The sequence below is a fragment of the Arthrobacter crystallopoietes genome, assembly GCF_002849715.1.
In the GTDB taxonomy this organism is placed as follows: Bacteria; Actinomycetota; Actinomycetes; order Actinomycetales; family Micrococcaceae; genus Crystallibacter; species Crystallibacter crystallopoietes.
On sequence record NZ_CP018863.1, the window covers coordinates 3,690,496 to 3,921,181 of the forward strand.

198 protein-coding genes, 8 tRNA genes, 1 pseudogene and 1 riboswitch (2 of these 208 running past the window's edge) are annotated in these 230,686 nt (G+C 64.3%); of the genes and pseudogenes, 133 read left to right on the forward strand and 74 right to left on the reverse strand.

The window, feature by feature from the left end:
* The 14 genes from AC20117_RS17055 to AC20117_RS17120 form a co-directional block, all read left to right on the forward strand.
* Positions 1–826: the 3' portion of a ParA family protein gene (locus AC20117_RS17055; RefSeq protein WP_074702637.1), read on the forward strand. It extends 62 nt beyond the left edge of the window; 826 of the gene's 888 nt are visible here — the last part of the coding sequence; the start codon falls outside the window, past its left edge; it ends in the stop codon at positions 824–826.
* Positions 826–1,746 carry a segregation and condensation protein A gene (locus AC20117_RS17060; RefSeq protein ID WP_083339877.1) on the forward strand — a complete coding sequence of 307 codons (921 nt, stop codon included), beginning with the start codon at positions 826–828 and terminating at the stop codon, positions 1,744–1,746. Before AC20117_RS17055 ends, AC20117_RS17060 begins: the two co-directional genes overlap by 1 nt.
* Positions 1,739–2,371 (forward strand): SMC-Scp complex subunit ScpB, encoded by a 633-nt coding sequence (gene scpB / locus AC20117_RS17065; RefSeq protein ID WP_074702636.1) that lies wholly within the window; start codon positions 1,739–1,741, stop codon positions 2,369–2,371. The genes AC20117_RS17060 and scpB overlap by 8 nt, the downstream gene beginning before the upstream one ends.
* 31 nt (positions 2,372–2,402) lie before the next feature.
* On the forward strand, positions 2,403–3,515 hold the full coding sequence (locus tag AC20117_RS17070; RefSeq protein WP_074702635.1) for a pseudouridine synthase: 1,113 nt from the start codon (positions 2,403–2,405) through the stop codon (positions 3,513–3,515).
* A 3-nt stretch (positions 3,516–3,518) separates the two neighbouring features.
* Complete coding sequence (locus AC20117_RS17075) at positions 3,519–4,637, forward strand: prephenate dehydrogenase (RefSeq protein ID WP_074702634.1); 1,119 nt, start codon at positions 3,519–3,521, stop codon at positions 4,635–4,637.
* Positions 4,634–5,338 carry a (d)CMP kinase gene (gene cmk / locus AC20117_RS17080; protein WP_074702633.1) on the forward strand — a complete coding sequence of 235 codons (705 nt, stop codon included), beginning with the start codon at positions 4,634–4,636 and terminating at the stop codon, positions 5,336–5,338. Before AC20117_RS17075 ends, cmk begins: the two co-directional genes overlap by 4 nt.
* Positions 5,339–5,464: 126 nt before the next feature.
* Positions 5,465–7,021, forward strand: a complete 1,557-nt coding sequence (gene der, locus AC20117_RS17085) for a ribosome biogenesis GTPase Der (RefSeq protein ID WP_074702632.1) — start codon at positions 5,465–5,467, stop codon at positions 7,019–7,021.
* An 88-nt stretch (positions 7,022–7,109) separates the two neighbouring features.
* Positions 7,110–7,183 (forward strand) — tRNA-Pro (locus AC20117_RS17090).
* Between the two features lie 341 nt (positions 7,184–7,524).
* Entirely contained in the window at positions 7,525–9,879 is a 2,355-nt protein-coding gene (locus tag AC20117_RS17095; protein WP_236777355.1) for a glycoside hydrolase family 3 protein, read from the forward strand.
* Between the two features lie 314 nt (positions 9,880–10,193).
* Positions 10,194–10,580 (forward strand): glycine cleavage system protein GcvH, encoded by a 387-nt coding sequence (gcvH, locus tag AC20117_RS17100; RefSeq protein ID WP_074702630.1) that lies wholly within the window; start codon positions 10,194–10,196, stop codon positions 10,578–10,580.
* An 80-nt stretch (positions 10,581–10,660) separates the two neighbouring features.
* Positions 10,661–11,143: an FHA domain-containing protein gene (locus AC20117_RS17105; RefSeq protein ID WP_074702629.1), complete on the forward strand. Its 483-nt coding sequence runs from the start codon at positions 10,661–10,663 to the stop codon at positions 11,141–11,143.
* A 21-nt stretch (positions 11,144–11,164) separates the two neighbouring features.
* The gene (gene ftsR / locus AC20117_RS17110; protein WP_074703445.1) at positions 11,165–11,896 is read left to right on the forward strand and encodes a transcriptional regulator FtsR; all 732 of its coding nucleotides are present in this window, start codon (positions 11,165–11,167) and stop codon (positions 11,894–11,896) included.
* 11 nt (positions 11,897–11,907) lie between these two features.
* Entirely contained in the window at positions 11,908–12,414 is a 507-nt protein-coding gene (locus AC20117_RS17115) for a bifunctional nuclease family protein (protein WP_074702628.1), read from the forward strand.
* A gap of 220 nt (positions 12,415–12,634) precedes the next feature.
* Entirely contained in the window at positions 12,635–13,225 is a 591-nt protein-coding gene (locus AC20117_RS17120) for a MerR family transcriptional regulator (protein WP_074702627.1), read from the forward strand.
* Between the two features lie 99 nt (positions 13,226–13,324).
* On the opposite strand, the gene AC20117_RS17125 is transcribed toward AC20117_RS17120, so the two are convergent.
* Entirely contained in the window at positions 13,325–14,164 is an 840-nt protein-coding gene (locus AC20117_RS17125) for a ParA family protein (RefSeq protein WP_074702626.1), read from the reverse strand.
* A gap of 305 nt (positions 14,165–14,469) precedes the next feature.
* Between AC20117_RS17125 and AC20117_RS17130 the strand changes: the two genes are divergently transcribed.
* Complete coding sequence (locus AC20117_RS17130) at positions 14,470–17,895, forward strand: pyruvate carboxylase (RefSeq protein WP_074702625.1); 3,426 nt, start codon at positions 14,470–14,472, stop codon at positions 17,893–17,895.
* Between the two features lie 96 nt (positions 17,896–17,991).
* Here AC20117_RS17130 and AC20117_RS17135 read toward each other — a convergent pair whose 3' ends face one another.
* The 3 genes and pseudogenes from AC20117_RS17135 to AC20117_RS24380 form a co-directional block, all read right to left on the reverse strand.
* Positions 17,992–18,846: an IS3 family transposase gene (locus AC20117_RS17135; RefSeq protein ID WP_074700308.1), complete on the reverse strand. Its 855-nt coding sequence runs from the start codon at positions 18,844–18,846 to the stop codon at positions 17,992–17,994.
* Positions 18,843–19,169 carry a helix-turn-helix domain-containing protein gene (locus AC20117_RS23750; protein WP_236777348.1) on the reverse strand — a complete coding sequence of 109 codons (327 nt, stop codon included), beginning with the start codon at positions 19,167–19,169 and terminating at the stop codon, positions 18,843–18,845. Before AC20117_RS23750 ends, AC20117_RS17135 begins: the two co-directional genes overlap by 4 nt.
* Positions 19,170–19,238: 69 nt before the next feature.
* Positions 19,239–19,391, reverse strand: a pseudogene (locus AC20117_RS24380) (hypothetical protein); the annotation flags it as partial.
* A 137-nt stretch (positions 19,392–19,528) separates the two neighbouring features.
* On the opposite strand from AC20117_RS24380, the gene AC20117_RS17140 reads away from it, so the two are divergent.
* The gene (locus AC20117_RS17140) at positions 19,529–20,944 is read left to right on the forward strand and encodes a mycothione reductase (RefSeq protein ID WP_074702624.1); all 1,416 of its coding nucleotides are present in this window, start codon (positions 19,529–19,531) and stop codon (positions 20,942–20,944) included.
* A gap of 28 nt (positions 20,945–20,972) precedes the next feature.
* On the opposite strand, the gene AC20117_RS17145 is transcribed toward AC20117_RS17140, so the two are convergent.
* The 3 genes from AC20117_RS17145 to AC20117_RS17155 form a co-directional block, all read right to left on the reverse strand.
* Positions 20,973–22,787 carry an AMP-dependent synthetase/ligase gene (locus AC20117_RS17145; protein WP_074702623.1) on the reverse strand — a complete coding sequence of 605 codons (1,815 nt, stop codon included), beginning with the start codon at positions 22,785–22,787 and terminating at the stop codon, positions 20,973–20,975.
* A 174-nt stretch (positions 22,788–22,961) separates the two neighbouring features.
* A complete protein-coding gene (locus AC20117_RS17150) occupies positions 22,962–23,447 on the reverse strand; it encodes a hypothetical protein (RefSeq protein ID WP_074702622.1) in 486 nt (161 codons plus the stop codon).
* Positions 23,440–24,213, reverse strand: coding sequence for an alpha/beta hydrolase (locus tag AC20117_RS17155; protein ID WP_074702621.1), 774 nt, complete (start codon positions 24,211–24,213; stop codon positions 23,440–23,442). Before AC20117_RS17155 ends, AC20117_RS17150 begins: the two co-directional genes overlap by 8 nt.
* 157 nt (positions 24,214–24,370) lie before the next feature.
* Here AC20117_RS17155 and AC20117_RS17160 point away from each other — a divergent pair, with 157 nt between their 5' ends.
* Both AC20117_RS17160 and AC20117_RS17165 read left to right on the forward strand, forming a co-directional pair.
* Positions 24,371–25,327, forward strand: coding sequence for a lysophospholipid acyltransferase family protein (locus tag AC20117_RS17160; RefSeq protein ID WP_083339875.1), 957 nt, complete (start codon positions 24,371–24,373; stop codon positions 25,325–25,327).
* Between the two features lie 103 nt (positions 25,328–25,430).
* Positions 25,431–26,816: a class II 3-deoxy-7-phosphoheptulonate synthase gene (locus AC20117_RS17165; RefSeq protein ID WP_074702620.1), complete on the forward strand. Its 1,386-nt coding sequence runs from the start codon at positions 25,431–25,433 to the stop codon at positions 26,814–26,816.
* Positions 26,817–26,843: 27 nt separating this feature from the next.
* Here the strand turns inward: AC20117_RS17165 and pknB are convergent, their stop codons facing one another.
* Together pknB and AC20117_RS17175 are read right to left on the reverse strand one after the other, a co-directional pair.
* Complete coding sequence (pknB, locus tag AC20117_RS17170; RefSeq protein WP_236777356.1) at positions 26,844–28,898, reverse strand: Stk1 family PASTA domain-containing Ser/Thr kinase; 2,055 nt, start codon at positions 28,896–28,898, stop codon at positions 26,844–26,846.
* A 100-nt stretch (positions 28,899–28,998) separates the two neighbouring features.
* Positions 28,999–30,555, reverse strand: a complete 1,557-nt coding sequence (locus tag AC20117_RS17175; protein ID WP_074702618.1) for a LysM peptidoglycan-binding domain-containing protein — start codon at positions 30,553–30,555, stop codon at positions 28,999–29,001.
* A 218-nt stretch (positions 30,556–30,773) separates the two neighbouring features.
* On the opposite strand from AC20117_RS17175, the gene AC20117_RS17180 reads away from it, so the two are divergent.
* Complete coding sequence (locus AC20117_RS17180; protein WP_074702617.1) at positions 30,774–31,127, forward strand: Rv2175c family DNA-binding protein; 354 nt, start codon at positions 30,774–30,776, stop codon at positions 31,125–31,127.
* A gap of 57 nt (positions 31,128–31,184) precedes the next feature.
* Here AC20117_RS17180 and AC20117_RS17185 read toward each other — a convergent pair whose 3' ends face one another.
* The gene (locus AC20117_RS17185; protein WP_074703444.1) at positions 31,185–32,288 is read right to left on the reverse strand and encodes a polyprenyl synthetase family protein; all 1,104 of its coding nucleotides are present in this window, start codon (positions 32,286–32,288) and stop codon (positions 31,185–31,187) included.
* A 173-nt stretch (positions 32,289–32,461) separates the two neighbouring features.
* Between AC20117_RS17185 and dinB the strand changes: the two genes are divergently transcribed.
* The 23 genes from dinB to dnaE all read left to right on the forward strand — a co-directional run bounded on the left by dinB (position 32,462) and on the right by dnaE (position 59,609).
* The gene (gene dinB, locus AC20117_RS17190) at positions 32,462–33,730 is read left to right on the forward strand and encodes a DNA polymerase IV (protein ID WP_083340021.1); all 1,269 of its coding nucleotides are present in this window, start codon (positions 32,462–32,464) and stop codon (positions 33,728–33,730) included.
* A gap of 179 nt (positions 33,731–33,909) precedes the next feature.
* A complete protein-coding gene (locus AC20117_RS17195) occupies positions 33,910–34,290 on the forward strand; it encodes an SCO2097 family morphological protein (RefSeq protein WP_074702616.1) in 381 nt (126 codons plus the stop codon).
* 346 nt (positions 34,291–34,636) lie between these two features.
* Positions 34,637–35,068 carry a division/cell wall cluster transcriptional repressor MraZ gene (mraZ, locus tag AC20117_RS17200; RefSeq protein ID WP_074703443.1) on the forward strand — a complete coding sequence of 144 codons (432 nt, stop codon included), beginning with the start codon at positions 34,637–34,639 and terminating at the stop codon, positions 35,066–35,068.
* Between the two features lie 200 nt (positions 35,069–35,268).
* On the forward strand, positions 35,269–36,258 hold the full coding sequence (gene rsmH, locus AC20117_RS17205; RefSeq protein ID WP_170837972.1) for a 16S rRNA (cytosine(1402)-N(4))-methyltransferase RsmH: 990 nt from the start codon (positions 35,269–35,271) through the stop codon (positions 36,256–36,258).
* Positions 36,255–37,007 (forward strand): cell division protein FtsL, encoded by a 753-nt coding sequence (gene ftsL / locus AC20117_RS17210; protein ID WP_074702614.1) that lies wholly within the window; start codon positions 36,255–36,257, stop codon positions 37,005–37,007. Before rsmH ends, ftsL begins: the two co-directional genes overlap by 4 nt.
* A 36-nt stretch (positions 37,008–37,043) precedes the next feature.
* Positions 37,044–38,822 (forward strand): peptidoglycan D,D-transpeptidase FtsI family protein, encoded by a 1,779-nt coding sequence (locus tag AC20117_RS17215; RefSeq protein WP_236777358.1) that lies wholly within the window; start codon positions 37,044–37,046, stop codon positions 38,820–38,822.
* Entirely contained in the window at positions 38,822–40,468 is a 1,647-nt protein-coding gene (locus tag AC20117_RS17220; protein ID WP_074702613.1) for a UDP-N-acetylmuramoyl-L-alanyl-D-glutamate--2,6-diaminopimelate ligase, read from the forward strand. The genes AC20117_RS17215 and AC20117_RS17220 overlap by 1 nt, the downstream gene beginning before the upstream one ends.
* Before the next feature lie 6 nt (positions 40,469–40,474).
* On the forward strand, positions 40,475–42,001 hold the full coding sequence (locus tag AC20117_RS17225) for a UDP-N-acetylmuramoyl-tripeptide--D-alanyl-D-alanine ligase (RefSeq protein WP_101632631.1): 1,527 nt from the start codon (positions 40,475–40,477) through the stop codon (positions 41,999–42,001).
* Entirely contained in the window at positions 41,998–43,107 is a 1,110-nt protein-coding gene (mraY, locus tag AC20117_RS17230; RefSeq protein ID WP_074702612.1) for a phospho-N-acetylmuramoyl-pentapeptide-transferase, read from the forward strand. Before AC20117_RS17225 ends, mraY begins: the two co-directional genes overlap by 4 nt.
* Positions 43,104–44,633, forward strand: a complete 1,530-nt coding sequence (murD, locus tag AC20117_RS17235; RefSeq protein WP_074702611.1) for a UDP-N-acetylmuramoyl-L-alanine--D-glutamate ligase — start codon at positions 43,104–43,106, stop codon at positions 44,631–44,633. Before mraY ends, murD begins: the two co-directional genes overlap by 4 nt.
* Before the next feature lie 18 nt (positions 44,634–44,651).
* A complete protein-coding gene (ftsW, locus tag AC20117_RS17240) occupies positions 44,652–46,001 on the forward strand; it encodes a putative lipid II flippase FtsW (protein ID WP_074702610.1) in 1,350 nt (449 codons plus the stop codon).
* Positions 46,002–46,030: 29 nt separating this feature from the next.
* A complete protein-coding gene (gene murG, locus AC20117_RS17245; RefSeq protein ID WP_074703441.1) occupies positions 46,031–47,137 on the forward strand; it encodes an undecaprenyldiphospho-muramoylpentapeptide beta-N-acetylglucosaminyltransferase in 1,107 nt (368 codons plus the stop codon).
* Positions 47,134–48,564: a UDP-N-acetylmuramate--L-alanine ligase gene (gene murC, locus AC20117_RS17250; protein WP_074702609.1), complete on the forward strand. Its 1,431-nt coding sequence runs from the start codon at positions 47,134–47,136 to the stop codon at positions 48,562–48,564. Before murG ends, murC begins: the two co-directional genes overlap by 4 nt.
* A gap of 164 nt (positions 48,565–48,728) precedes the next feature.
* Complete coding sequence (locus AC20117_RS17255) at positions 48,729–49,613, forward strand: cell division protein FtsQ/DivIB (protein WP_074702608.1); 885 nt, start codon at positions 48,729–48,731, stop codon at positions 49,611–49,613.
* 206 nt (positions 49,614–49,819) lie between these two features.
* Positions 49,820–51,025 (forward strand): cell division protein FtsZ, encoded by a 1,206-nt coding sequence (ftsZ, locus tag AC20117_RS17260; RefSeq protein WP_074703440.1) that lies wholly within the window; start codon positions 49,820–49,822, stop codon positions 51,023–51,025.
* A 35-nt stretch (positions 51,026–51,060) separates the two neighbouring features.
* A complete protein-coding gene (locus AC20117_RS17265; protein ID WP_074702607.1) occupies positions 51,061–51,771 on the forward strand; it encodes a purine nucleoside phosphorylase YfiH/LACC1 family protein in 711 nt (236 codons plus the stop codon).
* On the forward strand, positions 51,768–52,538 hold the full coding sequence (locus tag AC20117_RS17270) for a YggS family pyridoxal phosphate-dependent enzyme (protein ID WP_074702606.1): 771 nt from the start codon (positions 51,768–51,770) through the stop codon (positions 52,536–52,538). The genes AC20117_RS17265 and AC20117_RS17270 overlap by 4 nt, the downstream gene beginning before the upstream one ends.
* Positions 52,539–52,582: 44 nt before the next feature.
* Complete coding sequence (locus AC20117_RS17275; RefSeq protein ID WP_074702605.1) at positions 52,583–53,116, forward strand: cell division protein SepF; 534 nt, start codon at positions 52,583–52,585, stop codon at positions 53,114–53,116.
* Between the two features lie 71 nt (positions 53,117–53,187).
* The gene (locus tag AC20117_RS17280) at positions 53,188–53,475 is read left to right on the forward strand and encodes a YggT family protein (RefSeq protein WP_074702604.1); all 288 of its coding nucleotides are present in this window, start codon (positions 53,188–53,190) and stop codon (positions 53,473–53,475) included.
* Between the two features lie 164 nt (positions 53,476–53,639).
* Positions 53,640–54,335, forward strand: coding sequence for a DivIVA domain-containing protein (locus AC20117_RS17285; RefSeq protein WP_074702603.1), 696 nt, complete (start codon positions 53,640–53,642; stop codon positions 54,333–54,335).
* Positions 54,336–54,468: 133 nt separating this feature from the next.
* The gene (gene lspA / locus AC20117_RS17290; RefSeq protein WP_074702602.1) at positions 54,469–55,077 is read left to right on the forward strand and encodes a signal peptidase II; all 609 of its coding nucleotides are present in this window, start codon (positions 54,469–54,471) and stop codon (positions 55,075–55,077) included.
* On the forward strand, positions 55,070–56,005 hold the full coding sequence (locus tag AC20117_RS17295; RefSeq protein ID WP_074702601.1) for an RluA family pseudouridine synthase: 936 nt from the start codon (positions 55,070–55,072) through the stop codon (positions 56,003–56,005). Before lspA ends, AC20117_RS17295 begins: the two co-directional genes overlap by 8 nt.
* Before the next feature lie 124 nt (positions 56,006–56,129).
* A complete protein-coding gene (gene dnaE, locus AC20117_RS17300; RefSeq protein ID WP_236777603.1) occupies positions 56,130–59,609 on the forward strand; it encodes a DNA polymerase III subunit alpha in 3,480 nt (1,159 codons plus the stop codon).
* A gap of 13 nt (positions 59,610–59,622) precedes the next feature.
* Here the strand turns inward: dnaE and AC20117_RS17305 are convergent, their stop codons facing one another.
* Entirely contained in the window at positions 59,623–60,153 is a 531-nt protein-coding gene (locus AC20117_RS17305) for a flavin reductase family protein (protein WP_236777359.1), read from the reverse strand.
* A 179-nt stretch (positions 60,154–60,332) separates the two neighbouring features.
* Between AC20117_RS17305 and hisD the strand changes: the two genes are divergently transcribed.
* Together hisD and nrdR are read left to right on the forward strand one after the other, a co-directional pair.
* A complete protein-coding gene (hisD, locus tag AC20117_RS17310) occupies positions 60,333–61,685 on the forward strand; it encodes a histidinol dehydrogenase (protein ID WP_074702599.1) in 1,353 nt (450 codons plus the stop codon).
* Between the two features lie 120 nt (positions 61,686–61,805).
* Positions 61,806–62,306: a transcriptional regulator NrdR gene (nrdR, locus tag AC20117_RS17315; protein WP_074702598.1), complete on the forward strand. Its 501-nt coding sequence runs from the start codon at positions 61,806–61,808 to the stop codon at positions 62,304–62,306.
* A gap of 94 nt (positions 62,307–62,400) precedes the next feature.
* On the opposite strand, the gene ppgK is transcribed toward nrdR, so the two are convergent.
* Positions 62,401–63,213, reverse strand: a complete 813-nt coding sequence (gene ppgK / locus AC20117_RS17320; RefSeq protein WP_074702597.1) for a polyphosphate--glucose phosphotransferase — start codon at positions 63,211–63,213, stop codon at positions 62,401–62,403.
* Between the two features lie 53 nt (positions 63,214–63,266).
* Positions 63,267–64,145 (reverse strand): type I methionyl aminopeptidase, encoded by an 879-nt coding sequence (map, locus tag AC20117_RS17325; RefSeq protein WP_074702596.1) that lies wholly within the window; start codon positions 64,143–64,145, stop codon positions 63,267–63,269.
* Between the two features lie 80 nt (positions 64,146–64,225).
* On the opposite strand from map, the gene AC20117_RS23385 reads away from it, so the two are divergent.
* Positions 64,226–64,390, forward strand: a complete 165-nt coding sequence (locus tag AC20117_RS23385) for an SPOR domain-containing protein (RefSeq protein ID WP_139003748.1) — start codon at positions 64,226–64,228, stop codon at positions 64,388–64,390.
* A 37-nt stretch (positions 64,391–64,427) separates the two neighbouring features.
* Here AC20117_RS23385 and panB read toward each other — a convergent pair whose 3' ends face one another.
* On the reverse strand, positions 64,428–65,306 hold the full coding sequence (gene panB, locus AC20117_RS17330; protein WP_074702595.1) for a 3-methyl-2-oxobutanoate hydroxymethyltransferase: 879 nt from the start codon (positions 65,304–65,306) through the stop codon (positions 64,428–64,430).
* A gap of 147 nt (positions 65,307–65,453) precedes the next feature.
* Here panB and glnA (AC20117_RS17335) point away from each other — a divergent pair, with 147 nt between their 5' ends.
* The 5 genes from glnA (AC20117_RS17335) to AC20117_RS17355 all read left to right on the forward strand — a co-directional run bounded on the left by glnA (AC20117_RS17335) (position 65,454) and on the right by AC20117_RS17355 (position 72,642).
* Positions 65,454–66,794, forward strand: a complete 1,341-nt coding sequence (glnA, locus tag AC20117_RS17335; RefSeq protein ID WP_074702594.1) for a type I glutamate--ammonia ligase — start codon at positions 65,454–65,456, stop codon at positions 66,792–66,794.
* A 9-nt stretch (positions 66,795–66,803) separates the two neighbouring features.
* Positions 66,804–69,821: a bifunctional [glutamine synthetase] adenylyltransferase/[glutamine synthetase]-adenylyl-L-tyrosine phosphorylase gene (locus AC20117_RS17340; RefSeq protein WP_074702593.1), complete on the forward strand. Its 3,018-nt coding sequence runs from the start codon at positions 66,804–66,806 to the stop codon at positions 69,819–69,821.
* Positions 69,822–69,983: 162 nt separating this feature from the next.
* Positions 69,984–71,441, forward strand: coding sequence for an amino acid ABC transporter substrate-binding protein/permease (locus tag AC20117_RS17345; RefSeq protein WP_074702592.1), 1,458 nt, complete (start codon positions 69,984–69,986; stop codon positions 71,439–71,441).
* The gene (locus AC20117_RS17350; RefSeq protein WP_074702591.1) at positions 71,438–72,166 is read left to right on the forward strand and encodes an amino acid ABC transporter ATP-binding protein; all 729 of its coding nucleotides are present in this window, start codon (positions 71,438–71,440) and stop codon (positions 72,164–72,166) included. Before AC20117_RS17345 ends, AC20117_RS17350 begins: the two co-directional genes overlap by 4 nt.
* A gap of 128 nt (positions 72,167–72,294) precedes the next feature.
* On the forward strand, positions 72,295–72,642 hold the full coding sequence (locus tag AC20117_RS17355) for a cupin domain-containing protein (protein WP_074702590.1): 348 nt from the start codon (positions 72,295–72,297) through the stop codon (positions 72,640–72,642).
* On the opposite strand, the gene AC20117_RS23575 is transcribed toward AC20117_RS17355, so the two are convergent.
* The gene (locus tag AC20117_RS23575) at positions 72,643–72,804 is read right to left on the reverse strand and encodes a DUF7455 domain-containing protein (protein ID WP_170064962.1); all 162 of its coding nucleotides are present in this window, start codon (positions 72,802–72,804) and stop codon (positions 72,643–72,645) included. It abuts the gene before it with no gap.
* Positions 72,805–72,984: 180 nt separating this feature from the next.
* Positions 72,985–74,409 carry a type I glutamate--ammonia ligase gene (gene glnA / locus AC20117_RS17360; protein ID WP_074702589.1) on the reverse strand — a complete coding sequence of 475 codons (1,425 nt, stop codon included), beginning with the start codon at positions 74,407–74,409 and terminating at the stop codon, positions 72,985–72,987.
* A 243-nt stretch (positions 74,410–74,652) separates the two neighbouring features.
* Here glnA (AC20117_RS17360) and AC20117_RS17365 point away from each other — a divergent pair, with 243 nt between their 5' ends.
* The gene (locus tag AC20117_RS17365; RefSeq protein ID WP_074702588.1) at positions 74,653–75,090 is read left to right on the forward strand and encodes an RDD family protein; all 438 of its coding nucleotides are present in this window, start codon (positions 74,653–74,655) and stop codon (positions 75,088–75,090) included.
* A gap of 75 nt (positions 75,091–75,165) precedes the next feature.
* On the opposite strand, the gene AC20117_RS17370 is transcribed toward AC20117_RS17365, so the two are convergent.
* From AC20117_RS17370 to lipB, 3 genes are all read right to left on the reverse strand, one after another.
* Complete coding sequence (locus AC20117_RS17370; RefSeq protein WP_074702587.1) at positions 75,166–75,924, reverse strand: DUF4191 domain-containing protein; 759 nt, start codon at positions 75,922–75,924, stop codon at positions 75,166–75,168.
* Between the two features lie 118 nt (positions 75,925–76,042).
* Positions 76,043–77,056 carry a lipoyl synthase gene (lipA, locus tag AC20117_RS17375; RefSeq protein WP_074702586.1) on the reverse strand — a complete coding sequence of 338 codons (1,014 nt, stop codon included), beginning with the start codon at positions 77,054–77,056 and terminating at the stop codon, positions 76,043–76,045.
* Positions 77,053–77,766: a lipoyl(octanoyl) transferase LipB gene (gene lipB / locus AC20117_RS17380; RefSeq protein ID WP_074702585.1), complete on the reverse strand. Its 714-nt coding sequence runs from the start codon at positions 77,764–77,766 to the stop codon at positions 77,053–77,055. The genes lipA and lipB overlap by 4 nt, the downstream gene beginning before the upstream one ends.
* Before the next feature lie 104 nt (positions 77,767–77,870).
* Between lipB and AC20117_RS17385 the strand changes: the two genes are divergently transcribed.
* Positions 77,871–79,487, forward strand: coding sequence for a serine/threonine-protein kinase (locus AC20117_RS17385; RefSeq protein WP_083339872.1), 1,617 nt, complete (start codon positions 77,871–77,873; stop codon positions 79,485–79,487).
* A gap of 30 nt (positions 79,488–79,517) precedes the next feature.
* Here the strand turns inward: AC20117_RS17385 and AC20117_RS17390 are convergent, their stop codons facing one another.
* Complete coding sequence (locus tag AC20117_RS17390; RefSeq protein WP_074702584.1) at positions 79,518–80,420, reverse strand: TIGR01777 family oxidoreductase; 903 nt, start codon at positions 80,418–80,420, stop codon at positions 79,518–79,520.
* A 91-nt stretch (positions 80,421–80,511) separates the two neighbouring features.
* Between AC20117_RS17390 and AC20117_RS17395 the strand changes: the two genes are divergently transcribed.
* Positions 80,512–83,973 (forward strand): S41 family peptidase, encoded by a 3,462-nt coding sequence (locus AC20117_RS17395; RefSeq protein ID WP_074702583.1) that lies wholly within the window; start codon positions 80,512–80,514, stop codon positions 83,971–83,973.
* A 76-nt stretch (positions 83,974–84,049) separates the two neighbouring features.
* On the opposite strand, the gene AC20117_RS17400 is transcribed toward AC20117_RS17395, so the two are convergent.
* From AC20117_RS17400 to AC20117_RS17420, 5 genes are all read right to left on the reverse strand, one after another.
* Positions 84,050–84,481 (reverse strand): OsmC family peroxiredoxin, encoded by a 432-nt coding sequence (locus AC20117_RS17400; protein ID WP_074702582.1) that lies wholly within the window; start codon positions 84,479–84,481, stop codon positions 84,050–84,052.
* Between the two features lie 176 nt (positions 84,482–84,657).
* Positions 84,658–85,017 carry a hypothetical protein gene (locus AC20117_RS17405; RefSeq protein WP_074702581.1) on the reverse strand — a complete coding sequence of 120 codons (360 nt, stop codon included), beginning with the start codon at positions 85,015–85,017 and terminating at the stop codon, positions 84,658–84,660.
* A 172-nt stretch (positions 85,018–85,189) separates the two neighbouring features.
* Positions 85,190–86,944, reverse strand: coding sequence for a 2-oxoglutarate dehydrogenase, E2 component, dihydrolipoamide succinyltransferase (gene sucB / locus AC20117_RS17410; protein ID WP_074702580.1), 1,755 nt, complete (start codon positions 86,942–86,944; stop codon positions 85,190–85,192).
* Between the two features lie 119 nt (positions 86,945–87,063).
* Positions 87,064–88,446 carry a dihydrolipoyl dehydrogenase gene (gene lpdA, locus AC20117_RS17415; protein ID WP_074702579.1) on the reverse strand — a complete coding sequence of 461 codons (1,383 nt, stop codon included), beginning with the start codon at positions 88,444–88,446 and terminating at the stop codon, positions 87,064–87,066.
* Between the two features lie 212 nt (positions 88,447–88,658).
* The gene (locus AC20117_RS17420) at positions 88,659–90,188 is read right to left on the reverse strand and encodes a leucyl aminopeptidase (RefSeq protein WP_074702578.1); all 1,530 of its coding nucleotides are present in this window, start codon (positions 90,186–90,188) and stop codon (positions 88,659–88,661) included.
* A 262-nt stretch (positions 90,189–90,450) separates the two neighbouring features.
* Here AC20117_RS17420 and AC20117_RS17425 point away from each other — a divergent pair, with 262 nt between their 5' ends.
* The 4 genes from AC20117_RS17425 (at position 90,451) to AC20117_RS17440 (ending at position 95,719) form a co-directional block, all read left to right on the forward strand.
* Entirely contained in the window at positions 90,451–91,398 is a 948-nt protein-coding gene (locus AC20117_RS17425) for a proteasome assembly chaperone family protein (protein ID WP_074702577.1), read from the forward strand.
* Between the two features lie 51 nt (positions 91,399–91,449).
* Positions 91,450–92,802: an MFS transporter gene (locus tag AC20117_RS17430; protein ID WP_074702576.1), complete on the forward strand. Its 1,353-nt coding sequence runs from the start codon at positions 91,450–91,452 to the stop codon at positions 92,800–92,802.
* A gap of 156 nt (positions 92,803–92,958) precedes the next feature.
* Positions 92,959–94,176, forward strand: a complete 1,218-nt coding sequence (locus AC20117_RS17435) for a DUF4192 domain-containing protein (protein WP_083339871.1) — start codon at positions 92,959–92,961, stop codon at positions 94,174–94,176.
* A gap of 304 nt (positions 94,177–94,480) precedes the next feature.
* Entirely contained in the window at positions 94,481–95,719 is a 1,239-nt protein-coding gene (locus AC20117_RS17440; protein ID WP_101632632.1) for an RNA polymerase sigma factor, read from the forward strand.
* A gap of 97 nt (positions 95,720–95,816) precedes the next feature.
* Here the strand turns inward: AC20117_RS17440 and AC20117_RS17445 are convergent, their stop codons facing one another.
* Positions 95,817–96,038 (reverse strand): DUF7455 domain-containing protein, encoded by a 222-nt coding sequence (locus tag AC20117_RS17445; protein WP_074702574.1) that lies wholly within the window; start codon positions 96,036–96,038, stop codon positions 95,817–95,819.
* 267 nt (positions 96,039–96,305) lie between these two features.
* On the opposite strand from AC20117_RS17445, the gene AC20117_RS17450 reads away from it, so the two are divergent.
* Positions 96,306–98,417, forward strand: coding sequence for a DNA gyrase/topoisomerase IV subunit B (locus AC20117_RS17450; RefSeq protein WP_074702573.1), 2,112 nt, complete (start codon positions 96,306–96,308; stop codon positions 98,415–98,417).
* 68 nt (positions 98,418–98,485) lie between these two features.
* Here AC20117_RS17450 and AC20117_RS17455 read toward each other — a convergent pair whose 3' ends face one another.
* Both AC20117_RS17455 and AC20117_RS17460 read right to left on the reverse strand, forming a co-directional pair.
* A complete protein-coding gene (locus AC20117_RS17455) occupies positions 98,486–99,439 on the reverse strand; it encodes a M56 family metallopeptidase (RefSeq protein WP_074702572.1) in 954 nt (317 codons plus the stop codon).
* A gap of 6 nt (positions 99,440–99,445) precedes the next feature.
* Complete coding sequence (locus tag AC20117_RS17460) at positions 99,446–99,832, reverse strand: BlaI/MecI/CopY family transcriptional regulator (protein WP_074702571.1); 387 nt, start codon at positions 99,830–99,832, stop codon at positions 99,446–99,448.
* Between the two features lie 194 nt (positions 99,833–100,026).
* On the opposite strand from AC20117_RS17460, the gene AC20117_RS17465 reads away from it, so the two are divergent.
* Genes AC20117_RS17465 through AC20117_RS17480 form a run of 4 tightly spaced genes read left to right on the forward strand, consistent with a single transcriptional unit; the run spans position 100,027 to position 107,020 of the window.
* Positions 100,027–101,613, forward strand: coding sequence for a cytochrome ubiquinol oxidase subunit I (locus AC20117_RS17465; protein ID WP_074702570.1), 1,587 nt, complete (start codon positions 100,027–100,029; stop codon positions 101,611–101,613).
* A gap of 46 nt (positions 101,614–101,659) precedes the next feature.
* Entirely contained in the window at positions 101,660–102,679 is a 1,020-nt protein-coding gene (cydB, locus tag AC20117_RS17470; RefSeq protein ID WP_074702569.1) for a cytochrome d ubiquinol oxidase subunit II, read from the forward strand.
* The gene (gene cydD, locus AC20117_RS17475) at positions 102,676–106,029 is read left to right on the forward strand and encodes a thiol reductant ABC exporter subunit CydD (RefSeq protein ID WP_074702568.1); all 3,354 of its coding nucleotides are present in this window, start codon (positions 102,676–102,678) and stop codon (positions 106,027–106,029) included. Before cydB ends, cydD begins: the two co-directional genes overlap by 4 nt.
* Before the next feature lie 4 nt (positions 106,030–106,033).
* Positions 106,034–107,020 carry a GNAT family N-acetyltransferase gene (locus AC20117_RS17480; RefSeq protein WP_074702567.1) on the forward strand — a complete coding sequence of 329 codons (987 nt, stop codon included), beginning with the start codon at positions 106,034–106,036 and terminating at the stop codon, positions 107,018–107,020.
* 98 nt (positions 107,021–107,118) lie between these two features.
* On the opposite strand, the gene AC20117_RS17485 is transcribed toward AC20117_RS17480, so the two are convergent.
* On the reverse strand, positions 107,119–107,637 hold the full coding sequence (locus tag AC20117_RS17485) for a methyltransferase type 12 (protein ID WP_074702566.1): 519 nt from the start codon (positions 107,635–107,637) through the stop codon (positions 107,119–107,121).
* Between the two features lie 89 nt (positions 107,638–107,726).
* Here AC20117_RS17485 and AC20117_RS23960 point away from each other — a divergent pair, with 89 nt between their 5' ends.
* Entirely contained in the window at positions 107,727–109,523 is a 1,797-nt protein-coding gene (locus AC20117_RS23960) for an HNH endonuclease (RefSeq protein ID WP_074702565.1), read from the forward strand.
* Positions 109,524–109,546: 23 nt separating this feature from the next.
* On the opposite strand, the gene AC20117_RS17495 is transcribed toward AC20117_RS23960, so the two are convergent.
* Positions 109,547–112,027 (reverse strand): DNA gyrase/topoisomerase IV subunit A, encoded by a 2,481-nt coding sequence (locus tag AC20117_RS17495; RefSeq protein WP_074702564.1) that lies wholly within the window; start codon positions 112,025–112,027, stop codon positions 109,547–109,549.
* Positions 112,028–112,074: 47 nt separating this feature from the next.
* Here AC20117_RS17495 and AC20117_RS17500 point away from each other — a divergent pair, with 47 nt between their 5' ends.
* From AC20117_RS17500 to AC20117_RS17510, 3 genes are read left to right on the forward strand one after another with little or no spacing between them, the layout of a single operon-like run.
* Positions 112,075–114,783, forward strand: coding sequence for a bifunctional acetate--CoA ligase family protein/GNAT family N-acetyltransferase (locus AC20117_RS17500; protein WP_074702563.1), 2,709 nt, complete (start codon positions 112,075–112,077; stop codon positions 114,781–114,783).
* Between the two features lie 48 nt (positions 114,784–114,831).
* On the forward strand, positions 114,832–115,497 hold the full coding sequence (locus AC20117_RS17505; protein ID WP_074702562.1) for a DUF5998 family protein: 666 nt from the start codon (positions 114,832–114,834) through the stop codon (positions 115,495–115,497).
* 1 nt (position 115,498) lies between these two features.
* On the forward strand, positions 115,499–116,692 hold the full coding sequence (locus AC20117_RS17510) for an alkaline phosphatase family protein (protein ID WP_074702561.1): 1,194 nt from the start codon (positions 115,499–115,501) through the stop codon (positions 116,690–116,692).
* Positions 116,693–116,757: 65 nt separating this feature from the next.
* Here the strand turns inward: AC20117_RS17510 and sepH are convergent, their stop codons facing one another.
* Positions 116,758–118,011, reverse strand: coding sequence for a septation protein SepH (gene sepH, locus AC20117_RS17515; RefSeq protein WP_074702560.1), 1,254 nt, complete (start codon positions 118,009–118,011; stop codon positions 116,758–116,760).
* 300 nt (positions 118,012–118,311) lie between these two features.
* On the opposite strand from sepH, the gene AC20117_RS17520 reads away from it, so the two are divergent.
* The gene (locus AC20117_RS17520) at positions 118,312–118,611 is read left to right on the forward strand and encodes a DUF4193 domain-containing protein (RefSeq protein WP_074702559.1); all 300 of its coding nucleotides are present in this window, start codon (positions 118,312–118,314) and stop codon (positions 118,609–118,611) included.
* A gap of 115 nt (positions 118,612–118,726) precedes the next feature.
* On the opposite strand, the gene AC20117_RS17525 is transcribed toward AC20117_RS17520, so the two are convergent.
* Positions 118,727–119,227, reverse strand: a complete 501-nt coding sequence (locus tag AC20117_RS17525) for a DUF3093 domain-containing protein (protein WP_074702558.1) — start codon at positions 119,225–119,227, stop codon at positions 118,727–118,729.
* A gap of 201 nt (positions 119,228–119,428) precedes the next feature.
* Here AC20117_RS17525 and dut point away from each other — a divergent pair, with 201 nt between their 5' ends.
* The 4 genes from dut (at position 119,429) to AC20117_RS17545 (ending at position 121,794) form a co-directional block, all read left to right on the forward strand.
* Positions 119,429–119,857, forward strand: a complete 429-nt coding sequence (dut, locus tag AC20117_RS17530) for a dUTP diphosphatase (RefSeq protein ID WP_236777605.1) — start codon at positions 119,429–119,431, stop codon at positions 119,855–119,857.
* Positions 119,858–119,915: 58 nt separating this feature from the next.
* A complete protein-coding gene (locus AC20117_RS17535; RefSeq protein ID WP_074702556.1) occupies positions 119,916–120,713 on the forward strand; it encodes a DUF3710 domain-containing protein in 798 nt (265 codons plus the stop codon).
* A 67-nt stretch (positions 120,714–120,780) separates the two neighbouring features.
* Complete coding sequence (locus tag AC20117_RS17540) at positions 120,781–121,062, forward strand: hypothetical protein (protein ID WP_236777360.1); 282 nt, start codon at positions 120,781–120,783, stop codon at positions 121,060–121,062.
* Positions 121,063–121,065: 3 nt separating this feature from the next.
* On the forward strand, positions 121,066–121,794 hold the full coding sequence (locus AC20117_RS17545) for a DUF3159 domain-containing protein (protein ID WP_074702554.1): 729 nt from the start codon (positions 121,066–121,068) through the stop codon (positions 121,792–121,794).
* Here the strand turns inward: AC20117_RS17545 and AC20117_RS17550 are convergent.
* Positions 121,735–122,433, reverse strand: a complete 699-nt coding sequence (locus tag AC20117_RS17550) for a potassium channel family protein (protein WP_074702553.1) — start codon at positions 122,431–122,433, stop codon at positions 121,735–121,737. The genes AC20117_RS17545 and AC20117_RS17550 overlap by 60 nt on opposite strands.
* Positions 122,430–123,104: a potassium channel family protein gene (locus AC20117_RS17555; RefSeq protein ID WP_074702552.1), complete on the reverse strand. Its 675-nt coding sequence runs from the start codon at positions 123,102–123,104 to the stop codon at positions 122,430–122,432. Before AC20117_RS17555 ends, AC20117_RS17550 begins: the two co-directional genes overlap by 4 nt.
* Positions 123,105–123,245: 141 nt before the next feature.
* Here AC20117_RS17555 and AC20117_RS17560 point away from each other — a divergent pair, with 141 nt between their 5' ends.
* The 6 genes from AC20117_RS17560 (at position 123,246) to AC20117_RS17585 (ending at position 132,853) form a co-directional block, all read left to right on the forward strand.
* Positions 123,246–125,234: an APC family permease gene (locus tag AC20117_RS17560; RefSeq protein WP_074702551.1), complete on the forward strand. Its 1,989-nt coding sequence runs from the start codon at positions 123,246–123,248 to the stop codon at positions 125,232–125,234.
* Positions 125,218–126,543, forward strand: coding sequence for a class I SAM-dependent RNA methyltransferase (locus AC20117_RS17565; RefSeq protein WP_074702550.1), 1,326 nt, complete (start codon positions 125,218–125,220; stop codon positions 126,541–126,543). Before AC20117_RS17560 ends, AC20117_RS17565 begins: the two co-directional genes overlap by 17 nt.
* Before the next feature lie 251 nt (positions 126,544–126,794).
* Positions 126,795–129,584, forward strand: a complete 2,790-nt coding sequence (gene acnA / locus AC20117_RS17570) for an aconitate hydratase AcnA (RefSeq protein WP_074702549.1) — start codon at positions 126,795–126,797, stop codon at positions 129,582–129,584.
* A gap of 142 nt (positions 129,585–129,726) precedes the next feature.
* Positions 129,727–131,700 (forward strand): 1-deoxy-D-xylulose-5-phosphate synthase, encoded by a 1,974-nt coding sequence (gene dxs, locus AC20117_RS17575; RefSeq protein ID WP_074702548.1) that lies wholly within the window; start codon positions 129,727–129,729, stop codon positions 131,698–131,700.
* A complete protein-coding gene (locus tag AC20117_RS17580; protein ID WP_236777361.1) occupies positions 131,697–132,296 on the forward strand; it encodes a DUF402 domain-containing protein in 600 nt (199 codons plus the stop codon). Before dxs ends, AC20117_RS17580 begins: the two co-directional genes overlap by 4 nt.
* Entirely contained in the window at positions 132,293–132,853 is a 561-nt protein-coding gene (locus AC20117_RS17585; protein ID WP_074702547.1) for a hypothetical protein, read from the forward strand. Before AC20117_RS17580 ends, AC20117_RS17585 begins: the two co-directional genes overlap by 4 nt.
* On the opposite strand, the gene AC20117_RS17590 is transcribed toward AC20117_RS17585, so the two are convergent.
* Entirely contained in the window at positions 132,850–133,455 is a 606-nt protein-coding gene (locus AC20117_RS17590; RefSeq protein WP_074702546.1) for a mismatch-specific DNA-glycosylase, read from the reverse strand. The two genes, AC20117_RS17585 and AC20117_RS17590, sit on opposite strands and share 4 nt — an antisense overlap.
* Positions 133,456–133,565: 110 nt before the next feature.
* Positions 133,566–134,993 carry an argininosuccinate synthase gene (argG, locus tag AC20117_RS17595; RefSeq protein ID WP_074702545.1) on the reverse strand — a complete coding sequence of 476 codons (1,428 nt, stop codon included), beginning with the start codon at positions 134,991–134,993 and terminating at the stop codon, positions 133,566–133,568.
* A 153-nt stretch (positions 134,994–135,146) separates the two neighbouring features.
* On the opposite strand from argG, the gene AC20117_RS17600 reads away from it, so the two are divergent.
* The 5 genes from AC20117_RS17600 (at position 135,147) to AC20117_RS17620 (ending at position 140,449) form a co-directional block, all read left to right on the forward strand.
* Positions 135,147–136,124, forward strand: coding sequence for an aldo/keto reductase (locus AC20117_RS17600; RefSeq protein WP_074702544.1), 978 nt, complete (start codon positions 135,147–135,149; stop codon positions 136,122–136,124).
* 6 nt (positions 136,125–136,130) lie between these two features.
* A complete protein-coding gene (locus AC20117_RS17605; RefSeq protein ID WP_074702543.1) occupies positions 136,131–137,186 on the forward strand; it encodes a nucleoside hydrolase in 1,056 nt (351 codons plus the stop codon).
* An 88-nt stretch (positions 137,187–137,274) separates the two neighbouring features.
* Positions 137,275–138,072: a glycosyl transferase family 9 gene (locus AC20117_RS17610; protein ID WP_074702542.1), complete on the forward strand. Its 798-nt coding sequence runs from the start codon at positions 137,275–137,277 to the stop codon at positions 138,070–138,072.
* Positions 138,073–138,080: 8 nt separating this feature from the next.
* Entirely contained in the window at positions 138,081–138,821 is a 741-nt protein-coding gene (locus AC20117_RS17615; protein ID WP_074702541.1) for an energy-coupling factor transporter transmembrane component T family protein, read from the forward strand.
* Positions 138,821–140,449: an ABC transporter ATP-binding protein gene (locus tag AC20117_RS17620; RefSeq protein WP_074703435.1), complete on the forward strand. Its 1,629-nt coding sequence runs from the start codon at positions 138,821–138,823 to the stop codon at positions 140,447–140,449. The genes AC20117_RS17615 and AC20117_RS17620 overlap by 1 nt, the downstream gene beginning before the upstream one ends.
* On the opposite strand, the gene AC20117_RS17625 is transcribed toward AC20117_RS17620, so the two are convergent.
* From AC20117_RS17625 to AC20117_RS17665, 9 genes are all read right to left on the reverse strand, one after another.
* The gene (locus tag AC20117_RS17625) at positions 140,418–142,547 is read right to left on the reverse strand and encodes a 3-hydroxyacyl-CoA dehydrogenase NAD-binding domain-containing protein (protein ID WP_074702540.1); all 2,130 of its coding nucleotides are present in this window, start codon (positions 142,545–142,547) and stop codon (positions 140,418–140,420) included. The two genes, AC20117_RS17620 and AC20117_RS17625, sit on opposite strands and share 32 nt — an antisense overlap.
* On the reverse strand, positions 142,544–143,815 hold the full coding sequence (locus AC20117_RS17630) for a thiolase family protein (RefSeq protein ID WP_236777362.1): 1,272 nt from the start codon (positions 143,813–143,815) through the stop codon (positions 142,544–142,546). The genes AC20117_RS17625 and AC20117_RS17630 overlap by 4 nt, the downstream gene beginning before the upstream one ends.
* Positions 143,816–143,932: 117 nt before the next feature.
* Entirely contained in the window at positions 143,933–145,279 is a 1,347-nt protein-coding gene (locus tag AC20117_RS17635; protein WP_074702538.1) for an HRDC domain-containing protein, read from the reverse strand.
* Between the two features lie 23 nt (positions 145,280–145,302).
* Positions 145,303–145,941, reverse strand: coding sequence for a DUF3000 domain-containing protein (locus AC20117_RS17640; RefSeq protein ID WP_418202224.1), 639 nt, complete (start codon positions 145,939–145,941; stop codon positions 145,303–145,305).
* Between the two features lie 62 nt (positions 145,942–146,003).
* Positions 146,004–147,074, reverse strand: a complete 1,071-nt coding sequence (locus AC20117_RS17645) for a threonine aldolase family protein (RefSeq protein ID WP_101632633.1) — start codon at positions 147,072–147,074, stop codon at positions 146,004–146,006.
* A gap of 48 nt (positions 147,075–147,122) precedes the next feature.
* Complete coding sequence (locus AC20117_RS17650; RefSeq protein WP_074702537.1) at positions 147,123–147,884, reverse strand: SDR family NAD(P)-dependent oxidoreductase; 762 nt, start codon at positions 147,882–147,884, stop codon at positions 147,123–147,125.
* Positions 147,881–149,215 carry a DUF6421 family protein gene (locus AC20117_RS17655; RefSeq protein WP_101632746.1) on the reverse strand — a complete coding sequence of 445 codons (1,335 nt, stop codon included), beginning with the start codon at positions 149,213–149,215 and terminating at the stop codon, positions 147,881–147,883. Before AC20117_RS17655 ends, AC20117_RS17650 begins: the two co-directional genes overlap by 4 nt.
* Before the next feature lie 251 nt (positions 149,216–149,466).
* The gene (gene msrB / locus AC20117_RS17660) at positions 149,467–149,898 is read right to left on the reverse strand and encodes a peptide-methionine (R)-S-oxide reductase MsrB (RefSeq protein ID WP_418202225.1); all 432 of its coding nucleotides are present in this window, start codon (positions 149,896–149,898) and stop codon (positions 149,467–149,469) included.
* A gap of 23 nt (positions 149,899–149,921) precedes the next feature.
* Positions 149,922–150,410, reverse strand: coding sequence for a hypothetical protein (locus AC20117_RS17665; RefSeq protein ID WP_074702534.1), 489 nt, complete (start codon positions 150,408–150,410; stop codon positions 149,922–149,924).
* Between the two features lie 148 nt (positions 150,411–150,558).
* Here AC20117_RS17665 and AC20117_RS17670 point away from each other — a divergent pair, with 148 nt between their 5' ends.
* Positions 150,559–151,854, forward strand: a complete 1,296-nt coding sequence (locus AC20117_RS17670; RefSeq protein ID WP_101632634.1) for an alpha/beta hydrolase family protein — start codon at positions 150,559–150,561, stop codon at positions 151,852–151,854.
* Here the strand turns inward: AC20117_RS17670 and ybaK are convergent, their stop codons facing one another.
* From ybaK to AC20117_RS17685, 3 genes are read right to left on the reverse strand one after another with little or no spacing between them, the layout of a single operon-like run.
* Positions 151,855–152,346 carry a Cys-tRNA(Pro) deacylase gene (gene ybaK, locus AC20117_RS17675; RefSeq protein WP_074702533.1) on the reverse strand — a complete coding sequence of 164 codons (492 nt, stop codon included), beginning with the start codon at positions 152,344–152,346 and terminating at the stop codon, positions 151,855–151,857.
* Positions 152,347–152,363: 17 nt separating this feature from the next.
* Entirely contained in the window at positions 152,364–152,813 is a 450-nt protein-coding gene (locus AC20117_RS17680) for a SufE family protein (RefSeq protein WP_074702532.1), read from the reverse strand.
* A gap of 30 nt (positions 152,814–152,843) precedes the next feature.
* Positions 152,844–153,749 (reverse strand): sulfurtransferase, encoded by a 906-nt coding sequence (locus tag AC20117_RS17685; RefSeq protein ID WP_074702531.1) that lies wholly within the window; start codon positions 153,747–153,749, stop codon positions 152,844–152,846.
* Between the two features lie 245 nt (positions 153,750–153,994).
* Between AC20117_RS17685 and zapE the strand changes: the two genes are divergently transcribed.
* Complete coding sequence (gene zapE / locus AC20117_RS17690; protein ID WP_074702530.1) at positions 153,995–155,032, forward strand: cell division protein ZapE; 1,038 nt, start codon at positions 153,995–153,997, stop codon at positions 155,030–155,032.
* A gap of 87 nt (positions 155,033–155,119) precedes the next feature.
* On the opposite strand, the gene AC20117_RS17695 is transcribed toward zapE, so the two are convergent.
* From AC20117_RS17695 to AC20117_RS17730, 8 genes are all read right to left on the reverse strand, one after another.
* Positions 155,120–155,371 (reverse strand): antitoxin, encoded by a 252-nt coding sequence (locus AC20117_RS17695; protein WP_074703432.1) that lies wholly within the window; start codon positions 155,369–155,371, stop codon positions 155,120–155,122.
* Between the two features lie 228 nt (positions 155,372–155,599).
* Positions 155,600–156,850, reverse strand: a complete 1,251-nt coding sequence (locus tag AC20117_RS17700; RefSeq protein WP_101632748.1) for an IS256 family transposase — start codon at positions 156,848–156,850, stop codon at positions 155,600–155,602.
* A 105-nt stretch (positions 156,851–156,955) separates the two neighbouring features.
* Complete coding sequence (locus AC20117_RS17705; RefSeq protein WP_074702529.1) at positions 156,956–158,773, reverse strand: DUF222 domain-containing protein; 1,818 nt, start codon at positions 158,771–158,773, stop codon at positions 156,956–156,958.
* A gap of 299 nt (positions 158,774–159,072) precedes the next feature.
* Positions 159,073–159,144: transfer RNA gene (locus AC20117_RS17710), tRNA-Val, on the reverse strand.
* 41 nt (positions 159,145–159,185) lie between these two features.
* Positions 159,186–159,262: transfer RNA gene (locus AC20117_RS17715), tRNA-Gly, on the reverse strand.
* 33 nt (positions 159,263–159,295) lie between these two features.
* Positions 159,296–159,367: transfer RNA gene (locus tag AC20117_RS17720), tRNA-Val, on the reverse strand.
* A 61-nt stretch (positions 159,368–159,428) separates the two neighbouring features.
* A tRNA-Cys gene (locus tag AC20117_RS17725) sits at positions 159,429–159,499 on the reverse strand.
* Between the two features lie 54 nt (positions 159,500–159,553).
* Positions 159,554–159,627, reverse strand: a tRNA-Gly gene (locus AC20117_RS17730).
* A gap of 302 nt (positions 159,628–159,929) precedes the next feature.
* Between AC20117_RS17730 and AC20117_RS17735 the strand changes: the two genes are divergently transcribed.
* The 15 genes from AC20117_RS17735 to hisF all read left to right on the forward strand — a co-directional run bounded on the left by AC20117_RS17735 (position 159,930) and on the right by hisF (position 171,530).
* A tRNA-Val gene (locus tag AC20117_RS17735) sits at positions 159,930–160,001 on the forward strand.
* Between the two features lie 92 nt (positions 160,002–160,093).
* On the forward strand, positions 160,094–160,957 hold the full coding sequence (locus AC20117_RS17740) for a cytochrome (RefSeq protein WP_074702528.1): 864 nt from the start codon (positions 160,094–160,096) through the stop codon (positions 160,955–160,957).
* A gap of 55 nt (positions 160,958–161,012) precedes the next feature.
* Complete coding sequence (gene def / locus AC20117_RS17745) at positions 161,013–161,588, forward strand: peptide deformylase (protein ID WP_074702527.1); 576 nt, start codon at positions 161,013–161,015, stop codon at positions 161,586–161,588.
* Positions 161,585–162,535 (forward strand): methionyl-tRNA formyltransferase, encoded by a 951-nt coding sequence (fmt, locus tag AC20117_RS17750; RefSeq protein WP_074702526.1) that lies wholly within the window; start codon positions 161,585–161,587, stop codon positions 162,533–162,535. Before def ends, fmt begins: the two co-directional genes overlap by 4 nt.
* Complete coding sequence (locus AC20117_RS17755; RefSeq protein WP_074702525.1) at positions 162,532–164,082, forward strand: RsmB/NOP family class I SAM-dependent RNA methyltransferase; 1,551 nt, start codon at positions 162,532–162,534, stop codon at positions 164,080–164,082. Before fmt ends, AC20117_RS17755 begins: the two co-directional genes overlap by 4 nt.
* An 8-nt stretch (positions 164,083–164,090) precedes the next feature.
* Positions 164,091–164,750 (forward strand): ribulose-phosphate 3-epimerase, encoded by a 660-nt coding sequence (rpe, locus tag AC20117_RS17760; RefSeq protein WP_074702524.1) that lies wholly within the window; start codon positions 164,091–164,093, stop codon positions 164,748–164,750.
* A 75-nt stretch (positions 164,751–164,825) separates the two neighbouring features.
* Positions 164,826–164,970: riboswitch (FMN riboswitch) on the forward strand.
* 113 nt (positions 164,971–165,083) lie between these two features.
* The gene (pnuC, locus tag AC20117_RS17765; protein ID WP_074702523.1) at positions 165,084–165,785 is read left to right on the forward strand and encodes a nicotinamide riboside transporter PnuC; all 702 of its coding nucleotides are present in this window, start codon (positions 165,084–165,086) and stop codon (positions 165,783–165,785) included.
* On the forward strand, positions 165,782–166,867 hold the full coding sequence (ribD, locus tag AC20117_RS17770) for a bifunctional diaminohydroxyphosphoribosylaminopyrimidine deaminase/5-amino-6-(5-phosphoribosylamino)uracil reductase RibD (RefSeq protein WP_074702522.1): 1,086 nt from the start codon (positions 165,782–165,784) through the stop codon (positions 166,865–166,867). The genes pnuC and ribD overlap by 4 nt, the downstream gene beginning before the upstream one ends.
* Entirely contained in the window at positions 166,867–167,523 is a 657-nt protein-coding gene (locus AC20117_RS17775) for a riboflavin synthase (protein WP_074702521.1), read from the forward strand. The genes ribD and AC20117_RS17775 overlap by 1 nt, the downstream gene beginning before the upstream one ends.
* Positions 167,520–168,218: a 3,4-dihydroxy-2-butanone-4-phosphate synthase gene (ribB, locus tag AC20117_RS17780; RefSeq protein WP_074702520.1), complete on the forward strand. Its 699-nt coding sequence runs from the start codon at positions 167,520–167,522 to the stop codon at positions 168,216–168,218. The genes AC20117_RS17775 and ribB overlap by 4 nt, the downstream gene beginning before the upstream one ends.
* Positions 168,219–168,247: 29 nt before the next feature.
* The gene (gene ribA / locus AC20117_RS17785) at positions 168,248–168,886 is read left to right on the forward strand and encodes a GTP cyclohydrolase II (RefSeq protein WP_074703430.1); all 639 of its coding nucleotides are present in this window, start codon (positions 168,248–168,250) and stop codon (positions 168,884–168,886) included.
* Between the two features lie 87 nt (positions 168,887–168,973).
* Positions 168,974–169,459 carry a 6,7-dimethyl-8-ribityllumazine synthase gene (gene ribH, locus AC20117_RS17790; RefSeq protein WP_074702519.1) on the forward strand — a complete coding sequence of 162 codons (486 nt, stop codon included), beginning with the start codon at positions 168,974–168,976 and terminating at the stop codon, positions 169,457–169,459.
* 80 nt (positions 169,460–169,539) lie between these two features.
* Positions 169,540–169,803: a phosphoribosyl-ATP diphosphatase gene (locus AC20117_RS17795; protein WP_074702518.1), complete on the forward strand. Its 264-nt coding sequence runs from the start codon at positions 169,540–169,542 to the stop codon at positions 169,801–169,803.
* Between the two features lie 99 nt (positions 169,804–169,902).
* Positions 169,903–170,745 (forward strand): ATP phosphoribosyltransferase, encoded by an 843-nt coding sequence (gene hisG / locus AC20117_RS17800; protein ID WP_074702517.1) that lies wholly within the window; start codon positions 169,903–169,905, stop codon positions 170,743–170,745.
* Between the two features lie 14 nt (positions 170,746–170,759).
* Positions 170,760–171,530, forward strand: a complete 771-nt coding sequence (gene hisF, locus AC20117_RS17805) for an imidazole glycerol phosphate synthase subunit HisF (protein ID WP_074702516.1) — start codon at positions 170,760–170,762, stop codon at positions 171,528–171,530.
* Positions 171,531–171,548: 18 nt separating this feature from the next.
* On the opposite strand, the gene AC20117_RS17810 is transcribed toward hisF, so the two are convergent.
* Positions 171,549–172,193 (reverse strand): TIGR03085 family metal-binding protein, encoded by a 645-nt coding sequence (locus AC20117_RS17810; protein WP_074702515.1) that lies wholly within the window; start codon positions 172,191–172,193, stop codon positions 171,549–171,551.
* Between the two features lie 108 nt (positions 172,194–172,301).
* Here AC20117_RS17810 and hisI point away from each other — a divergent pair, with 108 nt between their 5' ends.
* The 11 genes from hisI to pyk all read left to right on the forward strand — a co-directional run bounded on the left by hisI (position 172,302) and on the right by pyk (position 187,392).
* Positions 172,302–172,739: a phosphoribosyl-AMP cyclohydrolase gene (hisI, locus tag AC20117_RS17815; RefSeq protein WP_074702514.1), complete on the forward strand. Its 438-nt coding sequence runs from the start codon at positions 172,302–172,304 to the stop codon at positions 172,737–172,739.
* Positions 172,739–174,310 carry an anthranilate synthase component I gene (locus AC20117_RS17820; RefSeq protein ID WP_074702513.1) on the forward strand — a complete coding sequence of 524 codons (1,572 nt, stop codon included), beginning with the start codon at positions 172,739–172,741 and terminating at the stop codon, positions 174,308–174,310. Before hisI ends, AC20117_RS17820 begins: the two co-directional genes overlap by 1 nt.
* On the forward strand, positions 174,310–174,924 hold the full coding sequence (locus tag AC20117_RS17825; protein ID WP_074702512.1) for a Trp biosynthesis-associated membrane protein: 615 nt from the start codon (positions 174,310–174,312) through the stop codon (positions 174,922–174,924). Before AC20117_RS17820 ends, AC20117_RS17825 begins: the two co-directional genes overlap by 1 nt.
* An 89-nt stretch (positions 174,925–175,013) precedes the next feature.
* Positions 175,014–175,295 carry an HGxxPAAW family protein gene (locus tag AC20117_RS17830; protein ID WP_074702511.1) on the forward strand — a complete coding sequence of 94 codons (282 nt, stop codon included), beginning with the start codon at positions 175,014–175,016 and terminating at the stop codon, positions 175,293–175,295.
* 2 nt (positions 175,296–175,297) lie between these two features.
* Positions 175,298–176,125: an indole-3-glycerol phosphate synthase TrpC gene (trpC, locus tag AC20117_RS17835; RefSeq protein ID WP_074702510.1), complete on the forward strand. Its 828-nt coding sequence runs from the start codon at positions 175,298–175,300 to the stop codon at positions 176,123–176,125.
* Positions 176,126–176,216: 91 nt separating this feature from the next.
* Positions 176,217–177,542 carry a tryptophan synthase subunit beta gene (gene trpB, locus AC20117_RS17840; protein WP_074702509.1) on the forward strand — a complete coding sequence of 442 codons (1,326 nt, stop codon included), beginning with the start codon at positions 176,217–176,219 and terminating at the stop codon, positions 177,540–177,542.
* Positions 177,539–178,342 carry a tryptophan synthase subunit alpha gene (gene trpA / locus AC20117_RS17845; RefSeq protein ID WP_074702508.1) on the forward strand — a complete coding sequence of 268 codons (804 nt, stop codon included), beginning with the start codon at positions 177,539–177,541 and terminating at the stop codon, positions 178,340–178,342. The genes trpB and trpA overlap by 4 nt, the downstream gene beginning before the upstream one ends.
* A 40-nt stretch (positions 178,343–178,382) precedes the next feature.
* Positions 178,383–179,483 carry a prolipoprotein diacylglyceryl transferase gene (lgt, locus tag AC20117_RS17850; protein WP_074702507.1) on the forward strand — a complete coding sequence of 367 codons (1,101 nt, stop codon included), beginning with the start codon at positions 178,383–178,385 and terminating at the stop codon, positions 179,481–179,483.
* A gap of 282 nt (positions 179,484–179,765) precedes the next feature.
* Positions 179,766–184,394 carry a glutamate synthase large subunit gene (gene gltB, locus AC20117_RS17855; protein WP_074702506.1) on the forward strand — a complete coding sequence of 1,543 codons (4,629 nt, stop codon included), beginning with the start codon at positions 179,766–179,768 and terminating at the stop codon, positions 184,392–184,394.
* Entirely contained in the window at positions 184,387–185,853 is a 1,467-nt protein-coding gene (locus AC20117_RS17860; RefSeq protein WP_074702505.1) for a glutamate synthase subunit beta, read from the forward strand. Before gltB ends, AC20117_RS17860 begins: the two co-directional genes overlap by 8 nt.
* Before the next feature lie 60 nt (positions 185,854–185,913).
* Positions 185,914–187,392, forward strand: a complete 1,479-nt coding sequence (gene pyk, locus AC20117_RS17865) for a pyruvate kinase (RefSeq protein ID WP_074702504.1) — start codon at positions 185,914–185,916, stop codon at positions 187,390–187,392.
* Between the two features lie 68 nt (positions 187,393–187,460).
* Here pyk and AC20117_RS17870 read toward each other — a convergent pair whose 3' ends face one another.
* Positions 187,461–188,054, reverse strand: a complete 594-nt coding sequence (locus AC20117_RS17870) for an ANTAR domain-containing response regulator (protein WP_074702503.1) — start codon at positions 188,052–188,054, stop codon at positions 187,461–187,463.
* 150 nt (positions 188,055–188,204) lie between these two features.
* Between AC20117_RS17870 and AC20117_RS17875 the strand changes: the two genes are divergently transcribed.
* Positions 188,205–188,289, forward strand: a tRNA-Leu gene (locus AC20117_RS17875).
* A gap of 20 nt (positions 188,290–188,309) precedes the next feature.
* Here the strand turns inward: AC20117_RS17875 and AC20117_RS17880 are convergent.
* Together AC20117_RS17880 and AC20117_RS23390 are read right to left on the reverse strand one after the other, a co-directional pair.
* Positions 188,310–188,843 (reverse strand): hypothetical protein, encoded by a 534-nt coding sequence (locus AC20117_RS17880; RefSeq protein WP_179951889.1) that lies wholly within the window; start codon positions 188,841–188,843, stop codon positions 188,310–188,312.
* 986 nt (positions 188,844–189,829) lie between these two features.
* On the reverse strand, positions 189,830–189,970 hold the full coding sequence (locus tag AC20117_RS23390) for a hypothetical protein (RefSeq protein WP_158300486.1): 141 nt from the start codon (positions 189,968–189,970) through the stop codon (positions 189,830–189,832).
* A 199-nt stretch (positions 189,971–190,169) separates the two neighbouring features.
* On the opposite strand from AC20117_RS23390, the gene AC20117_RS17885 reads away from it, so the two are divergent.
* Entirely contained in the window at positions 190,170–190,532 is a 363-nt protein-coding gene (locus AC20117_RS17885) for a hypothetical protein (protein ID WP_074702501.1), read from the forward strand.
* Positions 190,533–190,589: 57 nt separating this feature from the next.
* On the opposite strand, the gene AC20117_RS17890 is transcribed toward AC20117_RS17885, so the two are convergent.
* Both AC20117_RS17890 and AC20117_RS17895 read right to left on the reverse strand, forming a co-directional pair.
* Positions 190,590–191,291: an Rv2133c family protein gene (locus AC20117_RS17890; protein WP_074702500.1), complete on the reverse strand. Its 702-nt coding sequence runs from the start codon at positions 191,289–191,291 to the stop codon at positions 190,590–190,592.
* Between the two features lie 13 nt (positions 191,292–191,304).
* The gene (locus AC20117_RS17895; RefSeq protein WP_074702499.1) at positions 191,305–191,964 is read right to left on the reverse strand and encodes an Rv2135c family putative phosphatase; all 660 of its coding nucleotides are present in this window, start codon (positions 191,962–191,964) and stop codon (positions 191,305–191,307) included.
* A gap of 96 nt (positions 191,965–192,060) precedes the next feature.
* Here AC20117_RS17895 and AC20117_RS17900 point away from each other — a divergent pair, with 96 nt between their 5' ends.
* Together AC20117_RS17900 and AC20117_RS17905 are read left to right on the forward strand one after the other, a co-directional pair.
* A complete protein-coding gene (locus AC20117_RS17900) occupies positions 192,061–193,449 on the forward strand; it encodes a magnesium chelatase ATPase subunit I (RefSeq protein ID WP_074702498.1) in 1,389 nt (462 codons plus the stop codon).
* A gap of 27 nt (positions 193,450–193,476) precedes the next feature.
* A complete protein-coding gene (locus AC20117_RS17905; protein WP_074702497.1) occupies positions 193,477–195,480 on the forward strand; it encodes a vWA domain-containing protein in 2,004 nt (667 codons plus the stop codon).
* Between the two features lie 30 nt (positions 195,481–195,510).
* Here AC20117_RS17905 and AC20117_RS23395 read toward each other — a convergent pair whose 3' ends face one another.
* From AC20117_RS23395 to arfB, 3 genes are all read right to left on the reverse strand, one after another.
* Positions 195,511–195,957: a hypothetical protein gene (locus tag AC20117_RS23395; protein WP_139186836.1), complete on the reverse strand. Its 447-nt coding sequence runs from the start codon at positions 195,955–195,957 to the stop codon at positions 195,511–195,513.
* Between the two features lie 203 nt (positions 195,958–196,160).
* Positions 196,161–197,405, reverse strand: coding sequence for a non-homologous end-joining DNA ligase (gene ligD, locus AC20117_RS17915; protein ID WP_074702495.1), 1,245 nt, complete (start codon positions 197,403–197,405; stop codon positions 196,161–196,163).
* Between the two features lie 105 nt (positions 197,406–197,510).
* Complete coding sequence (gene arfB / locus AC20117_RS17920) at positions 197,511–197,933, reverse strand: alternative ribosome rescue aminoacyl-tRNA hydrolase ArfB (protein WP_074702494.1); 423 nt, start codon at positions 197,931–197,933, stop codon at positions 197,511–197,513.
* Between the two features lie 96 nt (positions 197,934–198,029).
* Here arfB and AC20117_RS24240 point away from each other — a divergent pair, with 96 nt between their 5' ends.
* On the forward strand, positions 198,030–198,251 hold the full coding sequence (locus AC20117_RS24240) for a VOC family protein (protein WP_335644244.1): 222 nt from the start codon (positions 198,030–198,032) through the stop codon (positions 198,249–198,251).
* The gene (locus tag AC20117_RS17925) at positions 198,252–198,857 is read left to right on the forward strand and encodes a VOC family protein (protein WP_335644246.1); all 606 of its coding nucleotides are present in this window, start codon (positions 198,252–198,254) and stop codon (positions 198,855–198,857) included.
* A 73-nt stretch (positions 198,858–198,930) separates the two neighbouring features.
* Here AC20117_RS17925 and AC20117_RS17930 read toward each other — a convergent pair whose 3' ends face one another.
* Positions 198,931–200,403, reverse strand: a complete 1,473-nt coding sequence (locus AC20117_RS17930) for an MFS transporter (protein ID WP_083339868.1) — start codon at positions 200,401–200,403, stop codon at positions 198,931–198,933.
* Between the two features lie 67 nt (positions 200,404–200,470).
* Here AC20117_RS17930 and hrpB point away from each other — a divergent pair, with 67 nt between their 5' ends.
* A complete protein-coding gene (gene hrpB / locus AC20117_RS17935) occupies positions 200,471–203,167 on the forward strand; it encodes an ATP-dependent helicase HrpB (protein ID WP_074702493.1) in 2,697 nt (898 codons plus the stop codon).
* A gap of 25 nt (positions 203,168–203,192) precedes the next feature.
* Here the strand turns inward: hrpB and AC20117_RS17940 are convergent, their stop codons facing one another.
* Positions 203,193–203,930 (reverse strand): VOC family protein, encoded by a 738-nt coding sequence (locus AC20117_RS17940; protein WP_074702492.1) that lies wholly within the window; start codon positions 203,928–203,930, stop codon positions 203,193–203,195.
* Between the two features lie 138 nt (positions 203,931–204,068).
* Between AC20117_RS17940 and AC20117_RS17945 the strand changes: the two genes are divergently transcribed.
* Positions 204,069–204,659 (forward strand): DnaJ family domain-containing protein, encoded by a 591-nt coding sequence (locus AC20117_RS17945; RefSeq protein ID WP_083339867.1) that lies wholly within the window; start codon positions 204,069–204,071, stop codon positions 204,657–204,659.
* Positions 204,660–204,767: 108 nt separating this feature from the next.
* On the opposite strand, the gene AC20117_RS17950 is transcribed toward AC20117_RS17945, so the two are convergent.
* Positions 204,768–205,433 (reverse strand): alpha/beta hydrolase family protein, encoded by a 666-nt coding sequence (locus AC20117_RS17950; protein WP_074702491.1) that lies wholly within the window; start codon positions 205,431–205,433, stop codon positions 204,768–204,770.
* A 120-nt stretch (positions 205,434–205,553) separates the two neighbouring features.
* Between AC20117_RS17950 and AC20117_RS17955 the strand changes: the two genes are divergently transcribed.
* Positions 205,554–207,734: an elongation factor G-like protein EF-G2 gene (locus AC20117_RS17955; RefSeq protein ID WP_074702490.1), complete on the forward strand. Its 2,181-nt coding sequence runs from the start codon at positions 205,554–205,556 to the stop codon at positions 207,732–207,734.
* Between the two features lie 5 nt (positions 207,735–207,739).
* Here the strand turns inward: AC20117_RS17955 and AC20117_RS17960 are convergent, their stop codons facing one another.
* Entirely contained in the window at positions 207,740–208,360 is a 621-nt protein-coding gene (locus tag AC20117_RS17960; RefSeq protein WP_074702489.1) for an L-threonylcarbamoyladenylate synthase, read from the reverse strand.
* An 83-nt stretch (positions 208,361–208,443) separates the two neighbouring features.
* On the opposite strand from AC20117_RS17960, the gene ligD (AC20117_RS17965) reads away from it, so the two are divergent.
* Genes ligD (AC20117_RS17965) through AC20117_RS17975 form a run of 3 tightly spaced genes read left to right on the forward strand, consistent with a single transcriptional unit; the run spans position 208,444 to position 211,931 of the window.
* A complete protein-coding gene (ligD, locus tag AC20117_RS17965; RefSeq protein WP_074703427.1) occupies positions 208,444–209,463 on the forward strand; it encodes a non-homologous end-joining DNA ligase in 1,020 nt (339 codons plus the stop codon).
* 10 nt (positions 209,464–209,473) lie between these two features.
* Positions 209,474–210,781 carry a type I glutamate--ammonia ligase gene (locus tag AC20117_RS17970; RefSeq protein WP_074702488.1) on the forward strand — a complete coding sequence of 436 codons (1,308 nt, stop codon included), beginning with the start codon at positions 209,474–209,476 and terminating at the stop codon, positions 210,779–210,781.
* Complete coding sequence (locus tag AC20117_RS17975; RefSeq protein ID WP_074702487.1) at positions 210,771–211,931, forward strand: amidohydrolase family protein; 1,161 nt, start codon at positions 210,771–210,773, stop codon at positions 211,929–211,931. Before AC20117_RS17970 ends, AC20117_RS17975 begins: the two co-directional genes overlap by 11 nt.
* A 28-nt stretch (positions 211,932–211,959) precedes the next feature.
* Here AC20117_RS17975 and AC20117_RS17980 read toward each other — a convergent pair whose 3' ends face one another.
* Positions 211,960–212,319, reverse strand: a complete 360-nt coding sequence (locus AC20117_RS17980) for a nuclear transport factor 2 family protein (RefSeq protein WP_074702486.1) — start codon at positions 212,317–212,319, stop codon at positions 211,960–211,962.
* Positions 212,320–212,515: 196 nt separating this feature from the next.
* On the opposite strand from AC20117_RS17980, the gene AC20117_RS17985 reads away from it, so the two are divergent.
* From AC20117_RS17985 to AC20117_RS17995, 3 genes are read left to right on the forward strand one after another with little or no spacing between them, the layout of a single operon-like run.
* Positions 212,516–213,706 (forward strand): inorganic phosphate transporter, encoded by a 1,191-nt coding sequence (locus AC20117_RS17985; RefSeq protein ID WP_074703426.1) that lies wholly within the window; start codon positions 212,516–212,518, stop codon positions 213,704–213,706.
* Positions 213,703–213,927 carry a hypothetical protein gene (locus tag AC20117_RS17990; protein WP_074702485.1) on the forward strand — a complete coding sequence of 75 codons (225 nt, stop codon included), beginning with the start codon at positions 213,703–213,705 and terminating at the stop codon, positions 213,925–213,927. The genes AC20117_RS17985 and AC20117_RS17990 overlap by 4 nt, the downstream gene beginning before the upstream one ends.
* 22 nt (positions 213,928–213,949) lie before the next feature.
* Positions 213,950–214,522 carry a dihydrofolate reductase family protein gene (locus AC20117_RS17995; RefSeq protein ID WP_074702484.1) on the forward strand — a complete coding sequence of 191 codons (573 nt, stop codon included), beginning with the start codon at positions 213,950–213,952 and terminating at the stop codon, positions 214,520–214,522.
* 26 nt (positions 214,523–214,548) lie between these two features.
* On the opposite strand, the gene AC20117_RS18000 is transcribed toward AC20117_RS17995, so the two are convergent.
* A complete protein-coding gene (locus tag AC20117_RS18000) occupies positions 214,549–215,031 on the reverse strand; it encodes a hotdog fold thioesterase (RefSeq protein ID WP_074702483.1) in 483 nt (160 codons plus the stop codon).
* Between AC20117_RS18000 and polA the strand changes: the two genes are divergently transcribed.
* The 4 genes from polA to rpsA all read left to right on the forward strand — a co-directional run bounded on the left by polA (position 215,030) and on the right by rpsA (position 221,677).
* On the forward strand, positions 215,030–217,801 hold the full coding sequence (gene polA / locus AC20117_RS18005) for a DNA polymerase I (RefSeq protein WP_083339866.1): 2,772 nt from the start codon (positions 215,030–215,032) through the stop codon (positions 217,799–217,801). The genes AC20117_RS18000 and polA overlap by 2 nt on opposite strands.
* A 218-nt stretch (positions 217,802–218,019) precedes the next feature.
* Complete coding sequence (locus AC20117_RS18010) at positions 218,020–218,631, forward strand: DUF8692 domain-containing protein (protein WP_139186835.1); 612 nt, start codon at positions 218,020–218,022, stop codon at positions 218,629–218,631.
* Between the two features lie 11 nt (positions 218,632–218,642).
* The gene (locus AC20117_RS18015; RefSeq protein WP_074702480.1) at positions 218,643–219,953 is read left to right on the forward strand and encodes a GNAT family N-acetyltransferase; all 1,311 of its coding nucleotides are present in this window, start codon (positions 218,643–218,645) and stop codon (positions 219,951–219,953) included.
* Between the two features lie 242 nt (positions 219,954–220,195).
* The gene (rpsA, locus tag AC20117_RS18020; protein WP_074702479.1) at positions 220,196–221,677 is read left to right on the forward strand and encodes a 30S ribosomal protein S1; all 1,482 of its coding nucleotides are present in this window, start codon (positions 220,196–220,198) and stop codon (positions 221,675–221,677) included.
* Positions 221,678–221,756: 79 nt separating this feature from the next.
* Here rpsA and AC20117_RS18025 read toward each other — a convergent pair whose 3' ends face one another.
* The gene (locus AC20117_RS18025) at positions 221,757–222,884 is read right to left on the reverse strand and encodes a class I SAM-dependent methyltransferase (RefSeq protein ID WP_074702478.1); all 1,128 of its coding nucleotides are present in this window, start codon (positions 222,882–222,884) and stop codon (positions 221,757–221,759) included.
* Positions 222,877–223,557: a YigZ family protein gene (locus tag AC20117_RS18030; RefSeq protein WP_074702477.1), complete on the reverse strand. Its 681-nt coding sequence runs from the start codon at positions 223,555–223,557 to the stop codon at positions 222,877–222,879. The genes AC20117_RS18025 and AC20117_RS18030 overlap by 8 nt, the downstream gene beginning before the upstream one ends.
* A 127-nt stretch (positions 223,558–223,684) precedes the next feature.
* On the opposite strand from AC20117_RS18030, the gene coaE reads away from it, so the two are divergent.
* Positions 223,685–224,896, forward strand: a complete 1,212-nt coding sequence (coaE, locus tag AC20117_RS18035) for a dephospho-CoA kinase (protein WP_074702476.1) — start codon at positions 223,685–223,687, stop codon at positions 224,894–224,896.
* Positions 224,897–224,928: 32 nt separating this feature from the next.
* Here coaE and AC20117_RS18040 read toward each other — a convergent pair whose 3' ends face one another.
* On the reverse strand, positions 224,929–226,206 hold the full coding sequence (locus AC20117_RS18040) for an MFS transporter (RefSeq protein ID WP_101632635.1): 1,278 nt from the start codon (positions 226,204–226,206) through the stop codon (positions 224,929–224,931).
* Positions 226,207–226,613: 407 nt separating this feature from the next.
* Between AC20117_RS18040 and uvrB the strand changes: the two genes are divergently transcribed.
* The 3 genes from uvrB to AC20117_RS18055 form a co-directional block, all read left to right on the forward strand.
* A complete protein-coding gene (gene uvrB, locus AC20117_RS18045) occupies positions 226,614–228,710 on the forward strand; it encodes an excinuclease ABC subunit UvrB (RefSeq protein ID WP_074702475.1) in 2,097 nt (698 codons plus the stop codon).
* Between the two features lie 191 nt (positions 228,711–228,901).
* Positions 228,902–229,960, forward strand: a complete 1,059-nt coding sequence (locus AC20117_RS18050) for a TerC family protein (protein ID WP_074702474.1) — start codon at positions 228,902–228,904, stop codon at positions 229,958–229,960.
* Between the two features lie 51 nt (positions 229,961–230,011).
* On the forward strand, positions 230,012–230,686 hold the 5' end (the start) of the coding sequence (locus AC20117_RS18055; RefSeq protein WP_074702473.1) for an MFS transporter. The gene runs 717 nt beyond the window's last position; only the first 675 of its 1,392 coding nucleotides appear in the window; the start codon lies at positions 230,012–230,014; its stop codon lies beyond the right edge, outside the window.

Here is a 230,686-nt window from a genome sequence, read left to right on the forward strand (position 1 = left end):
CGGCCGGCCGCTCACTGAATTTCCCGAGCCGTCCGTGCTGACTTCACACGGACCCGCCCGGATCATTGCCATGGTCAACCAGAAGGGCGGCGTCGGCAAGACCACGTCGACCATCAATCTGGGTGCCGCGCTGGCCGAGGCCGGGAGGCGTGTCCTGCTGGTGGATTTCGATCCCCAGGGAGCCCTTTCCGCAGGACTGGGCACCAATCCGCATGAACTGGACCTCACGGTTTACAACGTCCTGATGGACCGCAAGGCGGACATCCAGGAGGCCATCCAGAGCACCGAGTTCGAAAACATTGATCTCCTGCCGGCCAACATCGACCTCTCCGCGGCGGAAGTCCAGTTGGTCAACGAGGTCGCCCGCGAACAGGTGCTGGACCGGGCGCTGCGCAAGGTCGAAGACGATTACGACGTCATCCTGATCGACTGCCAGCCCTCGCTGGGCCTGCTCACCGTCAACGCCCTTACCGCTGCCCACGGCGTGATCATCCCGCTGATCTGCGAGTTCTTCGCCCTGCGGGCTGTGGCACTGCTGGTGGAGACCATCGAGAAGGTGCAGGACCGGCTCAACCCGCGCCTGCAGATCGACGGCGTGCTCGCCACCATGTACGACGCCCGCACCCTGCATAGTCGCGAAGTTATCGGCCGGCTGCTGGAGGCCTTTGGCGACAAGGTCTTCGAGACCGTCATCAAGCGCACCATCAAATTTGCCGACGCCACGGTGGCCGCGGAGCCGATCACCACCTATGCCGGTAACCACGCGGGGGCCGGGGCCTACCGCCAGCTGGCCAGGGAGCTGATCGCCCGCGGCGGCGCACCCTGATGACTGATGCGGGACCGGCGGCGGAAGCGCCGACGGAACCGCAGGCCGAGGGCCGCCCCGGTTTCGAAGTCCGGCTGGACAATTTCACCGGCCCTTTCGACCTGCTGTTGGGCCTCATTTCCAAACATGAGATGGATATCACCGAGGTCGCACTGGCCCGGGTCACGGACGAGTTCATTTCCTACATCCGGCGCCTGCAGGACTCCGGCCAGGACTGGGCGCTGGACGAAGCCAGCGAATTCCTCGTCATCGGCGCGACCTTGCTGGATCTCAAGGCAGCACGGTTGCTGCCCACTGGCGAAGTGGAAGATGACGAGGACATCGCCCTGCTCGAAGCCAGGGACCTGCTCTTTGCGCGACTGCTGCAGTACAAGGCATTCAAACAGATCGCAGCGATGATGGGCCGCCGGCTTGAGGAAGAAGCCGCCCGCTACCCGCGCCAGGTCAGCCTGGAGCCGCAGTTCGCCGCGCTGCTGCCGGAGTTAATCTGGCGGACGTCGCTGGCGGATTTCGCCAAACTTGCGGCCAAGGCACTGGAGCCGAAAGCGCCGAAGCCCACCGAGGTGGGGCTGGCGCACCTGCATGCTCCTGCCGTCAGCGTGAAGGAGCAGGCGGCCATCATCGCGGACCGTCTCCAAGATGGCGGGCCGCTGTCCTTCCAGGCACTGACCGCGGATGCTGCCGACACCGCCGTGGTGGTCGCGCGCTTCCTGGCCCTGCTGGAGATGTTCCGCGACACGGTCATCGCCTTTGAGCAGGCGTCGCCGCTGGGGGAGCTGAGCGTGCGCTGGACCGGACCCGACAGGGACTGGAGTACCGAACGGCTCAGCGAGGAATACGAAGATGTGCCGATGCCCGCGGCCGTCCCCGGGGACGGACCCGGGCCGGCCGAGGCCGGAGAGGAGGGGCAGGATGACTGACGGAGCCGACGCCGCGCACCTGGCTGCAGACGAATCCGGCGCGGATCTCCAGGCCCTCCCCGGCGGACCTCGTGCCGCCCTCGAAGCGGTACTGATGGTCATCGATGAGCCGGCCACCGACGTCGAACTCGCCACCGCCCTGGGTTTGCCGGTAGCCGCCGTCCGGACGCTGCTGAAAGAGCTCCAAAGGGATTACGACGGCGGCGGCTCACCGGACGGTGCACCGCGGGGATTTGAACTGCGCAGCATTGCCGGCGGTTGGCGGATCTTCTCACGCAGTGATTTTGCCGACATCGTGTCCGGCTTCATTCTGGAGGGACAGACTGCCCGTTTGACCCAGGCCGCGCTGGAGACGCTGGCCGTCATTGCCTACCGCCAGCCGGTGTCCAGGGCCCGGGTTTCGGCCATCCGCGGAGTGAATGTGGACTCGGTGGTGCGGACCCTCGTCCAGCGTGGTCTGATTGAGGATGCGGGCACGGATCCGGAGACAGGAGGCCTCCTGTACAAGACCACCTCGTATTTTCTGGAAAGATTGGGTATAGGAAATGTTTCCGAGCTGCCCAAACTGGCACCGCATCTGCCGGGGCTGGAAAATTTGGCAGACATCGACGACTCCGATATCTAAGACTGACTCTCGCTAGTTCTAAGGACAGACCATGACACAGGCGCCCCGATCCGGTTCCGGCCGCAACAACCCACGCGGCGGCGGCAAGGGCCCCCGGCAGTCAGGCAAACCCGGTGGCGGTTTCTCCGGCGGCGCCGGCAAGGGCCGCTCCGGGAAGTCCTTCGGCAAGCCGCAGGACGGACCCCAGGCCGGCAAACCGCGCCCCGGCCAGTCCGCCGGCGCCAAGCCCGGCTCAGCCGCAGGCCGCAAGCCCGGTGCCCCCGCCGGCCGCAAGCCCGGCCCCAACGCCGCCTCCGCCGGTCCGCGCCCGTACGGCAAGGAGCGTTTCGGTCAGAACCTCGGTCCGGTGAGCAACCGCCCGAAGAAGGCCAAGACGCCCAGAACCGGACACGGCGAGACCTCCGATCAGCATGATCCGCAGGGCGTGCGGTTGCAGAAGGTGCTCGCCGGTGCCGGCGTTGCCTCGCGCCGCGTCTGCGAAGACATGATTGAAGCCGGCCGCGTGGAGGTCGACGGCGTTGTCGTCACCGAACTTGGTGTGCGGGTAGACCCCGCCACGGCCGTGATCCATCTGGACGGCATGCGGATCCAGACCGACGAGTCGCTGGTTTACTACGTCTTCAACAAGCCCAAGGGTGTTGTCTCGACCATGGAGGATCCGGAAGGCCGCCCCTGCGTCAGCGACTACCTGAAGAAGAACAAGGACCAGCGCCTGTTCCACGTGGGCCGGCTGGACCAGGCCACCGAGGGTCTGCTGCTGCTGACCAACGACGGCGAACTGGCCAACCGCCTGACGCACCCGTCCTACGAGGTACCCAAGACGTACCTGGTCCAGGTGCGCGGTCCGATGGCCCACGGCATCGGTGCCCAGATGAAGGACGGCATTGAGCTCGAGGACGGCGTGGCCAAGGTGGATTCGTTCCGCTTGGTGGATTCGACCCCGGGACACGTTTTGGTGGAGGTTGTGCTGCACTCGGGCAAGAACAGGATTGTGCGCCGGCTTTTCGACGCCGTTGGACATCCGGTGGTGCGGTTGGTCCGCACCCAGGTGGGCCCGATCAGGCTGAACGACCAGCGGCAGGGCACCATCCGTGCCTTGGGCAGGACGGAAATCGGTCACCTGCTGGCAACGGTAGGGATGTAGAGCTTGAATCCTGCACACCTACAGGCCACCCATCTCTCGGGTCCGGTTCTGGTCATCGGTACCGGTCTGCTCGGCGCCAGCATCGGACTCGGTCTGCGCGCCCGCTCCGTCGACGTCGTCCTCTCGGATCCCTCGCCCTCGGCACAGGCCGTGGCCCAGGACATTGGCGCCGGCCGGGCTTTGGACCCGGGGGAGGAGCTGTCCCCGCAGCTTGTCGTCGTCGCCTCCCCTCCGGACGTGACCGCCCGGGTGGTTTCGCAGGCGCTGCGGGACTACCCGTCCGCCGTCGTCGTTGATATTGCCAGCGTCAAGGCCTCCGTGCTCAGCGAACTGCAGCAGGACCCGGCGCTGGAACCGGCGGATCTTGCGCGCTATATCGGCACGCATCCAATGGCGGGACGGGAAAAGTCCGGCCCGGTGGCGGCCCGCGGCGAACTGTTCACCTCCATGCCCTGGGTCCTGTGCCCCAACGAGCAGACCAGCGCCGTCGCCTTGAAGACGGCTCAGGCGCTGGCCATTGATCTTGGCGCCGTGGTCTCGAAGATGTCCGTGGACGAACATGATGCCTCGGTAGCCCTGATCTCGCACCTGCCGCAGGTGATGTCCTCGCTGCTGGCCAGCCGGCTGCAGGACACCGAACCGCATGCCCTTTCCCTTGCCGGGCAAGGGCTGCGCGATGTCACCCGCATCGCCGCCAGCGACCCTGCCCTCTGGGTGCAGATCCTGGGCGCTAACGCCGCGAAACTGGTCAAGATCCTCTACGGCGTGCGTGAGGATCTGAACCGGCTGATCGGCACCCTGGAGCATCCGGAGGCTACCGGTGCGCGGCTGGATCTCGCGCAGCTGATCAGTGAGGGGAACGCGGGCCAGGCCCGGATTCCAGGCAAGCACGGCGCTCCGCCGCAGTCGTTCGCCTGGCTGACCGTGCTGGTTGATGACCGGCCCGGGCAGATTGCACAGCTGCTGACGGAGATCGGCGAGGTGGGCATCAACCTCGAGGATCTGCGGCTGGACCACTCCTCCGGGCAGGACGTGGGTATGGTGGAAATTTCCGTCCTGCCCAGCAGACGGCAGGAACTTATCGACTACTTGGATTCGCACGGATGGAAGGTACTGCAATGAGCTCGGCTGCTACGGATATGAGGCACTACCGGCTGGGGAAACCACTGGTGGTGGCCATCGACGGGCCGTCCGGTTCGGGCAAATCCAGCGTCAGCCGGGAAACCGCCCGCCGGCTGCACGCGGCGTATCTGGATACGGGCGCTATGTATCGTGCGGTGACCTGGCATTGCCTCGATACCGGCGTGGACCTGCAGGAAGCCGCTTCCGTCGAGAAGGCCAGCCGCGAAGTGGACCTGAAGATCAGCACGGATCCTGACCATGAACTGGTCAGTGTGGATGGCACGGATGTGACCTTGGCCATCCGCGAACCCAGCATCTCCTCGGCGGTCAGCGCCGTGGCTACTACGCTGGGCGCCCGGGCCGAGCTCATCCGCCGCCAGCAGCAGATCATCGCGGACTCGGGCCGGCGCATCGTTGCCGAAGGCCGTGACATTACCACCGTGGTGGCCCCGGATGCCGAGGCCCGCATCCTGCTCACCGCCAGCGAAGAAGCCCGGCTGCGCCGGCGCGGTATCCAGCTCGGCGGAACCCAGGGCGATGCGCAGCTGCAGGAACAGGTGCTGACCCGGGACGCGAAGGACTCCACGGTGGTCAACTTTCACGAAGCCGCCGACGGCGTGTTCACCGTGGACTCCTCCGACCTGGACTTCGAGGAAACCGTCGAGGCCGTTCTCGCCGCGGTCCGCAGCGCCGCGCACTGACCTGCACGAAAACCGGTCCTCACGACGGCCCTGCTGGCATACACCGTCACGGTTGAATCCGCCAGCGTGTTTCAATGGACACTGCGGCAGAACCGATCCACATGCATTAACAGAAGGACAGCGACCATGAGCGCCACACAATCCGGCAACGGGCCCACCGGAGACGGATATACCGGCAGCGAGTACGAGCCCGCCGGCGAAGACAACATCGCCGAGCGTCTCGAGGAAATCGACGACGCCGAGGCGGAGCAGCGCGCGCAGTCACTGCGTGCCGGGCTGGCGGACTATGAGCTGGACGAAGAGGACGCCGCCCTTCTGGCCGGAATGGACCAGGACTTCGACGAGGATGCACCAAAACGCGTAGACCCCGTCCTCGCCATCCTCGGCCGCCCCAACGTGGGCAAGTCCACCCTGGTCAACCGCATCCTGGGCCGCCGCGAGGCCGTTGTCGAGGACACGCCCGGCGTTACCCGCGACCGCGTGACCTACGCCGCGCATTGGAGCGGCCGCAACTTCACTCTTGTCGATACCGGCGGCTGGGAGCACGATGCCAAGGGCATCCATGCCCGGGTGGCCGAACAGGCCGAGATCGCCGCAGACATGGCCGACGCCGTGCTGCTGGTCGTGGATGCCAATGTCGGCGCAACGGCCACGGATGAGTCCGTGGTCCGCATGCTCCGGCGCAAGAAGAAGCCTGTCATCCTGGTCGCCAACAAGGTCGACGACATGGCCCAGGAAGCCGATGCCTCCACATTGTGGGGACTTGGCTTCGGAGAGCCGTACCCGGTTTCGGCACTGCACGGCCGCGGTACCGCCGACATGCTCGACGCCGTCATGGATGTCCTGCCTGAGTTCTCCGCATACGGGGGACTGGAACGCACCGGCGGGCCGCGGCGCGTGGCCTTGATCGGCCGGCCGAACGTCGGCAAGTCTTCGTTGCTGAACAAGCTGGCCGGGAGCGAACGAGTTGTGGTGGACCCGCAGGCCGGAACCACCCGCGACCCGGTGGACGAAATGATTGAGCTCGGCGGACGGACCTGGCGGTTCGTGGACACCGCAGGTATTAGGCGCCGGGTCCACATGCAGCAGGGCGCGGACTTCTACGCCTCGCTGCGGACGCAGTCCGCGTTGGAGAAGGCGGAGGTCGCCGTCGTTCTTCTGGCGGTGGACGAGGTGCTCAGCGAGCAGGACGTACGCATCCTGCAGCTGGCCATCGACTCAGGCCGGGCATTGGTGCTCGCGTTCAACAAATGGGATCTGCTCGACGACGAACGACGCCGCTATTTGGAACGCGAAATCGAGCAGGACTTGGCTCACGTGGACTGGGCACCGCGGGTCAATATCTCCGCCAAGACCGGATGGCACAAAGACCGCTTGGTGCCGGCACTCGACACGGCCTTGGAGTCATGGGACAGGCGCATCCCAACCGGACGGCTCAATGCGTTCCTCGGCGAGCTGGTGGCCGCCCATCCGCACCCGGTGCGTGGCGGCAAACAGCCCCGCATCCTTTTCGGCACCCAGGCCTCAAGCCGGCCGCCGAAGTTTGTGCTGTTCACCACAGGATTCCTGGATCCCGGCTACCGCCGCTTCATCACCCGCCGTCTGCGCGAGACGTTTGGCTTCGAGGGCACGCCCATCGACGTCGCCATGCGAGTACGCGAAAAGCGCAGCCGCCAGCGTTAAGTAACGCCGGGCACGGGTGGTAATCGCAGGCCAAAAAATGCTGTAAGGTATTTGAGGTAGTTCAGCCGGGCAGGCCCCGGCGGGACAACGGGTTGTGGCGCAGCTTGGTAGCGCACTTGACTGGGGGTCAAGGGGTCGCAGGTTCAAATCCTGTCAACCCGACAGTGAAAGGGCCGCTGGCTAGTAGAAATACTGGTCAGCGGCCCTTTTTCGTATCCGGAATAAGTGCCTGGTGAGGAGCACCTGCACCTCTGCCCCGGCGATCGGCCGTCATACCCGTGTGCAGGTCGGGCCGGTTGGTGACCTGCGACCGTCGAGCGAGGATCGGCACCCCGAACGGGGGCAACAGATGGCAACTCCTTTCCCACCGTGTCGAGAGTCACCGAGACTGGGGGTCATGTCCGGAATACGCCCGGGCGCCTAGGGCCGCGATCGGGCCCTTGGTACATCGTGGGGAGTGCCGCAGTGCGCGCCTCTCCGACTCTGTTCAAAGGAGAACTTCGTTGACCACAGCCAATTCGCGCGTGAGACGACGACGCGGCATGGTGGGCCTCGCCGCCGCGCTGCCGCTAACCTTCATCCTGGGCGCCGGCGCCGTAGCCGCTGCGCCCCAGTCCACCAATGAGGGCAATCACGGAAAGCCAGCGGCGCTGGAGGCCCGTGCCAAGGAGATCATCAAGGTAAAGGGGCGGCAGTTCAAAGACCTGAATGGGAACGGCGAGCTTGATGTCTACGAGGACTGGCGGAAGCCGGTCGAGGCTCGGGTTGCAGACCTCGTCGGGCAGATGACGCTCGAGGAGAAGGCCGGGCTCATGCTCATCGACACGGTGAACGCTTCGTGCGACCCGGCGACGGGCAAGTTCGGCACCGTGCCCGAGACAGCCCACGACTACATCGGCCAACAGCAGATGCACCGGTTCATCTTCCGCAACGTCGTCGACAGCGCCGAGCGGGATGAGTGCCAGCCCAGCGGCGGCGGCTTCGGAACCAACGTGCGCGTCACTCCGGGCGAGGCTGCGACGTTCATGAACGACATCCAGGAGCTAAGCGAGGCCACCCGCCTCGGCATCCCGGTGCTGTACAAGTCGAACGCCCGCAACCACATCGATCCCCAGGCCAGGGCCGGCATCAACGAGGCATCCGGCGCATTCTCCGCGTTCCCGAAGGAGGCCGGCATCGCTGCCGCTGCCCTCGGCGAGCAGGCGGAGGCCACCGGCGAGGCGATCGACGGCGACATGTCCGTCGTCGACGAGTTCGCCGACGTCATGGGCGACGAATGGTCCTCCATCGGTCTCCGCGGCATGTACGGCTACATGGCCGACCTGTCGACCGAGCCGCGCTGGTACCGCACGCACGAGACGTTCACCGAGGACGCCGACTTGGGCGCGAACATCATGGGCCAGCTCGTGGAGTCGCTCCAAGGTGAGGTCGGCAAGGACGGCAACTCCCTGAGCGCAGAGACCGACGTCGCGCTCACGATGAAGCACTTCCCCGGCGGCGGCCCGCAGGAGCTCGGCCTCGACCCGCACTACGCCTTCGGCAAGGCGCAGGTCTACCCCGGGGATGCCTTCGGTTACCACCTCAAGCCCTTCGAGGCCGCCATCGAGGCCGGCGTCTCGTCGATCATGCCGTACTACGGCGTGCCGGTCGACGTCACGTACGAGGGCGTGGACTACGACGAGGTCGGCATGGCCTTCTCGGACCAAATCGTCAACGGACTGCTGCGCGACCAGATGGGCTTCGACGGCTACGTAAACTCTGACACCGGCATCATCAACGACCGTGCCTGGGGACTCGAGGACGCCACCGTTCCCGAGCGCGTCGCCGCGGCGATCAACGGCGGCACCGACACGCTCTCCGGGTTCCACGAAGTGAAGACGATCACTGACCTCGTCGATGCGAAACTGGTGACCGAGGAGCGCGTGGACCTCGCCGCCGAGCGACTGCTCGCCGCCGAGCGACTGCTCGCCCCGATGTTCGAGATGGGCCTGTTCGAGGACCCGTACGTCGACCCCGCTGTCGCGACCGCCACGGTCGGCAGTGACGAGAACCGCGAGGTCGCCCTCGACCTGCAGCGCAAGTCCACCGTGCTCCTGCAGAACCAGGAGATCGACGGCGACTCCTTGCTCCCGCTCGACGGCGGCGAGACCGTGTACGTGCTCGGCAACGTCGACGCCGAGGAGGTTGCGGCCTCCGGCTACGAAGTCATCGACGGCAACGACCCGGCCGAGCAGCGGACTGCCGCGGATGCCGACGTCGCGCTCATCTCAATGACCGCGAGGAACGTGAACACCGGCGCCTACGCCAGCAATGATCCGGCCACGGGGCTCAATCCCGAGCACAACAACCCGAGCGCCATCGAGGGCTCCGAAGGCCTCGACGGGCAGAGCCCGTACGGCGCGGCAGATGTGTGTGTGATCGACAGCGGTGACGAATGCACCGACAACGGGCTGCGCTTCGGCGGCTCCTTCCCGTGGGAGGCGAGCACGCTCGACTTCACCGGCATGAAGGACGCCGAGTCTTGGGAGGTCACCCCTTCGCTTGACGCGGTGCAGCAGGTGATGACCGAAGTCGGTGCCGAGAACACGGTGCTCGACATCTACTTCCGCCAGCCGTTCGTGCTCGACGAGGCCAGCGGCCTGCGCGACGCCGGTGCGATCCTGGCCAACTTCGGAAACACCACCGCGGCGCTCATGGACGTCGTATCGGGCGAGTTCAACCCGCAGGGCCGCATGCCCTTCGCGTTGGCCGGAACCCGTGAGGCGATCCTCCAGCAGAACAGCGACACTCCGGGCTATGACGAGACCGACGACGGGGCACTCTTCCCCTACGGTTTCGGCCTCAGCTACAACAAGTAGCGCTTTCTTCCATCGGAACGGCGGGTCACCAGAATGGTGGCCCGCCGTTTCAGTATTCCGCCCGCATCCGGCGTACTTGCCTACCTAGACGTCCGTGACTTACCGAGTTGCTCCGAGTACAAAGTCCCGGTGGTCGATGATCACCGGGACTTTTTCAGGCCGTCGCCGGCTCCCATGGTGAGCGGCGGTGCCTGTCGACATGTGTCGTCTCTGGCTGTCGGCGGTCGAATTTCTGTGCCTATACTTTCAGCTGTGGCCCGTTGCCGTCGGCAGCACCGGCCCAGAGGATCCAGCGGCGCAAGAGAGGCATTTACATGAGCAACGTTCCAGCAGACCTTCACTACACCGCCGAACACGAGTGGGTGACCGCTGCCGGCACCGAGGGAGTCGTCCGTATCGGCATTACGGATTTTGCCCAGGACGCACTGGGTGACGTCGTCTACGTGCAGATTCCGGAAGCCGGAACCACCATCACCGCCAACGACGTTGTGGGTGAAGTCGAATCCACGAAGAGCGTCAGCGACATCTACGCACCGGTCACGGGCGAAGTAGTGGCTTCCAATGATGCGCTGGAATCGGATCCGGCCCTGATCAACTCCGATCCCTACGGTGAAGGTTGGCTGATGGAAATACGGCTCGCTGATGCCTCGGCAACCGAATCGCTGCTCAGTGCTTCGGAGTATGAACAGCAGGTAGGCTAGAGCTACCGGTACCGTAGTTTTTTGAACGGTCAACCGGTCACTGACCGGTTGACCGCTATTTTTGCAGGGGAGGACGTTTAATGGTGGGCGAAGAGCACAACGCAAGAGGCACCGGACATGACCATGGTGCTTCGGAGGCTTCTGCCGAGACCACTTCCATCAGTCTGCCCCCGCAGGCAAAGTCTTACCTGCCGAAGCCGCAGCTGACCGCGGAAGAGGAAGCTGCGGTATTGGCACTGCCGGCCGGTTCGGCCCTGCTGATCGCTCATAGCGGCCCCAACCATGGCGCCCGCTTCCTGCTCGATCAAGATGTGACTACCGCTGGCCGGCACCCGGAAGCGGACATCTTTCTCGACGACGTGACCGTATCCCGCAAGCATGTCGAGTTCCGCCGCACCGGTGAAGGATTCACTGTGGTGGACTCCGGCAGCCTGAACGGCACGTACGTCAACAACGACCGCGTCGACAGCTTGGCGCTGCGGACCGGTAACGAGGTGCAGATCGGTAAGTTCCGGTTGACCTACTACGCCGGCAGCGGGGCCGCTGGGAAGGGCCAGGACTAGGCGGTGCCCGCATCGCAACCCATACGGCGTCCGCTCGGTACAGGCAGGGACACGTTCCGCAGCAGCGTCCTCAACATCGGGGAAGTGTTGCAGGAACTGAATGCGGAATTTCCCCAGATCAGCGCCTCCAAAATTCGATTCCTGGAAGAAAAGGGCCTCATATCCCCACAACGGACGCCGGCGGGATACCGAAAGTACACGAGCCAGGATGTGGAGCGCCTTCGCTTCGTGCTGGCTCTGCAGCGGGACCAGTACCTCCCGCTCAAGGTCATCAAGGACTACGTTGACGCGATCGACCGGGGGGAGCGGCCCGACGCGCTGCCCGGCGGCATGTCGCTGACCCCGCGCATGGTTTCCGGCCGGCTGGCCGAGGAGCTCAACGGGCGGGCGCGGTCCCTGACCCTGGCCGAACTACGGGATGCGGCCGGTGCTTCGACGGCGCTGGTCCAGGAGCTGGTCAGCTTTGGACTTATCCAAGCCGCGGATTCCCGATATGACGAGCACGCACTTAAGGTCGTCAAGGCCTGCGTGCAACTCGAAGCCCACGGCATAGAGCCGCGGCATCTGAGGCCCTTTCGGACTGCCGCGGACCGCGAACTCGGTCTCGTGGAGCGTGCAGTGGCTCCCATCTCGTCACGGCGCGATGTGGCTTCAAAAGCACGGGCGGCCGAAACCGCCAAGGAAATCAGCGATCTTTGCCTGAACCTGCACAGCGCCTTGGTCAATGGACATATCGCGCGAATGGACCGCTGATCGGAGGAGCCATGCTCGAAGTTGAGGTTGTCGGAGTGCGGATCGAACTGCCTTCCAACCAGCCGCTGGTCCTGCTCAAGGAAACCGAGGGCGAACGCCACATCCCAATCTGGATCGGGGCGCCCGAGGCCAGCGCCATAGCTTTTGCCCAGCAAGGCATCAAGCCTCCGCGCCCCATGACGCACGATCTGCTGTGCAGCGTTGTCCAGGCGCTCGAGAGGACGATCACCGAGGTGCGGCTCGTCTCCGTCCAGGACACCGTCTTCTACGCGGAGCTGGTGTTCGACGGCGGTAAAACAGTCAGCTCCAGGGCGTCGGACGCCATCGCTGTGGCTCTTCGCGTTCCCTGCCCGATCTACTGTGCGGAAGAAGTCATGGAGGAAGCCGGGGTACAGATTGCCGAGGCTTCCGAGGAGGAAGAAGGCGAAGCCGGACCCGCCGAGGAAAATGCTGAATCGCAGTTGCGCGAATTCCGTGAGTTCCTGGCCGATGTCGAGCCAGAGGATTTCGAGAAATAGTGCCGGGCGTGCCACGGCATGACGCGGAATTGAGCGATTCCAGCCGACACGCCGGATTCTAAAAAGCCAACGTCTTTGACCGAAGCGCCCAGCCGTTCTAACGTCGAAGCATACAGTTCCCATTGCATGGCCGGATAACTCAGGGCAGACTTAGAGCAAACCCTGAGAGTGTCGGCGGTGCCGACTTCCCCCTAGGGAACTTTCGACAAGGAGGGTTCACGTGAGTCCTAAAGGTGATGCGGGCGAGTTGTCGCACGCCGTAACGCCGGGTGCCGCGATTCCCGCTAGTGCACAGGGTTTGCTGTTCACCGAGGACCTGCCGGTTCTGGATGAAGACGCCGGCTACCGTGGCCCAACGGCCTGTAAAGCCGCAGGAATCACTTACCGGCAGCTGGACTATTGGGCCCGCACCGGCTTGGTGGAGCCGGCGGTACGCGGGGCTTCGGGCTCCGGCTCGCAGCGGCTCTATAGCTTCCGGGACATCCTGGTCCTGAAGGTGGTCAAGCGTCTGCTGGACACCGGGGTTTCTCTGCAGCAGATCCGTACCGCAGTGGAACACCTGAGGGAGCGCGGCGTGGAAGACCTGGCCCAGATCACGTTGATGAGTGACGGTGCGAGCGTATACGAATGCACGTCTGCGGACGAGGTTATAGATCTGGTGCAGGGCGGCCAGGGTGTGTTCGGTATTGCGGTCGGACGTGTTTGGCGCGAAGTCGAAGGCAGCCTTGCCGCACTACCCAGCGAACACGTTACAGAACAAGATTTCCCCGAAGACGAACTGAGCCGGCGCCGGGTCCGCAAGATCAGCTAGCGTCAGCAAGCCGGGCGGCACGCGCAAGCCGTGCTCATAGGACTACGAAAGAAGGGCACCCGTCGGGTGCCCTTCTTTCGTATGCGCGGGAGAAGCCGGTCAGCTGGGTGTCCGGCGCAGGACGCGGTTGCGCATGCGGCCGGAGTCCGTGAGGTTCTTCAGCAGCTCGTCGAAGAGGCCAGCGGCCTGACGGGCCGACTCCCCGGGCCAGTGGTGGATGGCGTGTGCGGCACCCTGGATCTGCTGCCAGTTGGCCTGCTCGGCGATGGTAGGAGCCAGGAGCAGTTCGCCGAACATGGACTTCATCTCGGCCAGACGGAACGTGTGTTCGTTGGAACCGGAGCGTACGCGGTTGGCCACCACTCCCGCCGTCGTGAGATTTGGTGCGTATTCGTCGCGGAATAATTCAATGGCCCGCATAGTGCGTTCCGTTCCGGCAACGGAGAAGAGGCTCGGTTCGGCAACCAACAGCACGCGGTTGCTTGCCGTCCATGCCATGCGAGTGAGGCCGTTGAGAGAGGGTGGGCAGTCAATGAGAACCAATGAGTACCCTTCAACCCGGGAGAGGACCGTGGAGAGCCGGCGCAGATCCCGGCGGCCGAGATCAGGCCGGTCATATATTCCGGTGAATGCAGAGCCGACGGCGACGTCGAGAATTCGCCGGCCCACAGAATGCTGCCCGTTGGCGGCAGCGGTGGCGACCCACCCGCTGGGGGCAACGTTCGCGGCCAGATCCGCCTTGCGAGCGTTTTTTAGCAGGCGGCCGATATCCGTCTGACGCGAAGGCCGGACGCCGAGACCCGTGGTCGCGTCGGCGTGCGGATCCAGATCTACGACCAGTGTGGGAATTCCTGCCGCCAGTGCCGCGGATGCCAGGCCCAAAGTAACCGACGTTTTTCCGACGCCGCCCTTGAGACTACTGATGCTCACTACTTGCACGTGTTAAACCAATACCTAACATGTCTTGTCATGACGGCTGCCCGCTGCTGGTGAACCAGTCGGGACCGGCCGAGAATCAAAAATCCCTCCACCATCATATGGTGCGCGTCCGTCGATAAAGGATTCCGGCTCCTCTCCCGCCTGTCGGCTCCGCCGGAGTGGGGCCGGCTGCGCCGGGTTCCCGCTATCATTACGTTCCAAGTGGGTGCATTTCGTGATGTGCGCAACACATACTTGCCATGCGCAATAGCAGTACTTGAGACTTGCACCACAACCCCAACCGATCGCAATGACGCAGGAGCGACATGTTCTCAAAAATCCTGGTGGCCAACCGTGGTGAAATCGCCATCCGTGCCTTCCGCGCTGCCTATGAGCTGGGCGCAAAGACTGTGGCGGTTTTCCCTCACGAGGACCGGAATTCGATCCACCGCCAGAAAGCCGATGAGGCATATCTGATCGGCCAGCAGGGGCACCCGGTACGGGCATACCTCGACGTCAACGAGATTATCCGTGTTGCTAAGGAATCCGGCTGCGACGCCATCTACCCCGGTTACGGCTTCCTGTCCGAGAACCCGGATCTGGCTCGTGCAGCCGCCGGGGCTGGAATTACCTTTGTCGGTCCGCAGGCCGACGTCCTCGAGCTTGCCGGCCACAAGGTCCACGCCCTGGACGCTGCCCGTAAGGCCGGGATTCCGGTGCTGAAGTCCTCTGCTCCGACTGCCGACAAAGATCAACTGCTGGCGGCGGCCGATGAGATTGGCTTCCCCATCTTCGTCAAGGCTGTCGCCGGCGGTGGCGGCCGTGGCATGCGCCGTGTGGATACCCGTGAGGCACTGCCGGAGGCCCTTTCTGCCGCCATGCGCGAGGCTGACACGGCCTTCGGAGATGCGACGATGTTCCTGGAACAGGCTGTGCTGCGCCCCCGGCACATTGAGGTCCAGATCCTCGCCGACGGTGAGGGCAACGTCATGCACCTGTTCGAGCGGGACTGCTCGCTGCAGCGCCGCCACCAGAAGGTTGTGGAGATCGCTCCGGCGCCAAATCTGGACGAGAACATCCGCCAAGCTCTCTACAGGGATGCGGTGAAGTTCGCGGAGGCGCTCAACTACACCAATGCAGGTACGGTCGAGTTCCTCGTGGACACGGTGGGCGAGCGTGCGGGCCAGCATGTGTTCATCGAGATGAATCCGCGGATCCAGGTTGAGCACACCGTTACGGAAGAAATCACGGACGTGGACCTGGTCCAGGCACAGTTGCGCATTGCCTCCGGCGAGACGCTCGCGGACATCGGTCTGAGCCAGGACACGGTGACGATCAAGGGCGCCGCGCTGCAGTCCCGCATCACGACTGAGGATCCTTCGAACGGCTTCAGGCCCGACGTCGGAAAAATCACCGGGTACCGTTCTGCAGGCGGCGCCGGCGTTCGGCTCGACGGCGGTACCGTCTATGCGGGTGCCGAAATCAGCCCCCACTTCGACTCCATGCTGGTCAAGTTGACTTGCCGAGGCCGCGACTACGCTACGGCTGTCGCCCGCGCGCGCCGGGCGCTGGCGGAGTTCCGCATCCGCGGCGTCTCCACGAACATTCCTTTCCTCCAGGCCGTCCTCGATGATCCCGAGTTCGTCGCCGGGAATGTTGCGACGTCCTTTATCGACGAACGTCCGGAGCTGCTCCAGGCGCGTGTCTCCGCCGACCGCGGAACGAAGCTGCTGACCTGGCTGGCTGATGTGACAGTCAACCAGCCTAATGGTGCGCTGACGGCGAAGACTGCCCCGGTGGACAAGCTTCCGCAGGTCGCCCGCGAAGCGCTCGAATCCACCGCCGCCCTGCCAGTGATCCCGGCCAAGGGAACCCGGCAGTCGCTCCAAGAACTCGGACCGGAGAAGTTCGCCGCGACCCTACGCGCGCAGCAGGCCGTCGCAGTCACCGACACCACCTTCCGCGACGCCCACCAGTCGCTGCTGGCTACCCGCGTGCGTACCCGCGACCTGGTCTCGGCCGGTCCCGCGATCTCCACACTGACCCCGGAGCTGTTCTCCGTGGAGGCCTGGGGCGGCGCGACGTACGACGTGGCCCTGCGCTTCCTCGGCGAGGACCCGTGGGAACGGCTGGCCGCGCTGCGCAAGGCTATCCCGAACATCTGCCTGCAGATGCTACTGCGCGGACGCAATACCGTTGGCTACACGCCCTACCCGGAGGAAGTCACCACCGCCTTCGTGAAGGAAGCAGCAGCAACCGGTATCGACATTTTCCGGATCTTCGATGCCCTGAACGATGTCTCGCAAATGGAACCGGCCATCCGCGCCGTACGCGAGACGGGCACTGCTGTGGCTGAGGTGGCCCTCTGCTACACCGGAGACCTGATGGACCCGGCGGAGGACCTCTACACACTCGACTACTACCTGGACCTTGCCCAGCGCATTGTCGGCGCCGGTGCGCACATCCTCGCCATCAAGGACATGGCCGGACTGTTGCGTCCTGCGGCAGCCAGGAAGCTGGTGACGGCACTGCGCGAGCGTTTCGATCTGCCTGTTCACCTGCACACGCACGATACGGCAGGCGGCCAACTGGCCACCCTGCTCGCGGCCGTGGAAGCGGGCGTGGACGCCGTCGACGTGGCCAGCGCCGCCATGGCCGGCACCACCAGCCAGCCCTCGGCCTCCGCCCTGGTCGCCGCCCTGGCGAACACGGAGCGAGACACCGGTCTGGACCTTGCGGCGGTAGGATCGCTTGAACCGTACTGGGAAGCGGTCCGACGCGTGTACGCCCCCTTCGAGTCCGGATTGCCCGGCCCCACGGGCCGGGTTTACCAGCACGAGATTCCGGGCGGACAGCTCTCCAATCTGCGCCAGCAGGCCATCGCACTTGGACTGGGTGAGCAGTTCGAAGACATTGAGGACATGTACTCGGCGGCGGACCGTATCCTCGGTCGCCTCGTCAAGGTAACCCCGTCGTCGAAGGTCGTCGGAGACCTGGCCCTCCAGCTTGTGGGCTCCGGCGTGGACCCGGCCGATTTTGCCGAGAATCCGCAGAGCTACGACATTCCGGACTCTGTTATCGGGTTCCTTTCCGGCGAGCTCGGCGATCCTCCCGGCGGCTGGCCGGAACCGTTCCGGACCAAGGCACTGCAGGGCCGGAAGATCAAGGTCCGCGACGTCGAACTCAGTGCCGAGGACTCGGCCGCGCTCCAAGCCGATTCCGCGACCCGGCGCAGCACTTTGAACCGGCTGCTCTTCGCCGGCCCCGCAAAGGACTTCGAATCGACCCGCGAGACCTACGGTGACGTATCTGTGCTCGATACCCGCGACTACCTCTACGGACTGCAGCGCGGCACCGAGCACGTTATCGAACTCGAAAAGGGTGTGCGCCTCATTGCGACGCTCGGTGCAATTTCGGAGCCGGATGAGAAGGGCATGCGGACGGTTCACTGCACGCTCAATGGACAGCAGCGCAACGTGGCTGTGCGGGACCGAAGTGTCGAGTCTCAGGCAAAGGTTGCCGAAAAGGCCGATCCGAACGTTGCGGGCCAGGTTGCCGCGCCCTTCGCCGGTGCTGTCACTGTGACAGCCAAGGTGGGCGAGTCAATTGCGGTGGGCGACACCATTGCCACCATTGAAGCCATGAAGATGGAAGCAGGCATCACCAGCCCGGTTGCCGGAACGGTGAAGCGGCTGGCGATCTCCTCCGTGGAGCAGGTCCAGGGCGGTGACCTGCTGCTCGTCATTGAGTAGTGGCTGATACGTAGGCTCTGTTGCCAAAAGGCAGCAGCGAGCGGCTCCCGGCTGTTTTGAACTGGTCCCCGAAAGTTGGACTCGTAAACTAAAACCTTATGCTGCGAGGGCTTGGGTCCGGTATTCGACCGGGCTCAAGCCCTCGAGTCGTGAGTGGGTCCTGACGTTGTTGTACCAGTGAATGTAGTCATCCAGCTCGGCGGTGAACGCGTCGATGGTGGTATATCGGGTGTGGTGGAACATCTCTTCCTTGAGGTGGCCGAAGAATCCTTCGATGACCGCGTTGTCCAGGCAGGTTCCCTTTCGGGACATCGACTGCGTCGCCCCGGCTCCTGCGAGCAGGTTCCGCCAGGAGACGTGTTGGTACTGGAATCCTTGGTCTGAATGGACCAGCGGATGCTCGCCGGGCCGGAGCGTGGACAGCGCCTCTTGCAGGGACGTGTTCGTCAGCTGCAGTGCGGGCGACGTTCCCCATGTGTATGCGACGATGGAGCGGTCGAAGAGGTCCATTATCGGGGAGAGGTAGACCTTGGACTCGCCGACGCGGAACTCGGTCACGTCGGTGACCCATTTCTCGTTCGGCTCCTCCGCGTCGAAGTCACGGTCCAGCAGGTTCGGCGCGATCTGCCCTGCTTCGCCCTTGAATGAGTTGTAGCGCCGGCGCCGGCGGACATGGCTGAGAAGGCCCAGCTGGCGCATGAGCTTCAGCACGGTCTTCTTCGCGACCTGCCAGCCGGATTTCACCAGTTCGCCATGGATACGGCGGTAGCCGTACCGGCCTTTCGCTTCCTTGACGGCGTCCCGAATCACGGTCTTCAGCCCGGCCTGCGGATCCGGCAGGGCCAGCCGGCCCTGATGGTAGAAGAAGGTCGAGCGGGCGAGTCCGGCGACGTCGAGCAGCACGTCCAACGGGTGCGCGGCCTTGAGGGCGACAACGGCTTGGACCTTCACCGTCGTCCTTGCTCCCTCAAGGCCCGCAATTTTCCCAGGTAGGCGTTCTCCGCCCGCAACCGCTCATTCTCCCGGCGCAGCTTAGTCAGCTCGGATTCCTGACGCTCCGGACTCGCGGGAGTCCCTCGTGGGCGTCCCTTGGGCTTGGGCCGGAGCCCGTCTTCACCCTCGGTGCGGTAGATGATCAGCCAATTCTCGATGAGCCGGGGCGAGGACAGATCGAACTCCTGCGCCAACCCGAGCTTCGATTCGCCCGCCAGGACGCGCCGCACGATGTCGCGTTTGAACTCGAACGAAAAGGTTCTCTTGGTCGGCTTGGTCACCAGCGCTCCACTCCCACGAATCCGCCACCGATGATACAAATTCTTGATCGCCCTATGGCTTGCCTGCAGCTGTGATGCCACGGCTTTATACCCATACCCTGCATCAAACAACGCTACCGCTTCTGCGCGCCGGGCCTCGGATAATGAACTGCTTGCGTACATGAAACTGCTCCCCAGAAATCGGATCTGATTTATCAGTCCAACTTCTGGGGAGCAGTTCATTTGGTTCCGGGGGCCGCTCTTTGCCTGTCGGGTGAAGCCGGCGCACGGAACTTCCCGGCGATAGTGGCCGTCCGGACGGGCGGGAGCCGATGCCGCTTACGGAGCCCGGCACTCTAGGTCGTCTAAGATGGTTGTCCGTGACTTACTTCGATTTGGCCATCATCGGCTCCGGTTCGGGCAACTCCTTGATAACTCCTTACTGGGACGACAAGAAGGTGGCCATAATCGATGGCGGCACGTTCGGCGGAACGTGCCTGAACGTCGGTTGCATTCCGACCAAGATGTTCGTCTACCCGGCCCAGCTGGCTTCCGCAGCCAAGGAAGCGGCTGCGCTGGGAGTGGATATGGTGGTAAAGGACGTGCGTTGGCAGGAGGTCCGGGACCGTGTCTTCGGCCGGATCGATGCTATCTCCGACGGCGGGCGGCGTTATCGTGACGAGGAACTGGACAACGTCACGCTGTATCCCGAATACGCGAAGTTCATCGGCCCGAAAACCTTGGTGACGGCAAGCGGCGAAAGCATCGAGGCCGAGCGCATCGTTATCGCGGCCGGTTCGCGGGCCCACCTGCCGGATGTTCCCGGTATCGATCTGCCGCAGGTGCACACCTCCGACACTGTCATGCGGATCGATCAGTTGCCGGAGCGGGTGCTCGTCGTTGGCGGCGGTTTCATCGCCGCTGAATTCGCCGCAGTTTTCTCCGGCTTTGATTGTGAGGTAACGCAAATCAACCGGTCGGCTCCCTTGCTGAAGTCCGAGGACCGGATTGTTTCGGAACGCTTCACCGCCGCGGCTGCTGCGCAATGGAACTTGAAACTCGGCTGGACACTGTCGCGGATCGAAGAGGCGGGTTCAGGGGTGCGTGCCACCATCGCCGGCGCGGACGGCGGTGAAGCCGTTGTGGATGCTGACATTGTCCTGGTGGCGACCGGAAGGCTGACCAATGCTGACTCCCTGGACATTCAGGCTGCCGGTCTCGACCTGGAGGAAGACGGTCGGCTAGCTGTCGATGAGTTCCAGCGTGTGCTCGCCGGCGGTATTCCCGCCGAGGGCATCTGGGCCTTGGGGGATGTCAGCAGCCCGTACCAACTCAAGCACGTGGCCAACCATGAAGCGCGAGTGGTTACGCATAATCTTGAGCATCCCGATGACCTGCGCCGCAGCGACCACCGGTTCGTACCATCTGCGGTCTTTACCCGTCCGCAGATTGCCAGCGTCGGATTGACTGAGGAACAGGCGCGGCAGGATGCCGAGGTCAGCGGCGCCCAAATCGTCACCGTCATCCAGGAGTATGGAACCACGGCCTACGGGTGGGCAATGGAAGACCCCACCGGATTCGTCAAGCTCATCGCAGACAAGGCCACAGGACAACTTCTCGGCGCCCACATCATGGGCCACGAGGCCTCTATCCTGATCCAGCCCCTGATCCAGGCGATGTCCTTCGGCCTGGACGCGTACACCATGGCACACGGGCAGTACTGGATCCACTCGGCCTTGACTGAAGTAGTTGAAAATGCCCTGCTGGCGCTGGGGACGGACGCACCGTCCACCTAGCGCCAGCAGGCGGGTTCCCGGCCCTAAGCTAGCGTCGGGAACCGGCTGGCGCGTAGATTTCTTCCACTATGGGTGCATAGTCCTGCATGACCTGCGCGCGCTTGATCTTCATGGACGGTGTCAGGTGTCCCGAAGCTTCGGTAAAGTCCGTGGGAACTACCCTGAAGGCTTTGATAGCTTCGGCTTGGGACACCGACTGGTTGGCCTGGTCGATCAACGACTGGATCTCGGCCTGGACCTTTTCGTGTTCAGCCGCTTCGGCAACCGTGGTGCCGGCCGGCAGCCCGTGGCGTTCCAGCCAGCCGGGGAGAGCCTCTTCATCCAAAGTGATGAGCGCCGCGATGAACGGCCTTTGGTCGCCGACCACCACGCACTGGGACACCAGGGCGTCGGCACGGATCTGGTCTTCCAGCAGGACCGGGATGACGTTCTTCCCGCCGGCGGTAACGATGATTTCCTTTTTGCGGCCGGTGATTTTCAGGAAGCCGTCGTCGTCCAGTTCACCGATATCACCAGTGCGGAGCCAGCCGTCGACGAAAGTTTCCTCGGTCAGGTCCGGACGGTTGAAGTAGCCGCGCATGACGCAGATACCCTTGGTGAGGATCTCGCCGTCGTCGGCAATCTTGACCGCGTTGCCCGGCAGGGGAGCGCCTACCGTGCCGATCTTCACGAGGCTGGGAGTGTTGACGGATATGGGCGCCGTGGTTTCCGTCAAACCATAACCTTCCAGAACCAGCAGTCCGATGCCATGGAAAAAGTGGCCGAGCCGTTCGCCCAGCGGGCCGCCGCCGGAAACCGCGTACTCGACGCGCCCGCCCATGGCCTCGCGGATTTTGTGGAAGACGAGCTTGTCGAAGAGCTTGTGCTTCAGGTTCAGCAGTAAGGGCACCTTGCCGGCCTGCTCCGCCTTGGACCAGGCGATCGCTGTGTCCGCGGCGGCGTGGAAAATCCTGCCCTTGCCGCCGTCCTCGGCCTTGAGCATGGAACTGTTGTAAACCTTTTCGAAGACCCTGGGCACCGCGAGGATGAAGGTGGGGCGGTAGCTCTGCAGATCCGGCAGCAGGTTCTTGACGTCCGGGGTATGGGCCACGGTGGCACCGCAGGTCACGCAGAGGACCGAGATAAAGCGCGCGAAGACGTGGGCCAGCGGCAGGAACATGATGGTCCGGGCCCCCTCATGGGCAACGGCCGGCAGTGCTGCGGCGCCGCTTGCGGAAAGCTCCACGAAGTTGCCATGGGTCAGTTCGCATCCCTTGGGCCGGCCCGTGGTGCCGGAGGTATAGATGATGGTCGCCAGGTCATCCAGCCCAGCGAGTCCGCGGCGCTCCTCGATGACGCTGTCCTCAAGATCCGCACCGGCTGCGCGCAGCGCATCCAGGCCCGTGCCGTCCAGCTGCCAGACGTGCTTGACGGCTTCCAGCGACTCATTCGAAACCGCTTGGCGGACGACGTTCTCATGCGCAGCGCTTTCGACAAAAGCACCGACGGCACCGGAATCGCCCAGAATCCAGGCAACCTGGCTGGGGGAGGATGTCTCATAGATGGGCACGGAAACACAGCCCGCGAACCAGATGGCGAAGTCCACCAGCGACCATTCATAGCGCGTACGCGCCATAATCCCCACGCGGTCCCCGGGTGCTATCCCACTGGCAGTCATTCCCTTTGCCAGCAACACAACGTCGGCGAGGAATTCGGTGGCCCGGATGTCCTGCCATGTCCCGGAAGCATCCTTGCGGGAAAATAATGCGGGGTTGGAGGCTTTGCCAGCCTGCTTAACCACGAGATCCGTAATGTTCGAGTTCCGGGGAACATCCACCATGGCAGGGACGCTGTATTCGCGCACATCGACTCCTTCGTAATCAGGCAAACCACCCCAACGGGTTTCCCTTTAGCCTATAACCTAAATCACATTGCTGTACTCGCTGGTAACCTACGAATCGATAACGGAGTGCCGGCCGCTGAGCGCTGCAACGATTCCAGCGCCTTCGGTCACCCCGGCTGGCTGCGCCTGAGATTCTCAGACCTGCGCACCGTCGTCGCCGCTGTCCCTTTCGCCGGGCAGCCTTGAAACGAGGTACGCGCCGGCCGCAATGATCATGACGATCAAACCGACGACGGCGGCAAAGGGCGCGCTGCGCCAGAACATGGCCATGAGCAGCAACGCTATGGGTCCGCCGACGGCGCCGCACCACGCCAGCACCAGCAGGGGTTCGCCCGTGCCCAGCGGCGCAGGCTCGGGCGGTACGAACTCGTCGTCCTCAGGCTCTGCCGGGTAGTAGTCCCTGGGGCCCGCGACGGGCAAGGCGTCTTCCGGCGGGCTTTCCCTCGGGAAGTTGACAGCGGACGGGCCTCTTGAGGGTGGATTGCCTGCGTCGGCAGGCCTCGGATCGTCCTGACCTGGAGTGTCCTTGTCCTGCGGATCCGGTGCGGCTTCGGCCGACTCGAGCCGGGCGACGAGATCCTGCCAGACAGCATCGTCGTGCGACGGTTCACGCTCAGACATTCGTGGCGTTCCTTTCGCCGGCATTTTCCAGGATGAACCGGGCCGAGTGATCAAAGATCTCTTCAGCATCATTATCCATGGTGGCGACATGGTAGCTGTTGCCAAGTTCCACGACCGTCAGGCGTCGAGATCCGATCTGCCTGCGGATGAGCGCCGTGCTGGACTCGGGGACTACATGGTCAACGGTAGACCGGAAAATCAGTGCCGGAGCGTTCACCCGTGGCAGCGAGGCGGTGGTATCGGCGAAGAGCCGGCTCAACTGGTGCACGGCGGCCACCGGCGTGCGGGCATACGCCTGTTCATCCTGCCCGGGCTTGCTGATGTCGTTTGCGATGGCGGGAGTGGACCTGATGATGTACTTGAGCACGCCGGCAAACCTGGCAACAGGGTTGGCAAACGTGAGTCCCGGGTTGACTGCAACGACGCCGGCCACCGGACGGTACGCCGCCAAGCGCAGGGCCAGCGCACCACCCATGGAAAGACCTGCGGCGAAGACCGTGCTGCGTTCGCACGCGAGTTCGTCATATGCCTGCTCCACCGCGCCGTACCAGCGCTCCCAGGGGGTCTTGGCCAATTCCTGCCACGTCGTGCCGTGTCCGGGAAGCAGCGGCAGCCTGACGGCGAACCCTGCCCCGGCCAGATAATCGGCCCAGTTCTGCAGGCTGCGGGGAGACCCGGTGAACCCGTGGCTGAGCACCACGCCGATCCGGGAATTAGGGCCGCGGCCATTACTCGCAAAGGGCCGGGGCGGCTCCAAGGTGGTCATGACACTATGTTGTCATCTGGTCCCTATAATCTTCTATCCGCCCTGGCCGATGCTGCCCGGACGGGGAGTCTGCACGGGCGGCGGATTACCTAGAGTAGAGTCACAAACGGAAATCGAAGCGACCGGCGCTGCGCTCGGTTCAACTGGAAGGGCTCACGTGTTCTATTGGGTGATGAAGACGATCTTCATTGGACCGGTGGTCCGGCTCCTGTTCCGCCCATGGATCAAGGGCCTCGATAACATTCCAGACGGTCCGGCAATCCTGGCCAGCAACCATATGTCCTTTTCCGACTCGATCTTCCTGCCGCTGGCCGTGCCCCGGCCGGTGGTGTTTCTGGCGAAATCCGAGTACTTCAACGGCCGAGGATTAAAAGGCAGGATGACAGCTGCCTTCTTCCGGCTTACCAACCAGTTGCCGATGGACCGCTCAGGTGGAGCCGCGTCGGCGTCGTCGTTGTCCGGGGGAGCCGATGTCCTGAACGCGGGCGGACTGCTCGGGATTTACCCGGAAGGCACACGCAGTCCTGACGGCCGGCTCTACCGGGGCAAAACCGGTGTCGCCAAACTGGTTCTGAGCACTGGCGTGCCGGTGGTCCCGGTTGCCATGATCGGTACCGACAAGGTCCAGCCCATCGGCCGTCGTATCCCGAACATCCGACGGGTCGGAACGATTATCGGCAAGCCGCTGGACTTTTCCAGATACAAAGGTCTGGAGAACGACCGCTTCATTCAGCGTTCCGTCACAGACGAAATCATGTACGAGATCATGCGGCTCTCCGGCCAGGAGTACGTCGACGTATACGCCAACACGGTGAAGGCGCAGCAGACAGCACGCAAGTCAGCCAAGGCCGGGCAGGAGCAGCGCAAGGCTGAAGCCGTGGGCGCGGCCGGTGAGGATCTGCAGAAGCCGGGCACAGTCAAGGCACCGGGAGCCATCACGATAATCGGCAACCCGGAATCGCTTGCCACGGCAGCCGGTACCGCACATACGGAGCCTACGCCCAGCGCGCAGCCAGATGCCGGTGCCGCATCGTCTGCCGCAACGGACATTGCCGGCGGTGACGACGCCGGGCAGTCCGGCGGCCGCCGGAAACCGCGCAAGCCCGGGTCCTGAACCGGGCCAGGCCACGGGGGATCAATACGGTCAATGTGACTTATCCGGCCGCACGCATTACGACGGGGCAGAAACGAGAGTTCAAGGGGTCTAGCATTGATGTGTGACTGAACTTAGCGCATCTGCCCCTGTATCCACTCCGCAGCCCGGTGCCGCCGAATATCCTGGCCTGGATGCTTGGCGCGACCTGCCTGTTGTCCAACAGCCGACCTGGCAGGACAGCAAGGTCTACGAGTCATCTCTAGCGGAGCTGTCCTCCCTTCCGCCGCTGGTATTTGCCGGGGAAGTGGATGTGCTGCGCGGGCGGTTGGCCGAAGCTGCCGAAGGCAGGGCCTTCCTCTTGCAGGGCGGCGACTGCGCCGAAACCTTCGAAGGCGCTACTGCGGATAAAATCAGTGCCCGTGTGCGCACGATCCTGCAGATGGCAGTGGTCCTGACCTACGGTGCTTCCCTGCCCGTAATCAAGATGGGCCGGATGGCAGGACAGTTCGCAAAGCCGCGGTCATCCAACGATGAAACCCGGGACGGTGTCACGCTGCCCGCCTACCGCGGCGACATGGTCAACGGCTTCGATTTTACCCCCGAGACCCGAGGCCATGACGCGTCGCGGCTGGTTCGTGCCTACCACACGTCCGCCTCCACCCTGAACCTGATCCGTGCCTTCACCCAGGGCGGCTTTGCCGACCTTCGGTTGGTACACCACTGGAACAAGGGATTCACCGCCAACCCTGCGCATTCGCGGTATGAATCTCTGGCCCGCGAGATCGACCGCGCAGTGCGGTTCATGGATGCCTGCGGTGCTGATTTCGAGGCGCTCAAGCGGGTGGAATTCTTTGCCAGTCATGAAGCCCTCGTGCTTGATTACGAACGCGCCCTGACCCGGATCGATTCCCGTACCGGGCTACCGTACGACACTTCCGGCCACTTCCTCTGGATCGGAGAGAGGACCCGCCAGATCGACGGCGCACACGTCGACTTCCTGTCCCGGGTTCGCAACCCCATCGGCGTGAAGCTTGGCCCCACCTCTACGGCGGACGACGCCCTGCGGCTGATCGACAAACTGGATCCGGAGCGTGAACCGGGCCGACTGACCTTCATCACCAGAATGGGCGCCGGTAATATCCGGGAGAAGCTTCCCCCGCTGGTGGAAAAGGTCACGGCCAGCGGCGCCAAAGTGCTATGGGTGACCGATCCTATGCACGGCAACACCGTAACGTCGCCGAACGGCTACAAGACCCGCAACTTCGACGATGTCATCGATGAGGTTCGCGGCTTCTTCGAGGTCCACAAGGGTCTGGGTACTTTCCCAGGCGGCATGCACATGGAGATGACCGGAGACGACGTTGCCGAATGCCTTGGAGGTGCGGATCCTATCGACCAGGACGCATTCCTGGACCGTTACGAATCGGTGTGTGATCCGCGCCTGAACCACATGCAGTCCCTGGAGATGGCGTTCCTGGTAGCGGGCGCATTGGCCAAGCGCTCCTGATCCCTGCCGTAAGGCTCCGCCGTCCGCTTAGACTACGGTCAGCGTGATGACGGAGCCTTCGGGCACGGACTGGTCCACGGGATCTTGCCTCCGGACGGTGCCGAAGAACCCGCCCAAGATCTCATTAATCTCGACCTCGAAACCCAGCTCCTCGAGCTGCCGCCGGGCATCGTCTGCCTGCTGGCCAACGAGATTGGGAACGTTAACCATCCGCGGGCCCTTTGACAGCGTCAGCGTCACGGTATCGCCACGGATGACATTGCCTTGTTCCGGGTTCTGCGCGGCAATGCTCCCCTCGGGAATGTTCCGATGGAATTGAGCCTCCGGAGCAAATTCGACAGTCAAGCCGGCATTCTCCAGAGCGGCGGTAGCCTCGTCCCGAGTCAAGCCGGTGACATCGGGGACAGCAAACGGCTCTGGTCCTTTGGACACCGTCAGATCCACCGGGGTGTTTCGGCGCAGCTGCTCCTCGGCCGCAGGCTGCTGGCCGATAACCTCGCCGGATGGAACCTTTTCGTCAAAGGCTTCGGTGACATCGCCGGCGGCCAGATTCGCTCTGGCCAGTTCAGCCTGCGCCTGTTCGACGGTCATTCCGGTGACGGACGGTACGGGAAATAGCTGGGGACCCTTGGAAACGAGCAGAGTCAGCGTTTCAAACCGCCGGATCTGCTCCGGCGCCGGTGGATCGGTTCCGATCGCCACACCGGCTTCGAGCTCCTCGTTGAAGGCTTCCTCGATCCGGAAGTTCAGACCCTGATCCTGCAGGATGGATTGGGCATCGCTGACAGGCTTGCCCGAGACTCCCGGAATTTCCACTGGTGCTCCCGGACCCAGGCCGAAGAACCAACCGGCGGTCGCGACAAGTACCGCGAGGATTCCCAGCACGATGGCCCAGAGCAAACCCCGTCTGCGGGGATGACTGCGCAGTGATTGCTCGGGTCGCCGTGCCTGCCGGGACAACTCCTTGTCGCGGGCTTTAGCCTCGCGTTTCGTCAGCGGTGTTGCCCCATCGGATGCATCGGAAGAATCCGACGCTTGCCCGTAGCCGTTTCCGGCTTTCACCGCAGCCTGAGGCCGGGTCAGTGCCTGTGTGTGTTGGTAGGACGGTGCAATCACTGTGGTCCGGTTTTCGTCCTGACCGATGACTTCGGTAGGCGGGCCTGCCGAGTTGGGTGGGCTCTGTTCACGCGGCGTGGGTGCAGTGCCGGACGAACCTGTCTTCGGCGAGTCGAGATCCGCGTCGCTTAGCGTGGTGCGGATATGTCGCAGCTCGCCGAGGAGGGCGCCGGCATCGACCGGACGCTGTTCGGGGTCGGACGAAGTGCACCACAGCACCAGTTCATCAAGATCCGCGGCTAGGCCGGGCACCAGCGTGGACGGTGCGGGCACGGTGGAGTTCACATGCTGGAAGGCGACATGAATGGGAACCTCGCCGGTAAAGGGCTGCCTGCCGGTGAGCATCTCGAAGAGCATGATCCCTGCCGAATAGATGTCGCTGCGTGCATCCGCGGGCGCCCCCGTCACGAGTTCGGGCGCCAGATACGCTACGGTGCCGATCAGCGTCCCCGTGTTCGAGGTGGTGGACACCGCACGGGCGAGCCCGAAGTCGCCGATCTTGATCCGGCCGTCGGAGGACATCAACACGTTCTCGGGTTTCACATCGCGGTGGACAAGGTCCGCTTCATGTGCGGCCGCGAGCCCCTCGATGACCGGATCCAGCAATGCCAGGGCCAGCCGTGGAGTCAAGGCACCCTTGTCATTGAGGACATCGCGCAACGTATGGCCAGGGACATATTCCATCACCAGGTAGGCAACCTGGCCGTCGAACCCCTGGTCCAGGACGCCGACCACGTGGGGGTGCGAGAGCTTTGCGGCGGACTTGGCTTCGCGGACGAAGCGTTCCAGGAAACTGGTGTCCTCGGCCAAATGCGGATACATGATTTTCAGCGCCACATGCCGGTCCAGGCGGGTATCGGTGGCCAGATAGACAGTGGACATGCCGCCACGCGCGAGGCGCGAAAGAATCAGGTACCGCCCGTCCACTGTTGCGCCGACCATTGCATCCGTAACCCGTTCCTGCACTCTTCGATCCTATGTCCTAACGCGGCGAGGGTCCGGATCAACACAGATCCGGACCCTCGCCGCTGCCGCGGGCGCCCGTGGGCGACCCGCCATGCTGCTACTAGAAATTCTTCATATGCGCCTTGATGGCCTTCACATACGTCTTGGTGTCGTCGAACATGCCGTGGGTCTTTACCGAGTGCTGGCCCTGGTAATACGACGCAATCGCGTCGTCGAGATCATCGCTGGTGCGGACCAGCGCGCTGATGATGGCCACGCCGGCAGTGGCGTTGTCGTAGGGATCCAGCAGGTTCAGCTTCCGGCCAACCAGATCCGAGGCCCAATCGCCCGAAGCCGGAATCACCTGCATGGCGCCGATGGCGTTGGCGGGGGAAACCGCGGTCTGCTGGAATCCGGACTCCTGGTACGCATGGGCCAAGGCAAGAGCCGGATCAACGCCCATGCTGCGTGCCGTGTCGGCAATGATGGCCTTCATCTGCGACTGGCTGGGCTGCGGGGTGGAGAGCAGCAGGCGCTTGTTCTCGTTGGCCTTCGCAACCACTGCCTTCGGGTACGAGTAATGGAGGAAGGTGCTCGGCACCAGCGGTTCGGCCGATGCCGCATTCACATCCGACTCGCTGCTGCCTGCACCCGAAACCTTGATCTTCTGGCCCGGGTAGATGACCGACGTCGATTTCAACCCGCTCGACTGCAGAAGCTTGCTCAGTGTGATGTTGTGCTTGATCGCTATGCCGTACAGCGTATCGCCGGCCTTGACCGTGTAGGAGGAGCCGGAGCTCGAGGCCGTTGTCGAAGAGACCTTGGCGGTCTTTACTGTGCCGGCTGAACCGCTGACCTTGATTTTCTGGCCCGGGTAGATGGTGGAAGTGGCCTTGAGGCCGTTGAGCGAGAGGATCTTGCTCAGGCCCATGTCGTGGCGGGCGGCAATCCCGGACAGCGTATCGCCCGACTTGACCGTGTAGGACCCACCGGAGCTCGACGAGGTCTTTGCCGATGAAGTATTGGCGGTGGTCGTCGAAGATGCAGCCGAGCCGCTGACCTTGATCTTCTGGCCCGGGTAGATGATGGAGCTGGCCTTGAGGCCGTTGAGCGAGAGGATCTTGCTCAGGCCCATGCCGTGGCGGGCGGCAATCCCGGACAGGGTGTCGCCCGACTTCACGGTGTAGGACCCACCGGAGGATGAGGAGGAGCCCGAAGATGACTTGGTGGCCGATCCCGAGGAAGCACTGCCCGAGAGCTTGATCTTCTGGCCCGGGTAGATGATCGAACTGGGCTTCAAGCCGTTGAGGCTGAGAACTTTCGAGGTGCCCAGGCCGTAGCGAGCCGCGATGCCACTGATCGTCTCGCCGGATTTGACGGTATGGGCTGACGGAGTGGGCTTCAGCGCCGGACGCAGGGTGGACGGCAGCAGGAGTGCAACATCCGCAGCCGGAACGATCCTGGACGCCTGCACAGGGAGGCCCGCACCGGCCAGCTTGGGCTGCAGTGCCATACGGGGAGCCTGCTCCGCGGCTTGGGCCGGAAGTGCAAACGCAGCGGAGGAAAGTACGACGGCGGGAATCGCCGCGGTGGCCGCGGCGGTCAGCAGCTTGCGGGAAGGCTGGGCTGCAGTCCGTCCCTGGGCGCGGCTGCTGGAGAACGGGCGCTGGTCAGTCATGGACATTCCTCATCAGTGGTCAACGGCATATGCCGCAGGCCCGTAGGCTGTTGAACGAGTTGCGAGTGTTTCAGTTGTTATCAAAGTGAAACTTGTGACTTGTGTGAATCTACACTAATTCCGCATAACACAAAAGCGAAATTTGCAGCCTGGATATCTGAGGCGGCGTGTCGAGTTGGGAAGTGGTTTGAAAGGCCCGCGCATGGCACGCTTATTACGTGAGTGAACTCGAAGAATTAATTACCGAATGGTTGCCGTTGCCTGATGTGGCCGAACGTCTCGACGTGTCAATCAAGAAGGTCCACAGCCTTATTGATGAAGGAGCCGTGATTGCCGTTCGGATAGGGGACCGAAATATCCGATCCGTCCCCGCTGCATTCATTGTTGAGGATCAGATCCTTGACAGCCTTAAGGGCACGATTGCTGTTCTTGGGGATTCAGGCTTTAGCGACGAGGCGATACTGCGCTGGCTTTTTACCGCGGATGAATCACTCCCGGGCCGCCCGATCGACGCACTGCGCGAGGGCCGCAAAACCGAGATCCGGCGCCGCGCGCAAGCCCTTGCCTGGTAGGGCACGCCGGCCGGACGCGTAACTGGGCCGGCGCGCTCGGCTCACCGTAATTTAGAACTAGGCAGTGCGCCGCACCGCGCGGTCGGCGAGGTTTTGCATGGCCTCGCCGACAACCGGCTCCACGGGCAGCAGTTCCAAGGCACTGAATGCAGCATCGCTGAGTTCGGCAATCATCGCTTCAACAGATCCGAGGGCTCCCGATTGTTCGATGATCCCGCGGAGCCCGTCGATTTCCGCTCCCGTGAGATCGGGTGATCCCAGATGCTTTTCGAGATAGTCACGCTCCGAAGGGCTGCAGTTGTTGAGCGTCAATCCGATTAATACGGTCCGCTTGCCTTCGCGCAGATCGTCCCCAGCGGGCTTGCCTGTCGTTTCAGGATCTCCAAAGACGCCAAGGACGTCATCGCGGATCTGGAATGCTTCTCCCAATGGGAGTCCGAATGCGGAATATCGGCTGATCAGTTCCGAATCACCACCGGCCAAAGCTCCCCCCAGGCAGAGCGGATGCTCCGTTGAATACTTAGCGGACTTGTAACGAAGAATCTTCAATGCCCGGTCCACCGCGTGCTCCGGCGGCCGGCCGGGGCCGGCTACTTCCTCAAGTACATCCAGGTACTGTCCGGCCATCACCTCGGCGCGCATTCTGTTGAAGATCTTCCTTGCCCTTGTTCCGGAGGCACCTTCCGAACCGATTCCGGCGAAGACTTCTTCGCTGAAGGACAAACAGAGGTCGCCCGCGAGGATAGCGGCTGCCTCGCCGTACCGTTCTGCGTCCAGGGACCAACCGCGTTGGCGATGCCGGAGTTCAAAGCCCCGATGAACGCTAGGTTTTCCCCTCCTGGTATCCGATCGGTCAATGATGTCGTCATGGATCAATGCCGCAGCCTGGAAAAGTTCGATGGCGATACCCGCTTGAACTGCCTGCCCGGCCAGTTCGGCACCGCCGGCTCCGCGCCATCCCCAATAGGCGAGCAAGGCACGCAACCGTTTTCCGCCATCAGCCAGAACCGCCACGGCGTCTATCAGCTCAGCGGCGTCCTCGGAGATCTCCTGTAACTGCGCGCGTTGTTCACCGAGGAACTCCTGCAACCCCGTAACGAGGCTGTTCTGGAATTTCTCTTGCTCGGCTATTGAACGGTTTTTGTTGACAGACGTCTCCATGTTCACTGGCTTTCCTCAGAAGGTGGTGATCCGGGCCGGTGATATTGCAGCAAGACATACTCCTCGACGGGCAGGCGGGTACCTGTCCAGTCTAGCCACGGTAGAGCGCCGTCAAGCCCAGCGGAACTTACCATAGAGAGGTGAGCGAGGCACGGCAGCAGAACTGCACCATTATGCATGTCGACATGGACGCGTTTTTCGTCGCCGTCGAACTCCTTGAGCGTCCCGACCTGATCGGCCGGCCGGTGATTGTCGGATCACCGTCGGGAAGGTCGGTTGTACTCTCAGCGTCGTACGAAGCCAGGGAGCACGGCGTTCGGTCGGCAATGCCGATGTCGCGGGCCCAGCGACTGAGCCCGCATGCCGTGATTATCGAACCGCATCAGTACAAGTACCATCGGATGTCCGAAAAGGTCATGGAAATCTTCCGGAACATCACGCCTGAAGTTGAGCAACTGAGTGTCGACGAAGCATTTCTCGACGTCAGCGGTTCGATCCGCAGACTGGGCCAACCACTGGAGATCGGAGCGCTCATCCGGCAGACCATCCGGTCTGAGCTGGGAATCACCGCCACGGTCGGAATTGCCTCGAGCAAGTTCGTGGCGAAGATTGCCTCCACACATGCCAAGCCTGACGGGCTGCTGCTGATTCCGCTGGAGCGCACGGTCGAGTTCCTTCACACGCTACCGGTAGGGGCGCTGTGGGGCGTGGGGGCGAAAACGCGAGACATCCTGGCAAGGCTCGGCATCCATACGGTCGCGGATCTGGCCCACACACCCCAACAGACGCTGCATCGGGTTCTCGGATCTGCCGGGGATCACGTATACCGGCTGGCCTGGGGGATCGATGACCGGAAAGTGACACCGGAAAGGCTGGAGAAGAGTATCGGCGCCGAAGAGACCTTTGCCACCGACGTCTCGGATACCGCGCAGTTGCAGCGCGAGCTTCTGCGTCTTGCGCACCGTACGGCTGTGCGGCTGAGGGCCTCCGGAATGCAATGCAGGGGAGTGGCGCTGAAACTTCGCTACGCGGACTTCACTACCTTGAGCAGGTCCCGGCGCCTCGCGGAGCCCGCAGACAGCGCCCACCAGCTGTACGCCGCGGCTGTGGCACAGCTCGCCGGCCTGGGCGAGCGGCCGATGCCTGTTCGGCTGATAGGCCTACGTGCAGAACAGCTGGAGCCAACGGCCGGCGCGGGGCAGCAACTGACCATTGACGGCACCGAGGATAACTGGCGGACTGCTGAGGAGGTGCTGGACAAAGTGAATTTGAAGTTCGGCCGTGGCGGAGTTATGCCGGCCGCCTTGTTGCCGCCAGCCCAACGGGGCATCAGACCTGGCCGAAATCAAGCTTCGACGGGTGGTGCAGGCGGCGAAACAGGGCTTGCAGTGGGTGGCCGGCAGGACTCGGAGACAGGCCGGAAGGACGATGGGACCGGATAAGCCGTCATGAGCGCTGGATGAGCCGTCAATAAGGACATGCAGCTTTCGAATGGACCGTTTGCAATCTATCCTTAGTAGTAAGGAAATGAAGTTTTTACGGGAAGTTCGAGGAACTCTTTTCCCAGCACGTCCGTTTCATAGATACGCGGACTACGGGGGACAGGAAGAAGGAGGTTCAGATGCCACTCTCAGAGCATGAACAGCGGCTGCTGGATCAGCTGGAGCAGCAACTGCATGCTGATGACCCCAAATTTGCCAGCCATATGGAGTCGGCCTCGGGCCGGTCGCTGTCAACGAGACACATTGTTGTCGGCTCGTTGATCGCGGTGGCGGGCATTCTGGTGCTGTTGATTGGTATCTCCAACCAAATCATTGCCTTGGGTGTTCTGGGATTCATTGTGATGGGGGCCGGTGTTTACTGGGCTACCAGCAGACGGTCAGGAGGAGGCAAGGATGCTTCGTCCAAGGCCGGCAAATCATCCCCGCCCTCCAAGGGGGGCTTTATGTCCAACCTGGAGAACCGGTGGGACGAACGGCGCCAGGGCGAGGACCGTCAATGACCATGTCAATGACCACACCGTCATGAGGACCACCTAACCAGCCAGCCTCCTTGCTCCACTTTCCTCCACGCGCTGGAAACCCGAGCTAAAAGAAAGACCCGTCCAGGACGGGTCTTTTCTTATTTAACGGTTCTGGCCGCTCCCGCGCACTAACCCGGGCCAATTCCCTCCACATTCCACCACCTCCCTCATTTGCTGATCTGGCGCGGAATATAGGGCAAGAGAAACACCCTTATCTCCGCTTTATGTGTTGACTGTGGTGAATTGTGGAGTAAAGTGGAGGACATCAGAGGGTAGTGGTGAACGCAGGAGGTTGACTAACTCCTTTATCGGCAAGGCGGTGGCGATGTTCCTCGGAACGCATACGCCGCGGCTGGACGAAAAGGGGCGGTTGATTCTCCCGGCCAAGTTCCGTGAGGAACTGTCCGATGGACTCGTGCTCACACGGGGACAAGAGCGTTGCATCTACGTCTTCAGTCAGCGGGAATTCGAACGGGTGCATGAAGAAATGCGCAAGGCGCCCATATCGTCACGGCAGGCTCGTGACTACGCTCGGGTTTTCCTGTCCGGAGCTTCTGATGAGGTACCTGATAAGCAAGGCCGGGTTACGATTCCATCCGCGCTTCGTGCTTATGCGGGCCTGGACCGGGAACTCGCCGTTATCGGCGCCGGAACGCGTGCAGAAATCTGGGACGCTCAGGCTTGGAACGAGTACCTGACGGAGAAGGAAGCCGCCTTCTCCGAAACAGATGAAGATGCAATACCTGGAATCTTCTGACATGGGTCGGAAACAGCACTACCGCCGGATTCTTGAATGAGATCTCCAGCCGCCCAGCACGACCACCTGAATCACCTTCCCCGGAATCAGGCGGAGAGGCTAGGCGCGGATGGGGATCTGGTCCAAGAATCAATCGGTTTAAAGGACTTGCAGGAAACAGAAGAGCCCAGGCAACAAAAACAACCGGAGGAGCAGGCTGGATGAGCGAGGATCGCCCGACAGAGGACCGTCACGTCCCCGTGCTGCGCGACCGCTGCATCAACCTCCTGGCTCCGGCAATCGAGAAGGCCATTGACTCCACCGGGCGTGCCGTTGTCGTTGACGCCACCCTGGGCATGGGCGGCCATTCCGAGGCGCTGCTCCGGCGGTATGAGCAGCTGCACCTGGTCGGCATAGACCGGGATGAGCAGGCGCTGGGCCTCGCTGGCAAGCGTCTGGCTGAATTCGGCAGCAGGACAGACCTGGTGCACGCGGTCTATGACGAGATTGCCGACGTCGTCCGTGATCTCGGTTTGGACACCGTGGACGGCGTGCTCTTCGACCTGGGCGTCTCATCGATGCAGCTCGACGAACGGGACCGCGGCTTCGCCTATTCCTATGACGCGCCGCTGGACATGCGCATGGACACCAGCCGAGGGCAGACCGCGGCAGACGTGGTGAACACCTACAGTCAGGACGAACTGGTCCGCATTATCCGCAAGTGGGGCGAAGAAAAGTTTGCCGGCAGGATTGCATCCGCCATTGTCGCAGCCCGTGATGAAGCTCCCCTCGAAACGACGGGGCAGCTGGTGGACGCAATTCGCAAAGTGGTCCCGGCATCGGCGGCACGTACCGGCGGGCACCCGGCGAAGAGGACTTTCCAGGCGCTGCGGATCGAAGTCAACGAAGAGCTGGAGGTGCTTGAGCGCGCCATCCCGGCTGCGTTGGACGTACTGGGTATGGGCGGTCGGGTAGTGGTCATGTCCTACCACTCCTTGGAGGACAAGATCGTCAAGGGCTTCTTCGCCTCCGGCTCCCGGTCGTCGGCCCCCGTCGGGTTCCCGGTGGAGCTGGAGGAGCACAAGGCCCAGTTGAAAACTCTAACCAAGGGCACCGAGGTGCCGACTGAAGCAGAGATCGCAGAAAACCCGCGGGCGGCTTCGGCCAGATTGCGGGCGGTAGAACGCATTCGGAACAGGAGCTCCTCATGAGCGCAACAGCTCGGAACACCAGGCCGGCAGTTCAACCCATGGTGGAGGGCAGCACGGCCCGGGACGCCCGGTACACCGGCGCACTGCCTGAACGGAACGCGGCGCCCCGCACACCGCTATCGGTGGTACCTTCCGGACCGGCCCGCAAGCGCGTGCCTTTTGCCGTGTTCTGCTTCGCCGTGCTCGTTGCCGCCCTCGGGTGCGTGCTGGTACTCAATATCTCCGTATCCGGAGGACAGTACAACATCGTAAAGCTCCGGGGCGAACAGGTTGCCTTGGCTCAGCAGAACGAAAAACTGACACAGCAGCTGGAAAACCGCCAGGCTCCACAGAATCTGGCCGCGGAGGCTGCACAATTGGGAATGGTGGTTTCGCCTTCGGTCGGTTCCATTGATTTGGAGACGATGAAGGTCAGCGGGGACCCGCAGGCGGCAAAGGAAGGTTCTGCGCCGTCACAGTTGGTGGATCGTCCGGAACTCCCGGCGCAGGCACTAACGCCCGCTGAAGCCGCTGAAGCCGAGGCGGGAGCTGAAACGGGAGCCGCGGCCCCGGTTGAGGCCGAAGCTCCAGCAGCAGCGGAAAAGGCACCGGAAAAGGCAGCAAAGAAGGCAGCCGAGGCAGACCAGTCGCCGGCCGAATCCAAGCGGGCAGCCGAACAGTCATCAACCGGCGGCAGTGAGAAGACATTCAGCCCCGAGGAGCTGAATGGCGGAACCATCCCGGCACCGAAGCAAAAAACAGGGCAGTAACAACCAATTGCCCGGTGAGACGAACGAGGATCCCTAGTGGCAAGAACCAAGGCCCAAGTCCCAAGCAACCGGCGGGCCGAAGTGACGGCCCGAAGGCTCCGCGCAGGACTCGCCGTGGTGCTGGTCCTGCTGGTCATCCTGGGTGGACGCCTTTTTCAGCTACAAGGCCTTGATACCGCCGGAATGGCTCAAGCTGCGATCGACAAGCGCCTGCGGACCTCGGAAATACCTGCTCTGCGGGGCGAAATCCTTGACGCCGAAGGAACTGTGCTGGCCCGGAGTGTGCAACGTTTCGACATCGTCGTGGATCAGCGACTGGTCGAGGATTTCCAACGGTTCAACCCGGAAACCCGTCAGGTCGAAGATGTGCAGATCGAGGGCGAAATCGACAAGCTCGCGGCCATCCTGGGGCAGGACGTCGCCACGGTGCGGGACGCCGTCGTCGGTGATATGCCGTTCAACTATGTAGCGAAGTCCGTCACGCCCGAAATCCAGGAGAAAGTCGAGAACCTGGCTTTCCCCGGCCTGCAGTCGCGCGAGACCACTACCAGGAACTATCCAGTGGGCGAGGTGGCAGGCTCGGTTGTCGGCTTCCTGGGATCCGACGGCACGCCGCTCGAAGGCATTGAAGCCACGCAGCAGGAAGTGCTCGCCGGCACGCCCGGAGAGCGCACGTTCGAAATCGGGGCGGACGGAATCCGCATCCCGGTGGCCACCAACGAAGAGGTGCCCGCCCAGGATGGCCAGAGCGTCAGGCTCACCCTGAACTCGGACCTGCAATGGTATGCCCAGGAAGCCATCGCCGCGGAGGTCAAGGAATACGACGCCGAGTACGGCACCATCGTGGTGATGAACGCCAAGACCGGTGACATCATCGCACTGGCGGATTCGACCACGCTTGATCCCAACGATCCCGGAGCCACACCTAATGGCGAGCGGCAGTCCTATGCCGCGACGAAGGCCTTCGAGCCCGGCTCGACGACGAAGATGATCACGATGGCTGCGGCCATCGAAGAGGGCATCACGACTCCGACCACCAAATACACAATTCCGCCCGAGTACACGGTCAACGGTCAGACGTTCATTGATGCCCGGCCACACGGTACCAAGACGCTGACCACGGCGGGTATCCTCGCGAATTCCTGGAACACGGGCACCGTGATGATCGGCGAACAGTTGACCAGGCAGCAACGCTACGACTACCTGCGCAGGTTCGGGACCGGCCACAAGTTCGACATCGGCCTCCATGGGACCACCGCGGGCCTGCTAGCACCGCCGGAGACTTGGGACGGCCGCCAGGAGTTCACCGTCCTGTTCGGCCAGGGCCTGGCACAGACCGCCCTGCACACCGCCGTCGCCTTCGCCACCATTGCCAACGACGGCGTCAGGATGGAGCCGCGGCTGATCGACGCCTATATCGACCCCGACGGTACCGAACATCCGGTGGCTAAGGAGGAAGTCGGGCGTGCAGTCTCCTCCGAGACGGCAGACCAGGTGCAGGACATGCTGGAGACCGACTCGCACGTTGCCAGCGGCCTGCCGGGTAATATCGAGGACTACCGCATCGGTGTGAAGACGGGTACGGCAGAGGCGCCGTCCAACGACGGCGGGTTCAGCGGCTACACGATTTCCTACGCCGGAATCGCTCCCATGGAGGACCCTGAGTATGTTGTCGTGGCGACCATCCAGCAGCCTGAGGGCGGCGTGTTCTCGCTGACCGCCGGTCCGGTTTTCAAAAAGGTCATGAGCCAGGTGCTCAATACCTACAATGTGCCGCCGTCCACCACCAATCCGGTTAAACTTCCGCTCGAGTAATGATTCTGGAGAACTTTGTGAGCACCACCCCCCGTCAGCCGCACAGGTCTGCCTCGCCTATGCGGCCGGAACTTGTCGAGCCCGTCACCCTGCACGAACTGCAGCAGGTCCTGGCAGATGCCGGGTTGCCGGCCATGGCATCGGCTGCAGGAACAGATTGGGACACTGCCGTGACCGGACTGTCGATCGACTCGCGCGCCGTGGAACCGGGGGACCTCTACATCGGTTTGCCAGGAGCCAACCGACACGGGGCCGAGTTCGCTGCCCAGGTTGCCGCAGCGGGTGCAGCGGCATTTCTTACGGACGACGCCGGTGCCGAATTGATTGCGGGGCAAGACTTGGGTGCGATGCCGGTGCTGGCAGCGCCGGACCTACGGGCCCTCGTTGGACCGCTGTCAGCCAGGGTCTACAACAGCCAGCCCGCAGGCTCCCGGCCCAACCTCTTCGCCGTCACCGGTACCAACGGAAAAACAACCACCACGTACTTCGTTAACTCCCTGCTGAAGGCACTGGACCAATCCACAGGCCTGATCGGGACGATTGAAATCACCGCGGGCAGCGAAGCGATTCCCAGTGCGCTCACCACGCCCGAGTCTCCGGAAGTCCACGGCATCCTCGGCCTGATGCGGGAACGGGGTCTGGACGCGGCAGCAATGGAAGTGTCCTCACACGCCATCTCCTACCGGCGGGTGGACGGAGTGCGTTTTGACGTGGCAGGGTTCACGAACCTGACGCAGGACCATCTTGATCTGCACGGCAGCATGGACGAGTATTTCCAGACGAAGGCGGAGCTTTTCACCCCCCAGCGGGTCCGCCGCGCCGTAGTCTGCGTGGATGATCCCTGGGGGCGCCGGCTCATTGACAGTTCCGGCGTACCGACCGTCTCGCTCAGTACCACCGGTGCACCTGCGGACTGGCGGGTAGAGTCCATTCAGCGTGCAGGGTTGGGACACACATTCGAGCTGCACGGCGCGGATGGGGTGCTGCGGCTGCACACCGGTCTGCCGGGGGACTTCAACGTGTCCAACGCTGCCCTGGCGGCAGTCATGGTGCTGGCCTCCGGTGTTGACGTCCAACGTCTCCAGGCGGCGCTGGATGCGAGGGATCCGTTCACCGTGGATGTTCCCGGACGCATGCAGCTGATCAGCGAGCAGCCGGCAGGAATTGTTGATTTTGCACACAATCCCGACGCACTGGAGCGCACTCTCGCGTCCGTGCGGCGGCCCGAAGCCGGCTCCCGCGTCATCATTGTTTTTGGGGCGACGGGGGACCGCGACCAGACCAAACGCCCGCTGATGGGAGCCATCGCAGCCCGGGGTGCCGACGTCGTTATTGTCACCGACGACGATCCGCACGGCGAAGACGAAGCCGCCATCCGCCGCGACGTCCTGCAGGGCGCCCTGGCGGCGAAGCAGGATGAGCAGCTGGACACCGTGATCGAGGAAGTCTTTCCGCGGGCCGCGGCGATCGAGCACGCCGTGGAAATGGCCACGGAAGCAGATACCGTCCTGGTTGCCGGCCGCGGCCACGAGGTCTGGCAGGAGGTCAAAGGCGTGAACCTGGCCCTTGATGACCGGGTGGAGCTGCAGCAGGCGTTGCGCCGGCATGGATTCTATGCCCTTGGTGCCGACGCGGTAGAGTCCTAGATCGTCATGATTGAACTTACTGCAGCCGAAATTGCGGCAATTACACGCGGGCGCATCATTGGGGAACCGACAGATGGGTCGGAGGATACCGCCGCTTTGACGGTTAATTCCGCCGCGACAGATTCGCGGGAAGTGGTTCCCGGGTCACTGTTCGTGGCGAAGCCCGGCGAGAAGACGGACGGGCATCTGTTCGTTCCCCGGGCTTTTGCATCCGGTGCCGTGCTGGCGCTGACCGAACGCGAAATTACCGACGACGCCGGCCGTCTGCTGCCGCAGATCATCGTGCCCGACGCCGTGGAGGCCATGGGTGCCATTGCCGCCGACGTCGTCGCGCGGTTGCGGGCACACGGCCCGCTTTCCGTTGTCGGGATCACCGGCAGCGCAGGCAAGACCACCACCAAGGATCTGCTCGCGGGCATCTTGGCCCAAGCCGGTCCCACTGTGGCCCCGGTGGGTTCCTACAACGGCGAGGTCGGCGTGCCGCTGACGATATTCAACGCCGACTTCAACACCCGTTACCTGGTGGTGGAAATGGGAGCCACCGGGCTGGGACACATCACTTATCTGACGGACATGGTGAAGCCGGACACCGGCGTCGTACTGGGCGTGGGGACAGCCCACGCCGGCGAGTTCGGCGGCGTGGAAAACATCGCCCGCGCCAAGGGCGAACTGGTTGAAGCGATCGGGGCAGACGGTACGGCCATCATCAACGCCGACGATCCGCGCGTACGCCAGATGGAGTCCCGCACCACGGCGAAGCTGCTCTATTTCACCGCCGACGCCGGGTTCTCTCCGGCCGCAGCCGACGCTGAAGTTTTGCGCGCCACTGAGGTGCGCACCAATGCCGCCGGGCATCCGGAACTGACGGTCCGCTTCCCCGATGGAACCGAAAGCCGCATTGTTTCCGGGCTCATCGGCATCCACCATGCCACCAACCTGCTGGCAGCGGCCTCCGCAGCCTGGTCGCTTGGCATCAGCGCCGAGTTGATCGCCAGCGGCCTGAACGGCCGCGGACCGGCATCTCGTTGGAGGATGGAACGTACCGAGCGGCCGGACGGTGTGACGGTCATCAACGACGCCTACAACGCGAACCCCGAATCGATGCGTGCCGCCCTGCGGACCTTGGCCGAACTTGGCCGCGGCGAGGGGCGGCGTACGTGGGCGGTACTGGGCGAGATGCTGGAGCTGGGCGAGGATTCCGTCCACGAGCACGACGCGATCGGGCGGACTCTGGTCCGCTTGAACATCGCCAAACTGATCGTGGTGGGAAACGGGGCCAGAGCCATGCACACCGGGGCCGTGATGGAGGGCTCCTGGGGCGATGAATCCATGTTCGTCGAGACGCCGGAAGACGCCTACCAGGTGCTCCAAAGGGAGCTGCGACCGGGCGACCTGGTGCTGTTCAAGTCTTCCAACGGGGCCGGGTTGCGGCACCTGGGAGACCGGGTAGCGCGCCGTGAGCCGTCCCCAACTGCCCCGCCGTCCGGCGTGGCAGAAACACCGATTCCTGCAGAGGGAGGTATCCAGTCGTGATTTCCCTGCTTATCGGCTCGGCAATGGCTCTGGTGCTTGCCCTCGTTGGCACGCCGCTGTTCATCAGGCTGCTCGTCAAGAGAGGCTACGGCCAGTTCATCCGTGATGACGGTCCGACCTCCCACCACACCAAGCGCGGAACGCCGACTATGGGCGGTACCGTCATTGTCGGGTCCGTCGTCATCGCCTATTTCGGCACGCACTTGCTCGAATGGATGATGAACCAGAACCACCCCGGTCCCACCGTTTCCGGCGGCGTGCTGCTGCTGCTGATGGCCGGTATGGGCCTGATCGGTTTCCTGGATGATTTCCTGAAAATCTCCAAGCAGCGCAGCCTGGGACTCCGGGCCTGGTCCAAAATTGTGCTCCAGGGCATCGTCGGCGTGCTGTTCGCCATCCTGGCACTGAACTTCCCGGATGAGGCCGGGCGCACTCCGGCGTCGATGAACATCTCCGTGGTCCGGGACATACCGTGGCTGGACCTGGCTGCAGGCGGCACCGTTCTCGGCACCATTCTGTTCATTATCTGGTCCAACCTGATCGTTACCGGCGCCACCAACGGCGTGAACCTGACCGACGGGCTCGACGGCCTGGCGGCCGGTGCCTCCGTGATGGTGTTCAGCGCCTACATGCTCATGGGTATCTGGCAGTTCAACCAGGCCTGCGGTTCGATCAAGGTGCCGGGTGAGGTCTGCTACGAGGTCCGGGACCCGATGGATCTTGCCCTGCTGGCCGGGTCGCTCTGCGGCGCCCTGATCGGCTTCCTCTGGTGGAACACCTCGCCCGCCAAGATCTTCATGGGCGACACCGGATCGCTGGCCCTCGGCGGCGCCATTGCCGGTTTCGCGATCCTCTCGCGTACCCAGTTGCTGCTGGTCGTCCTGGCGGGCCTGTTTGTCCTGATTGCCCTCTCGGTCATCATTCAGGTGGCGTTCTTCAAACTCAGCGGCGGCAAACGCGTCTTCAAGATGGCGCCGCTGCAGCACCATTTCGAGCTCAAAGGCTGGGCCGAGGTAACGGTAGTGGTCCGGTTCTGGATCATCGCCGGCCTGTGCGTGGCTGCAGGACTGGGCATCTTCTACGCTGAATGGGTTGTTGGACTATGAGCGTGAACGAACGGCTGGCTTCACTGACGTCCTGGGACGCAGACTGGTCCGGACTCCGGGTGGTAGTCACTGGCATCGGCCTGTCCGGATTCTCCGCGGCAGACACCCTGATCGAACTCGGCGCCAGGGTGGTTCTTGTCGACGCCCAGGACACCGAGGAAAACCGGGCCAAGGCGGACACGCTGAAAATTGTCGGTGCGCATCAGTTGCTGCTGGGGCCCGAGCACACCCAGTCGCTTCCGCTGGTTGACGGCGAACCGGCCGAACTCGTGGTCACCTCGCCGGGGTGGAGCCCGCAGCAGCCCCTGCTCGCCGCTGCCGCAGCAGCAGGCATTGCCATCTGGGGCGATGTGGAGCTTGCCTGGCGGGTACGCGAGCGTGCCGGACGGCGGACCGCCGAATGGCTGGTCATTACCGGGACCAACGGAAAGACCACGACGGTAGGCCTGGCAGCTTCGATGCTGCAGGCAGCCGGGCTGCGGGCCATCGCGGCCGGCAACGTGGGCACCCCTGTTCTGGATGCTATCCGGGACCCGCTGGGCTACGACGTGATCGCCGTCGAACTCTCCAGCTTCCAGTTGCACTGGTCCCATTCGCTCTCGCCGCTGGCCAGCGTCTGCCTCAACGTCGCGCAGGACCATGTGGACTGGCACGGCTCGTACGAGAACTACCTCGCGGACAAGGCCAAGATCTACGCGAACACCAAGGTTGCCTGCGTCTACAACGCCGAACAGCGTGAGACCGAGGCGATGGTGGAAGAGGCCGACGTCGTGGAGGGCTGCCGTGCCATCGGCTTCACCACCGGGATGCCGGCCGTGAGCATGGTCGGCGTGGTGGAAAATCTGCTCGTTGACCGTGCTTTTATCGAAGCACGCAAGGACTCGGCAGCCGAGCTGGCGGCCTTGGCGGACCTGGGCGAACTGGCCCCGCGGCATCTGGTTGCCAACGCGCTTGCGGCCGCAGCCTTGGTCCGCGCCTACGGGGTGGAACCGCCCGCGGTCCGTGACGGCATCCGCAATTACAATCCGGGCGCGCACCGAATCCAGAAAGTCGCCGAAATCGATGGTGTGCTCTGGGTCAACGACTCCAAAGCAACCAATCCACACGCGGCGGCTGCCTCGCTGGCGGCGTTCTCCTCGGTGGTGTGGATCGCCGGCGGATTGTCCAAGGGCGTGGATTACAGCGAACTCGTCGCTGCCCACAGCGGACGGTTGAAGGCCGTCGTCGTTATTGGCCAGGACAGCACGGGCTTACTGGCCGCATTGGAACGACACGCTCCGGATGTTCCCGTGATCACGGTTCCGGCACGAGAGACTGGTGACGGAGAGCCCGTGGACGGAGGCGAACATGTCACCGGCGGGAAGATCATGGCTTCAGCTGTGGCCGCGGCAGCAGGGATTGCCGTAGACGGGGATACCGTGCTGATGGCTCCGGCGGCTGCCTCGATGGATCAGTTCACGTCCTACGCCCATCGCGGCGATGCATTCATCGAAGCGGTCCGTGGCATTCAGGAAGGTCAGGCGTAGAGCCCGTAAGGAGCAGTAATGGTCAACACGCCCAACCGGGAAACTTCCCGGAAACCGGCGTCGAAGGCGTCTGCCCGGCCTACCGGTTCCAGGAAGCTCCGGAGTCCGGAGGCAGGCCCCGAGGGGAGCCAAACCGGGCTGCGGCTCAAAGCCAAGGCACTGCTCGACCGGATCGAAGGCACCGGTCAGGAACCGACGGGTTTCAGCTACTACCTCATCCTGGGTTCGGCCCTGGCCTTGACCGCCATCGGTCTGCTGATGGTGCTGTCATCTTCCGCCGTGGAATCCATTGCCGACGGCGAATCCCCGTTCAGCTTGTTCCTGAAACAGGGCGTGTTTGCCGGCCTCGGAATTGTCGTGATGCTGATCCTGTCGAGGCTCAGCCCGGAGACGTACCAGAAGCTTGCCTGGCCTGCACTGGCCGTTTCGGTGGTGTTGCTGCTTCTGGTTTTCACTCCGCTGGGCGAGTCGGTCGGTGGCAACCGAAACTGGATCAAGCTCCCGGGCGGGATGACCGGCCAGCCGTCCGAGGTCGCCAAACTTGGCATGTCGCTCTGGATGGCTACAGTTCTGGTCCGCAAGGAACACCTGCTGCGGGACTGGAAGCATCTGGTCATTCCTGTCATACCGGGCGCCGGTTTGATCATCGGCTTAGTGTTGCTGGGCAGGGATCTGGGTACTGCAATGATCCTCATGCTTATTCTCGCCGGGGCAATGTTTTTCGCCGGAGCTCCGCTGAAGATGTTCGTTTCGGCCGGGCTGGTTGCGTTGGCCGGCGTGCTGATCATGGTCGTGGCGAGCCCCAACCGGATGGGGCGCATCACGATGTGGCTGGACCAGAGCTGCGAGGTCACCACAGGTCTGAACATGCAGTCGTGCAACGGCCTGTTCGCGCTGGCATCGGGCGGTTGGTGGGGCGTGGGCCTGGGACAGAGCCGGCAAAAGTACAACTGGATCCCGGAAGCACACAATGACTACATCTTCGCCATTATCGGCGAAGAGCTGGGGCTGCTGGGCACCTTCGTCGTCGTCCTCTTGTTTGGTTTGTTGGCGGTTGCAGTGGTGCGCACCGTCATGCGGCAGAACGATACGTTCGTCCGCATCTTCGGCGGCTCCATCATGGTGTGGATCATTGGCCAGGCATTCCTGAACATGGGTGTGGTGACCGGGCTGCTGCCTGTCGTAGGTGTTCCGCTGCCGTTCATTTCTTACGGTGGCTCGGCACTGACCATCACACTTGCCGCGGTCGGGGTACTGTTATCTTTTGCCCGGCCTGATGCCCGGGCGGGCAGGAACCGTGCGAGGAAACGTGCCAGGAACCTGGCGCAGCGGAAGGCCCCTCAGCCGGCCGGAAACATCAGCAAGTAATGACCGAGGCAGAAGGTACCAGTACTTTTATGAAGACCCATGAACCGTCCGTGGTTCTCGCCGGCGGCGGCACCGCCGGACACATCAGCCCTCTGCTGGCCATCGCGGGTGCCATCCGGGAGCAGGCACCCGACGCCGGAATTCTGGCCGTCGGCACGGCGGCAGGCATGGAAACCAGGCTTGTTCCCGCTGCCGGCTACGAGCTGGCCACGATCGAGCGGGTTCCATTCCCGCGGCGTCCTTCGCTGGATCTGCTGAAACTGCCGTTCCGGTTCGGCACCGCGGTGAAACAGGCCCGCCGCATCATCGAAGGGGCGGGAGCCGATGTCGTCGTCGGTGTTGGCGGGTACGTCAGCACTCCCATGTACATCGCCGCCAAGCTGGCCAAGGTGCCGCTGGTGATCCATGAGGCGAATGCACGCCCCGGGCTGGCCAACCGCGTCGGTGCCCGGCTGACCGACGACGTGGCGGTGGCGTTCCGCAGTACCAAGTTGCCTGATGCCACCTGGGTCGGAATGCCGATGCGTCGGGAAATTTCAACCCTGGACCGCTCGGCCGCGCGTGCTGCGGCGAGGGACCGGCTGGGCCTGGAACAGGATAAGCCCACGTTGATCGTGACCGGCGGTTCCTCCGGCGCCGCCAGCATCAACCGCACCATCCGGGCGTCGTTGGAGAAGTTCGCGGCGGCCGGCATCCAGACCCTGCACATAACGGGCAAAGGGAAAGAGCTTAGGGAGCCCGACGGCAGCCTGGTCAGTGTTCCCGGCTACCACCAGGTCGAATTCGTGGACGGTATGGAAAACGTCTACGCCGCAGCGGATCTGCTGCTGGCCCGGGCCGGCGCCGCTACTGTCTGCGAGATTGCCGCCGTCGGATTGCCGGCTGTTCTTGTCCCGCTGCCGCATGGCAACGGCGAGCAGGCGCTGAACGCCGCGGACCTCGTCGGGGCCGGGGGAGCGGTGATGGTCAAGGACGCCGACTTCACGCCTGACTGGGCAACGGCTGAGCTGCCTGCGCTGCTGCAGGACGGCAACAAGCTGCAGGCCATGGCAACGGCCGCTGCCGGGCTGGGCATCAGGGACGCAGATACACGCATGGCGGCGATGGTTTTTCAAGCCACAGGGAGGCAGCAGTGAAAGCGGTTGATTTCCATACCACGCAGGAGCTTGCCTTTGACGATCTGGGCAGCGTCCACTTTGTCGGACTCGGCGGTGCGGGCATGTCCGCGATCGCGCGGATCCTGCTGGCCCGGGGCGTCAATGTCTCCGGTTCAGACAGCCGCGACTCCAAGGTTTTGGGCCAGCTGGAGCGGCTGGGGGCGAAGGTCTACATCGGCCATGACGCAGCCAATGTTGCGGATGCGGACACCGTGGTCGTCTCAACGGCCATCCGTCCCGATAACGCCGAGCTGCAGGCGGCGGTCTCGGCGGGGCTGAACATCATCCACCGTTCCGTCGCGCTGGCCGCTTCGATCGGATCGCAGGAGCTGATCGCCATTGCCGGTACCCACGGCAAAACAACGACGACGGCGATGGTCACCGTCATGCTGCGGGCCGCGGGCAAGGAACCGTCTTTTGCCATTGGCGGGGACGTGGCAGCGCTCGGGGTCAATGCCGCTTATGGCGCCGGCGAACTGTTCGTGGCCGAAGCTGACGAATCGGATGGTTCCTTCCTGAACTACCGTCCGAAAGTCATTGTGGTCACGAACGTAGAGGCCGACCATCTGGACCATTACGGTTCCGCGGAATCCGTGTACGCATCCTTCGACACGTTCGCTGCTCTCCTGCCTGAGGACGGAACACTTATTGTCTGCGTAGACGACCAGGGGGCGCGCGATCTGGCGGCCAGGGTCCGGGAATCCGGTGCCAGGCACCGCATCCTCGGCTACGGGTATTCGCCCGACGCGGACGTGCGGATTGAAGAAAGTAGTTTTGCGGCGGGGACCAGCAGCAGCTGGATTGTCGTCGACGGGCAGCGGCACGAACTTCGGCTCCAGGTGCCCGGTGCACACAATATCCGCAATGCGACGGCGGCCTTCGCCGTCGGGCTTTGCAGCGGTGTTGATCCGGCTGCTGCTGCGGACGGACTGGCTGGATTCACCGGGGCCGCACGCCGTTTCGAGGCGAAGGGCGAAGCGGACGGGGTCCGGGTCTTCGACGACTATGCCCACCATCCGACCGAAGTGCACGCGGCCTTGTCAGCGGCGAAAAAGGTTGCCGGCGGCCACGGAGTCCATGTGTTGTTCCAGCCGCACCTTTTCTCCCGGACACGGGAATTTGCCGCGGAGTTCGCGGAGGCCTTGTCGCTGGCGGACTCTGTGACCGTGCTCGATATTTACCCGGCGCGTGAGGATCCCATTCCCGGCGTGACCAGCGAGCTGATTACGTCCCGGCTCGAGCGGCCCGGCGGGTACGAGCAGGACCCGGACCGGGCACTGAAATCCGTGGTAGACCGGGCCAGGAGGGGCGACATCATCATGACCGTGGGCGCCGGAGACATCACGCAATTCGGCCCGCAGCTGGTCGCCCGCCTCACCGAGCGGACTGCGGACGGCGCGGCTTGATGGTTAGCAGGAAGCCGCGCAGACCGGTCACTCCTGCTGGTTCGCGGAAACAGGCTCCACTGTCCTCTCCGGACGAGTCCGCCGGGCGCGACGATGAGGCGGTTCGACGCCCAGCTTCCGGTTCTACCGGGCGGCAGGCGGCCACCCAAGCAGACCGCGCGAACGTGCGGGTCAATTCGGGCAAAGTCGGTGTCCTGCCGGCGGATACCGGGACGAAGATCGCGCCGGTGGCAAAGCCGGCACGACCGAAGGTGCGCAAGAAAAACCGGGCTCCGTCCGGCGCGCCCGGATCCATCCCGGACGAGAAGGTTGGGCCTGCCCCGCGCAGCACAACGGTTGTAGCCTTTCCGGAACCTCCCGGCAGGAAACTGCGCCGTCGGATCTGGATTGGCGTTGCAACAGCAGCGGTACTGGTGGTGGCCCTGATCCTGGTACTGGTGTTCTCGCCGGTCTTGGCGATCAAAACCATCACGGTCACCGGCACCGATCTGACGTCGGAGAAAACAGTGGACGAGGCACTTGCGCCGCTGAAAGAACAACCGTTGCCGCAGGTTGGTGACGACGACGTGCGGCCGCTGCTGGAGGGGCTGCCGGCCGTTCTGGACGTCACTGTTGAAGCTCGGCCGCCGTCGGAACTCGCCGTGGAAATCACGGAACGAATTCCTGTTGCCGTTCTGGAAACGGGCAAGACTTTCGCCCTGATCGACGCAGAAGGCAAACGGATCGGCTCAGTGAAAGAGCGCAAGTCCGCCGAGCTGCCGTTGATTGACGAGAGCGCTGCCAGCAAGGACCAGGAGATATTCCAGACCATCACGGCTGTCCTCAGCGCGCTTCCGGCGGACATCCTGGCCCAGTTGGAACATGCCTCTGCCAAGTCAATCGACTCGGTCGAGCTGCAGCTGACCAACGGACAAAAAGTGCTGTGGGGCAACGACAGCCAGCTGGAGTTGAAGGCCAAGGTTTTCGAAGCCTTGCTCAACGCGCCCGAACCAGAGGTTGAGGTAGAGGTTTACGACGTATCGACCCCGACCATGCCGGTCACGCGTTGAGACAACAATCCATACAGATAAGCGACACGCGGCAGCGGTCGTTGCATGAGGACGGGGATGCGCCTAGCGTCTCGGAATAGAAGTTACTTGACATAACTCTAACCCTCAAGTTGAGGGTTAAGGTTACCGAGTGAACCATTGGGCCGGTGTCCGATCCGGCCTGGCGGAATTGATCAGTGCACAGATTCGAACAAGGGACACAGGACGTGGCAGCACCGCAAAATTACTTGGCCGTCATTAAAGTCGTCGGCATCGGCGGCGGTGGAGTGAACGCCGTCAACCGAATGATCGAGGTAGGGCTCCGCGGCGTGGAGTTCATTGCCATCAATACCGATGCGCAGGCTCTGCTCATGAGCGATGCGGACGTCAAGCTTGACGTGGGGCGTGAACTTACGCGTGGACTGGGCGCAGGCGCTGATCCGGAAGTTGGACGCAAGGCTGCCGAAGACCACGCTGAGGAAATCGAAGAAGTGCTTCGCGGCGCCGACATGGTTTTCGTAACTGCCGGTGAAGGCGGCGGGACCGGTACCGGTGGCGCTCCGGTGGTGGCACGTATCGCGCGTTCTCTGGGTGCGCTGACCATCGGTGTCGTTACCCGTCCGTTCACTTTCGAGGGCCGCCGGCGGTCGAACCAGGCCGAAAGCGGTATCGAGACGCTGCGTGATGAAGTGGACACGCTGATCGTGATTCCCAACGACAGGCTGCTCTCCATCAGCGACCGTAACGTGTCGATGCTCGACGCTTTCCGCTCGGCCGATCAGGTCCTGCTGTCCGGCGTCCAGGGCATCACCGATCTGATCACCACGCCGGGCTTGATCAACCTGGACTTCGCTGACGTGAAGTCCGTCATGCAGGGCGCCGGCTCGGCCCTGATGGGTATCGGTTCCGCCCGGGGCGAGGACCGTGCGGTCAAGGCTGCCGAACTGGCCATCGCGTCGCCGCTGCTGGAAGCATCCATCGACGGTGCGCATGGCGTGCTGCTGTCCATCCAGGGCGGTTCGGACCTCGGTCTGTTCGAAATCAACGAGGCTGCCCGCCTCGTCCAGGAAGTGGCCCACCCGGAGGCGAACATCATCTTCGGCGCGGTCATCGACGATGCCCTCGGTGACGAGGCCCGCGTCACGGTGATCGCCGCAGGTTTTGATCAGGTGGATGTTACGTCCGCAGCGCAGCCTGCGCAGAAGCCTGCGAACGCCCCGGCAGCGCCGGCAGTTCCGCCGACCCAGCCTGCCGAACACGCACAGGTACCGGCAGCCGCGCCTGCAGCTTCCAGCGGCAGCTGGGGGCAGATGCCGCAGCGTTACGACGTCCCGGCGGATGCAGGTTTCGACGTAGACCTGCCTGCCGTCGTCGAGCCGGACCTGACGGCCGGTCGCACGGATGACCTGGACGTTCCGGATTTCCTCAAATAGAACAGACAACGCAAGAACAGACAGGATTGCCGGCAGTGCTTTGGTGGCGTGAACAGGTCGGCGACGGCCTGTGGGTGGCTTTTACCGATAAGGCTGCCGGCAATCTTGCTTTGCATGTAGGCGATGTGCCGGCTTCCGTCCAGGACAGACGCAGGTCCTTGGAGACCGAACTTGGTATGGTGCCGGGCTCGCTGCGCTTCATGAACCAGGTCCATTCCGCCAACGTGGGCGTGGCGTCGACAGGTCAGCCGGCGCCTCCGCCGGAAACGGAAATTGATGCGCTCGTATCACCCCAAGCGGACGTGCCGCTTGCGGTGATGGTGGCCGACTGCCTGCCGGTCGTTTTCGCCGGTTCCACGGCGGACGGAGGACACGCGTCCGCCGTCGCGCATGCAGGCCGGCGGGGATTGCTGGATGGCGTCCTCGTGAACACTGTGTCCGAACTGCGCGCCTCGGGAGTCTCGGACATCCGGGCGTGGATTGGCCCCTCGATCTGCGGACGCTGTTACGAGGTCCCCGCACACATGAGGACAGCGTCCTGTGAGCAACTGCCGCAGCTATACTCTGAAACTTCCTGGGGAACGCCGGCTTTGGACCTGCCTGCCGGCGCGGCAGGCCAATTGGAAACGCTGGACGTGGAAACGCGGCGGCTGAACGGATGCACCCTCGAGGATTCCCGGCTGTTCTCCTACCGGCGCAATCCACAAACAGGCCGCTTCGCCGGCCTCGTATGGAGGGAACTATGACTGAAATGGACAGGACTGAGGAGCTTCGCCGGAACCTGGCGAAGGTGCGGACAAGGATTGAGGCCGCCGCTGCCCAACGCACAGGTCCTGCGCCCGAATTGATTGTGGTGACGAAATTCTTTCCCGCGGCCGACGTTGCCGCGCTGGCGGCACTCGGTGTTGCGGACGTGGGGGAGAACCGGGACCAGGAAGCTTCGCAAAAAGCGGCGGAGCTGGCGGACACCGCGGCAGGCGAGTCCCTGCGCTGGCACTTTATCGGGCAGCTGCAGAAGAACAAGGCCAAGTCTGTGGTGCGGTACGCGCACGCGGTGCATTCCGTGGACCGTTCGTCCTTGATCGGTGCCCTGGGCAAAGCGATGGTCGTTGAGCAGGAACGACGCAGTGCCGCCAACCTTCCCCCGCGGCCGGAACTGCTGTGTCTGATCCAGGTCGATCTCGATGAGCGCACGGAGGTGCCCGAAGCGGGGGAGGCCGCCGGTCCTCGGGGAGGCGCCCAACCCGAGCAGATCGAGGAACTCGCACGAGCCATTGATTCTGCAAGTGGTCTGCGACTGGGCGGCTTAATGGCAGTTGCGCCACTGGGAACGGACCCGGCCCCGGCCTTTGATCGGTTAATGGATTATTCGGCCAAGTTGCGCGAAATTTTTCCTAGCGCGTCGATGGTCTCCGCCGGTATGAGCCAGGACTTGGAAGCCGCCATAGCGGCCGGTGCGACACACCTGCGTGTCGGCTCAGATGTCCTCGGACCGAGACCCGCTTTGAGGTAGCGTTTTTGGCGAGAGCAGTGTTGAAGACACGATAGGAGCTAACCATGGCCGGCGCTTTGCGCAAGACAATGATCTATCTTGGGCTCGCCGACGGTGACGAGCACTACGAGTCCGAAGAAAACGAGTCGCTGAACAGGGAACCCCAGAACCGGGACGAGGACCAGCGTGTTGAACAGAGCCGTGAGGAGCGCCGGGTGGAGAGTGCGCCGTCGCCCGTGAAGCCTGTGGCGGAGGAATACCGTGCTCCCGTAACGCCGATCAAGCGTGCCCCGTCGTCCCGTGAGGAGTCATCCGTGCTGCGTCAGATCACCACAGTCCATCCCCGTTCCTACAATGACGCGAAAGTCATTGGTGAAAGCTTTCGCGACGGGATTCCCGTGATCATGAACGTGACCGACATGGGTGAGGCAGACGCCAAACGGCTGGTTGACTTCTCCGCCGGGCTGGTTTTCGGACTGCACGGCAGCATTGAACGGGTCACCAACAAAGTGTTCCTGCTCTCGCCGTCGACCATGGAAGTGCTCGGCGAGGATAAGCAGGCCAGCGACCACCAGGCGACGTTCTTCAACCAGAGCTAGCGGAGCATGCTGCCCATACGGCAGTATGCTCATTTAACTGCTCGTCTACCGCTAGGAATCGTGGAACCCGCGTGTCCATTATTTTTGCTCTGCTGTATTTAGTGCTCATGCTGTTTCAGCTGGCGCTGATCATCCGCATTGTTTTTGATGTTGTCCAGACTTTTGCCCGGCAATGGCGCCCGCGTGGCGTCGCCTTGGTGGCTGCATCGGCCATCTATGCCGTCACGGATCCGCCGCTCAGGGCACTGCGGCGGATGATTCCGCCGCTGCGCATCGGCGGCTTCGCATTGGACCTGGCATTCCTGGTCCTCTTCATTCTGACTAGCATTGCGTTGTTTATCGTTGCAGGCCTTGCCTAGGGACTGACCTGCTTCAGACGCGGTTAGTTTTCAAGATCGAAAAGATATACTCTGATTCAGATATCCCTAGTGAATGTAAATCGTCATGGCGATTATTCGCTACCGTTGTCATGAGTGCATTGGCACGAAATCATGATCCACAAGAACCAGTATGAGGTGACCACATGGCTCTGACGCCAGAAGACGTTGTCAACAAGCGGTTCCAACCGACGAAGTTCCGTGAAGGATACGACCAGGACGAGGTCGATGACTTCCTTGATGAAATCGTCGTAGAACTGCGCAGGCTGAACCAGGAAAACGACGAGCTCCGCAAGAAGCTCGGCGAAGCCACCTCGGGCCAGTCATCCGCTGGTAACGTCCCGGCCCCTGTTGCAGCCGCTCCGAAGGCCGAGCCGGCCAAGGAAGAGGAGCCGCAGGAGGAGGTCAAGGAAGAGCCTAAGCGCGAGAAGCCTGCAGCGGCTGTTCCCGCTACGGCGGCCGCTCCGGTCGTCAGTGCTCCGGCTCCCGCCGCTCCAGCAGCCGGTGGCGGCCACACTGCCACTGCCGAGTCCGCCGCGGGTGTTCTGGCCATGGCGCAGAAGCTTCACGACGAATATGTCAACGCCGGCGTCGAGCAGCGCGACAAGATCATTGCCGAAGCTCAGATGGAAGCGAGCACCCTCGTCAACGATGCACAGGAGAAGAGCCGCAAAACGCTGGGCTCCCTGGAGCAGCAGAAGGCTGTACTGGAGCGCAAGCTCGAGCAGCTGCGCGGCTTCGAACGGGACTACCGTTCACGACTCAAGGCCTACATCGAAGGCCAGCTGCGCGATCTGGAAGCCCGTGGCTCCTTTGCGACTCCGGACATCAAGGAGAGCTAGAGTCCTCAGCTTGACCCAGTTTTGAGCCCTTTGTTCAAGGGCAAGGATGGCCGGTGCCGGGAATTCCCTGACACCGGCCATTTCTCTAGCCGTGTTCCGTGCCGCCATCCGTTATTGCCGTTAGAAAAGAATCATGTCTGAACCATCTTCCGGGGACCAGCCCGCGGACAGCAGCATCGAACGCCAACCCACCGGTGTCCGCAGCCGGCGCACCGCTGGTTTTGTCCTGATCCTGGCAGGCTGCGCCGCGTTTGCGTACCTCTTCGATCAGCTGACCAAATGGTGGGTCGTCAGCACCATGACGGAGGGCGATATCATTCCGGTGCTGCCCCCGCTGCTGCACTGGCACTTCATCCGAAATTCGGGTGCGGCGTTTTCGATCGGCCAGGACTACACCTGGGTCTTTACGATCGTGATGGTCCTGGTTTCCGGTGCCATCATTTTCTACGCACGCAAGGTCCGATCCGCCTGGTGGTCCATCGCCCTCGGCCTACTTCTGGGCGGTGCGCTGGGCAACCTGACGGACAGGCTCTTCCGGGAACCGTCTTTCGGCGTCGGCCATGTGGTGGATTTCATCGCGTTCCCCAATTTCGCCATTTTCAATATTGCGGACTGTGCCGTGGTCGGCGGCGTAATACTCTGGTGCATTCTGACCTTCATGGGCATTGGTATCGACGGCGAACGCGTACCGTCCGGTAAACAGCCGCCGAAAGACCGCAGCCCGGAGCAGCACGGTGCCTGATCAGCTTTACCAGTTCTCGCTTGACCCGGAGACGGCGGGCAAACGCGCCGACGCTGCTATTGCCGGCCTGCTGGACATATCGCGTTCGGCGGCCGCGACGTTGTGCACCGCGGGCCATGTCAGGCTTAACGGCAAGATCCTGGGCAAATCAGACCGGTTGCCGAATGCGGGAGAACTTGAAATCCGCAGACCCGAAGAGCGGGATCCGTTGGAGATCGTCGTCGAAGAGGTGGAAGATTTGAAGGTTCTCGGTGACGATGATGACTTCGTCGTGATTGACAAGCCTGTTGGAGTGGCTGCCCACCCCTCGCCAGGCTGGGTCGGCCCCACCGTGGTGGGTGCCCTGGCCGCACTGGGATATAGAATTTCCACGTCCGGGGCGGCGGAGCGTGCGGGCATTGTGCACCGGCTCGATGTCGGCACGTCAGGCGTCATGGTCGTGGCAAAGACCGAGCACGCGTACACGCTGCTCAAGCGGGCTTTCAAGGAACGTACGGTCGATAAGGTTTATCACGCACTGGTACAGGGCCTGCCGGATCCGCTCGAAGGAACTATCGACGCACCCATCGGCAGGCACCCGGGCTACGACTGGCGCTTCGCCGTCGTGGAGGACGGGCGGAACTCAGTCACCCATTACAAGGTGATTGAAGCGTTCGGAAAGGCGTCGTTGGTCGAAGTTCATCTGGAGACGGGGCGGACGCACCAGATCCGCGTTCATTTCGCCGCTCTCCGCCACCCGTGCGCCGGGGACCTGACTTACGGGGCGGACCCGAAGCTCGCGGCCGAACTCGGCCTGACCAGACAATGGCTCCACGCCAAGAAACTCGGTTTCGACCATCCGGTCAGCGGAAAATGGGTGGAGTACGAAAGCGAATATCCCCAGGATCTGGCCTATGCACTGGAAGCACTGGCCGAACACCGGGTCTGATCTGTACGACGGCGGGACCGCGGCATGAAACGTGCCCGCCTAGAATGAAGTGGTGGCAACTGTGACTAGCTCGATTTCCGGTACTGATTCGTTTGTACATCTCCACAACCACACCGAGTACTCCATGCTCGACGGCGCAGCCCGCCTGACGGACCTCTTCGAACATGCCCATGAACTCGGCATGGACTCCGTGGCCACCACGGACCACGGTTTTGTCTTTGGCGCCTTCGATTTCTGGAACAAGGCCAACAACGCCGGCATTAAGCCGATCGTCGGGGTGGAAGCCTATTTGACGCCCGGCACGGCGAGGTCGGACAAGACCCGTGTCCGCTGGGGCGACGGCGGCCGCGGCGACGTCTCGGGCGCCGGTGCATACACGCATATGACGATGTGGGCCGAGACGACCGAGGGCATGCACAATCTGTTCCGCATGTCGTCCCTGGCGTCGCTGGAGGGGTACCTGTACAAGCCCCGCATGGACCGGGATCTGCTGCAGACCTACGGCAAGGGCCTGATCACCACCACCGGCTGCCCATCGGGCGAGGTGCAGACGAAGCTGCGGCTGGGGCTCTACAAGGAAGCGATGCAGGCCGCCTCGGATTTCCGGGACATCCTGGGGCCGGAGAACTTTTACTGCGAACTGATGGACCACGGCCTCGACATCGAGCGCAATGTCCAGGCGGATCTGCTCAAGCTGGCCCGCGAGCTGCAGCTGCCGTTGGTGGCAACCAACGATCTGCACTACACACATGCCGAGGACGCGAAGGCCCACGCGGCACTGCTCTGCGTCCAGTCCGGCTCGACGATGGCCGATCCCAAGCGCTTCAAGTTCGACGCCGATGAGTTCTATCTGAAATCTCCGGCTGAGATGCGGGCCATTTTCCGCGACTATCCGGAGGCCTGCGACAACACCCTGCTGATCGCCGAACGGTGCAACGTCGAGTTCAACACCCAGGCCAACTACATGCCGCGGTACCCCGTTCCGGAAGGGGAGAACGAGGAGTCCTGGTTCATCAAGGAGGTCGAAAAAGGCCTTCATTACCGCTACCCGGCGGGTATTCCCGACGACGTCCGCAAGCAAGCGGACTACGAAGTCGGCGTCATCTCCCAGATGGGCTTCCCCGGGTACTTCCTGGTCGTGGCCGACTTCATCAACTGGGCCAAGAATAACGGCATTCGCGTAGGACCGGGCCGTGGTTCGGGTGCCGGTTCAATGGCGGCCTACGCCATGCGCATCACGGACCTGGATCCGCTCAAGCACGGTCTGATCTTCGAACGGTTCCTCAACCCGGACCGTGTGTCCATGCCTGACTTCGACGTCGACTTCGATGATCGGCGCCGCTCGGAGGTCATCAGGTATGTCACCGAGAAGTACGGTGACGAGCGGGTGGCCATGATTGTCACGTACGGCACCATCAAGGGCAAGCAGGCGCTGAAGGACTCCTCGCGCGTCATGGGTTACCCCTTCTCGACGGGAGAGCGGCTGACCAAGGCGATGCCGCCGGACGTCATGGGCAAGGGCATTTCGCTGCAGGACGTGCACAATCCGGAGGCCAAGCGCTACAGCGAGGCCGAAGAGCTGCGGGAACTGCTCAAGTCGGATCCGGATTCAGCCAAGGTCTTCGAAACGGCGCTCGGGCTCGAGGGCCTGAAGCGGCAGTGGGGTGTCCACGCGGCCGGTGTGATCATGTCCTCGGATCCGCTGATCGATATCATTCCGATCATGCGCCGTGAGCAGGACGGCCAGGTCATCACGCAGTTCGACTATCCGACTTGTGAGGGCCTTGGCCTGATCAAGATGGACTTCCTCGGTCTGCGGAACCTGACGATCATCACGGACGCGCTGGAAAACATCCAGATGAACCGGGACTTCGAGCTGGTGCTTGAGGACCTGACACTGGATGATCCGGACTCTTACGCCCTGCTGGCACGCGGCGACACTCTGGGAGTCTTCCAGCTCGACGGCGGCCCGATGCGGTCCCTGCTGAAGCTCATGCGGCCGGATAACTTCGAAGACATTTCCGCGGTGCTTGCGCTGTACCGCCCCGGGCCGATGGGCGCTAACGCGCACAATAACTACGCGCTGCGCAAGAACGGGCTGCAGGAGATCACTCCTATCCACCCGGAGCTTGAGGAGCCGCTGGCCGAAATTCTAGGCGGCACCTACGGCCTGATCGTCTATCAGGAACAGGTTATGGCGATCGCGCAGAAACTGGCCGGGTACTCGCTCGGCCAGGCAGATATTCTGCGGCGTGCCATGGGCAAGAAGAAGAAGTCGGAGCTGGACAAGCAGTACGCCGGCTTCGAAAAGGGCATGCAGGACAACGGCTATTCCGCCGCAGCCATCAAGACGCTGTGGGATATCCTGCTCCCGTTCTCGGACTACGCGTTCAACAAGGCACACTCGGCCGCGTACGGCGTCGTGTCCTATTGGACGGCGTACCTCAAGGCGCATTATCCGGGCGAATACATGGCTGCGCTGCTGACCTCCGTCGGTGACGACAAGGACAAGCTGGCCATGTACCTTAACGAATGCCGGCACATGGGCATTACGGTGCTTCCGCCGGACGTCAACGAATCCAGTGTGAACTTCACCCCGGTGGGCAAGGACATCCGGTTCGGCATGGGCGCCATCCGCAACGTTGGCGCCAACGTGGTCCATGCCATGGTCGCCGCCCGCGAGGAGAAGGGGCACTTCAGCTCGTTCAGCGATTTCCTACAGAAGGTTCCCGCGGTTGTCTGCAACAAGCGGACCATCGAATCACTGATCAAGGCCGGCGCGTTCGACTCGCTCGGCGATCCGCGCCGCGCCCTGGCCATGATCCATGAAGAAGCGGTTGACTCCGTCATTGTGCTCAAGCGCAACGAGGCAGCCAACCAGTTCGACCTCTTCAGTGCGTTTGACGACGGCGGTGAAACCTCCGGCGGACTGGCCGTGGAAGTTCCGGATCTGCCTGAATGGGACAAGAAGGACAAACTGGCGTTCGAGCGCGACATGCTCGGCCTGTATGTCTCGGACCATCCGCTTCAGGGCTTGGAAGGTCTGCTGAGCCAGCATGCGGACCTGACCATTACCTCAGTCATCGGCGAAGACGGTCCCGCGGACGGTGCCATCGTCACTATTGCCGGAATGATCACCTCCTTGCAGCGCCGGATCGCCAAGAACAGCGGCAACGCCTACGCCCGTGCCGAGGTGGAAGACCTCGGCGGCTCCATGGAAGTGATGTTCTTCGGTCAGGTGTACGGACCGATCTCGACCATCCTGGCGGAAGACCTGATCGTCGTCGTCCGCGGCCGGTTGCAGCGCCGTGACGACGGCGCAGTAACGCTGAATGCCCAGGAGCTGACCGTTCCTGACCTCAGCGATGGCCATTCCGGGCCGGTGGTAATTTCCATGGCCAGTTTCAAGGCGACCGAGACGGTGGTTTCGTCCCTTGGCGACGTGCTGCGGACACACCCGGGAACCACCGAAGTCCAGGTGCGGCTGAACAGCTCACGGAAAGTTGAAGTGATGAAGCTTGGCGTCGATCTCCGGGTCAACCCCACGCCGTCGCTCTTTGGTGATCTTAAGGTGCTGCTGGGTCCAGCCTGCCTCGACGTCTAGCGGCTCCGGGGATTTAGATCTGGTATTCGAGCGGACTCGGGCGAACGTAGGAGCCGCTGTGGTACAGTAGCGGCGTCGCTTCGTCGCCGAGCGAGCCTTCCACTACCTCGACGATCACCACAGCGTTGTTTTCGAAGGACACGCGCATTTGGATCTTGCCGACCAGATAGGCATGGACATCCTTCAGGAGAGGCACCCCGTAGGGACCTGCTTCCCAATGATCTCCGCTGAAGCGGTCTTTCGTACGGGCGAAACGGTCGGCGAGCCCGCGGTTGTCCTGGCCGAGGATGTGGACGCCAATATAGTTCGAGTTCGCGACGGCGGGCCAGGACGAGCTGGAGCGGGCCATGTTGAAGGTGAAGCGCGGTGGCTCCGCCGACAGGGACGCCACCGAGGTCGCCGTGAAGCCAAAAGGCTTGCCCTCGTACTCAACGGTGAGAATCGCCACTCCGGCAGCATGCCGCCGGAAGACCTCCCGGAAGGTGGTTCCCAGCAGTTGCCCGGCGGGCGTGACAGACTGTGCTGCTACGGATTCGGCACTCACAACAATGTTTCTCCAGAACTATTCGGTGGGGACAGAAGACAGCCTGACCCATTAACGTTCAGCGTATTCGGCATCGGGCGGCGTGGGGCATTGTGTTAAGTTGTGCTAAATTTCCTGCCTGCTCCTCAACCATGGCCCCTGGCAGGAAACGACTGGGCCGGGCTCAGTAGAATGGAAACGTGAATCCTGCTTCGAACCTTGAATCCTTTTCCCAGTTTCCCCTCTTGGACCTGCGCGGGCGCCATTTGAATACCGCAGAGCTGAAGGCCGCCATGCCCCGGGCAGAGACGACCTTTGACGTCGCCTCGCATGCGGTCGAGGAGATTATCAACAAGGTGCGAGGCGACGGGTTCGCGGCGCTGGCCGAACTGGCATCGCGGTTTGACGGCGTGCAACAGCAGCACCCCCTCGTGCCGCAGGAAGAACTGGTCCGCGCGCTGGAGGCACTTGATCCGGCGGTCCGTGCCGCTCTGGAAGAGTCCATCGCGAGGGCTCGCGTCTTTGCCGACGCGCAGAAGCCGGACGATGCCACGGTGGAGATCGCCCCAGGCGCCACGGTCACGCACAAGTGGGTACCGGTTTCGCGGGTGGGCCTGTACGTCCCGGGCGGGCTGGCGGTCTATCCTTCGTCGGTGGTGATGAACGTCGTTCCGGCGATGGCCGCCGGCGTTGGTTCGATCGCATTAGCCTCACCACCGCAGAAAGACTTCGGCGGCCTGCCGCATCCCACCATTCTGGCGGCGGCCCGTCTGCTGGGTATTGACGAGGTCTATGCCATCGGCGGTGCGCAGGCAGTGGCGGCGTTTGCCTATGGTGTTCCCGCCAATGACTTCGGCCCCGCGCTGGCCCCGGTCGATGTGGTCACCGGTCCCGGCAACGTCTTCGTTGCTACGGCCAAGCGCCTGGTCAAGAGCGTGGTGGGTATTGACGCGGAGGCGGGCACCACCGAAATTGCAATCCTTGCGGACGACAGTGCAGAGCCGGCTTTCGTCGCGGCGGACCTCATCAGCCAGGCGGAGCATGATCCCCATGCCGCGTCCGTTCTGGTGACGCCGTCGGAGAAACTGGCCGAGGCCGTCCGTCGGGAACTTGCTGCGCAAATTAGCAGCACGAAGCACGTGGAGAGGGTCCGCGAGGCCCTTTCCGGACCGCAATCCGGCGTAATTATGGTCGACGACGTCGAGCACGGCATTGCGGTTTGTGACGCTTATGCGGCCGAGCACCTCGAGATACACACCCAGAATGCCTCGGGGATCGCCGGACGTATCCGCAACGCCGGCGCCGTGTTCGTGGGCAATTATTCACCGGTGAGCCTGGGGGATTACTGCGCCGGCTCCAACCACGTCCTGCCGACCAGCGGGACAGCCACATTCGCATCCGGCCTCAACGTCACCACGTTCCTGAAAGCTGTCCAGATTGTCGACTACAACCAGCGTGCACTGCGCGAAGTAAGCGGGCACATTGTTTCGCTGGCCACAGCAGAAGACCTGCCGGCGCATGGCGATGCCGTCACTGTAAGATTCCCGTCGTAACACTCGCCGCCGCCGCCGCAACATGGCTCAGACACAAGATGTAGTAATCACACGCTTGTAATTCGCAAGATGTAGTTTTATGATTGATCAGTTGTTGTCTGGACCACGAAAGGATTCGGTATGTACTGTCCGTTCTGCCGTAATCCTGATTCCAGGGTCGTGGATAGCCGTCTGACCGATGATGGCTCGGCGATCCGCAGGCGCCGGCTGTGTCCTGAATGCGGCCGGCGATTCACCACCCTCGAAACCACCAGCCTCAGCGTTATTAAGCGTTCCGGCGTGGCGGAGCCGTTCTCCCGGGCCAAGGTCATCAACGGCGTCCGGAAGGCCTGCCAGGGCCGCCCCGTGACCGAAGACGACCTGGCCATGCTAGCCCAGGAGGTGGAGGAATCGATCCGGTCCAGCGGGGCAGCGGAAATTGACGCCCACGAAGTCGGTCTCGCAATTCTTCGGCCGCTGAAGAACCTGGATGTGGTGGCCTACCTGCGGTTCGCCAGTGTCTATCAGGCGTTCGACTCCCTGGAGGATTTCGAAGCCGCGATAGACCGGCTGCGGCTTGAATCCGAGGCCACCAAGAATCAGGGCCCCTCGGGAACCCAGCGGCCGTTGACGGCACAGTAACAACGCCACAGTTTCCGGTGGCGGCCACGGAGGGGAAGCCGCGGCTGCCACCGGCACCACATAAGGAAGGGTCCGCTGCTGCGGGCCCTTTTCCTTACTTGAAGTACTTGAAACTGAGCGCTGCTTGCAAAGCCCCGCCCACAATGCCGGCGTTGTTCTTCAACTCGGCGGGAATGATCTCGGTATTGAGATCGAGCTTGGGCAGGAAGTCCTGGCTGCGCTTGGAAATGCCGCCGCCGACAATGAACAGTTCGGGCGAGAACAGGAACTCGACATGGGAGAAATAGCGTTGCAGGCGCACCGCATAGGCATCCCAGTCCAGTCCATCGCGTTCGCGCGCGGTAGCTGAGGCCTTGGACTCGGCATCGAAACCGTCGATCTCCAGGTGCCCGAGTTCCGCATTCGGTATGAGTTTGCCATCGTGGATGAAGGCCGAACCGATGCCGGTCCCCAGGGTAATGACCAGTACTGTCCCCGCGACTCCTTCACCCGCTCCGTAACGTGCTTCGGCCAGACCCGCGGCGTCCGCGTCGTTAATGACCTGGACTTCCCGCCCCAGCTTTCGGGTCAGCAGCGCGTCGACGTCCGTGTCTACCCAGCTGGGGTCCACGTTCGCGGCGGATTTGGCAACCCCGTGGCGGATGATAGCCGGGAACGTGACGCCTACCGGGCTGTCGGCCGCCGGGGCTTCCGGGCGGGAGGCGAGTTCTTCCACGATCTTGGCCACGACATCGGCAACTGCCTCAGGGGTGGAAGGACGGGGAGTGTCAATGCGGAAACGTTCGCCCAGCAGTTTGCCCTTTTTCAGGTCGACAATGCCGCCCTTGATGCCGGTTCCGCCGATGTCAATGCCGATGACGGACCGGGCAGCCTTTTTGGCGGCCTTCTCGTCGGCGCTGCTGGGCATGGGATCTCCGCACTGTCGTTCGAATTACGTCTGGCCAACAGCCTACTGTCGTCTCAGGGCAAAGTCAGGACTTCCGCACCGGAGTCGGTCACCACGAGGGTGTGTTCGAACTGCGCGGTCCGCTTGCGGTCCTTGGTCACGACGGTCCAATCGTCCTTCCACATGTCCCACTCGATGGTGCCCAGTGTCAGCATGGGCTCGATGGTGAAGACCATGCCGGGCTCCATGACGGTGCTGTAGGCGGGAGCGGCGTCATAGTGCGGGATGATCAGGCCGGAGTGGAAGGCTTCGCCGACGCCATGGCCGGTGAAATCCCGGACCACGCCGTAACCAAAACGCTTGGCATAGGACTGGATGGTCCTGCCGATGACGTTGATCTGCCGGCCGGGGGCGACCGCTTTGATGGCGCGGTTCAGTGATTCCTGGGTGCGTTCGACCAGGAGCCGGGACTCCTCGTCAACGTCCCCGACGAGGAAGGTGTAGTTGGTATCCCCGTGGACACCGTTGATGTAAGCAGTGATGTCGATATTGACGATGTCCCCGTGCTGCAGCACCGTGGTGTCCGGTATGCCGTGGCAGATAACTTCATTGACGGAAGAACACAGCGACTTCGGGAACCCGCGGTAGCCGAGGCATGACGGGTAGGCCTTGTGGTCAAGCAGGAATTCGTGCCCCACCTTGTCCAGCTCGTCCGTGGTGACGCCGGGGCGAATATGTTTGCCCACTTCGACAATGGCCTGGGCAGCAATCTTGCTCGCCACCCGGATCCGCTCGATTGTCTCGGCGTCCTTGATTTCCGAGCCCGTGAACTTGGCCGGCGCCGGCTTCCAGACGTACTCCGGCCTGGGAATCGACGTCGGGACGGGCCGGACTGGACTGACGGTTCCCTGGACAAGGGTGCCCAGGGGTGCTGTTGCTACGTTGTGGGGCATACCATCGATCTTATAACCCGGTCCGCTATCGGGTGCTAATCCGAACGGGCCGAGCAACCGCAACGCAAGGGAGTAGCCAAATGCCGGAATTCTGGTACAACGTCGTCACCCACGAAGTCGAAGTGGGGGCACAGTCCGACTGGACGCAGCTCATCGGCCCTTATGAGACCCGGGAGGAAGCGGAAAAGGCGCTCGAAAAAGTGCAGCAGCGCAACGAGGCCTGGGACGCGGACGACGACGAATAGCGCCTTCCAGCGTACGGGGACCGCTGGTCCGGGGCAGCTAGAAGGAGTGCTCCTGGCCGGGAAAGGAACCGCTGCGCACGTCGTCGGCATAGGCCTTGGCCGCATCCGAAAGCGTCGCTCGTATGTCGGCGTACTGCTTGACGAATTTCGCGAGTTTGCCGCCGCGCAGCCCGGCCATGTCCTGCCACACCAGCACCTGGCCCGTCGTGGAAGCACCGGCGCCGATGCCGATGGTGGGGACGCGCAGTGCCTTGTCTACTTCCGCGGCTGCCTGGGCCGGCACCATCTCCATCAGGACGGCAAACGCGCCGGCAGCTTCGAGGGCCACCGCGTCGTCTACCACCCGCTGTGCGTCCTCGCCCCGGCCCTGCACCCGGTAGCCGCCCAGCGAATGTTCGCTTTGCGGGGTGAAACCGATGTGCGCCATGACGGGGATGCCCGCCTGAACCATGGCACGGACATAGTCTGCGTAGAAGGCGCCGCCTTCCATCTTGACGGCGTGGGCGCCGGCCTCCTTCATGAATCGCACAGAGGTCTCGATCGCCTGGGCAGGCGAGACCTCGTAGCTGCCGAACGGGAGGTCCACCACCACGAGCGCACGTTTGGCCGAACGGCTCACTGCGCGGCAGAGCGGAATCAGCTCATCGACAGTCACTGGCAGGGACGTCTCGTTGCCGTACACGTTGTTGGAGGCGGAGTCGCCGACCAGCAGGACTTCGATACCTGCTTCATCGAAGATTTCGGCGGTGTACTGCTCGTACGCGGTGAGCATGGCAAAGCGCTGGCCGTTGTCCTTGGCCTGCTGCAGGTGATGGGTGCGGACACGGGACACCGGTTTGGAGCCGGACTGCCGATGAGCGCCGGCACCGGCTCCGTACGGGGCAGGCTGTTCGGCACCAGAAGTGTGTGAGGTCATGGGTAGAGCCTAATGCCGCGGCCTTTGTTCACTCCAGCCGCACCCGTCACTGTTGCACGGTGCAGGAGCCCGGGCGCATTAGGCTAAGTACAGTAGTAAGCAGGCAAGCCGGAGGCTTTGCCGTGGCCAGGGCGCGGAAGGATATTCATGGACCGTCAGCAGGAATTTGTCCTGAGAACCATTGAAGAGCGGGACGTGCGTTTCGTCCGTCTCTGGTTCACCGACGTCGTCGGTTCGCTTAAATCCGTGGCGCTGGCTCCCGCGGAGGTCGAGGGCGCCTTCGAGGAGGGACTTGGCTTTGACGGCTCGTCCATCGAGGGGCTGGCCCGGGTCTTCGAGTCCGACATGCTGGTCCAGCCGGATCCCTCGACCTTCCAGATCCTGCCTTGGCGCGGCGAGGAGGAGCAGACATCGCGGATGTTCTGCGATGTTCTCACTCCCGACGGCGAACCATCCGTCGCGGACCCGCGCAACGTGCTCAAGCGGACCCTGCGCAAGGCCGGCGACATGGGCTTCACCTGCTATACCCATCCGGAAATCGAGTTCTACCTGCTCAAATCGCAGGAACTTGGCCCCGACGGTGTTCCGGTTCCGGTGGACCGTGCCGGATATTTCGATCATGTGCCCGGCGGTGTGGCCCAGGATTTCCGCCGCACCGCGGTGACCATGCTGGAGAACGTCGGTATCTCCGTGGAGTTCAGCCATCACGAAGACGGTCCCGGGCAGAACGAGATCGATCTTCGGTACGCGGATGCCCTGCAGACTGCCGACAACATCATGACGTTCCGGACCGTGGTCAAGGAAGTAGCCCTGATGGAGGGCATCTACGCAACGTTCATGCCCAAACCCTTCTCCGACCATCCCGGTTCCGGGATGCACACGCACTTTTCCCTCTTCGAAGGCGATTCCAACGCCTTTTTTGAGGCCGGCGCCGAGTACCAGCTCTCCAAGACCGGCCGCCAGTTCATGGCGGGCATCCTGAAGCATGCGCCCGAATTCACCGCGGTGACGAACCAGTTCGTGAATTCGTACAAGCGGCTGTGGGGCGGCGGCGAAGCTCCCAGCTACATCTCCTGGGGGCATAACAACCGCTCCGCACTGGTCCGCATCCCGTTGTACAAGCCGAATAAGGGCCAGTCCGCCCGGATGGAATACCGCGGAATCGATTCGGCGGCGAACCCCTACCTTGCCTACGCCGTGCTGTTAGGCGCAGGTTTGAAGGGCATTGAGGAAGGCTACGAGCTGCCGCCCGCAGCGGAGGAAGACATCTGGAGTCTCAGTTCCGCCGAGCGCCGGGCCCTGGGCCACGACCCGCTTCCCTCGAGCCTGCACGACGCCATCCGCGCGATGGAAGAGTCGGAGCTGGTAGCCGAAATCCTCGGCGAACAAGTCTACGAGATCTTCCTGCGCAACAAGCGTGCCGAATGGCATGACTACCGCATCCAGGTGACGCCGCACGAACTCAAGCGGAACATCGACATCCTCTAAGGTGAGGCCATGAGTCTGAACCGGCGGCTGATCTCCAAGGGCTTCAACGATCTGGAGAAAAGCACACGCTTTCTCGAATCGTCCGAACTCGAAGGGGTGGACCAGCAACGGCTCTTTGCCGGGTTTGCTTACGCCGCCGATCCGGACCTGGCCCTCGTATCCCTGGTCCGGCTACTGGAGCGGCATCCTCAGCTGGCCGGACTGGTCAATGCCGGAGAAGATGAGAGCGAGGCCCTGTTCCGGCTGCTAGGTTCCTCGGAGGCCCTGGCCGAATTTCTGCTGCGCCGGCCGGAGCATCTGGACGTCCTTTCGGCCAAGGTCAGCGCGGAGCCTGGAGCTGTGCCGGCAGAAAAGCTGCGTGCATCACTGCTGAAGTCCGTTGGAGCCGATCCTGCCGCCGAACAGCCGCTGGCCGCCCTGAGCGGCAAAGAGGCCTACAGTCTGCTGCGGTCCACTTACCGGCGGCACCTGGCCGAACTGGCCATCCGGGATCTCGGTGCGGCCTCGCCGGTGGACTATATGCCTTCCGTCGGACGTGAATTGGCGGATCTCGCGGCCGCGGCAATTGAAGCCGGCCTGGCTGTCTCCCGAGCCGAACTGGCCGCACGGTTCGATCCGGAAGAGATTGCGGGCGTACGCCTGGCCGTGATCGGCATGGGCAAATGCGGCGCCCGCGAACTCAACTACATTTCCGACGTCGACGTGGTTTATGTGATCGAGGCCGAGGGCATGGACGAGGCGCATGCTTCCACCATCGGCACGGCCTTGGCTACCGGGATGAGCAGGGCCGTCTTTTCCGCCGGACCGGAGCCGGGCCTGTGGGAGGTGGATGCCAACCTCCGTCCTGAAGGGAAGGAAGGCCGGCTGGTCCGGACGCTCGAGTCCCATCTGACCTATTACAAGCGGTGGGCGCAGAGCTGGGAGTTCCAAGCGCTGCTGAAAGCGCGTGCCATCGCCGGTGACACCGATCTGGGCCGCCGGTACGAGGAAGCCGTTGCACCGTTGATCTGGAACTCGTCCGAACGGGACGGCTTCGTCGAGTCCGTGCAGGCCATGCGCGGACGGGTGACAGAGAACATTCCGGTGCATGAGCGCGGCCGGCAGCTGAAACTCGGCCGCGGCGGGCTGCGTGATGTGGAATTCACTGTCCAGTTGCTCCAGCTCGTTCATGCCCGGGTGGACGAAACGCTCCGGGTCCGGGACACCACCACGGCGATCGCGGCCTTGAGCGCGGCCGGGTACATTGGCCGCTCGGATGCCCGGGAGTTCGACGAGGCCTACCGCTATTTGCGGGTGCTGGAACACCGCATCCAGCTGGTCCAGCTGCGCCGGACGCATTTGATGCCCCAGGACGACAATGCCTTGCGGGCGCTGGCCAAATCCTCGCTCGGCTCGCTCGAAACGCAGCGTCCCGGCCCCGAAGCCCTGCTGCAGAAGTGGCAGCGGACCAAGCGCCGGGTACGGGAACTTCATGAACGGATCTTCTACCGTCCGCTGCTGGTCTCCGCCGCCAACCTGAGCGCGGACGAAGTGCGGCTGACGCCCGAAGCTGCCCAGGCGCGGCTCGCGGCACTGGGCTATGTCGATCCACGCGGAGCGATGCGCCATATCGAGGCCTTGACCAGCGGAATCAGCCGGCGGGCGCAGCTACAGCGCCAGTTGCTCCCCGTCCTGCTGGAATGGATCGCCGATGGCGTGGACCCGGATGCCGGCTTGCTCGGATTCCGGCGGCTGAGCGAGGCGCTGGGGGAGTCGCACTGGTATCTGGGCATGCTCCGTGACTCCAGCTCGGCGGCTGAGCGGCTCTGCCACATTCTGTCCAGCAGCCGGTTCATCACGGACCTGCTGGAAGTCTCGCCGGAGTCTGCGGCCTGGCTGGGTTCGGACAAGGATCTGGTTCCGTGGTCGTTCGACGCGCAGTGGTACGAGATCAGGCACAAACTGGCCCGACACCAGGACCCCAAGGCAGCCATGCGCCTGATTCGTTTGATCCGCCGTCGCGAAACGCTGCGCACAGCCATCGCCGACAGCTCAGGGTTGCTCGACCAGCGGCAGGTCGGCATTGCGCTCTCCGACACGGACCGGGCGGCCATTCTTGGCGCACTGCATGTTGCCGAGGCAACTGTCTTCGCCGAGGGGGAGCAGCTGACCAACCTCCTCGTCGTCGCCATGGGGCGCCAAGGCGGCAGGGAGATTGGCTACGGCTCGGACGCCGATGTCATGTACGTGCACAAGCCGCTGCCCGGCGCTGACAACGACGCCGCCCAGCAGCAGGCCATGCGGATCGTTTCGCAGATTTCCGCACTGCTCCAGCAGCCGAGCAGCCCGCCCGTGCTGGCCGAACGCACCCTCGAAATTGATGTGTCGCTGCGTCCGGAGGGGAAGAACGGACCGATCGTGCGTTCGCTCGATTCATACCGGGAGTACTACCAGCGGTGGTCACTGATCTGGGAGGCACAGGCCCTGCTGCGGGCCCGGCCCATCGCCGGCGACGACGACCTCGCGGCCGAGTTCACAGCGCTGATCGACCCTATCCGTTACCCGGCCGACGTCGGACCGGAGGACGTGCGCGAAATCCGCAGGATCAAAGCCAGAGTGGAATCCGAGCGCCTGCCCCGCGGCGCCGATCCGTCCCGGCACCTCAAGCTGGGCCGTGGCGCCCTGAGCGATGCGGAGTGGCTGGTGCAATTGCTGCAGCTGGAACACGCGCACCGGGTACCCGCGCTACGGACAACCGGCACCTTGGAGGCCCTGGAAGCGATCGGCGAGGCAGACCTGCTCCCGGATGCCGATGTGCTCACGCTGCGCCAGAGCTGGTCGCTGGCGAGCCGGATCCGTTCGGCAAACGTGATCTGGAGCGGAAAAAACACGGATCTGCTGCCCTCTTCGCGCCGGGATCTGGAAGCCGTTGCCCGCTGGTGCGGCTACAGCCCGGGACACGCCGGAGCGATTGAGGAAGACTATCTGCGCATTACCCGGCGCACCCGCGGCATCTTCGAACGCTACTTCTACGGCTACGGAACATAGGAAAAACCGGCGGTCCGGCCTGGATGAGGGCGCAGTATCCCGCTGTGGGCCGGTCGATGCGGTGCGTGGAATGGTGCGGGCGGTGACGGCTCTGTAGCCTCTTGGAGGACCTTTTGCGCCGGGAACCGGTGCGTCCTTCACAGAATCTAGGAGTTGTTCAGATTGCAATCCCTCCAACGTGCCGGTCGGCGCCTGCTGGCCCTGACCGGGCTATTGGCGGTGCTGTCGCTGGTCTTCGGGTCAGCGGCCTCGGCGGCTGACCAGACCGCGGATAGCGCCAGCGGTAAGAGCTACGTCATCGGCACGGACACTACCTTCGCACCCTTCGAGTTCCGGCAGGGCGGCGAACTGGTGGGCATCGACATGGACCTGCTGCGTACCATTGCCGAAAACCAGGGCTTCGAGGTGGAGATCCGCTCGCTCGGCTTCGACGCCGCCCTGCAGGCGCTGCAGTCCAACCAGGTGGACGGCGTCATCGCGGGCATGTCCATCACGGACGAACGCCGGCAGGTCTTCGACTTCTCCGACCCGTACTTCGACTCCGGTGTGCAGATGGCGGTGGCGGAGACCAACAACGAGATCACTTCCTACGAGGACCTTGAGGGCGAGACGGTGGCGGTCAAGCGCGGCAGCGAGGGAGAAGCCTTTGCCGACTCGATCGCCGACGAGTATGGCTTCACGGTCAAGCCGCTGGACCAGTCCGCCACAATGTACGACGACGTCAAAGCCGGCAACTCGGTCGCCGTCTTCGACGACTACCCCGTGCTGGCGTACGGAATCGCGCAAAACAACGGGCTGAAGGCGGTCACGGAGAAGGAACGGGGCAGCTCCTACGGCTTCGCCGTGAACAAGGACCAGAACCCAGAGCTGATAGCGGCGTTCAACGCGGGCTTGGCCGAGCTAAAAGCCAGCGGCGAGTACCAGCAAATCCTGGACAAGTACCTCGCGTCCCCGGAAACGGCTGGGCAAACGAGCTTCTGGCAGTTGCTGACCGACAGCCTCCCCGCCCTGATGAAGGGCCTGGGCCTGACCCTGTTTGCCACGGCTATCTCCATTGTGATCGCCCTTATCCTGGGCGTCGCGTTCGGGTTCCTGAAAGTCTCCCGCCGGATTATGCTGCGTGGCATTGCCACCACTTATGTCGGCATCTTCCGCGGAACCCCGCTGCTGGTGCAAGCGTTCTTCTTCTACTTCGGCCTGCCCCAGCTGACCGGTATGCCCATCGACGTGCTCACCGCCGGCGTGCTTACCCTGAGCCTGAACGCCGGCGCCTACATGACCGAGATTGTCCGCGGCGGCATTCAGTCCGTGGACCCGGGCCAGATGGAGGCCAGCCGCAGCCTCGGCCTGGGCTACATCAAATCCATGCACAAGGTAGTAATCCCCCAAGCCGTCAAGATCATGACACCCAGCTTCATCAACCAGTTCGTCATCACGCTCAAGGACAGCTCGTTGCTTGCCGTCATCGGTTTCGCCGAACTGACCTATCAGGGCCAGCAGATCTACGCCGGAAACTTCCGCACCGGCGAGACCTTGCTGATTGTTGCTGCGCTGTATTTCGTGGTGATCACTCTCCTGATCAAGCTCTCCAACATCCTGGATAAGAGGTTCAACAAGTGAGCAAGATTAACGTCGCCGGACTGACAAAGAGCTTCGGCAGCAACGAAGTACTCAAAGGCCTGGATGTCGAGGTGGCCGAAGGTGAGGTGGTGTGCGTCATCGGGCCGTCCGGGTCCGGCAAGTCCACCTTCCTGCGCTGCCTGAACAAGCTGGAGGACATCACCGGCGGCAAGGTGGTGGTGGACGGGTTCGACCTCACCGATCCCAAGGTCAATCTGGACGAGGTCCGCCAGCACCTCGGCATGGTCTTCCAGCACTTCAACCTGTTCCCGCACATGACCGTGCTGGAGAACATCATGCTCGCGCCGGTGGAGCTGAAGCAGCTCAGCCGGCCGCAGGCCCGGAACAAGGCCCTGGAACTGCTTGAGCGCGTGGGCCTGTCCAACAAGGCCGACGCCAGGCCGGCGCAGCTCTCCGGCGGACAGAAACAGCGTGTAGCCATCGCCCGCTCGCTGGCGATGAACCCGGACATTATGCTCTTCGACGAGGCGACCAGCGCTTTGGACCCGGAGATGGTGGGCGAGGTGCTGCAGGTCATTAAGGACCTCGCTGCGGAAGGCATGACGATGGTGGTGGTTACGCACGAGATGGGCTTCGCCCGCGAAGTCGCCGACCGCGTCATCTTTATGGCCGAAGGCCTCATTGTCGAGGAAGGCAAGCCGGAGGACCTCTTCGGCGCTCCGCAGCAGACCCGCACCCAGGAGTTCCTGGCCAAGGTGCTCTGAAACGTCGGCGACGGTGCCCGCTCAAGGTGGGCGCCGTCGTCGTACGCGTCCTTCGACACAACGGTGGCCGCCCGCGCCCCGCTGCGGCTAGGCTGAGGCCAGGACCACTGCTAAAGGAGCGCAGCGACATGACTGATATCGATGTGATTGCCCGCGAGCATCTGAGTGCGGCGGGCAGCGCAACGCATGGCCGCAGTGCCGCGATGGTGGCCCAGGACGGTCCGCTGCGCCAAACGGTGCTTGCCCTGCGGGCAGGATCGGTCCTGGGCGAGCACAATGCTCCGCTGGCCGCGAGCATCTATGTCCTGGAGGGCTCGGTCACCGTAGTCTCGGCCAGCGGCCGGCTCGTCGTTAATGAGAACCAGCTCGAAATCATCCCGCAGGAACGCCACTCGGTCGAAGCCAACGAGGACTCGGTCTTCCTGCTTACCGCTGTCACCGAAACCCATCTGGACTCCGGTTCCAGCAAAGCGTAACTACTGCGCTTCAAGCAGGTGCCGTTCGTCTTGGACGCTGATGGCGTAGGCAAAAAGCGCTTCTTGGTGTTCCCGGTAGTGGTGGGCGCACCAGGAGAGCATGCCGCCGGTATCGAGCATGACCTGGACGTAGGCGGGGACTCCGCATCGATCACACAACATTTCGCCCTCCTCGGTGTGATGCAACTGGCTTGTATCACCAGTGTGCCCCTCCGTGCTTGGGGTGGGCTTGGGATGATGTCCGACGGACAAAGAAGAGTCCGCACTTGCCGCCGTCACCGAAGTGTTGGCCGCTCGTGCGGACTCTCTGCAAACTAACCGCGCTTCTGACGCGGGATCTGGCTAGCAGCCGTAGTAGAGCTCGAACTCGTAAGGGTTCGGGCGCAAGGCCAGCGGCGCAATTTCGTACTCGCGCTTGTAGGCGATCCAGGTGTCGATCAGGTCCTGGGTGAACACGCCACCGGCCTGCAGGAACTCGTTGTCAGCTTCGAGGGCTGCCAGAGCTTCCTCCAAGGAACCTGGAGCCTTCTGGATGTCCTTGGCTTCTTCGGCAGGCAGCTCGTAGAGGTCCTTGTCGATCGGATCGGCCGGCTCAATCCGGTTCCGGATGCCGTCCAGGCCTGCCATCAGCTGGGCGGCGAAGGCCAGGTAAGGGTTGGAGCTGGGGTCCGGTGCGCGGAATTCGAGGCGCTTGGCCTTCGGGTTGGACCCGGTGATCGGGATGCGGATACCGGCGGAGCGGTTGCCCTGGGAGTAGACCATGTTGACCGGAGCTTCGAAGCCCTTGACCAGGCGGCGGTAGGAGTTCACCGTCGGGTTGGTGAAGGCCAGCACGGCCGAAGCGTGCTTGAGCAGGCCGCCGATGTACCAGCGGGCGGTGTCGGACAGGCCGGCGTAGCCCTTCTCGTCGTAGAAGAGCGGCTCGGAACCGTTCCAGAGCGACTGGTGGCAGTGCATGCCCGAGCCGTTGTCGCCGAACACGGGCTTCGGCATGAAGGTGGCGGATTTGCCCCAGGCATCTGCGACGTTCTTGACGATGTACTTGAACTTCAGCAGATCATCGGCGGCGTGGGTCAGCGTGGTGAACTTGTAGTTGATTTCCGCCTGGCCGGCAGCGCCGACCTCGTGGTGGGAGCGCTCAACTTCAATGCCTACCTCCTCCAGCTCGACACAAATGGCGTCGCGCAGGTCGGCCTGCTTGTCGGTAGGAGAAACAGGGAAGTAGCCGCCCTTGACCGGGGTCTTGTAGCCCTGGTTGCCGCCCTCTTCCTTGCGGCCGCTGTTCCAGTAGGCCTCGACGGAATCCACCTTGTAGAAGGAGTGCTCCGGGCTGGACTGGTAGCGCACGTCGTCGAAAATGAAGAATTCGGCTTCGGAGGCAAAGTAAGCCGTGTCCGCGATGCCGGTGGACGCCAGGTAGGCCTCGGCGCGCTCGGCAACGCCGCGAGGGTCGCGGTGGTACGGGTCGCCGGTGCGCGGGTTCACGATCGAGAAGTTCAGCGCGAGGGTCTTCTCCACGCGGAAGGGATCGATGAATGCGGTGGTGACGTCCGGGATGAGCTGCATGTCGGACTCGGCGATGCCCTGAAAACCACGGATGGAGGAACCGTCGAACAGCTGGCCGTTGACAAAGAAATCCGCGTCAACGGTCTTGGCCGGCACGTTGAAGTGCTGCTGGACGCCTGGCAGGTCTGTGAATCGGATGTCGACGAACTTTACTTCTTCGTCGGCGATGTACTTGAGGACCTCGTCCGCATTCTTGAACATCGGGTCATGCTCCTTACGCATTCATGGGGGTACCTGCCGGCTGCAACACAGGCGCCAGCAACAGTTACTAATGTAGAAGCAGGGAATTTCCCTTTGGTGTCGCGATTGTTTCCGGCAGGTTACTTAATCGATGTGCACCTAAGCCTAGCGCGGTGTTACCGTCAGCACCCAGACGGCGTTACGCAGGTCACTTCCGGCGGCCGTCACGACCGCCTCCTGCACAGAGGTCGGTAGGCTAGAGGAGTGGTAAGCAGAAAAGACCTTGGTTCCTGGCTCGAAGGACCGCCTCCCTCCAAAGAGCAGCAGTGGCCCGGCCAGCGGTTGGGGCTGCCCCAGCGCGGCCCGGGCTCGATCGCCCGCCTCGGCCGCCGCGTCATAGCCCTGATGATCGACTGGATCCTGTGCTATCTCATCGCCGCATGGCTGTTCGAAGGCAACGAGCTGAGCATTCTGCTGATCTTCGCCATTGAGCAGCTACTCCTGGTCAGCACCCTCGGCTACAGCATCGGGCACCGCGCAGTTGGCATCCAGGTACGGAAGCTGGACGGTTCCGCGGCCGGACCGCTCCCGGCCGTTGTCCGCACCGTGCTGCTCTGCCTGGTTGTTCCCGCCGTAGTCTTCGACGCCGATCAGCGCGGCCTGCACGACCGCGCGATGGGCACCGTGCTGGTCCGCATGTAGTTCACAACCTTACTAACGACGGCGGCGCCTCACCTTGGAAGGTGAGGCGCCGCCGTCGTTAGTGGCTTGGTATGGTCAGCGGCCGCGCATTGCCTTGCGGTCCGGGCGGGCCTTGAACGGATCGACGCCCTTGGGGATGGGAAGCTTGTTGCTGCCGAGGGCCTGCAGGCGCTTATCCACCGCATGCACCTCCTGCTTGGTCAGTTCCTTCTTGAGCTTCTGGACCTTCTTGGCCACCTTGCTCAGTTCAACCTGGCCCTCGCCGCGGCCGGTCTCGATGACGTGGACCTTCACGTTGGGCAGGATGCGGTTCAGCTTCCGGCGCTCGGAGTCCACCAAGGTCTTGACCCGGTTCGAGGGTCCTTCGGTGACGAGGATGACGCCCGGGCGGCCGATCGCACGGAAGACTGCATCCTGGGTCCGCGGGTTGACTGCCACCGGCTGTTCCTGCAGGATCCAGCCGCGGCGCAGCACGCTCAGGGCCGCTCCGGAAGCACCGGGCTGGCCCTCGATCTGGGCGAAGGCGGCGCGTTCGGCACGGCGGGAGAGGATGAAGGTTGCCGCCAGCAGGCCCAGCGGGATGGAGATGATCAACAGGGTGACCCAGTTGTTGATCAGGAACCCGATGAGCAGGCCAACGGCCACGATGCCCAGGAAGGCCAGCAGCATGAGCCAGACTACGTTGGGATCGTTGCGCCGGGTCATCTGGAAGACCTGGCCGATCTGCTTCAGGCGCCCGGGGCCTTTTTTCGCCTTGGCAGGCTTCTCGGCTTTGGGCTTGCGTGAGAAGAGACCACGCTTGGTATTTGCGTCGGAATCGGTGCTATTGGCCATAATGACTCAATTCTATCGTGAAGCGGGCCGGAATTTTGGCCGTGGCGCGGGCACAGCGAGAGGGCCCGGCGCTGCGGCGTCCGGACCCCCTCGGGTGAAAAGTTGCAGCCGGGTGGCGCTACCGGGAGATAAGGCTGGAGGCTTCCTGGCGGGTGGCGCCGGAATCTTCGATGCCTTCGGCGATGTGGGCGAGTTCTGCGGGCAGTTCCCGTCCCTTCTTGCGCATCGCCGTGGCCCACAGGCGGCCGGCCCGGTAGGACGAACGCACCAGCGGGCCGCTCATGACGCCCAGGAAGCCGAGCTCGAGCGCTTCTTCCTGCAGTTCCACGAATTCCTGGGGCTTGACCCAGCGCTCCACCGGGTGGTGGCGTTCGGTGGGCCGCAGGTACTGCGTGATGGTAATCAGGTCGCAGCCGGCCTGGTGCAGATCGCGCAGCGCCTCGGAGATTTCCTCGCGGGTTTCGCCCATGCCCAGGATCAGGTTGGACTTGGTGACCATGCCGTGCTGCTGGCCCTGGGTGATGACGTCCAGGGAGCGTTCGTAGCGGAAGGCCGGGCGGATGCGCTTGAAGATGCGCGGCACGGTCTCGACGTTGTGGGCGAACACTTCGGGTTTGGTTTCGCAGATGGCGCTGATGTGCTCTGGCTTGCCGGAGAAGTCCGGGATCAGGATTTCGACGCCGGTGCCCGGATTTAGTTCGTGGATCTTGCGGATGGTTTCCGCGTAGAGCCAGACGCCTTCGTCGGCCAGGTCGTCGCGGGCCACGCCGGTGACGGTGGCGTAGCGCAGGTTCATCTGTTGGACCGACTGGGCCACCTTGGTGGGCTCCAGGATGTCGATGGGGGAGGGCTTGCCGGTGTCGATCTGGCAGAAGTCGCAGCGGCGGGTGCATTCGGAACCGCCGATGAGGAAGGTGGCCTCGCGGTCTTCCCAGCACTCGAAGATGTTCGGGCAGCCGGCTTCCTCGCAGACCGTGTGCAGCCCTTCCTTCTTGACCAGGTTTTTCATGCTCACGTATTCGGGGCCGATGTTGACCTTGGCCTTGATCCAGTCCGGCTTGCGCTCGACCGGGGTGGCCGCGTTCCGTGCTTCGACGCGCAGCAGGCGCCGTCCTTCGGGGGCGAGAGTCACTTCAGGGCTCCTTCGGGCTGGCTGGCGCCAGCTGTATTGACGGTGTTCTCGGGCAGGCCGGACGGTTTGACCAGCGCTGCCTCGTACTTGTTCAGTTCCTCTTCGACCCGGTCGGCAACATCGGCGGGGGAGATGTTGCGTCCCGCTTCCACACTCATGCTGGTGGTGCCGGCGTCGGTGATGCCGCAGGCAATGATCTGCGCATACGGGGCCAGATCATTATTGCAGTTCAGGGCGAAACCATGCATGGTCACACGGTGGTTGACGCGGATGCCGATGGCGGCGATCTTGCGGTCCTGCCGGTCGCCGTCGCCCTTGATCCAGACACCGGAGCGGCCTTCGATCCGGGACCCGTTGATGCCGAAGCCTGCGAGCACGTTGATCAGGACCTGCTCCAGAATGTCCACGTAGTCGGCAACCTTGGTGGGGTCCGGCAGGGCGAGGATCGGATAACCGACCAACTGGCCCGGGCCGTGCCAGGTCAGTTTGCCGCCGCGGTCCACATTGATGATGGGCGTACCGTCGAACGGCTTCTCATGTTCTTCGGTCCGCTTGCCGGCCGTGTAAACCGGGCTGTGTTCCAGCAGGAGGATTTTGCCCTCAGCGGCGCCGGCAACCACATCACTGTGGATTCGACGCTGCAGGTCCCACCCTTCCTGGTAGTCGACGAAGTCGGGGGCAAACCCAATTCGGGAAAACTCAAGGCTCATGGCGACAGCCTACGCCTTGAGCCCGTAGTGGCTCCATTTGTGTGAAGGGCCCCTGGCTGTGGATAACTTCTGCAGTGGAACGGCGGCTGTAGTAAATCTGGAGCATGATGCTTCAGCACTCGTCACATGCCGGCGACAGCAGCCCCGCAGATGAACCGGCCCGGCCGCAGGTTCCCGGATTCCGGGTGCAACGCTGGCTCGGCAGTGGTTCTTCGGCAGCCGTGTGGCTGGTGGCGGAAGAATCCGGCGGCCGTGAATACGCGCTGAAGGTCTTTAATCGCAATGCCGGCAATGCCCGTCCGGAGGCGGATCGGGAACGGCTGCTGACCGAGGGACTGCGGCACGACCATCTGGTGCAGGTCTTCCGCAACGTGGAGACGGACGCCGGTTCGGGATTGCTGCTCGAATACGCCGCGGGTGGATCGGTGGGTTCGGTCATTGCCGCCCGCGGCCCCTTGTCCGTGGCCGAAACAGTTACGGTACTGACGCCGATCGCGCAGGCGCTGGCGTTTCTGCATGCGGGCGGCAGGACGCATGGCGACGTTTCGCCCGGCAACGTCCTCTTCACCTCGGTGGGCAAACCGCTGCTAGCGGACTTTGGTATCGGCCGGGCGGTCGGCAGCCACCGGGCCGACGACGGCGGGACGCAGGGATTCCATCCGCCCTCGCCAAGGCGGGGCGACGTCGGGCAAAGGCTGGAGCCGGAGGCGGACATCTACGCGTTGGCCGCCCTTGGCTGGTTCATGCTCACCGGACGGGTACCGGCCGCCACCGCCCAGCGCCCGCCGCTGAATGTCATGGTGCCGGACGTGCCGCTGCCGTTGGTGGAGTTGCTGGAAGCGGCACTGGCGGACGGCGCCGCACAAAGGCCAGAGGCGGAAGAGTTCGCGCGCCGGGTTTACCGGACCGCGGACCCGGCACCGGTGGACCTGTCCGCCGCCGTACATCCGTCAGTGGCCCCGCAGTTGCTGACCCGGCGGATTGCCCGGGACGGCAAGAAGCGGACCGCCTTCGGAGCCAAGCGCCGCCCGCCGCGGGCGGTAAAAAAGCCGGACGGCCTCCGGAAGCCGCAGGTGGTCCGGCGTGCTGCTGCCGCCGCAACCCGGCAGGGTAAAGCTGCCCTTGGCCGCGTCGTTGTTGTTACAACCTCATTGGCGTTGGCCATTGCGCTGGCCGTTTTCGCGGGTAATCTGCTCGTCGGGTCCGAGGCGGCTGACACAGTCGGGGACCCGGCCGCGCAGGCCGCAGCAGCGGCGGTCCCGGGCGAGGCCTCCTCCGCTCCAACCGGACCGCCGACTGCGCGGCCGCTGCCCGATGATCTGACGCGGGCAGTTACCGCGGAGGATCCGGCCGCTGCGGTTGCCGCCTTGACCTGGTTGCGCACCGAAGCACTGCGGAGCAGGGACGTGTCCCTGCTGGACGACGTCAATGTCGCCGGATCCGCTCCCATGGCAGCGGATACTGAGGTTATTTCCACGTTGGCCTCGCTGGAGCACTGGTTCAGCGGACTCGCAGCCAAAGCGGAGGACGTCCGGACGGTGTCCCATACCGGAACTTCGGCGGTGGTCGAAGCCACCATCAGCACTTCACCTTTTGAACAGCGCGACGCCGGCGGCGGCCTCGTCCTGTCTGTGACGGAGGCCAAGAGGCAGCCGCTGGTGCTGGTGCTGGAACGCCAGGACGGCAGGTGGCTGATTGGCGAAGTCCGCGACGGCGCCTGACGCGACCTGACCCGGCGTGTGCGGGCGGGCTCAGTTGTGGCGGCCCAACTCTTCGTGGACCCAGCGGGCGGCGTCGTGCACGTTTGCCTGGCCGAACTCGAAACCCGCGGCTTCAAGACGCTCCGGAACCATGCGTTGGCTCGCCAGGATGATGTTCTCAGCCAAGCCGGGCAGAACCGTGGTCAACACTTGCTGCGGGACGCGGAGCATCGAAGGTCGGTGCAGTTCGGCCGCCAGGACGGAGACCAGTTGGTCTACCTGGGCCGGAACCGGCGCGCACACATTGACGGGGCCGGACAGCCCTGATTCCAGCAGGAAGGCCAGGGCGCGTACTTCATCGGCCAGCGTGATCCACGGCCACCATTGCCGGCCGGTACCCAGCGGGCCACCCAGGCCCAATCTGAGCGGCAGCAGCAACCGCGGCAGGGCTCCGCCGTGGGGTGTCAGCACCACGCCGGTACGGGTGACGATGGTCGGACACGAGGCCTGCAACGCCGCCTCTTCCCAACGCCGGCAGACATCGGCCATCACGGGCGAGCTGCCGGCTGCGGATGCTTCCGTAACGACCTCATCGCCGCGGTCCCCATAGATTCCGGAACCGGACTGGCTGATAAAGACCTTCGGCGGGTTCTCGAGTTGGTTAATGGCTCCGGCGAGGGTGCGGGTGCTGGCAACACGGGAGGAATACAACTGCTCCCGCGATGACCTGGTCCAGGGCCGCGCCCGCAGGGGTGAACCGGACAGATTGACTACGGCATCATGGCCCGCAACAACCCGCGGATCCAGACGGCCGGCCGCCGGATCCCATTCGAACTCACCCTCACCGCGCGGCGGGCGACGGACCAGCCGGCCGACTCGGTGTCCGGAGGAAACCAGATGTCCGGCCAGCGCCTTGCCGATCAGTCCGGACGCGCCGGAAATGAGGATCTTCATCTGCCCATCACATCATCGAATAACCAGTTGGGGAACGGCCTGCGGCAAGTCACCGACCGGTCTGCCGCACCGAGATGGTTAAGATCGAAGCATGACCTCATCGAGTTACTTCCGCTATCCGCACGTCCACGCCGAGCTGGTCACCTTCGTGGCCGAGGACGATGTGTGGGTGGCACCGCTTCAGGGCGGCCGGGCCTGGCGGATCTCGTCGCTGGGGCTTCCGGCCCGGAACCCGCGTTTCTCACCCGACGGCGGGCAAATTGCGTGGAGCGTGGTGCAGGGCAGCGCCCCCGAGGCTGTCGTAGCCGCCGTGGACGGCGGCGGGTTCCGGCAGCTGACGTACTGGGGCCACGCCTCCACACGGGTCAAGGGCTTTACCGCAACCGGCGACGTTATCGTCACCAGCGCCCACCAGCGTGAAGAATCCCGCCATACTTGGGCGCACGCGGTGCCGCTGGACGGCTCTGTCGCCAAGGTGCTGAAATTCGGTCCGGTCGATTCGATCGCCTTCGGGCCGGTCGTCGGTGACGAGCGTCCCGTGGCGATCGGCAGCGTGCTCTCCCGCGAGCCGGCCTGGTGGAAGCGCTACCGCGGCGGAACCGCCGGCAAACTCTGGATCGACCGGGACGGTTCGGGCGAATTCCAGCGTCTGGCGGCGGAGCTGGACGGCAGCCTGACCGATCCCATGTGGATCGGTGGCCGCATTGCCTTCCTCAGCGACCATGAAGGCTACGGCAACCTCTACTCCATCGCGCCGGACGGGTCCGGCCTGCGCCGGCATACCGATCATGAGGAGTTCTACGTCCGCCACGCCGCCACCGACGGACAGCGGATCGTGTATGAATCTGCGGGTGAACTGTGGCTGGTGGAGTCGCTCGGAGATGAACCCAAGAAGCTGGACATCAGCCTCGGGTCGGCGTCGACTTCGCGCCGTCCGCGGCCGCTGGACGTTGCCCGGCACCTGGCCGCCGCGGTTCCCAACCAGGACGGGACGGCCTCGGTTGTGGAAAGCCATGGCACCATCCACTGGCTCACCCACCGCGACGGACCCTCGCGCGTCGTCGAAGCGACCCCCGGCGTCCGTGCCCGGCAGGCCCGCCCGCTCGGTGCGGACACGGTGATTTACGCTGCAGACCACGACGGCGTCGAGGCGCTCTACCTTCGCCGCGTCTTCGAGGACCTCCCGGCTGTCACGCCGGCGGCGTCCGCGCAGGCCAAGAAGCCAGAGCCCGAACCGGACGCCGCCCTGCCCCGGCCGGTCTCCGCCGCGGCTGTGGTGGCAAAGCCCCAGCCGGCAGCGCCGTCGTCGTCCGTTTCCACGGATGAAACAGCGAACGACGGCGGAACGCCGCCTGAGCAGGCAGCCAGCCAGCCCAGCGGAACCCGACGCATCGACTTTGCCGCTCCCACACGCGTGAGCACCATTTCCACCAGCCCCGACGGCAAGCTCGCGGCCGTGGCGACGGAATTCGGCCAGCTCCTGGTGCTTGAGGCCGAATCCGGGGAGCTGCGCGAAGTGGCCTCGACGGGCCACGGCGCGATCAACGAGGTTGTTTTTTCACCTGATTCGCGGTGGCTCATGTGGACCGAGCCCGTATCATCCGAGGGCAGCCGGACCAAACTCAGGCTGGCGGAGGTCACCGCCTCCGGTGGCGACCGCGTTCTGGACATCACCGACGGGCGCTTCCGGGACCACGGGCCGGCCTTCAGCCCGGACGGCAAATTCGCCGCGTTCCTCTCGGAACGCAGTTTCGACCCGGTGTATGACACGCACAGCTTCGACCTGAGTTTTCCGCAGTCCACCAAACCCTTCCTGGTGGCGCTGGACTCCGCGACGCCATCGCCTTTCGGTCCGGCGGTCCACGGCACCGTCCCTGAGCCGGCGCCGGAGGTCGGCGCGGAGCCCGACGCCCCGGCTGGAGTTCCTCTCGTTGTTGTCGATCCGCTGCAGCTGCCCGAGCGGATCATTCCCCTTCCGGTGCCGCAGGGCCGCTACAGCAGCCTGACAGCGGTGGACGGAGCGTTGCTCTGGCTCGCCACGGAGGCTGCGGGCGTCACCGGTGAGGGTCGGGCATCCGCGGAAGATCCGGACCAGCCGAACAGGCTGGAGCGGTTCGACATCTCGCGCCGCGAGGTCAGCGTTTTGGTGCCGGCGCTGGAATCCTATGCCGTGTCCGGGGACCGCAAACGCCTGGTGTACCTGAACAAACAGCAGGTCCGGGCGGTGCCGGTGGCTGCCAAGGTCGACGACGACGCGCCGGACAGTGTCCAGGTGGATCTGAGCCGGATCCGCCTGCTGCTGGATCCGCTGAAGGTGTGGGGCCAGGCCTTCGACGAAGCCTGGCGGCTGCAGCGGGACTTCTTCTGGGCCGAGGACATGGCCGGTCTCGACTGGGACGGGGTCTACCAGCGGTACCGTCCGCTGGTGGAGCGCCTCGGCTCCCACGATGACCTGGTGGACCTGCTGTGGGAACTCCACGGCGAGCTGGGCACGTCGCACGCCTATGTTACTCCCGCGCCCGTGACCGAGCCCGGGGCGGGCAGGCAGGGGCTCCTCGGGGCGGATATCGTCAGTACGGACGCCGGGTGGAGCGTGCAGAACATCCTGGCCGGGGAGTCCTCGGACCCGCTGGCACGTTCCCCGCTGAATGCACCCGGTGCCGGCGTCAGGAACGGGGACGTCATCGCCGCGGTGGACGGCATCCCGGTGGACCGGCTCAGCGGTCCGGGACCGCTGCTGGTAGGAGCCGCGGGCAAGACGGTGGAACTGACCATCATCAACGGTCCCGAGACGGCGGAACCGGGCAAACAGCGCCGGATCGCCGTGGTGCCGGTAGCGGATGAGGAACGTTTGCGGTACCAGAACTGGGTGGCCGGAAACCGGCGGATCGTGCGGGAGGCTTCCGGCGGCGGCTTCGGCTACCTGCACATCCCCGACATGGTGGCCCGCGGCTGGTCGCAGCTGCACCGGGACCTGGATGTGGAGACCACCCGGGACGCGCTCATTATCGATGTACGGAGTAACCGGGGCGGACATACCTCCCAGCTCGTGGCGGAGCTGATCGGACGCAAAGTAACCGCCTGGAACCTTGCCCGGGGCGAGCAGCCGGGAACGTATCCGGCCCACGCCCCGCGAGGCCCCGTCGTCGTACTTACGGATGAATATGCCGGTTCGGACGGGGACATCATTACGCAGGTCGCCAAGCTGCGGGGAATCGGTCCGGTGGTCGGAACTCGGACCTGGGGCGGCGTAGTGGGGATCGACGGCCGCTTCTCGCTGGCAGACGGCACCGGCGTCACCCAGCCGCGGTATGCCTTCTGGTTCACCCAGGATGTGGGCTGGAGCGTGGAGAACTACGGCGTGGAGCCGGACATCGAGGTGCCGTATCCGCCGCACGCCTACGCCGCGGGGGAGGACCCGCAGCTGGAGCACGGCGTGGGGATCCTCAAGGAGATGCTGAAGGAACTGCCGACCGACCGGCCGCCGGCGTTGTCCGGGTACCGTTCACTGCGGCCCGGCAAGCTGCCGCGGCGCCCGCAGGACGCCGGCTGAAAGCCGCTTTAAGACACTGAAGGACCCCGGTGCAGATTACGCACCGGGGTCCTTCAGTTGAAGCTGTCGCAGCCGGCTAGCTGGCCAACGTTGCTTCGACGGTGATGCTGGGAACCGAAGCCAGTGCACCCGATACGGGGCAGGTGTCCTTGGCGCCGGTGGCCAGGCGCTGGAAGTCCTCGTTGCTGATGCCCGGGACGGTTGCATCCACGGTCAGGCGGATCTCGGTGATCCCGGTGCCCGGAACGAAGTCAACGGCGGCCGACGTCTTGATGCTCTCGGCGGTGGTCCCGTTTTCCTTGAGCATGTTGCTGAACTGCATCGAGTAGCAGGTGGCGTGGGCAGCGGCCAGCAGTTCCTCCGGGCTGGTCTTGCCTTCCGCCTTTTCCGCGCGGGCGTCCCACGTCACGTCGTAGGTGCCGAGGCCGGAAGTGTCCAGGGAAGTCTGGCCGGATCCGGTGAAAAGGTCGCCCTTCCATACGGTGTGGGCCGAGCGGGTTGTAGCCATGTGCACTCCTTGGGTCGGAACTGATTCGGATGATCCTACTGTGCGGGCAGCGGCCACTGGCCGGTGCCTTCGTCTTCATCCTAGGGTGCGGCAGAATCGTTTGCCACCACGTTGCGTCCGGTATGCAAACGGCCGGCACCCCGGAGGGATGCCGGCCGTCGGATAAACTCCGCGGATCAGTTCCAGAGGGTTGCGAGGGCGATGTTGAGCAGGGCCAAACCACCCACGGCATGCGCCAGGCCGGTGGAGATGGGTTCGTTGGCCTTGTACTTGCGGCGGCCGATGAAGGCCAGCACACCGACAACCAGGGCGATGACGAGCTTGATGCCAAGCTTAATGTAGTTCGGGTCGGTGAAGTCATCGGGCATGGCCGGGATGAGCCCCATCATGATGACGCCGGTGATCAATTGGAGCATGGCGCCGTCGAACTGGCGCGGGTGGACGGTCGGCTTCTTCATGTTGCCGATCCAGATGCCCACGATCATGGCCGCACCTACGACGTGCAGAAAGACAAAAATGCTGTAAAGGATCTCCATGGCACTTAGCTTATCGGCTCTGAGCAGGGAATACGCCGCGCCACGGAGCCTCAGGAGACAACTTTTCTACGAACTGTAGTAGGAACCCGCCGGAACTGTGCCGTTAAGCCGACGACGGCGGCGGGTGACGTTCGCTGGAACGCCACCCGCCGCCGTCGTTGTCCGGACCTTGCTAGAGACCCAGGTCAGCCTCGAACGCGCCCTCTTCCAGACGGGTGCGCAGCGTCTGCAGGAAGCGTCCTGCATCGGCGCCGTCGACCAGGCGGTGGTCGTAGGTCAGCGACAGGTACATCATGGAGCGGATGGCGATCGAGTCGTCACCGTTCGCATCGGAGACCACAACCGGGCGCTTGACGATCGCACCGGTGCCGAGGATACCTACCTGCGGCTGGTTGATGATCGGGGTGTCGAACAGGGCACCCACGCTGCCGATGTTGGTGATGCTGAACGTACCGCCGGACAGCTCGTCCGGGCCGATCTTGTTGGTCCGCGTGCGGTCCGCAACATCGGCGATCTTGCCGGCAAGGCCGGCCAGGTTCAGGTTTCCGGCGTCGCTGATGACCGGGACGAGCAGACCCTTGTCGGTGTCCACCGCAATCGCCAGGTGCTCGGCGTTGTGGTAGGTGATTTCCTGCTTCTCTTCATCGTAGGAAGCGTTCAGCTTGGGGTGCTGCTTGAGCGCTTCCGCAACCGCCTTGGCGATGAACGGCAGGAAGGTCAGCTTGGCGCCGTTCTGCTCCTGGAACGAGTTCTTGGCCTTGGCGCGAAGCTTGGCAACCTTGGTCATGTCCACTTCGTGGACCTGCGTGAGCTGCGTGGACACATCCAGCGACTCGCGCATGCGGCGGGCAATGACCTGGCGGATGCGCGGGGCCTTCTCCACCGTGCCGCGCTTGCCGGCACCGGCTGCCGCCGGAGCGGACGCCGCGGCCTTGCCTGCCGACGGAGCGGCCGGGGCAGCAGGAGCCTTGGCTGCCTCGGCAGCGGAGAGCACGTCCTGCTTGCGGATACGTCCGCCGACACCGGTGCCCTGCACGGAGGACAGATCGATGCTGTGCTGGTTGGCCAGCTTGCGCACCAGCGGAGTCACGTAGCCGGCGTCCGAAGTGCCGGCACCTTCTGCAGTCTCGGCCTGGGCCGGGGCTGCCGGTGCCTTCTCAGGAGCGGGGGGCGCTGCCTGCTTGGTGGGAGCTTCTTCCTTGGCCGGGGCAGGCTGTTCGACCGGTTCCTCGCGCTGCTGCGCAGGTGCGGCGGCAACGGGCTCTGCCTCTGCCGGAGCCGCCTGGGCGGGGGCGCCTGCGCCGGAGCCGATGACGGCGAGGACGGAGCCGACCTCGGCGGTCTCGTCCTCGTTCACCCGGATTTCCTGCAGCGTACCCGCTACGGGGGAGGGAATTTCGGTATCGACTTTATCCGTGGAAACCTCAAGCAGCGGCTCGTCGACGGCTACCTCTTCGCCGACCTGCTTCAGCCAACGGGTGACGGTGCCTTCAGTGACGCTTTCACCCAGCGCAGGGAGCGTAACTTCGGTGCCCTCGCCCGAGCCGGATGTGCCCTTGGCGCCGGATTCGGCGGCCGGAGCCTCCTGCTTCGGAGCCTCTTCGGCGGGAGCTTCCTGTGCGGGTGCCTCCTGAGCCGGGGCCTCCTGTGCCGGAGCGGCCTCGGCCGGGGCAGCATCGCCGGAACCTGAACCGTCGCCGATGCGGACCAGTGCGGCGCCGACGTCGGCAGTTTCGTCTTCGGCGACGAGGATTTCCTCGATAACACCCGCAACCGGGGACGGGATCTCTGTATCGACCTTGTCGGTGGAAACTTCGAGCAGGGGCTCGTCTACTTCTACCCGGTCACCGACCTGCTTCAGCCAGCGGGTAACGGTACCTTCGGTGACACTCTCACCGAGGGCGGGCAAGTTCACGGTTTCAGACATTTCGTCCCCGTTCTCCTTAAATCTGTTTTCTCCGGTCCAGCTCTGGTCGGGCTGGGGAATCTTGTTTTGAGCTTAGTGCACCCCGCCTCAGGACGGAGTGCACTAAGCAGGGGGTCTGGCTAACCGTGAAGCGGCCGGCCGGCGAGGGCCATGGCGGCCTCGCCGAGGGCCTCGTTCTGGGTCGGGTGTGCGTGGATCAGGGCAGCGACGTCCTCGGGGTAGGCTTCCCAGCTCACGATCAGCTGCGCTTCACCGATCTGCTCGCCGATGCGGCCGCCGATCATGTGCATGCCGACGATGGGGCCATCCTTCTGGCGGACCATCTTGATGATGCCGCTGGTGCCGAGGATGGAGCTCTTGCCGTTGCCGGCCAGGTTGTATTCGGCGGTTTCGACGTTCTCCTTGCCGAACTTCTCTTCAGCCTGCGGCTGGTTGAGCCCGACGGAGGCGATCTCGGGCTCGCAGAAGGTCACCTTCGGGATGTTGATGTCTTCAACGATCGCCGGGTTGTTGCCGGCGATTTCCTCTGCCACGAAGATGCCCTGCTGGAACCCGCGGTGGGCCAGCTGGACGCCGGGAACGATGTCGCCGACGGCGTAGATGTTGCCCACGCCGGTGTGGCAGCGCTCATCGGTGATGACGAATCCGCGGTCCACGGTCAGGCCGGTTTCCTCGAAGCCCAGGCCCGAGGTGCTGGCACCGCGGCCAACCGCCACGAGCAGCAGGTCGCCATCGAAAGTCTTGCCGTCGGCGAGGGTGACGACAACGCCGTCGTCGTTCTGTTCTACCTTTTCGAAGAAGACGCCGGTGTTGGACTTGATGCCGCGCTTCTTGAAGGAGCGCTCCAGGACCTTAATGATCGAGGGGTCCTCGTTCGGAACCAGGGAGGGCAGGCCTTCGACGATGGTGACGTCCACACCGAACGACTTCCAGACGGATGCGAACTCGACGCCGATGACGCCGCCGCCGAGGATGACTGCCTTCTTCGGCAGCTCCGTCATTTCCAGCGCTTCGTCCGAAGTGATGACCTTGCCGCCGATTTCCAGGCCGGGCAGGGTCTTCGAGTAGGAGCCGGTGGCCAGAATGATGTTCTTGCCCGTGTAGGTGGTGCCGTTGACCTCGACGGTGTCTTTACCGGTGAGCTTGCCCTCACCCTCGATGACGGTGATGCCCTTCATCTTGATCAGTCCGCTCAGACCCTTGAACTTGCCGGCGACGATGCCGTCCTTGTAGGCCTTTACAGCGTTCATGTCGATCGAATCCAGGGTCACGTTCACGCCGTACTTGGCGGAATCGCGCGCGTGGTCGGCCAGCTCGGCGGAGTGCAGCAGCGCCTTGGTGGGGATGCAGCCGTTGTGCAGGCAGGTGCCGCCCAGCTTGCCCTTTTCAACCAGGCCTACCGTGAAACCCAGCTGCACGGCACGCAAAGCGGCGGCATATCCACCGCTGCCGCCGCCGAGTACCAGGATGTCGAATTCTTGCGCAGTTGCCGAATCGGCCACGTGTACGCTCCCTCGGGGTGTCAGGACGTGCGTCCGCACGTCGACTTTGATTGGGTGAAGTGAACTTCTAGGTGTTTTCTGATCACCTTAGCGTCACCCAGCTACCATCATCTACTCGGTGAAGGTGAATCCGGACCGCAATGTGCGCGGATTCACTCCACCGTGTGATTGACGGATAACGGCAGGGTGACGCCTGTCAAAAGGTGACCCGTTTAGCGGGCTCTTGCCACCACGTCTTCCGCATAAGCTACCAGCGTCCGGACCGCGACGCCGGTACCTTCTTTCGGCGTGTAGCCGTAGGCCGCGCCCTCGTTGAACGCGGGGCCTGCGATGTCCAGGTGCGCCCACGGTATCTTTTCCCCGTTTACCTCGCCGACGAATTCGCGCAGGAAGATTGCCGCCGTGAGCATGCCGCCGAATTTTTCGCCCATATTGGCCAGGTCGGCCACGGGCGACTCCAGACTGGAACGCAGTTCCTCGGGCAGGGGCATAGGCCAGAACAGCTCGCCCGCACGGTCAGCGGCAGCCTTGACTGCGTCCCGCACACCGTCCTCGCCCATGACTGCGGAAACCCGGCTGCCGAGCGCAACCATCTGTGCACCGGTCAGCGTGGCAACGTCGATCAGCGCATCCGGCGCCTCCTCGCTCGCCGCAGCGAGGCCGTCGGCCATCACAAGCCGGCCTTCGGCGTCGGTATTGAGGATTTCGACTGTCTTGCCGCCGTACACCGTCATGACGTCCGAGGGCCGCTGGGCATGCCCCGACGGCATATTCTCCGCCAGGCACAGCCAGGCGGTGACCTTGACCGGCAAGCCCAGTTCGGCAATGGCCAGCAAAGCGTTAAGTACGACGGCGGCGCCCGCCATATCGCACTTCATCGTCACCATGCCGTTGGCCGGCTTGAGCGACAGACCGCCGGAGTCGAAGGTGATGCCTTTGCCGACAAAGGCGAGTTTAATCTTGGCCCGGGCGGGGGAGTACTCCACTTTGACCATGCGCGGCGGACGGGCGGAGCCCTTGCCGACGCCCACGAGCCCGCCGAAGCCCTCGCTTTCCAGCTTTTTCTCATCCAGCACGGTCACCTTCACCGGCAGATCCTTCGCCAGGGCCGCGGCGGCATCGGCGAACGTTTCGGGGTAGAGGTGGCTCGGCGGCTGGTTGACCAGGGTGCGGGTGGCGTTGACCGCACGACCGATGATTTGCGCACGTTTGACGGCTGCAGTCACGCTCTTTTCGCCGGCCACCGGCGTCAGTACGGTGACCATTTCTACGTGTTCGGGTCGCTTTCCGGACGCGGAGCCGCTGCGGTGTTCGTTGTATGAGTACGCGCCCAGCGCCGCGCCTTCGGCCACGGCAGCCGCGGCGGCCGGTGTCTCGGCGGGCAGAGCCAAGGCAACACTGGAGATGCCACCCAACTGGCGCACGGCCGATCCTGCGGCCCGGCGGAGAGTTTCCTCGGACAGGGGGACACCCTGCTCAATCTTCCCCAGACCGGTCAGGACCAGGACCTCGGCATTGAGTTCGGGCAGGCCAGGCAGCCTGCGGACTTCATCGGTGGCACCGGTGATGCCCAGTACCGCCAGCGAGTCGTTTAGCACCTGGGCAGCTTTGCCGCGGAGCGGGCTGCCCACCAGGACTGGCCCGGACGTGTCTTGGGCCACCCCCACCACCAGTGCGTCGCACTGGATCTTCCGGACGTCCTTGGCCGTGGCATTGATCCTGGGCTCGGTGGTTCTGATCACGAAGTGCTGACCTCACTTGTCTTGAGTAGGAGTCCACCGGGATGGCCCGGCCGATGCGTCCATTCGTAGCGTTGTGTCTACAGTAGTCCGTAGGGGCTTTGATGCGCCGGAACCTGACGGAACGGCGCATATTCCGATGCGGGCGGCTCCGGTTCCAGCCGCTTCGGCAGAGCCGCCGGAATTATTTCGCCAGCGGGTGCGCTGATACAAAAGATAGTTGCGCCAGTGTGCGCCCAAGCCGACCATCAGAACGGAGGACAGGATGCTCGATGCTAATTCACTGTTCAGCACAAATGCCGAACTGATTGGTTCGCCGGAATTGCGTGGTCTCAACCTAGTCATGGGGTTTACCGGAATTGCCGAAGCCGGCCATGTCGTTTCCCAACTCGCGGAAGAACTGCTGGAGCAGTTGGATTCCGAACTCATTGCATCCTTCGATGCGGACCAGCTCATCGACTACCGCAGCCAGCGGCCGCAGATTTCTTTTGTAGGCGACCACTTCACGGACTACGAGCGCCCGAAGATTGAGCTATACCGGTTGCACGACGGGATGGGCCAGCCGTTCCTTCTCCTGACTGGCGCTGAGCCGGATTTGCAGTGGGAACGCTTTACCCGGGCAGTGATTTCCCTGGTGGAAAGGCTTGAGGTGCGGCTGGTGACGTGGGTGCAGGCGCTTCCGATGCCGGTGCCCCACACCCGTCCGCTCGGCGTGACGGTCCATGGAAACCGGCCGGAGCTCATTGACGGTATTACGGCCTGGAAACCAACCGCCCAGTTGCAGGCAGCCATCGGCCCCCTGCTGGAGGTGCGGTTGATCGAAGCCGGACATGATGTCACGGGTTACTCCGTCCACGTCCCGCACTACCTGGCCGAGGCGGAGTACCCGCAGGCTGCCGTGACGGCGATGGAGTATCTGGGCGCAGCTGCTTCCCTGGTCCTGCCCACCGACCGGTTGCGCGAGACGGGCCGTGATGTGGAGGCCCAAATAGCGCGGCAGGTTGATGAATCTGTCGAAGTCCAGCATGTGGTTAGCAAACTTGAAAAGCGCTACGACAAGTACGCCGAAAACGAGACGCGTCGCTCTCTGCTGACCAAGGATAATGACGAGCTTCCGGACGCGGAAGAGCTCGGTGCCGAAGTGGAAGCCTTCCTCGCCGGCCTTCCGGATACCCACCGCGGCCCTGAACCGGGCGCCGACTCCACCGACTGAGGCACGTCCGGTAATTAGTCTTCTGCCCGGGAGACGCCAATAATAAGAGGCATGGATACGCGGCGCGCCTGGTGGATATGGGGAACAGGCGTCTTCGCCTACCTCGTCGCCATCACCCAGCGCACCTCCTTCGGTGTCGCCGGCTTGCACGCCACCGAACGCTTTGATGCCACCGCCGCGGCGCTGTCCACCTTTACCGTGGTCCAGCTCCTGGTCTACGCGGGCCTGCAGATTCCCGTGGGTCTCATGGTGGACAGGTTTGGACCCCGGTTCATGATTACCGGAGGTGCAGTTCTGATGTGTGCCGGCCAGGTCCAGCTCGCATTTGCCTCCTCCATTCCGGAAGGGCTGGCTGGCCGTCTGCTCGTGGGCGCAGGCGACGCGATGACCTTTGTCTCGGTGCTGCGGCTGCTGCCGATCTGGTTCAGCGGAAAACGTATCCCTTTGCTGACCCAGCTCACCGGGCAGTTCGGGCAGTTGGGGCAGCTGCTCAGCGTTATTCCGTTCGTAGCCTTGCTGAATCTGCAGGGCTGGCAGACAGCCTTCCTCTCTGTGGCCGCTCTCTCGGTTCTGTCCGTCATCCTCGCGGCGAGTGTCATCCGCAATTTCCCCTCCGGGGTGGAGCAGGACCTGCCGCCCACGCTTCGGCAGACCGGTGTCTCTCTGGCGCAGGCGTGGAAACAACCGGGAACTCAGCTGGGGCTTTGGTCGCATTTCACAGTGCAGTTCGCCGGAAACGTCTTTATTCTGACTTGGGGATTTCCCTTCCTGGTATCCGGTCAAGGACTGGAACCGGCTGCGGCTTCGGCACTGATGACTGTTTTCGTGGCGGTGGCACTGTGCAGCGGGCCGTTTTTCGGACGGTGGGTTGCCCGCCATCCGCTCCGCCGTTCCTCGCTCGTATTGCTGATCATTGCCGCGACGGCAGCCGTCTGGCTAGCCGTGTTGCTGTATCCCGGGAGGGCACCTTTCTGGCTGCTGGTGGTGCTGGTTCTCGTCCTGGCGGTCGGCGGCCCGGGTTCAATGATTGCGTTCGACTTCGCCCGGACGTTCAACCCGGTCAGCCGGGCCGGCACAGCAACCGGAATCGTTAACGTCGGTGGTTTTGTCTCCGCGCTGCTCGTGATGTTCTGCGTCGGAGTGGCGCTGGATGCTCTTTATGCCAGCGGATACTCACAGGGGGAGCTCTACTCCCTGGACTCGTTCCGTATCGCCTTGAGCGTCCAGTTCCTGTTCCTGGGCGGCGGCACGGCTGCCATCCTGTTCATCCGCAGGAGGGTCAGGGCCAATATGGCTGCGCAGGGCCAGAATGTGCCGCCGCTAAGGGTGGCATTGGCCCGGCAGCGCCGGTTGCGCAAACAACGCAGGGACCGCCGCCGCGATGCCAGCGCCGGCCGGCACTAAAGCACGGACACACGCCGCCGGAGGTGGTCCAACGGCTCCTGGGCGACGCATCCGAACCGCACGGCCCTTCCTCCACAAACGGGGCTCGGTGCCAGTTGCTCCACATCGCGCCGTGGGTCTCTGTCCGACGGCATCAGGCTCGGCCAGATTGGGGGAATGAACAAACAAACAATCCATGTGTCCCGGCCAGAAGACATCCTTGGCTACGTACCCCACGCTCTGGAGTTCCAGCCCCGGCAAAGCCTGGTGCTGCTGTCCCTAAACGGTAAACGGCTAGGGGCTACCCTTCGCGTGGACCTGCCGAAGGACGGCGGCGAGGAAGAACTGGCGCGTTTCGCCGATGCTGCCACCGCTTACCTCCGCAAGGACAGCCGGGCGGACAGCTCGCTGCTGGTGTTGTACACCGATGCCTTGGAAAGGTGCGTGCAGTTTCCCCCGTATGAGACCCTTTTGGACTTGCTCCTGACTTCACTCGATGGTGCCGGCATGCCCGTCCGGGACGGGTGGGTTGTGGGTCCGGAATATTTCCGCTGCCTCCACTGCAAGGGGCCGGGTTACTGCCCGGCCGGTGGGCATCCGGTGGAGCGTATCGCCGAAAGCACCATCAACTCTGAGATGATTTTCCGGGGGAGCAGCGTCGCCCCGTCCGTGAGCCAGGCCGTCGCGCTCCGCCGCTCGGAAACCGCTGTCGCGAAGTCTGCAGCTTCAATGTTCAGTGAGAGCAGCGAGATCCTCCGGATGTTTGAGGGGCGGTGGCATGCACCTGAGGTGTTCCGGCGGACCTTGCTCTGCTGGGACACAGCCATCCGCTCTGCGCCCGGACCGGAGCGGATCCCTTTTCTGCTCGCGAGCCTGACTTCGTTTCATGTCCGCGACGCCGTGATCGTGCTGATCTGCCGTGGACTGGACGCTGCCTACGGAGGCGCAGTGAGCAGCGGAGTGTTGACCGGTACCGAGCCGACCGGCATCGATGTCCCTCCGGCGGGCCCGTTTCCCTGCGCGACGTGGAAACCGGGTATGACTTTGGATGCGTACCGGCGCATCTTCGATGCCGTGCTGCTCGGGGACTCCCCGCAGGCCCCGCACTGGGCCAGGGTGGACAGGGCAGCGGATCTTCTCGTCGCCCTTTATGGCGGGTCGGAGGGTCCGTCCAAGGCAGCAGCCGGAACTCTGCTGGCGTGGATTGAATGGGCCCGCGGCCGCGGATCCATGGCGCACGAAGCGCTGGAAATGGTTCTGCAGGAGTTTCCGGACTACGGCCTTGCCCGGCTGCTCAATGACTTCGTCGCGACTGGCACCCTGCCTGTTTGGGCTACGGACCGCGACTCATCGTGGTCCGGTCAGCGGAACGAGCTGCCTGACCGGCATCGCTGACCTCAGGGAAAGCCAGCTGAGCCTTGCCGCCCGCCCTCTCCATACAGTCGCGGCAACACAGGCGAGGAAGGCATTTGTCCGTTCACCAGCGGGGTGAAAACGTGAGACAATGGGAACCGAGACCCGGTCGGGTTCGTGTTGCAAGTGGGTATGACCAGTATGGGAATACCCGCGGCGCAGAGCAGGTTATGTATCGCAGACCCTGCATCTGTGGCTTTTGCTTGAAATCAAACACGGACTTGACAGGGTCATAGTGGTGTTACCCACAGGTATCATCACAGACCGCCCGTATGAAAGGTTCTCTGTGTCACCTGAGAAGAAGACTGCTGCAGTTCCCGTGGAGGAGACTGCTACCGCCACGACGACTTCTGCCTCTCCCGCCGCGCCCAAGCGCCGCGGTCGCAAGCCAGGTGCAGCCGCAGCCAAGAAGGGCCCCGCAGCCAAGAAGACCACAAAAGCCGCTGAGGACCAGACTGACGTTGACGTCGAGGATGAGGACGCCGAGCCGGACGTTATCGACGAAGCGGACGAAGCTGACGAAACCGCAAAGCCTGCCGGCAAAGAAGGCGGCTTCGTCTACTCCGACGCCGACGATGATGATGCTCCCGCCCAGCAGGTAGTTTCGGCCGGAGCCACTGCGGATCCGGTCAAGGATTATCTGAAGCAGATCGGTAAGGTTGCCCTGCTGAACGCAGAGCAGGAAGTCGATCTCGCGCTGCGCATCGAGGCCGGGCTTTTCGCCGAAGAGAAGCTGGCCAAGGACGACGGCAGCATGGAAACGCGCCTTCGCCGTGATCTGGAGCAGATTGTCCACGACGGCAAGCGTGCGAAGAACCACCTGCTCGAGGCAAACCTTCGTCTGGTCGTTTCGTTGGCCAAGCGTTATACCGGCCGCGGCATGCTTTTCCTGGACCTGATCCAGGAAGGCAACCTGGGCCTGATCCGTGCTGTGGAGAAGTTCGACTACACCAAGGGCTTCAAGTTCTCGACCTACGCCACTTGGTGGATCCGCCAGGCCATTACCCGTGCCATGGCCGACCAGGCCCGTACCATCCGTATTCCCGTGCACATGGTCGAGGTCATCAACAAGCTTGCCCGTGTGCAGCGGCAGATGTTGCAGGACTTGGGCCGCGAACCTACGCCGGAGGAACTGGCACTTGAGCTGGACATGACGCCCGAAAAGGTTGTCGAGGTCCAGAAGTACGGCCGCGAGCCGATTTCCCTTCACACCCCGCTGGGCGAGGATGGCGACTCCGAGTTCGGTGACCTGATTGAGGACTCCGAGGCGGTTGTCCCGGCGGACGCAGTCAGCTTCACCCTGCTGCAGGAGCAGTTGCACTCCGTCCTGGACACCTTGTCCGAGCGGGAGGCCGGCGTCGTTGCCATGCGCTTCGGCCTGACCGATGGCCAGCCTAAGACTTTAGACGAAATCGGGAAGGTCTATGGCGTGACGCGGGAACGCATCCGCCAAATCGAATCCAAGACGATGTCCAAGCTGCGCCACCCGTCGCGTTCCCAGGTGCTGCGCGACTACCTGGACTAATCTCCACGGCCAATAACAATGGCGCCGTCCCCCGAAAGGGACGGCGCCATTGTTATTTATGCAGTTATCGGCTGTGCGACAGAGGAAATCCTGAAGTCTATTCCGCAGCCATGGCAGGCGTCTCGCGGAGCCGGCCGGTTTCGTCCTGCCATTCGGCAGCCTTCGAACGCAACTGCGGTTCGTGCTGGCGGGCGTGGTGTCCGCAGAAAAGCAATTCTCCCCCGGAGGACTCCAACACAACTCGGACGTAGGCCTGGGCCCCGCAGCGATCACAACGGTCCATTGCGGTCAGTTCTCGGGTAGCTACTGCTGTTGTCATGACGACCTCCTTACAAATGTGTATGTCCATACAACCACTGCTTCGGGTGTTTTCTTCGCACCTTTGGATCACTTTCGCTGACCGCGTATCACATGTACGTAACGGGGAGGATCTGCTGTGATCCCCGACGCGCTTGCCGAAGAGGTGCACATCCGTGCTGCCAAAGGGGACTAGCCTAGTATCGGTCCTGTATTTTGCAAGCGGCCGCCCGGGGAGCCCCGGGATGTTTGAGTTCACTTTTCGTATGGCCAAGGAGTTCCTAGTTCAGTGGCGCCACCGAGTTCCGATTACACAGCCCGCCATCTTTCCGTCCTCGAGGGACTGGAAGCGGTCCGCAAGCGCCCAGGCATGTACATCGGGTCCACTGATTCGCGTGGACTCATGCACTGCCTCTGGGAAATTATCGACAACTCAGTGGATGAGGCCTTGGCCGGATTCGGCCAGAGCATCACTGTCATCCTGCATCCGGACGGGTCGGTGGAAATCCACGATGACGGCCGCGGCGTTCCCGTTGACGTTGAACCGCGGACCGGCTTGACCGGCGTCGAAGTCGTTTTCACCAAATTGCACGCCGGCGGAAAATTCGGCGGAGGTTCTTACACCGCATCCGGCGGTCTGCATGGCGTCGGCGCCAGCGTGGTCAACGCCCTCTCGTCCCGTTTGGATGTCCAGGTGGACCGCGGCGGCAAGACGTACCAGATGTCCTTCCGCCGGGGCGAGCCCGGACATTTCGCGGACACGGGCAAGCACCCCAGCCCCGATTCGAAGTTCGAGCCTTTCCTGCAGAGCTCCACGCTCGAAGTGGTGGGCAAAGCTAAGCGGGGCGTCACCGGTACACGGATCCGCTACTGGGCCGACCGCCAGATATTTACCGCCGATGCCAAATTCTCCTATGAGGAACTACAGGCCCGCGTGCGGCAGACGTCCTTCTTAGTGCCCGGGCTCCGGGTCACTCTGCGCGACGAACGCCAGCTGCCCGGTACGCCCGGAGAAAACGGGCCGATTGAAGAGGTCTTCCAACATGACGGCGGGATCGCCGAGTTCGTCGAGTATCTCTCCAACGACAGCCCGGTCACCGATATCTGGCGTGTCCACGGCTCCGGCAAATTCAAGGAAAACGTGCCGGTGCTGGACGAAAAGGGCCACAGCCGGATGGCGGAAGTTGAACGCGACTGCGAGGTAGACATCGCTCTTCGTTGGGGGATTGGCTATGACACAAGCGTCCGCAGCTTCGTCAACATCATCGCCACACCGAAGGGCGGCACACACCAGGCCGGTTTCGAACAGGCCCTGCTGAAAACCTTCCGTAAGGTCATTGAAGCCAATTCGCGCAAACTCAAGGCCGGCAACGACAAGATCGAAAAGGATGACGTCTTCGCAGGCCTGACTGCCGTGCTGACCGTGCGGCTGGCCGAACCGCAGTTTGAGGGGCAGACCAAGGAAATCCTGGGTACCTCCGCCGTCCGCAATATCGTCTCGCGCGTGGTGGAAAAGGAAATCCAGGCGAAGCTCACCTCCACGGCCAGGGGAGACAAGGCCCAGTCTGCGCTGCTGCTGGAAAAGGTTGTCAGCGAGATGAAGTCGCGGATCTCCGCGCGCGTGCACAAGGAAACGCAGCGGCGCAAGAACGCCTTGGAAACGTCTTCGATGCCGGCGAAGCTGCTGGATTGCCGTACGGATGACGTGGCGCGTTCCGAGCTGTTCATTGTCGAAGGTGACAGCGCACTGGGGACGGCGCGGCTGGCCCGTTCCTCGGACCATCAGGCGCTGCTGCCGATCCGCGGCAAGATCCTTAACGTCCAGAAGGCCTCGGTCGGAGATATGCTAGCCAACGCCGAGTGCGCCGCGTTGATTCAGGTGGTGGGCGCCGGTTCGGGCCGGAGTTTCCAGCTCGACGCCGCCCGTTACGGCAAGGTCATTCTAATGACCGACGCCGACGTCGACGGTGCGCATATCCGTACGCTGTTGCTCACGCTTTTCTTCCGCTACATGCGCCCGTTGGTGGAAGCCGGCCGGGTGTACGCCGCGGTACCACCGTTGCACCGGGTGGAAGTGATCAATCACGGGTCAAAAGCTAACGAGCTCATCTATACCTACTCGGAGAATGAACTGCTGCGGCTGCTGGCGGAACTGGAAAAGAGCGGCCGGAACTACAAGGAGCCGATCCAGCGGTACAAGGGCCTGGGCGAAATGGACGCCGACCAGCTGGCCGAGACGACCATGGACCCGCGGCACCGGACGCTGCGGCGTGTCGGCATCGAGCATGCCGAAGCTGCCGAGCGGGCTTTTGACCTGCTGATGGGTTCGGACGTGGCGCCGCGCAAGGAGTTCATCGTTGCCGGTGCAGCCATGCTGGACCGCGAGCGGATCGACGCCTAGCGAAGGCCATGCCTGCAGTGCAGGGAAGCCACTTGCAGGCAACGGGGAGCGGAGCCGCCGTTCTGTTACTACCCGGCCAGCCCGGGGGCCAGGAGCAGGACGGTCGGCACAGCCAGAAGCAAGGCCGAGCAGGCCAGCACCAGTGCCTGCGCTGGCTTGCCCAGAGGCGGCGACGGCGACAGTAGCCGGTGCAGCCGGTGGGCAGTGCTCAGGGCCTCAGACTCTTCCGGGGTCAGCAACTCTTTGGCGGGCGCGCCGACGCCGGATGGCCGTTCGCCGCTAGCCACCACGGCAACGGCACGGATCAAGGTTTCCCTGTTCGCGGTTCTGAGTGCCCCGTCATCCGCGAGCATCTCGATCAGTTCGTTCACGGCACGCTGCGCGAGCTGCGATGTCGGCAGCCAGGGAAGCGCGGAGCGCCAGGCAGCAAAGGCCCACAGCAGCAGGTCGTGGCGCTGATTCAGATGGGCGCGCTCATGGTTCAGAACCGCCTCGAGCTCTTCGGGCCGGAGCAGCTCCAGCAGGCCTTCCGAGAGCACTGTTACGGAGCCACCTCCGCCGGGGAGGCAATACGCCACGGGTGCGGGATGGCTGATCACCAGGGTCTTGGGAGAGTTTTTGACCGGAGAACTGAGCAGGTTCAGCAGGTCACGGTGCTTGTTGCGTTGCTTGCGGATCCGGTAGTACGTCAGCAGCAGGGTAAAGACCAGATGTACGCCCAGCAGCAGGGCGGCACTGAGCGCGAACACATGAATCAGGTCCAGGCCTGGTGCCGGCGTGTAACTGACTAGCAAATCTGCCAGACCTTGGAGCCCCGCGAGGAGGTTCTCGCCCAGGGGTTCCAGACCCCAGGTCAGCATGGCGCCGATCATGGATAGCCCGCCAGCCAACGCGATGGCTTGCCACAGTACCAAGGCCGTAACCGGTGCCCGTGCTGTCCACTTTGCCCGCGCGAGCAAAACCGGCACCGGCCACGCCAAAATGACCGCCATGGCGGCCAAGAGGTACGAGGCCCAAAACACTAAGGGCTACGCAGTCAGCAGCTTACGGAGGGTTTCGGCTTCCTGTTCGGAAACGCTGCCGATGAATTTGGCGAGCACGGCCTCGCGGTCCGGCGCCGATCCAAGCACTTCGTTCATTAACTCCACCGTGTGTTCCTCACGGCTGGTCACTGCCCGGTAGCGGTGCGGACGGATGTCCCGTTCGCGTTGCACCAGGCCCTTCTTCTCCAGGCGGGACAACACCGTGAGCACAGTCGTTACTGCCAGTTCCTTGCCATCCGGGCTTGAATCCGTTTTCCGTGCCAGACGGTCACGCAGGGCGTTTGCGGTAAAAGCGATCTCCGCTGGATCTTCCGAGTCGGCCTGCCACAGCAGGTCCATAACCGCGCGTTCCAGCTCCCCAAGAGTTGCCATGTATTTCCTTCGTCCTGCCAAACTAGCTGCTCGCCCCGGCGGCTCAGGCTGCCGGGATGTGGTCTCACTCTCTAATTTACCGCGTTTAGAGAAATTGTTCTACACTACGTAGAAAGATCTACTTCTACGGCCTGTAGAAATGTTTCCCGCCGACGCCATAGCCTGTGCCGGCTCGTCCCGAAGGGGTATTTATCGTGGAAGCCCTGGAAATCGCCCGCTGGCAATTCGGCATCACCACCGTCTACCACTTCCTGATGGTGCCGTTGACTATCGGTCTCGGCCTGGTGGTCGCCGTCATGCAGACGGCCTGGTACCGGACCGGCAAGGACCAGTACCTGCGGATGACCAAGTTCTGGGGCAAACTTTTCCTGATCAACTTCATTATGGGTGTGGCCACCGGCCTGGTGCAGGAATTCCAGTTCGGCATGGCGTGGAGTGAGTACAGCCGCTTCGTCGGAGATGTTTTCGGCGCGCCGCTGGCGCTGGAATCGCTGCTGGCCTTCTTCGTCGAGTCCATCTTCCTCGGCCTGTGGATCTTCGGCTGGGGCCGGCTGCCCAAGTCCATCCACCTGCTGAGCATCTGGGCTGCATCGCTTGCCACCATGGGCTCGGCCTACTTCATCCTCGCGGCCAACTCCTGGATGCAGCACCCAGTCGGCGTCGAAATGATCGATGGCCGCCCGGTCATGGTCGACATCTGGGCCGTCCTCACCAACAACACGCTGCTGGTTGCCTACCCGCACACCCTTTTCGGAGCGTTCTCCGTGGCCGGCGGCTTTCTGCTCGGCATCAGCTGGTACCACCTATGGAAGCGTCGCCGCGACGGGATCGATACCGTGGGCGCCGATGGCAAGGTCATCGTGGGCTCCAGGCCTGCTATCGGCCGCGACGCCGCGGACCACAAAGTCTGGCTGCGCTCCCTCCGGATCGGCGCCGTCGTCGCCATGGTTTCGTTCGGCGGGGTTGCCCTGACCGGCGACCTGCAGTCCAAGCTCATGTTCGAGCAGCAGCCGATGAAGATGGCTGCGGCCGAGGCGGCGTGCCACGACGGGACAGGCTTTTCGATTTTGTCCGTGGGTGACCTGGGCTCCAACAGTTGTGATGACCTGGTTGCCGTCGTTGAGCTGCCCGGGCTGCTGTCCTTCCTGGCCAACGGTGATTTCACTACCGAAATCCGCGGGATCAATTCGCTGCTGCCCGAGTACAAGGAGAAATTCGGGACGCATTTGCCGGACAACCCGATCTACGGCGAGCGTGCCGGAGCCGAAATCGACTATGTCCCGGTCATGGAGGTTACCTACTGGGGTTTCCGGATGATGATTACCTTCGGCATGCTGGCCGCTGGCGCTGCGATGGTTGCGCTGTGGATTGTCCGCCGAGGCACCGTGCCGGAATCCAAGTGGCTGATGCGTCTGGCCGTGTTCGGGATCCTGGCCCCGTTCGGTGCCAACTCGGCCGGCTGGATCTTCACGGAAATGGGCCGCCAGCCTTTCGTCGTCGCGCCGAACCCTGATCCCGACGGCATCGACAACGTCTTCATGTTCACGGCCGCGGCGGTCTCGCCGGGCGTGTCACTGGCCGAGCTCGTCTTCTCGCTCTCGGCCTTCGCCCTGGTGTACGGCGTGCTGCTGGTGGTGGAAGTGAAGCTGCTTTTCGCCTACTGCCGCGGCGGGGTGCCGTCCGCCATGCCCGAGCTGCTGCACGAGGACAAAGATGACGACGGCGACGAGGGCCGCGGCAAGCGGAAGGACGACGACGATGTGCTCGCCTTTGCTTACTGAGGACAACCGCCCGGCCGTATTCGATCCGGACAGTCTGGAGATCTGAATGGAAACCCTGCCCACTCTTTGGTTCATCATCATCGCCTTCTTCTGGACCGGCTACCTGTTTCTCGAGGGCTTCGATCTGGGCGTCGGCATGCTTATGCGCGGTTTCGCCCGCAACAACACCGAGCGCCGGGTGCTGCTGAACACCGTGGGACCGGTCTGGGACGGGAACGAGGTCTGGCTGGTTACTGCCGGTGCCGCTACCTTCGCCGCCTTCCCGGACTGGTACGCTTCACTGTTCTCGGCCCTGTACCTGCCGCTGGTAATTGTGCTGCTCGCCTTGATCTTCCGCGCGGTTGCGTTCGAGTACCGGGGCAAGATGGACTCCGACCGCTGGCGCAGCGTATGGGACTGGGCTATAGTCCTTGGCTCCTTCGTGGCCGCCTTCGGTGTCGGAGCCATGCTGGCGCTGACCACCACAGGTTTGCCGCTGAACGAAAACGGGGACCGGGTGGGTGGCCCCTTTGCCTGGTTTAACGGCTATGCGGTCCTCGGCGGTCTGGCCGTCGTCTTCTTCTGCCTTGTGCACGCGGCTGCGTTCCTGGCGCTCAAGACCGACGGCGACATCAGGGTGCGCGCACGCAAGCTATTGCTTCGCTGGCTGCCTGTCGCCCTGCTGCCGCTGGCGTTGTGGGCCATTGCGGTAGTTGTGGCCGGCGGCAAATCCGTCACCTATGTGACCTTGCTGGTGGCAGTCCTCGGTGCCGTGTTCGCGTGGATGATGGCTCGGCGGGAACGGGACGGGTGGAGTTTCGGGGGCCTGGGTGTCTTCCTGCTGGCGGGTACCGCGACCATTTTCACTGCGGTGTTCCCGAATGTGCTGCCGTCCACCATCGACTCCGCCTACAACCTGACAGTCACCTCTGCGTCGTCGTCGGATTACACGTTGGGCGTAATGAGCGTTATTGCCGCCTTCGGGATTCCCGCGGTACTCGTGTATCAGGGCTACACCTACTGGGTCTTCCGCAAACGTGTCAGTGCTTCCTCGATCCCGGCGGCCCACGCCGTCGTCCCGCAGTGAAGCCGCTGCTTCCAGTCAGTGCCACGAGCAGGCGGGCGCTCTATCTGCTGGGCCTGCTGGCCGCATGCAAGGCGCTCGGTCTCATTTTGCTGGCCGAGGCCGTTGCCAGCGGAATTGCCGGGCTGGCGGCCGGCGACCTCGACTGGCAGCACGTTATGGTGCTGGGAGCGGCCGGCGCCGTGCTGCGTTCGCTGGCCGTCTGGGCTCAGGAAACAGTGGCCCAACGCGCCGCTGCCGGCGTCAAGCAGGAGTTGCGCGCGGACCTGACCCGGCGGATCATCGACGACGGCGGGGCCAGCGCCATTGCCGGGAGCGGCGCCCTGACCGTCCTGGTGACGCGCGGCCTGGATTCGCTGGATAACTACTACAGCAAGTACCTTCCCGCCTTGGTGACCTGCGCCGTCGTGCCTTTGCTGGTTGGTCTGCGCATTCTTGGTGCGGACTGGGTCAGTGCGCTGGTTGTGGTGCTGACCATCCCGCTGGTGCCGGTCTTCATGATTCTGATCGGCCAGCACACCGAGGACAAGGCCCAGGAAGCCGCCGCGGCGCTGGACCGGCTCTCGGACCACCTGCTGGAACTGGCCCGCGGGCTGCCGGTGCTCGTGGGGCTCGGCCGTGCCGCTGCGCAGACGCGCGCGCTGAGCGACGTTGCCACCGAGTACCGCAGCCGCACCCTGGCCACCCTGCGCGTCGCGTTCCTGTCTTCGCTGGCGCTGGAACTGATTGCCACTATTTCGGTGGCCGTGGTCGCCGTGTTCATCGGCGTGCGGTTGGTGCACGGCGAGATGCCGCTTGAAGCCGGTTTGCTCGCCCTGATTCTGGCTCCCGAGTGCTACCAGCCGCTGCGCGATCTGGGCAGCGCGCACCATTCCAGCGAGGACGGACTTGAAGCACTCAAACGCAGCAACGCGGTGCTCGACTCGCCCGCAGGCCGGCCGCTGGTGTCCGCCAATGCGCAAACGGGCTCGGGGAACATTGCCGTGTCGAACTTGAATATCCGGTACCCGGGGCGTGCGGAGGCGGTGGTTGATGGGCTGGACTTCACCGTGGCTGCCGGCGGAATCGCGGCCCTGGCCGGCCCCAGTGGCTGCGGTAAAACCTCTGTCCTGGAAGTGCTCGCCGGCGTGCGGCGGGACGGGGCGGGCGCCGCGGTTGACGGCTCCGTGGCGGGAGTCGGCAGGGACCAGATTGCATGGATTCCGCAGCATCCGGTGCCGGCGGAGCTGATGGTGGCGGACGAGATCGCCCTGTATGCCGGCCTGCCGGCTTCTCCGGCGGGGCGACGGGCTGCCGAGCGTGCGCTGGCACAGGTCAACGGGGCCGGTTTGATCGACGCTGCCACCGGTGACCTGAGCCCGGGCGAACTGCGGCGAGTCGCCGTGGCCCGCGCCCTGGCCCGGATAGAAAACGTGCCCGGAGTGCGGTTGCTGCTGGCAGACGAGCCGACCGCCCACGTCGACGCAGCCAGTGCCCGTGCCATCGAAGACGCCCTGAAGCGGCTGCGCGGAAGCGTCACCATAGTCCTGGTGGCTCACGATCCTGCGACCGCAAGACTTGCGGATCAATTGATCGAGATCGGCGCCGGCACAAGCCCGGCGGGCGGAGTAATGCATCCGGTCCTGGCCCCGGCAACCGGACCGGAAGCCGAAGCGGCTCTCGCTGACCATGGCACCGTCAACGAGAGCCACCGTGCCCAGCGACCGTCCCTGTGGCGGAACCTCGTCATGCTCCGTCCCTGGAGCAGGCAGTTTGTGGCCGCGCTGTTCTTCGGGCTGGGCGCCACGCTGTTCGCGGTCTCGCTCAGCGGCCTCTCCGGCTGGCTGATTGTCTACGCCAGTGAGCAGCCGCCGATCCTGTACCTGATGACATCCATTGTCGGGGTGCGTTTCTTCGGCCTGGGCCGTTCCGTGCTCCGCTATCACGAGCGGCTGCGCCTGCATGATGCCGTCTTCGAAAGTACGGACCGGCTGCGCACGCGCTTGTGGAACGGGCTGCTGCAGCGCCCGGCGGGCTGGCGGAAACTTGCCCGGGGCGGGGGAGCCCTGGAGCGGCTGGTCGGCGACGTCGATGAACTGCGCGACATAGCCCCGCGTGCGGTGTTCGCGCCGTTGGTGGGAGTCTTGACCGCCCTGGCCTCGTGCGTGGCCACCGCACTGCTGATGCCGTCAGGCCTGGTGTGGCAGATTCTGCTCGCCGTCGTCGGGATTCTGGTGGCGCCCACCCTGACCCGCCTGGCCGACCGTTCGGCGCAGGCCGCGACGATCGGATTGAAAGGGCAGTCGCTGAACGCTTTTGCACGGCTGCTGGGCGCCGCGGCGGATCTGCGGGCCAATGCCGCGGATGCCCCGCTGTTGAAACGGACCCGGGACCTGGATTCCAGCACGACGGCGGCGCTGCAGCGCAGTGCCTGGGCTCAGGGACTCGGCCAGTGCGTGACCGTCCTGGCCTGTTCGGTCAGCGCCGTGGTGATGATCAGCCAGTCTGCTGGAACGGTGCCGGGAGTTGCCGCCGTCGTTATTTTGATGCAGTTGGCGCTGGTCGAGCCCTACGCGGCAGTCAATACCGCCGTCCAGCAATGGGGCGCCTGGCGTGGGCTGGGGGAGCGCGTACTGCCGGAACTGGGTACCGAGGACATGCCCTCCAGCAGCACCGAGGCGTCCCGGACGCGGGGGAAGTTCGCCTCGCTGCGCCTTGAGCAGGTCGCTTACGCCTACCCCGGGCAGTCCCGTCCCGTGTTCAGCGGGCTGGACCTGGAGCTGCGGCCGGGGCAGTGGCTGGCAGTGACGGGACCATCCGGCAGCGGGAAGTCCACCCTGCTGGGCGTGCTGCTCGGGTTCCTTGAGCCGAAGCAGGGCCGGTATCTGGTGAACGGCAAGCCGGTGGAGTCCGCCACCTCCGGCGCTGAGCGAGGCATTGCCTGGACGCCGCAGGAGTCGCACTTGTTCAACTCGACTTTGCGCGCCAATCTGATGCTGGCGCGCAGTAAAGCCGATCCTCCGTCGGAGGCCGAGATGCTCAAGGCGATTGACGACGTCGGCCTTGGTAGTTTCGTGGCAGGCCTGCCGGAGGGACTGGACACCCGTATTGGGCCGAACGGACATTTCCTTTCCGGTGGCCAGCGCCAGCGTGTTGCGGTGGCCCGTGCGCTGCTGACCCACGCGGAGGTGCTGCTGCTGGACGAGCCGACGGCGCATCTGGACCGCGAATCTGCCCAGGCGCTGCTGGCCGACCTCCGCCGTGCGCTTGCGGGCAAGGCGGTAGTCATGGTCACGCACCGGCCCTCCGAGGCGGAATCATGCGAGCTGCGGCTGGAACTGGGTTCCCCGGCGCAGCTGCCTGCCTTAGCCTAAAGGCATGAGCAGCCCGGCGCTTCCTGACTACCTTGACGCACGCTTGGACTGGCGGCCTATGACACCCGCCGACATCGACAACTGGCATGCCTTGATCCGGCGTATGGCCGAAGTGGATAAACCGGTGTGGGTCGAAACGCGCGCGGACCTTGAAGAGGCCTTTGAATCCGCCGCGAACGACCCTTCGGTGACCACCCTGATGGGGACCGACGCCGACGGGACTGCCCGCGCGGTCGGCAAGGTCAGGGCCAACGCCGGTTCGGCTACGGCGCATACCTGGGGCGGGGTAGATCCGCAGTGGCGCCGGCGCGGGATCGGGCGTGCGGTCTACCGCTGGCAGGAAGAATGCCAGCGCCGTCGGTTCCTGGACGCCGGCATAAGCGGCGGTGTCCTGCGCACGTATACGGAGGAGCGGGACCATGCGCACAACGCACTGATGGGGGCCGCTGGCGCGAAGATTGTCCGCTATTTCACGGAGATGACCCGCTCGCTTGCTGATCCGATACCGGATCTGCCGCTGCCGGATGGCTATGTCTTCGCCACTCTCAATCCGGACCAGAGCGAAGCGATACGATCTGCCCACAATGAGGCCTTTGCCGACCACTGGGGCAGCGAGCCAAAGGACGAGCAGAAATGGAAGTTTCTGGTGAGCCACCCGCAGCTCAAGCCTGAATGGAGCATGTCCATCATCGAGCCTGCTACCGGGGAAACTGTTGCGTACCAGTTGGCGAGTTTCGATCCGGACTACCGCCTGCAAGCCGGGCATGACGAAGGATTCACGGACCTGCTCGGCGTCCGCCGGGCCTGGCGCGGCCGGAAATTCGCTCCGGCCCTGCTGGCTGAGGCCATGCGCCGTTTCAAAGCCGGCGGCATGGCGAACGCGGGGCTGGGCGTAGATACCGAAAATCCGAGCGGGGCCCTGGGCCTTTACAGCCGGATGGGTTACGTGCCGACCAAGAGGGATCTGGCCTACGACAAGCAGCTCACCTGACCCGATGTGGACTGACCCGGTATGGGCTGGCTACGTGTGGGTTGGCCAGGCGTGAGTTGCCCTGTTATGAATTGCCTGATGGAAGAGCCGGCCCGGAGTCAGCCGTTAACGTCGTGCAGGTGATGGAGCACGTCGTGCAGAAAATATGCGCCCAGACTGGTTACGGTGAAGATCGAGCCGTTACTGCGCACGCCCTGGCGTTCCCATTGATCGACTACGACGGCGTCGAAGGCAGCCGAAACGGACAGCGCGGCGTGTTCAAGCTCTTGCGAGACCTCACGCGGATCCTGCCGGCCGTAGTCGTTCTCAATGGCCGCGGCATCCTGGTTCCAGTCAGCGAAGTTTGGATTGTTGCGGGACAACATCAAGGCCAAGCGATCTTCGAAGACCTTGCAGACATCGCGGACATGGGCCGCGTACTCCAAGCCGGACCAGATCGACTCGTTGCTGCGCTCAGCGACTTGCGGACGGCCGAGGACGGATTGCCAACGCGGGATGGTTTCCCTGACAGCAGAACCTACCTGGCCCGGCGTAACGCCCGTGGGGTCAAAACCACAGTCCGTGCATGGCCGCTCGGTAACCCAGGTCCAGTCTTTTGTGTCAGGAATGATCGCCATGCGGCCAGTCTATCCAGCACCACCTTTCTGTTATCCACCGCCGGATTGAACGCTTGTGCCCTTCATCACTCCGCGATAGAATCGAATGTATGTTCGAGTCAATCGTTCCAGCAGAGATGGATCCGGTGAAGCCGGTCCCCGGCGACCCGGGTGCCGCCCTGGTCCGCTCAATGATCCTGGAACTGGCTAACATGGACCCCGACGTCTCCGAAGGCGTACGGATCGACCGGATCGCCGCCCTGGAAGAACTCAAGGCCGCCTCGGCTGCGGGGCAGGCCCGCGAGACCGAGGCGTTCGCGGCCTCCCGGCGGGAGGCCCGGGCCGCGGCCGGGGTTCCGGCGGAGCGGCGGGGCCGCGGCCTGGCGAAGGAGATCGGCCTGGCACGCAAGGATTCGCCGAACCGGGGCGGTAAGCACCTGGGGATGGCGACCACGCTGATCCGGGAGATGCCTCACAGCTATAGGGCGTTGGCGGAGGGCCGGCTGAACGAGTGGCGGGCGACCATCCTGGTCCGCGAAACCGCGTGCCTGAGCGTGGAAGACCGCGCCCGCATCGACCGGGAGTTGTGTGCTGATCCGAAGACGCTGCAAGGGTGCGGGGATAAACAGATCGGGGCGATGGCGAAGCAGGCCGCGCTGCGGCTGGACCCGTTGTCGGTGGTCCGGCGGGCCGCGAAAGCCGAAAACGAGCGCCATGTCTCCTGCCGTCCGGCGCCGGACACCATGGCGCAGGTGAGCTGCCTGGTGCCGGTGACACAGGGCGTGGCCGTCCTCGCGGCCCTGACCAAGGAAGCCGACCGGCTGAAGGCGCAGGGCGACGAACGCTCCCGGGGACAGCTGATGGCCGACATCTTCGTCGAACGCGTTACCGGCCAACCGGCGGAGAACCCGGCAAAGATCGAGGTGCAGCTGGTCATGACCGACCGCACCCTGTTCCAGGGCGATTCCGAGCCGGCGCATCTGGCCGGGTACGGCATCGTCCCCGCGCAATGGGCCCGGGACCTGCTCCGCACCGCAGACACCGACACCGACGACACGAACGGCAGCGCCGGCACGGACACCACCGACGCCGGGAACCCGGTAAATGGTGCTGCCAAGGACGAAGGCGGTGCTGGCACAGCCGATCCCGGCACCGGGGACGGCGCTACGGCATCCGGCCCGCCAGGAACTGGCGAACCGGAACCGGTCATCGATACTGCTGCCGGTAACGGAGATACCGGCGACAGCGACGCCGGCATTACAGGAGAAGCCGGCACGGCGACCGGGCCTCCCGGTTCGAAGCGAAGAGCCCCCGGCGATGCAGGTGATGCGACGGAGGTGGAAGTGTGGGTCCGCCGGCTTTACACGGCGCCGGGCACCGGGCAGCTGCTCGGGATGGATTCGCGGGCAAGGTTGATGCCGGCAGGGATGCAGCGGGTGATCCAGGCCAGGGACCAGCTCTGCCGCACACCCTGGTGCGACGCGCCGATCCGCCACCACGACCACGTCGTGCCCTGGCGCAACAACGGGGAGACCACAGAGATCAACGGGCAAGGTTTGTGTGAAGCGTGTAACCTGGCGAAGGAATCCGACGGCTGGCACGCCCAAACCGTCCCCGGACCGCGGCACACCGTGGAAACCACCACCCCGACCGGACACACCTACCTATCCACCGCACCAGCACTGCCCGGCACACCACCGGCAACCGAGCAACCTGACGAGACCCTAGAGCCGGCGCTCAACACGCACTTGAGGGCGCTGTCGCCCGAAGAAGAATCAGTGCCTGTGCCACAGGGAGCGCCGCCCCTCGAGTCGGCGGAAAAGTTGGCCGCAGAGGAGCGGCTCCCATCCCCGGTACATCGCGCTATTACCGGACGCGTTGACTTCATCTACTACCGGGCGGCGTGACCGACAAAGGCTCGCGTATCCCGTCAGGACAAGCTCGGACCGACAGCTTCCACCGTCTGCGACAACGGAATGCCGGAGCCGTCCCGGCGCCCATGCTCGGTGGGGAGGGAACGAGTCACACCGCTGGCCGCGGAGGCCTTGGCCGGACCATGGCCTGCCCAGCCCAAGCTGAGCTGGTCTTCGCCCTTGAGGAAGCGGTGCGCCCTCACTCCGGCAGTGGCCCTGCCCTTGGCCGGGAATTCCTCGAGGGCGGTGACCTTCACGGATCCCGGAGACGTGCCAGGCAAGGCTTGCGCCGTCGTAGCAATAGTGACGACGACGGCGGCGTCATCGTTAGGATCCACGGCACCGAAGAACACTACCTCGTCGTCTTCAGTCAGCTTGATGCCAGCCATGCCGCCAGCCGTGCGGCCCTGAGGTCGGACTGTGGCTGCCGGGAAGCGCAAGAACCGTGCCTGCCTGGTCATGAAGACCAGATCATCGCCCTCGGCAGCTGCTGTAACGCCCACGATATAGTCCTTGGGCTTGAGCGAAATGACTTCCCAGTCCTCACGGTTGAGCGGATAGTCCGGGCTGACCCGCTTGACGATGCCCCGGGCCGTACCAATGGCGAGAACAGCATTCAGCGGCGCTAAGGCCACCAAGGTTTCACCCTTGGCAAGGGTGATGAATTCGCGAGCAGGGACACCACCGGTCAAATTCGGAACTCCCGCGGCTGGAGCGAGGGCCGGCATATCCACTACCTGCAGCCGGAGCATACGTCCCAAGGATGTGACAGCGGCAATCTCGGCGCGCGCTGAGGTTTTGACCACTGACGTGAACACATCGTGCTTGACACGTTGGCCACCGTCCAGCAATTCATCCTGATTGGCAGTTCGGGCTAATTGTCCCGAGGCCGAGAGGATCACCCAGCAGGGATCGTCGGCGATTTCCAGCTGGACGGGTACTTTGGTTCCTTTTTTGCCTGCAGGTGCCGCGGTTGCACCGGTAAGAGCGCCTGTGGCTTCCGATTCGAGCAGGATTGTTCGGCGGGGAGTGGCGTATTTCGCCGCGACTTCGCCAAGTTCATCCGAAACCAGCTGGCGCAGTTTGGACTCGGAGTTCAGGATTTCTTCCAGCGCCTCAATCTCCTGGCGCAGCTGCTCCTGCTCCTTCTCCAGCTCAATCCGGGAGAACTTGGTCAGCTGCCGCAGCCTCAACTCCAGGATGTGGTTGGCCTGGATTTCCGTCAGGTCGAAGACCGCGATCAGGCGCTGCCTGGCTTCGGCAGTTTCTTCCGAGGCGCGGATGATCTGGATGACTTCGTCGATATCGACGATTGCGATGAGGAGGCCCTCAACCAGATGCAGGCGGTCCTTCTTCTTGCCTAACCGGAAGGCAGTGCGCCTGCGGACCACGTCGATGCGGTGGTCCACGTACACCTGCAGCAACTCCAGGAGCCCCAGTGTCCGTGGCTGGCCCTCTACCAGCGTGACGTTGTTGATGCCGAAGGAATCTTCCATCGGCGAATAGCGATACAGCTGCTGCAGGACGGCGTTCGGGTTGAAGCCGTTCTTGAGTTCAATGACCAAGCGCAGGCCATGGTTGCGGTCGGTGAGGTCAACAATGTCGCTGATGCCTTGAAGTTTCTTCGACGTCACCGCGTCTTTGATCTTTTCAATGACCTTCTCTGGACCAACCATGTAGGGCAGTTCGGTCACGACGAGCCCGGTGCGTCGGGCGGTGAGTTGTTCGACCTGGACAGTGGCCCGGGTCTTGAAGGAGCCCCGGCCGGTGGCGTAGGCGTCCCGGATACCATCAAGGCCGACAATCTTGCCGCCCGTGGGGAGATCGGGTCCCGGCACGAAGCGCATGATGTCATCCAGCTGCGCGTCCGGATTCTGGATCAAGTGCTGGGCTGCGCCAATAACCTCGCCGAGGTTGTGCGGGGCCATGTTGGTAGCCATACCGACAGCGATGCCGGAGGAGCCGTTGACCAACAGATTGGGAAATGCCGCCGGGAGGACTTCCGGCTGCATGATCTGGTTGTCGTAGTTGGGCACGAAGTCGACGACGTCTTCGTCAAGATGGTCTGTCAGTGACAGCGCCGAGGCGGCGAGCCTGGCCTCGGTATACCGGGGTGCCGCAGGTCCGTCATCGAGCGAACCGAAGTTGCCGTGTCCGTCGATCAGCGGCATACGCAGTGCAAACGCCTGGGCCATGCGCACCATGGCGTCGTAGATGGCGGTGTCGCCGTGCGGGTGCAGCTTACCCATGACTTCACCGACAACACGTGCCGACTTAACGTGCCCGCGGTCCGGGCGAAGGCCCATCTCGCTCATCATGTACAGAATTCGCCGCTGCACGGGTTTCAGGCCGTCACGGGCGTCGGGCAACGCACGCGAATAAATCACCGAATAGGCGTACTCCAGGAACGAGCCTTCCATCTCGGCCGTGACATCTATATCAACGATGTTCTCGGTGTAGTCCGGTTCGTCCTGGACGGTCTTCTGTCGACGGGCCATGTGAAAAGCTCGGGTCCTTACTGCTTATTAACGGTTACAGTGAGTCTATGGTGGAAGAGGCGCAAACCCCGGACTATCCAGAATACTGGGAAGCTGATGTCGTCCTTCGAGACGGCGGTACAGCGCATTTACGCCCCATCGTCCCGGAAGATGCAGAGGCTCTTCAGGCCTTCCACGTGGGTCAGTCGGAGAGCTCGATCTACCTGCGTTTCTTCACTTACAAGTCCAAGCTCAGTTCACGTGAGCTGGCGCGTTTCACCAACGTGGACTATAGCAACCGCGTCGCCTTTGTCATCACTATTGCGAGCGAAATCATCGGAATCGGCCGCTACGACCGGCTGGATGATCCGGCGGAAGCCGAGGTTGCGTTCAACATAGCTGATACCCATCAGGGTCGTGGTCTCGGATCTATCCTGCTGGAGCATTTGGCCGCCGCCGCCCGGGAAAACGGAATCCGCAAGTTCTCGGCTGAAGTGCTGCCCGAGAATCGCAAGATGATCACCGTTTTCAACGACGCCGGATACGAGGTCCGGCGTCGTTTTGACGACGGGGTGGTGATGCTTGAGTTCGACATCGACCCCACGGAACGATCCAGAGCTGTGATGGAATCGCGCGAACACCGTGCAGAGGCGCGCAGCGTCGCCGCGCTGCTGGCGCCGTCGTCAATTGCCGTCATCGGGGCCAGCCGCGAGTGGGGCAGTGTGGGTTATTCACTGCTGGAACACATCGTGGAGGGCGGTTTCCATGGGACCGTTTATGCCATCAACCCCCAGGCCTTCGAGCTCGGTGGCATGGTTTCCTACGCCACAATCGCCGAGGTACCCCACGAGGTGCAGTTGGCCATCATCGCCGTGCCTTATGAGCAGGTTCTCAAAGTAGTGCAGGAATGCGCTGACGCCGGTGTGAAGGGTCTCATCGTCGCCACCGGCGGATTCGCAGATGACCGGGTTGAAGGACTGTCCCGCCAGCGGGAGCTGGTCCGCAACGCCCGCGCCAACGGCATGCGGGTGATCGGACCGGCATCGTTGGGCATCATCAACACCGATCCCAAGGTGTCGCTCAACGCGTCGATGGCGCCGAAACTGCCGAAGCTCGGGCCGTTGGGACTGTTCAGCCAGTCAGCCGCAATCGGCGTGATGCTTTATGCCGCCGCAGCACGGCGCGGGCTGGGACTGTCTTCCACGCTTTCGGCCGGAAACCGTGCAGACGTTTCCGGGAACGACGTCATGCAGTACTGGGAAGATGATCCGGCTACCAGCGCCGTCGGCCTGTATCTGGAGTCCTTTGGCAACCCCAGAAAGTTCTCGCGCATCGCCCGGAGGCTCTCCCGGAGCAAGCCGGTCATCGTGGCGAAATCGGACCTCATGGGCCTTCAGCTGCCGCCCGGACACCATGTGCGGACCACGCAGGCTCCACAGGGCGCTTTGGACGCGATGCTGCGCCAGTCCGGAGTCATCCGGGTCGGCACCAATGAAGAACTGATGGACATTGCCCAGATCCTCGTGAGTCAAGCGCTGCCGCAGGGGCCCGGGCTGGCGGTTTTCAGCAACTCGCTGGCACTGGGCAAGGTAGTGGCGGACGCGGCCGCTACCCACGAAATGAAGGTCTCCCGCCTGGAAACGGGCCTGGACCTCAATACCGGCCAGTCCGTTGCCCTGGATCTGCTGCGCACGAAGCTGATGGAGGCACTGCGCTCACCCGACGTGCATTCCGCCGTCGTTACTCTCCTGCCTGCCGTTGGACTGGGTACCGATGATGTAGCAAGGGTTCTGCAGGAATGCTCGGCGGAAGCAGGCAAGCCGGTGGTCGCGGCCTTTACCGGGATTCTTGATCCGGCGGTGAGGGTTGAAGGCCTGCTTGCTGCCGATACCGCGGGGCAAGCCGGGGCGCGTCAGCCTGCCGTCCCCAGCTACTCAAGTCCCGGTGCCGCAATCGCTGCGCTGTCGGCGGTCGTCCGCTACACCGAGTGGCTGGCCAGGGACCAAGGCGAAGTTGTCGAGCCGACTGGGCTTCGCCGTGACGAGGCTGCCGGGCTGATTGACAGCCTCATCGAAGGCGTCTCCGGGGCGCGGCTTGTCACCATGACGGCGCAGCAAGCCGGCGAGTTGCTCGCGTGCTACGGGATCTCGGTGTTGCCGTCGGCGGGGTTCACCACGGCGGACGAAGCGGTAGCTGCTGCCAACTCTTTGGGCTGGCCGGTGGCGCTGAAAGCCACTGATGAGCGGCTGCGCCAGCGGCTGGATCTGGGTGGCGTGCGGCTCAATATCGTGAATGCCGAATCACTCCGGCACAACATCGAGCACATGCGCCAGACCCTGAAGCCCTTTGGCGACATCGGCCTGGAGATCCAGGCCATGGCGCCGTCCGGCCAGTCCTGCACGGTGCGGGCGATCGAAGATCCGCTGCTGGGGCCGGTGGTGTCCTTCGGGCTGGCAGGCGACGCAGTGAACCTGCTGGGGGACTGGTCCCACCGGATCCCGCCTCTGACCTCGGTGGACGTGGCCGACCTGGTACGCGGTCCACGGGCGGCAACAAAGCTGTTCGGATATCAGGGCCTGCCGGCGGTGGACGTCGCCTCGCTCGAAGACCTGATCAACCGCGTGGCCCTGATGAAGGACGACCATCCAGAAATCGCCCTGCTCGAATTCAACCCCGTGCTGGTGTCGCCGCAGGGTCTGACGGTGCTCAGCGCGGACCTGCGGTTGGCCAACCACGCCCAGCGGACGGACAGCGCGCGCCGCGCGATGCGGGACTGAGACGGCGCGCAGTTCGCTTTAGCTGACCGGCTGCGCAAAAATGGTCCCATGAGCCATTTTTCAACCACCGAACGACGCAGCCTCGACGAGGACCTGAACAGGGCAGGTTTCTACCCCGTTATGGTGGCCGATGTGGTTCATGACGCTCTCGACGAGCGCGAGCCGCTGTCCCACGTGGTGCACCTGGAGACCCATTTTGACCGCAACGAGGTGCACCGCCACATCACCGTCCTGGTCCTGACCGAGGACATGCTGGTGATCACCCATGTCGACGACCAGCAGCTCGACGACGCCGGGCACCAAATGGTTGCGCAGATCTCCACGGAATCGGTTCCGGTCAGCCAGATCCGTTCCGTTGTGCTCAGCTACATCTACGCCCAGCCTCAGGACTACAAGCCATCGGATCAGGCCCGGGAGCTCACGCTGGCTATCGCCTGGTCCGGCGGGCAGCGCCTGGATATGGGCCCGGCAGGATGCGCCGATCCGCAGTGCGACGCGGACCACGGCTACACCGGCAATATTGTGCAGGAAGACATCGTCCTGCGGGTCAGCGCCGAAGCGGACGGGGCGCAGGCCGTCCAGAATGCCAAGAGCTTTGCCCGCGCGCTGCGGAAAGTCAATACCTCCACCCCGGTCCCGGTCCGGGCCACGGAAACCGTGCAGCCGCGCCAACGCCTGGGGACCAGGCTAGCCCGCGGACACCACCAGCGCTAGGATGCCGTTGCATCACGAACCGCTGCCCCCGGCACCCGGCTTCGGCCGGGACACCATCGCCGATGTCTTCAGCAGTGCGGCAGCAGCCCTTGACGTACCGGGTTTTGAGAATGTCCTGGGTCTGCCCGGCGCCAGGCGCATTTGTGTAGTCATGGTGGACGGACTGGGCAAGGCCCTGCTCAAACAGCGCGGCGGGCACGCCCCGTTCCTGCGGAAATGCCTCGAAAACTCGCGCACCCTGCGCAGCGCCTTCCCATCAACGACGGCGTCGTCGCTCGCCAGCTTAGGGACGGGGCTTGAGCCCGGTCTGCATGGCATGGTCGGCTACGATGTGCTGGATCCGGCGCAGGACAAGGTGGTCAACCAGCTGGGCGGCTGGGACGCGGAAGTGGATCCGCGCAAGTGGCAGCCGCATGCCACCGTCTTCGAACGCGCTGCCGAACACGTCTCCGTAGCGACGGTCAGCCTGCCCAAGTTCGCCGACTCCGGCATGACCCAGGCGGCGCTGCGCGGCGGATCCTTCATCCCGGCGACCACGGGCCATGCACGGACCCAGGCCACGGTCGAGGCCCTGGCCGCGCAGGACCGTGCACTCGTCTATCTGTACTTCAACGAGCTGGACAAGGCCGGGCACCGCCATGGGAGTGCGTCGGTGGAATGGGGCAACGCTCTGGAGGAGCTGGATTCTGACATGCGCCGGCTGGCCGGCCAGCTGCCTGCCGACACGCTGCTGCTGCTGACTGCGGACCACGGCATGCTCGATGTCTCTCGCGAACACCGGTACGACTATTCCCTGCAGCCGGAACTGGTCGAGGGGGTCCGCCACACAGGCGGTGAACCGCGTCTGGTGCATTTGTATCTAGAGCCCGACGCCGGTGAGCGGCAACGCGACAAGCTCACCACCGCATGGCGTGAGTCGTTTGGCAAGCAGGCCTGGATTCTTGATCGGGACGAAGCTGTGGCTCACGGTCTTTTCGGCCGTGTGGATGCTTCCGTTCTGCCTCGGATCGGGGATCTGATGATCGCTGCGCGGGAGCCGATCGCGCTGTACGATACGCGCAGGGTGGCGGAGCGTGCCATGGACGTAGTGGGCCAGCACGGGTCATTGACCCGGGCCGAACGCGAAGTGCCGTTGCTTACGCTGAGCTCGACGGTCCGTTCATCCGGCAAGAAGAACACCACCAAGGGAAAGTAACAGCAGACGTCCTGATCGACTCAGGCCGCCTGCTGCTCCGGGACTGCCGGAGGCGTCCGCCCGGCTTATTCGTGCTTGGTGCCGAAAACGATCTCGTCCCAGCTCGGGACGCTGGAGCGCTTCGGTTTCATCGACCGCTTGCGCTGCTGCTCTTCGGCCGCGGCCGCATCTGCCGACGCCACCGCTTCCGCAGAATCTGTCGGCTCCGAACTTTGGTCCTGATCAGCAGAGGCGGATACGGAGTCGGCGTCCGGTGCCGCTTCAGCATTCTCCTCCGGCAAGGGGGCACCGGAGACCGTTATTTCCCTGGTCTCCATGCTGACGCCCGGATGAAGATCGAGCGAAGAGTCGGCCATGTGGTCAGATGAGGCGAGACTCAGCGTGAACGGGCTGCTCGGCCGCCCGCCGCTGCCGTCTGCATCCGTATCATCACCGGCCAGGATTCCGTCACGCGGATGGGCAGCGGGGATACCGCCCTGGGTCAGCAGGAGTGCCAGGGCGTCGTCGGCTTCTTCGTCAACGCCGAGCCGCTGGCCCCGGCGGGACCGAAGTACTTCCAGCAGGTTGTCCGAGTCTGTGGTGTCTTCGTCCCCGGGGGTGGAGTCAGTTTCGGGATCAGCTGCGGTGTCGGCCTCGAAGTCGAAGACCCGGTCAGCCACGGCCGTGAGGCGGCGCGCCGGAACGGGGCCGTCCAAGGGCTCAAGTTCGCTGAGTTGCTGCGCCCAGCGGTTGCTGTTCTGCACAGTTTTGCTGGTGGGGCTGTAAAGCCACTTGGCGGGAGGTTCCTCACCGATTGAACCGCTGGCAACGGCGGGCGGCTGGAAACGGGCAACGATCTCCCATGCGCCGTCCTGGCGCCGCCAGGAGTCCCACTCCAGTGAAGCCGCGTCGATGCCGAACGCATTCACCCGGTGGGCGACCATCTCCCCAAGGGTGGCGGGAGCGTCTCCGAATGCAGAGCGGTAGCTGTCGTGTGACGGCAGTGCCGAAGCGACCTCGACGCGCTGCGCCTGCTGGACCATGTAGTCCCGTTCGGCACGGACAGGGCCCTCATACCGCAGGATCCGTGCCATGTCGAGACCCGATTCAGCGGCGACCTGCTCCGCGGAGGCTCCGGCACGGATCCGTGCCTGAATCTCGCGGGGGGACATCGCGGCGCCCCCGTTCTCCGAATCAGCAGCGGGAACCCGCACTGACGGGCGCGCTGCTGCGGAACGGAGTGCTTCATCAATCGCCAGGCGGTAACTTTCCCCGCCGTCGCCGCTCAACAGCAGATGTTCGCCATCCTCATGGACACCCACCAGCCGTAGATCCTGCATGAAAACCCTCCACCAGACGACAATTCCTCCCTGAAACTCTGCCACCGATAGCGCCTAATACCTACTGTTTGGGCGGGTGTGGCGTGCAGTTCGTGGCCTAAGTTGCCCCGTAGAGGTGCTTATCCGGTCGCCGGCGGAGGAAGGGTTTGATATTCGGGCTTCGAATAGGCCACAATCTTCGCGTTATGGGCACAAAATCCGCGTTGTGGACGTTGTGATCTGACACATCATCGGGCGTGATGGGCTTGCCGGCCCGGAAGACCGGCTTACAACTGCAACACGGAGCGTGAAGACACAATTATGGCGACTGATTATGATGCGCCTCGCAAGACCGATGAGGAAACCAGCGAGGAATCCATTGCGGAGCTGAAGACCCACCGCACGAGCAAGCAGTCCGCCGTCGTTGACGAGGACGAAGCTGAAGCGGCCGAAGGATTCGAACTGCCGGGGGCGGACCTGTCCAGCGAAGAGCTGACGGTGCGCATCATGCCTGCACAGGCAGACGAATTTACCTGTGCGTCATGCTTCCTGGTCCGTCACCGGTCCCAGGTCGCCAGGGAAAAGGACGGACTCCTGTACTGCAAGGACTGTGAAGGCTGAGCAGCCGAATTCACCGGCGGCAGCGGTTGCTGCGGTAGCGGTTGCCGGATGGCAGGCACTGCCGGACGCGCCGAGCGCATGGGCGGCCAGGTGATGGCCGCCCATGGTCCATCGGTTACTGGCCTTGCGGGCTGGACAGTGCGGCGACGAGCTGGTTCGGGCGCCGCGTGGAGGTGATCCAGTAGGGCGTCCGGTCCGCCTCATCGGTGATCTCGATCTTGACTACGGGCTGGATCCAGCCGCGGAAACACATGTAGGCGGTGCCGTTCAGCTCCGTTCCGCGCTGGGCGGTGGCGTCGTCGCCGGTGAAGGCCTCGACCCGGCCGATGAATTCCCGCTCGATCTGGGCGCGGCCCACCTGAAGCGTCTTCTGGGTCACAGTGATCCGCGGCGCCGAAACGATCAGCAGGACCGTCAGAATGACCGCAGCGACCGCTGCGGCGATGTAGCCGGTGGTCAGGCTGATCGGTGCCAAGACGAAAATCACCGCTCCGGCCGTGCCTGCCGCGATCAGCCAGATCCAGAAGTTCGGCCACAGGCGTTCCTGGTAAATGACGGCTCCGGGTGTCCCGGAAGCGGAGCCGGTGTTACCGGCGGGAGTGGCGTTTGTGCTCATGATTCCAGCTTTTCACCTTTCCCATGGCTTTTCACCTCGGAGGCCGGCGGAGCCGCGGCGGCCTGCTGTGCATGACGTAGTTGTTCCGCGCCAAAAGCGTTAGAGTGATGTGCGGAAACTCTCGCGGCGGCAGGGCCGCCATCGGCAAGGAAATGGTAGCGAGTGCAGGATATTCAACCCACGCTGAACGTTCAGCTGAAAATGCTCGACGACGGTCTGGAGGCACCGGGCTACGCCCATCCTGGCGACGCCGGGGCTGACCTGCGCAGCCGCATTGACTTCAGGATCGGGCCGGGGGAGCGGATCCTTGTCCCTACCGGTGTGGCCATCGCGCTGCCGCAAGGGTATGTGGCGCTGATCCATCCGCGGTCGGGACTGGCGACGAAACACGGCTTGACCATTGTTAATGCACCCGGCACGGTTGATGCCGGCTACCGCGGCGAAATCGCCGTGACGCTGCTGAACACGGATGCCACCGAGACCCTGACCTTCAAGCGCGGGGACCGCATTGCGCAAATGGTCATCCAGCGCGTAGAGCACGCTGCCTTTGAACATGTCGACGAGCTGCCGGGCTCCATCCGGGGAACCGGCGGGTTCGGGTCGACCGGCGGCTTTACGGCAGCCCAATGAAGCGCCGACCGAGTACAACTGCCGCTGGCCAGCCAGCGGCTCCAGAGAGGACCCGACGATGATTTTTGGGCGCCGCAAGAACAAGAACGAGACGAGCGATCTGCCGGAGACCGCAGCGGAGAACGCCGAAGAGCAGGCTCCGGGCGAAGCGCCGGATCCCGCAGCGGACCCGGAACAGGCAGAAGCAGCCCAGACTTTGCCGAAGGCTGCCAAAACCGACGCGGAACTGCGCAGCAGCGGTCCGTTCGATAGCGCCGAAAAAGATACCGATGAGGGATACCTGGATCTCGGCGCGCTGAAAATCCAGCCCCGTGATGGACTTCAGCTCCGCCTGGAAGTAGAGGAAAAAACGCAGCGCGTGATTGCAGTAACGCTGGACCTGTCGGGTTCCAGTTTGCAGCTGCAGGCGTTCGCCGCGCCTAAGTCCGAGGGTCTGTGGGAGGAAATCCGCGAACAGCTGGCCTCATCCATCGGTTCCCAGGGCGGGACCGTTGAGGAGGTAAGCGGGCCGCTGGGGACAGAAGTTGTGGCCAAGCTGCCGGCCCAGACACCGGACGGGAAGCGTGGCTTCCGGGTAGCGCGCTTCATCGGCGTCGACGGTCCGCGGTGGTTCCTGCGCGGAGTCATCGGCGGTGCGGCGGCATTGGACCGGGCGAAGGCCGCGGAGCTGGAAGAGCTCTTCCGGCAGACCGTTGTGGTCCGGGGCGACCAGCCGCTGCCGCCACGGGATCTGCTGACGCTGCGGCTGCCCAAGGACGCGAGCCTGCGCACGCAGGACGGTCAGCCCGCTCCCGGCCAGCCTGCTCCAGGCTTGAGCGAACCCGAGCGCGGACCCGAGATCACCCACATTGGCTAAGGACAGGCGTCCCGGTGCCGGGTCCGCCGTCGTTATTCCGTTGGAAGCATTGCCGAAGCGTGGGCGCGTGCGCTCCGTGGGATATGTGGAGTCCATCACGATTCTGCCCGTCGGCCAGGCGCCAAGCTTTTCGGCCGTGCTGACCTCGGCGGGGCCCGGAGTCCGGGCCACCGACGCCGGCGTGCAGCAGCGGCCAGCGAGGATCCGCCTAATCTGGCTAGGGCAACGGCGGGTACCGGGGATCGATGCCGGCATCCGCCTGGGTTTCGAAGGAACCGTGTTCGAAGTCGACGGACTGCCGACGATGTACAACCCGCGCTATGAAATCCAAAGCCTGTTGGAGAATTGAGCCATGACTGAAAAACCCGAACCTCGCGATGAGCAGGAGAAATCCGTCAGCGAGCTCGCCGGTGCCTACGCGGCGCGGGCGGGAGTGGAGCGCCGCGAAGACGGCCAGATCGACGTGCTCAAGTCCGTGGGCGGCGTCCGCGGTCTGACCGAAAGCATTCTGCCCGGCCTGGTTTTCCTCGTAGTCTTCACCGTTGTCCGCGATCTGGCGTCGGCCCTGATTGGGGCGCTGGGCATCGCGGCGGTGTTCACCATCCTGCGGCTGATCCAGCGCGGGACGGTGGTCCAAGCGTTTTCCGGACTGATCGGCGTGGCCATCTGTGCCTTTGTCGCCAACACGACCGGCCGGGCCGAGACGTTCTACATTCCGGGCTTCTTCACCAACGCCGCCTACATCGTGGGCATGGTCATTTCGATTGCGGTCAAATGGCCGCTGGCCGGACTGCTGTTCGGCTTCATCCGCGGCGAAGGGACGGACTGGCGCAAGGAACCGCGCCGCTTGCGGGCCTACGTGCTGGCGACCTGGATTGTCATCGCCGTACTGGCCCTGCGACTGGCCGTCCAGGTGCCGCTGTACTTCATGGGCCCGGATGCCCTGGTGGCGCTGGGTACCGCGCGGCTCGTCATGGGCGTGCCGCTGTACGCGCTCGGCCTCTGGCTGGCGTGGATGGTCTCACGCCCGGTCGGCGGCGCCGTCGTCGGCGGCACTGCCGCTCCGGGCAGTCAGCACTGACCGCAGCTGGTCTTCGGCGGCGATGGTCGTCACGAAGAACAGCTCGTCGCTGTCCTCGATCACATCGTCCATGCTGGGCGTGATGGGCGCGTCGTCGCGCAGGATGGCCACGACCGTGGCGTCCTGCGGCCAGTCGATGGAGCCCAGTGTCCTGCCGACCAGCGGCGAATCGTGGGGCACGGTGAACTCGACCATGGAGGCCACGCCTGTCTGCAGCGTCAGCAGGCGGACCAGATCGCCGATTTCCACCGCCTCTTCCACCAGTGCGGTCATCAGGCGCGGCGTGTTGACGGCTACGTCCACGCCCCACGAGTCGTCAAACATCCAGTCGTTTTTCGGATTGTTCACCCGGCCGACGGTGCGGGCAACACCGAATTCGCTCTTGGCCAGCAGCGAGACGACCAGGTTCACCTTGTCATCGCCCGTCGCGGAAACCACCACGTCGGCTTCGTCCAGGTTGGCGTCGCGCAGCGTGGTGATTTCGCACGCATCCCCGATCAACCAGCGGGCACCCTTGAGGCCGCTGCGGCCGATCGCTTCCGGCTTCTGGTCAATCAGCAGGATGTCGTGATTGTTGGAGAGCAGCTCCCGGGCGATGGAGGAGCCGACGCTGCCTGCCCCGGCGATGACTACCTTCATTCGGACTCCTTAACCGGCGGCTTGGACAGGATGCCGGCGATCTTCTGGGTGGCGGCCACGTTCATCATGGCGTGGACAATATCGCCTTGCTGGTAGCGGGTTTCGGGACCGGGAAGCATGCCCTCGCCGAACCGCGTCAGGTACGCCACCCGGGCGCCGGATGCAGCCTCGATCTCCGCGAAGCCGTGCCCGACCCAGCCGTCGTGCAAGGACACTTCACCGAGAATCAGCCGCCCGGAAGCTTCCCGGAAGTCGCCCTTGATGCTCTGCTCGGGTAGGATCCGCCGCAGCACCTGGTCCGCGCTCCAGCGGACCGCAGCCACGGTGGGAATGCCCAGACGCTGGTAAATTTCGGCCCGCCCAGGATCGTAGATCCGGGCGACGACGTGGGGGACGTGGAAGGTCTCGCGCGCTACCCGGGTGGCCAGGATGTTCGAGTTATCGCCACTGGAGACCGCGGCGAAGGCATAGGCATTTTCAATATCGGCGTGGCGCAGCGTGTCGCGGTCGAAACCGACGCCGGTGATCTTGCGCCCGGAAAAGTCGCTGCGCAGCCGGCGGAAAGCGCTGTCGTCCTGGTCAATCACCGCCACGCTGTGCCCCGATTCGTCCAGCGTATGAGCCAGTGTCACGCCAACGCGTCCGCACCCCATGATCACGAAATGCGCCACCGGATTCCCTTCCCTTGAAGCATGTTGTCCAGCAGCAAGCTTATCGGCAAGAGCGCCGCAACAGCGCGGTGCCGCCCGCGGCAGTAAGCTTTCATGCGTGATGACTGTGTCCGTACCTGTGCGTGCGTGGAACGGCGGAACATGCTGACCTCCCTTAACGCGCTCAAGCGCATCCTGGTGGGCAGGCCGTTCCGGACCGAACGTGCCAAAGCCCAGCCGCTGCCGCAACGGCTGGCGCTGCCAGTGTTTTCGGCCAACGCGCTCTCCTCCGTGGCGTACTCTCCGGATGAGATCCTGCTGACCCTGGCGCTGGCGGGAGTGGCCGCCGTCGCGCTGTCGCCGCTGGTCGGCCTGGCGGTCATGGTGGTGCTGCTGGTCATTGTCGCTTCCTACCGCCAAAGCGTGCACGCGTACCCCTCCGGCGGCGACTACCAGATCGCCAGCGAGAACCTGGGCAAGAACGCCGGCATCACCGTCGGTTCAGCGCTCATGTTCGACTACGTGCTCACGGTGGCGGTCTCCATGTCGTCCGCCGCGCACTACGTCATCGCGGCGTTCCCCACGCTCAGGGGATGGCAAACGACGGCGGCCGTTGCCGGCGTCGTAATTCTTGCTTTGCTGCACCTGCGCGGACTCCGGCGCGGAGGTAGGTCGGTGGCCATCCCGACGTACGCCTTCGTGGGGCTGATCCTGCTGATGTGCCTGGTGGGTTTCATCCAGGACATGTCCGGTCAACTCCAGCTGGCGCCCAGCGCCGGGCTGGACATTGTGCCGGACGCGGAGTTCCAGGCCGGACTGACCGGCCTGGCCGGAGCGCTGCTGGTGCTGCGCGCGTTCTCCACCGGCGCGGCGGCGCTGACCGGTGTGGAAACCCCGGCGGGCAACGTCCAGGCGTTCCAGCCGCCGCGGGCCCGGAACGCCGCGACGGCGCTGCTGGTCCTCGGCGTGGCCGCGACCGTGATGACCATGGCGGTGCTGTATCTGGCCCGCGCCACCCGGGTCCACGTGGTGCAGGTTCCCGCCGAGCAGCTGCGGCTCAACGGCGGTCCGCTGCCGGCGGACTACCTGCAGACGCCCGTCATCAGCCAGCTCGCGGCGACCGTCTTCGACCGCGGCAACGTGCTGTTCTACCTGGTCCTGGCGGCCACCGGCCTGATCCTGGTCCTGGCCAGCCACTCCGCCTTCACCGCCTTCCCGTCGCTGGCCTCCATCCTGGCCACGGACGGTTTCCTGCCCCGGCAGCTGCGCACCCGCGGCGACCGGCTGAGCTACAGCAACGGAGTCATGGCGCTGGCCGGCGCGGCACTGGTGCTGATCCTGATTTTCGAGGCCGATGTCACCGAACTCATCCAGCTGTACGTGGTGGGCGTGTTCGTCTCCTTCACCTTCAGCCAGCTCGGCATGATCAAGCACTTTTCCCGGCAGATCCGCTCCACGCCGCACAAACCAGTACGACGGCGGATGGCCCGCTCGCGCGTCATCAACCTCATCGGGTTCATCATGACCGCCACGGTGCTGGTGGTGGTGCTCGTGAGCAAGTTTGTCTTCGGCGCGTGGATCGCGGTGGCCGGCATCCTCATTCTGGCGCTGATCATGTACAGCATCCACCGGCATTACGAGCAGGTGGCGCAGGAACTGGCCGTGGACGAGAACCAACCGGCCACCGCGCTGCCGTCCCGGGTGCACGCCGTGATCCTGGTCTCGCACGTGCGCAAGCCGGTGCTGCGTGCGCTGGCCTTTGCCCGCGCCTCCCGCCCGTCCAAACTCGATGCGGTCATCGTGGACATCGACGAAGAAGAGACGAAAGCGACGCTTGCAGACTGGGAACGCTACAAGATTCCCGTGCCGATCACCGTCCTGGCGTCCCCGTACCGCGACACCACCGTCCCGATTATCGAGTACATCAAGAACATCCGGCGCGATTCACCCCGCGATCTGGTGGTCGTGTACATTCCGGAGTACGTCGTGGGCCGGTGGTGGGAGCAGCTAGTGCACAACCAGACCGCCCTGCGGATCAAAACCCGACTGCATTTCGAACCCGGAGTCATGGTTGCCAGCGTTCCCTGGCAACTGGCTTCCTCCGACGCCGTCCGCAAATACCAGGAGTTTCCTAATGGCGCAGGCCGCTGACCCCACCGACCACACCGAGCTCGAACTGAGTATCGGCGCCCCGGCCCACGGCGGGCACTTTGTCGCCCGGCACGAGGGCCGCGTGGTCTTCGTCCGGCATGCGCTGCCCGGTGAGCTCGTCCGCGTGCGGATTACCGACGGCGGTGCGGACTCCGGTTTCTGGCGCGCCGACACCGTCGAGGTGCTCGAGGCTTCGCCGCACCGCGTGGGGCATCCCTGGGACCGCGCGGACGCCTTGCTGGCAGCCAAGCGCCACCGTCCGGCGGTGGGCGGCGCGGAGTTCGGGCACATCGAACTCGCCGAGCAGCGGCGGCTCAAGGCGACGGTGTTCGAAGAGCAGCTGCAGCGGCTGGCCCGCGTCGAACGGCAGGTCGTGGTGGAAGCTGCGGATGAGAACGACGACGGCGGACTGGGTTGGCGGACCCGGGCGGCTTTCGCCGTGGACAAGAGCGGGCATCTGGCCATGCACGCGCACCGATCCGATGAGCTTGTTCCGGTAACCGAGATGCCGCTGGCGGTGGCTGCCATCAACGAGCTGCGGCTGTGGGAAGCGGACCTGAACCAGGTGTCCCGCGTCGAGGTGGCGGCGCCGGCGAACGGTTCCGCGCCGCTGGTGCTGCTGGTACCCGAGCCCAACGCGTCGCCGCGGCGGATGGCTGCCGTGGCCGCTGCCATCGACCCGTCCGCGTCGGTTGCCGTCTGGGAGCCAGAGGAACGCAAACTCACCCGGCTGAAGGGCAGGACCTGGGTGGCCGAAACCTGCGGGGAGCACCAGTACCGGGTGACCGGGGACGGCTTCTGGCAGATCCACCGCTCGGCGCCCCAGGTGCTGACCGAAGCGGTCATGGCAGGTGTGCGGCCGCAGCCGGGGGAGCGGGTGGCGGACCTTTACGCCGGCGCCGGCCTGTTCACGGCCCCGCTGGCGGAAGCGGTGGGCGTCACCGGCACGGTGCTCTCGGTGGAAGGGTCCCGGGGTACCAGCCGCGATGCGCGCAAGAACCTGCACGACGCGCCGCAGGTGACCATCGTCCAGGGCAAGGTGGAGAAGGCACTGCGGTCACAGAACGGACTGGACGCCGTGGTCCTCGATCCGCCGCGCGCCGGAGCCGGCAGGACCGTGGTGCACCTGCTGCACGACCAGCGGCCGCGCGTGGTCGGCTACGTTTCCTGCGATCCGGCCTCCTTTGCCCGCGATCTGGGCTACTTCCAGGCCCTCGGGTGGGAGCTCAAGACCCTGAGGGTATTTGACCTGTATCCGAACACGCACCACATGGAGTCCTTCGCGGAGCTTGTGCCACCGCGGGCCTAAGCCGCGTTGGAAGTGCCTGTCATCACTGCGTCGCATTCCGGACGGAGGGCTAGGATGGGAAAAGGATGTCCGGGGCCGCGCACGGCACTGCTGCCGATGCGGCCGGAACCGTGAAAGCCAATTCCGGCGAATGCAGACTGCTGGTTCCATCAGTGTCTGCCACGATCAGCGGTGTGCGTGAATTAGGGAAGCCTAACTAGCGGGGGACTGCTGCCCGGACAAAGATAAAGTGTGGCGAGAGGAGTCCTGTTATGAGTAATGTGGACAGCTTCGGATCCAAAGGCGTACTAGACGTTGCCGGGTCCGAATATGAAATTTTCCGGCTGAATTCCGTAGAAGGCGCCGAGAGCCTTCCGTTCAGCCTCAAGGTCCTGTTGGAGAATCTGCTCCGGACCGAGGACGGCGCAAACATCACCGCGGACCACGTCCGTGCACTGGCCAACTGGGACCCGAACGCCCAGCCGGATACGGAAATCCAGTTCACCCCTGCCCGCGTCATCATGCAGGACTTCACTGGTGTTCCCTGCGTTGTTGACCTGGCGACCATGCGCGAGGCAGTCAAGGAACTCGGCGGCGACGCCTCCCGGGTCAACCCGCTGGCCCCGGCCGAGATGGTCATCGACCACTCCGTCCAGATCGATGCCTTCGGCAACGCCGGCGCCCTTGAGCGCAACATGGAAATCGAGTACCAGCGCAACGGCGAGCGTTACCAGTTCCTGCGCTGGGGCCAGACTGCGTTCGACGACTTCAAGGTTGTCCCCCCGGGAACCGGCATTGTCCACCAGGTCAACATCGAATACCTGGCGCGCACCGTCATGACCCGCGAAGTCGAGGGCAAGCTGCGCGCTTACCCCGACACCTGCGTCGGCACCGACTCCCACACCACCATGGTCAACGGCCTGGGCGTACTGGGCTGGGGCGTTGGCGGTATTGAAGCAGAGGCAGCCATGCTCGGCCAGCCGGTCTCGATGCTGATCCCGCGCGTGGTCGGCTTCAAGCTCAGCGGCTCCATCCCCGCGGGCGCAACGGCTACCGACGTCGTCCTGACCATCACCGAAATGCTGCGCAAGCACGGTGTTGTCGGCAAGTTCGTCGAATTCTACGGCGAAGGCGTCGCCGCTGTTCCGCTGGCCAACCGCGCCACCATCGGCAACATGAGCCCGGAATTCGGCTCGACTGCCGCCATGTTCCCGATCGACGACGTCACGCTGGACTACCTGCGCCTGACCGGACGTTCCGACGAGAACGTTGCCCTGGTTGAGGCCTACGCCAAGGAACAGGGACTGTGGCATGACCCGTCCCGCGAACTGAAGTTCTCGGAATACCTGGAACTGGATCTGTCCACCGTGGTGCCGTCCATCGCCGGACCGAAGCGTCCGCAGGACCGCATTGAGCTCTCCGCATCGAAGGAACAGTTCCGCAAGGACCTGCACAACTACGTGGCAGCAGCCAACGAGGACGCGCTGGACGAGGCCCTTGAGGAGTCCTTCCCCGCCTCGGATTCGCCCGCAATGACCTCCACCGTGCGCCACTCCGCGGCGGCCAACTCCAACGGGCGCCCGACCAAGCCGGTCACCGTCAAGATGGCCGACGGCCGTGAGTTCGTGCTGGACCATGGTGCGGTGACCATTGCGTCCATCACCTCCTGCACCAACACGTCCAACCCCTCGGTGATGCTGGCCGCCGCCGTGCTGGCCCGCAACGCCGTCGACAAGGGTCTGACCTCCAAGCCGTGGGTGAAGACCTCCGTGGCTCCGGGTTCGAAGGTGGTCACGGACTACTACGAGAAGTCTGGGCTGGTCCCGTACCTGGAGAAGCTCGGCTTCTTCACGGTGGGCTACGGCTGCGCCACCTGCATTGGCAACTCCGGCCCGCTGGAAACCGAGATCTCCGACGCCATCCAGAGCCACGACCTGTCCGTCACGGCGGTCCTGTCCGGTAACCGCAACTTCGAAGGCCGGATCAACCCGGACGTGAAGATGAACTACCTGGCGTCGCCGCCGCTGGTCATCGCCTACGCCCTGGCCGGCTCGATGGACTTCGACTTCGAGAATGACCCGCTGGGCCAGGACGAGGCCGGCAACGATGTCTTCCTGAAGGACATCTGGCCGAGCCCGACCGAAGTGCAGTCCATCATGGACACCTCCATCGACGAGGAGATGTTCGTCAAGGGCTACGAGGGTGTCTTCGAGGGCGACGACCGCTGGAAGGCGCTGGACACTCCCGCAGGCGACACCTTTGCCTGGGACCAGGACTCCACCTACGTGCGGAAGCCACCGTACTTCGAGGGCATGCAAGCCACTCCCGCACCGGTGCAGGACATTACCGGCGCGCGTGTCCTGGCCAAGCTCGGCGATTCGGTCACCACGGACCACATCTCCCCGGCCGGTTCCTTCAAGTCGGACAGCCCGGCGGGACGCTACCTGCTCGAGCACGGCGTGGAGCGCAAGGACTTCAACTCCTACGGCTCGCGCCGCGGTAACCACGAAGTCATGATCCGCGGTACGTTCGCCAACATCCGGCTGCGTAACCTGCTGCTGGACGGCGTCGAAGGCGGCTTCACCCGCGACTTCACGCAGACCGGCGGCCCGCAGGCCTACATCTACGACGCAGCGATGAACTACCAGGTCGCCGGCACCCCGCTGGTGGTGCTGGCCGGCAAGGAATACGGTTCGGGTTCGTCCCGCGACTGGGCCGCCAAGGGCACCGCGCTGCTGGGCGTCAAGGCTGTCATCGCCGAGAGCTTCGAGCGCATCCACCGCTCCAACCTCATTGGCATGGGCGTGCTGCCGCTGCAGTACGCCGCGGGCGAGAATGCCGCGTCGCTGGGCCTCTCCGGCACGGAGACTTTCTCCTTCGAAGGTGTGACCGAGCTCAACAACGGTTCCACGCCCAAGACGGTGAAGGTCACTGCCACGGACGAGGACGGCAAGTCCGTCAGCTTCGACGCCGTTGTGCGAATCGACACACCGGGCGAGGCGGACTACTACCGTAACGGCGGCATCCTGCAGTATGTACTGCGCCAGCTGACCGCAGCGTAACGGTTCAGGACCCACGGAAGGCTCCCGGAGTCCGCCCCCAGGGCGGGCCGGGGGCCTTCTGCGCGTTATGGTTAAGTGTCGACCGCGGCCCGAAGCAGAGGCGTCTGGCGGGCAATGCTATTCATCAGTAAGGGAGGCTTCCATGGGTCTACTGGAGACAATCCGTAATCCGCAGGACCTCAGCAAACTCAGCACGAGGCAGCTGGAAAGCCTCGCTGGGGAAATCCGCCAGTTCCTCATCACGAACGTGGCCCAGACCGGCGGGCATCTCGGACCCAACCTTGGGGTTGTCGAACTGACCCTGGGAATCCACCGGGTGTTCGATTCACCGCGGGACAGCATCGTCTTCGATACCGGCCACCAGTCCTACGTGCACAAACTGGTCACCGGCCGGCAGGACTTCTCTACGTTGCGGCAGGAGGGCGGCCTGTCCGGCTACCCGGAGCGCTCCGAATCCGTGCACGACATCGTCGAATCTTCCCATGCGTCGTCGTCGTTGTCCTGGGCCGACGGAATCTCCCGCGCCCGGAAGCTGAACGGCGAAGGTGAACGCTACGTCGTCGCCATGGTCGGCGACGGCGCACTGACCGGCGGCATGGCCTGGGAGGCCGTGAACAATATCGCGGCCGACAAGGACCGCCGCGTCGTCATCGTAGTCAACGACAATGGCCGTTCCTACGCGCCGACGATCGGCGGCCTGGCGGACCAGCTGGCCGCGCTGCGCTCCACCATCGACAAGGTCCGCACGCACAAGGCGTACGAAGGCACCCTGGACTGGTGGAAGGACCGGCTGGAGAACGGCGGCGTGTTCTCCCAGCTGGCCTACAAGAGCCTGCACGCCGCAAAGAAGGGCATCAAGGACTGGTGGGCGCCGCAGGGACTTTTCGAAGACCTGGGCATGAAATACATCGGCCCCATCGACGGCCATGACATGGCCGCGGTCGAGGAGGCGCTGACGCAGGCCCGCAAGTACGCCGGCCCGGTGATTGTCCACGCGATGACCGAGAAGGGCCGCGGCTACGCTCCGGCGCGGGCCCATGAAGCCGACCAGTTCCACGCCGTCGGCGTTATCGATCCGGAGACCGGCGAACCGGTTGACGCCGGGGGAGTGCAGTCCTGGACCTCGGTCTTCGCCAACGAAATCGCCGATATCGCCGATGAGCGCAAGGACATCGTCGGAATTACGGGTGCCATGTTGATCCCGGTGGGCCTGCACAAGTTTGCCGCGAACCATCCGGACCGGGTGATCGACGTCGGCATCGCCGAACAGCACGCGCTCACGAGCGCCGCGGGCATGGCCTACGGCGGGTTGCATCCGGTGGTTGCGCTCTATGCCACCTTCCTGAACCGTGCGTTCGACCAGTTGCTGATGGATGTTGCCCTGCACAAGGCCGGCGTCACCGTGGTCCTGGACCGGGCCGGCGTGACGGGGCCGGACGGGCCGAGCCATCACGGCATGTGGGACATGGCCATGCTGCAGATCGTGCCCGGGCTGCATCTGGCGGCGCCGCGCGATGCCTCCCGGTTGAAGGAAGAGCTGCGGGAGGCGGTCGCCGTCAATGACGCGCCCACGGTCATCCGCTTTTCCAAAGGTTCGGTCGGCTCGGAGGTCGAAGCCATCGAGCGGCTCAAGGACGGCGTAGATGTCCTGGCCCGCCGCCCGTCCGGCTCCACCGAAAACGACGTGCTCATCGTCAGCATCGGTGCGATGAGCGAACTCGCGCTGGAAGTCTCCAACCGGCTCGGTGCCCAGGGCATCAGCTCCACCGTGGTGGATCCGCGCTGGGTGCTGCCCGTCGCCCGGTCCATCATTGCGATGGCGGCGCAGCACCGGATCGTGATTGTGATCGAAGACGGCGTCCGTGCCGGCGGCGTTGGGTCCAGGATCCGGCAGGAAATGCGGGCAGAGGGCGTGGACACCGCGCTGAACGAGGTAGGTCTGCCGGTAGAGTTCCTGTCGCACGGAACCCGGTCGCAGGTGATGGAACGCGTCGGCCTGACCGCGCGCCAGGTTACCCACGACGTCGTTGCCCAGGTACTCGGAACCAAAGTGCCTTTCGCCCGGCCGCTGCCCGGCCAGGAAATGCCAACGGGCCAGATTCCCAAGATCCAGTGAGCGCGCCGGATCCCGCTGCGCCAGGCGCTGCCGCCGCGTCCCCATCCCGCCGCCCGGAACGCATCGAACCAGGTGAACTGGTCGTGATGCGGAACAGGAAGTGGAACGGCGAGCCCCACTGGGTGGTGCCGGGGGACTATCTGGGCGAGGACCGCTTCGGGCACTGGATATCCCAGCCCACCGGCTCCTTCGTGGCGAAACCCGCCGTTGCCTTTTACGCTGCCTCCGACGCCTTGGTGATGATTCCGCACGACGGGCACCATGTGGTGACATTCTTCGACGAGCTGCACCCGAAAAAGGTGGAGATCTACGTCGATATCGTGTCGGACATCCGGTGGCAGCAGCTCGCTGCCGGCATCGGGTACGAGGTCACGCTGATCGACATGGATCTCGATGTCATCCGTACCTTCGACGAGCGCGGAACCTGGATCGACGACGAAGACGAGTTCGCGGAACACCAGGTGGCCATGAATTACCCCGCCTGGGCCATCTCTGCGACCCAGACCGAATGCAACAGAATCTATTCGGCGGTTAAAGACCGCGTACCGCCCTTTGACGGCACTGCCGACGACTGGTTTCGAAAGGCCCGCCCATGAGCTTTCTCCGGCTGTACAAGCACGACGACAAGGGAGTCCTGCAGTTCCGCGAGGCCTGGTACGACGAAGACTACGGCCAGTTCGTGGTCAATCACGGCACCGTTGGGCACCAGAGCATCACCCGGGAAACGAACGACGTCGCCGAGGATCAGGCCGCGGCCCTGCTGGAGGCGTTTTCAGTCCAGTGCGCGGAGGACGGCTTTGCAGAGATCGCCCGGGAGGACCAGTTCTGGGTGATCGCGCAGTACGCGCTCAAGAGCAGCACCGGCACCGAACGGGACCAGTACCTCGAAGACAAAGCCACGCGGACCATCACCGAATTCTTCGCCTGGCGCGGGCTGGGGGTAGTGGACCGGTCCGAGTTTGCACCGGGAAAACTGAACATCTTCACGCTGGCACCGGACGCGGCCAAAGCGGTCGCCGGCCTGAAGACGTGCCTGCGCGAAGCGAAGCTGGATTTCACCAAGCTCAGCATCGGCGTGGCACCCTACGGCGATCCCGGCGCAGTGAAGCAAAAGCATCCGCTGCCGGCCAAAGCCCCCTTCAGCCTGGGCTAGAAAGCCCGTTCCGGCGTCTCGCCCTGCACGCTCCCGGCCAGTACCAGGCCGGCGGCCAGCGCCGGCTGACGGTACGCGGCGGCGAGCGTGGCCACGGTCTGGTGGGCGTTCAGCCCGCTGGGATTGGGCACGGCCCACAATTCGGCCCCGCCAATTGCTTCCGGCTGGCGTCCGAGTTGTGCCCTGGGACGTCCGAAACCGACGCGGTAGGCGGTAATCCCGGCCACCGCCACTACGCCTGGGCCAAGCACGGCGACTTTGTCTGCGAGCCGAAGCGCTCCCTCTTGCAGCTCTGCCCTGCCCAACTCGTCGGCCCGGGCAGAAGCCCGGGACACAACGTTGGTAATGCCGACACCACGGGCAATGAGGTGGCTGCGGTCGTCCTCCGTCATTCCTTCGCCGGCGCGGATGAGGCGGTCCGTGATGCCGGCGGCTGCCAGCGCCGGATAGAAACGGTTTCCGGGGCGGGCAAAGTGCGTTCCGGTCGCGGCCGACCACAGGCCCGGATTGATGCCGACGAAAAGCAGTCGCAGACCCGGACCCAGGAGGTCGGGAACCTCGGCATTTTGGTAGCCGAGCAGTTCAGTACGTGTGAAAGCCACGGCACAACTGTTCCATGGCTGGCCAGCGCGGCAAAGCCAGAGGCCCGGCGCTCCGTCGTAGAGACAGTGCGCCGGGCCTCCAAGCCACCCGCAGGGGCGGGACGGACGTGTCAGTCGGTACCGGCGTCGAACGCTGCGCGGTCCAGCGCCTCGTCGGCGGCACGGCCGGCTTCGTCGAACTCGGCGGTATCGGCGATCTCCTCGGCGCCGCCGGCCTCAAGGGCGCCGACCAGTTCGGCGGTCGGGCCGCCCACCAGACCCTGGGCGGCGTACTGCTCCAGCCGTGAGCGGGAATCCGCGATGTCCAGGTTGCGCATGGTCAGCTGGCCGATCCGGTCCAGCGGACCGAAGGCGGCGTCGCCCACGCGCTCCATCGAGAGCTTGTCCGGGTGGTAGCTCAGCGACGGGCCGCTGGTGTCGAGGATGGTGTAGTCCTCGCCGCGGCGCAGGCGAAGGGTGACCTCGCCGGTGACGGCCGAGCCGACCCACTTCTGCAGCGACTCGCGCAGCATCAGGGCCTGCGGGTCCAGCCAGCGGCCTTCATACATCAGGCGGCCCAGGCGGCGGCCCTGCGCGTGGTAGCTGGCCACCGTGTCCTCGTTGTGGATAGCGTTGAGCAGCCGCTCGTAGGCGATGTGCAGCAGCGCCATGGCCGGCGCTTCGTAGATGCCGCGGGACTTGGCCTCGATGATGCGGTTTTCGATCTGGTCGGACATGCCCAGGCCGTGGCGGCCGCCGATCGCGTTGGCTTCGTTGACCAGGGCCACGGCGTCGCTGTACTCGGTGCCGTTGATGGCGACCGGACGGCCTGCCTCGAACCGGATGGTGACGTCCTCGGTGGCAATCTCCACGTCGTCGCGCCAGAACGCCACGCCCATGATCGGCTGCACCGCTTCCAGGCTGGTGTCCAGATGCTCCAGGGTCTTGGCCTCATGGGTGGCGCCCCAGATGTTCGCGTCCGTGCTGTACGCCTTCTCGGCCGAGTCGCGGTAGGGGAAGTTGTGCGTGGTCAGCCACTCGGACATTTCCTGGCGCCCGCCCAGCTCCGAGACGAACCGCGGGTCCAGCCACGGCTTGTAGATGCGCAGCCGCGGGTGGGCCAGCAGCCCGTAGCGGTAGAAGCGCTCGATGTCGTTGCCCTTGTAGGTGGAGCCGTCGCCCCAGATGTCCACGCCGTCCTCGCGCATGGCGCGGACCAGCAGGGTGCCGGTGACGGCGCGGCCGAGCGGCGTGGTGTTGAAGTACGCGCGGCCGGCGCTGCGGATGTGGAAAGCGCCGCATGCCAGAGCGGCCAGGCCTTCCTCCACCAGGGCGGGCTTGCAATCGATCAGCCGGGAGAGCTCGGCACCGTATTCGGTGGCACGTCCGGGAACGGCGTCAATGTCCGGTTCGTCGTACTGGCCGAGATCGGCAGTGTAGGTGTAGGGAACCGCGCCGCCGTCGCGCATCCAGGCAACGGCAACGGAGGTATCGAGTCCGCCTGAAAAAGCGATGCCGACACGTTCGCCGACGGGAAGGGAAGTCAAAACTTTAGCCATGCTTTCGATGGTATGTGCAGTGACCCCCAAAGACAGAAGCGACCGCGCCGCTGACGCCTACGTGACGTGCCGGAAATCACCGGCCGACCGCGGCCACAAGGCCTTCCCGGGTAGGATTCGACACGGGCACACAAGCCAAGCGAAAAGGATGTAGTGATGGAATACCGCCGACTGGGCGCTTCAGGACTGACCGTCTCGGCAGTAGGACTCGGCTGCAACAATCTCGGCCGCAGCGGAACCCCCACCCAGACGCAGGACGGATCCACCGCCGTCGTCAATGCCGCTGTAGACGCCGGCGTCACACTTTTCGACGTCGCAGATACCTATGGGAAGACCGCCGGTCTGAGCGAGGAATTCCTGGGCAAGGCGCTGGGGCGGAAGCGCGACGATGTCATTGTCGCCACGAAGTTCGGCATGGACACCCACGGAGCCAACGGGAACGATTTCAACGCCCGCGGCTCGCGGCGGTACATCGTCAAAGCCGCCGAGGCGTCGCTGCGCAGGCTGGGCACAGAGTGGATCGATCTCTACCAGTTCCACACGCCTGACCCGCTGACGCCGATCGAGGAAACCCTCGCCGCGCTGGATGACCTGGTCAGCAGCGGCAAGGTCCGCTACATCGGGCATTCCAACCGTGCCGGCTGGCAGATCGCCGAGGCCGAGTTTACGGCCCGGATGCGCGGTTACACCCGGTTCATCTCCGCACAGAACCATTACAACTTGCTGGACCGCCGGGCCGAACTCGAAGTCCTTCCCGCGGCGCAGGCCTACGGGCTGGGCGTCCTGCCGTACTTCCCGCTGGCCAACGGGCTGCTGACCGGCAAATACAGGGACGGCAAGGCACCGGAAGGCAGCCGCCTGACCCATTCGCGCACCAACCTGCTCAAGGACGCAGACTGGGAACAGCTCGGTGCGTTTTCCCGCTTCGCCGCCGAGCGCGACCTGTCGGAAATCGAGGTTGCCTTCTCCTGGCTGGCGGCCCAGCCTGCCGTCGCATCGGTCATCGCCGGCGCCACCAAGCCCGAACAGATCCGGCAAAACGCCGACGCCGCTTCTTGGCAGCCCACGAATGAAGACCTGGCTGAACTGGACGGGATTTTCCCTGCCGCGCCCAAAGTCGCCCTCTTCTAGCCCGCCATGACTGAATCGGGAGCGCCGGTCCGGCTGCTGGTGGACAACGATACCGGCATCGATGACGCCCTGGCCCTGGTCTATCTGCTCAGCCTGTCCCACGTTGACGTCGAAGTGCTCACCAGCACGCCGGGCAACGTCGCGGTTGAGCAGGTGGCCCGGAACAATCTGGCTCTGCTGGAACTGTGCGGACGGACCGGCGTGGAGGTCGCCGTCGGGGCGACCGCGCCGTTGGAGATCCCCTTGACGACGACGCCGGAAACCCACGGGCCGCAAGGCATCGGTTACGCCGAACTGCCGGCACCGGAGGGCGCGGTTTCGCCGCATCATGCCGTTGACCTCTGGGTGGAGGCCGCGCGGCAACATCCGGGGGAGCTGACCGCCCTGCTGACCGCCCCGCTGACAAACTTCGCGCTGGCCCTGCGGAAAGAACCCCGGCTGCCGAAGCTGCTCAAACGCGTGGTCATCATGGGCGGCAGCTACTACTACCAAGGCAACACCACGCCGACGGCGGAGTGGAACACCCATGTGGACCCGCACGCCGCCGCCGAGGTCTTCGCGGCGTTCGAGGGCGAGCCCGAAGACCGGTTGCCGATTGTGTGCGCGCTGGAGATGACCGAACGCATCGAGCTGCGCCCGGAACATGTGGCGGAGCTGGGACGGCTCGCCGGCAGCGCCGAGGCCGAGCTGGTGCTTCCGGAAGATCCGGAAGGCCGGCGCAGCACGGCCGCCAATCCCTTGCTGCGCTGCCTCTCCGACGCCCTGCGGTTCTACTTCGAGTTCCACCGCCACTATGACCAGGGCTATTTGGCGCACGTGCACGATGTCTTCGCCGCCGCCATCGCGGCTGGTGCGGTTGACTACCGCACACGCCCGGCCACCGTGCACGTAGAGACGGGATCCGGTCTCCTGGTCGGGACGACCGTCGCCGACTACCGCGGGCTCTGGGGCAGAAAACCCAACGCCCGGATTGTTTCGTGGAACGATCCGGAGGCTACTTTCCGGGAGGTGCTCGGCTCCATCGGGGCGCTGGCCCGGCGGCTGGATTCCGCCGGCGGGTAGTTGCCCGCCGGATTCGCTAGAATGGATGACCGGGCCGAGGTGACATAGGCCCAATCCCATCAGTTTTTTCCAGCACTGAGGAATCTCTATGTCCACGTCCCTGACGCTGCCCTCGAACGCCGGCAGCACATCGCTGCGCTCCCGAATCCTGCCGCTGCTCGGCGCGGCCGTTATCGCTGCCACCTACCTGATGCTGGTCCTGCTCCAGCCGGTGGAAGCGGCCGCGGGCCTGTCCAGCTGGCCCGCCGTCACCGCCTTCGCCGGCTATCTTGCCGGGGCCATCCTGCTGCTGGTCGGCGTCCTGCCGCAGCTGCCGCCCTCGGCGGTGGCCATCATTCCGGTAGGCCTTGCCCTGAACATTGTGCTCGGCCAATTCGTGGGCAGCACGCTGGTGCCGCTCTACCTGGATTCCATCGGCACCGTCCTGGTGGGTCTGCTGGCCGGCCGGTCCGCCGGCGCCGCCACCGGTGTGCTGGGGTCGCTCGTCTGGTCCCTCTTCAACCCCACGGTGCTGCCCTTCGCCGCCGGCGCCGCGGCCATCGGCTACCTCGCCGGGACCGCCGGCCGGCTCGGTGTGCTGCGGCGCGTCTACTGGGCACCGGTGGCCGGCTTCCTGACCGGGGTCGTGGCCGCGGTGCTGTCCGCGCCCGTCGCCGCCTTCGTCTACGGTGGCACCTCCGGCGCCGCGACCGGCGCCTTGGTGGCCATGTTCCGCGCCATGGGTGACGGGCTCCTGGCTTCCATCACCAAGCAGGCGCTGATTTCCGATCCAGCGGACAAGGCACTGGCCTTCCTCGTGGCGGCGCTGCTGGTGGCGGCCCTGCCACGGCGGATCCGCCTGCAGTTCCCGCAGGTGCAGCGTCAGGCGTCCCGGCCCGGCGAATAGCGCTGCGCATGATCCGGCTTCATCCTTTCACCGGGCTCGCCTTGGCCGCCGCTGCCGCACTGCTCACGCTGGCCGCGGACCGCTGGTGGCTGAGCCTGGCCGTTACCGGGGCGGCCGTCTGCCTGGCAGTCCTCGCGGGAACGGCCGCCCGGCTGGTGCTCACGGCAGGGGCAGTGCTGGCCCCGCTGTGGCTGTCGCAGCTGATGGTCCACGCGCTGTTCGATCCCGCCGGCAGCGAGGTGCTCTTCGCTGGCGGACCCGTCCGGCTGACGCTGGAAGGACTGACGACGGCGGGCAGCCTGGGTCTGCGGGCGGCGGCCTTCGTCTCGGTGTTCCTGCTGTATTCGGTGACCGTTGACCGCATCGAGCTGGTCCGCGCGATCGACGCGGCCCGCGTACCTGCGCAGCTGGGCTACATCGTCGCGGCGACGCTGGCGTTGGTCCCGGCCACGGCCGAAAGAGCCCGAGCCATCGCCCAGGCGCAGGCCGTGCGCGGCGCCGGCGAGGGCAGCGGCCCGACCGGCTGGCTGCGCAGGAAACGGCTGCTCGCGGTTCCCCTGGTGCTGTCCAGCATCCAGGATGCCACCGAGCGCTCCGTGCAACTGCAGTTGAGAGGCTTTGCCGGCGGCCCCGGCCGGACGCAGCTCCATCCGGTCGCGGCGAAGAGCTGGGAGAAACCCTTCGGGCTCCTGGTGCTGTGCCTGGCCGCGGCCGCGGCGGTGCTCCTGGCCATCCCGGGCGGCCGCTGATGGAGCTCGAGATCCTGGACTACCGGTATCCGGGCCACGAGGCACCGGCGCTCTCCGGGGTGCGGCTGTCGGTGGCGCCCGCCTCGCTGACCCTGGTCGCCGGTGGTTCCGGCAGCGGCAAGAGCACGCTGGCCGGGATCATGGCCGGGCATCTGCCCGGCCGGACCGGCGGGCAGCTGACCGGGTCCGTCAGCCTTGCAGGCCAAACCCTGGAGTACGACGGCGGGACGCAGCCTCACGTCGTTGACCTGCGGCAGTGGGTACGGCATGTAGCCTACGTACCCCAGGACGCCCGCTCCTACCTCTCCATGGTGCGTTCCACTGTGGAGGAAGAGTTGGCCTTCGGCCTGGAGAATGCGGGTGTGCCCCGGGCCGAGATGGCGGCACGGATCCGGTCCATCGCCGGGCGGTTCGGCCTCGGCCCGTTGCTGGAGCATGATCCCGCCCGGCTCTCCGGCGGACAGGAGCGGCTGGTTGCCATAGCCGCAGCGGCCGTTACTGATGCCGGCGTGCTGGTGCTGGATGAACCGCTTGCCGGTCTGGACGAGACTGCCGCGGCCCGGGTGGCAGCAATGGTGACGGGCCTGCGGGACGCTGGCACCGCCGTCGTTATCCTGACTTCTGTCCTGGACGCCCGGTTCTTCGACGCCGGCCAGGCGCTGCTGCTGGAGAACGGCCAGAGTGTGGCCGAAGGCATGTCTGCGGTCCGGGAGCGTGCGGCATCGGCCGGAGTCGTGGTTTCCGGCGTCTCGGCGGCGGCATGGGGCGGCGCCAGCAGCCCGTCGGAACATGCTGCAAGGTCAGCGACGGATGTCCCTCTGGGAAGCAGGCCGGCGGAGCCAGAAAGCACAGACGGCGCCGTACTGCGCTACCGGAACGTCGAATTCAGCTACCCTGATCCGGACCATGGCCGGCGGCGGGCAAAACTGTTCCGCCGGCGCCCCGGTAAGGGTCCCGGCGGATCAGGCCCTGCGCTCAAAGGAGGGTTGCTGGACTCCGTCAGTTTCGCGGTGCATCCGGGTGAGTGCGTTGCCTTGACCGGGCCGAACGGAACCGGCAAAACGACGCTGCTGAAGATGGCCCTGGGCCTGATCGTCCCTGATACGGGAAGCGTTTCGGTGGCTGGCCGGGACACGGCGGAAGCTTCGGTGGGGCAGCTCGCGAAGACAGCCGGGCTGCTGTTCCAGAACCCGGCGGACCAGCTGTTCGAGCGGTCCGTCTATCATGAAGTCGCTTTTGGCCCGCCGGGTTCGCGGCCGAATCCGGAAGTTGTCCGTCAGGCACTGGACGCGTGCGGCCTGAACGGGTTCGAGGACGAGCATCCGTACGAGCTGCCGGTCTCCCGGCGGCGGCTGGTCGCCCTGGCGACGGTGCTGGCGCGCCGGCCCGCCTTGCTGGTGCTGGACGAGCCGACGGTGTCCCTGGACGGGCACGGCAGGAAGCTGCTGGGCAGGATCCTGGCGGCGGCGACAGCCGGCGGGGGAGCCGTCCTGCTGTCCACGCACGACAAGGAGTTCGCACGCGCGCATTGCCAGCGGGTGGTGGAACTGGGGCGGCAGCAGGCGCTTCGGCACACAGCTACCGCCCCGGAGGGCGTCAGCGCCCCGGATGGAACTTCCGTCCGTTGACCCGCTCCGCTGCCCCCACCTGATCGAGGTACGGCGTGATGCCGCCCAGATGCATCGGCCAGCCGGCGCCGGTGATCATGCACAGATCGATGTCCTCGGGGCCGGCTACCACGCCTTCTTCGAGCATGAGGCCGATCTCTTCGGCCAAGGCATCCTGGGTGGTGCGTAGCAGTTCCTCGCCGGTGACCGGGTAATTGCCGAACTGCAGCAGGTCCAGGGTGTCCTGCGGGATATGCGTGCTGCCGTCCTCGGCTGTCTCCCAGAGGGACGTTTTGCCGGCATCGATCAGGCGCTGCTGGTTGGCCGAGACATGGAAACGCTCTCCGAAGGCTGCGTGCAGTGATTCCTGCACGTGCTGGGCCACCGGGAGGCCGACCATGGCCAGGAGCGTGAACGGGGTCATCGGCAGACCCATCGGCCGCAGTGCCTCGTCGGCTGTCTTGGCGTCCGTTCCGGCGTCGAAAGCCCGGCTGACTTCACCCATGAGCCGCAGCAGCACACGGTTGACCACGAAGGCGGCGGCATCCTGGACCAGGACCGGCGTCTTCTTCAGCTCTTTGGCCAGCGCGAAAGCGGTTGCCAGGACCGCCTCCTTGGTCTTTGGCACGCGGACAATCTCCAGCAGTGGCATGAGCGCCACGGGATTGAAGAAATGGAACCCGACCAGCCGCTCCGGATGCTTCAGATCCGCGGCCATCTCCGTCACCGACAGGGACGAGGTATTGGTCGCCAGAATACAGTCGGGTGACACGACGGCTTCTACTTCCGCGAACACCTGCTTTTTCACCCCGAGTTCTTCGAACACCGCTTCAATGACGAAGTCGGCGTCGAAGAACGCGTCCTTCGTGACGGAGCCCATGACGAGGGCTTTGGTACGGTTGGCAGCAGCGGCGGACAGGCGCTTCCTGGCGAGCAGCTTGTCTACCTCGGCGTGGACATACGCCACACCTTTGTCCACCCTGGCCTGGTCAATGTCCGTCAGCACCACCGGCACCTTGAGCTGGCGGGCGAAGAGCAGCGCCAGCTGGCTTGCCATCAGCCCGGCACCCACGACGCCGACCTTGGTCACCGGCCGGGCGAGCTTCTTGTCCGGGGCGCCTGCCGGCCGCTTTGACCGCCGCTGGATGAGATCGAGGAAAGCGTAGACGGTATTGCGGAAATGCGGAGTCTGCATCAGTTCGGTCAGCGTTTCTACCTCGGCCGCGGCCGATTCCTGCTGGGTCCAGTCCCTGCCTTGTTCCAGCAGATCCAGCAGCTTCCCCGGCGCGGGGGCTGCGTTGGACGTCTTGGCCTCCACAAAGATGCGGCCCTTGGCGACGGCGGCGTCCCAGTCGGCGTCGTCGTAATTGGCTTTGCCGGCGCGACGTTCCTTCACCGCTTGGAGGGTCTGGGCGTCGCCGGCAATGATCTTCCCGGCCCAGGCCAGCGACTGCTCGAGAAAATCCGCGGGTTCGAACAGGGCGTCCGCGACGCCCAGTTCGTATGCGGCCGTGCCGTTGAGCATCTTGTTGTTGCTCAGCGCATTGTCGATCATGACCTTCACGGCATTCTGCGGGCCGATCAGCCGCGGTAACCTGTACACACCGCCCCAGCCCGGCACCAGGCCCAGGAACGCTTCCGGCAGGCTGATGCCGTTGGCACCGCTGGACACCGTCCGGTAATGGGCCGCAAGGGCAATTTCGAGACCGCCGCCCATCGCCGCACCGTTGATGAACGCAAAGGTGGGGACCTCCATACCGTTCAGGACGCCGTAGACCTCATGGCCGAGCTGTGCCAGCCGGCGGCTGGACTCGGCGTCCTGCAGCGAGCCGACGGCGGACAAATCCGCGCCGGCCACCAGGTAATACGGTTTGCCCGTGACCGCGACGGCGTCGATCTCGCCTCGGCCGGCGCGTTCGCGCAGCCCTTCCAGCGCGAGGCCGAGTTCGACCAGGGTGTTGGGTCCGAGGGTGGTGGGTTTCGAATGGTCGAGGTCATTGTCCAGTGTCAGCAGGGCCAGCGTGGCTCCGCCGGGCAGGCGCACGTCGCGGACGTAGGAGTGCGTGACCGTCTCGTCCGGAAAAAGCCGGGCCAGCGACTGGAAATCTGCGGTGCTCATGCGAGGTCCTTTCCTGAAGTGCCGGAAACGGCGGCTGCGGTGCTGCTGCGCAGGCTGTAATCCTGATGGTGCGGGTTCTCCCAGATGACCGCGGCGCCCATGCCCAGGCCGATGCACATGGTGGTCAGTCCGTAGCGCACGCCTGGATCTTCTTCGAACTGCCGCGCCAACTGGGTCATGAGCCGCACGCCGGAGGAGGCCAGCGGGTGTCCGACGGCGATGGCGCCGCCGTACCGGTTGACGCGGTCATCGTCCTCGGCGATGCCGAAGTGGTCCAGGAAGGAGAGTACCTGCACGGCGAAGGCTTCGTTGATCTCGAACAGACCGATGTCGGCAATGTCCAGCCCTGATTGCTTGAGCGCCTTTTCGCTGGCGGGAACCGGACCAATGCCCATCACTTCGGGCTCGACGCCGGCGAAGGCGAAGGAGACCAGCCGCATCCTGGCCGGCAGCCCAAGTTCGGCAGCCGTTTCGGCCGATGCCAGCAGCGCCGCCGTGGCGCCGTCGTTCAACCCAGCCGCATTACCGGCGGTCACCCGGCCATGGGCACGGAACGGGGTGCGCAGCCCGGCCAGCTCCTCAACCGTTGTTTCGGGGCGCGGCGGCTGGTCCGCGGTGTGCAGGTCCCAGCCCTGTCCCGGCTTTTTGGCGGCAACCGGCACCAGATCCGGCTGGATCCGGTTGCCGGCATAGGCGGCGGCGAGCTTCCGTTGGCTGGCCGCCGCGTAGCTGTCGGACCGCTCCTTGGTGACCGCAGGGAAGCGGTCGTGCAGGTTTTCCGCCGTGTTCCCCATGTTCAGCGCGGCGGGATCCACCAGCCGTTCGGACAGGAACCGAGGGTTGGGGTCGGCGCCCTGTCCCATCGGGTGGTTGCCCATATGCTCGACACCGCCGGCAATTACGACGTCGTAAGCACCGAAGGCGATCCCGCTGGCCGTCGTCGTCACGGCGGTCAGGGCCCCGGCGCACATCCTGTCGATGGCGAAACCCGGGACGCTCTTGGGCAGGCCCGCGAGCAGCGCCGCGGTGCGGCCAATGGTCAGGGCCTGGTCCCCGGTCTGGGTTGTGGCGGCGATGGCCACGTCATCGATCCGGGCCGCCGGCAGTGACGGATTGCGGCGCAGCAGTTCGCGGATGCATTTGACCACCAGGTCATCGGCGCGGGTTTCTGCGTAGATTCCCTTCTCGCCTGCCTTGCCGAAGGGCGTTCGGACGCCGTCGACGAAGACGACCTCCCTCAACTGCCGGGCGGGACTCGTAGCGCTCACCAAGGAACTCCTCTTTGAGATGTGGGACACAAACAACTGCCAACATTATGTTACTTATGAGTAACATAAGCGGCAAGCCGGGGAATGTCCTTGGTTCTCGCGGGAGGTGCCGGGCTATCAGCGTTTACGGGAGCCCGTCTTCGGGTCCGCTTCGTCGGCCTTCGGCTTGCGTTCAGCCAAAGGCTCGGGGTGGAGGAACGCCTCGGTTATCACCGGCACGGCCAGTTCGCGTTGCCAGTTTCGTGCGCCCAGGTCGCGCAGGGCTTCGGCAATGGAGCCGGCGGTCACCGGTGTCGGAGGGCGCCAGGCTATCCGGCGTAAATAGTCCGGCGTCAGCAGGTTTTCCACCGGCATCTGCAGCTCCTCGGCCAAGGCGGCCAGCCGGGGCTTGGCCGTCTGCAGCCGGGCTGCGGCGGCCGGATCCTTGTCCGCCCACACGCGGGGCGGCGGCGGAGCGTTGGTCGGCATGTGCAGTTCCGGCAGTTTTTCGAGGCGCCGGGCGGCATCGATGCAGCGGAGCCAGCGGGGGGCCTCGCGCTGGGCGGCACGGCCGTGGAAGCCGTTTACCGCCAGCAGCTGCGGTACCGTTGCCGGCATTGCCCGTGCCGCCGCGACCATCGCCGAATCCGGAATCAGCCGGCCGGGGGCAACGTCACGTTTTTCGGCCAGCTGCTCGCGTTCCGTCCAGAGTTCTCGCACCGCGGCGAGCTGGCGGCGGTCGCGGATCTGGTGCAGACCGGATGTGCGTCGCCACGGATCGGTCCTCGGCGCAGCGGGCGGGGCTGCCAGCAATGCTTCGAATTCCTCTTCGGCAAAGGGCAGTTTCCCTGACTCTTCCAGGGCTGCGACGAGGGCTTCGCGGAGCTCAACGAGCACTTCAACGTCCAGGGCGGCGTAACGCAGCCATGGCTCCGGCAACGGCCTGGTGGACCAGTCCGCTGCTGAATGTTCTTTGGCCAGCGTGAACCCCAGGAGGTTCTCGATCACCGCGGCAAGCCCGACGCGGGGCAAGCCGGCGAGCCGGGCAGCGAGCTCGGTGTCGAAGAGCTTGTCCGGCCACATGCCCAGGGCCGCCAGGCACGGCAGGTCCTGGGTGGCGGCATGCAGGATCCATTCCACCCCGCGCAGCGCGTCGTTGATGACTTCAAGATCGTCGAAGGGTTCCGGGTCGATCAGCCAGGTGCCGGCACCTTCGCGGCGCAGCTGCACCAGGAAGGCGCGCTGGCCGTACCGGAAGCCCGATGCGCGCTCCGCGTCGACCGCCACCGGACCGGAACCTGCCGCAAGAGCCGCGGCGGCACGGTGCAGTCCTGATTGGGTGGAAATGACCAGCGGGACCCCTTCGCGGGGAGCGGTCAGTTCGATCAGTTCGGGAGCGTCTTGCTCCGGTTCGTCTGAGGCGGTAGCTGTGCTGTCTGCACGGCGGGAAGCCGCGGCAGACGAATCCGAAGTCAAAAACGTCATGGTTATACCAGTCTAAGGGCAGGTCAGTTGCGGCGCCGGTTAGGCAGCGACGTGACACCCTCGGGCAGGGGCGGCAAACCGGCAAAGGTGCAGACCATATCGGACCATGCCTCCAGATGGGACTGGAGGTCCGCGGAGTCCGGCGTCCACGAGGCCCTGAGCTCAATGTCGATCGCGTCCTGGTTATCCGAAAGTGAACCGAAGCTTTCGGAGAGGATCCTGGTGGCCGTGCCGCCGGCGTTCCGGTACCGGGCGCCGTGATCGTGCAAGGCGTCCAGCAGCCAGGTCCACGCCACGGAACCGAGCAAGGCATCGTTGCCCATCTCGGCGTCGAGCTCCGCGCGGATGTACGTCACGATGCGGAAGGTCCCGTCCCAAACCGCGGAGCCATCCGGATCATGCAGCAGGATGAAACGGCCGGTTGCGAGTTCCACGTCTTCGGTTTCCCGGAGGGCGGCGATGACCGGACCGTGCGCGGGACGCGGGCCTGCTGCCGCCGGCTGGATGACCTCGGCGCCGAGTGCCACGGCATACGGCGCGAGTCTGGATGGAGCAGGCAGCTCCGCCAGCTTGAGTTCATTGCGGCAGTTAGCCCGGCGCAACGCGGCCAGGGCAGTCAGGAAGTCCGCGGGTGCCGCGGAGAGATCGCCAATCGCACTCACCCTCCCAGATTAAAACCGTCCGGGGTGCCCGGAACGCTAGGCGCGCCGTTGGTGCCGGATCGTTATGCGCCCAGCTCGTTCCGGATGGCCGCGGCGAAAGCATCGATATCTTCCTCAGTGGTATCGAAGGAACACATCCAGCGGACCTCGCCCCGTGACTCGTCCCAGTCGTAGAAGCGGAACTGCTGCCGCAGCCGGTCTGCCGCTCCGGCGGGCAGGGCAGCGAACACCGCGTTGGCCTGGGTCGGCTGGGTAGGCGTCACGCCGTCGATGCCTTCCACCGCGGAACGGAGCCGCGCGGCCATGGCATTGGCATGCGCTGCCGAACGCAGCCACAGGTCGCCGTCGAGCAGGGCCAGGAACTGGGCGGAGATGAAGCGCATCTTGGAGGCAAGCTGCATGTTCATCTTCCGCAGGTACGTCATGCCGTGGGATGCCTCGGGGTTCAGGACCACCACGCATTCACCGAACAGCAGCCCGTTCTTCGTGCCGCCGAAGGAGAGGATGTCGACGCCGGCGTCGGTGGTGAAGGTGCGCAGATCCGTTCCCAGTGCGGCGGCGGCATTCGCCAGCCGCGCTCCGTCCATATGCACCTTCATGCCGTGGCCGTGGGCATGCTCGGCGATGGTACGGATTTCGTCAACGGAGTACAGCGTGCCCAGTTCGGTGCTTTGGGTGATCGATACGGCCAGCGGCTGAGCCCGGTGCTCGTCGCCCCAGCCCCAGGCCTCCCTGTCGATCAGTTCCGGCGTGAGTTTGCCGTCGCCAGTGGGCACGGGGAGCAGCTTGATGCCGCCCACGCGTTCCGGCGCACCGTTTTCGTCCACGTTGATGTGCGCGGTCGAGGCGCAGACCACGGCCCCCCAGCGCGGCAGCAGGGACTGCAGGCTGAGGACGTTGGCGCCGGTGCCGTTGAAGACCGGAAAGGCCTGGGCCTGCTCGCCGAAATGGGAGGCCATGACTTCCTGCAGCCTGGCCGTGTAGCCGTCATCGCCGTACGCCACCTGATGTCCGCCGTTGGCATGCGCGAGCGCGGTGAGTACTTCCGGGTGGACGCCCGAGTAGTTATCCGACGCGAAGCCGCGCACGGACTGGTCGTGCAGGGAAGCGGACAGCAGCGAGGAGTCATTCACAGTAGATATATTCCTTTTCCGGTGGGAGGAAGTTGCGGTCGGCGGTGTTTAGACGAGCGGGATGCGCCGGCCATTGATTTCGGCCGCCGGCCTGCCGAACAAATTCTTCACGGCTGTGGCCAGGTCCGCAACGTCGGTGAACCCCGTGAACGGCTTTTCCGGATTCCCGGCGCGCATCCGGTCATCCACCAGCGCCTTAATGACAAGTACGACGGCGGCCGAATGCTCAGCTTCGGACGTCTCGTTCGCGCCGGGGCCGGCTGCCTGGTCGCGACGGAACCCGTCCGCCACGGAAAACATCCAGCTTTCGGCGGCGGCCTTGGCCGCGGCGTAGTTGGCGCCGCCGGCGGTGGGGGAGCCCACCGCGGTGGCGGAGACGATGACCGCCCTGCCGTGGGGCGACGCGGCCAGGTCGTCATAGAAGGCGCGCGTGGTGTTGCGCAGGGTGGTGACCAGGTTCCGGTGCAGGAAGTCCCAGTCCTCGTCGGTCTGCCCGGCGATACCCTTGCCGCCGCGCCAGCCGCCCACCAAATGGACCAGCCCGTCGATGCTCCCGGCTTCGGCAGCAACCCGTTCTGCCAGATCCCGGACAGCCACCGCGTCGGCGAGGTCGCAGGCAAAGGTGAGCACGCCGTCGTCGTTCGCATAGGCGCTTTGCAGATGTTCGGGATTGCTGCCGACAGCGATCACCTGCGCGCCGGCTGCGCGCAGGGCTGCGGAAACGGCCTGCCCCGAGGCGCCGGACGCGCCCGCCACCAGGACGCGCAGCCCCGACGGGATACCGGAACCTGTGCTGGGGAATTCGCTCATGCCGCGGCGCCCGTAATGCCGGAGGTCGATTCGATCACAGTCTTCATCTTACGGTTTAGCGCCTCGTAGAACATGGACAGCGGGAATTCATCGTCCAGCACCTGGTCCGTCAGCTCGCGGGGCAGCCCGGACAAAGGCAGGGCGTCCGGCCCCTTGGCCCAGACCGAGGCCGGGTGCGGTGTCAGCGTCTTGGTCAGCATGGCGTACGCGGCCAGCCAGTGCGCCGTCTTGGGGCGGTCGATCGAACGCCAGTACAGCTCCTCGATCTGCAGTCCCAGCGCGACGACGACGTCGGCTACGTTGTCCCAGTCGATGCTCAGCTTGCCGTCGGTCCAGTGCAGCACGTGGTGCTGGTGCAGCCAGGCGAAGAGCAGCTGGCCGCCGAGGCCGTCGTAGTTGCGCACCCGGTTGCCGGTGATGGCGAAGCGGAAGATCCGGTCGAAGATGACGGCGTACTGGACCAGACGGGCATGTCGGCGGATGTCCTCCGACGCGTGCCGGTCATTCTGCAACCGCACCGACTCCCGGAAAGCAGTCAGATCGCAGCGCAGTTCCTCCAGCGAATACAGGAAGTACGGCATGCGCTGCTTGATCATGAACGGATCGAACGGCAGATCCCCGCGCATGTGCGTCCGATCGTGGATCAGATCCCACATTACAAACGTTTCTTCGGCCAGCCGCTGGTCCGCCAGCAGATCGGCAGCCTCCTCGGGCAGCTGGAGCGACGTTATATCCGCAGCGGCGCCGACGACCTTGCGGAAGCGGGCCGCCTCACGGTCGGCGAAGATGGCGCCCCACGTGAAGGCAGGCGTTTCCCGCACCGCCACCGTTTCCGGAAACAGGACGGCCGAATTCGTGTCGTAGCCGGCCGTGAAATCCAGGAAGCGGATGGGCACGAAGAGCTTGTTGGAGTAGTCGCCCGCCTCGAGGTCCGCGATGAAGTCCGGCCAGAGGACCTCGAGGAGAACTGCCTCCACCAGCCGGTCGGTGCTGCCGTTCTGGGTGTACATGGGGAAGACCACCAGATGGACCAGCCCGTTGGTGCGCTGCTGCTGCGGCTGGAACGCCAGCAGCGAATCCAGGAAGTCCGGGACGCCGAAGCCGGCTGCGGACCAGCGGCGGAAGTCCTGCTGGAGCAGGCGCAGGTATTCGCCGTCGTGGTCGAACATCGGCGCCAGTTCGGCGATGGCCGTCACGATGGTCTCGGTGTGCACAGCTGCCTCGGCATGGTGCGCGGTATCCGGGATGGAACCATCATGGACCTGCAACGGACGCAGCCCGCTGGCAGCTGCCTTCAGCCGCAGCCAGGCCGGGTGCCGTTCGGGCCGCATGTCTTGCGAATACCTGGTGTCGGTGGCGCTGGTGTTGATGCTCATGGATGCCTTCCTTCCGGCAGCGGTTCCATCGCGGAACCGTTGGAGGTGGACTTCTTGCTGTTTCCAAGAGCGTAACAACCAAACAGTGTCACTAATGCCGAAACCTTCGACAGATTAGAAACTGTTGTGCTTGTCGATGGGCGGCGGCAGAAATGACGAAGCCCGGCTCATGCTGGCCGGGCTTCGAGTGGGAAGAGTTCGAGGAACTAGGGAGCCTCGTCCTGCTTGGGCTCCAGCTTCAGGGAGACGGAGTTGATGCAGTAGCGCTGGTCGGTCGGCGTGCTGTAACCCTCGCCCTCAAAAACATGGCCCAGGTGGGAGTTGCAGTTCGCGCAGCGCACTTCGATTCGTTCCATCCCCAGCGCCGAGTCCCGCAGATAGCGCACCTTGCCCTCGGCCAGCGGGGCCCAGAAGGAGGGCCAGCCGCAGTGGGAGTCGAACTTCTCCTGGCTGGTAAATAGCTCGTCCCCGCAGGCGCGGCAGCGGTAGACGCCGGCTGTGTGCGTGTCGCAGTACTCGCCGGTATAGGGACGTTCCGTGCCGGCCTGCCGCAGCACCTGGTATTCCTCGGGCGTCAGTTCGCGGCGCCATTCGTCCTCGGACTTGGCGACGGGAAACGTTTCTGGCGTGCTGTTCACTTCACTCATATCCTTTTCAACGCTCACGAGTCCCCAATGTATCCCGAACCGGAATACAGATGGAGCACGGGGATGCCGAGTTTGTCCTGGGCACGGTTCGCCCAGTCGGTATGGAAGGTATCGGCAACAGCGTGCGGGGTGGTGATCACCACAGCGCGGTCAGCCGGATGGCGCTCGACGTAGTCAACCAGCGCCGAAACGCCGTCGTCGTCGACGATTTCCACCGTTCCTTGCAGCCCCCTGCCCTGTAGTGCCTGGACGGAGAGGCGTTTGGCTTCCTCGGCTTCGGTTTTGGCCTCTTCGGGCGAGGGCTGGCCATGCAGCAGCTCGCGGAAGGCCTGGGCGACGTCGAGCAGACTCAGATTGTCCAGAAAATCCAGCACCAGATTCCGTTTGGTGTCCTCGGGAATCAGCACGCTGAACTGCGTACCCTCGGTTGCCAGCAATTCCAGATTCCGAAGATCCGCATCATTGAGCGGCTCTTCGGTGAGTACTACAATCGTTTCGCTCATGGCCCCAGCGTAACCAGCGGGCGCGCGGCAAACAATAACAGGCCTTCCCAGGACTCCTTCGCAGCTGACAACCGCCTTCCCAACTGCCTTCGGCGTCTGCGCGGCAGGGCGTTACGCCGCGCGCGGCAGGGTGAGTAAGAATGGTGCCATGGCTTTGTTCGACCGTCGGAAAACTATAATCTCCGCCGCCGCGCCACCGGCCGAGGAAATTCGGCGGCAGTTGCCGTGGATGCGCTGGATGGGCGTCGGCGCAATCGCCGGCGCCGGTCTTGGCTCGCTGCTGGCCGGAGCCACCTCCGGGCTCGCCTCGTATTTCGCCCGCCAGGTGCTCACGCCGGTGCGCGAGCATGACCAGAACCTTGCGATCTACGCCGTGGTCGGCAGCAGCCAGCACCAAGAGGTCATTCTGCCGGCCACACCGGACACCACGGCGCCCGGCCTCTACAGCATTTATTTCGACGGCGGACGCGGCCAGGCGCGGATCGGCGCCATCACTTCCTACTCGCCGAAAGACGGAACAGTCCAGCGCACCGTGGAGCGTGTTTACAGCGGCGATCTGGCGGCGGCCCGCCGCGGTTGGTGGGGAGGCGCGGTCTACCCCGACCCTGCGGCCGCAGGACTTGCCAACGAGGAAGTCCGCATTGCGGTCGAGGGCGGCCAGGCACCAGCGTGGCTGATCAGGGGAGAGGAGAAGGCCCGGACCTGGGCCATCATGGTGCACGGCCGCGGCGCCACCCGGCAGGAAGGGCTTCGTGCTGCCCGCACCGCCCGCGGACTCGGGATGACCTCACTGCTCATTTCCTATCGGAACGACGGCGAAGCCCCCGCCGCGCCGGACGGGCGTTATGGCCTCGGGCTGACCGAGTGGCGGGACGTTGAAGCCGCGATGACGTACGCCTTGGAACACGGGGCCGAGGAGATCGTCCTGTTCGGCTGGTCCATGGGCGGCGCCATAAGTCTGCAGGCGGCGGACCAGTCCGTGCACCGCAACCGGATCAAGGCACTTGTCCTGGACGGTCCGGTGATCAACTGGATCGACGTGCTGGCATACCAGGCCAGGCTGAACCGGATCCCCGAGGCCGTGGGCCGTTTTTCGCAATGGCTCATTTCGAACCGTGCCGGCAGGTTGCTGACCGGTTTGGCGGCTCCGTTGGATCTGAAGAAGATGAACTGGGTAGCCAGGTACGACCAGCTCTGCGTGCCGACACTGATCCTGCACAGCCAGGACGACGATTTCGTGCCCTATGGGCCGTCGGCGGAACTGGCGGACAAGAATCCGCGGCTGGTGACTTTCGAGCCGTTCTCCGGAGCCAGCCACACCAAGGAATGGAACGTCGATCCCGAGCGCTGGGAGCGGGTGGTCACCGGCTGGCTGACCCATGTGCTCAGCGCGCCTGTTCCCGGGGTCAAAGGGCCAGGTATGAACGGCATGCAGCCGGACTGATCAGCCCGTACCGATGGCTACCAGCCGCGCACCGGTCAGGCGGATCAGGTCCTGTGCGGCCAATTCGATGTCCAGTCCGCGGCGACCGCCGGAAACCAGAATGGTGGGATAGTCCACCGCGCTGAAATCAATGATTGTCGGGCTGGGCTGCCGCTGGCCCAGCGGGGAGATACCACCGAGTACGTAGCCGGTCCGGCGCTGGGCAGCCAGCGGATCGGCCAGCACGGACTTCTTCGCCCCCAAGGCGGCTGCGAAGGATTTCAGATTGAGGTTTCCGGAGACTGGCACCACTGCCACAGCAAGATTGCCGTCTACCGCCACCATGAGGGTCTTGAAAATCCGTTCCGGGGGCAGACCCAGCTCGCGTGCTGCCTCAAGTCCGAAATCGGTCACAGCCGGATCATGGGCGTACCTGTGGAGGGTGTGCGGAACCCCCGCCTGCTGCAACAACAGTGTGGCGGGGGTTCCGGTCGACGCGGTGCGCTTTGCCAACGGCGGATTCGGCGCGCTCAGGCGGCCGCGCGGGCGTCCGTGATCTGACGCTTGATGCGGGCGAGCATGGCAGACATGCCACGCAGCCGCAGCGGCGTAATGGCACGGGTCAAACCGAGCTGCTCCGGCACATCGTCCGGTACGGCAAGAATCTCCGCAGCCGGCAGGCCGTTGAGCCCTTCATGCAGGACACCGGCGAAACCACGTGTAGTCGGGGCTTCCGGGGGTGCCGAGAAGTAGATCTCCACCGGTTCCTCCGGGCCGTCGCCGATCTCCAAGGTCAGGAACAGCGGGGACTGGCACTCGACAACCTGTTCCAACAGTTCCGGCTGGCCGGCAAGGTGCTCCGGAAGGTCCGGAAGCGATCGGGAGAATTCAAGCAGCAGTTGCAGCCGCTCAGGCTCCTCCATCGATTGGAAGTCATCGATGATTTCTGCCAGCTGTGCAGGGATGTTTTGTGCGCTCACAGTCACCTATTCTACTCGTGCACGCTGCTCTCAACGCCGTGCGGCGGGTACTTCGCCGGGTTCGGCACCCTTGACGATCGGCACGCGGACGGCGTTGCCCCATTCGGTCCAGGAACCGTCATAGTTGCGGACGTTCTCGAAGCCGAGCAGGTGTTTGAGGACGAACCAGGTGTGGCTTGAACGCTCACCGATGCGGCAGTAGGCCACCACTTCATCGCCGTCGTTCAAACCGGCCTCGCCCTTGTAGATAGCTTCCAGCTCTTCGCGGTCCCGGAACGTTCCGTCAGCAGCGGCGGCGCGGGCCCAGGGGACGGAGGCCGCGCTGGGAATGTGGCCGCCGCGCAGCGTTCCCTCCTCAGGATATGCGGGCATAGTGGTACGTTCGCCGGAGTATTCTTCGGCCGAGCGGACATCGATCAAGGGCTTGCCGAAGTGTTCGAAGACATCGGGCAGGAATGCGCGGATGGCCTCATCGCGACGTTCGACGACGGGGTACTCCACCGCTGCAGGCCTCGGCGTCTCGGTAGTGAGCTCGCGCCCCTCGGCAATCCACTTGTCGCGCCCGCCGTCAAGCAGCCGCACATCCTCGTGGCCGAAAAGCGTGAACACCCAAAGCGCGTAGGCAGCCCACCAGTTGCTCTTGTCCCCGTAAATCACCACGGTGGTCTCGCGAGTGATGCCCTTGGAACCGAGCAGTGCAGCGAACGCTTTGCCGTCGATATAGTCGCGGGTCAACGCGTCATTCAGATCCGTATGCCAGTCGATTTTCACTGCACCCGGAATATGGCCGGTCTCGTACAGGAGGATGTCCTCGTCCGATTCGACGACAACCAGGGAATCTGCGTCCAGGTTGGCCGCCAGCCAATCGGTGGAAACGAGCCGTTCCGGGTGGGCGTAGGCGGAAAATTTCTCGTTCTGTTCTGCGGCAACAGGCATAGCAAAACCTTTCCATGCGTCAGGGGTGGTCTCTGCCCAGCCTAACCATAAGCGCGAAGAAACAATCTCCACGCCGGTCATCATCCGCCACAATGTCGGGAGTCTCTTGCCCCGGGACTGCATCCGCCTGTTTCCCTGCAGTGGCCTCGGTCACGAATCTGCCGCGGCGTCGTCGGTAGCGTATCGTTTTTCTGGCGGCAATTCACCGCCACGCAGATTTTCAGGAAGGCTACGGTCGGTTAAACGTGCCCCAGATTGAACAGCTTTCGCGCCGGACCCCCAAGGTGTCGGTCGACGATTTGTTGGAGGGATTCCATCCTTCGCCGCGCTTCGGCGACGTTTCCTTCGACAGTTACCGTCCCGACCCGTCCCAGCCCTCGCAGTCCATCGCGGTCAAAGCGTTGCGGGATTTTGCCGTCGAGGTGGACCACCGGGAACCCAAGGGACTGAAAAAACTTTTCGCAGCCAAGAGGCAGCCCAGCAAGGCCGGTATCTACCTCGACGGCGGGTTCGGTGTGGGAAAAACCCACTTGCTGGCCTCCCTCTGGCACGCGGTGGAGGGTCCAAAGGCCTTCGGCACCTTCGTCGAATATACAAATCTGGTGGGGGCGCTATCCTTCCGCAAGACGGTGGACGCGCTGAGCAGCTACCGGTTGGTTTGTATCGATGAATTCGAACTGGACGACCCGGGGGACACCGTGCTGATGTCCCGGCTGATGCGCGAGCTGGCCGACGCCGGCGTGAAGCTCGCAGCTACCTCCAACACGTTGCCCGGTTCACTCGGCGAGGGACGCTTTGCTGCCGTAGATTTCCAACGCGAAATCCAGGTCCTGTCAGACCAGTTCAACGTCATCCGTATCGACGGCGAAGACTACCGTCATCGGGGACTGCCAGCCGCTCCGGATCCTTTGACTGATCTTGAACTCAAACGGCGGGTCTACAGTGACTTCAAGGGCCAGGTGGTCGCGGCCGATGAATTCTCGGATCTGGTTAGTCATCTCGAAGGCGTGCATCCGAGCCGCTACCGGCAGTTCATCGACGGTATCGATGCGGTGGCGTGGCACAACGTCGCGACGATTACCGAGCAATCAGTAGCCCTGCGCTTTGTCGTGCTGGCGGACCGGCTCTATGACAAGGACGTGCCCATTATTGCGAGCGGACGCCCGTTCGATGAGCTTTTCACTCCGGAGATGATGTCCGGCGGCTACATGAAGAAGTACTACCGGGCCGTTTCCAGACTGACAGCCCTGGCACGTGAAGGGTTGACTGGCGAGGAGTCCTGAGGCCTCCCAGAATGGCAGAAACAGCACAAAGGCGCTGGTGCTACCTCCCGGTAGGACCAGCGCCTTTTTGGCGTGCTCTAAGAGAAGTTATGCCGAAGGGCTGCCCTTATCGGTTGCGGCACCGGGGGTATTTCCACCATCTGCCCTGTCGATGAGGTTCGCGACTTTGGCCTGCAGACCATCTACCTGCCCGGAGTACTTGCCGCCGGTCTTGCTGTCGATGAAATCTCCAGCCTTGCCGACGCCGTCCTTGAGCTTGTCGGCATTGCCGCCGACCAGATGAGCGGCCTTGTCCTTAAGCTGTCCGGCCTTGCCCTTGAGCTCGTCAAATACAGACACAGACACCTCCCTTCGCTCCTGGGAGCCGCATGCTCCCGCCTACTTCTATCGTAGGCCCGAGGCAGGGTGCGTCAATAGGCCGGGCAGGCCCGGTACAGGTAGCCGCCAAAGAGAGACTTGTTACTGCTCGTCTGGAAGTTTGTGCCCGAGACCAAGGGCAAGGAACTCGAGGCCATGGAGCTGTGCGGGACTGTCCGATAAACGGTGTGTGGGGTCCGGCGGTTTTCATCAGTGAGCGGTTCTCTCGAACCGTCCGGCGAAGGTGATCGCGAACGCGTTGAGCGCCGGCTTCCACCTCATTACCCAGCGTGCCCGGCCTCCGCCGGTAGGGTCAAGAGATCTGGTGACCAGGTAAAGGCATTTCAGCGCCGCGGCCTCGTTCGGGAAGTGCCCGCGGGCTCTCACCGCCCGCCGGTAGCGGGCGTTGATCGACTCGATCGCGTTCGTCGTGCAGATCACCCGGCGGATCTCCACGTCGTACTCCAGGAACGGCACGAACTCGGCCCATGCGGATTCCCAGAGCTGCACGATGGCTGGATACCGTTGGCCCCACTCGGTTTTGAATTCGTTGAACCGGTCCTTCGCGGCCTGCTCACTGGGTGCGGTGTAGACCGGTTTGAGGGCTTTGACGATTCCGTCGCGGTGCTGCCGGCCGGCGTAGCGGAAGCTGTTGCGGATCAGGTGCACGATGCACTGCTGGACCACTGTTCGCTCCCACGTGGTCGTGATCGCCTCCGGCAGCCCTTTGAGCCCGTCGCACACGGCGATGAACACATCCTCTACGCCGCGGTTCTTCAGTTCGGAGAAGATCTGCAGCCAGAACCGGGCGCCCTCGCCACCGTCGCCGGCCCAGATGCCGAGGATTTCCCGCTCCCCGTTCACGGTGACTCCCATGACGACGTAGAACGGGGTGTTCCGTACCTGCCCGTCGCGGACCTTGACGACGATCGCGTCCACGAAAAGCACCGGATAGATCGGATCCAGCGGACGGGCCGACCACTCCGCGAGTTCGCCAACGACCTTCTCCGTGATGCGGCTGATGGTGTCCTTGGAGACCGTGGCCCCGTAGACCTCCTCGAAGTGCGCGGCGATCTCCCCGGTGGTCAGCCCCCGGGCGGACAGCGAGAGGACGATCTGGTCGATCCCGTCCAGGCGCCGTTTCCGCTTGGGCACGATCACCGGCTCGAACGACCCGTCCCGGTCCCGGGGAACCTGAATCTCGACCGGGCCGATCTCGGTCAGCACGGTCTTGGACCGGGTGCCATTCCGCATGTTGGCCGCGATCGGGGTTTCGCCGTGTTCGTGGCCGAGGTGCTCGGTCAGTTCCGCGTCCAATGCGGTTTCGAGCACGTTCTTCGTGAGCTGGTTCAGCAGCCCGCCGGGGCCGACCAGGCTCACGCCCTGTTCCTTGGCCTGCGCGAGCAGTCGCTCGGCAAGCTCCTTCTGATCGATAATCTCTCCCGTCACGGGATCGATCATCGCCCCTGTCATCTCGGTCGTGAACTCTGACACGGCCATCTCCTTTCGGATCAGGCCGAACCCTTACACACCGTTTTTCTTACAGTCCCAGCTGTGCCCGGTACTTCACCAGGGTGGCTCGATCGGTTGCAGCGGCCAGTCGTCGAATGGCCGGTTCCAGTCTTTATGACCGCCCTGCAACGGCTTGTCGGCCGGTACCGCCTTCTTGGCAGCGTCGGATACGGCAGGTATTTGGGCCGTTTCGGGCGGCGTCGGAACATACTGTGCCGTGGAATGATCCGGTGTCGTGGCGCTGTCAGCCGTGAAGAGTGGCAGCAATGTTTCTGCCTGTTGGCCGGGTGGGCCGGAGCCAGGTGTTAGTGAGGGTTCTGCCGGTGGAGGTGGAGACTCCAAGTCAGTTCTTGGTCCATCGGCCGCGAATCTTGGCGTGGCGTCGGGCAGGGAGATGCCGGCGAGTCGGTAGCGGTTGCGGCGGGGTTTTTGGTCCGGGTCGATGTAGCGGGGCGGGATGAACCAGGGGATTCCGTCCCGGATGTCGATTTTCCAGTTTTCGTCGTGCAGCAGATGGTGGTGGTAGGAACACAAAAGACAACCATTGTGAACTGACGTTGGGCCGTTGTGCTTTTCCCAGAATTCGATGTGGTGTGCTTCGGTCCAGGGGGCGGGCATGGTGCAGTCGGGGAAGGCGCAGCCTTTGTCGCGGGCGACGAGGGCGCGGCGCTGGGCGGGGGTGAACAGCCGTTGGGCGCGTCCGATGTCGAGGATTTCGCCTTTGCCGCCGAGGACGAGGGGGATGAGGTCGGCGTCGCAGGCGATTTTGCGGACGGTTTTGGGGCTGATCAGTCCGCCGAATACGGCGTCGGCGGAGGCGCCGATCTGGTCCACCAGGTCCTGGTAGTCGAGGGTGATCATGATTTGGGGGCGGTGGCCGCCGCTGGAGGGGAGTTTGTCCGTGGACAGGGCGATCTGGCAGGCGCCGACGAGGCCTTGCAGCAGTTTCTGCGGCCGGGTGGGTCCTTGCCATTCCGGTTCCGGTCCCGCTCCGCCCGTGTCGGCGGTGTCCGCGGGGGTGCCGCCGGCTGTTGCGGGGTCTGCCGGGGTGCCGTCTTCCGAAGCGAAGGTGGTTTTGACGCGCGGGTTGGTTGCGGCGTTCATGACGGTGACGAGGTATTCGTATTGTTCCGGGGTGGCGGCGATGTCCAGGCGGTGGAGGCCCTGGCGTTTGCCGCGGTAGAACACGCCTTGTTTGGCGCGGAGTTGTTCGTCGGTGGGTTCGAGTCCGTCCGGGTCCAGGATGGCTTCCCAGCGTTTGATGATTTCGCGCAGGCCGTCGATATCTGATTCGGTGGCCTGCTGGGTGAGCTGCTTTTCCATCGCGGTAAGGCCCGCGGGGGTTGCGGTGGGGCGGACGCGTTCGAGGGCGTCGCGGATGAGGGTTGCGGCCTGGCCGCTGATCTTCGAGGAGGTCAGGGCGGCGCCGAGGCGTTCGAGTTTCGGGGGTGCCTGTTCTCCGGTCATCAGGGTCGATGGCATGGTGCTGGAGCCGACGCGGAGCCGGCGTTTGGCTTCGCCGCGGCTGATTTTGAGTTTCTGGCGGAGGTATTCGGCGGCGTCCTTGTATTCGGGCTTTTTCGGTTTGCCGTCCGGGCCGGTTCCCTGCACCGGGTCGGCCCAGGGGATGCGCTGGTCTGTTTCGCCTGTTTGGGCGATGTTCTGCTGGTCGACGGCGTGGGCGCCGATGACCTGGAGTTGCTCGACGGTTTTGGAGATCTCTTCGATGCCGGCGACGGTGGCGGCGAGGTCTTTGGGGGATTGCAGGAGCCATTCCTGTTGGAAACTGGCGGAGAAGTCCTGGAGGGCGGCCTGCACCGAAGCGAGGAAGCCTACGGGCTCCTGATGCGCTTCGACCGGTGCGATTGCCATACCCCCAACGCTATAGAACACGTCTTCGAATAGCACGGAAAAAGCGCCAATGTGGAGGACAAGTGGCCTGTGCAGGAAGGAACGTGGGTCCGGCCGCCTGTGGAGGCGGCATGGAGCGGGCCTTGGCCTATTAGTCTCTTGGCCGGTCTGTCTGGCATCAGTCAAATCAGGCTGGAAATGGTCCGAAAGAGAAGGAGAGGGGGAGATGCCGGCACCAGGAAGGCGGATAGCCCGGATCTCCACGCTTGAGGAGATAGCCGTTAAATGCAAAAACGGCTCCGAGGGGGAGCCGTTCTTTGTGGGCGATACTGGGATCGAACCAGTGACCTCTTCCGTGTCAGGGAAGCGCGCTACCGCTGCGCCAATCGCCCTGGATCCTTCAGCATCGGCGCCGCAAGCGCAATGATCGGATTGGAGCGGACGACGGGATTCGAACCCGCGACATCCACCTTGGCAAGGTGGTGCTCTAGCCAGCTGAGCTACGTCCGCGTGGAATGGTGCCGGTAAACCGGGCCATTTCCGTGGGCGATACTGGGATCGAACCAGTGACCTCTTCCGTGTCAGGGAAGCGCGCTACCGCTGCGCCAATCGCCCATAAAGGGTTTGTTGCATTGCTAGGCAAAACAACTGCAAGAACTATGAAGTACCGTAACCGAGGTGGGGACGGGATTCGAACCCGCGTATACGGCTTTGCAGGCCGCTGCCTCGCCTCTCGGCCACCCCACCGTGGCCTGCAGATTCAGGACCGGCCAGTAGAACTGGCACTTACAGTGACTTGCGAGCGGACGACGGGATTCGAACCCGCGACATCCACCTTGGCAAGGTGGTGCTCTAGCCAGCTGAGCTACGTCCGCATGTGGATTTCATCAAGTTTACCTCCGGTTTGACCGGAACGTTTTCTCGATTTCCAACGAGTAAAGACTCTATAGGACGTTTTCCGCTTCGTCCAATCGAGGGTTCGAGAGCCGGTTTTGCGGCCTATTTGCGGCGTCGGAGTGGCATGCACAGACGCGGTTTGAGGTGACGTGAATCCGGGCGAGGAGGCCGGGGGCCTGGCGCGTCGGTACGGCAAAATCCGCCGTTTTTGCGTCAGGGCGAACGTCGGCTAACATTCATAAACGATGCAGGTCCGGTTAGCCGGGAGTGCATCCCAGACGGGCGATTGGCGCAGTGGTAGCGCGCTTCGTTCACACCGAAGAGGTCACTGGTTCGAACCCAGTATCGCCCACCGTCAGAAGCCGGCCCCTTGCCTTTCCACAGGTAAGGGGCCGTTTTCTTTCCGGCAGGAAACCGTCAGCCGTCTCTGACATGATTCTTGGTATGACTGATCCGGCACTGGCCCACAAAACCGACTTCGGGCGGATGTATTCACGCTCAACCACTGAACTGCCCAGTGTGCCGTCCATTACCACTGTCATTTCCCAGGCGCCCGTGGATCTGGGTGGCTGGTTCTCCCATATGGCGGCCACCGCCATGGCGCAGGACCACCGGCTGACAGAGGCGGCGGGCAATCCGGCGAAACTCCGAGCACTGGCGAAGGAAGCCTCGACGGCGGCGGAACGCTTCCGGGATGCCGCAGCACTGCGCGGCGACCGGGTACACAGCTACTGCGAGCAGGTCTCGCTGCGCGCCCTCGGCCGCCCGCATCGCATGGCCGAGGCCCGCGAGGAACTGAGGGCCAACGGGGAAGATGCCTTCGCCGCGCGTTTTGACGAGTGGTGGGAGCTCTACCAGGTGGAACCGGTAGCGCCCGAGATCACCGTGTGGAACGCCGAGGTCGGCTACGCCGGCACCCTCGATCTCGTGGCCCGCATCGGGGGCCGGCTGTGCCTGATCGATTTCAAGACGAAAGGCACGGACCGCAACGGCCAGGTCAAGCCCATGGATGAAAAAGTTGTTATGCAGCTGGTCGCGGGAATGAAAGCGCAGGAAAGCCTGGTGGACGCCCAGGCCGGTACGTGGGAGCCGTGGGCACACGGAGACTCTCCATTGCTGCTGGGCGTTGCTATTGGTGAGACCGAAGTGCGGCCCATGCGGGCCAATCCGGAAGTACTCAAATACCACTGGTACAAGTTCTGCGCTTTGCGCCGGGTCTGGGACCTGCAGCTGCAGGTGACCGACGCCGGCCGTGCGCTGCTGCCCATCGGTCCGCCCGCTGCTGTGCTGCGGCCGGTCGCTGGATAAGGCCACTTAGACTGGAACGGACACCCGGCTGAGCGACAGTAAGGAAGATTCACGCATGACCGTCCTGAGTATTCGGATTATCGGGGACCCGGTGCTGCGCACCAAGGCAGAGCCTGTTCGCGACTTCGGCCCGGAACTGGCCAAGCTGGTGGCCGACATGGACGAGACGATGGAAAGTGTGGAAGGCGCTGGCCTCGCAGCACCGCAAGTGGGAGTGAGCCTGCGGGTCTTTACTTACCTGATCGACGGGCAGCGGGGTCACGTCATCAACCCCGTCCTGGAAAACAGCGATGATTTTCAGGAAGACCGGGTGGAGGGGTGCCTCTCGATTCCCGGCCTCGGTTACCCAGTGCAGCGGCGGCGCTGGTCCCGTGTGACCGGCGTTGATGTCAACGGCAACCCTGTTTCCTTGGAAGGCGAAGGCATGCTCGCACGCTGCTTCCAGCATGAAACGGACCACTTGGACGGTGTCCTGTACATAGACCACCTCTCCGGCGACGATCGCAAGAGTGCTCTCCGCTCCATCCGCGATTCCTCCTACAACTCCGTGGCCAAGGAAACTGAGGTTAAGCGCTCCTCCAGTGTTGGCTCCGGATTTGCGCGGGGAACGTTCGGGCAGCCCTCCGCATGACGGGAACTTCGAGACCTTTCCGCGTACTCTTTGCGGGAACGCCCCAAGTGGCCGTTCCATCTTTGGAGAAACTTGTTGAAGCAGGATTTGAGGTAGCCGCGGTACTGACTCGCGAGGATGCGCCGGTCGGCCGTAAGAAGACTCTCACGCCCTCGCCGGTAGCTGCCCGCGCCCAGGAAATGGGCCTGCCCGTCATCCGGGCTAACCGGATTGATGACCAGGCCATGGCCGCGATCGCCAAGACCGACGCGGATGTAGCGGCAATCGTCGCCTACGGAGGATTGGTTCCGGAGCCGGCTTTGCAGATGCTGCGGCACGGCTGGATCAATCTGCACTTTTCCTTGTTGCCGGCCTGGCGTGGTGCGGCTCCTGTCCAGCATGCCGTCATCCACGGCGACGACGTGACGGGCGCATCGACCTTCCTGCTCGAAAAAGGCCTGGATACCGGCCCCGTGTACGGGACGTTGACGGAAACCATCCGGCCGGAGGACACCAGCGGCGAACTGCTGACCCGGCTTTCGAACAGCGGCGCGATCCTGCTCGCCCAAACTCTCTCGGCCATTTCGGTGGACAAAGCAGTAGCAGTGCCCCAGTCAGGGGATGTGACCCTGGCTCCCAAACTAGGTCTTGAAGACGGCCATATCGACTGGAACCAGCCGGCTTTGGCCCTGCGCCGCAGGATCAATGGCGTGACGCCGGAACCCGGTGCCTGGACGATGCTGCAGGGGCAACGGTTCAAGTTAGGTCCGGTTGTCCTAAGGCAAGACCGGCGGGATCTGCGGCCCGGCCAGGTGGAACTGACCGGGGGAGGCGCGGCCTCTGCCTTGGTGGGTACCGGATCCTGCGCCGTGCAGTTGCAACAGGTTCAACCTGCGGGAAAGAAAATGATGGCGGCGGCCGACTGGGCGCGCGGTCTTGGACAACGTGAGGATGTGCACTTCGAGTGAGCGGACAGGATAGGCCCCAGGGCAACCGCAGGGGGCAGGGCCCCGAGCGACGCCGCAATGCCGCCGGACGCGAACGCAACCGCGGGGGAGAACGTTCCTTCTCCCAGTCCGTGCCGGCGCAGCGAACACGCAAGGCGGATCCGGCGCGGCTGGTGGCATTCGAAGTGCTGCGTGCTGTTGACGCCGACGATGCCTATGCCAACCTGGTGCTGCCGGTGAAGATCCGGCAGCACCGGCTCGACAAACGTGACGCAGGGTTCGCTACCGAGCTGACGTACGGAGCGCTGCGTGGTCTCGGCACCTACGATGCGATTCTGGCCCGTTGCGTAGACCGCCCGCTGGCCGAGCTCGATCCGGCCGTGCTCGACGCGCTCCGCCTCGGGGTTCACCAGCTGCTGGCGATGCGGGTGCCCGCACACGCGGCCCTGGACCAGACTGTCGGACTGGCACGCGTTGTCATCGGAGCCGGTCCGGGCGCGCTCGTCAATGCCGTACTGCGGAAGGTTTCCGCCAAGGAACTCGCTGGCTGGACCGAGGAACTGACTGCCGGCCAGAAGGATCCCGTCGCCGCTGCAGCTGTGATGCACAGCCATCCGGAATGGATAGTCAGGGCGATGCGACAGTCCCTCGTCGGGCACGGCCGCAGCGTCGGGGAAATCGAGGACTTGCTGGCGGCGGACAATGCTGCACCGGTGGTGAACCTCGTGGCACTGCCGGGGCTCGGCACACTGGACGAGGCGATTCAGGCAGGCGCGGAACCGGGCTCCCTGGTACAGGATTCAGCGCTGTTCTCCGGAGGCGACGTGGGACGCCTGGAATCCGTCCGGACGGGAACAACGAGAGTTCAGGATGCCGGCTCCCAGCTCGTCGCCCGCGCACTGGCCGAAGCCCAGACTCTGACCTCGGGTCCCGAGCGCTGGCTGGACCTTTGTGCCGGACCCGGAGGCAAAGCCGCACTGCTGGCTGCCCTGGCCGCCAAGAAGTCCGCGACCCTGCTGGCCAACGAACCGGCCGAGCACCGGGCCGAGCTGGTACGGCAGTCTCTGCGGCCCGTCGACCGTGAGGTCTGGGAAGTCCGGACCGGGGACGGCCGCGACCTTGGCCAGCTGCAGCCTGAAGGGTTCGACCGGATCCTCGTAGACGCTCCCTGCACCGGCCTGGGTGCTCTGCGGCGCCGGCCCGAGTCACGCTGGCGGCGCAAGCCGTCCGACGTTGCCCAGCTGGCGCCTTTGCAGCGCGAACTGCTTGATTCAGCCTTGGCTGCAGTGAAGCCTGGCGGGCTCGTAGCGTACGTCACCTGTTCGCCGCACCCAGCCGAAACCACCGCTGTGGTCACTGATGCGCTGCGCCGCCATCCTGACATTGAGCTGCTGGATTCAGCGTCGGCGCTGGATGCAGTCAGCCTGTCGGGAAATCTTCAGGCGGGCCATGCACAGACGGAAGGATCGACGGCCCAGTTGTGGCCGCATATCCACGGAACAGACGCAATGTTCCTGGGCTTGCTGCGCAAGAAGACCTCAGACAATCCAGCCGGAAACGCAAAGTAAGGATCCAGATGGCACAGTGCTGCATACACCCAAGTATTTTGTCCGCTGATTTCGTCAATCTGGAGGCGGAGCTGAGGAAGATCAGCTCCGCCGACGCCGTGCATGTTGACGTCATGGACAATCACTTCGTGCCGAACCTGACTATCGGGCTGCCCGTGGTGGAGCGGATCCAGGAGATCAGCAGGCTTCCGTTGGATGCGCACCTGATGATTGCGGACCCGGACCGCTGGGCGCCTGCCTATGCGGACGCAGGTCTTGACTCGGTGACCTTCCATGTCGAGGCCGCAGCCGCTCCCGTCCGCCTGGCCCGTGAGCTGCGCAAGCGGGGAGCCAAGGCTGGCATGGCGCTGAAGCCCGGCACCGCCGTCGAGCCCTACCTTGATCTGCTCCCCGAAATGGACATGCTGCTGATCATGACCGTGGAACCCGGATTCGGTGGACAAGCCTTCCTTGATGTCACACTTCCCAAGATCCGCAGGGCAGCCTCGGCAATAGCTGGTTCGGGCCTGCCCGTGGCGATTCAGGTGGACGGGGGCGTGACCGAAGAAACCATTCAGAGGGCAGCGGAAGCGGGAGCGAACGTCTTCGTCGCGGGGTCGGCCGTATATGGTGCCGAGGATCCGGATGCCGCCATCTCCGCCTTGCGTAAATCCGCCGAAACAGCTTGATGTGTCATGTATTACACGACATGACAGGAATATGAGGCCTGCGATGCAGGTTGTGGCAGAATAACAACCACAAACAACGTGCTCCGGGGTCGGTGTAAGTCCGAACCGGCGGTTATAGTCCGCGACCCGTCGCCACGGATTCCGCAAGGAATTCAGGGCAACGGTTGAGCCGGTGAAATTCCGGTACCGACAGTTAAAGTCTGGATGGGAGAAGCACGTGCAGTTGGCAGAACAGCCAGCGGTGCGTAGGTTCCGTGCGGAACCACGTCCACTGCCTGAACCTACCGCACTGTCGTTACCCCGGAGCCGCCGCGGCTTTCGGAAAGGAACGACATGGATTTTCTGCGGTGGCTCTTTGAAGCTCAGATTCCCGTCGCGGGCAGTTCACTACTGCTGCGCGAAGTCGTAGGGAACATCTTCGGCCTCCTCAGCGCCCTTGGCGGCATGCGCCGCAAGGTATGGGCCTGGCCCGTCGGCATCATCGGCAATGCCCTGCTGCTGACGGTTTTTCTCGGGTCGCTTTTCGGCTCAGCCAATACTGCGAACCTGCTCGGCCAGGCCGGCCGCCAAATCATGTTTATCGCAGTGGCCGTCTACGGCTGGCAGCGCTGGCGCCAGAGCAAGCAAGACGGCGCGGGCCACGCGGTAACCCCACAATGGGCATCCGGCAGAGCCCGGATCGGCTTGGTGGCAGGTCTGATCCTGGGCACCGTCGCTCTGACTCCGCTCTTCGCCGCCCTCGGTTCATACGAACCAGTCTGGGCGGACGCTTGGACGTTTATGGGATCGCTGCTTGCCACCTACGGCATGGCACGCGGCTGGGTGGAGTTCTGGCTGATCTGGGTGGCGGTCGACATCGTGGGAGTCCCGCTGCTGTTCAGCGCCGGCTACTACGCGTCCGCCTTCATGTACCTCTTCTACGGCGTGTTCACCCTGATCGGGTTCTTTGTCTGGTGGCGGGCCAAGGATCGGTCCAAGCCCGAGGTTGAAACCCTTCTGCCGGATGTCCGCGTCGGCACGGGGGGTCGATCATGAGCAGCCAGGGATTCTCGCCCGCGGAAAACCGGGCGATGGAGCTCGCACTGGACACCGCCAAGCTCGGATTCCGCGGCGCCAATCCTTTGGTCGGCGCGGCAGTTCTCGACGCCACCGGTGAAGTGCTCAGTATCGGGTACCACAGCGGTGCCGGCTCGCCGCACGCGGAGATCGACGCGCTGGCCAATCTTCGCCACCGGATATCCCAGCAGCAGGATCTTTCCGACTGCACCATGGTGGTGACCCTTGAACCCTGCAATCACCAGGGCCGCACGGGGCCGTGCGCGGCAGCCATCGTCGACGCAGGCATCGGCAACGTCATCTATGCAGCTGCGGACCCCACGCCGGAGGCCACGGGAGGGGGAGATGTGCTCCGCAACGCCGGCATCGGCGTACGCAGCGGTCTGCTTCAGGAGCGGGCGCTTGAGTTGAACCACAGGTGGTTCCGGGCCAAATCGGAAAACCGTCCGTTCACCACCATGCATATTGCCCAGACGCTTGATGGGCTGATCGCAGCGCCGGACGGAACAAGCCAGTGGATAACCTCCGCGGAGTCGCGGCAGGACAGCCACGGCATCCGCAGCCGTGTGGGCGCGATCATCGCCGGCACCGGAACAGTCCTGGCAGACAATCCGCGGCTGACTGCACGGGACGAATCGGGCGCGGCAACGAAGTCCCAGCCGCTGCGAGTGGTGATGGGGCTGCGCGACGTTCCGGAAGACTCCGCCATCCGTGGGGACGACGGCAGGTTCATGCAGCTGCGAACGCATGATCCGGCCGAGGTGCTCCGCGAGCTGGCGGAGCGCGGAGTCGGTCACGCCATGGTCGAAGGCGGTGCAGCCGTGGCGGGAGCCTACCTGCAAGCGGATCTCGTCGACGAACTGGTCCTCTATCTGGCGCCCATGCTCCTGGGCGATGGAACCCGGTCCACCGGCGACTTAGGCATCCGGACGCTGGCTGAGGCCTCTCAGTGGCGTTGGGATAACAGCGGCGGCGGCCGCACCTCAAATCTTGGCGCAGATCTGCGCCTTCATCTGGAACCGATGCCGCACGGCATCCCAAGCGGCAGGAAAGGCCTCTAATGTTTACCGGAATCATCACCGAGCAGGGCAGCGTGGAATCGTTGGTCCTGAACCCGGCGAAGGACAGCGCTGTCCTGACCATCAAGGCTGGGGAAGCGATCGCGGATCTTGAACTCGGCGGCTCCCTGGCCGTCAATGGCGTTTGCCTGACCGCGGTGGAATCAAAGCCGGGCGTTGTCAGCGTCGACGTTATGGGGGAGACGCTGACCCGGACCACCACAGGTGAGCTCAAAGCCGGCACCAGCGTCAACCTCGAGCGGTGCGTTCCAGCCGGGGGACGTATGGATGGCCATGTGGTCCAGGGACACGTGGACGGTGTCGGCGCATTGCTGGAACGCGAAAATATGGGCGACTGGGAGCGGTTGCGTTTCAGCGTCCCTTTCCAGCTCGCCCGTTACATCGCCGAAAAGGGATCGATCGCGATCGACGGTGTCTCGCTGACAGTGACCACGGTCAGCCCGGTCGACGCAGAGGACGCGTATTTCGAGGTGGGGCTGATTCCCACCACGCTGGCCGAAACGAATCTGGGCGCCAAAGCCACCGGCGACAAGGTCAACCTCGAAGTAGATGTGCTTGCCAAGTACGCCGAGCGATTGCTCGCCTTCTCCCAAGCGGACAAGGCTGCAGCCCGCCACGTAGCTGGAGCGCACTCATGAGCGCGGCAGTGGAACCTCGGATCCGGCTCGACGCCATCGAGCAAGCAATCAGTGCCATCGCCGCCGGCCGGCCGGTTGTGGTGGTCGACGATGAAGACCGCGAAAACGAAGGGGACATCATTTTCGCGGCCGACGCCTCCACGCCTGCCTTAATGGGCTGGACCGTCAGGTACACCTCGGGAGTGATCTGTGTTCCGATGACCGGCAGCCGCGCTGATGAGCTAGGCCTTCCGCCGATGGTAGAAGTCAACCAGGACGCGAAGGGCACCGCCTACACCGTTTCCTGCGATGCCGCCACCGGAGTTACCACCGGCATCAGCTCCACCGACCGTGCACGAACGGCACAGGTGCTGGCATCTGAATTGAGTACTGCCAGCCAGCTGAACAGGCCGGGCCATATCTTCCCGCTCCGGGCTGTCGACGGTGGCGTCCTAGCGCGCCGGGGGCACACCGAAGCTGCTGTCGATCTCTGCCGGCTTGGTGGCCGGTCGCCGGTAGGCGTGATCGCAGAGCTCGTACACGATGACGGGGAAATGATGCGGCTGCCCGCGCTGCGCGACTTTGCCAATGAGCACGGCTGCCCGCTGGTATCCATCGAGGACCTTGTCCAGTTCATCGCGGCCGAAGGACCAAGCCCACAAAGTACGCAGTCCCTCCAGACACGTGAACCCGCCGGACAGGAGGCGCACCAGTGACCACCAGAAACGACCCAACGCCGGCCCCGGTGTCGGTTCCGCCGGCCTCTATTGCCCAGGTGACCGGCGGTCCCGCCGTCCAGTTGCCGACGGCTTTCGGCTATTTCACGGCCCGGGCCTGGACGGACAGTGCTACCGGGGTGGAGCACCTGAGCATCACTTCGCCGGTCCGCCCCGACACGGCTCCGCTGGTTCGGCTGCATTCGGAATGCCTGACAGGGGATGTCTTTGCCTCCTTCCGCTGCGACTGCGGTGAGCAGTTGGACCAGGCCTTGGCTTTGATCGCTGAACAGGGCGGCACGGTGCTGTATCTGCGTGGCCAAGAGGGCCGCGGTATCGGACTGGCAAACAAGATCCGCGCGTACGCCCTGCAGGAGGACGGCGCCGACACCGTGGAGGCCAATGAACAACTGGGCCTGCCGGTGGATGCGCGCGACTATTCGGCCGCGGCGTCGATCCTGCATGCCATGGGGCTGGACAACATCCGGCTCCTGAGCAACAACCCGGCCAAGAGCAGCACGCTCTCCGGCTATGGCATCGGCGTCGTGGAAATGATCTCCTCCGAAGTGCCATCCCGGGAGCAGAACCTGCGGTATTTGCAGACCAAACGGGATCGGATGGACCATCGGCTGGCCTTGCTTGAAGACCACCCGGTCCACCAAAGCTGATAACAGCGGCACCTTCCCAGTACTGAAGATGAACCCGCCGCCAATCCCGGCAGGGTACGAACATTCACAGAAAGCAGAGAGTAAAACATGAGCGGACACGGAGCACCGATTATCGACGTCGCCGAACTGAACGGCAATGCCGGCGAGCTGAAACTGGCCATCGTCGCCGCCAGCTGGCACACGCAGATCATGGACGGCCTGATCGACGGCGCCCTGCGGGCCGCCAAGGAAGCCGGTATCGCCGAGCCTGCGCTGGTTAGAGTTCCCGGCAGCTTCGAGTTGCCGGTGGCAGCTGCGCGGCTGGCACCGCACTATGACGCAGTGGTGGCCCTCGGCGTCGTTATTCGTGGTGGAACCCCGCACTTTGAGTACGTCTGCCAGGCAGCCACCGAGGGGCTGACCGACGTCAGTGTCAATACCGGGACACCCGTGGGATTCGGCGTCCTGACGTGCGATACGGAGCAGCAGGGCCTCGACCGGGCCGGGCTTGAGGGCTCGAACGAGGACAAGGGCCACGAGGCCGTCACAGCAGCCCTGGCCACGGCCGCCACCCTCCGCCAGCTCGGCGTCTAAACGCCTCCGGACAAGGGGATTCGTCACATAGCCCGGGCCGGTTTGCGGCCCGGGCCATGTGCTGGCGTAATCTTGGGAGCGTGAAATCCTTCGAATCCCTTTTTGCCGAGCTGAGCGAGAAAGCGCAGACGCGCCCGGAGGGCTCGGGTACCGTAGCCGAATTGGACTCAGGTATCCATGGCATCGGGAAGAAGGTTGTGGAAGAGGCGGCTGAAGTATGGATGGCTGCGGAGTACGAGTCGGATGAAGCGGCGGCGGAAGAAATTTCCCAGTTGCTCTACCACCTGCAGGTCCTGATGATTGCCAAAGGCCTGACCCTGGCAGACGTATACAAGCATCTGTAGCGGGACGCCGCCAGAGGTGTTCCGCCAAGCCTGCCCGGGGCAGTTTCCCCAAAACCGGCCGTCGTACGGCCAACCGATCCTCTGCAGAAAGTCATCTTCATGCTACGCGTAGCCGTCCCCAACAAAGGTTCCCTGTCCGAAGCCGCGTCCGAAATGCTCACCGAGGCCGGCTACCGGCAGCGTCGTGACAGCCGTGAGCTGGTCATGATGGATCCGGACAACGACGTCGAGTTCTTCTTCCTCCGCCCGCGCGATATTGCCGTCTACGTTGGCAAGGGCACGTTGGATGTCGGTATCACCGGCCGCGACCTTTTCCTCGATGCACAGGTGGAAGCCGAAGAGCTCCTGAGCCTTGGCTTCGCCGTCTCAACGTTCCGGTTCGCCGGCCCAGTCGGTGAATTCTCCAACGTGCAGCAGTTGCAGGGCAGGCGCCTTGCCACCAGCTACGACGGGCTGCTGCAAAGCTACCTGACCGAGCGTGGCGTGGATGCCAAGGTTGTCCGGCTGGACGGAGCCGTGGAGTCCTCCGTGCGCCTGGGGGTCGCCGACGCGATCGCGGATGTGGTGGAAACCGGCAGCACACTCAAGGCCGCCGGCATGGAGATCTTCGGCGAACCCATCCTCCGCTCCGAGGCCGTACTCATCGGCCGCAAGGGCGAAGTTCCCACGGGCCTGGAAGTCCTGATCCGCAGGCTCCGCGGCGTCATTGTCGCCCGGGAGTTCGTGATGATGGACTACGACATCCGCAAGGAACTGGTGGAGCAGGCTGCCGCCCTGACGCCAGGTCTGGAATCGCCCACCGTTTCCCCGCTGCGCGACTCCGAGTGGGTCGCGGTACGCTCGATGGTCAGCCGCACGCAGACCAACCGGATCATGGATGAGCTGTATGACCTGGGCGCCCGCGCCATCCTGGTCAGCACCATTCACGCCTGCCGTATCTGATCGGGGAAGTACCAGTGTCTGTAGCAATCCGCGTCATTCCCTGCCTTGACGTCGACGCCGGCAGGGTAGTCAAGGGTGTCAATTTCGAAGGCCTGCGCGACGCCGGGGATCCGGTCGAACTGGCACACCGCTATGACCGTGCCGGTGCCGACGAACTGACCTTTCTCGATGTGACAGCCTCCTCCGGTAACCGCGAGACGACGTTCGACGTCGTTGCGCGCACCGCGGAGGAAGTTTTCATCCCGCTGACGGTCGGCGGGGGCGTCCGCAGCGTCGCCGACGTCGACAGGCTGCTGCGCTTCGGTGCCGACAAGGCGTCGATCAACACCGCAGCCGTGGTCCGCCCGGAGGTCATCGACGAGATTACTAACCACTTCGGTTCGCAGGTTTTGGTGCTGTCGCTGGATGCCCGGCGGACGGCTGAATCCTCGGTGCCTTCCGGCTTCGAGGTCACGACGCACGGCGGCAGGCAAGGCACGGGTATTGATGCCGTGCAGTGGGCCAAGGAAGCCGCCGACCGCGGGGTGGGGGAGATCCTGCTTAACTCCATCGACGCCGACGGCACCAAAGAAGGCTTCGACTTGGAGATGATCCGGACGGTGCGTGCCGCGGTGCAGGTTCCGCTGATCGCCTCCGGCGGCGCCGGCAAGCCCGAGCATTTCCCGCCGGCCGTGGCGGCCGGTGCCGATGCCGTATTGGCTGCGTCCGTGTTCCATTTCGGACCCGACGATGCCATCGCCCAGGTGAAGAACGCTATCCGCGCCGCAGGCTACCCGGTCCGCTGACCCGACGCGGGGCCAGAGTCAGGGACCGATTTCGGCGCTCTGCAGCAAGGCGACGGCGTCCGGCTGGCCTTCGAAAGTTACGAGGGCGTGCTGGGTACGGCCATGGGCGTGCATAAGCAGTTCGCCAGGCTCGCCGACGATCGCTACCGACACTGAAGCACGCTTCGCGACATGCCGGGGACCGTCGGGGCGCACCAGCACGATGCCCAGATCCACTCCGCGGTACAGGAGGGCGGCGCGCTTGATCAGGTCGTCCCACAAGGCATTGGAGTATTCCTCATCCAAGGCGCGCGGGGCCCACCGCGTAGTGGCGCGCCTGACATCTTCGGTGTGGACAAAATACTCAATAAGGTTTGCGGCGGCATCGACCGATTTGAGCTTCAGCGGCGAGAGCCGGGGCGGGCCGGCGCGGAAGGCCTTGACCAATTTGCTGTAGCCCGCTGTTCCGCGGGATTTGTCTGCCAGCTTTCGGGTGGCTTCGTCTGAAACCTTGGACAAGGGTTTGAAGGCCATGCCCAGCTGGGCCGTCAACCGGTGTTCCCGCAGATACAGATGCGCGGCAAGTTCGGCAGTCCGCCAGCCTTCACAGAGCGTGGCGGAGTCCGGGCCGGCTGCTAGCAGAGTCTCGGCCAGAACTTCACGGGACGGGTCAACGAAATGCATCAATCCTGAACCTAGCATGAAGCAGCCATTTTTGGGCCGCCCATAACGTTGTATGGCCTCGTGGCAAGGCGGCGTGCGGCCCACTGCCGAAGCACTAGACTTGAAGGGATGTCCTCCCAGCCTGAATCCCAGAACGTATCCTTGGCCGGCGCCGGCAGCGAAGCCCTGCCCTCCGGCGTTGCAGACCTGCTCAAACGTGACGCAGCCGGCCTCGTCGCCGCGATCATCCAGCAGCATGACACCTCCGAAGTGCTCATGCTGGGTTGGATGGATGACGAGGCGCTGCGCCGTACGCTCTCCTCCGGAAGGGTGACGTTCTATTCGCGGTCACGCCAGGAGTATTGGCGTAAGGGCGATACGTCCGGGCACGTGCAGTGGGTGAAGTCCGTGGCGCTCGACTGCGACGGCGACGCCCTCCTGATCCAGGTCGACCAGGTCGGCGCAGCCTGCCACACAGGCACCAGGACCTGCTTCGATGGGCGCGGTGTCGACGTCGTTGTTGGAAATCGTGCCGAAGAAGAACCGCTAGCGAAAGAAAACAAGTAATGCAGGACCTTGGTGTCATCAGCCCCACCCTGGAGGAGTTCCGCTCCCTTGCCCGAGACCGGCGGGTTATCCCGGTCTCCCTCAAGGTGCTCGCTGATGACCAGACACCCATCTCCCTTTACCGCAAGCTCGGAGGCGGGCAGTCAGGAACGTTCCTGCTTGAGTCCGCAGCAGTGGGCGGGGTCTGGTCCCGCTACTCGTTCATCGGAACCCACTCCAAGGCCACGCTGACCAGCAAGGACGGCCAGGCGCACTGGCTGGGGGAGCCGCCGGCCGGTGTGCCGCTGGACGGCAACCCGGTCGAGGCGCTGCGTCAGACGGTGGAGGCGCTTCGCACCGAACGTTTTGACGGGCTTCCACCGTTGACGTCCGGGCTCGTGGGCTTCGTGGGCTGGGAAGCAGTGCGCCGTTGGGAAAAGCTGACGAGCCCGCCCGAGGAGGACCTGCCGCTGCCGGAGCTGGCCATGTGCCTGGTCACGGATATGGCAGTCCACGACAACGCCGAAGGCACGGTGACCCTGATCGCCAACGCCATCAATTTCGATGGCAGCGACGAGCGGGCGGACGATGCCTGGCGCGACGCGGTTGAGCGCGTCCGCCGGATGCTCGCGCAGCTCAATGAACCGCTGGTCCAGCAGATTTCCGTACTGGAGAACAGCGCGCTGTCGACCGATGAGCTGATGGACTCCGTCACGCACAGCTGGGCCGAGGAACAATATCTGGCGGCTGTGGACCGGGGCAAGGAAGCGATTGTCGACGGCGAAGTCTTCCAGGTGGTGATTTCACGCCGGTTTGAAACGGAGTGTTCGGCCTCGGCGCTGGACGTCTACCGGGTGCTGCGCAACCTTAATCCGAGTCCCTATATGTACTTGTTCAGCCTGGAAGACGCCGACGGCAACGCGTACTCCATCGTCGGGTCTTCGCCCGAGGCACTGGTCACGGTGACCGGTGACGAAGTCATTACGCATCCGATCGCCGGATCCCGTCCGCGCGGCAAAACCGTGGAACAGGACCGGGAGCTCGCTGAGGAGTTGCTCGCCGATCTGAAGGAGCGTGCCGAGCACCTGATGCTTGTTGACCTGGCGCGGAACGATATCTCGAAGGTCTGCGATCCGGGCACCGTGGATGTCAGCCAGTTCATGGAGGTGGAGAAGTTCAGCCACATCATGCACCTCGTTTCCACCGTGGTCGGCAGGCTCTCCCACGACAAGTCCGCGTACGACGTGCTGGCCGCGACTTTTCCGGCAGGCACGCTCTCCGGCGCGCCGAAACCGCGAGCCCTGCGTCTGCTGGACGAACTCGAACCGCACCGGCGCGGCATCTACGGCGGCGTAGTGGGCTATCTGGACTTTGCCGGCGACATGGACATGGCTATTGCCATCCGTTCCGCCCTGCTGCGCGACGGCCGCGCCTACGTTCAGTCGGGCGGCGGAATCGTGGCGGACTCGGATCCCGCCACCGAAGCCATCGAATCTGTGAACAAGGCCGCGGCTCCGCTGCGGGCGGTGACCTTGGCCACCCGGCTGCATGCCGCTGATCCGGCTGCCATCGTGACCGGTGAAGGCAACTGATGGCTGAGCGGACCGAAATGAAGCCGCCGTCGCGCTGGCAGCGCAAGAGCACCGTAGTGATGGCCTCCATACTGGCCTCGCTGGCTGCCTTCGGCGCCACCACCCAGACCTGGCTCAACGTGAGACTGCCGCAGAGCACGGTCCAGACGCCGGACCTCAGCGTGGCCGGCAGTGAGGCTGCCATCGCGGTCACGGCGCTGGCTTTGGTAGGACTGGCCGCGGCACTGGCGGCATCCATCGCCGGGCGGATTGCCAGGATTGTCATTGCCGTGCTGCTGGCGTTGGCTGGAGCCGGCATCGCACTCTCCAGCTACCAGGTCATTGCGGATCCGGCGGCTGCGGCCTCAACCGCCATTGGAGAGGCCACCGGACAGGTCGGGCAGGCCGCGGAAATCACTTCCACGCTGTTTCCCGTACTGGCGCTGGTGGCGGGTCTTCTGATGGCCGCATGCGCGGTATGGCTGGTGCTCGCCGGCCGCCGCTGGCAGGCCAGTAGGAAGTACACCAGCGCGACCGCTCGACAGGCGGACGGTTCGCCGTCCGACCGGGGCGGTCCTGTGGACGAGATCGACAGCTGGGACCAGCTCAGCCGCGGCACGGATCCCACAGACTAGGGACCGGGCGGGCCTAAAGTCATACTGGCCGGTCCGCCGAAAATCAATGGCAGAATATAGTCAGTACCGTTTCTTCAGGGAGTTAGATAATGGGCAATCACGCCACCGTCACCGAGAAATCATCCAATGAGCAGGCCGTTTCCAGCATCCACGACGAAGTCATTGGCCACGGAAACAGCCCGGCTGCCTGGACCTGTGTCCTGATCATGATCGTCGGCAGCATTGTCTCCGGTATTGGTTTCGTCATGGCTTCGCACCTGGTTTTCTGGGGCGGCGTTGTTGTCATGTTCATCGGCCTGATCGTTGGCTGGATCATGAAGAAGGCCGGCTACGGCGTGGACGGCGCCAAGCTCCTGAACAGCGGTCACTGAGAGTGACTGTTCTCGACGACATCATCGTTGGGGTCAGGGAAGATCTTGAAGCCCGTCGGGCGGAGCTTCCGCTGGAGCAGCTGACGGAACGCGTGGCCGCCGTGGCTGCGCCGCGTGACGCCTATGCGGCCCTCGGCGGTCCGGCCAGCCCGCGGACCGAACTCAAGGTGATTTCCGAGGTCAAGCGCAAGAGCCCGTCGAAGGGCGACCTGGCACAGATCACAGACCCGGCCGATTTGGCGCGCCGCTATGAAAAAGGCGGAGCGGCAGTTATCAGTGTGTTGACCGAGCAGCGCCGCTTCGGCGGATCGCTCGCTGATCTGGATGCCGTGCGCGACGCCGTTGACATTCCGGTCCTGCGCAAGGATTTCACGGTCGACGAATACCAGATCTGGGAAGCGCGGGCACATGGTGCGGACCTAGTCCTGCTCATCGTCGCTGCGCTGGAAGATTCCCAGCTGCGCGCGTTCCTGGACCTCACGCACCGTTTGGGCATGAACGCTCTGGTCGAAACGCATACGGCGGAGGAGATTGAACGTGCCGTCGCCGTCGGTGCCCGGATCATCGGTGTGAACGTCCGCAATCTCAAGACGCTGGACGTGGACCGTTCCATCTTCGCTTCACTGGCCGAAAAGATTCCGTCGGAGGCGGTCATCATCGCCGAATCCGGTGTACGCAACGCCGACGACGTTGCCGACTACGCGGCGAACGGCGCCAACGCTGTGCTGGTCGGCGAGGCACTGGTGATCGGCAACGCACCGGAGCAAGCCGTCGCCGATTTCGCCGCAGCCGGTGCCCGGGCAATCGCGGACCGCGGCCAGGGCAGCTAACACAAGCAATACCGTCTCGGCGGCAGGCCCGGTGCTCAAGGTTCCGGGCCTGTCCGCCCGAGAGGTTCGAAACAGACAGGACGGCCAGGTTATGACGCAGAGCCCCGAAACGCCCGACGCCGGCGAAAAGCCGGACGCGGCGGATGCATTCCTTTCCGGCGGGAGTCTCCGCCACGCCCCCGGTCCCTACTTCGGCAACTACGGCGGGCGCTGGATGCCCGAATCCCTGATTGCCGCACTTGATGAACTGCAGGATACGTTCGACAAGGCCAAGGCCGATCCGGAGTTCATCGCCCAGGTGGCGGAGCTGAACCGGAACTATTCAGGCAGGCCGTCGCTGTTGACGGAAGCCAAGCGGTTTTCGGCCCATGCCGGCGGCGCCCGGATCTTCCTGAAGCGCGAAGACCTGAACCATACCGGCTCGCACAAGATCAACAACGTGCTGGGCCAGGCACTGCTGGCCAAGCGGATGGGCAAGACCCGCATCATTGCCGAGACGGGCGCCGGACAGCACGGCGTGGCAAGCGCGACGGCGGCGGCCCTCCTCGGGCTCGAATGCGTTGTTTACATGGGTGCCGAAGACACCCGGCGCCAGGCATTGAACGTCGCCCGGATGGAACTGCTCGGCGCCACGGTTGTCCCTGTCACCGCCGGCTCCCAGACGCTCAAGGACGCCATCAACGAGGCGCTGCGTGACTGGGTTGCCAACGTGCACACCACGCACTATCTGCTGGGCACTGCCGCCGGAGCCCACCCGTTCCCCGCGCTGGTGCGCTACTTCCATGAGGTGATCGGCGACGAGGCACGTGAGCAGATCCTCGCCCAGACCGGCCGGCTTCCGGACGCAGTCTGCGCTTGTATCGGTGGCGGATCGAACGCCATCGGCATTTTCCACGGGTTCCTGGATGATCCTTCGGTGGAACTGTACGGTTTTGAAGCTGGAGGCGAGGGCGTCGATACTGACCGCCATGCAGCCACCATTACACTCGGCCGTCCGGGAGTGCTGCACGGCGCCCGGTCCTACCTGATGCAGGATGAGGACGGCCAGACCATCGAGTCCCACTCCATCTCGGCGGGCCTGGACTACCCGGGCGTCGGTCCGGAACACTCCTACCTTTCGGACATCGGACGCGCCAAGTACGAACCCGTGACCGACGGCGAAGCCATGGACGCCTTCCGGCTGCTTTGCCGCACCGAAGGCATCATTCCGGCCATCGAATCCTCGCATGCACTCGCCGGTGCCCTCCGCGTCGGCAAGAAGCTCACGTCCGGCAAGGACAATCCGCAGGACGTCATCATCGTCGTCAACCTGTCCGGCCGCGGAGACAAGGATGTTGCCACCGCAGCGGAATGGTTCGACCTGCTGGACGGTAACTCGCCGGAAGCCGAAATCGGCGCTGAAGGAGAACAACTGTGAATTCTGCCGCCATCGCCAGCAAATCAGCTGCCGCCATCGAGAAAGCACGGTCGGAGGGCCGTACCGCACTGGTCGGCTACCTGCCCGCCGGCTACCCCGATGTGCAGGGCACCATCGACGCCGCCGTCGCACTGGCCGAAAACGGTGCCGATGTGATCGAGATCGGGATCCCGTACTCGGATCCGGTCATGGACGGCCAAGTCATCCAGGCCGCTACCGTGGAGGCCCTCGAAAAGGGGTTCCGTGTCCACCAGGTGTTCGACATCGTGGCCGGCATTACCGCCCGCTGCGAAGCTGCCGTCCTCGTCATGACCTATTGGAATCCGGTCATGCGTATGGGAGTCGACGAGTTCTCCCGGCGCCTGGCCGAAGCTGGGGGAGCAGGCCTGATCACCCCTGATCTCATCCCGGACGAAGCAGCCGAATGGTTCGAAGCGTCGGACAAGTACGGACTGGACCGGGTCTTCCTGGTGGCCCCCTCGTCGACGCCGGAACGCATGGCCATGACCGTCAAGGCCAGCCGCGGATTCGTCTACGCCGTGTCCATCATGGGCGTGACCGGTGCCCGCGCCAGCGTCAGCAGCGCAGCGCAGCAGGTCGTGGAGGCCGCCCACGCGGCCGGCGCCGAGCGCGTCTGCGTCGGCCTCGGCGTATCGAAGGCCGAACACGTCCGCGAAATCGGTGCCTACGCCGAGGGCGCCATCGTCGGAACCGCGCTCGTCGCCACGCTGGGCGCCGAGGGCGTGGAAGCCGTGGGCAAACTCGCGGCGGAACTGCACAGCGGTACCGCCAAAAACTGATCCTCCGCCGCCACCAAAGCCGAACAAAGGACCGCTACCGGTGCAGACGACTTCTTCCCTTGTGATCCCGGCGTCGATTCCGAGTCCGGACTGGTCCGGATTCAGCATCGGCCCGCTGACCATCCACGCGTATGCCTTGTGCATCCTCGCCGGCATTATCGCGGCTTTGTGGCTGACGGACCGCCGCTGGAAGGCCCGGAAGGGTCCTGAAGGGGTTGTCTGGGACATCGCCATTTGGGCAATTCCCTTCGGCATCATCGGCGGGCGGCTCTACCACGTCTTCTCGTCGCCGGACGCGTACTTCGGTCCGAACGGCGACCTGAGCCTGATCCCGCAGATCTGGCTTGGCGGCCTCGGAATCTGGGGAGCCGTGGCACTGGGCCTGCTGGGCGCTTGGATCGGCTGCCGCCGGGCAGGCGTCAAACTGACCGCGTTTATGGATGCGGCTGCGCCCGGCGTGCTGCTGGCGCAGGCCATCGGCCGCTGGGGAAACTGGTTCAACCAGGAACTGTTCGGCAGCCCCACGGACCTGCCCTGGGGGCTGGAAATCGATGCCGACCATGCCAATTTCCCGCCCGGCGCCGAACCGGGAACACTGTTCCATCCGACGTTCCTTTACGAATCGCTCTGGAACCTGGCCGGCGTCGCCCTGCTGCTGCTGGTCGACAAGCGCTTCAAGCTCCGCCGCGGGATGCTCTTCTGGCTCTACGTCGCCTACTACACACTGGGCCGCGTCTGGATCGAAATGATGCGCATCGACGATGCGGAAATGATCACGCTCTTCGGCGTGACGCAGCGTCTGAATGTCTGGACCTCGCTGCTGCTCTTGGTGGCCGCCCTCGTCATATTTGTCCTGCTGTCCCGGAAACCGCGGACTCCCGAGATGGACTCCGTTTACCTGTCCGGCCGCGAGCCACAGGCAGAAATAGACCCCAAGAACGACGGCGGTGCTTCCGCCGCCGTCCGTAACGAGGGCGCCGTCGGTGTTAACACAACAGAAACCGGAAAGAAAAAAACGGACAAAAACGTGTCCGGGGCCACCGGCCGTGTTAGTGTCTCTGGTAATTCTTCGGAGACAGGTAAATCCTCCGCGTCCGGCACCAGCGGCACGACTGGGCCCGCGGACTCCGAAGACAAATAGCGCCCCCGGGCTACCGCCCGGTGAGTTGCAGCATCTGTGCCGACCACACTGATGTGGAATCTCCGTTAGATATCCGTCAACCAGCGCGGGTACTGCGGGTATGACTGCGCTTCTGTCCGGTTTTCCGGAATCAGCAAAATTGTTATGCACCAACCGTGCTGCATAACGTGGGCGAGGCCATACAATTTCCAGTACTAAAGTACGGCCTCGTGCAAGCTGCCGTACTGCGGGGCCAACGGCGTCCCCTTCTCGAGTTCCACTTACGGGAGAAGGAAAACCGTTATGACTCCTCCGTTCAACGGATCCAGTACACCACGCAACTTCGGCGGCGGGAATGGCAGCGCGCAGGTCGCTTCGCCGTTTACCCGTTTCGCCGCCTATCCTGAACGCGCGGGCCTCTACGACCCCGCCAATGAGAAAGATGCCTGCGGACTGGCAGTTATTGCCACCCTGCGCGGCGAACCCGGACACGACATTGTCGATGCGGCCCTGACCGCACTGCGCAACCTTGAACACCGCGGAGCGGTGGGCGCGGATGAAGGTACCGGGGACGGCGCAGGATTGCTCACGCAGATCCCGGACGAGTTCTTCCGTGCCGTGACCGGATTTGAGCTCCCGCGCGCCGGCGAGTACGCCGTCGGAACTGCCTTCCTCCCGAACGAAGAGTCCGAAGCCGAGGTGGCTCAGGCGGGACTGGAATCACTGGCCGAAGAAGAAGGTCTCGTGGTTCTGGGCTGGCGCGAAGTTCCGATTGTCTCGGACCTGGTCGGCGCCATGGCACGGGCCTGCATGCCGCACTTCGTGCAGCTTTTCCTGGGAATGGATCCCCGCGGCGGCACAGACACATCGGAACTAGACGCCAAGGTCTTCCGCGTCCGCAAGCGTGCGCAGAACAAGTTCGGTGTCTACTTCCCGTCCTTGTCGTCCAAGACCATTGTGTACAAGGGCATGCTGACCACCGCGCAATTGGAGCCGTTCTATCCGGACCTCTCGGACAGCCGCTTCAAGACCAAGCTGGGGATTGTCCACTCCCGCTTTTCCACCAACACCTTCCCATCGTGGCCGCTGGCCCAGCCTTTCCGCACCATCGCGCACAACGGCGAGATCAATACGGTCAAGGGCAACCGGAACTGGATGCGTGCCCGCCAGTCGCAGTTGAGCAATTCTGTTCTCGGGGACATTCCCGAAGAACTGTTCCCGATCTGCACCCCCGGGGCCTCGGATTCGGCTTCGTTTGACGAAGTAGCCGAACTGCTGATGCTTTCCGGCAAGCCGATCACCCAGGCCATCATGATGATGATCCCCGAGGCCTGGGAGAACCACGCCACTATGGATCCGGACCGCCGGGCGTTCTACCAGTACCACTCGATGCTGATGGAGCCGTGGGACGGTCCCGCAGCCGTGTCGTTCACCGACGGCAAGCTGGTCGGCGCGGTGCTCGACCGCAACGGTCTTCGGCCGGCCCGTTACTGGGTCACCGAGGACGGCCTCGTGGTGCTCGCTTCCGAAGTCGGCGTAGTCAACATCGAACCGGAGCGGGTAGTAAGGAAGGGCCGGGTTTCGCCGGGGAAAATGTTCCTTGTCGATACCGAAGCCGGCCGCCTGATCGAGGACCAGGAGATCAAGTCCGAGATCGCCGCGGCGAATCCATGGGGTGAATGGGTCAAGGACAACATGATCCGCCTCGAGGACCTGCCCGAGCGCGAGCACGTAGTCCACACCCCGGCGTCGATCAACCGCCGCCAGCGCACCTTCGGCTACACCCACGAAGAGCTGCGGATCCTGCTGGGCCCGATGGCCCGCACCGGCGCAGAACCGCTGGGCGCCATGGGAACCGACACGCCGATAGCCGTGCTCTCCAAACGGCCGCGGCTGCTGTTCGACTACTTCGTGCAGTCCTTCGCCCAGGTCACCAACCCGCCGCTCGACGCCATCCGCGAAGAGCTCGTCACCAGCATGCGAGGGTCCATCGGCCCGGATGGCAACCTGTTGTCCACCGGCCAGGTGCGCGCAAAACAGGTGGCGCTGAAATTCCCGGTCATCAACAATGATGAGCTGGCCAAGATTACTGCGCTCGAAACCGATGAAGGTGCCAAGGCCGCGCTGAAAGTCCGCGGACTGTACCGTCCCGACGGCGGCGAGACGGAACTGCGCGCCCGGCTGCAGGAGATCTGCGAAAAGGTCTCGGCTGCCGTTAACCGCGGCGTCAAATTCATCATCCTTTCCGACCGCGACTCGAATGCTCAGTGGGCACCGATCCCGTCGCTGCTGCTGACCAGCGCGGTCCACCACCACCTCCTCAAGAGTGCCAACCGCACGAAGATTTCCCTGCTGGTTGAGGCCGGTGACGTCCGGGAAGTGCACCACGTTGCTGTCCTGATCGGCTACGGCGCCTCCGCGGTCAACCCCTACCTGGCCATGGAAAGCTGCGAAGAGCTGGTCCGCAACGGCGACATCCAAGGGGTGACCGAAACCGAGGCCGTCTACAACCTGATCAAGGGCTTGGGCAAGGGCGTCCTGAAAATCATGTCCAAGATGGGCATTTCCACCGTCGCGTCCTACTGCGGCGCGCAGACCTTCGAGGCCCTTGGCCTGGCGCAGGGCATGGTGGACCAGTATTTTGCCGGCACCCAGTCCCAGCTCGGCGGGGTTGGCCTTGATGTCATCGCGGCCGAAACCGCGGCACGGCATGCACAGGCCTACCCGAGCGACGGAATCGAAGATCCCCACCGTTCACTGGAGGTTGGCGGCGAGTACCAGTGGCGCCGTGAAGGACCGCCGCACCTGTTCAACCCGGAGACGGTCTTCCGGCTGCAGCACTCCACGCGTGAGCGCCGCTACGACATCTTCAAGGCCTACACCCAGGGCGTCGATGACCAGTCCAAGGACCTGATGACCCTGCGCGGGCTGCTCAAGTTCAAGACCGGGAACCGCCCGGCCGTACCGCTGGAAGAAGTCGAACCGGTGTCAAGCATCGTCAAGCGGTTCTCCACCGGCGCGATGAGCTACGGGTCCATTTCAAAAGAGGCCCACGAGACGCTGGCCATTGCCATGAACCGCCTCGGCGCCAAGTCCAACACCGGCGAGGGCGGCGAGGACGAGGACCGGCTGCTCGATCCGGAGCGCCGCTCCGCCATCAAGCAGGTGGCTTCCGGCCGGTTCGGCGTCACCAGCCTGTACCTGACCAACGCCGACGACATCCAGATCAAGATGGCCCAGGGCGCCAAGCCCGGCGAGGGCGGGCAGCTGATGAGCCAGAAGGTCTACCCCTGGGTAGCCCGGACACGGCACTCGACCCCCGGCGTCGGGCTTATTTCGCCGCCGCCGCACCACGATATTTACTCCATCGAGGACCTGGCGCAGCTGATCTATGACCTGAAACGGTCCAACCCCTCGGCCCGCGTGCATGTGAAGCTGGTTTCGGAGGTCGGAATCGGCACCGTGGCCGCCGGCGTCACCAAGGCGAAGGCGGACGTCGTGTTGATTTCAGGGCACGACGGCGGCACCGGCGCCAGTCCGCTGAACTCACTCAAGCATGCTGGTGTTCCCTGGGAGCTTGGCCTGGCCGAGACGCAGCAGACGCTGATGCTCAACGGCCTGCGGGACCGCGTGGTTGTCCAGGTGGACGGGCAGCTCAAGACCGGCCGCGACGTGGTGATCGCGGCGCTGCTCGGCGGCGAGGAATTCGGCTTCGCCACTGCACCATTGGTGGTTTCAGGCTGCATCATGATGCGTGTCTGCCACCTCGATACCTGTCCAGTAGGCGTGGCCACCCAGAACCCGGAATTGCGCTCCCGGTTCACCGGAAAGCCGGAATTCGTTGTGAACTTCTTCGAATTCATTGCCGAGGAAGTCCGCGAGATCCTGGCCGAACTTGGCTACCGGAGCCTGGACGAAGTCATCGGCCATTCCGAACTGCTTGATGCTGGCAAGGCCATTGATCACTGGAAGGCCGACGGACTGGATCTGGATCCGATCCTGCGCGGCTACCGTTTTGATGCCCACTCGCCGCTGCGCAACACGACTCAGCAGAACCACGAGTTGGACAAGCACTTCGACAACCAGCTGATCGCGATGAGCGCAGAGGCACTGACCAACCGGGCACCGGTGCGGATCAGCCTGGACATCGTCAACACTGACCGTTCGGTCGGGACCATGCTCGGCCACGAAGTCACCAAGCGCTTCGGCATCGACACCCTGGCCCAGGACACGATCGACGTAACCCTCAACGGCCAGGCCGGCCAGTCGCTGGGCGCCTTCCTGCCCGCCGGCATCACGCTGCGGCTGCTGGGCGACTCCAACGACTATGTGGGCAAAGGCCTCTCCGGCGGACGGATTATCGTCCGTCCGGACCGGGGCAACGTGTTCCCGGCAGAACGCAACGTGATTGCCGGAAACGTGATCGGCTACGGCGCCACCAGCGGCGAGATGTTCCTCCGCGGCCAGGTGGGAGAGCGGTTCCTCGTTAGGAACTCGGGCGCCACCGCCGTCGTCGAAGGTATTGGTGACCATGGCTGCGAGTACATGACCGGTGGAACGGCACTGATCCTGGGCCGGACCGGCCGGAACTTCGGTGCGGGCATGTCCGGCGGCGTGGCCTACGTGCTGGAACTGGACCGGGCACGGCTGAACAAGCAGAGCATGGACAACCAGGAACTGCTGTTGCTCCCGCTGGATGCCGAAGACCGCGAGACCGTTGGCGCCCTGATCAAGCAGCATGCGGAGGAGACCGGTTCCCGGTTGGCCGAGCAGCTGCTGCAGGATCTTGATGCAACCATTTCACGCATGACCAAGGTGCTGCCGCGGAACTACTCGGCCGTGCTGGAAACCCGGGCTACCGCTGAATCCGAGGGACTCGATCCCGACGGCGATGTTGTCTGGTCACGAATTTTGGAGGTAACCGGTGGCTGATCCACGCGGATTCATGAAAGTACGCGAACGCCAGACCCAGCCGAGGCGGCCGGTCCCGGTCCGCATCATGGACTGGAAGGAAGTGTACGAGGCACAGGAAAAGGGCGTGCTGAAGGCCCAGGCCGGACGCTGCATGGACTGCGGCATCCCATTCTGCCATCAGGGTTGCCCGCTGGGGAATCTGATTCCGGAATGGAACGACCTCACCTGGCGCGGCAAGGGACAGGAAGCGATTGAGCGTCTGCACGCCACCAACAACTTTCCGGAATTCACCGGGAGGCTGTGCCCGGCACCGTGCGAGTCGTCCTGCGTCCTGGGGATCAACCAGCCCGCCGTGACCATCAAGCAGGTGGAGGTTTCTATCATCGACGAGGCCTTCGACAACGGCTGGGTCACGCCGCTGGCGCCGGAGCGCCTGACCGGACAGACCATTGCCGTCGTCGGTTCCGGCCCCGCGGGCCTGGCGGTTGCGCAGCAGCTGACCCGCGCCGGTCACACTGTGGCAGTGTATGAGCGTGACGACAAGGTCGGCGGCCTGCTGCGCTACGGGATCCCGGACTTCAAGATGGAGAAAGACCATCTGGAGCGGCGTCTGGAGCAGATGCGTGCCGAGGGAACCCGGTTCCGTACCGGCATCGAAATCGGCAAGGATGTCAGCTGGGAGCAGCTGCGCCGCCGGTACGACGCCGTGGTGATCGCTACCGGCGCCACCGTGCCGCGCGACCTGGCAATACCCGGCCGCGAGCTGGACGGTGTCCACTTCGCCATGGAGTACCTGGTCCAGGCCAACCGTGTGGTGGCTGGCGAGAAGGTGGAGAACCAGATCGATGCCCGCGGCAAGCACGTGGTGATCCTCGGTGGCGGCGACACCGGAGCCGACTGCCTCGGTACGGCGCACCGACAGCAGGCTGCATCGGTCACCACGCTGGCCATTGGCAAGCAGCCGCCTGCCGAGCGTGCCGCGCACCAGCCCTGGCCGACGTTCCCCACACTGTTCGAGGTTGCCAGCGCACACGAGGAAGGCGGCGAGCGTACCTACCTTGCCTCCACCGTTGAATACCTGGGCGACGGCGACGGAAAGCTGCGCGCATTGAAGGTCGCGGAGACCGAATTCGTGGACGGCAAGCGCGTGCCCAAAGCGGGGACCGAACGCGAAATTCCGGCAGATCTGGTCTTGCTGTCCCTAGGCTTCACCGGTCCGGAGCCGGCAGGTATCGCCGAACAGGTGAAGGCAGAGTTCGACAGCCGCGGCAACGTGGTCCGGGACGGTTATTACATGACCAACACGGACGGCATCTTCGTGGCCGGTGACGCTGGCCGCGGCCAGTCATTGATTGTCTGGGCCATCGCCGAAGGGCGCGCCTGCGCTGCCGCCGTCGACAAGTGGCTGACCGGCCAGACGCGTCTGCCCGCGCCGGTGGCACCGACCGACAGGCCGATCGCCGCACTGCCGATGTAATGAACCCGGCTGTACGCCGTGGATACGCCCATAACTGCATGAGAGAACTAGGCTAGGTTTATGAGACGAGCGAAAATAGTTGCAACTTTTGGTCCTGCTATTTCCAGCTACGAAAGCACCTTGGAAGTCCTCAAAGCAGGCGTCGATGTTGCCCGCATGAACATGAGCCATGGCGACTACGGCGTGCACCAGGGAACTTACGAGAACGTACGCCGCGCCGCGGCCGAGCTAGGCAAACCTGTGGGCATCTTCGCCGATCTCCAGGGACCCAAAATCCGGCTCGGCCGCTTCGCGGACGGCCCGCATGACCTGAAGGTGGGGGACACCTTCACCATCACCACCGAAGACATCGAAGGCACGGCCGAGCGGTGTTCGACCACCTTCAAGGGCCTGCCCCAGGACGTCAAGGCGGGAGATCCGCTGTTGATCGACGACGGCAAAGTTGCTCTGCGAGCCGTAAAGGTCACGGACACCGAGGTCGTCACCGAAGTGACTGTGGCAGGTGCCGTTTCGAACAACAAGGGCATCAACCTGCCCGGTGTCGCGGTCAACGTGCCGGCACTGAGCGAGAAGGACGAAGCGGATCTGCGCTGGGCCATCCGCACGGGTGTTGACATGGTGGCCCTTTCCTTCGTGCGCAACGCTGCTGACGTGCGCCGTGTGCACGAGATCATGGACGAAGAAGGCCGGCGCACGCCCGTCATCGCCAAGATCGAGAAGCCGCAGGCCGTGGATGCGCTGGAAGAGATCATTGACGCCTTCGACGCCATCATGGTGGCCCGCGGCGACCTCGGCGTCGAACTGCCGCTCGAGGATGTTCCTGTGGTACAGAAGCGGGCCATTGAACTTGCCCGCCGCTGGGCGAAGCCCGTGATCGTGGCCACCCAGGTGCTGGAATCCATGATTGAAAATCCGAGGCCTACCCGTGCCGAGGCATCCGACTGCGCCAATGCTGTCTTGGACGGTGCGGATGCGGTCATGCTTTCCGGCGAGACCAGCGTGGGCGCGTACCCGCTGGAGACGGTCAACACGATGGCCCGGATCATCGAGTCCACGGAGCAGCATGGACTGGACCGCGTTCCGCCGCTGGGTAGCAAACCCAAGACCCGCGGCGGCGCCATCACCCGTGCCGCCGTCGAAATCGCGAACCAACTGGACGCCAAGTACCTCTGTACCTTCACGCAGTCCGGGGACTCGGCACGCCGGCTTTCGCGTTTGCGTCCGGGCCGGCCGATCTTCGCCTTCACCCCGCTGCAGTCCACCCTGAACGTCATGTCACTGATCTGGGGCATCCAGCCGCTTCTGGTGGAGTTCGTCGAGCATACGGACAAGATGACAGCCCAGGTTGACCGTGTGCTTTACGAGAAAGGACTGGTGGACGTTGACGACCTGGTCGTCATCGCCGCCGGTTCCCCTCCCGGCAAAGCCGGATCGACCAACTCGCTGAAGGTTCACCGTGTCGGCGACCTCGCAGACGCCGGGGAATTGCTGAACGGCTCGAACCCCCGGCATGAGAAGGTGGGTCCCTGGCCCAGTTAGGGCAGGTGCAGCATCATCAAACGCCAGTGGCCGGTCCTGACCAGGACCGGCCACTGGCGTTCGCGGGGCTAGTTGACCTGATTGATGATGGTTTCGGCGACTTCGCGCATGCTCAAGCGGCGATCCATGGAGGTCTTCTGGATCCACCGGAAAGCTTCGGGCTCGGTCAGGCCCATCTTAGTGATGAGCAGGCTCTTGGCCCGCTCCACCAGCTTGCGGGTGGCGAACTGCTCCTGCAGGTCGGAAACCTCGGACTCCAGAGCCTTGATCTCCTGGTGGCGGGAAAGCGCAATCTCGATGGCCGGCACCAAATCGGCGGGGGTGAACGGCTTGACCACATACGCCATCGCGCCGGCATCACGTGCCCGCTCAACCAGTTCCTTCTGGCTGAAAGCGGTCAGCAGCACCACGGGGGCGATGCGGGCCTTCACAATCTGCTCCGCTGCGGTAATCCCGTCCATGACAGGCATTTTGACGTCCATCAGGACCAGATCCGGCTTGAGCTCAGTGGCAAGCTCGACGGCCTTCTCCCCGTTGTCGGCTTCGGCAACGACGTCGAATCCTTCGCCGCGGAGGATCTCGACAATGTCCAAGCGGATCAGAGTTTCGTCTTCGGCGACGACAACGCGGCGTGTGGGGATGGACTCGGTTTGCTCAGACACTGGTACTCCTCGATGAGTTTTTGTAACCCTTTTGCTGCGGTTCTCGGAAATAGCCTATCGGCATGTAGAGTAGATTCGCGCACTCAAGGAGCATGACAGTCTTCACAAAAGGCTGTTGGCCGCCGGAGAATTTACGGCGGCACAGTCCTTGCCCGAGTGGCGGAATTGGCAGACGCGCTGCACTCAAAATGCAGTATCGAAAGGTGTGTGGGTTCGAGTCCCACCTCGGGCACCAGAAGGCCCCTTCTCTTGTACTCAAGGGGAGGGGCCTTGTTCATTTTGCCACCGAGACGTTCCAACGACGGCTTGTTGGCGGTGCGCTGGTGCACGTAAACAGCGTCCCCGAAGTGACACGTGCCGTCCCACGGAAGGGCCGGGTGCAGCGCCCGACAGACCGAGGTGAGGCTTGGAGGTGTTGCGATCATCGCATCTGTCGCCCTTCGCCCTGACGTAGTGCCGCCACACATAGCGCCACGGAATCACAGCCAGGATGATGACGACCATCGAGCAATTGAATATCAGTTCGGACATGGCCGGATCAACGGCGTTGTCCATGATGGCGGGCAAGGCCATGGCAGCGAGCCAGATGAGCTTCCAGATCGACTCGAACAGCAGCAGCGGCAGCATCCGGACCGGATACCGTAATCCGACGAAGGCGAGGATGCACATGGCGGTCAGGATACAGGTGACAACGCCTTCCATCAGGGGCCTGGGAGCGCCGATGCTGAAGAGCTCCGGCACCTTGAAGATGGCGAGGCCAACCGTCATATAGAAATAGCCTGCCCGCATCAGATGGAGACGGTAAAGGGGCAAAGTGTCTGCGGAGGCAGCAGCGGGCGGGGACGGGCTTGATGCTTGCCGAACGGTCATGGAGGGCTCCGGTTTGGCTGGACGCGGCTCTGACATAGATGCAACCCCAGAAGGGGTTATGAGCAGGCTGCGTCGTCGCCGTGCCCGGCTGCCATTCCTATGATTGTGACCGGCGTCTGTTACAGGCGCGTCATTCGATCTTCTAATGGGCGACCGCAGTTCCCACACAGGTATCGGGGCACGAAAGGCCAGGTTGACGCACCCCAGAATTGAGGACTGGGGTAGCCTGAACGTTTTCATGAGCGCAGTCGGGCGCAAAATAGTGGATGTCGGAACGGCCGTTGACGTCCTGTTCCGGCAGTTGCGTATTCCTTGGAGGCGGCCGTCCATCGGCCGGGGTGGGAACACCCGAGAATCCGCGGCAACAGCGAGATGGCTTGAAGTGAGTTGGCTTGGGGAGGCCTGACTTCAGGCCATTTCGCACGTCCGGCTTTCCGCCGTCGAGCCCAGGCAACTCTAAGAGTGAGTTGGAACAGGTGCCGGGGCCAGCAGGCTCTCCCCAAAGTCCTGCCGGTGCCCCGCACCCGATGAGCCGAGACGAGCCGGCAACTGACAGTCCGTGCACTCCCCAGTAACGCGGACTCCGGCTTCAGTACCCGCCATCTGCTGCTCCAAGCGTGGGCGACCGACCTCAAGATTTCCGCAGACCCGGATCAAGTTTGGCTCAAGACCCGCGTCCTGTCTTCCCTACAGGGGCGCCGGAAATATTGTGGTCTTTCGGCGCCGTCCTGCCGTCCCCCGTGGCGGGGCGGCGCCGAATCCACACCAGTCCTTGGCTAGGGTCGGAGCATGACCGACGGGTCCGAGCAGCGGTTCCTCAGAGCCCGATGAGCCCGGCAGGCTGGGATGAGGTTTCCGAGGGCCCGCACCGTGTATCAAAACGCCCGGATACCGTTGGCCTGAAATTACTCAATAATCTCTGTCAACAGCGGCAGGCCGACGGAGAAGAACGTGGTAATGCAGCCGGCGAGGAGCAAGGCCGTCACCACAACGACGAATATCACCAAGGGCCAGCGGCGGGGCTTAAACGCTCCCTTGTCATCCACATCTCCACGGTATGGGCTCAGCCATAAGCCCACCTGTGACCAAACTGTGAAGCTGCTGTAGATGCACGTTAGTCATTCTCCAGGTCCTCCCAATCGCCAGGGTTGCCTCGGTCACCGTCGTCGATAACCTAAATCTACCGGCGTCCGACTGCGGCAGGCATAGGCTGAGTCAGGGACTAACTATGACAGGAGCGGGCAGATGAAACATGAACCAGCAATTCCGGGGATCCACGAGGTTGTGAGGGAACTGACGGATGATCTGGGACCGACCATGGTCTCTGCCCTGGCGGGTGACCGCGTCCGGCTAACGGCTGACGACTGGGTCATGGAAGACGGCCCGGAGCCTGATGAGGATGAGGCAGAACGTCTCCGATTCGCCTACGACCAGTGGCAGCTGCTGGCTGCACAGGGAGCTGACCGTGCCCGGGCTTGGTTTATCGGAGACAACCCGAGGCTCGGTGACGAGTCGCCGGTAATGGCTATCCACGACGGCCGGTTCGATGATGTGAGGAACGCAGCGAACGCTTTCTTGAAGGAAGGTACTCGGTCTGACCGGCGGTGAACCCCAGAACGATGTTCACGAGTAGGCAAAGGTCTACCGCCAGGCATCCTGACTCCATTAGACGAGGGGCCACGGATAACGCAAACCGGTGTCGTCAACCGGCAGCACCCTCTCACGCAGCAGCCGCTTCACCCGAAGCCGCAGGGCGGCAACTTCCATGTCGTTGAGGAGCGCGGCTACCTCGGCAGGTACTGCTTGAGCGAGCGGGGCGATGTCGTCCAGCAGCACGTCCGGGATAGGTTCGCCGGCAAAGTCCCAAATCACCGTGCGCAGTTTGAAGTGTGCCGCGAAGCACAGCCCGTGGTCAATGCCCCATACCCGTCCGTCGTGGCCGCGCAGCACGTGGCCGCTTTTGCGATCAGTGTTGTTGGCGATGCAATCGAACAGGGCGATCTGCGCCAGACAGTCATGGGTTTCGGCTGCTTCGGCGTAGAGCGTGAAGTAATGCTCACGCTCATCGTTCTCGACGAACCACTGTAGTGACCCGATGCCCAAGGGAGAGTCCTCCCGGATCACCGTCGGCGGTACTAGGCCCCACCCCAGATACTCGCTCAGCAAATAGGCCGCACGTTCGCGCCGGTAGAGCCCAGGTTCAAAGTCGGACAGCGGCCGTTCCCCGGCCTCCGGCTTGTAAACTGCCCACGCCGCGCCCTCCCGGCAGGAGACCTGGACGAGGAACGTCGCGTTGCTGCTGCGCAGGATACGTCCGAGCATCTCGATGCGGCCCTCGGCGAGCAGTGTCAGTTGCTGTCCGGACACAGGATGTCCCTTTTCACGACGCCCTCAGCCCGCTCAGTGATTCCAGAGTCGAGTTCACCATAAGGACGGCCGGCGCCTGACCCTCCACATATGAGATGACCGAGACCGAGCACGGGCTGATAAGGATCCTCTGGAAGAGGTCCAGGTGGGTGCCCAGGGCGTGGGCAACGGCGGCCTTGATCGGGTCTGCGTGGGAGAAACAAACGACGACGCCGCCGGCGTGGGCGGTGTAGAGCCCCTCGAGGGTGCCGACCATCCGTGCCTGCATCTGGGCGAAGCTTTCCCCGTCCGGGAAGCGGAAGGCGGACGGTGTGTGCTGTACCGTCTGCCACTGTGGCAAACGCGCCAGCTCGGCGAGCGCGGCTCCGGTCCACGCGCCGAAGTCACACTCGATCAGTCCGGCGTGCTCGTTCACCTTGAGCCCGGTGCAGGCTGCCGTCGGCTCGGCAGTCTCCCAAGCGCGCTCCAGCGGCGAGGAGTAGATACCATCAACCGGAAGGGCTGCCAGCCGTTCCGCGACCCGTTGGGCCTGGACACGGCCTCCGTCCGAGAGGTGTAGTCCGGGGGCGAGCCCGGGCAGCACCGTGCCCGTCGTGGGAGTCTGCCCATGGCGCACCAGAAGGAGCAGGGTACTCGGCGGTGTTGCCGGCGCCGAGGGTGTTGTTGCAGTCATCAAGATCCAGCGTATGCGGTTCCAGGGGCTGACGCGCTGGAATCATCAGAAAGTCCGATGCTCGATTCGCAGCAGTTCGAGGACTACCTTTGAGGTGTGAGTGATCGTCCCGAAATCTTCACCGTTGGTGAATTACGTGCAGCTGGCCATGTCCACAAGGACCTGCGCCACGAGATCCGCGACAACCTGCTCGCCGCGCTCGCCGCAGACCGCGATCCATGGCCCGGCATGTTCGGTTTCAGCCGCACCGTGCTTCCCCAGCTCGAGCGTGCCTTGATCGCCGGCCACGACGTTGTCCTGCTCGGCGAGCGGGGACAAGGCAAGACGCGGCTGCTGCGTACCCTGGTGGGGCTCCTCGACGAGTGGTCTCCGGTGATTGAGGGATCGGAACTGAACGAACACCCATACGAACCGATCACCGAGCAGTCCCGCGCCCATGCCCTCACCGAAGGGGACCGGCTGCGCGTGGCCTGGCGGCACCGCTCGGAACGCTACGTCGAGAAGCTCGCCACCCCTGACACCTCTGTCGCCGACCTTATCGGCGACGTCGACCCGATGCGGGTAGCCGAGGGCCGCCGGCTCGGGGACCCGGAAACTATCCACTACGGTCTCGTCCCACGCTCCAACCGCGGCATCATCGGCATCAATGAACTGCCCGACCTTGCCGAGCGCATCCAGGTAGCGATGCTCAACGTGATGGAGGAGCGCGACATCCAGATCCGCGGCTATGTACTGCGGCTGCCTCTCGATGTGCTTGTCGTCGCGTCGGCAAATCCGGAGGACTACACCAACCGCGGCCGGATCATCACTCCACTGAAGGACCGCTTCGGCGCCGAGATCCGCACCCATTACCCGATCGAGCTGGAAGACGAGGTTGCAGTCATTGCGCAGGAGGGCCGGCTGGTCGCCGACGTTTCGCCTATTATCCTCGAAATCCTGGCCCGCTACACCCGTGCGCTCCGTCAATCGCCGGCGGTTAACCAAAGCTCCGGAGTCTCGGCTCGGTTCGGCATCGCGGGCGCCGAGACGGTCGCCGCGGCAGCACTGCGCCGGGCCGCCGTGCGTGGGGAAGACGAGGCAGTCGCCCGGATCGTCGACCTGGAGAGTGCGGTCGATGTCCTCTCCGGCAAGATTGAGTTCGAATCGGGTGAAGAGGGGCGGGAGCGCGCCGTCCTCGATCACCTCGTGCGCACGGCCACTGCCGAGGCCGTGCGGATGCACTACCGCGGCATCGATTTCGGGCCGCTCGTTGCTGCGCTCGACGGCCACACGACCGTAACCACCGGGGAAGAAGTCACCGCGCGGGAGTTCCTCGCAAACCTCCCGGCTCTTGACGGATCCGACCTGTACGACCAGATCGGGGCGCGACTGGGCGCGAAAAACGAGGGGCAGCGCGCTGCCGCCATCGAACTTGCACTGGAGGGCCTTTTCCTCGCCCGGCGGATTTCCAAGGAGTCCGACGACGGCGAGACGATCTACGGCTAGGAATCAGTACTAGGGATAGGCAGCATCATGAGTGCTCATCACCGGTCCTCCCGGTACGGCCGGTACACGGGCGGACCGGATCCGCTCGCCCCGCCGGTTGATCTGGCCGAGGCGCTTGATGCTGTGGCCGAAGACGTCATGGCAGGCTACTCGCCCCGGCACGCCCTGCAGGAGTTCCTGCGCCGCGGCGGCCGGGACCGGGAAGGGCTGGACGACCTCGCCGGCCGTGTTCAGCAACGCCGTCGGGACCTGCTAAGCCGCCACCGGCTGGACGGCACTCTTAGCGAAGTGCAAAAGCTGCTCGACACCGCCGTGCTGGAGGAACGCAAACAGCTGGCCCGCGACGCCAGGATGGACAACACCGACCGCGCATTCCGGGAGATGCAGCTGCAGAACTTGCCCTCGTCCACCGCGGCAGCGGTCAACGAGCTTGCCTCCTACGACTGGCAATCGAGCACGGCACGGGAGGCCTACGAACGGATCAAGGACCTGCTGGGCCGAGAGGTTCTTGACCAGCGGTTCGCCGGCATGAAACAGGCACTCGAGAATGCCAGCGACGAGGACCGCGAAGCCGTGAGCGACATGTTGCGCGACCTCAACGAGCTGCTCGACAAACACCGGCGCGGCGAGGACACCGACGAAGACTTCCAGAGGTTCATGTCTCAGCACGGCGGCTTCTTTCCCGAGAACCCGCAATCGGTCGAGGAGCTAATCGATGCCCTTGCCCAGCGGGCGGCCGCGGCCCAGCGGCTGCTGCAGTCCATGTCCCAGGAGCAGCGCGATGAGCTGATGCGCCTGTCGGCCCAAGCGTTCGGCTCGCCCGAACTGATGGCGCAGCTCGATCAGCTCGACTCAAGCCTGCGTGCCCTGCGCCCCGGCGAGGACTGGACTGGCTCCGAGCGTTTCGAGGGACAGGAAGGGCTTGGGCTGGGCGACGGTACAGGAGTGCTCCAGGACATCGCTGAGCTCGACGAGCTCGCCGAACAACTCTCCCAGTCCTACAACGGATCCCGTCTGGATGATCTGGATTTGGACGCCCTTGCACGCCAACTCGGTCAGAATGCGGCCGTGTCGGCCCGCGCCCTCGCGGAGATCGAGCGGGCGATGCAGGACGGCGGCTATATGCGTCGCGGTGCCGACGGCGACCTCCGGTTGTCGCCGCAGGCTATGCGGCGGCTGGGGAAGTCGCTGCTGCGGGACACTGCCAAGCAGCTCTCCGGCCGCCAAGGACGCCGGGATACGCGTGTCGCCGGGGCCGCGGGTGACCAGACCGGTTCCAGCCGTGAGTGGCAGTTCGGCGACGCCGAGCCGTGGGACGTCACCCGCACCTTGACGAACGCCATCCGCCGGACGATGGCCGACGGTGGCGATCCGAGCCGGGGCTTGCGCCTCGGAGCGGGTGACATCGAGGTAGCGGAAACGGAGGCCCGTACGCAGGCCGCCGTCGTCCTGCTCGTCGATGTGTCGTTCTCGATGGCCGCCGAGGGACGCTGGGTGCCGATGAAACGCACCGCGCTCGCCTTGCACCACCTCGTCTCAACCCGTTTTCGCGGGGACCGGCTGCAGCTGATTACTTTCGGCCGTTACGCGCAGTCGATGGACATCGGCGACCTCACGGCCCTGCCGGCGCTCCGGGAGCAGGGAACAAACCTGCATCACGGCCTGCTGCTGGCCAATCGGTTCTTCCGGCGGCACCCTTCAATGCAGCCCGTACTCCTTGTAGTGACCGACGGCGAACCGACCGCGCACCTGCTGGCGGAAGGCGAATCGTGGTTCTCCTGGCCGCCGGATCCGGAGACAATCCGCGTAACAGTGGCCGAACTCGACCGGCTTGGACGTGCCGGCACGCAAGCCACGTTCTTCCGGCTCGGCGACGACCCAGGGCTCGCGCGGTTCGTCCAGAACATGGTCCGGCGAATTGACGGCCGGGTCGTCGCTCCAGAGCTGGGGGATCTCGGTGCCGCCGTTGTGGGGGAGTACCTCCGGGCCCATTTCCATGGCACTTACGACGACGTCGATTGGAGTTCGTAGACCCCGCGGCCCGCTCCGCGGCGGGCTAACCTAGGGTGCTTCTGTAGGCGAAACAGCCAAGGCCCACATGCCTTTAGTGTTCGCTCCGTCCACCTTGACAGCGATTTTTCCCACTGGCAGGTCCATGGTGGTGGTAACGGCTGGGCCGCATGGCGTTATGCCGGATCCGATCTCACCGCCGGTCCCGGTGATCTTCACCGAGATCGAAGTAGGACCCTGGCAAGCAATGCTGATGCTGTACCAGCCGGGCTGCTCAGGTGTGAAGCTCGTTCCGGCTTCGCTGCCCGGCGCTATGCCACCGGCACCACCCGACATTCCCTCGGCCTGCCACAGGTCAGAACCGAAGACTTCCTGAGCCCACGCATTCGGATCGCGTTCTTGGAAACTCACAGAGTCCGTCGACTCGCCACCCACGCATGCAGTCAACCCAAGGAGGAGTATTGCGGCGGAAGCGAAAAGTGTCCAACGACGGGTCATATCCGCAGCCTAGCCGACAACGCCAACATTGGTCAGCGGTCAGTGCCGGAGGCTGCTCATGATGATCCCACAGTCTCACCGTCGGATTGACCGGCGACAATTCAAACTTGACCTAATCGAATCGTGTTCCGAGGGAGTCGCTCAGCTCAACGTACAGGGGAAGGTCCGACTTGTCGCACACCGGTACGCACGAGAGGGTGGGGTCATGATCCAGGGCGCCCCGGCCACTCCTTGCCTGCCCAAGGGTCGTAATCAGCGATGAGCTCTTCCTGTGGTGGACGCTCCGCTTCGGGGACGTGCTGCAGGTTGACCCGGACCCTGTACCAAAGCGAGCTCGATCCGCGCATCCCATCCACGAGCACATCGGCCGGGTGCAGGGCTTGGACGAGATCCGCATGCCGGGTCTTCCACTCGTCGAGCGCAGCGAGTGCCTCGGGCTTGGTCTTGGTGCGTGCCACCTCGATGAGCGGCATCATCGACTGCCGGCGGCCGGAGCCGTCGCCGCCGCGTGGCGGCTTCTCGGCGGGGCCGAGCTCGGCTGCCAAAGCGAGGAGGCCGTCGAGTGTACCGACCGCGTCGTCGATGCCGGCGTGAGGATCTCCCAGCTCGGCGAACCGCTCGGACACCGTGCGCACGGTGAATTGTTCGGGTCGGGTGGAGCGGACCTCGTCCCATGCGAGCGGCGTCGAGACGCGGGCATCGGGCAGGGACCGGACCGAATACGCCGACGCCACGGTGCGGTCCTTGGCGTTCTGATTGAAGTCGACGAACACGCTCTCGCCGCGCTCCTCCTTCCACCACCGCGCGGTGGCGAGGCCGGGAGCGCGGTTCTCGACCTCACGGGCGAGGGTCTCGGCGGCGAGCCGCGCGTCGCGGTACGACCACTTCGGCGCAATGCGCACCAGAATGTGGAGTCCGCGTGACCCGCTCGTCTTGGGCCAACCCACCAGTCCCACGTCGTCGAGCACCTCGCGCGCTACATACGCGACGTCGACGATCTGCGACCAGCCGACACCCGGCATCGGATCGAGGTCGACCCGCAACTCGTCGGGGTGCTCGAGGTCCTCGGCGCGCACAGGGTGCGGGTTGAGGTCCAGGCATCCAAGATTCACCACCCAGGCCAAGCCGGCTGCATCCCGGATGACGGTCTCTTCGGCCGATGTCCCCGATGCGTAATGCAGTGTAGTTGTGTCGATGAAATCGGGGTGGTTTTCCGGCACGCGTTTCTGGAAGAACGGCTCAGCGTCGATGCCCTTCGGGAAGCGCTTGAGTACCATCGGCCGGCCACCGGCGCCGCGCAGCGCACCCTCCGCAACGGAGAGGTAGTAACGAACCAGATCGAGTTTCGTCAGCCCGGGCTCGGGGAAAACCATCTTGTCCGGACTCGAGATGCGGACCTCGGAGCCGGCGATGGTGAGGATCTCGGCCGGGGTCTTCGACGGCGTCATTCCACCACGCTAGCAACGATCGGCTGTCCCAGCCACAGCTGTGCGGCAACCGAAATTGTTCCGAAAGGGGCGCAGGCCCAGCTTGGTGGTGTCGACCGGACAGTGCTACTCAGCGGACGGTCGCTTGCGTTGCTGTTTTGTCGCAGCGCGTTGTTGCTTTGCTTGGAGGCGCCGCCGGTTCGATGCCCGGGTGGGTTTGGTCGCCCGGCGGCGAGCAGCTTCGGGAGCAAGGCCCTCTGCCACAAGGTCGGCGAGCTTGGCCAGCGCAATTTCCCGATTGCGCAGCTGGGAGCGCCGCTCCGAGGCGGTCACTGTGATCACTCCGGCGATGAGACGTGGACCGAGACGCGTGACCAGCATCAGCCGTTGCTCTTCTGAAAGCGCCGCCGAGTCCGCGATGCTCCACGAGAGCTCGACGCGGCTGTCCGATGTGTTGACGTGCTGGCCCCCGGGCCCGGACGACCGCGAGAACCGCCAGCTCAGTTCCGACGCGGGAATTGTGAGCGCGCGCGATACCTCCAGATCCATGGAACCAGCCTTGCACAATTTTGGAGTTTTCCCGCTGCGGGCAGTTCCCAGCCGCGCCATGAATGGCTAGGCTGTGCGGGTGGATTGGAGCCAGTCATGACCAAGCGCACGTACCCGCCGGGCGTCCCGTGTTGGATCGACACGGAGCAGCTCGATGTCCAGGCAGCTATTGATTTCTATGGCGGCATTTTCGGCTGGTCGTTTGAAGATGTTCTGCCTGCGGGATCGCCGGACCGCTATGTGATTGCCAAGCTCGACGGACAGGATGTCGGCGCCATCGCTGGCCCCGGCGAGGGGACGCCCAAGTGGAATACCTAGGTGGCCGTTGACAGCGCGGACGCCGCGGCAAAGCGTCTGGTTGCCGCCGGTGCCGTCATCCGATCGGCCCCGGCCGATGCGGGTGTGGGCGGCCGCGGGGCAGCGCTGGCTGATCCGGAGGGCGTCGAGTTCCGCCTTTGGGAAGCCAGGCGGCGGCCGGGCGCTCAGCTGGTCAATCAACCGGGCGCATGGAATTTCAGCGACCTCCATACGGCCGATGCCGACGCGGCCATTGCCTTCTACGGGCTGGCCTTTGGCTGGCAAATAGACGACATCGGCTTCGGCAGGATGATCCGCCGGCCCGGCTATGGCGACCATCTGGAAGCGACCATCGACCCGGGCATCAGAGCCCGGCAGTCGGAGATAGCCACCCTGGTAGGGTTCGAGGACGCGGTTGGCTGGCTCGCTCCGGTTACCCCTGGCGAGGCGCCGCATTGGCATGTCACGTTCACCGTGGCCGACCGCGACCAGACCGTGATTGATGCCCAGCAGCTGGGCGCGCAGGTTCTCGGCCAGGACGACAACGAGTGGACCCGCAGCGCCTTGATCCGCGATCCGCAGGGCGCGGAGTTCACCGCCAGCCAATTCGCGCCGACGGGCTTCTGAAGGGGCAACGGCAGTCTGACGGAAAGACCGGTTGGCGCCGAGGGAGCGAGGCGCCGTCGTCGTACTTTTCGAATCAGCGGGTGGGGAGGGGCTCACCGCCCTGCAGGCCGGCGTGGTGGTCGGCGACGATCATCCGCCGGGCGATGATGGAGCCGATCAGCGAGGTCAGCGCGATGGCAAACAGCAGGATGGCGGGGCCCACCGAACTTCCGCCCGTCATGGTGAGGATCCAGGCCGCGAGCGCGGGCATGAACCCGGCGATGATGCCGGAGATGTTCGCGGACAGGGCGATGGCCGAATAACGCAACCGGATCGGGAAGAGCTGGGTAAGCGTAGTTCCCACGGGTGCATACGGAATGGAGGCGAACCCCAGTCCCAGGATCATGGCCACCGTGATCGCCAGGGAGCTGCGCGTGTCCACCAGCCAGAAGATCGGGAAAGCAACGACGACGGCGATCACGTAGCCGATCACCACCATTTTGGCCGGGGTGATCCGGTCTGCCACCTTGCCGGCGATCGTCATCGAGATGATCTGTGCGACGGCGCCCCAGGAGATGGCGGTAAGGATCACCGTGGGATCCAGCTCCAGGACTCTGCTGACGTAGCTGATCATGAACGTGGTGAGCAGGAAGAAGCCGGCGTTGCCGAACAGATAGGTGCAGATGCCCACCACCAGACGGCCGGGGATGTGCCGGAAGATCTCGACCACTGGGATGGTCTTGTGCGCGGCCGACGCGGCGTCCGCGGCGGCACGGTAATCGGGAGTTTCGTCGACGGCCAGGCGCAGCCAGACACCGACCGCCACGAGCACGATCGAGATCAGGTAGGGGATCCGCCAGCCCCACTCGAGGAACTGGTCCCCGGTCCAAGCCACGACGCCGGCAACAATCAGGCTGGACAGCAGTGTGCCGGTGGGGGAGCCGAGCTGGACCACGGCGCCGTAGAACCCCCGCTTCTCTGGTGGAGCCGACTCGACGGCCATCAGGGTGGCCCCGCCCCACTCGCCGCCGGTTGCCAGTCCCTGGACGAAACGCAGGGCGGCCAGCAGGATCGGGGCCACGATGCCCGCCGTCTCGAAGGTCGGCAGCACGCCGATGAGGGCGGATGCGACGCCCATGACCACGATCGTAATGACGAGGATGCCCTTGCGGCCCAGCCGGTCGCCGAAGTGGCCGAAGACCAGGGCCCCGAGCGGCCGGCCGATGAAGCCGACGCCGAAGGTCAGGAAGGCCTGAATGGTCCGCAACGCCGGATCGTCGCCGCCGAAGAACAGCGGGGCGAAGACGATCGCGGCGGTGGTACCGAACAGGAAGAAGTCGTACCACTCCAGGGAGGTCCCGACGTAGGAGCCCCAGAGTGCTCTGCGCGCTTTTCTGGGGTCGGTCTGGATGGGGGCCAGCGGTGCGGCGTCGTCGGTTTCTCCGGGAATATGGATGCGCCGGTGGTGCAGGTGGCCCGACCGCCCGGGATCGGAGGGAGGCGTTGTATTCAAGGTTCCGTCCTTTTCGTCGTCGTAACGGTCTTCGGCAGCGGTTGTGCCACTCATGATGCTCCTTTGCTCTGGGTAACGGAAGAGCAGCACCGCTGCAACGGGACCAAGGCACAATGGAGGCGTGACTTCTGAGTACCTCTCCTTCGGCCCCGCAAACAGCTCCGGCCCCTTCGACCTGGCCGCCATCGGCACCGGCCTGGTCTTTGCGGAGTCGCTGGGGGAGCTGGCAGAGGCCGTCAGCGCGGGAGGCCCGGCCGGATCCGCCGTGGTGCAGGCTCCTCCCGGTACCGGCAAGACCACCTTGGTGCCGCCGCTGCTGGCGAACCTGGCCTGGAACAGGGCTGGACATGGAGCGCGGGACAAAGGCGGCCTTCCCCGCGTTGTGGTCACCCAGCCGCGCCGCGTTGCCGCACGCTCGGCTGCCCGTCGTCTCGCCGCGCTGGACGGCACTCGGCTCGGCGACCGCGTCGGGTATACGGTCCGTGGTGAACGCCGGACCAGCCCTGCAACGCTGATCGAGTTCGTGACCCCGGGCATCCTGCTGCGCCGGCTGCTCGCGGATCCGGGGCTGGAAGGCACGGACGCGGTGATCCTGGACGAGGTCCACGAACGCGGGCTCGAGACGGACCTGCTGCTGGGTATGCTCGCCGAGGTCCGCGAACTGCGCGGCGATCTGACGTTCGTGGCCATGTCCGCTACCCTCGACGCCCCGCGGTTCGCCGCTTTGATCGGCAAGTACGACGGCGAGGGGCCGGCTAGGGTTGTCGACTGTCCTTCCGCGCTCCATCCCTTGGAAACGGTCTGGGCGCCGGCAGCGGTGGCGCGACTGGACGGACGCGGCGTCACCCGCGCCTTCCTGGACCACGTCGCCGATACGGCAGCGGCGTCGCACCAGAAAGCGCTCGCAGCCGACGCGGGGATCGATGCGCTGGTCTTCGTGCCTGGTGCCTGGGAAGTTTCCCTTGTCGCCTCGCGCATCCGGAACCGGCTACGCGACCGGGCAGCCGGGACCGAGGTATTGGAGCTGCACGGGCAGGCCGGACCGGCGGCCCAGGACCGGGCTGTCTCCGGCCGGGAGCCAGGCGAACCGCCGCGGATCATCGTGTCCACGGCGCTCGCCGAATCCTCGCTGACGGTTCCGGGCGTCCGGCTAGTGATCGACGCAGGCCTGTCCCGCGAACCACGGCGGGATGCCGCCCGGGGCATGTCCGGCCTGGTCACCGTGTCCTGTTCCCGCGCGTCCGCCGAGCAGCGAGCCGGCCGCGCCGCACGTCAGGGCCCCGGCAGGGTGGTGCGTTGTTACGACCAGAAGACTTTCGGGGCTGCGCCGGCCCACCGCACGCCCGAGATCATGGCAACGGACCTGGCCGGTGCGGCGCTGGTCCTGGCCTGCTGGGGCGCGCCCGGCGGCCAGGGGCTCGCCTTGCCGGACGATCCTCCCCGGAATGCGATGGACGAGGCCGTCGAGGTGCTGCGCGATCTCGGCGCCGTGGAGCCCTCCGGACATGCCACCCAGCTGGGCCGGACCCTCGCGCGGATTCCGGCAGACCCAAGATTGGGGCGCGCCTTGCTGGATGGCTCGGCTTTGCTGCGGGGCTCCGCTACAGGCAAACGAACTACCGCGGCGGAGAGCGTTGCCATGGTCTCCGGCGAACTGCGAGCGCCGGGCGCAGACCTGACCCGGCTGCTGTCCGCATTGCGCTCGGGGCAGGAACCGGCAGCCAGGCGCTGGGTAGAGGAGGTGCGGCGGCTGGAGGGCATCGTGCGCGAGGAGGTTTCCGGCGTCGTCCTCCCAGAAGAACTATCGGGGCCTGTGCCGGAGGGCGACGCCGTGGGATTCGTCGTCGCCTTGGCGTTCCCCGACCGCGTGGCCCGCCGCGTTCCGGGCGGCGGACCGGAACAGTATCTGCTGGCCTCCGGTACCCGGGCGGGCCTGCCCGCCGGCAGCCCGCTCACCGGACACGAATGGCTGGCCGTCGCCGAGGTATCGCGGGCACAGGGGCGCGACGCGGCCGGAACCGGCGCCGTGATCCGATCGGCCGCACCGCTGGCGGCGGAGACCGCGGAGGCGGCAGCCCGGCACCTGCTGGCCGACACTGTGGACGCTTCCTTCGTAAACGGCAGGGTGGGGGCCCGGCGGCAACGCAGGCTCGGCGCGATTGTGCTGTCCTCAACTCCGATCCGGCCCCCGCTGGCCGAGGGGCGCGCCGCTGTGGTCCGCGCGCTGGGGCAGGACGGGCTGTCGGTCATCGGATGGTCGACGACGGCGGACGCCCTGCGCCGCCGGCTCGCCCTGCTGCACCGCGAACTGGGCGAACCCTGGCCGGACGTTTCCGAGGACGCGCTGCTCGCGCGGCTGGATGAGTGGCTGTCGCCGGAGATCGAAGCGCTGGCCGGCGGCACCCCGGCGAATGCGGTCAATCTGGCCGACCCCTTGCGGCGGCTGCTGCCCTGGCCGGAGGCGGCACGGCTCGGCGAACTGGCACCGGAGACGCTGGAAGTACCGAGCGGTTCGCGGGTGCGGATCGACTACCCCGAACCAGGGGACGGGGACGGCCGTCCGGTGGTGGCGGTCAAGCTGCAGGAGTGTTTCGGCTGGGCGCGGACGCCCCGGCTGGTGGATGAGCGGGTGCCCGTGTTGTTCCACTTGCTCTCGCCCGCCAAACGCCCCTTGGCTGTAACGGATGATCTTGCTTCCTTCTGGTCCGGACCCTACGCGCAGGTACGGGCGGAAATGCGCGGGCGCTATCCGAAGCACCCCTGGCCCGAGGATCCCTGGACGGCGCGGGCGACGGCACGGGTCACGAGGAAAGCCTGACCAGTACGGTACCCGCGCATATGGCTCAGCCCGAAGTGAGGACGCAGAACTCGTTGCCCTCCGAGTCGGCGAGGCATACCCACGGCACGTCGCCCTGGCCGACGTCGGCGTCAGTGGCGCCGAGAGCCCGCAGCCGGGCTACCTCTGCCGCCTGATCATCACCGAGGTACGGCATCAGGTCGAGATGGACACGGCCACACTCGGTCTTCAGGACGGGGGTGCGAAGGAACTCCAGATACGGACCGACGCCCTTGGCCGAACGCAGCCTCGCATGATCCTCGGTCACCTCGTGCAGGGTCCAGTCCATCGCCTCGCTCCAGAACCGGGCCATGGCAGGCGGATCCGCGCAGTTGACCACCACTGCAGCAATCGGCCCGGTGTCCCGGTAAACCGATCGAGGCTCCAGCACGCGGAACAGGTTCCCCTCCGGGTCGGCTAGCGCAGTCCACGGCACATCACCCTGGCCCACATCGGAGGGCGTCGCGCCGAGCTCCTCCAGACGTGTGACCAGCTCCGTCTGATGGGCTGCCGAGGTGGTGGCGAGATCCAGGTGCGCGCGGTACTTCACGGTCTCAGGGTCCGGCACGGTGACCACATCGATGCAGACGGCGGCGGGGTCCGGCCAATCGAAGCCAACGGGTTCAACGTTGGTTACACCGGGTCCCTCACTGGACGCACCCCAGCCGAGGGCATCCGCCCAAAACTGACCGAGCGCTGAATCATTCCCGGCCTTGAAATTCACTTGAACAAGTCGCAGTGCCATACCGCCCGAGCCTATACGCAGGTCATGCCCGAGATAAAGAGGCGTACCCGGCTGTCCGTTGCCGGTGCCGCAAGGTGCTGGGACGATAGTGGCAGCAGAAAATCGGCGTGGCGCAGGAACCCAAGGCGGTGGCAGATCATGGGCGGCATGACCTCCGGCGAGCATGAGCGCAGGCTGGCGCGCGCGGCCGAGCTGCGCGCCGCACGCACTTCCGGCGGACAGGCCCGCGACACGGACGCCGACGAGGAAGCCCGGCAAAAACGCAACAAGATCAGCGATGCGGCCAAGGCCGACTACCTCATCCGGGACGCGATGGCGCGCGGTGAATTCGACAATCTGGAGTATGCGGGAAAACCGATCCCGGGGCTGGGGGAGCGCTACGACCCGGACTGGTGGATCAAGGGCCTGATCCAGCGCGAAAACATCACCGGGCTGGGACCGGCCGCCATCATGCTGCGCACCGAGGACGCCGAGCTGGACCAGGTGCTGGACAAGCAGTACACGGAGAAACAGGTCCGCGACATCGTCGAGGACTTCAATACCCGCGTGATCGAAGCCCGGCGCCAGCTGCTGGGCGGACCGCCCGTCATTACCAAGACCAGGGATGTCGACGGCGAAGTGGCCCGTTGGCGCGAACGCAAGGCAGCCCGCGCGGCCGCTGCCCCGGCCAAGCCGGCACCGGAAATCAAGCGTCCCTGGTGGCGGCGGTTCTGGAGCAGCCGCCACTGACTCTGAAGCTACTTCTTGATGGTCTTACCTACATCAAGATCGACGAGGTCCTCGCCCCGAATTGCTGGTCCCTTTATGGGCTGACAAGAGCTACGCGCGGCCCAACGCCTAACGGTGCGCGGCCAGGAACGCCGCGGCGGGTTCCGCCAGGGAAGCGCCTACCTCGTCGGCGCTGCGCTTCACGCCCGCAACCTCGAAGGAATGGCCGCCGCCCTCCAGCCACTGCAGCACAGCGCGCGCACCGATGCGGGAAACGACGTTCTCCAGGAGTTCAGGCGTGGCGAACGGATCGCGTGTCCCTTGCAGGAAGAGCATCGGCAGGGTCAGGCCATAGAGGTGTTCGTCGCGGAGCTTCTCTGGTTTGCCCGGCGGATGTAGCGGGTAGCCTAGGTAGACCAGTCCCGCCGCGGGCATACCTTCGGCGACGGCCATCGAGGCCATGCGCCCGCCGAAGGATTTGCCGGCCGCCCATAGCGGTTCGCCGTTCGATTCCGCGGCGGCAAAGTCCATGGCTGCCCGCCAGGCGGCGATTGCGGCCGGCGGGCGGTCCGGAAACTTCTTGCCTGCCTCCCGGTAGGGGAAGTTGAAGCGCAAGGTGGCTACGCCGTCGTCGTTCAATGCCCGGGTGAAGCCCTGCAGGAACGGATGCTCCATGCCGGCACCCGCCCCGTGGGCCACGACCATGGTGGCCAACGGGTTATCGGGCCGGGCGTAGACGCCCGAGACCGGTGTCTCGCCGACGGAGATGCTGACGGGGGATTCGGAGGTGGCCATGTATCCATCATGCTGGATGCGCCGCCCAACCCTTGCCGTTTCCGCTGCCGCGGGTGTCGAATCTAATCACAGGGAATGGGCACAGGCCGCTACGGCTAGGTGAGGGCTAGGGGAGATGTCATGTCGGTAAAAGGCACTAACGGTCCGGGGAAGGGGTCCGGGCGGGCCGCGACGGCGCTGCGGCGGGCGGACGGGACGACGCCGATGCACGCCGAGCGGCCGGAGGAGATCCGCAATGTCGCGCTGGTGGGGCATTCGGGGGCAGGGAAGACGATGCTTACCGAGGCGCTGCTCGCTGCCACCGGAGCGATCGCCAGAATGGGTTCCATCGCCGACGGGACCACGGTTAGTGACTCGGACCCCGCGGAGATCCACCAGCAGCGGTCGGTGTCGCTGTCCGTGGTTCCGGTGGTTTTCAACGACGTAAAAGTGAACCTGCTCGACACGCCCGGCTATGCGGATTTCATCGGCGAACTGCGGGCCGGACTGCGCGCTGCGGATGCCGTGCTGTTCGTAGTGTCGGCCGTGGACGATATTGACGCCGCCACCATCGCGTTATGGAACGAGTGCCAAGAAGCCGCAATGCCGCGGGCGGTGGCGATCAGCCGGCTGGATCATCCCCGGGCCGATTACGCCCGGGCGCTCGCAGCTTCCCAGCAGGCCTTCGGCGACGCCGTCCTGCCGCTCTACCTCCCGGTGGGGGCCGGCGGAACGTTCACGGGATTGCACGGGCTGCTCTCAAACACGGTGTCGGAATACCCGGCCGGGGAGCTGCAGCCTGCCCAACGTGCCGCGACCGAGGACGAACTGGCCGCGGCGGAATCCGCCTGGGGTGCGCTGATCGAGGGGATTATCGCCGAAAGCGAGGACGAGACGCTGATGGACCGGTATCTCGGTGGTGAGCAGATCGCCGAGGAAACCCTGGTCGCGGACCTGGAGACCGCCGTCGTCCGTGGTTCCTTCTTTCCGGTCATTCCGACCTCCGCTGAAACGGGCGTGGGGACGGCCGAGCTGCTTCGGATGCTGGTCCAGGCTTTCCCTTCGCCGGTTGAGCGCGACCTGCCGGCGGTGATGAATCTCTACGGAAAGCCGGCCCGGGCGCTGACCTGCGACCCTGCCGGTCCGCTCGCCGGCGAGGTGGTGCGGACCAGCAGTGATCCGTTTCTGGGCCGGGTCTGCCTGGTGCGTTTGTACTCCGGCACTTTACGCGAGGACACTGCTATCCACGTGAGCGGGCACGGGCTGGCCGAGCGAGGCCACCAGGACCATGACAGCGACGAGCGGGTCACGCATCTGCATGCTCCGGTCGGGTCGGCCCTGCAGGCGGTGCCGTTCGCGGTGGCGGGGGATATCTGCGCGCTGACCAAGGTTGGCAATGCCGAAACCAGCGACACGATCTCGGCCAAGGACACGCCGTTGCTGATCGAACCGTGGTCCATGCCAGAGCCGCTGCTGCCGGTGGCGGTCGAGGCGGCGTCGCACGCTGATGAAGACGCCCTCGCCCGCAGCCTGGCGAAGGTGGCGTCGGGGGATCCGACGCTGCGGGTGGAGCGCAACGCCGAAACCGGCCAACTGGTGCTGTGGTGCATGGGCGAGGCCCACGCGGACGTAGTGCTGTGGCGGCTGGCCGACCAGGGCGTCCAACTGCAGACGGTCAACGTGATCACACCGCTGCGGGAGACCTTCGCCGAGCCGGCCAAGGGGCATGGGCGGTACGTCAAGCAGTCCGGCGGCCACGGCCAGTTCGCCATCTGCGACATCGAAGTTGAACCCCTTAGCCGCGGGGCAGGGTTCGAATTTGTCGACAGGATCGTCGGGGGCGCGATCCCCGGGCAGTTCATCGGCTCGGTGGAGAAAGGCCTCAGGGCACAGCTGCTCAAGGGTGTTTCCGCAGGGTTCCCTGTTGTGGACATCCGCGTGACGCTGGTCGGAGGCAAGGCGCACAGCGTCGACTCCTCGGACGCCGCCTTCCAGTCCGCAGGGGCGCTGGCGCTGCGTGAGGCTGCGGCGGCGGCGCGCATCCAGCTGCTGGAACCGGTGTCCGCCGTGACCGTCATGGTGCCGGACGAATATGTCGGCGCGGTGCTCAGCGATTTGTCTTCCCGCCGCGGCCGGGTGACGGGAACGACGTCGGTGGGCGGCGACCGTACGGAAATCAGCGCCGAAGTGCCGGACGAGGAATTACTGCGGTACGCCATCCAATTGCGCTCGCTGACTGCCGGCACCGGCAGCTTCCGGCGGGACTATCTGCGGCACGAGCCGGTGCCTTCCAATGTCACGCCGGCAGCTGTAGGCGCCTAAGACCCTTACTCGAACCGGGAGGGGTCGCCCATGCCGCGACGGACAACCTCGGCACCGCCGCCCGAGAAGTCGATCACGGTGGTCGGCTCGGCACCGCAGTCCCCGGAGTCCACCACGCCGTCGACAACGTGTTCCAGGTGCTCCTTGATCTCCCACCCCTGCGTCAGCGGCTCCTCTTGGCCGGGAAGCAGCAAAGTACTGGAGAGCAGCGGTTCGTTGAGCTCGGCCAGGATGGCATGGACCACTTTGTTGTTGGGAATGCGGACTCCCACGGTCTTCTTCTTCGGGTGCAGCAGCCGGCGCGGAACTTCCTTTGTTGCCGGCAGGATGAAGGTATAGCTACCCGGCGTGACCGACTTGATGCTGCGGAAGACGTCATTGTCGATCAGGACGAATTGACCGAGCTGGGAAAAATCCTTGCAGACCAGAGTGAAGTGGTGCTTGTCATCGAGCTGTCGGATGGTGCGGATCCGCTCCAGCGCGTCCTTGTTGCCCAGTTGCGCACCCAGCGCATAACAGGAATCCGTGGGGTATGCGATGAGCCCGCCCGACTGCACCAGATCGACGATCTGCCCGACGGCACGCGGCTGGGGGTCCTCAGGATGAACATCAAAGTATCTCGCCATGGAACGAGCTTACGGACCATGGCCGGAACATGCACCCGCCCGGATTGGGTGACGGCCGCCGCGGTTATCGGTATGTTGTTCCCATGGCCAGCGAAGCAACGACGCTCACGGTTGAGGGACCCCACGGCGAGCGGGAAATGCGTATTTCCAGTCCCAGCAGAGTGCTGTGGCCCGAACTGGGCCTGACGAAGCTGGACCTGGCCCGCTACATCGCGGACGTGGGCGAGGCTTTCGTCGCCGCGAACGGGGACCGCCCCGTCTCCCTCCAGCGATTTCCCGAGGGGATCGACGGCGAAATGTTCTTTTCGAAGAACCCGCCCAAGGGTGTGCCGGAATTCGTGCGGGCCGTAAAGGTGGTCTACCCCAGTGCCAGATCGCACCCCCAGCTGGTTATCGATGAACCGGCCGCCGCCGTCTGGGCAGTTCAGATGAACACGATCGTCTTCCACCCGTGGCCCTCGCGCGCCGGGAACTCGGATAATCCGGACGAGCTGCGCATCGACCTCGACCCGCAGCCCGGCACCGACTTTGACGACGCCGTTCCCGCGGCCCTGGAGCTCAGATCGGTCCTCGCCGAGGCAGGACTGAACGCCTTCATCAAAACGTCGGGCAACCGCGGGTTGCACGTGTTTGCGCCGATCGAACCTACGCGCGAATTTCTGGACGTGCGCCACGCGGTGATCGCCGCCGCCCGCGAACTTGAACGCCGCATGCCGAAGCAGATCACCACCAACTGGTGGAAGGAGGAGCGCGGCCAGCGGGTCTTTGTGGACTTCAATCAAGCCAACCGGGACCGCACCATGGCCGGAGCGTACAGTCCGCGGGCTCTGGCCCATGCTCCCGTTTCCTGTCCGCTCGAGTGGGACGAACTGGAATCGGCGGATCCGAAGCAATTCACTATCGCCACGGTGCCGGACCGGCTCAGGACCACCGGCGACCCATGGGCGGACATGCATGCCAATCCAGGCACCATCGATGCGCTCCTGAAATGGTGGGAGCGCGATGTCGCGGACGGTCTCGGTGAAATGCCGTTCCCACCCGACTACCCGAAGATGCCGGGCGAACCGCCACGGGTGCAGCCAAGCAGGGCGAAGAAGAGCTAGAGGCCCCTGGATGGTTGCGAACGAGCTGGCGTTCATTGCCACGAACGATCTGTGCGCGACAACCCGGGGCCGTTCGATGCCGTTGCCGGATCTGGATATGGAGACAGGCTGTGGCTGGGTTCCGGCGAATCTGGGCGTGCACGCGTTCGGGCAGATAGCCAAGGACAGTCCGTTCGATGCCACCGGTGATCTGCGGTTGATTCCGGACGAGCGCTCGCTCACGCGGATTGACGGGATAGCCGGCAGACCGCCCGTCACCGTGGTTCTTGCGGATATCACCCACCTGGACGGCACCGAGTGGTCCTGTTGCCCGCGCACCTTCCTGCGACACGCCATCAGGGATCTCAGGGAGGAAACCGGACTGAGCGTTTTCGGCGCGTTCGAGCACGAATTCATGCTGGTGACCGATGAAGCGCCGGAACCTCCGATGTCCCTGCAGGCCATGCTCCGGGCCGAACCGTTGGGGACAGAACTGGTGGGAATCCTCGCTGCCGCCGGACTGCAGCCCGAGAACTGGCTGGCGGAGTACGGCGCCCACCAGTACGAGATCACGGTCAAGGCCAGCGATGCGCTCACCGCCGCGGACCGTGCGGTGCTGCTGCGTGACATTGTCCGGAACCTTTTCCATGCAGTTGGTAAACATGCCAGCTTTGCGCCGCTGCTTGAGCCGGACAGTGTGGGAAACGGCGTGCACGTCCATTTCAGCCTGCGGGACCGGGACGGCATGCCTGTGATGCATGACGCCGCCCGGCCAGGCGGTCTCTCGGCAGCCGCCGGGGCCTTCGCCGCCGGAATCATCCGCCATGCCCCGGCAATCGTCGCCTTCACCGCCGCCAGCGAAGTCTCCTACCTGCGGCTCGCACCCCACCGCTGGTCCGCCACGTACGCGTTTCTAGGCCACCACAACCGCGAAGCCATGCTGCGGTTATGTCCGACCATCCAGACGGGTGGCCGGACGCCGGCGTCCCAGCTGAACCTTGAATTCCGGGCCGGAGACGCAACCGGCAACCCCTGGCTGGTCATGGGCCTGCTGATTCGGGCCGGGTTGGAAGGCATCAGACAGCGGCTCGAAGCGCCGACCATTCTGGACCGGCCGGTGGAAGAGCTCAGCGACAAGCAGCTGACGGCCGCAGGTATCGCGCGGCTGCCGGCGTCGTTGCCGGAGGCATTGCGCCATCTTGGCTCGGACCAGATTGTCCGCAAGTGGTTTTCCGCCGACTTCCTGAAGGTATTCCAAGCTGTCCGGGAGGATGAACTCCGCCTGCTCGACGGCCTGGACCCCGCCACCAAGTGCAAGCTATACGCCGATGCCTATTGACCTTGGCAGTGGGCTGGACGGCGGTGCCTTGATGGACGGCGTACCGCTCATCGACCACCATTGCCACGGCGTGGTCAGCGATGACCTGGACCGGGAGTCCTTCGAAGCCCTGGCGACCGAATCGAACTGGTCCGCCCCCAAGGGCACAACTACCTTCGACTCACAGCTCGGCTTCGCCATCCGCCGCTGGTGCGCGCCCGTGCTGGACCTTGAGCCGCACGCCAGCCCGGAGGCCTACCTCGGGCAGCGCTCGCGGTTGGGCGCCGGGAACGTGAACCGGCTCCTGATCTCCGCCTCCCGCATCAGCACCTTCCTCGTCGACGCCGGAATTCGAGAAGAGACGCTGACCTCGCCGGAGCAGACCGCGGGTTTGGGCGGCGGCAAGTCGCGGGAAATAGTCAGGCTGGAACGCCTTGCCGAACAGGTCGCCGAGCAGGGAGCCACGCCGTCGTCGTTCATCGCCGATTTTGAGTTCGCTTTGGAGACAGCGGCCAAGGATGCCGCGGGGCTCAAGTCCATTGCCGCGTACCGGTACGGCTTGGACTTCGAGCCTGCCGCGCCTTCAGAACGCGAGGTCCGGGAGGCCGTGGACAGGTGGCTGGGCAGGCAAAAGCCGGAAGCCGGCGGGATGAGGCTGGACGAGCCTGTGCTGTTGCGGCACATCCTCTGGGCCGGCCTGAAGCTGCGCAAACCGATCCAGTTCCATGTGGGCTACGGTGACGCCGATGTGGATCTGCTGCGCTGCAATCCGCTGCAGCTGACGGGTTGGCTCAGGGCCACACAGGAGTCTGGAGTGCCGATGATGCTGCTGCACTGCTACCCCTACCAGCGCGAGGCCGGCTATCTGGCGCAGATTTTTCCGCACGTCTACGTAGACGTCGGTCTGGCGGTGAACCACACAGGCTCCCGCTCCGAAGCGGTCATTGCCGAATCCCTTGAGCTGATTCCCTTCCACAAGGCGCTGTTCTCCACCGACGCCTTGGGACTCGCCGAACTCTACTATCTGGGTGCCGGCCTGTTCCGGCGCGGTTTGGCCCGTTCAATCGCCCAATGGATTAACGACGGCGATTGGTCCCGCCGCGATGCTGAACGCGTCGCCCGGATGATTGGCTATGAGAACGCCGCGCGGGTCTACGGGATAGAGCCGTAAATGTGCGTCGGAGCCGCGGAGCAGCTGGCTACGAAGGGTTCGACTGGTCCATCCACCACTCGGTGAACTCCCGGGCCAGGCCGTCGGGCGTAAGTCTGATTACCCACAGGTTGCTGTAGGTCGGCCCGTCCCGGTAAACCGTCGTGCCCTGGATGATGGCCACGTCCGGGGTAGAGACCAGTTGGGACCATTCGAAGGTTGTCGTGCCGGGTGCATCCTTCTTCTCCAGCCAGCCGGCCACGATCTCTTCGTGTCCCCGCCAGGGCACCGCCCACGGATCGGTCCGGTACTCGGCGTCGTGGGTGAACAGCGCGCGGATGTCATCAGGTTGATTTGATTCCCAAGCCCGCCGGTATCCCGCGATCCATGCCTCAAGATTGCCGCTCATAGACCAGTTGTACTGCCCGCGGCGTCGCGCCACAAGCCCATAGATCTGCCGCTTCGCCGACCTGCGACGGCCGGAGCAGGTTTGTCACCGCCGCGGCGGCATCTACAATCGGTAAGCGCCGCACCCACAGCTGAACCAATCATTACCCCGGGGTGAACGGCAGATGAACTTTCCCGCTGACCAGATTGGGCACCAGGTGGATCTCACCTTAATGGTCGTGCTTGTCATAGCACTGGCCTTGTTCTTCGACTTTACGAACGGCTTCCACGACACAGCGAATGCGATGGCAACCCCCATCGCCACCGGTGCCATCAAGCCCAAGGCTGCGGTGCTGCTGGCGGCCATCCTGAACTTGGTGGGAGCGTTCCTCTCCACCGAAGTCGCCCAGACCATCTCCGGTGGATTGATCAGGGAAGGCGAGGGCGGAATCCAGATCAGTCCCGTCATGATCTTTGCCGGCCTGATCGGGGCCATCGTGTGGAACATGGTCACATGGCTGCTGGGCCTGCCATCGAGTTCCTCGCATGCCTTGTTCGGCGGCCTGATCGGCGCCGCCATCGTCGGTGCCGGATTCGCCGCGGTGGACTACGGCGTCGTTGTCTCCAAGCTCCTGCTGCCGGCCGTGCTCGCGCCGTTGATCGCCGGCACCGTGGCCTACCTGGGCACCAAGCTGGCGTACGCGATCACCCGGCGGCAGGGAAATTCTGCTGCGCCCAAACGCGGCGGCTTCCGCTATGGACAAATTTTCTCCTCGTCCCTGGTGGCGCTCGCCCACGGCACCAACGATGCCCAGAAGACCATGGGCGTCATCACCCTGGTGCTGATCGCCGGCGGCTTCCAAGCGGCCGGCAGCGGCCCGGTTTTCTGGGTGATCGCCGCCTGCGGTCTGGCCATCGCCCTGGGCACTTACTCCGGTGGCTGGCGGATTATCCGCACCATGGGTTCGGGGCTGACCGAGGTGAAGCCGGCGCAGGGTTTCGCCGCCGAGACCTCCACCGCGTCCGCCATTCTGGCGTCGTCGCACTTGGGTTTTGCCCTCTCCACCACGCAGGTCGCTTCCGGCTCTGTGATCGGCTCCGGGCTGGGCCGCAAGGGGGCCAAAGTGCGCTGGAATACCGCGGGCCGGATCGGTATCGGCTGGCTGCTGACTCTTCCTGCCGCCGGCGGCGTTGGTGCACTGGCCGCGTGGGTGGCCCACCTCGGCGTGGCGGGCATCATCATCGACGCGGTCGCGGGAATCCTGATCATCCTCGCGATGTACGTCGTTTCCCGACGGTCCAAGGTCGGTCATGACAACGCCATCAGCGACGTGGACCAGGCGGGCGAGGTAGTCAAGATCAAGCGCAAACGCAAGAAAAAGAAGGACCGGCTGGAGGCAGGACAATGAGTATCGACTGGTTTGCTTTTGTTATTGTCGCCGTCGCCACCCTGGTGGCTTCGATGGTCGTGGTCGGGTCTTATGGGCTGGGCGTGCGCCTGCTGGCGGTAGCCACGGACGCCGTCCCGGCGCGGCAGGCCGCGGTGCGGCTGGGTGCCTATGCCTGCTTCGCGGTGTGCGTTGCCGCAGTGCTGTACGGCATCTACCTGATCGTGCCTGCTTTTCACTAACGAACCGGGCTAGCATGGGCCCATGGCACGCACGCTCTACTACGTTGCAAGCTCGCTGGACGGGTACATTGCCGACGAAAACGACAAGCTGGACTGGTTGTTCCGGTTTAACGACGCCGAAGGCGTGGCGGACACCTACAAGTCCTTCATCGCGGGGATCGGCGCCATTGTCATGGGCTCCCAGACGTACAAGTTCATTCTGGAGCAGGGTGGTGCCGATGCCTGGGAGTACGGACAGATGCCTACCTGGGTCTTTACGCACCACGAGCTGCCGGGCATCGCCGGCGCGGACATCACCTTTGTCCGCGGGGACATCTCGCTGTTCCACGCGAACATTGTTGCCGACGCCGGTGACAAGGACGTCTGGGTGGTCGGCGGCGGTTCCCTGGCCGCGCAGTACCTGGACGCCGGGTTGCTGGACGAGTTGATTGTCACATACGTGCCGGTCGCCATCGGCCGGGGAAAGAGCCTGCTGCCCGTGGGCTCGGCGACGGAACCTGCCCAACTGCTGGGTTCGCGGACCTTGGGCGCCGGCATGGTGGAACTAAGCTACCGCTTCACCGCTGCCGGACCCGGAACCGAAGCGGACCAGTAGGCCCGGAGTTACTCGTTGTTCCCGCTTTACGCGTTGTCCCTGATCATGTTGGTGATGCGGGCGGTGGAAAGCCGGCGCCCCTGGCCATCGGTCATGACCACTTCGTGGACCGTCAACGTCCGGCCCAGGTGGATGGCGGTAGCCGTACCGGTTACCAGACCCGCGGCCGCGGCACGGTGATGGGTAGCACTGACTTCGATGCCCAGCGCGTGCCGGTCCGGTCCGGCATGGATGGCAGCGGCGAAGGAGCCCAAGGTTTCGGCCATCACCGTATGCGCACCCCCGTGCAGGATCCCGGCCACCTGTGTGTTTCCTTCGACCGGCATGGTGGCCACCATCCGCTCCGCGCTCATGTGCGAAAAAACGATTCCCATTTTCACCACCAGGGCGCCAACGCCCATGTGCCGCAGCCACGGACGCAGCTCCACGGGTACCCCTGCGGAAACAAGCTCGTCAGTCAAATCCGGCGCTGCCCCCGGTACCGCTGCCGGTGTGAAATTGTCGCTCATGGGAACTAGGCTGGCACCTGTGAGTGAAACTAACAAACCGGTGTCCCCAGCCGGCGATACGCTGACGGCCACGGCCGCCGCCCCTGAAGAAAATTCCAGCCAGGAACGAAAGCGGCTGCTGGTCATCGATGGCCATTCCATGGCCTTCCGCGCGTTCTACGCCCTGCCGGCGGACAAGTTCTCCACGGATACGGGGCAGCACACCAATGCTGTGTACGGTTTCACTTCGATGCTGCTGGTCATGATCCGCGAGCACAAACCGACGCACGTGGCGGTGGCGTTCGACCTGGACACCCCCACGTTCCGGGACCAGGAGTACAGCGAGTACAAGGGCGGCCGGAGCAAGACCCCGCAGGAATTCCATGGCCAGGTGGACCTCATCATCAAGCTCATGGAGGCGATGCGGATCCCCACCATCTCGATGGACGGGTTCGAAGCCGATGACATTATCGCCACCCTCGCCACCCAGGGCGAAGCAGCCGGCTGGGATGTGCTGGTGGTCTCGGGCGACCGGGATGCGTTCCAGCTGATCACGGACAGTGTGACGGTGCTCTACCCGAAGAAGGGCATCAGCGACATTCCGCCCATGGACGCCGCAGCTGTGGAGGCCAAGTACTTCGTTTCCCCGGGCCACTACTCGGATCTGGCGGCGCTCGTCGGCGAGACCGCGGACAATCTCCCCGGCGTACCGGGCGTGGGTCCAAAGACGGCCGCCAAATGGATCAACCAGTATGGCGGACTGGACGGCATCCTGGAGAACCTGGATGCCATCGGCGGCAAAGTCGGTGACGCCCTCCGGGCCAATGTCGAGGAGGTCAAGCGCAACCGTCGGCTCAACCACCTGCTCCGGGACATGGACCTGCCGGTCAACCTGGAAACCATGCTCCTGCAGCAGCCGGACCGGGACGCCATCGAGGAACTCTTCGACGCCCTCCAGTTCAACACTTTGCGCAAGCGGCTGATCGACACCTTCGGCGGCGAGGAGCAGGTCGAGGACACCGAGGTCCACGCACCGCAGCACGTTGTTCTCACGAACGAGAAGGAACTGGACGACTGGCTCGACAGCACGAACCAGCTCCCGGTTGCCGTGCAGCTGGTCACCGAGCAAACCACAGCAGGGGACGACGCCGTGGGGCTGGCCCTGGTGAGTCCCTCGGCTGCCGCTTACGTTGCCTTTGAAGGCCTCGACGCCGATGCCGAACGCCGGCTGGCCGAGTGGCTGGAGGATCTGGATGCGCCCAAGGTCATCCACGATTTCAAGTCGGCCTACAAGCTGCTCTCCGTCCGGGGCCTCGAGCTGGCTGGCGTCGTTGATGACACGGCGATTTCCGCTTACCTGATCCAGCCGGACCGCCGGAACTACGATCTGGCCGACCTGGCCCAATACCACTTGAAGCTGTCGGTAGCGTCGGCGGCCACTTCCGGCGGCGGCCAGCTGGAGCTGAGCCTGGGCGAGGACGATGTGGCGGCACCCGCCGTCGCAAAAGCATTTGCCTCGCTGGAACTGAGCGAACACTTTGCCGGCCAGCTCATCGAGCGCGGTGCGAACCAGTTGCTGGCGGGGCTGGACCTGCCGCTGTCCTGGGTGCTTGCGCGAATGGAACTGGACGGTATCGCCGTCGCCGTGGACAAGCTGGACGGCCTGCTGGACGGCTTCAGCACCACCATCAATGCTGCCAGTTCGGAAGCATTCCGGATCATCGGCAAGGAGATTAATCTCGGGTCGCCCAAGCAGCTCCAGACCGTCCTGTTCGACGAGCTGGAACTGCCCAAGACGAAGAAGATCAAGACGGGCTACTCCACGGATGCGGACGCGCTGAATGATCTGATCGCCAAAACGCAGCACCCGTTCCTAGTGCAGCTGCTGGCCTACCGGGATGCCAGCAAACTCAAGCAGACGGTCGAAGGGCTGAAAAAGTCCGTGGCCGAGGACGGCCGCATCCACACCACCTATGCGCAGACAGTGGCGGCGACCGGGCGCCTGTCGTCGAACAACCCGAACCTGCAGAACATCCCCGTCCGTTCCGAAGAAGGCCGCCGCATCCGTGAAGTCTTCATCGTGGGCGAAGGCTACGAAACGCTGCTCACGGCGGACTACTCGCAGATCGAAATGCGCATCATGGCGCACCTCTCCGGCGACGAGGGACTGATCCAGGCCTTCCGCCAAGGCGAGGACCTGCACAGGTTCGTCGGCGCCCACATCTTCGGCGTGGCCCCGGAAGAGGTCACCAGCGAGATGCGCGCCAAGGTGAAGGCGATGTCCTACGGCCTGGTGTACGGCCTGAGCTCCTTCGGCCTGTCCAAGCAGCTCAAGATTTCGGTTGACGAGGCCAGGACGCTGATGAAGGACTACTTCGCGCGGTTCGGCGCCGTCCGCGACTACCTGCGCGGCATCGTCGAGCAGGCACGTAAGGACGGCTTTACTTCCACGATTGAAGGCCGCCGCCGCTACCTGCCGGACCTGAACAGCGATAACCGCCAGCTGCGGGAGATGTCGGAGCGCGCCGCGCTGAACGCGCCCATCCAGGGGTCGGCGGCGGACATCATCAAGAAGGCAATGCTCGGGGTCGATGCCGGGCTCAGGGCACAGAAGCTGTCCTCCAGGATGCTGTTGCAGGTGCATGACGAACTGGTACTCGAGGTCGCCCCGGGAGAGCGCGAGACGGTGGAGAAGCTGGTACGGGAGCAGATGGCGGCAGCGGCCGAGCTGACTGTTCCGTTGGACGTATCGGTCGGAGTCGGCAGCAACTGGAACGAAGCCGGCCACTGATCCGGATAGCTGAAGCCGGGCCGCATAGGCCGGCTTCAGCTGTGCTGTCAGCACCGGGCAAGACTGAGGCGGCGGCTCTCATTTTTGTCTCATTTACTGCCGGTAGGGTTTCCCTGATCGTTGAAGCCGGCTATGCCAGGAGAATTCAATTGCTTTTCGGCCAACAGCCGCCTGCACGCACGGCCGTCCGCTTACTTCTGCTGGTTACAGGCCTCATCATGGCGCTGTTCGTAGCCGTGTTCGCCCTCCACTACGTGATCCCGCTGGACGAAGCAAAGGAATTCGTGGACATCGGGGCCGAGGCCAACCTGCCCACCTGGTGGAACTCAGCGCTGCTGTTCCTGGTAGCCGCACTGGCCGCAACCTCCGCGCTGACTGCCCATGGCAGGACACGCATCTCCTGGACGGTGATCGCGGCGGCCGCCGCATACCTGAGCCTCGACGAGGCAGCCCGGCTGCATGAGCGGCTCGCCCGGCCGCTCCTCGCCGCAGGACTGGACACCCCGACCTACCCCTGGCTCGCGCTGGGCGCGGTCGTCGGGATAGCCGGTGCCACGGTCCTGTTCTTCGCCGGACGGTCGCTGCCCCGGGAAACGGGACGGGCGCTCGCCCTGGGGCTGGGCTGCTACGGTGCAGGCGCACTCGGCGTCGAAGCATTCAACGGCTGGATCCGTCAGAACGGCCCGGATTACGTCTTCTCCGCGGGATTGATCCTGGAAGAGGGTCTGGAAATGCTCGGCTGCATCATCGCTGCAGGCGCCATCGCTGATCACCTCGCGAGGCGGCTGCAAAGGGCCCGGGATCTGGTAGAAGCCGAAAATGCCCATTAGGCTCGTAAACCGTGGACACCAACGCGACAACCGCATCCTCGACCCTGCGGATTGAACAGTTCCCTGCGGAAACTGAGGGCGACACTCCCTCGGCCCGCTTTCAGGGCTGGTTCGACGCCGTCGATGCAGGTTTCCACGAAAGTTCTACCGAGGCAGCGCACCTAGCCGAATATGCGAAGGGCTACGCTGCGGACAACCGGGTGTTGTGGGGAATTTACGACGACGAGCCCCGCCCAGGCGTGTGGAGTCCCGATATCCCGGTAGCCACCTACGCCACCATGGTCAACAGCATGAATGTCGGCGGAGGCCGTCTGCTCGATGCCCACCAGATCACCGCCGTGACCGTCCGCCCCACCCACCGCCGGCGCGGACTGCTGCGGCGCTTGATCACCAGCGATCTCGAACAGGCCGCGCGCTCCGGTCTGGGCATCGCTGCGCTGACCGCATCCGAGGCGACGATCTACGGGCGCTTTGGCTTCGGAGCAGCAACTTTCACCCGCGAGGTGGAGGTGGACGTGCAGGAGCGTTTCGGCCTCCGCACGCCGCCGGCCGGAACGGTCGAGATGGCGGACCCGGCATCCCTGCAGCAGCTCGGGCCGGAGATCTTTGCCCGGTTCCACGCTAGGACTCCGGGTTCGGTGGCCCGGCAGTACGCCTACGCGAAGAGGATCTCCGGCCAATGGGGGAATGACAAACCGGAACCGGACAAGTCGATCCGGGCGGCCGTCCACTACGACAGCAACGGGATGCCCCAAGGATATGTGAGCTACCGGTTCGCCGGCTGGTCCAAGGAACCGTACACCATGAAGATCGTGGATCTGGCGGCCGCCAGCGGGGAAAGCTACCGGGAACTGTGGAGGTACCTGGGCTCCATCGACCTGGTGCAACGGATCAGCTGGTCTCTTGCCCCGGTCGAAGATCCGTTGCCGTGGGCGCTGCAGGACGGCCGGGGCTACGCTGCCAAATCAGCCGAAGACGTGCTCTGGCTGCGTATTCTGGATCCGGTCAAGGCGTTCCAAGCGCGTCATTACGACGGCGAGGGCCGGCTTGCGCTGGAGATCGTCGATCCGCTCGGGCTGGCTGCAGGCCGGTTCTTGCTGGAGGCCGCCGGCGGAAACGCACGGGTGCAACCGCTGGCGGCGGACGACGCGGTGGATCTGAGCGTTGACGTCGATGTGCTGGGCTCGCTCTATTTGGGCGGCGTCACGGCCGGAACGCTCGCTGCCGCCGGCAGACTGCCCGGTGCAACCGCGGACGCCGTCGGAAAGCTTGAACGGATTTTCGCCACCACAGCACAGCCGTACTGCATCACGCACTTCTGAGCAGCGACTGTCCGCCCGAGTGATCGTGAAGATAACCGACGCCACGGGCTGCAACGCTTTGACCGCAGTTGGCTCAAGCGGCTAGACTTATCGGGCGCGTAATGCGTACGCACTACCCTTTTATTAAAGTCCACCTCCGGACGGTCAATAACCGCAAGGCTGCAGCTATCGTGTGCTGGTGCCGAACGTGGAGTCAAACTGTCCGGAACTAAGAAATCTATCCACATCGGAGCCCCTACTACATGACCATCACCTCCACCGAGAAGCCCGGTACCCCCCAGGTCGCCATCAACGACATTGGTACCGCCGAAGACTTCCTCGCTGCCGTCGACGCCACCATCAAGTACTTCAATGACGGTGATCTCGTCGAAGGTACCGTCGTCAAGGTTGACCGCGATGAAGTTCTGCTCGACATCGGTTACAAGACCGAAGGTGTCATCCCGTCCCGCGAGCTTTCCATCAAGCACGACGTTGATCCCGGCGAAGTTGTCGCCGTAGGCGATCAGGTCGAAGCCCTTGTCCTTACCAAGGAAGACAAGGAAGGCCGCCTCATTCTCTCCAAGAAGCGTGCTCAGTACGAGCGTGCCTGGGGCGACATCGAGAAGGTCAAGGAAGAGGACGGTGTCGTTACCGGTACCGTCATCGAGGTCGTCAAGGGTGGTCTTATCCTCGACATCGGCCTGCGCGGCTTCCTGCCCGCTTCCCTCGTCGAGATGCGCCGTGTGCGCGACCTGGCTCCGTACATCGGCCAGAAGATCGAAGCCAAAATCATCGAGCTGGACAAGAACCGCAACAACGTTGTGCTCTCCCGCCGTGCATGGCTCGAGCAGACCCAGTCCGAGGTCCGCTCCACCTTCCTCAACAAGCTGGAAAAGGGCCAGGTTCGTCCCGGCGTCGTTTCCTCCATCGTCAACTTCGGTGCATTCGTGGACCTGGGCGGCGTCGACGGTCTGGTACACGTCTCCGAGCTGTCCTGGAAGCACATCGACCACCCGTCCGAGGTTGTCGAAGTTGGCCAGGAAGTCACCGTCGAGGTTCTGGAAGTCGACCTGGACCGCGAGCGTGTCTCCCTGTCGCTGAAGGCTACGCAGGAAGATCCGTGGCAGACCTTCGCCCGCACCCACGCCCTTGGGCAGGTTGTTCCGGGTAAGGTCACCAAGCTGGTTCCGTTCGGTGCGTTCGTCCGCGTCGAAGACGGCATCGAAGGCCTGGTCCACATCTCCGAGCTGGCCGTCCGCCACGTTGAGCTGGCCGAGCAGGTTGTCTCCGTTGGCGACGAGCTGTTCGTCAAGGTCATCGACATCGACCTCGAGCGCCGCCGCATCTCCCTCAGCCTCAAGCAGGCCAACGAGGGCGTTGACCCGGAGGGTACCGAGTTCGACCCGGCCCTGTACGGTATGGCTGCCGAGTACGACGAAGAGGGCAACTACAAGTACCCGGAGGGCTTCGATCCGGAGTCCAACGAGTGGCTCGAGGGTTACGAGACCCAGCGCGCCGCTTGGGAGCAGCAGTACGCTGACGCCCAGGCCCGTTGGGAATCGCACAAGAAGCAGGTTGCCCAGCACCTGCAGGAAGACACCCAGGCTACTTCCGAGACCGGCGAATCCGCTGCAACCAGCTACTCATCTGAGCCCGCTCAGACTGAGACCGCCAGCACCGGTGGCGGAACGCTCGCTTCGGATGAGGCCCTCGCCGCACTGCGCGAGAAGCTCACCGGCAACTAATTCCGCCTGCCCTCACGGGTAAGCAGACAAAAGAACCCCCGTCCTCGGACGGGGGTTCTTTTGTCTGCGCGGGACGATCCTAGGGCCGGCGGATGCTGACCGTGACAGTGAATTTCGGGTTGCGGGCGACCTCGCGGGTCGTCCCGACGAGCCGGTTCAGGGCCTGCTTGTATGCGAGATGGCTGTTCCACACCGTCCACAGCTCGCCGCCGGGAGCGAGTACTCGGCCGGCATCGGCGAACAGCTTCAGGGCGATGCCGGCATGCACCGCGTTCCCGATGTGGAACGGGGGATTGAGCACAATGAGTTCCTCGGTGGAGTCTGGCAGCGCGGACAGGGCATCGTCCCGTTGGACGGTCACCCGCGCGCTGAGGCCGTTTGCCTCCGCGGTTGCCCGGGCCGAGGCGACGGCGGACGCGGACTGGTCCGTGGCCAGGACAGCCAGGTCCGGCCGCAAGAGTGCGAGGTACGCTGCAATCGTCCCGTTGCCGCACCCCAGATCTACGGCCCGCCGGGCAGCGCGGGCACCGGCAAGTGCCGGTAGCAGGAACCGGGTACCCATATCGAGCTTGGCCCCACCGAACGTAGCGCCGAAGGCGACAATCCGCAACGGAGCCGGCAGCCCGACGTCGTACTCTTCCTGGAGCGGGAAACGGATGCGGACGTCGTCGCGGGGCACGGTGGCTGTCAGTACCCGGGCCTTCTGCCGGCCACGCCCGGCGCTCACCGACGAGAATGCCGTTCCCAGCACCTGGTTCATGGCGGGGGACATGTGTTTGTCGCGCCCGCCGGCGAGCACGGTCACGTCGGGCCCCGCAGCGGCGGCGATGAAAGCTGCCGCTTCCTCAAGGGCATCCAGTGACCGCGGCAGCTGCATCAGCACCAGCCGGGTGCCCGTAAACAGCTCCGGGCCCATAGAGTGGTGGGTAAAGCCGTCGAGCTCTAGCGCGCGGGCGTTGTTCTCCAACGCCTGTTCGGCAGAGAGCGGATCCTGATGGACTCGCAGCCCGGTGAAGCCTGCGGCGGCCAAGGACAGAGTCAGCGCACCGTAATGGTCGTTGACCACGGCGATCTCGTTGCCCTGCAACCTGGCCAGCAGCGGGGCCGCCGTATCGAGCAGCAGCCGGTCGGCCGCATCCGCCGCGTAGAGGTTCTCCGCTTCCACGTCGGGCCAGCGGCGCAAGAGCGCCAGGTTCAATTCAGGCAAGATCCACCCACTCGGTGCCGCGCGGCACGGCCGGTTCTCCGCCCGCGGTGAGCGAAGCAAGCTGCTCATGGAAGCGGGCCAGCACCTCAGGTTCATCCGCAAGGGCCACGTTGATAGCGACCCCGGCCGCCCCATAGTCGCTGCCGAGCACGGTGACACCTGCGGCACGCAGCTCGTTCTCGAGCCGGCCGGCTTGGGCGTGTTCCGCAGCGACGGCATACAGCTGCATGCGCCGCCGCGGCACCAATCGAGCCGAGGCCACGGCCTGCGACACCGACTCCGAGTAGGCGCGCACCAGACCGCCGGCGCCCAGCAGGATTCCGCCGAAATAGCGTACGACGACGGCCGCAACGTCGCTCAGGTCCGTCACCCCGGGCGCTGTCTCGCGTTTGGTCAGAGCCTCCAGCATCGGGAGGCCGGCGGTACCGGAGGGTTCGCCGTCGTCATTGGAACGTTGCACGTCGCGATCCGGACCCAGGACGAACGCAGAACAATGGTGCCGGGCATCATGGAACTCCTTGCGCAGGTCGGCGACAAGGTCCCGCGCGGCTCCCTCGGTCTCGACGCGGCGAAGTACCGTGATGAAGCGGGAGCGCTTGATCTCGATTTCGTGCCGGTGTTCGCCAGCAATGGTCGTATAGCTGGTAACCGTGGACTGGGAGGCTGGATGCACCCAACCAGCCTAGTACGGCGGCAGCCATCCTGCGCCCTCCCACCAGCGCCCGCGCCGGGCGGAGGCCTGTTTGAGCCTGAGGGAGATGGTTGGTGGGGGAGGGCTGCCGTCTGGCTAGACTGATGCTGTGCTTAAGGTCGGTCTAACAGGCGGCATTGCCGCGGGTAAATCCCTGGTAGCGCGGCGGCTGCGTGAACGCGGCGCGCTACTGATCGATGCCGACGTGCTGGCTCGCGAAGTCGTCGAACCGGGAACGCCCGGCCTGCAGGCCGTTGTGGCGGCGTTCGGGACAGAGATTCTGACCGACGACGGCGGACTGGACCGTCCGGCGCTCGGCGCTGCGGTTTTCGGGGATCACGCGAAACGCGAACAGCTGAACGCCATCATCCACCCCCTGGTCCGCGCACGTTCGGCGCAACTGGTTGCAGAGGCCGAGCCGGAACGGATCGTCGTTCAGGACATCCCGCTGCTGATGGAAACCGGGCAAGGGTCACGGTTCCACCTGGTCCTCGTGGTGGATGCGCCCGAAGAAGTCCGGATCCGGCGCATGGTCTGTGACCGCGGCATGACAGAGGCCGACGCGAGGGCACGCATTGCCGCACAGGCAACGCATGCCGAGCGGCTGGCCGCGGCCGACGTCATACTGGAAAACGTGGAATCGCAGGAAGCCATTTTGGCGCGGGTGGACCGCCTGTGGGATGAGCGGCTCGAACCCTTCGCGGCGAACCTTGCGGCGGCCCGGGTGGCAGCACCCAGCGGCGGGCCCGTCCTGGTCGAACCCCGCGTGGACTGGCCGCAGCAGGCGACGCGGCTGGCGAACCGGATCAGGTCGGCGGATGAACGGATTCTGGCGGTGGACCACATCGGTTCCACGGCTGTTCCGGGGTTGCCGGCGAAGGACATCATCGATCTGCAGGTCAGCGTGCGTTCGTTAGAAGAAGCCGACGCCGTTGCAGGCAGCTTGGCGTCGGCTGGCTTCCCCCGCCGTCGAGGATTATGGCGCGACGTCCCCAAGCCATCGCACCCGGACCCGGACGACTGGGAAAAGCGGCTGCATGGCAATGCGGATCCGGGGCGGAGCGCAAACGTCCATGTTCGGGTGGCAGGATCCCCGGGCTGGCGGTTCGCGCTCGGCTTCCGTGACTGGCTGCGCGACAACCCGCAAATGGCACAGGAGTACTTGGCGGAAAAGGAACGGCTGGCCGAGCTGCACGCTGGGGACGGCTCAATAGGCCGCTACGCGAAGGATAAGGAACGTTGGCTAGCCGACGTAGCGGAACCCGGGATGCAGGAGTGGATGCGCCGCGTCCAGTGGCGGCCGGACAGCGCAGCTGGGTAGCGCTGCCCCGCGTGCTACCCAGCCGTAGTCCGTCAGCTGGCCGCTGCCGCCCGGTCCCGTTCGACGCTGGGAATTTCCGTTCCGCGGATGGAGCAACCGGCTGTTTCCGGGATGAACTTCAGCGCAACGGCTCCGACGACGCAGGCCACCATCATGTAGTAGGCGGGAACCAGCGTGTCACCGGTAGCTTGAATCAGCAGATCGTTCACCAGCGGCGCCGTGCCGCCGAAGAGCGCCGTTGACACGTTGTAGGTAATGGCGAAACCGGCATACCGCACCTGCGTGGGGAACATGGCCGGGAACGTCGCGGAAATCGTCGCCAGCTGAAGTACGTACAGCAGACCCAGCACGGCAAAGCCGATCAGGGCGGTGCTGAAGTTGATCCGCATGAGCAGGTACATCGGTATGGCGGCTACAAAGAGGCCCAGCAGGGAAGCCCACCACATTGGCTTTCGGCCGACCCTGTCGGATAGCCTGCCGGCAAACGGAATGACAATCATCATGGCCAGCTGGCCCAGCAGGAGCAGTGTCAAGGCGTTGTTAGCGGAGAGGTTGATTTCGGTCTGCAGGTAGGTGGGCATATAGCTCAGTAGCGTATAGTTCGTGACATTCAGCGCCACGACCAGTCCGCCCATGGTCAGCAGCGGCTTCCAGTACTTCACGACCAGATCGCGCAGTTCGGTCTTCGCGTTCGGCTCTTCCTGATGATGGTCCTCAAGGTCGCGGAAGACCGGCGTATCTTCGAGCTTGGTACGCAGGTAGAGGCCGATCAGGCCCATGGGACCCGCCACCAGGAACGGTAGGCGCCAGCCCCACTCGGTCATCGCCTGCTCGCCCAGCACGATCTGGAAGAACAGCACCAGGGCCGTGCCGAGGATGAAGCCGAACAAGGTGCCGAATTCCAGGAAGCTGCCGAAGAAACCGCGCTTCTTATCCGGCGAATATTCGGCCATGAAGGTGGCCGCACCGCCGTATTCGCCGCCGGTGGAGAACCCTTGCACCATGCGGAGGAGGATCAGCAGGATGGGGGCCCAGACGCCGATCATTTCATAAGTGGGCAGCAGGCCGATGGCAAAGGTGGCACCGGCCATCAAGATGATGGTCAGGGCCAGAATGGCCTTGCGGCCAAGCCTGTCGCCGAGCGGGCCCCAAATCAGCCCGCCCAAGGGACGGACGAGGAACGAGATGGCGAAGGTAGCCAGTGCGAGGGCAGTGCCAAGCCCGCCTTCTGTGGGGAAGAAGTTGGCGGTAATGTACGTGATGGCTACCGCATAGATGCCGTAGTCGAACCACTCGGTGGCGTTACCCATCGCCGACGCCCCGATGGCGTTCCGGATGGTTTTCCTGCCTTCAGGGGTATCCGTTGTCGGGGCCGCGTATTTTTCCTCTACGGGCTCAGACGCTGCGTTCTGCTGGGGGTTTGCGTCGTCCTGGCCGGGCCTCTGACCCGGCTCCGGCTCAGGCGATCGTTCATCCGTTGGCACTGTCTCTCCATCCAGATCAGTGATCTTTGCAGATCCTCATCTTCTGTTCGGTTCGATTGACGTCGCTGTTAGCTCACAGTATCCACCGGCAGCGCGCCGAGGCCAACCATTTTTGGCAAATTCTCCTCGCCGGAACAGCGGCAGCGGCGGACAACGCAGGTTCTGGCCCGGTGTTGTCCGCCGGGAGCAATCGCGGACCCACGCTGGCCGCAATTGGGGCTACCGTTAATCCCATGAGTCTTGCGCAGGACATCAACCGAGTTGTAGCTCCTTTCGAAGTAATCAGTGATTACAAACCAGCAGGTGACCAGCCTGGAGCCATTAAGGAACTCACCGAGCGGATCCAGGCCGGGGAGAAGGACATCGTCCTGCTGGGTGCGACGGGCACCGGTAAGAGCGCCACGACGGCATGGCTGATCGAACAGGTGCAGCGGCCCACGCTTGTCATGGTGCAGAACAAGACGCTGGCAGCACAGCTGGCGAACGAGTTCCGGGAACTGCTGCCGAACAACGCGGTGGAGTACTTCGTCTCCTACTACGACTACTACCAGCCGGAAGCGTATGTGCCGCAGACGGACACCTTCATCGAAAAGGACTCCTCCGTCAACGAGGAGGTCGAACGTCTCCGGCATTCGGCGACAAACGCCTTGCTGACCCGGCGCGACGTCGTCGTCGTTGCCACGGTCTCCTGCATCTACGGTCTCGGCACGCCCGAGGAATACGTGGCAGGCATGGTCACGCTCCGCCGGGGCGAACAGATGGACCGTGATGAGCTGCTGCGCAGATTCGTGTCGATGCAGTATGCGCGAAATGACATGGACTTCCACCGGGGCACCTTCCGGGTGCGCGGAGATACGGTGGAAATCATTCCGATGTATGAGGAACAGGCCCTGCGCATCGAATTTTTCGGGGACGAAATCGAGAATATCTATACGCTGCATCCCCTGACCGGCGAGGTTATCCGCGAGGAAACCGAAATGTATGTTTTTCCTGCCTCGCACTACGTGGCCGGACCGGAACGGATGAGCCGGGCGATCAAGGAGATCGAGGATGAGCTGGCGGCCCGGCTGCAGGTCCTGGAATCCCAGAACAAACTCGTGGAAGCCCAGCGGCTGCGCATGCGCACCACCTACGACCTCGAGATGATGCAGCAGATGGGCTTCTGCAACGGCATTGAAAACTACTCCCGGCACATCGATGGCCGCGGTGCCGGAACCGCACCGCACTGCCTGCTGGACTACTTCCCCGACGACTTCATGCTGGTGATCGATGAGTCCCACGTGACGGTTCCCCAAATCGGCGCCATGTACGAAGGCGATATGTCACGTAAGCGCACGCTGGTGGACCACGGGTTCCGGCTGCCCTCGGCCATGGACAACCGGCCGCTGAAATGGGATGAATTCCTCGAGCGGATCGGCCAGACCGTCTACCTTTCGGCCACGCCGGGCAAATACGAACTGGGCAAGGCCGACGGGTACGTCCAGCAGATCATCCGTCCCACCGGACTGATCGACCCGGAGGTCGTGGTGAAGCCGACCAAGGGCCAGATTGATGACCTGCTGGGCGAGATCAACATCCGGGTGGAGAAGAACGAGCGCGTCCTGGTCACCACGCTGACCAAACGGATGGCCGAGGACCTGACCGAATACCTCATGGACCACGGCGTCAAAGTCCAGTACCTGCACTCGGATGTCGATACCCTGCGCCGGGTGGAGCTCCTGCGCGAACTGCGGACGGGCACCTTCGACGTACTGGTCGGGATCAACTTGCTGCGTGAAGGCCTGGACCTGCCCGAAGTCTCCCTTGTCAGCATCCTCGATGCAGACAAGGAAGGGTTCCTGCGCAGCAGCACGTCGCTGATCCAGACAATCGGCCGTGCGGCCCGTAACGTATCGGGCGAGGTCCACATGTACGCGGACCGGATCACCGATTCCATGGCGCACGCCATCGAGGAGACCAACCGGCGCCGCGAAATCCAGCAGGCCTACAACAAGAAACACGGGGTGGACCCGCAGCCGCTGCGCAAACGGATTGCGGACATTACCGACCAATTGGCCCGCGAGGACGCCGATACCGCGGAGCTTTTGGGTGAGTTTGATTACGGCAAGGGCAAGCGCGGATACTCGGCCGCTAAGCCGAAGGAAAAGATCCGCAAGGACGGTCTTGCCGCGGTACCAGCCGAAGACCTTACCTCCCTGATCGAAGAGATGACCGCACAGATGCATGCGGCAGCAGCCGAACTGCAGTTCGAGTTGGCCGGCCGCTTGCGCGATGAGATTGCGGACCTGAAGAAGGATCTCCGGCAGATGCGTGCGGCCGGTCACGCCTGACCCGGAGCGGTCAATCGGGTACACTCGATGAGGCGTAGGGGAGTATCCCAAACACTGCGGACGTCAACACGCGGGGCAGCGAAGCCCGGCCGGGCGCAGTGGCCGTACCCGACACAAGGGCGGCGGAGAGACTTGCGGCAAATGTCCCGTATCTCCAATCGGCGCAATGCGCTGCTTTCGAAAGGCCATCCGTGTCAGACCAGTTGTCTGCCCAGTTCCAGACCATATCGCTCGTGGTCCTGGGTCTCATTTTGCTCTTCGACCTGCTGTACGTGGTCAAACGTCCGCATGAACCGTCTATGAAAGAGGCCGGCCTGTGGGTCGGCTTCTATGTGACGCTCGCCCTCGTCTTTGCCGGCCTGATGTTCTGGCAAGCAGGCTCCGACTATGGACAGGAATTCGTCGCAGGCTGGGTGACCGAATACAGCCTCAGCATCGATAACCTGTTTGTCTTCATCATCATCATGGCCAGGTTCTCGGTGCCCAGGAAGTACCAGCAAGAAGTGCTGATGTTCGGCATCATCATCGCTCTGGTGCTGCGCGGAATCTTCATTCTGCTCGGAGCTACGGTCATCGAGAACTTCAGCTGGGTCTTTTACCTCTTCGGCGCGTTCCTGCTCTGGACCGCTTGGAAGCAGGCCACAGATTCCGGTGAAGACGAAGAAGAAGGCGCCGAAAGCGGTCTCATCGCCAAGCTGACTCGCAAACTGCCGGTGAGCGAGAACTTTGACGGCAACAAACTGCGCACAACGGTCGACGGCAAGCGCGTTTTCACTCCTATGGTCATGGTATTCATCACCATCGGCATGACGGACCTGCTCTTCGCCGTGGATTCCATCCCTGCGATTTTCGGCCTGACCCAGAGCGCGTTCATTGTCTTTACCGCCAACATTTTTGCACTGATGGGCCTTCGCCAGCTGTACTTCCTGCTGGGCGGGCTGATGGACCGACTGGTCTACCTCAAGCACGGCCTTTCGGTCATCCTGGCCTTCATCGGCGTGAAGTTGATCTTCCACGCCCTGCATGTCAACGAACTGCCGTTCATCAACGGCGGCCAGCATATCGACTGGATCCCCGAGATCTCCACCGAGTTGTCTCTGGCCGTCATCCTGGGCACGATCGTGGTGGCCACCGTAGCCAGCCTGCTGAGCCCGGCAGGCAAGGCCGCAAAGATCGACGCTGAACTGAAGGCGGATCTGGAAGCCAGCCGCCGCGAGGAGCGCGAGGAAGACAAGCTCAACGAAAAGTAGCCTGCCGACAAACGAAAACCACTAGACGCTCAGCGGCGTTATGCTCGCAGTGTGAGTTTTCCTGTCGACGCGGCGCTGGATGCCCAAGCACGGCTTGGACGCATCCAGCGCCGTACTGTTTTAACCCTTGCCCTCGCCCAATTGTTCAGCGGCGTTGGCAACGGGGCCGCGCTGGCGATCGGTTCGCTTCTTGCCGTGGAGCTTTCCGGCAACGAAGAACTAGCCGGTACGTCCACCATGGCCCTGTCCCTGGCCGGTGCCCTGGTCGCACTGCCGCTGGCCGGCCTGGCGGCTCGGTGCGGCCGGCGGCGGGCGCTGATCTCCGGCCTGCTGCTGGCCCTGCTGGGCGCCGCACTCATGGTGTTGGCGCCGATTCTGCGTTCCTACCTGCTGGTGCTGGCTGGCTCCGCCTTGCTCGGCGTCGGCGCTGCAGTCAACCTGCAGGCGCGGTTTGCGGCCGTCGATCTGGCCCGGCCGGAGCACCGGGGGCGCGACCTGTCCTTCGTGGTCTGGTCCATCACCATCGGAGCGGTGGCAGGACCAAACCTGATCAAGCCCGGGGCCGAACTGGCCTTGGCGCTGTCGCTGCCGGAGACGTCCGGTCCGTTCCTGTTTTCCATGGCAGGGCTGGCCATCGGCGCAACTCTGCTGTTTCTCGGGTTGCGTCCGGATCCGCTGCTCGTGGCCCGGAGCGTGGCCGCCGGCTCTGCCCCGGCCGCCGCATCT

Bases quoted from the DNA above. Each gene is read 5' to 3' on its own strand.
- AC20117_RS17060 (WP_083339877.1), top strand. From the start codon at position 826: ATGACTGATGCGGGACCGGCGGCGGAAGCGCCGACGGAACCGCAGGCC.
- scpB (WP_074702636.1), top strand. From the start codon at position 1,739: ATGACTGACGGAGCCGACGCCGCGCACCTGGCTGCAGACGAATCCGGC.
- AC20117_RS17070 (WP_074702635.1), top strand. From the start codon at position 2,403: ATGACACAGGCGCCCCGATCCGGTTCCGGCCGCAACAACCCACGCGGC.
- cmk (WP_074702633.1), top strand. From the start codon at position 4,634: ATGAGCTCGGCTGCTACGGATATGAGGCACTACCGGCTGGGGAAACCA.
- der (WP_074702632.1), top strand. From the start codon at position 5,465: ATGAGCGCCACACAATCCGGCAACGGGCCCACCGGAGACGGATATACC.
- gcvH (WP_074702630.1), top strand. From the start codon at position 10,194: ATGAGCAACGTTCCAGCAGACCTTCACTACACCGCCGAACACGAGTGG.
- AC20117_RS17105 (WP_074702629.1), top strand. From the start codon at position 10,661: ATGGTGGGCGAAGAGCACAACGCAAGAGGCACCGGACATGACCATGGT.
- AC20117_RS17115 (WP_074702628.1), top strand. From the start codon at position 11,908: ATGCTCGAAGTTGAGGTTGTCGGAGTGCGGATCGAACTGCCTTCCAAC.
- AC20117_RS17130 (WP_074702625.1), top strand. From the start codon at position 14,470: ATGTTCTCAAAAATCCTGGTGGCCAACCGTGGTGAAATCGCCATCCGT.
- AC20117_RS17150 (WP_074702622.1), bottom strand. From the start codon at position 23,447: ATGTCTGAGCGTGAACCGTCGCACGACGATGCTGTCTGGCAGGATCTC.
- AC20117_RS17155 (WP_074702621.1), bottom strand. From the start codon at position 24,213: ATGACCACCTTGGAGCCGCCCCGGCCCTTTGCGAGTAATGGCCGCGGC.
- AC20117_RS17175 (WP_074702618.1), bottom strand. From the start codon at position 30,555: ATGACTGACCAGCGCCCGTTCTCCAGCAGCCGCGCCCAGGGACGGACT.
- AC20117_RS17185 (WP_074703444.1), bottom strand. From the start codon at position 32,288: ATGGAGACGTCTGTCAACAAAAACCGTTCAATAGCCGAGCAAGAGAAA.
- dinB (WP_083340021.1), top strand. From the start codon at position 32,462: ATGCATGTCGACATGGACGCGTTTTTCGTCGCCGTCGAACTCCTTGAG.
- AC20117_RS17195 (WP_074702616.1), top strand. From the start codon at position 33,910: ATGCCACTCTCAGAGCATGAACAGCGGCTGCTGGATCAGCTGGAGCAG.
- mraZ (WP_074703443.1), top strand. From the start codon at position 34,637: ATGTTCCTCGGAACGCATACGCCGCGGCTGGACGAAAAGGGGCGGTTG.
- rsmH (WP_170837972.1), top strand. From the start codon at position 35,269: ATGAGCGAGGATCGCCCGACAGAGGACCGTCACGTCCCCGTGCTGCGC.
- ftsL (WP_074702614.1), top strand. From the start codon at position 36,255: ATGAGCGCAACAGCTCGGAACACCAGGCCGGCAGTTCAACCCATGGTG.
- AC20117_RS17220 (WP_074702613.1), top strand. From the start codon at position 38,822: ATGATTCTGGAGAACTTTGTGAGCACCACCCCCCGTCAGCCGCACAGG.
- AC20117_RS17225 (WP_101632631.1), top strand. From the start codon at position 40,475: ATGATTGAACTTACTGCAGCCGAAATTGCGGCAATTACACGCGGGCGC.
- murD (WP_074702611.1), top strand. From the start codon at position 43,104: ATGAGCGTGAACGAACGGCTGGCTTCACTGACGTCCTGGGACGCAGAC.
- ftsW (WP_074702610.1), top strand. From the start codon at position 44,652: ATGGTCAACACGCCCAACCGGGAAACTTCCCGGAAACCGGCGTCGAAG.
- murG (WP_074703441.1), top strand. From the start codon at position 46,031: ATGAAGACCCATGAACCGTCCGTGGTTCTCGCCGGCGGCGGCACCGCC.
- AC20117_RS17270 (WP_074702606.1), top strand. From the start codon at position 51,768: ATGACTGAAATGGACAGGACTGAGGAGCTTCGCCGGAACCTGGCGAAG.
- AC20117_RS17275 (WP_074702605.1), top strand. From the start codon at position 52,583: ATGGCCGGCGCTTTGCGCAAGACAATGATCTATCTTGGGCTCGCCGAC.
- AC20117_RS17285 (WP_074702603.1), top strand. From the start codon at position 53,640: ATGGCTCTGACGCCAGAAGACGTTGTCAACAAGCGGTTCCAACCGACG.
- lspA (WP_074702602.1), top strand. From the start codon at position 54,469: ATGTCTGAACCATCTTCCGGGGACCAGCCCGCGGACAGCAGCATCGAA.
- dnaE (WP_236777603.1), top strand. From the start codon at position 56,130: ATGCTCGACGGCGCAGCCCGCCTGACGGACCTCTTCGAACATGCCCAT.
- nrdR (WP_074702598.1), top strand. From the start codon at position 61,806: ATGTACTGTCCGTTCTGCCGTAATCCTGATTCCAGGGTCGTGGATAGC.
- ppgK (WP_074702597.1), bottom strand. From the start codon at position 63,213: ATGCCCAGCAGCGCCGACGAGAAGGCCGCCAAAAAGGCTGCCCGGTCC.
- map (WP_074702596.1), bottom strand. From the start codon at position 64,145: ATGCCCCACAACGTAGCAACAGCACCCCTGGGCACCCTTGTCCAGGGA.
- AC20117_RS23385 (WP_139003748.1), top strand. From the start codon at position 64,226: ATGCCGGAATTCTGGTACAACGTCGTCACCCACGAAGTCGAAGTGGGG.
- panB (WP_074702595.1), bottom strand. From the start codon at position 65,306: ATGACCTCACACACTTCTGGTGCCGAACAGCCTGCCCCGTACGGAGCC.
- glnA (WP_074702594.1), top strand. From the start codon at position 65,454: ATGGACCGTCAGCAGGAATTTGTCCTGAGAACCATTGAAGAGCGGGAC.
- AC20117_RS17340 (WP_074702593.1), top strand. From the start codon at position 66,804: ATGAGTCTGAACCGGCGGCTGATCTCCAAGGGCTTCAACGATCTGGAG.
- AC20117_RS17355 (WP_074702590.1), top strand. From the start codon at position 72,295: ATGACTGATATCGATGTGATTGCCCGCGAGCATCTGAGTGCGGCGGGC.
- AC20117_RS23575 (WP_170064962.1), bottom strand. From the start codon at position 72,804: ATGTTGTGTGATCGATGCGGAGTCCCCGCCTACGTCCAGGTCATGCTC.
- glnA (WP_074702589.1), bottom strand. From the start codon at position 74,409: ATGTTCAAGAATGCGGACGAGGTCCTCAAGTACATCGCCGACGAAGAA.
- AC20117_RS17370 (WP_074702587.1), bottom strand. From the start codon at position 75,924: ATGGCCAATAGCACCGATTCCGACGCAAATACCAAGCGTGGTCTCTTC.
- lipB (WP_074702585.1), bottom strand. From the start codon at position 77,766: ATGAGCCTTGAGTTTTCCCGAATTGGGTTTGCCCCCGACTTCGTCGAC.
- AC20117_RS17385 (WP_083339872.1), top strand. From the start codon at position 77,871: ATGATGCTTCAGCACTCGTCACATGCCGGCGACAGCAGCCCCGCAGAT.
- AC20117_RS17390 (WP_074702584.1), bottom strand. From the start codon at position 80,420: ATGAAGATCCTCATTTCCGGCGCGTCCGGACTGATCGGCAAGGCGCTG.
- AC20117_RS17395 (WP_074702583.1), top strand. From the start codon at position 80,512: ATGACCTCATCGAGTTACTTCCGCTATCCGCACGTCCACGCCGAGCTG.
- AC20117_RS17400 (WP_074702582.1), bottom strand. From the start codon at position 84,481: ATGGCTACAACCCGCTCGGCCCACACCGTATGGAAGGGCGACCTTTTC.
- AC20117_RS17405 (WP_074702581.1), bottom strand. From the start codon at position 85,017: ATGGAGATCCTTTACAGCATTTTTGTCTTTCTGCACGTCGTAGGTGCG.
- sucB (WP_074702580.1), bottom strand. From the start codon at position 86,944: ATGTCTGAAACCGTGAACTTGCCCGCCCTCGGTGAGAGTGTCACCGAA.
- AC20117_RS17425 (WP_074702577.1), top strand. From the start codon at position 90,451: ATGCTCGATGCTAATTCACTGTTCAGCACAAATGCCGAACTGATTGGT.
- AC20117_RS17430 (WP_074702576.1), top strand. From the start codon at position 91,450: ATGGATACGCGGCGCGCCTGGTGGATATGGGGAACAGGCGTCTTCGCC.
- AC20117_RS17435 (WP_083339871.1), top strand. From the start codon at position 92,959: ATGAACAAACAAACAATCCATGTGTCCCGGCCAGAAGACATCCTTGGC.
- AC20117_RS17445 (WP_074702574.1), bottom strand. From the start codon at position 96,038: ATGACAACAGCAGTAGCTACCCGAGAACTGACCGCAATGGACCGTTGT.
- AC20117_RS17460 (WP_074702571.1), bottom strand. From the start codon at position 99,832: ATGGCAACTCTTGGGGAGCTGGAACGCGCGGTTATGGACCTGCTGTGG.
- cydB (WP_074702569.1), top strand. From the start codon at position 101,660: ATGGAAACCCTGCCCACTCTTTGGTTCATCATCATCGCCTTCTTCTGG.
- AC20117_RS17480 (WP_074702567.1), top strand. From the start codon at position 106,034: ATGAGCAGCCCGGCGCTTCCTGACTACCTTGACGCACGCTTGGACTGG.
- AC20117_RS17485 (WP_074702566.1), bottom strand. From the start codon at position 107,637: ATGGCGATCATTCCTGACACAAAAGACTGGACCTGGGTTACCGAGCGG.
- AC20117_RS23960 (WP_074702565.1), top strand. From the start codon at position 107,727: ATGTTCGAGTCAATCGTTCCAGCAGAGATGGATCCGGTGAAGCCGGTC.
- AC20117_RS17495 (WP_074702564.1), bottom strand. From the start codon at position 112,027: ATGGCCCGTCGACAGAAGACCGTCCAGGACGAACCGGACTACACCGAG.
- AC20117_RS17500 (WP_074702563.1), top strand. From the start codon at position 112,075: ATGGTGGAAGAGGCGCAAACCCCGGACTATCCAGAATACTGGGAAGCT.
- AC20117_RS17505 (WP_074702562.1), top strand. From the start codon at position 114,832: ATGAGCCATTTTTCAACCACCGAACGACGCAGCCTCGACGAGGACCTG.
- AC20117_RS17510 (WP_074702561.1), top strand. From the start codon at position 115,499: ATGCCGTTGCATCACGAACCGCTGCCCCCGGCACCCGGCTTCGGCCGG.
- sepH (WP_074702560.1), bottom strand. From the start codon at position 118,011: ATGCAGGATCTACGGCTGGTGGGTGTCCATGAGGATGGCGAACATCTG.
- AC20117_RS17520 (WP_074702559.1), top strand. From the start codon at position 118,312: ATGGCGACTGATTATGATGCGCCTCGCAAGACCGATGAGGAAACCAGC.
- AC20117_RS17525 (WP_074702558.1), bottom strand. From the start codon at position 119,227: ATGAGCACAAACGCCACTCCCGCCGGTAACACCGGCTCCGCTTCCGGG.
- dut (WP_236777605.1), top strand. From the start codon at position 119,429: ATGCTCGACGACGGTCTGGAGGCACCGGGCTACGCCCATCCTGGCGAC.
- AC20117_RS17535 (WP_074702556.1), top strand. From the start codon at position 119,916: ATGATTTTTGGGCGCCGCAAGAACAAGAACGAGACGAGCGATCTGCCG.
- AC20117_RS17545 (WP_074702554.1), top strand. From the start codon at position 121,066: ATGACTGAAAAACCCGAACCTCGCGATGAGCAGGAGAAATCCGTCAGC.
- AC20117_RS17550 (WP_074702553.1), bottom strand. From the start codon at position 122,433: ATGAAGGTAGTCATCGCCGGGGCAGGCAGCGTCGGCTCCTCCATCGCC.
- AC20117_RS17560 (WP_074702551.1), top strand. From the start codon at position 123,246: ATGCTGACCTCCCTTAACGCGCTCAAGCGCATCCTGGTGGGCAGGCCG.
- AC20117_RS17565 (WP_074702550.1), top strand. From the start codon at position 125,218: ATGGCGCAGGCCGCTGACCCCACCGACCACACCGAGCTCGAACTGAGT.
- acnA (WP_074702549.1), top strand. From the start codon at position 126,795: ATGAGTAATGTGGACAGCTTCGGATCCAAAGGCGTACTAGACGTTGCC.
- dxs (WP_074702548.1), top strand. From the start codon at position 129,727: ATGGGTCTACTGGAGACAATCCGTAATCCGCAGGACCTCAGCAAACTC.
- AC20117_RS17585 (WP_074702547.1), top strand. From the start codon at position 132,293: ATGAGCTTTCTCCGGCTGTACAAGCACGACGACAAGGGAGTCCTGCAG.
- argG (WP_074702545.1), bottom strand. From the start codon at position 134,993: ATGGCTAAAGTTTTGACTTCCCTTCCCGTCGGCGAACGTGTCGGCATC.
- AC20117_RS17605 (WP_074702543.1), top strand. From the start codon at position 136,131: ATGACTGAATCGGGAGCGCCGGTCCGGCTGCTGGTGGACAACGATACC.
- AC20117_RS17610 (WP_074702542.1), top strand. From the start codon at position 137,275: ATGTCCACGTCCCTGACGCTGCCCTCGAACGCCGGCAGCACATCGCTG.
- AC20117_RS17615 (WP_074702541.1), top strand. From the start codon at position 138,081: ATGATCCGGCTTCATCCTTTCACCGGGCTCGCCTTGGCCGCCGCTGCC.
- AC20117_RS17620 (WP_074703435.1), top strand. From the start codon at position 138,821: ATGGAGCTCGAGATCCTGGACTACCGGTATCCGGGCCACGAGGCACCG.
- AC20117_RS17625 (WP_074702540.1), bottom strand. From the start codon at position 142,547: ATGAGCACCGCAGATTTCCAGTCGCTGGCCCGGCTTTTTCCGGACGAG.
- AC20117_RS17635 (WP_074702538.1), bottom strand. From the start codon at position 145,279: ATGACGTTTTTGACTTCGGATTCGTCTGCCGCGGCTTCCCGCCGTGCA.
- AC20117_RS17650 (WP_074702537.1), bottom strand. From the start codon at position 147,884: ATGAGCGAATTCCCCAGCACAGGTTCCGGTATCCCGTCGGGGCTGCGC.
- AC20117_RS17655 (WP_101632746.1), bottom strand. From the start codon at position 149,215: ATGCGGCCCGAACGGCACCCGGCCTGGCTGCGGCTGAAGGCAGCTGCC.
- AC20117_RS17665 (WP_074702534.1), bottom strand. From the start codon at position 150,410: ATGAGCGAAACGATTGTAGTACTCACCGAAGAGCCGCTCAATGATGCG.
- AC20117_RS17670 (WP_101632634.1), top strand. From the start codon at position 150,559: ATGGCTTTGTTCGACCGTCGGAAAACTATAATCTCCGCCGCCGCGCCA.
- AC20117_RS17685 (WP_074702531.1), bottom strand. From the start codon at position 153,749: ATGCCTGTTGCCGCAGAACAGAACGAGAAATTTTCCGCCTACGCCCAC.
- AC20117_RS17700 (WP_101632748.1), bottom strand. From the start codon at position 156,850: ATGATCGATCCCGTGACGGGAGAGATTATCGATCAGAAGGAGCTTGCC.
- AC20117_RS17705 (WP_074702529.1), bottom strand. From the start codon at position 158,773: ATGGCAATCGCACCGGTCGAAGCGCATCAGGAGCCCGTAGGCTTCCTC.
- AC20117_RS17740 (WP_074702528.1), top strand. From the start codon at position 160,094: ATGACTGATCCGGCACTGGCCCACAAAACCGACTTCGGGCGGATGTAT.
- def (WP_074702527.1), top strand. From the start codon at position 161,013: ATGACCGTCCTGAGTATTCGGATTATCGGGGACCCGGTGCTGCGCACC.
- fmt (WP_074702526.1), top strand. From the start codon at position 161,585: ATGACGGGAACTTCGAGACCTTTCCGCGTACTCTTTGCGGGAACGCCC.
- rpe (WP_074702524.1), top strand. From the start codon at position 164,091: ATGGCACAGTGCTGCATACACCCAAGTATTTTGTCCGCTGATTTCGTC.
- pnuC (WP_074702523.1), top strand. From the start codon at position 165,084: ATGGATTTTCTGCGGTGGCTCTTTGAAGCTCAGATTCCCGTCGCGGGC.
- ribD (WP_074702522.1), top strand. From the start codon at position 165,782: ATGAGCAGCCAGGGATTCTCGCCCGCGGAAAACCGGGCGATGGAGCTC.
- AC20117_RS17775 (WP_074702521.1), top strand. From the start codon at position 166,867: ATGTTTACCGGAATCATCACCGAGCAGGGCAGCGTGGAATCGTTGGTC.
- ribB (WP_074702520.1), top strand. From the start codon at position 167,520: ATGAGCGCGGCAGTGGAACCTCGGATCCGGCTCGACGCCATCGAGCAA.
- ribH (WP_074702519.1), top strand. From the start codon at position 168,974: ATGAGCGGACACGGAGCACCGATTATCGACGTCGCCGAACTGAACGGC.
- hisG (WP_074702517.1), top strand. From the start codon at position 169,903: ATGCTACGCGTAGCCGTCCCCAACAAAGGTTCCCTGTCCGAAGCCGCG.
- AC20117_RS17810 (WP_074702515.1), bottom strand. From the start codon at position 172,193: ATGCATTTCGTTGACCCGTCCCGTGAAGTTCTGGCCGAGACTCTGCTA.
- hisI (WP_074702514.1), top strand. From the start codon at position 172,302: ATGTCCTCCCAGCCTGAATCCCAGAACGTATCCTTGGCCGGCGCCGGC.
- AC20117_RS17820 (WP_074702513.1), top strand. From the start codon at position 172,739: ATGCAGGACCTTGGTGTCATCAGCCCCACCCTGGAGGAGTTCCGCTCC.
- AC20117_RS17825 (WP_074702512.1), top strand. From the start codon at position 174,310: ATGGCTGAGCGGACCGAAATGAAGCCGCCGTCGCGCTGGCAGCGCAAG.
- AC20117_RS17830 (WP_074702511.1), top strand. From the start codon at position 175,014: ATGGGCAATCACGCCACCGTCACCGAGAAATCATCCAATGAGCAGGCC.
- trpB (WP_074702509.1), top strand. From the start codon at position 176,217: ATGACGCAGAGCCCCGAAACGCCCGACGCCGGCGAAAAGCCGGACGCG.
- gltB (WP_074702506.1), top strand. From the start codon at position 179,766: ATGACTCCTCCGTTCAACGGATCCAGTACACCACGCAACTTCGGCGGC.
- pyk (WP_074702504.1), top strand. From the start codon at position 185,914: ATGAGACGAGCGAAAATAGTTGCAACTTTTGGTCCTGCTATTTCCAGC.
- AC20117_RS17880 (WP_179951889.1), bottom strand. From the start codon at position 188,843: ATGCGGGCAGGCTATTTCTATATGACGGTTGGCCTCGCCATCTTCAAG.
- AC20117_RS17885 (WP_074702501.1), top strand. From the start codon at position 190,170: ATGAAACATGAACCAGCAATTCCGGGGATCCACGAGGTTGTGAGGGAA.
- AC20117_RS17895 (WP_074702499.1), bottom strand. From the start codon at position 191,964: ATGACTGCAACAACACCCTCGGCGCCGGCAACACCGCCGAGTACCCTG.
- AC20117_RS17905 (WP_074702497.1), top strand. From the start codon at position 193,477: ATGAGTGCTCATCACCGGTCCTCCCGGTACGGCCGGTACACGGGCGGA.
- AC20117_RS23395 (WP_139186836.1), bottom strand. From the start codon at position 195,957: ATGACCCGTCGTTGGACACTTTTCGCTTCCGCCGCAATACTCCTCCTT.
- ligD (WP_074702495.1), bottom strand. From the start codon at position 197,405: ATGACGCCGTCGAAGACCCCGGCCGAGATCCTCACCATCGCCGGCTCC.
- arfB (WP_074702494.1), bottom strand. From the start codon at position 197,933: ATGGATCTGGAGGTATCGCGCGCGCTCACAATTCCCGCGTCGGAACTG.
- AC20117_RS24240 (WP_335644244.1), top strand. From the start codon at position 198,030: ATGACCAAGCGCACGTACCCGCCGGGCGTCCCGTGTTGGATCGACACG.
- AC20117_RS17930 (WP_083339868.1), bottom strand. From the start codon at position 200,403: ATGAGTGGCACAACCGCTGCCGAAGACCGTTACGACGACGAAAAGGAC.
- AC20117_RS17940 (WP_074702492.1), bottom strand. From the start codon at position 203,930: ATGGCACTGCGACTTGTTCAAGTGAATTTCAAGGCCGGGAATGATTCA.
- AC20117_RS17945 (WP_083339867.1), top strand. From the start codon at position 204,069: ATGGGCGGCATGACCTCCGGCGAGCATGAGCGCAGGCTGGCGCGCGCG.
- AC20117_RS17950 (WP_074702491.1), bottom strand. From the start codon at position 205,433: ATGGCCACCTCCGAATCCCCCGTCAGCATCTCCGTCGGCGAGACACCG.
- AC20117_RS17955 (WP_074702490.1), top strand. From the start codon at position 205,554: ATGTCGGTAAAAGGCACTAACGGTCCGGGGAAGGGGTCCGGGCGGGCC.
- AC20117_RS17960 (WP_074702489.1), bottom strand. From the start codon at position 208,360: ATGGCGAGATACTTTGATGTTCATCCTGAGGACCCCCAGCCGCGTGCC.
- ligD (WP_074703427.1), top strand. From the start codon at position 208,444: ATGGCCAGCGAAGCAACGACGCTCACGGTTGAGGGACCCCACGGCGAG.
- AC20117_RS17970 (WP_074702488.1), top strand. From the start codon at position 209,474: ATGGTTGCGAACGAGCTGGCGTTCATTGCCACGAACGATCTGTGCGCG.
- AC20117_RS17975 (WP_074702487.1), top strand. From the start codon at position 210,771: ATGCCTATTGACCTTGGCAGTGGGCTGGACGGCGGTGCCTTGATGGAC.
- AC20117_RS17980 (WP_074702486.1), bottom strand. From the start codon at position 212,319: ATGAGCGGCAATCTTGAGGCATGGATCGCGGGATACCGGCGGGCTTGG.
- AC20117_RS17990 (WP_074702485.1), top strand. From the start codon at position 213,703: ATGAGTATCGACTGGTTTGCTTTTGTTATTGTCGCCGTCGCCACCCTG.
- AC20117_RS17995 (WP_074702484.1), top strand. From the start codon at position 213,950: ATGGCACGCACGCTCTACTACGTTGCAAGCTCGCTGGACGGGTACATT.
- polA (WP_083339866.1), top strand. From the start codon at position 215,030: ATGGGAACTAGGCTGGCACCTGTGAGTGAAACTAACAAACCGGTGTCC.
- AC20117_RS18000 (WP_074702483.1), bottom strand. From the start codon at position 215,031: ATGAGCGACAATTTCACACCGGCAGCGGTACCGGGGGCAGCGCCGGAT.
- AC20117_RS18010 (WP_139186835.1), top strand. From the start codon at position 218,020: ATGGCGCTGTTCGTAGCCGTGTTCGCCCTCCACTACGTGATCCCGCTG.
- rpsA (WP_074702479.1), top strand. From the start codon at position 220,196: ATGACCATCACCTCCACCGAGAAGCCCGGTACCCCCCAGGTCGCCATC.
- AC20117_RS18040 (WP_101632635.1), bottom strand. From the start codon at position 226,206: ATGGGTAACGCCACCGAGTGGTTCGACTACGGCATCTATGCGGTAGCC.
- uvrB (WP_074702475.1), top strand. From the start codon at position 226,614: ATGAGTCTTGCGCAGGACATCAACCGAGTTGTAGCTCCTTTCGAAGTA.